Here is a 228592-nt window from a genome sequence, read left to right as displayed (position 1 = left end):
CGTCGAGGCGTGGGTGCACAACGGGAAGATCAAGTTCCTCAACATCTCCGAGTACGTCACCCTCGGTTACTCGGTGTTCGTGCCGGCGACCCCGGAGCTGGAGAAGTACCGGCCCGCGATCACCGCGCAGATCGAGAAGCTGATCAAGACCTTCGACATCGAGTTCGGCTTCGTCCACCCGGAGTACTTCGTCACCTCCGACGGCGAGATGTACTTCGGCGAGGTCGCCTACCGGCCGCCGGGCTTCAAGGTCTTCGAGCTGCTGGAGCGCTCCTACGGCTTCAACGCCTACCAGGGCCTCGTGCTGGCGTTCGACCCGAAGACCACCGAGGAGGAGATCGACGCCTTCTTCCCGAAGGAGGTCGAGGGGGCTTCCGGCGTGGCCGGCTGCTTCGGGGTCTACCCGCGCCGCCGCGTCGTCAGCAGCCTGCGGATCCCCGAGGAGACCGAGGACGACGACTACTACGAGTCGCACGACCTCACGTCGCCGGTGGAGGAGACCGTGACGAAGAGGACCGCGTTCGGCACGCACTGGGGTCTGCTCTACTTCTTCGGGGACGACCCCTACCGGATGCGCGATCTGTTGAAGAAGCAGGAAGAACTCGACTTCTACGTCTGAGGGCGGGTACCCGCCCACGGCCGTGGAGCCCGAACGAGGGAAGCCGTGTGAAACCGACCGTCGACGTCGCGAGTGGGACCTCGGTGCTGGACAGGCGCCTGGTCTCGCTCGACGACGCCACCCGGGACCTGGCCCGGACCCCGGACTTCGGTAAGACGACGAAGATCCGCAGGGTTCTGGAGCAGCTCCGCCGCGTCCTGCTGCAGGACGGGGGCCCCGCCGCCGTGCAGGCCCGCGCCCGGGACCTGGAGGAGGCCGGCGTGTTCGCCGGCACCGACTGGGCCCAGCCGGACATCCTGGTCCCGGCGTTCGTCGGGGCGGGGCTGCACAGCGGCGCCGCCGACACGGTGGTGATGGAGGCGACCAGCGAGCTGCGGATGCTCGCGGTCGCCCTCGGGGAGTACGACCACCCCGCGATCGCGGCCGACGAGGCCCGTCAGTTCCTGTCCCAGGTGCTGGCGATGAACCTCGAGCTGCTGTTCACACCGCCGACCGAGGCGGAGCGGGTCCACGAGGGCCGGACGGCCCAGATGATCCGCGACCTGTTCCGCCACATCGCCGAGGGCATCGGCTACGACAGCGTCCTCGACAAGCTGGTCGACGAGATCTGGCGGATCCTGCGCCAGCGCCCGATCCAGGTCGACCAGGTGTCGTCGCTGATCACCCGGCTGTCGGTGTGGCGCGGCGACCCGAGCGTCGACCTGTCCTCCGGGCAGGGACTCGACCGGCTGATCACCGCGTTGTTCGGGACCACCGAGGCGAGCCGCGAGGACCCGGGGATCGACGTCTTCCGCTCCCGGCTGGAGGCGATGGACACCGGAGGCCTGCAGTACGAGGCCGCCGGGTTCGCCCGGGCCATGCACGACACCGGGCTCGTGTCGCCGTACCACGCGGAGCTGCTGCAGTTCCTGCGCCACGAGAGCGACTACCTGCTCGCCGAGGCGCTCGGGCTGTCCGACACCGGCAAGAACTGCCTGCTGCGCTTCCGGGACCTGGTGCACCGGCTGATCGAGGAGGCCGTCACCCCGCACACCGCGCAGTGCATCTACGGCCTGGCGCTGCTGCTCGACCGCGGCATCCTCTACGAGCCGCCGGTCGTGCCCGGGCTGTGGCGCCAGATCGCGCTGGAGATCGGCCCGGCCGCCCGGCAGCGCCTGGTCGCCGCGTTCGGCGAGCAGCCCGAGCCCGAGGTGCGGCTGCTGGCCGGCGTGCTGTCGATGCTGGGCCAGCCGCTCGGCGTCGGGCAGGGCGACAACCCCACCTGCCAGTCCGCGCGCGCCTTGTCGATGTGGGCCTACAACGACCCGGACTACCTGTTGCAGATGGTCGTCTGGGCGGCCCGCGACGACGAGATCGTCATGCACTTCGAGGGACAGCGGATCTCGTCGAAGGAGAGCGGAGCCGGGGTCGCGGAGAAGTTGCCGATCGACCTCGACCCGGTGTCGCTGGTCGTCGTCCCGCACCTGGACCGGATCTACGCCGAGATGGGCCGCCGCTGCTCCGACCGGCCCGGGGACCCGCACCGCTGGGTCAACCCGGAGTTCCACGGCTGGTGGGCGGCGCGCGGCTTCCACATCAACGTCGACGTCGGGACCGGCAACCTCACCGACCTCGACGCCTTCCTGCGCCAGTTCCACGCCGGCTACCACCCCGGGTACAACGGCGGCCAGCCGCTGATCCACCCGCAGCCCGCGGGCATCGCGGTCACCGACAGCGCCGCCCGCTACGTCGGCTGGCACGCCATCGCGATCCTGCGGGTCGCGCCGGACCCGAACGACGTGATGCGGGTGTACTTCTACAACCCGAACAACGACAGCGGGCAGGACTGGGGCGACGGCGTCGTCGTCTCGACGGCGGGCAACGGGGAACGCTTCGGCGAGGCGTCGCTGCCGTTCGACCAGTTCGCGTCGCGGCTCTACATCTTCCACGGCGACCCGCTGGAACACGGGGAGCCCGAGCGCGTGCCCGCGGAGGACATCGCCACGATCGTCGGCTACATCGAACGCAGCTGGGGGGCCGACCGGCTCCCCGCCGGTGCGGCGCTGCAGGCCTCCGACGGCCCGGCCCCCACCGGCTGACCCCGCCCGTGGGTCGGGTCGCGGTGCCGACCGCGCTCGGTGCGGCCGGGTCCGTCCTGCTCACCGGCGGGGCCTGGGCGGTGGTCCGCTGGCCCGGCTCGACGGTCGCGCTCGGCGCCGCCGTCGCCGGGGCCGGGCTCGTCGTCGTCGCCTGGCTGCTGCTGGTGCGCGCACCGGTGGTCCCGGCGCAGGCGGTGCGGGCGCTGCTCGCTTGGGCCACGCCACTGCTCGTCGCACCACCGCTGTTCTCCCGCGACGTGTACAGCTACCTCGCCCAGGGGATGGTCGCGCTCGGCGGCGCCGACCCGCACCGGACCGGTCCGGCGGCCGGGCTGCCCGCCGGGTCGCCCGTCCTCGCGCGGGTCGACGGCTACTGGCGGGAGACGCCGTCGCCGTACGGTCCGGTGACCGACCTGTGGCAGAAGGCGGTCGCCGCCGTCGCCGGGGACGGGGTGGTCGCCGGGGTGGCGGCGTACCGGCTGCTCGCGGTCGTCGCGGTGGTGGGGATCGGGTGGGCGCTGGTCCGCCTGGCCCGTGCCCACGGGATCCCACCGGGGACGGCGCTGGCGTGGGGGGTCGCGAACCCGCTGGTGCTCTGGCACGTCGTCGGCGGGATGCACAACGACGGCCCGATGCTCGCGCTGCTGCTCGTGGGCCTCGCCGTCGGGCTGCGCGGGCCGCGGGCGGCGCTCGCCGCGGGCGCCGCGCTCGTCGCGCTGGGGGCGTTGGTGAAGGCCCCCGCGGCGGCCGGGCTCGTGGTCCTGGCGGTCGCCGCGGCCCGGTCCGCGCCCGGCCGTACCCACCGGTGGGGGGCGGTCGCACTGGTCGCGGGGGTGGCCGCGGCGGCGGCGCTCGCGGTGTCGGCCGTCGACGCCGGCGGGGGGAGCTGGCTCGGCGCGGTGTCCGCGCCCGGGCAGCTGTTCAGCTGGATGGCGCCCACCAACTGGGTCGCGGCGCTCGCGGGCGTGCTCGGCGCCGACCCGGCCACGGCACTGACGGCGACGCGGACCGCCGGGACGGTGCTCGCCGCGCTGCTCGCCGCCGGGGTGCTCGTCGCGCAGGCCCGCGGCCGGACCGGTGCGACGACGGCGCTCGGCCTGGTGCTCGGCGCCGTCGTCGTGCTCGGGCCGGTGCTGCACCCGTGGTACCTGCTGTGGGCCCTGACCCCGCTGGCCTGCGTGCCGCTCCCGCCGCGGCCGCGGGCGGCGCTGACGGGCGTCGTGGCGCTGTTCGCGGTGCTCGTGCCGCCACTCGCGGGGGACTTCTCCGGGCGGCCGATGCAGCTCGTCGCCGCCTACGCGGGCGCGCTGCTCGTCGTCGCGGTGGTGGGGGCGGTCGCCGCCCGGACCCGCGCGCGGGCCCGCGCCGCGGCCGGATCATGCTGACCGTGTGGTGAAGGCACTCGCGCTGCGGATCGCGGCGGTCGTCGTCGGCGGGGTGCTGCTGCACCTGGCGTTCCCGCCGCGCACCGTGTGGTGGACCGCGATCGTGGCGTTCGCGCTGCTCTGGTGGGCACTGTCCGGGGTCCGGGTGCGCCGCGCCGCGCTGCTCGGGGCGCTGTTCGGGTTCGCCTTCTACCTGGCGCACCTGATGTGGATCCAGGACTTCCTCGGCCGCGACTACGGCCCGTTCCCCTGGGTGGGGCTGTCGCTGGTGATGGCGGGGTTCCCGGCGCTCGGCGGCGCGCTCGTCGCCCTCGCCGCCCGGCTGCCCGCCGCACCGGTGTGGGGTGCGCTCGCGTTCACCGCGCAGGAGTGGCTGCAGAGCCGGTTCCCCCTCAACGGCTTCCCCTGGGGCCGGGTCGCGTTCGGGCAGGTCGACGGGCCGTTCCTGCCGCTGGCCGCGATCGGTGGGGCCCCGCTGGTGTCGGTCGCGGTGGTCGCGGCCGGGTTCTGCGTGGCGGCGTTCCTGCAGCGTCCCCGCCGGGTCGTCGGCCTCGTCCCGGTCGTGGCGGTCGTGCTCGTGCTGCTCGCGGTGCCGACCCCGCCCGTCGACGCGCAGGACGGCACCCGCACCGTCGCGGTCGTGCAGGGCGACGCCCCCGACATCGGGCTCGGCCTGTTCAACGCCGGTCGGACCCTGCGCGCGAACAGCCTCGCCGAGACCTCCGTGCTGATCGACCGGGTCCGGTCCGGCGCGGTCCCGCGGCCCGACCTCGTCGTGTGGCCGGAGAGCTCGCTGTCGACCGACGGCGTCGACCCGGCGGTCGACCGGGTCGTCGACGCGCTCGGCGTGCCGTTCCTGATCGGTACCAACTACGAGGCGAGCGCGACCGACACCGAGAACGCGGTGGCCGTCTGGAACCCGGGGACCGCGGTGGGGGAGCGCTACGCCAAGCAGGAGCTCGTGCCGTTCGGCGAGCGCATCCCGCTGCGGGCGGTCACGCAGTACCTGACCCCGTTCGTCGCGCTGGCCGACTTCACCCCCGGTACGGCGCCCGCGGTGCTGCCCGTCGCGGGCACCCGGGTCGCGACGGCGATCTGCTACGAGACCGCCTACGACCACGTGCTGCGCGACGGCGTCGCCGACGGCGGTTCGCTGCTGGTCATCCCGACGAACAACGCCTGGTACGGGCGGAGCGAGATGACCTGGCAGCACCTCGCGATGTCGCGGCTGCGGGCCGTCGAGCACGGGCGGGCCGCGGTCGTCGCGGCACTGTCCGGGGCGAGCGCGGTGATCCGGCCCGACGGCTCCGTCGTCGCCGAGACCGGGCTGTACACCGCGGACACCCTGGTCGAGCAGGTGCCGCTGCGCACCGGCCTGACGTTCGCGACCCGCTGGGGGGCGTGGTTCGAGCACGGTCTGGCGCTCGCCGGGCTGCTCGCGGCGGCCGCCGGGTTCGGATGGCGACGCCTGCAGGCGGGCGTCCGGTGACCGCGGCGGCGGGCCCGGCGCGGCTGTGGGTGGGGCCCTGCTGGGCCGTCCACCTGGGGCCGATGCTCGGACTCGACGCCCACCGGGGTGCGGTGGCGTGCCTCGCGGTCGGTGTCGACGACGACCTGACCGTGCGGGTCGACGGCGCCCCGGACCGCACGGCGCGGACACTGCTGGTCCCGGCCGGACTGCGCCACCGGATCACCGGCGGCGCGCACCGGGCGGCCTTCGTGTTCCTCGAGCCCGGTCGCGGGCCCGCCGGGATCGTGACCGGGCACCCGGCCGAGCCCGACCTCGTCGCCTGCGCGGTCGACGGCGACGGGCCGGGGCTGCGGCGGATCCTGGTCGACAGCGGTACGGCGCCGGACGCCCGCGCCGAGCCCGACGCCCGCATCGCGCGGGCGATCGCGGCCCTGCACCGGCCCGGCGGCCCGGACCTGCCGACCGGTGACCTCGCGGCGGCGGCCGGGCTGTCGCCGGGCCACTTCGCGCGCCTGTTCACCCGGCAGACGGGGGCCGGTCTGCGGGCCTACCGCAGGTGGGCGCGGATGCGGATCGTCGCGGGCGTCGTGCGCGACGGCGGGGACCTCACCCGGGCCGCGGCCGACGCCGGTTTCGCGACGCCGTCGCACCTCGGGCTGGCGTTCCGCCGGATGTTCGGCCTGCCGCCCGGACGGCTCTTCCGGTCGGGGCTCGACATCCGGGTCGTGCCCGGTCAGGTCGCGGCGACGACGACCAGCGCCCCGGCCGTGACCGTCTCGGCCAGGCCGTAGAACCAGATCGGGTAGAACGCGGTGGGCCGGTCGACCAGCCGGGACAGCACGCGTCCGACGGCCATCCCGCCGAGCGCGAAGGCGACGGTGAGCACCACACCGATGCGGAGCCCGGGGACGGCGAGGGCCAGCCCGAGCACGGCCGCGATCGCCAGGCCGAACCCGCCGTAGACGGCGCGCACCTCCGACCTGCTCTCCGGGCCGTCGGCCACCAGCCCGAACGGCCGGACCAGCGCGGCCGGCGCGGCCAGCGCGTACCCGCCCATGAGCAGGAAGAAGATGCCGACCACGACGATGATCACGATCATCGCTCCTCCGTCTCGGTGCTCCTCCGGCGTCGGCCGGAGGCTTGTCAGGACGTGGGCGAGCCTGCCGGGAACGGGAGCGGTCCGCCGTCACGGATCTGCGCGATCCGGGGCGGGGCCGGGTCAGCCGGTGAGGGCGCGGCGCATGACCACCCGCGGGAACCCACCGGACACCCCGGTGGTCTCCGCGGCGAACGTGAACCCGCCCGCCTCGAACAACGCGCGGGTGCCGACGTAGGCCATCGTCAGGTCGACCCGGGCGCCCCGGTTGTCCACCGGGTAGCCCTCGACGGCCGGCGCCCCCTGGTCCCGGGCGTACGCGACGGCTCCGGCGAGCAGGGCACGCGCGATGCCGCGGCCCCGGTGCCCGGCGCGCACCCGGAAGCACCACACCGACCAGACCGGGAGGTCGTCGACGTGCGGGATGGTGCGGGAGCGGGCGAACGGCAGCTCTGCGCGCGGGGCGACGGCGGCCCAGCCGACGGGTTCGCCGTCGTCGTGGGCGACGACGCCGGGGGCGACCGCGCGGGTCGTCAGCTCTCGGACGTACTCGCCCCGGGCCCGGCCGGTCAGGGCGCGGTGCGTCGCCGCGGGCAGGCGGTGCGAGAGACACCAGCAGACCGATGCGTCGGGGTCGCGCTTCGGGCCCAGCAGGGTCGCGAGGTCCTCGAACGAGGTGGCCGGACCGACGACGAGGGGCACCGGCGCAGGCTAGTCGGGGAACGCCTCGGCGAGCATCCGGTGTCCGTGGGCCTCGAACGGCCCGTCGCCGACCTTCAGGGCCCAGGTCGCGGTGCCGACGGCCTCGGCGATCCACTCCCGGCGCCACGGGCCGGGCTCGCGCGGGTCGCCGCCGTAGCCGTCGTGGTGGGCGGTCTCCAGCGCCGGGTCCCACCGGAACTGGCGGGCGGCCAGACGCACCAGGTCGGTGGGCGCCGGGCGCAGCGCCGCCCGGCCCAGGTCGATCACGGCGACGGCCCCGTCGTGCACCAGCCAGTTGCGTGGGTGCCAGTCGCCGTGGGTCGGGACGAGCCGGGCCGGCGGGGTCGGCCAGCCGGCCACCTCCGCCCGCAGCCGCGCGAGCAGCCCGGGGGCGATGCGGTGCGGACGCCCGAGCCTGGTCAGGACGGTGTCGCGCAGCCGGGCGCCGTACCCCTCGTCGACGACGGCGGGCCGGTCGTGCAGCAGCGCCAGCAGCTCCCCGGCCCCGCGGTAGGTCGAGGGCTCGTGCTCGGCGGGCGTGTCCTGCACCAGGGTCCCGGGCAGGTAGCGGGTGACCAGCAGCTTCGCGTCGGCGTCGGCGTGGCGGAGCTCCGGCGCGCGACCCCGGGTGACGAGCGGGGCCAGCCACTCGCGGTGGGCGCGCAGCTCGCGGGCGATGTGGGTGTCGGCGTCGTCGCCGGCCTTCACGATGAGGTCGGCGCCGTCGTGACGGACCCGCAGCACGGTGGTCCCGACCAGACCCCAGCCGTGGTCGGCGACGACCTCGTGCCCGGGCAGCCGGCTCTCGAGCAGCGCGGCCTGGCGGGCGGACAGCGGCACGCCGCCACGGTAGCGGCCCCGGAGACGCCGATGGCGGCATCCCCGCGTGGGGGATGCCGCCATCGGACGGAAGAACAGGGCCCGGCACGTCGGCCGGGCGGGTGCGTCCTTAGCGGACGGTCACCGAGGAGGCCTGCGGGCCCTTGGCGCCCTGGGTGACCTCGTAGGACACGGCCTGGTTCTCCTGGAGCTCCTTGAAGCCCGAGCCGTCGATCGCCGAGTAGTGGACGAACACGTCGGCGCCGCCGTCCTCGGGGGCGATGAAGCCGAAGCCCTTCTCGGCGTTGAACCACTTCACGGTGCCGTTGGTCATGGTGACTCCTTGTAATGCAGCATTCGGACGGAACAACCACGTCGTGCGGCTGCCCGGGTCAGAGGAATTCCCAGACGGCAGCCAGCTTCAGCTACACCAAAGACAGCGAATCCGCCCGCATCATCATTCTGCGAGCGCGCTTGAGACACGAAACTCAGAACTACGGTGACCGAGGACGACGCTACCGCAGGGCGCGGTGTCGACCAAACAATTGTTCACCCCGCGGTGCTCCGGCGGGCCGTCCGGAGGGTCACGACCTGCCGATCGTCACGCTCGGCGTGACTCTGATCACTCGGCGGTCGCCACCCCGGCACGGTCGGTGCCGGGGCGACGACCCGTCGTCGTGTGGTCAGGCGTCGGCCGCGGCCCGCTGGCGCACCGCGATGGGTGCCCCGGCCAGGTCCTCCTCGTTGCACAGCAGCTTGAGCTCGTAGTACGCCGCCTCGGACGCCTCGTTGTAGTCGAGGTGGATGGCGATCACGTCGACCGGCTCACCCAGCCAGGACTGGGTCTCCCGCAGCCACTGCGCGGCGCGCTCCAGTGCGGTCGGGAGGTCGTTGTCGCGGAACTGGACCGGGCGGAACGGTACGTCCTGGATCCCGTCGAGCTGGTGCGCCGGGCGGGGGAGGCCACCGGCCAGTCCCGCGTCGTCGAGATCGAGCGCTACCGGGTTCTCACTCATCCCGTCAGGATCGCGCATCACACCCCGTCGTCGCACCCCACCACGCCCGGCGGGTCGTCAACGGCGCCGTAGCCGACTGTGGCCCTCGGCGAGCCGTCCCAGGTTCAGCAGCTGCCGCCGGGCCATCACGAGGTCGCCGACCGACACCAGCGGCGCGAGCACGCGGGTGCCGCCCATGACGACCTTGAGCAGCAGGCGGGTCGTGTCCGCCCCCTGCGGCACGAGGACGTAGGACATGACGGCGCCCAGGACGCTGCCGGTGAGCTGCACCCCGGGGTCGACCGAGAGGATCCGGCCGAGCCGCCGTCCGCCGGTCGCGGTGAAGGTGTCCCCGACCTGCGGTTCCGGGAGTCCCACGAGCTCCTGCGGGGACCGGCGTCCGAGGTTGTCGACCCAGTCGTAGGAGTACGGGGCGAGCCGGATCTGGGCGACCCACGGCCAGACGGCGGCGGCCGGCGCGGCGACGGAGACGCCCCGCCACGCCTGCAGCGTGGGAGCCGGGACGAGCTCGTCGCACGGGTAGGGGCGGGTGGTCTCGGCGTCGCTCACGCCCCAGCGGTCACCGATCACGGGTCCATCGTGCACCCGGCGGCCGTCCGCCGTCCGCGCCACGAACTGCGCGATCGTCGTCACGGCCCGGGGTCGGCGGCCCGGACCGCGTACCGCGCCGTCGTGGTGCGCACCCCCTCCTCGACGACGCGGGAGACCCGGTCCGCGTCGACGCTCCAGTCGGGCAGGAGGAGCGCGGGCCAGAACAGGGCGTTGGAGATCATCCCGAGGAACTGGGTCGTCGCGAGCTCGGGATCGTCGATCCGGGCGGTCCCGGCCTCGTGCGCGGCGGCGAGATGGCGGCGGACCGTCTCGAAGTAGGGCAGCTTGCCGAGCGAGAACTGTGCCCGTGCCAGCTCCGGGAACCGGGGGAGCTCGGCGATGACGATGCGGAACAGATCCTGCATCTCCTGCCGTCCCAGCAGCGCCGCGTACCGGTGGCCGAGTGCGAGGAGGCCGGCGGTGAGGTCGCCGGTCGGGACGTCCGCGCCGCTGTCGCCCTCGTCCCAGGTCGCGGTGATCATGGCCTCGAACAGCGCGGCCTTCGTCGGGAACTGCTTGAACAGCGTCGCCCGCGAGACCCCCGCCTCGTCCGCGACCCTCGCGAGCGACGTGCGGTCGTAGCCGGACGCGAGGAAGAGCCTCGTGGCCGCCTGCACGATCAGGGCGCGCTTCTCCTCCGCCATACGCCGGTGGTACGTCGGCACGGGGGCATCCATCGTCGCATCGTACCGAGGTGAGTCACTTGACTCACCTCTCCACGGCTCCTACCTTCGGTCACGAGGTGAGTGGATCGACTCACCACTGCGACTCGGAATCCGGGAGAACCCCATGGCTCGTTTCGACCGACAGACCGTCCTCGTCACCGGCGGCACCGGGGGACAGGGCGCCGGCCACGTCCGCGCGTTCCACGCCGAGGGCGCGAACGTCGTCATCGGCACCACCCGACGCGAGCGCGGGGACCGGCTCGCCGAGGAGCTCGGCGACCGGTGCTGCGTCGTGCAGCTCGACGTCGCCGACGAGGCGTCGTGGAGCGCGGCCGTCGCCGAGGCCGAGCACCGGTTCGGCCGGCTGACCGTCCTGGTCAACAACGCCGGCGTCCAGAACCTGCCCGCACCGATCGAGACGACCGAGGCGTCCACGTGGCAGCGTGTCCTCGACATCGACCTGACCGGTGCGTTCTTCGGCATCAAGGCGGTGACGCCGGCCCTGCGCCGTGCGGGCGGCGGGTCCATCACCAACATCGGGTCCGTCATGGGGACCGGAGGGACCGCCCACTACGCGCCGTACGTCGCCGCCAAGTGGGCGCTGCGCGGCCTGACCAGGACCGCCGCGCTCGAGCTGGGCCGCGACGGGATCCGGGTCAACGTCGTCCACCCGGGGGTCATCGCGACGCCGTTCATCACCGAGCCCGCCGCCGGAGCCGCCGCCCCCATCGCCGACTTCTACTCGCCCGACCCCTTCGCGGTGCCGCGGCTGGGGGAACCGGCGGACATCTCGGCGCTGGTGCTGTTCCTCGCGTCCCCGGCGGCGTCCTTCGTGACGGGCTCGGAGTACGTGAGCGACGGCGGCCTGCTGCTCGGCCCGGCCCTCCGGTGAGAGGCCGTGGAACACGACGAAGGCCCAGGTCCGCCGGACCTGGGCCTTCGTGTTGTCGGGGTGACAGGATTTGAACCTGCGACCTCTTCGTCCCGAACGAAGCGCGCTACCAAGCTGCGCCACACCCCGATTGGCACTCGGGTCTCCCCGTGAGCCGTTGAGAACTCTACCCGATGCCCTCCGAGGCCTGCGCGGGGGTTCCCGTCCGCGCATCGGGGCCGGTCGTGCGGGGGACGAGGGTCAGCAGCGAGGCCTCCGGCGGGCACGCGAAGCGCACCGGCGCGTACGGCGAGGTGCCCAGCCCGGCCGACACGTGCAGCCGCATCCGGCTGCCCCAGCGGCTCGCCCCGCGGGCCCGGGACCGGTCGATCCCGCAGTTGGTGACGAGCGCGCCGTAGCCGGGCAGCCGCAGCTGGCCGCCGTGGGTGTGCCCGGCGAGGACGAGGTCGTAGCCGTCGGCGGCGAAGCCGTCGAGCACCCGCGGCTCGGGGGAGTGGGTCAGCCCGATGCGCAGGTCGGCGTCGGCGTCGTGGCCGGCGATGCGCGGGTAGCGGTCCAGGTTCAGGTGCGGGTCGTCGACGCCCGCGATCCGGACCGTCCGGCCGTCGACCTCGAGCACGTGCCGGGCGTGGGTGGCGTCGACCCAGCCGTGCTCGCGGAACGCGGCGCGCAGGTCGGTCCAGGGCAGGTCCGCCCCGTGCACCCGCTTCGTGTCCCCGCGGCGCAGGTAGCGGGCCGGGTTCTTCGGGGTGGGGCCGTAGTAGTCGTTGCTGCCGAACACGAACGCGCCCGGCCGCTCCAGCAGCCTCCCCAGCGCGGTCAGCACGCCCGGGACGGCGTCGGGGTGCGCCAGGTTGTCCCCGGTGTCGATCACCAGGTGCGGGTCGAGCTCGTCCAGCGCCGCGATCCACCGGATCTTGCTGCGCTGGCCCGGCGTGAGGTGGAAGTCCGACAGGTGCAGGATCCGCAGCGGCCGCGCGCCCTCGTCGAGGACGGGCAGCTCGACCCGGCGCAGCGTCCAGTGCCGCCGCTCGATCCCCGCCGCGTACCCGATGCCCGACGCTCCGAGCAGGGCGGCTCCGGCGGCGGTACGTGCGAGGGTCCCGGCGATACTCACGCGATCCAGCCTACGTCGCGGGACTATCGTGGCGACCCGTGAGCACCCTCAAGGAGCAGCTGCGGGCCGACCTGACCACCGCGATGAAGGCCAGGGACGAGCTGGTCCGGACGACCCTGCGATCCGTCCTGACCTCGATCGGCAACGCCGAGGTGGCCGGTGACACCGCCCGGGAGCTCTCCGACGACGAGGTCCGCGCGGTCATCACCAAGGAGACCAAGCGGCGCGCCGAGTCCGCCCAGGCCTTCGCCGACGGCGGCCGCCCCGAGTCCGCCGACCGTGAGCGCGCCGAGGGCGAGGTCCTCGCCCGGTACCTGCCGACCCAGCTCGACGACGACGAGGTGGCCGCCCTGGCGACCGCCGCCGTCGCCGAGGTGGAGTCCGAGACCGGGGAGAAGCCCGGCATGAAGCAGATGGGCCAGGTCATGAAGAAGGCGAACGCCGCCGCGGCCGGCCGCGCCGAGGGCGGCCGCGTCGCCGCCGCCGTGAAGAAGGCCCTCGCCGCGGGCTGACCGCACCCACCGACGACGACGGGCCCCGTACCGGATCGCTCCGGAGCGGGGCCCGTCGTCGTCGACTCAGGTCGTGGGGGTCTTGCGGGTGCGCGTCCCGGTCGACTTCGTCGTGGTGCTCTTGCTCGCCGTGCTCCGGGCCGTGGTGCTCTTGGCCGCGGTGCTGCGTGTGGTCGTCTTCTTCGCCGCGGCGGTGCTCTTCGACGCCGCGGGCTTGCGGGTCGTCGTCTTCTTCGCCGGGGCCTTCGCCCGCCGCTCGGCGAGCAGCTCGGACGCCCGCTCGTCGGTGATCTCCTCGACCGAGTCGCCCTTGCGCAGGCTGGCGTTGGTCTCGCCGTCGGTGACGTAGGGGCCGAACCGGCCGTCCTTGATCACCATCTTCTTCTTCGTCGAGGCGTCCTCGCCCAGCTCACGCAGCGGCGGCGCCGCGGCGGCGCGGCCCCGCTGCTTGGGCTGCTTGTAGATCTCCAGGGCCTCCTCGATGGTGACCGTGAAGAGCTGCTCCTCGCCCGAGAGCGACCGCGAGTCCGTGCCCTTCTTCAGGTACGGGCCGTAGCGGCCGTTCTGCGCGGTGATCTCGTCACCGGAGTCCGGGTCCGTGCCGACGATCCGGGGCAGCGACAGCAGCCGCAGCGCGTCCTCGAGGGTGATGGTGTCGACCGTCATCGACTTGAACAGCGAGCCGGTGCGCGGCTTCGGCTTGGCCGGCTTCTTCTTGGCGCCCTCGGGCACCTCCGGCTCGGGCAGGAGCTCGGTGACGTAGGGGCCGAAGCGGCCCTCCTTCGCCACGATCTCGTGTCCGGTGACCGGGTCGGTGCCCAGCTTGCGGCCCTCCTGCGGCACCGAGAACAGCTTCTCGGCGATCTCCTCGGACAGCTCGTCCGGGGCCAGGTCGTCGGGCAGGTTCGCGCGCTGGGACTCGCCGTCGACGATCCGCTCCAGGTACGGGCCGTAGCGCCCCACCCGGACGACGACGTCGTTGCCCGCCGCGTCGGCGAACATCGGGATCGAGTTCACCGTGCGGGCGTCGATCTCCTCCAGGTTCGACCCGACGAGCTTCTTCAGCCCACCGGCCCGGGCGATCTCCGAGCCGCTGCTCGCGCCGTCGGTGCCGAAGTAGAACCCGGACAGCCAGTGCACGCGGGAGTCGTCACCGGAGGCGATGGAGTCGAGGTCGTCCTCCATGGCGGCGGTGAAGTCGTAGTCGACGAGCTGGCCGAAGTGCTGCTCCATCAGCCCGACGACGGCGAACGCCACCCACGACGGGACGAGCGCGGAGCCCTTCTTCCAGACGTAGCCGCGGTCGAGGATCGTCTTGATCGTCGACGCGTACGTCGACGGCCGGCCGATCCCCATCTCCTCCATCGCCTTGACCAGCGCGGGCTCGGTGAACCGCGACGGCGGGCTGGTCGAGTGCCCGTCGGGCACCAGCTCGGTGGCGGTCAGCGGCTGGCCCTCGGTCAGCTCGGGCAGCCGGGACTCGGCGTCGTCGGCCTGCTGGCCCGAGGCCTCGTCGTCGAGGGTCTCGACGTAGGCCTTGAGGAAGCCGGGGAAGGTGATCGTGCGGCCGGAGGACGAGAACACGACCTTCTCGCCGGTGGCCGCGGTGCCCGCGATCCGGACGCTCACGGTGGTCCCGCGGGCGTCGTTCATCTGCGAGGCTATGGTCCGCTGCCAGATCATCTCGTAGAGACGGAAGTCGTCGCCGTCGACCTCGCGGGCGATGGCACCGGGGGTCCGGAAGGTCTCGCCGGCGGGACGGATGGCCTCGTGGGCCTCCTGGGCGTTCTTCACCTTGCGCGTGTACTGGCGCGGCGAGTCCGCGACGTAGGCGTCGCCGTACAGCTCACGGGCCTGCGAGCGGGCGGCCTCGATGGCCGTCGCCGACAGCGTCGTCGAGTCCGTACGCATGTAGGTGATGTAGCCGTTCTCGTACAGACGCTGGGCGCTGCGCATCGTGCGCTCGGAGGAGAACCGCAGCTTGCGGCCCGCCTCCTGCTGCAGCGTCGAGGTCATGAACGGCGGGTACGGCTTGCGCGTGTAGGGCTTGGAGTCGACGGAGGCGACCTCCATCGGACGGTCCTGCAGCCCCTCGGCGAGGCGTCGCGCCTCGGCCTCGTTCAGGGTGACGACCTCCGCGGAGCCCTTCTTCAGCTGCCCGAGCGAGTCGAAGTCGCGGCCGGTGGCGACGCGCTTGTCGTCGACCTGCAGCAGCCGCGCACCGAACGAGCGCGGGGTGGCCTTCTCCCCGGCGTCGAGGGTCGCGGCGATGTCCCAGTACTCCGCGGAGCGGAACGCGATGCGGTCCCGCTCGCGCTGCACGATCAGCCGGGTCGCGACCGACTGGACGCGGCCCGCCGACAGCTTCGGCATGACCTTCTTCCACAGCACGGGGGAGACCTCGTAGCCGTAGAGACGGTCCAGGATGCGGCGGGTCTCCTGCGCGTCGACGAGGTGCTGGTCGAGCTCGCGGGTGTTCTCCGCGGCCGCGCGGATCGCCGACTCGGTGATCTCGTGGAAGACCATCCGCCGGACCGGGACCTTCGGCTGGAGGGTCTCCAGCAGGTGCCAGGCGATGGCCTCGCCCTCACGGTCGGGGTCCGTCGCGAGCAGGAGCTCGTCGACGGTCTTCAACGCCTCGCGCAGCTCCGAGACGGTGCTGCGCTTCTCCGGCGTGACGATGTAGAGCGGGCTGAACTGGTTGTCGACGTCGACGCCGAGCCGCGCCCAGGACTCGCCCTTGTACTTGGCGGGGACGTCCGCCGCGCCGCGCGGCAGGTCACGGATGTGACCGACCGAGGACTCGACGACGTAGTCGTTGCCCAGGTAGGGCTGGATCTTCTTCGCCTTGCTGGGGGACTCGACGATCACCAGGCGGCGCGTCGGGCGGCCGGATGCGTTCGCCGTCGAGGTCGGCTTGCGCGTGCTGCCCCCCGACGTGCGTGCCGAACCCGTCGTTCCCGTTGTCGCTGCTGCCACGTGGTCCTACCTCATCTCCTCGGCTGCGTCGCGGTCCCTGCGACGTCGTAGCCGTTTCCCGACCCCGCACTGTTACACCGTGCGGTCCCGGAGCGTGCCGGGACGGTTGCGCTGAGCGTCTTCTTCGGGGTCGACGATCGCACGATCTCACACCGTCGTCGCTCCGTGTCGTGGCTCGTGCCACTGGGAGCGGGCGAGTCGCCAGCGTAGACCCGGCCGTGGTTCGGCAGGTCAGGCGGCCGGTCGGCCGTGGTGCCGGGGCCACTCGGTCGGGTTCGTCATCCGCGGCGCGGGGCCCACCAGTTCCACCAGTCGGGCCAGTCGGCGCGCTCCGTGCAGGCGTAACGCCGGGCCGGGCGCGCCGTGTTCCCCCGGGGCGAGCCGTGCCGGGGGAAGGCCGGCCCGGGTGGCGGCGGCGATCAGCGGGCCGTGTGTCCACGGGGCCTGCGGGTCGAGCAGCAGCAGGTGCCCGCCCCGCAGGTCGGGAGTGCCCGCGGAGAGCGCCCACAGCCGCAGCGTGGCGCCGTCGAGCTGGAAGTCCGGCGGGATCCGCTTGCGACCGTCCGGCGTGCACCAGGCGCGGGCCAGCGGGACCAGGTCGCGGCGGAACGCGCTGCGCATCCCGGACGCGCCGGGGGCCAGGGTGACGCCGCGGGCCGCCGCCAGCGCGGCCAGCGCGGTCTCGCGCCCCTCGATCGGCAGCGGGACGTCGAACCGGGCCGTGTCACCGGCGCCGAACCGCTCGATCCGCCCGGGCCCGCAGAGCAGCCCGGCCAGGTCGGTCAGCCCGGCCGGCCGGGCCTCCGCGGAGAACAGCGACATCTGCGGCACCCGCGAAGCATAGAACGCATGTTCGAGCTTGCCCAGCAGGGAGCGCCGGACGGGTGACCCGGCGGGTCAGGCGGGACCGTTGATCTTCTTGAGGGCGACGCACTTCGGCGCGGTCGCGAACGCCTTGTCCAGCCGCGGGGTGGGGCCGATCTTGTCCAGGCCCTGGGCGCCGGAGATCGTCCGCAGCTTCTGCTGGGCGCCGTCGAGCTTGCCCTTGAACCCCTGGACGTCGTTCGGGTCGATCGCGTCGACGTCCTTCTTGGCCTGGGCGATCGTCGTGCCGGACCGGTCGAGCATGTCGCGGACCGCGGTCGCCCACGCGTCGCCGCCGCTCACCGGGGACTCGCCGGCCGCGGTCAGCTGCTTCTTGCCGGTGTCGATGCCGGCCGCGACCTTGCCGAGGTACTCCGACAGGCGCGTCTTGATGCCGGCGAGGTCGGCGCCATCGTAGTTCGGCGGGGTGTTGAGCGGCTGGTAGTAGGCCAGGGTCGCGCCGCAGACCTTGTCGCCCCAGGCGACCGGGTCGGCGCCGACACCCGCGGTCGGCCGCGGGGCCGGGTCCGCCGCGGGGGTGCCGGCCACGCTCGACGCGCAGCCGCCGGCCAGGAGCGCGGCGAGCAGGGTGGGGAGCAGGACCCGGGCGGTTCGCGCCGGGCGGGGGGTGGCCATCGTCGGGCTCCAGGGTCGGGGCCCGTCGGGGCCCGGGGCACGGACAGTGGTCGACGGTAGGACGCCGTCGCCGGTCAGCTGCTTCCACCCTCCCCGGTTGACCCGTTCGGAGCAGCAACGGGTGCGCCGGGCGGGGGTGTCGCGCGGGCCTGCTCCGCCGACCGGGTGAGATCCGTGCAGGTCGTCGAGGCCCGGAACGCCGAGGCGATCGCCGGGTTGCCGGTGACCTCGTCGAGGGGGCCGGTGGTGCCGCCGAGGCGGGCGAGCGGCTCCAGCGCGGCGGGCAGGTCGCGCTGCACCGCGGCAGGGTCGGCCGGGTCGATGGCGTCGACCCGCGAGCGCGCCCCGGAGAACGCCGAGCGGATCTCGCCGAGCCCGCCCTGGAGCCGTGCGGAGAGGGCCTCGCCGTCGTCGACGGGGGCCGGGCCGAGCCGGTCCAGGTCGCCCAGCGCGCCGTCGGCGGCCTGGGTGGTGCGGGTCAGGTAGTCCGAGAGGGCCCGCAGCCGCTGCGCGGGGTCCGGGGTCTCGCCGGGGGTGTCCACGGCGGTGCGGACGAAGGGCAGCACGGCCGCGCACATCGACTCGGTCCACTGCTCGACGGTCGGCCCGGAGGGGCCGCAGCCCGCCAGCAGGACGGCCGGGGCGACGAGGAGTCCGGCGAGACCTCGCGATGTCCGCATCGCTCCTCCGTCGGGGTGATCACTGCCGTCCGGCGGAGAGTATCCGAATCGTCCCGTGACGCAGGACGGCCGCCCGTCCCGATGGGACGAGCGGCTGCCGTGGTCCTGCGAGGTGTCGGTCAGCCGACCGAGCTCTCGGCCGGGGCGTCGGTGATCGCCGAGGTGCGGCGCTTCGAGACCACCACCGCGGCCGCGATGATCACCACTGCGACGATCGCGATGACGATCCGGATCACCGGGTTGGCGTCCGGGGTGGACAGCACCACGACCGCCGGGGCGATCAGCACCGAGACCAGGTTCATGACCTTGATCAGCGGGTTGATCGCCGGGCCCGCGGTGTCCTTGAACGGGTCGCCGACGGTGTCGCCGATGATCGTCGCCTCGTGGGCGTCGGAGCCCTTGCCGCCGTGGTTGCCGTCCTCGACGAGCTTCTTGGCGTTGTCCCAGGCGCCGCCCGAGTTGGCCAGGAAGATCGCCATGAGGACACCGGTCGCGATGGCACCGGCCAGGTAGCCGGCCAACGGGCCGACGCCGAGACCGAACCCGACCGCGATCGGGGCGAAGATGGCGAGCAGACCGGGGGTGGCCAGCTCGCGCAGCGAGTCCCGGGTGCAGATGTCGACGACGCGGCCGTACTCCGGGCGCTCGGTGCGGTCCATGATCCCGGGGTGCTCGCGGAACTGGCGGCGCACCTCGTAGACGACGGCGCCCGCGGCGCGGGTCACCGCGTTGACCGCGAGGCCGGAGAACATGAAGACCACCGAGGCACCGATGATCACGCCGACCAGGGTGTTCGGGCTGAACACCTCGTAGGCGAAGGCGGTCCCGGCGTCCTGCGCGGCGATGTTGACCCCGGCGAGCGCCTGGCTGATCGCGTCGCGGTAGGAGCCGAACAGTGCCGTCGCCGCGAGCACCGCGGTGGCGATCGCGATGCCCTTGGTGATCGCCTTGGTGGTGTTCCCGACCGCGTCGAGCTCGGTGAGGATGTCGACGCCCTCGCCCTCGACGTCGCCGGACATCTCCGCGATGCCCTGGGCGTTGTCCGAGACCGGGCCGAAGGTGTCCATCGCGACGATGACGCCGACCGTGGTCAGCAGGCCGGTACCGGCCAGCGCGACCGCGAACAGCGACACGACGATCGAGCCGGACAGCAGGAACGCGCCGTAGACGGCCGCGGAGATGACGAGCGCGGTGTAGACGGCGGACTCGAAGCCGATCGAGATGCCGGACAGGATCACGGTGGCCGCACCGGTCAGCGACGACTCGCCGACGTCCTTGACCGGACGGTCCTCGGTGCCGGTGTAGTAGCCGGTCAGCTTGAGGATGACCGCGGCCAGCACGATGCCGATGACCACGGCGACCGAGGCGATCAGGCGCGGGTCGCCGGCGAGGCCGACGACGCTGGTGTCGGTCGGGTTGATCAGCTCGCCGAAGGTGCCCGGGAGGTAGACGTAGGCGGCGACGATCGACAGCACCCCGGCGAACAGGGCCGAGAGGTAGAAGCTGCGGTTGATCGCGCGCAGGGTGTTCTCCCCGGCGCGGGCCTTGGTCAGGTAGACGCCGAGGATCGCGGTGATCACGCCGATCGCCGGGACGATCAGCGGGAACAGCAGGCCCTGCAGGCCGAACGCCGCGGTGCCGAGGATCAGCGCGGCGACCAGGGTCACCGCGTAGGACTCGAACAGGTCGGCGGCCATGCCGGCGCAGTCGCCGACGTTGTCGCCCACGTTGTCGGCGATGGTGGCCGCGTTGCGGGGGTCGTCCTCGGGGATGCCCTGCTCGACCTTGCCGACCAGGTCGGCGCCGACGTCGGCGGCCTTGGTGAAGATGCCGCCGCCGACCCGCATGAACATCGCGAGCAGTGCCGCGCCGAAGCCGAAGCCCTCCAGGACGCGGGGCGCCTGGCCGGCGTAGACGAGCACGACGAGCGAGGCGCCGAACAGGCCGAGGCCGACGGTGAACATGCCGACGACGCCGCCGGTGCGGAACGCGATACGGGTCGCCTTCTCCCGGCCGCCCGGCTCGCGCGAGGCCGCGGCGACGCGGATGTTCGCGCGCGTCGCGAGCCACATGCCCAGGTAGCCGATGGCGGCGGAGAACGCGGCTCCGAACACGAAGGCGATCGATCGGCCGATGCGTTCGAAGTTGTCCTCGGCGGGGAGCGCGAGGAGCAGGAACACGACGACGACGGCGAAGATCAGCAGTGTGCGGAACTGGCGGTTGAGGTACGCCGTGGCGCCCTCCTGGACCGCGCGGCCGATCTCCCTCATGTTGGGGGTGCCCTCGTCGTAGGAGAGCACCTCCCGCATCAGGAGACCGCCGACGACCAGGGCGACGAGGGCGACCACCGCGACCACGCCGACGATGGCGAGGTCCCCGCCGCCGAGCACGAGGCCCTGGGCGAGGTAGGTGGGCTGGGACATCCGTGTCCTCCCGGTGGAAAGGATCCGGCCGGCGAGGTCCCCGGCGGCCGGGACGGGTCACTGTGGCTCGACCCGGCCGGGCGGCGACGGCCTCGTCGGCGTCGACTGGGCCCGGGCGGCGTCCACCGGTGACCGGGCTGGTGCAGTCTAGGAGTGTGGTGCATCCCTCAGTGCGATTGGGATCACAGGACGTAACGAACTGGCAAAAGTGATCAATCCCACACGATGTTGCGACGCAATCCGGGAACCTGCAGATCAACTGCGGTGCAACGACTTCCGTGATCCGGTCGGCCGCGGGCCGCCGGCTCGGGGCGGCCACCGGGAGCGACGGCGGATCGTTCGAACATCTGTGCCATCGTGGTCGGTCGTGGGAGCGACGGCGGAGAGCACGCAGGGCCCGGACGGGTCGCAGCGCGGGGTGGAGCTGCTGCGTCGCGTGCTGGCGGGCTCGGGACTCGACCCGGCCCGTGCCGACACCACGTGGACGTCCGGTGCCGCCGACACGGACGGGCCGGGGCCGGGAGCGGGACCCCGGCCGGGGCCGGGTGCCGGGGTGTTCGCCGCGCAGGACGGCTTCGACGGTCCTGACGGTGTCCGCGGTTCCGACCTCTCTCGCGATTCGCGTGGCTCCGGCGATTCCCGTGGCTCTGCCGGCTCCCACGGGTCTGCGGGCTCCGACAGCTCCCACGGCTCCGACGGCAGCGGCGGCTCCGACGGCTCCGACGGGGTCGACGTCGTCGAGGACCCGTTGCGGCACATCGTGCGGATCCCGGCGCGGGCCGGCCACCCGGTCGACTGGCCGGGCTGGGCGCCCGAGCCGCTGCGCGCGGCCTGGGCGGCCCGCGGCGTGACCCGCCCGTGGTCGCACCAGGCGCACGGTGCGGAGCTGGTGCACTCCGGCGCCGACGTCGTCGTCGCGACGGGGACGGCGTCGGGGAAGTCGCTGGTCTACCAGCTGCCGGTGCTCGCCGGTCTGGCCGAGGACCCGCGGGCCACGGCGCTGTACCTCGCCCCGACCAAGGCACTCGCCGCCGACCAGCTGAGGTCCCTCGACGGGCTCGCCCCGGACGGTGTCCGGCCCGCCGCGTTCGACGGCGACACCCCCATGGACCAGCGCGACTGGGTCCGCAGGCACTGCCGGTGGGTGTTCTCCAACCCGGACATGCTGCACCGGTCGATCCTTCCCCGGCATGGGCGCTGGACGACCTTCCTCCGCCGGCTGCGCTACGTCGTGGTCGACGAGTGCCACACCTACCGGGGGGTGTTCGGCTCGCACGTGGCGCTGCTGCTGCGCCGGCTGCTGCGTCTCGCCGCCCGCTACGGCGCGCGCCCCGTGATCGTGCTCGCCTCGGCGACGGTGGCGCGCCCGGAGGAGTTCGCGTCCCGGCTGACCGGACGCGGCGTCGTCGCCGTCACCGAGGACGGGTCCCCGCACGCCGGGCGCACCGTCGCGTTCTGGGAGCCGCCGCTGCTCGCCGAGATCACCGGGGAGAACGGGGCGCCGGTCCGCCGCTCCGCCGGGGCCGAGGTCGCCCGGATGCTCGCCGACCTCGTCCTGACCGACGCCCGCACCCTGGCGTTCGTCCGGTCCCGGCGGGCCGCCGAGCTCACCGCGCTCGGTGCGAAGCGCCAGATCGCCGAGATCGCTCCGGAACTGGCCGCGCGGGTGGCCGCCTACCGCGGCGGCTATCTGCCCGAGGAGCGCCGTGCGCTGGAGGCCGACCTGATGTCGGGCGAGCTGCTCGGGGTCGCGACCACCAACGCGCTGGAGCTCGGCGTCGACATCTCGGGGCTCGACGCCGTGGTGCAGGCCGGGTTCCCGGGCACCCGCGCGTCGTTCTGGCAGCAGGCCGGGCGCGCCGGACGGGCCGCCGACGAGGCGCTCGTCGTGCTCGTCGCCCGCGACGACCCGCTCGACACCTACCTCGTGCACCACCCGCGCTCGCTGATCGGGGCGCCCGTGGAGAGCTGCGTGCTCAACCCGGTCAACCCGTACGTGCTCGCGCCGCAGCTGGCGTGCGCGGCCGCGGAGATGCCCCTGACCACGGTCGACGTCGAGGAGATCTTCGGGGGAGCCCCCGCGGTGGAGGTCCTCGACGCCCTGGTCGACGAGGGCGTGCTGCGCCGACGACCGCACGGCTGGTTCTGGCCCGACACCGGCGACGCACCCGCCGCGCACGTCGACATCCGGGGCTCCGGGCTCGGGCAGGTCGCCGTGGTGGAGGCGGCCACCGGGCGGATGCTCGGCACCGTCGACGGCGGCTCGGCCCCGGGCACGATCCACTCCGGTGCGGTGTACCTGCACCGCGGCGACAGCTTCGTCGTCGACGAGCTCGACCTCGACGACGGCGTCGCGCTCGTCCACGCCGAGGACCCGGACTGGCGCACCGAGGCCCAGTCGGTCTCCGACGTCACCGTGCTGGAGGTGCTGGAGCACCGCCGGTACGGGCCGGTGCAGGTCTGCTTCGGTGCGACCACGGTGACCAGCCAGGTCGTCGCCTACCGGCGACGCACCCCGGACGGCACGGTGCTCGACCAGACGGCGCTGGACCTGCCGCCGCAGAGCCTGGACACCCGCTCGGTCTGGTACACGATCGACCCCGACGCGCTCGCCGACGCCGGAATCGACGAGGCACGTCTCCCCGGCGCACTGCACGCCGCCGAGCACGCCGCGATCGGACTGCTCCCGCTGTTCGCGATCTGCGACCGCTGGGACATCGGCGGCCTGTCCACCGCGCTGCACCCCGACACCGGGCTCCCGACGGTGTTCGTGCACGACGGGCACCCCGGCGGCGCGGGCCTGGCCGAACGCGGCCACGAGGTGCTGGGGCGGTGGCTGGCGGCGACCCGCGCCGCGGTCCGGGACTGTGAGTGCCGCACGGGCTGCCCGTCCTGCGTGCAGTCCCCGAAGTGCGGCAACGGCAACAACCCGCTGGACAAGACGGGGGCGGTGCAGGTGCTGGACCTGGTCCTCGTCGCGCTGGAAGGCGGTGCCCCGACCGGTTCGCGGTGATCGCGGAACCGGACGGGGTACCACCGGCCCGCCCGTCGGGGGCGGGGGCGGGCCGGTGGCAACCACGTGCGACGACATCGGACGGGGGCGCCAGGGGCGCTCCGACGTCGTCGCTGTCTGGGGAGCGTGGTCTTCGTGGCGGGGGCGGACCGGATCCTGCCCGTCCCTGCGACTCCCAGTAGGCCCGAGTGTCGCGACGGTGACCAGATGTGGGCCGCGCGATGTCGGTGATCGGTCAGGCGCCCACGACGAAACGCGGTCGCGCTGGGACGTTCGTCGTAAGCAATCGTGATGACGGCGTGCTCCGGGGTTCGCCGTCCGTTCATCCGGGGGCGTGGACCGCTCACCGAGATCGTGATCACGTCCGGGGGAGTTCACGACGGCTCCGCGGTGGGGCCGGAACCGTCCACGGTCCCGCTCGCCGGGGGTGGGCCGGTGTCCACGGGAGCCGGGCCTGCACGCGCCCTCGCCCGCGCGGGACCGCGCAGCGGGAGCAGGCCCGACCAGGCGACCCGGGTCTCGACCAGGGCGTCCCAGCCGTCGAGGCGGCAGGTCAGGAGCTCGGCGCCGTTGCGGGCGGCCAGGTCGGCGGCACGGGCGCAGGCGGCGGCCGTGCCGTCCACCGACCGGCCGGCGGCCGCGAGTGCGGACAGGTCCGCGGCGGCGGAGGCGACGTGCCGGGCGCGGGTGGCGGCGGCCAGGTCGACGCCGACGATGCCGACGAGCAGCAGCACCGCCGCCGCCGTCGCGGCCCAGACCGAGGCGACGCCCGCGTCGTCTCCCCGGCGCGGAGGGACCGGGCGGCTCATGGCGCGTCACCGGGTGGGGCCGACCCGGCTGTGACGCCGGGCCGGGCCGCCTGGGCCCCGGACCGGTCCGCGCCGGTCGTGACGCCGGGTTCGACCGCGGCGGTCGCGGTGCCGCTGATCGTGACCGGGAGCAGCCCGACCGGCCGGACCCGCACCGTCACGACGACGAGATCGCCGTCGAGGCGCAGCTCCGGCTCGGCTCCGGCCGGGGCCAGCTGCGCGGCCACGGCCCGGCCCCGTTCGGTGTCGCCGCGTGCGGCCTGGCGGGCCAGCTCGCGGGCGGCGTCGGTGCAGCGGACCCCGGCCGCCACCGCGGCGACGGCTCCGACCGCCGCCGCGGTGACCGCGACCAGGGTGCCGAGCGCCAGCGCCGCCTCGACGGTGACCGCGCCGTCGTCGTCCGCCGGGGAACTCGCCGGGCCGTTCCTGGTACCGACGGCTGGACCTCGGCCGAGGGTGCGGCAGCCACCGCGGCCGCGGCCGGTGCGGTGGGGGTCAGAGCGTCGTGGACAGCGCACGTTGCACGATCCCGGTGAGGGCGGCGAGGACGTCGCCGCCGCTGACGATCGCGTAGAGGAGCGCGGCGAACGCCGCAGCCGCGACGGTGCCGACGGCGTACTCGACGGTGGACATGCCGTCGTCGTCGGAGGCGAGTGCGCGCAGCCGGCGGTGCAGCAGGGAACGGGTGGGGGTCATCGGTGTCTCCTTCGTCGGGGGCCCGCGGGGTGCGGACCCGGTCGCCGCGCGGCGGTGGTCACCACCGCGCGAACGCCTCCCCGGCCAGCCCGATCACGACCGGCACGATGCCGAGGACCAGGAAGGCGGGCAGGAAGCAGAGCCCCAGCGGGGCGGTGATGCGGACCGCGGCGCGCTGCGCCCGCTCCTCGGCGAGGTCCGCCAGACCGGCGCGCAGTCGGGCCGCCTCCGCCGCGGCGGAGCGTCCGAGGGCGGCACCGGTACGGGCCGACCGGCCCGCCGCGCGGGCGAACCCGGCGAGCTCGGGGACCGGGCCGGCGGCGGCCCAGGCGTCGTCGGGGTCGGCGCCCAGGGCGAGCAGACCCGCGACCCGGCGCAACGCCTCCCCGGCCGGGCCGTCGAGCCGCCGGGCCGCGGCTCCGACGGCGTCCGCGACGGCGAGACCGGCGGCCAGACAGGTCGCCAGGAGGTCCCAGGCGGCGGCCAGGTCCGCGGAGTCCACCCGCGCGGCCGGCCCGCGGGCCGCCCGCCGGGCGAGCCACAGCAGCCCGCCGCCCGCCGCCGCGCCGACGACCGCGCCACCCGCCCCACTGAGGGCTCCGCCGAGCGCGGCCCCGGCGGGGACCAGCACCGCGAGGACCGCGGTGCGGGGTGGCGCCGCGGCCGCAGCGGTGCCGACGACGGCCCGCAGCCCGCGCAGCCGTCCCGGCCCGGGACGCCCGCCGACGACGGCCAGGGCGAGCGCGGCGAGCCCGAGCGCGGCCGCGGTCACGTCGGCACCGCCGCACGCAGGATCCGGTCGGCCCACGCCGCCCCGGCGACCGTGAGGACGACCCCGGTCAGCAGCAGCGCCGGCCCGTGCAGGCCGGTGCGCAGCACGGTCAGCGGCGCGATACCCATGAGCTGCCCGAGACCGATCCCGGCCAACGGCAACCCGGTCAGCACCGACGCCGTCGCCCGGGGTCCGGCGAGCTGGGCCCGCACCCGGGCGCCGTGCGCGATCCGCCAGCGGATGTCGTCGAGCAGCCCGGTGAGCAGGTCGGCGAGCGGGGCGCCGTGGGTGTCGGCGAGCTCCCAGGCCGAGGCGACCCGCTCGACGTCGCGCCGGGCGGGACCCCGCGCCGTCCGGCGCAGTGCCTCCGGTACCGGCTCACCGATCCGCGCGGCGACCGCCGCCGGCTCGAGCAGCGCGCGGGCGAGCGGCCCGTCGTGCACGTGCCCGGCCAGCGCGGCCGCGGGGTGCGCCCCGGTGCGCAGCTCGTCGGTGATCCGGGCGAGCGCGTCGGCGAGCTCGGCCGCCGTCGACCCGGCCCGTTCCGCGGCGCGGCGTGCGGCGACCCGGCGCCGCACCCCCCACGCCACCCCTGCTGCGCACACCGCACCGGCGGGGCCCAGGAGCAGCCACCCCAGCGGCGCGGCGAGCAGGGGCAACGGCGGAGCGAGCAGCCGGGCCGTCGGGAGGCCGATCGCGGTGCCGGTCAGGGCCCGCCACCGGGACCGGCCCGGCGCCGCGGGCAGTGTCAGCACCGCCAGCGCGAGCAGGGCGGGGACCGCGACGCCCTGCGGAGTCCCGGGCAGTGTGCTCAGCACGGCACACCGACCCCGCGCTCGCGCAGCAGCGTGGCGAGCTCGTCGCGGCCCGGTCCGGCCCCGCTGCCGCGGCTCCAGGCGGCCGTGACGCGGGGGGTGCCGTCGTCGGCGCGGCCCAGCACGCCGATCTCGTCGAGCGTCCGGCCGGCGCCGGGGCGGCGTCGCATGTGCAGCACGACCTGGACGGCGGCGGTCAGCTGCCCGTCGAGCGCGGCGGGGGACATCCCGCCGAGCCCGGCCAGCGCGCGCATCCGGGCCGGGATCTCGCGGACCGAGTTGGCGTGCACGGTGCAGCCGCCGCCGTCGTGACCGGTGTTCATGGCGGCCAGCAGGTCGCACACCTCGGCGCCGCGGACCTCGCCGACGACCAGCCGGTCCGGACGCATCCGCAACGCCTGACGCACCAGCTCACGCAGCGGCACCCCACCCGAGCCCTCGATGTTCGGCGGCCGGGCGACCAGCCGCACGACGTGCGGATGGCGCGGGGAGAGCTCCTCGGCGTCCTCGACGGTGATCAGTCGCTCGCCCGGGTCGACCGCGCCCAGCAGCGCGTTGAGCAGCGTGGTCTTGCCACTGCCCGTCCCACCGGCCACGAGCACGGCCAGCCGGGCGGTGACGATCGCGCGCAGCAGGGCCTCGCCGGTCGCGTCGAGGGTGCCGGTCCGCCGGAGCGCGGCCAGGTCGTGTCCGGCGGGGCGCAGCACCCGCAGCGAGATCGCGGTCCCGGCGGCCGCCACCGGTGGGAGGACGGCGTGCAGCCGGACCCCGGCGTCGGGGAGCCTGCCGTCGACGCAGGGACTCGCGTCATCGAGGCGGCGGCCCGCGGCGAGCGCCAGGCGCTGGGCGAGGCGCCGGACCGCGGCCTCGTCGGCGAAGGTGATGCCGGTGCGGCGCAGCCCGTCGCCGCGGTCGACCCAGACGGCGTCGGGCGCGGTGACCAGCACGTCGGTGGTCGCCGGGTCGCGCAGCAGCGCGTCGAGAGGGCCTGCTCCGGTGAACTCCTGGCGCAGGGTGCGGAGCGCGGCGAGGACGTCCAGATCGGACGCGACCCCACCGGACTCGGCCCGCACCGCCGCGGCGACGGCGGCCGGCCCGGTCTCGCCGCCGGCGTCGGCCAGCCGGGCCCGCACCCGGTCGACCAGCGGGTTCACGACGCCGCCCGCCGGGAAGCGGCCGTGCCGGAGAGGCGCTCGTGCACGGCCCGGGCCGCGGTGGCGAGCGGGCCCCGCCCCGAGCCGGGGGTCCGCCCCCGTTCGAGGGCACCGGCGAGGTCCCGCTCCGGGCGCATGGTCGTGAGCAACGACAGGCCGAGGGAGGCGACCACCTCGTCGGGGGTGATGCCGCCGGGGGACGGCCCGCGCACGACCAGCTCCACCGCCCGGGCGTGCTCGGCGAGCACGTCGGCGACCCGGGCGGCCGCGGCACAGGACCGCAGCCCGGCGGGGACCACCAGGACGGTCAGATCGGCGGTGCCGAGAGCGGTGAGTGCGGCGTCGGTGGGGTAGCGGGGCAGGTCGCACACGACGGTGCCGCCCGCGCGACGCCCGGCGTCGAGGACCGCGGTGACCGCGGCCGGCTCGGGGCCGTGCGGGGAGCGCGCGCAGGACAGCACCGACAACGCGGTGCGCCCGGACCCGGCCCGCGGCAGCGCGGCGTGCAGCGACGCGGCGCGCACCCGGCCGTCGCCGACCGACAGCTCCGGCCAGCGCAGCCCGGCCTCCTGCTCCAGCCCGACCATCAGGTCGAGGCCGCCGCCGAGCGGGTCGCAGTCGACCAGCAGCGCGGACTCCCCGGCCCGTGCGGAGGTCAGCGCGACGGCGGTGGCGAGCACCGAGGCGCCCGCCCCACCGCTGCCGCCGACCACGGCCAGCACCCGGCCGGCCCGCCCGTCGCCCGCTGCGCGCTCCCGGGCGTCGGCGAGGATGCCGGCCAGCCCGGCCTCGCCCTGGGGGAGCTGCACGACCCGGTCCGCGCCGAGGGCGACCGCGATCCGCCAGTCCTCCGCGGCGGGCTCGCCGGGGACGGTGATCACGACGCCGTCGCGGCGGGGGAAACCGGCCTCGCCGCAGCGCCGGGCCCCGGCCCGGTCGAGCAGCACGACCGGTGCGCGAGCCCAGGCACGGCGGGCGTCGGCCGCGTCGACCGCGCGCTGGGCGTCCATGTCGGCGGCCGCGGCGAGCCGCAGCAGCGCGTCGAGCAGCTCGGGATCGTCGGCCACGATCAGGCAGCGCCGGTCCATCGCGTCGTCCTCCACACCGGCCCGCCGGTGCGGGCCCCGGTGTCGAGCGTGCGGTCCCGGGAGGGCCTCGCCGGCCCCGATCGCGGGCCTGTGGACAACTTCGTGGAAACGGCTCGACCTGTGGACAACCCACCGGTTCCGTCGGTGTCGTGCGGGAGGATGTAGCACGGGGGAGGGCCCTCGCGGGCGCGCCATGGAGGAGCAGCACCGGAGCGGCGAGGAGCACACCGGGGAGGCGGGCGACCGACACGACCGTGTCGTCCCGACCCCGGACGCAGGACGACCCCCGCCAGGGGGGATTGGCGGGGGCCGTCGGGCGGTTCAGCCCCGGGGGGTCGAGCTGAACCCGCTCGGACCACGTCCGAGCTCGGTCAACTGTAGCCGGAACATGCCGGTCGCGCCCATACTCCGGCCGTGGGCTGCGCCGACCGGTACCGGCGACGATGTCGCTCTTGACCCCGACGGGGTGAACTGCACCACTGACCGGTGAGCGCGTTCGGGCGACCGGTCGCGTACGGCCGATTACTCTCCGCTGCTGGTCATCGGCCTGCTCGTACCCCCGGCCGGGCGGTGCGAGGACGGGCGGCGCCCACCGTGGGGCCGACGGTCGGCGGGGTGTGGACGGAGTCGGGGACCGGGGACGGGGCGCGTCCCGGTTCGGGCAGGCTGGACGGCGTGCCCGAGTCCTCCACAGCCCCCGTCGCCCCGGACCGGACCGCCGGTGCCGCCGTTCCCCAGGCGGTGTTCCTCGACCTCGACAACACGATCATCGCCGGGTCGAGCGCGCTGGCGTTCGCGCGTCCGTTCGCCCGCGCCGGCCTGATCGACCGCGCGACCGTCCTGCGCGGGGCGTGGGCCCAGCTGCTGCTCGTGCTCGCCGGGGCGGACGCGTCCACGATGGACACCCTGCGCCGGCGGATGGTGCTGATCTGCCAGGGCTGGGAGGTCGCGCGGGTCCGTGCGATCGTCGCCGAGACGCTGCAGGAGATCGTGGGTCCGCTCGTCTACCCCGAGGCGGTCCGGCTGATCGAGCACCACCGCGCGCAGGGGGCGGAGATCGTGCTGCTGTCGGCGTCGGGGCTGGAAGTCGTCGAGCCGATCGCCGAGCTGGTCGGGATCACGCGCTTCCGGGCGACCCGGATGCACATCGAGGACGGCCGCTACGCCGGGGAGATCGCGTTCTACTGCTACGGCGAGGGCAAGGCCGTCGCGGCCCGGGAGATCGCCGAGGAGCTGGGGCTCGACCTCGCGCGGTGTGCCGCCTACACCGACTCGATCACCGACCTGCCGCTGCTGGAGGCGGTCGGGCAGCCGTCCGTCGTGAACCCGGACCGGGAGCTGCGGGCGATCGCCCGTGAGCGGGGGTGGCCGGTGCTCGCGTTCGTGCGCGCCGCCTCCCGCCGGGACCGGCTGTTCCGGCTGCGCGACCGGCTGTCCGACAGGTTCGCGGCCGGGGCCCGGGGTGGTGCTCACGCCGGCCCGGCGGCCGATGGGACCGGCGAGGAGACCGGCGGGGTCGGTGCGGGCGAACCGTGGCGGGATCCGGCGCTGCTCGGTGCGGCCGCGGTCGGCGGGGTGCTCGCGGCGCTGGTGGCGGGGGCGGCCGGCACCCGGTCCGCCCGCGGTGGCCGCTGAGGTGATGGCCGGCCTGCGGGCGGGGCGCTGCCGGCCTCGCCGAGCGGCCCGCGCCCGTCCTCACCGCGGCTGCCGCGCCCTCGACCGCGGCGCGCCCGTCGATCAGTACGTCGGTGCTGTCCGGGTATCCCGCGACCACGCTCATGTACTGATCGACACGCGGTGAGCGGACTGCCGGGTGGCGGAGCGCGGGACGGTGCGGTGCACCCCGGGGCGACCGTCGATCAGTACATGAATGCTGCTCGGCCGCCGGCAAACAGCGCTGATGCACTGATCGACGGAGCCTCGCGGGCCGGTGTGGCGGGCGTGGTGCGGCGTGGCCGGCTGTGCCGGTGCGGGCAGCGGGTCGGCCGTGCCGGTGCGGGCAAGGGGGCGGCCGTGCCGGTGCGGGGAGTGGGCCGGTCGTGCTGATGTGGGTAGCGCGGCAGGCGTGCCGAAGCGGACGGCGTGGCCGGCGGTGCCGATGCGGGTACCGCGGCGGCCGTGCCGGTGCCGGTAGTGGGGCGACCGGAGCGGGCAGGGAGCGACCGGCGACCGGTGCGGGTGGTGGGGCCGCCGTGCCGGTGCGGACAGCGGGGCGGCCGACGACCGGTGCGGACCGTGTCGGGCCGGAATGCGGCCCGGATGCCGGGCGCGACCGCCGTCCGGGCGTCGTCGTCCACCCACCCGGCGGCCGTCGACGGTCACCCTGTGCTGCTGAACCGGTGCATCCCGGTGCGAGGGTTGCCCACATCACGTTCCGGGTCTACGAAGGAGTCACGGACCCCGGCCGGGCCAGGGGCGTCTCGGAGGAGAAGAGGCGTCTCCCCTGACCGGGCTCCGTACGTGGGAACCGGATCACGTCCACGCCGAGCACGCCGCGGGAGGCATGTCGTCGTGGGCCTGCGAACCGGGACGCCGGGCGCCGAGGCCGCACAACACGACACGTAGTGCACGCCAGGACGCCGGTTCCCACGTCGGGCCGGGTGGCGCCCCTCGGGGCACCACCCGGCTCTGTCGTGTTCGGGCCCGGCCGGAGTGCGGGGGCCCGGCCGGGGGTGCGGCGGCTCGGCCGGGGTGCAGCGGCTCGACCGAGGGCGCGAGGCCCGTGCCGAGTGCGTGGGCTCAGCCGGACTGCGCGGCGGCGATCGACAGGCCCTCCCGGCCGCCCGCCTCCCACTCCGCGCAGGTGTGGACGATCCAGCGGGCCAGACCGTCGGGCGTCCCGGACGCGAACGCCGCCGCGGCCTCCCGGTACTCCGCGGTGCGGCGCAGGAACCCCACCTCGGGCACCGACAGACCGCGCGGGTCCAGCCCGGTCGACATCGCGGTCAGCCGGGCCGCGGCCCGGGCCACGACGCCGTCGGCGGTGCCGAACGGGGCCAGGGTCAGCAGCTCGCCGTGCACGACGGCGACCAGCACCGGTGCCGGCACGGAGGTGCCCCCGCCGATCAGGGCGGCCAGCGCCGCGAGCCGTCCCGACGTCGCCGGGCGCGGCCTGCCCAGCACCTGCTCGTGCTCGGCGGCGGGCACGAGGTCGCCCGCGGCCAGCACGTGCAGCCGGGCGAGCCCCTGCAGTGGCGCGCGACCCCAGGTGTCGAGGAGCTTCGCGCGCTCGTCGGCGATCCGGACGGCGCCCGCGAGGACCGGGTCGGAGACGTGGTCGGCGGTGACCGGCCGCAGCGGTGCCCCGTCGACCGCGGCGGAGGAGCGGGCCGCGCGCAGGGCGGCCTCGGCGGCCGTCGCGGGCCAGCCGCGCCGGTTGACCGGCTGGTTGTGCACCTCGGTGGCCGCGTCGCGGGCGCGGGAGACCGCCTCGGCGACGCCGGGGAGGGCGGCGAGCGGGGCGAGCGGATCGGCTGCTGCGGGGCGGGCCATGGGCGTCATCGTCCCAACCCGTGGGTTACCGTCGGGTAGTACCCCTGCGGTGTGGACCGCTCGGCGACCGGTCGTGGTGATCCACCGACCGCCGGACGTCCGTCCGTCCGCCGTCGATGGTCTCGCGAACCCCCGTGACGCACCGGGGAGTGGCCCCCGGCCTGCGCGGACGGTCAGGTCCGGCCGCTGTGTCCTGTCCGTACCTGTCCCGACAGACGGTGCACGGGCCACGACGTTTCACTAGCGTCGGACAGCACACGTGCGCGCACACCGAGTGCGCCCGAGGCCGCCACGCCGGCCCGAAGTGACCCGCCGCGTCGAGGAGGACACGAGGACATGGCCGAGTCCGAGAAGAGTTCTGCGCTCAGCGCACTCTCCACCGAGAGCAGGTCGTTCCCGCCGTCGGAGGAGTTCGCGTCGCAGGCGAACGCCACCGCCGACTGGTACGACCGCGCCGACTCCGACCGCGAGGGGTTCTGGGCCGAGCAGGCCGACCGGCTGCACTGGACGACGAAGTGGGACACCGTCCTGGACTGGCAGCCCCCGTTCGCGAAGTGGTTCGTCGGCGGTGAGCTGAACGTCGCCTACAACTGCGCCGACCGGCACGTCGAGGCGGGCAACGGCGACCGCGTCGCCATCCACTGGGAGGGCGAGCCCGGCGACTCCCGCACCATCACCTACGCCGACCTGCAGCGTGAGGTCTCCAAGACCGCGAACGCGCTGACCGAGCTGGGCGTCGGCAAGGGCGACCGCGTCGCCATCCAGCTGCCGATGATCCCCGAGGCCGTGTTCTCGATGCTGGCCTGCGCCCGCCTGGGCGCGCTGCACAGCGTCGTGTTCGGCGGGTTCTCCCCGGGCGCGCTCAAGGCGCGCATCGAGGACGCCGAGGCCAAGGTGCTGATCACCAGCGACGGCCAGTACCGCCGCGGCAAGCCGGCTCCGATGAAGGAGAACACCGACGAGGCCGTCGAGGGCACCTCGATCGAGAAGGTCCTCGTCGTCAAGCGGACCGAGACCGACGTGCCGTGGACCGACGGCCGCGACGTGTGGTGGCACGACGTCGTCGACGGTGCCTCCGACCAGCACACCCCGGAGTCCTTCGACTCCGAGCACCCGCTGTTCATCCTCTACACCTCGGGCACCACCGGGAAGCCGAAGGGCATCCTGCACACCTCCGGCGGCTACCTCACGCAGTCCGCCTACACCCACAACGTGGTGTTCGACCACAAGCCGGGCGAGAGCGTCTACTGGTGCACCGCCGACATCGGCTGGGTCACCGGGCACACCTACATCGTCTACGGGCCGCTCGCCAACGGCGCTACGCAGGTGATCTACGAGGGCACGCCGAACACCCCGCACGAGGGCCGGCACTGGGAGATCGTCGACAAGTACAAGGTCTCGATCTACTACACCGCCCCGACGCTGATCCGCACGTTCATGAAGTGGGGCGAGGACATCCCCGCGAAGTACGACCTGTCCTCGCTGAAGGTGCTCGGCACGGTCGGCGAGCCGATCAACCCCGAGGCCTGGATGTGGTTCCGGGAGAAGATCGGCAAGGAGAACTGCCCGATCGTTGACACCTGGTGGCAGACCGAGACCGGCTCGCAGATGATCGCGCCGCTCCCGGGCGTCACCGCGACCAAGCCGGGCTCGGCCATGCGCGCGCTGCCGGGCATCTCCGCCACCGTCGTCGACGACACCGGCACCCCGGTCGGCAACGGCGAGGGCGGCTACCTGGTCCTCGACAAGCCGTGGCCGTCGATGCTGCGCGGCATCTGGGGCGACACCGAGCGCTACAAGGACACCTACTGGTCCCGCTTCGCCGAGCAGGGCTACTACTTCGCCGGTGACGGCGCCAAGTACGACGACGACGGCGCCATCTGGCTGCTCGGCCGCGTCGACGACGTCATGAACATCTCCGGGCACCGCATCTCGACCACCGAGGTGGAGTCGGCGCTGGTCAGCCACCCGACCGTCGCCGAGGCCGCGGTCGTGGGCGCCTCGGACGAGACCACCGGCCAGGGGATCGTCGCGTTCGTCATCCTGCGCGGGAGCGCGTCGAAGGACGAGGCGAAGGGCGAGGAGGCCATCAAGGCGCTCCGCGACCACGTCTCCAAGGAGATCGGCCCGATCGCCAAGCCGCGCCAGATCCTCGTCGTGGAGGAGCTGCCGAAGACCCGCTCCGGCAAGATCATGCGCCGCCTGCTGCGCGACGTCGCCGAGAACCGGGACGTCGGCGACGTCTCGACCCTCGCCGACTCGTCGGTGATGGACCTGATCTCGTCCGGCATGAGCGAGTCCAAGGAGGACTGACCCTCCGGTCCCGGCGGCCCCGGGCCCGTGCACACCGCACGGGACCCGGGGCCGATCGGCGACACTGGTCGGCGTGGACGAGCCGATCGAGGTGCGGCGGGGCTTCGTCGTGCCCGCCCGCGAGCTGCACTGGCGGTTCTCCCGCGCCTCGGGCCCCGGCGGGCAGGGCGTCAACACCACCGACTCGCGGGTGGAGCTGTCCTTCGACCTCGCGGCGTCGCCGAGCGTGCCGGAGGACCTGCGCGACCGCGCCCTGTCACGGCTGGCGAACCGGCTCGTCGACGGCGTGCTGACCGTCGTCGCCTCCGAGCACCGCAGCCAGCTCCGCAACCGCGAGGCCGCCCGCGGGCGGCTCGCGACCCTGCTCGGCGAGGCGACCGCGGCGGGCCCGCGCACCCGTCGCCCGACCCGTCCGACGCGCGGGTCGCAGCGTCGCAGGCTCGACGCCAAGAACCGGCGCGGACAGATCAAGAAACTGCGCGGCCGCCCGGACGAGTGAGGCCGTGTCCCCGGCGTGGCGTAGCCGAGCGGGTCGCCGGACCCCGTGGCACGATGGCGGCTCACCGAACGACGGCCGTCCGGGGGATCCCCAGCGCCCCGGGTAGGCGAGTGCACCAGCAGGAGGGAAGACGGTGGCCAGCAACAGCCAGTCGGGCAACGCGGAGGTTCCGCCGGTCCTGCCCTCGATCCCGCTCACGAACGAGCCGGGGCCGCGCGACGCGTCCCTCGGTGCCCTCGCGAAGGACGTCACCACCCACCTCTCCACCCTGGTCCGGTCGGAGGTGGAGCTCGCCAAGGCCGAGGTCACGGCCGAGGTGAAGAAGGGCGTGCAGGGCAGCGTCTTCTTCGTGATCGCCGCGGTGATCGGGCTGTTCAGCCTGTTCTACCTGTTCTTCACCCTCGCCGAGTTCCTCTCGCTGTGGCTCAACCGCGCCGCGGGCTTCGGGATCACGTTCCTGTTCATGCTGCTCGTCGCCGGCCTGTTCGGCTTCCTCGGCTACCTGCGGGTCCGCAAGATCCGCAAGCCCGAGCGCACCATCGACTCGCTCAAGGACTCCGCCCAGGTGCTCGCCCAGCGCGGCCACCGCGGTGACCGCGACAACGTCCGCGAGATCGCCGACGGCACCTCCGGGCGGCACGCCGCCGCGGGCTGATCCGGCGTGTCCGCAGCGACCGGTACCCCGCCCGACCCCTCGGTCGTCCGGGTGCCCGGTCCGTGGACGCACCGCGCGGTGTCGGCCAACGGCATCCGCATCCACCTCGCCGAGTACGGCCCGCCGACCGGCCCGCTGGTCGTGCTGCTGCACGGCTTCCCGGAGTTCTGGTGGACCTGGCGCCACCAGCTCCTCGCCCTCGGCGACGCCGGCTACCGGGTCGTCGCGCCCGACCTGCGCGGCTACGGCGACACCGACAAGACGCCCCGCGGCTACGACCTGTGGACCCTCGCCGGTGACTGCGCCGGGCTGATCCGGGCGCTCGGGGAGCCGCGTGCCCACGTCGTCGGGCACGACTGGGGTGCCGCGATCGGCTGGACGGTCGCCACGCTGCACCCGCGGCTGGTCGTCTCGCTCACCGGGCTCGGGGCGCCGCACCCGGTCGTCATGCGCGACGCGGTGCTGCGCGACCCGCTCGGGCAGGGCCGCGCGAGCCGCTACATGGCCGGGTTCCAGCTGCCGCGGCTGCCGGAGCGTTCCCTGCGTGCCGACGGCGGCGCCCGGGTCGGGCGGATCATGCGGGCGTGGGCGGGTCCGGAGTGGGCCGCCACCACCGACTTCGCCGACGCCGTCGCCCGCAACGCGGAGGCGATGCGGATCTCCACCGTCGCCCACTGCAGCCTCGAGTACTACCGCTGGTCGATGCGCTCCCAGGTGCGCCCCGACGGCCGCCGCTTCGCCCGCGAGCTCTCCCGGCCGGTCGGGGTGCCGGTGCTGCAGGTGCACGGCGCCGACGACCCGTGCGTGCTCGACACCACCATGCGCGGCGACGAGCGGTTCGCCGGTGCCGGGCTGACCCACCACACGCTCCCGGCCACCGGGCACTTCCCGCAGCAGGAGCACCCCACCCACGTCACCGCGCTGATCGGGGCCCACCTGCAACGCTGCGACGGCTGAGCGGACACCGGTTCCCCGTCGTCCGACGTGCACGGATACGCTCGGCCACCGTGCGGATCCTGATCGTGGGAAGCGGTGCGCGTGAGCACGCCATCGCCGTGGCTCTGGCGCAGGACCCGGAGGTGACGGCGCTCGCTGTCGCCCCCGGCAACGCGGGGACGGCCGCGGTGTCCGAGCAGCTCGGGCTCGACGTCACCGACAACGGCGCCGTCGTCGACGTGGCGCGGACCTGGCAGGCGGACCTCGTGGTCGTCGGGCCGGAGGGCCCGCTGGTCAACGGTGCGGCCGACGCGGTGCGCGAGGCCGGCATCCCCTGCTTCGGCCCGAGCGCCGAGGCGGCCCGGATCGAGGGGTCCAAGGCGTTCGCGAAGGCCGTCATGAGCGCGGCCGGGGTACCGACGGCCTCGTCGGTCGTCGTTGACAACCCGGCGCACCTCGACACCGCGCTGTCGGTGTTCACCCCGCCCTACGTCGTCAAGGACGACGGGCTGGCCGCGGGCAAGGGCGTCGTCGTGTCCGGCGACATCGAGGTGGCCCGCGCGCACGCCCTCGGGCTGCTCGACGCCGGCCACCCGGCGCTGCTGGAGTCCTTCCTCGACGGCCCCGAGGCGTCGCTGTTCTGCCTCGTCGACGGCGCCACCGTGGTGCCGCTGCTGCCCGCGCAGGACTTCAAGCGCGTCGGCGACGACGACTCCGGCCCCAACACCGGCGGCATGGGCGCCTACTGCCCGCTGCCCTGGGCGGGCGAGGACCTCGCCGAGGAGCTGGTCGCCGGGGTCGTCGCGCCGGTCGCCGAGGAGATGGCGCGCCGCGGCACCCCGTTCACCGGGCTGCTCTACGCCGGTCTCGCGCTGACCTCGCAGGGCCCGGCGGTCATCGAGTTCAACTGCCGCTTCGGGGACCCGGAGACCCAGGCCGTGCTGGCGCTGCTGCGCACCCCGCTGTCGCAGCTGCTGCTCGCCACCGCGACCGGCACCCTCGCCGAGCAGCCCGCGATCGAGTGGGCCGACGGGTCGGCGGTGACGGTCGTCGTCGCCGCGGAGGGCTATCCGGCCACCCCGCGGCTCGGTGACGTCATCACCGGCGCCGAGGGGGAGGGCGTGCTGCACGCCGGCACCCGTCGCCGCGACGACGGCGCGGTCGTCTCCTCCGGCGGGCGCGTCCTGTCGGTCGTGGGCACCGGCTCCGACCTCGCCGCCGCCCGGGCCGAGGCCTACGCCCGCCTGGAGCCGGTCCGCCTTGCGGGCTCGCACCACCGCACCGACATCGGTCTGAAGGCCGAGCGCGGAGAGGTCAGCGTGCCCGTCGCGCAGGCCTGATGTTGCGCGGGTGTTACCGCCGCATGGCGCAACGCCAATAGTCCGAATGGCCTGACCTGGGCCTCCGTATCCGGTTGTTCGATGATCATGAAGAGCCGGTAAAACCGGACACCAGGGTTTGATCTCCACCGGTTCGTCGAGGAATCGTCCTGTGGCACAGGGGCACAGCCGGTGTCCCTGAACCACAGGAGGATCACCATGGCCCACGCTCCCCAGCAGGCCCGTCGTCGTCGCGCCCTCGCCCTCGTGGGTGGCGTCGTCGCCGCGCCGCTCGCCGCCCTGGCGCTCACCGGCACCGCGCAGGCGGCCGAGCTGACCCCGGTCGCCGAGTACCTCGACGACACCGTCGCCGACACCGACGCGCAGATCGGCGCCGTCGTCGACGCCCTGGGCTTCGAGGCCGAGTGACACCGGGCGGGCCCCGCGCCCGCCCCGGTTCGTGAACGACCGCGCGCCCGGGAGCGGGCTCCCGCCCGGGCGCGCGGTCCGGTCCCGTGCGGGGCCGCCGCCTAGGCTCGGCGGCGTGACCCGCCTGACCGTCGCCGCCCGTGCCGCCGTCGCCCCGTTCCACGTCATGGACGTCTGGGCGGCCGCCGCCGAACGGGCCCGCACCCACGGCGACCTGATCAACCTCTCGGCTGGGCAGCCGTCGACCCCGGCGCCGGAACCGGTGCGCGCGGCCGCCGTCGCCGCCCTGAACGAGCAGGTACTCGGCTACACCGTCGCCCCCGGCATCGCGGAGCTGCGCGAGGCCGTCGCCGGGCACTACCGGCGCACCCGGGACCTGGAGGTCGACCCGGGCGACGTCGTGCTCACCACCGGGTCCTCCGGCGGGTTCCTGCTCGCCTTCCTCGCCGCGTTCGACGCGGGCGACCGCGTCGCCATGGCCCGCCCCGGCTACCCCTGCTACCGCAACATCCTCGCCGCGCTGGGCTGCGAGGTCGTCGAGCTGCCGTGCGGTCCGGCGACCCGGTTCCAGCCCACCGTGGAGATGCTCGAGGCGCTCGACGAGCCGGTGAAGGGCCTGATCGTGGCCAGCCCGGCGAACCCCACCGGCACCGTCCTCGACCCCGCCGAGCTGGCGGCGCTCGCGTCGTACTGCGAGGAGCGCGGCATCCAGCTCGTCAGCGACGAGATCTACCACGGCATCACGTTCCCGGGCAGCCCCGCGACGAGCAGCGCCTGGGAGACCTCGCGGGAGGCCGTGCTGGTCAACTCGTTCTCGAAGTACTTCTCGATGACCGGCTGGCGGCTCGGCTGGCTGGTGTGCCCGCCGCGGCTGCGCCGGACCGTGGAGGGGCTGGCCGGCAACTTCACCGTCTGCCCGCCCGCGCTGCCCCAGCACGCGGCGCTCGCCGCGTTCGACGAGGCGAGCTACGCCGAGGCCGACTCCCACGTCGTGCGCTACGGCCGCAACCGGGACCTGCTGCTCGACGGCCTGCGCGGGCTCGGGATCACCCGGCTCGCCCCCGCCGACGGCGCGTTCTACGTCTACGCCGACATCGCGCACCTGCTGCGCGCGGGCGAGGACTCGATGGGGCTGACCTACCGGCTGCTCGCCGAGACCGGCATCGCCGTCGCACCGGGGCAGGACTTCGACCCGGTCGACGGCGGCGCCTACATCCGCTTCTCCGGCGCCGGGACGCCCGAGGGCATCACCGAGGCGCTGGAGCGGCTGCGGGCCTGGGTCTGAGCGGGCCTCAGAGCACCAGCTCGGGCTTCACCGCCGTCGCCGTCCACACCCGCTTGCGGTACGCCGCGAACGTCGCCAGCGCCAGGGCCCCGACGAACCAGGCCAGCAGCACCGGCACCGCCGTCCCGACGACCCCGGCCAGCTCACCGCCGTACATGAGGTGGCGCAGCGCGTCGACGGCGTAGCCCATCGGCATCACGTGGTGCACCGGGTAGAGCGGCCCGGGGATGGTCTGCCACGGGAACGTGCCGCCCGCCGAGACGAGCTGCAGAACCATCAGGACCAGCCCGAGGAACTGCCCGACCGCGCCGAGCAGGGCGTTGAGGGCGTGCACGATCGCGGTGAACGTCATCGAGGTCAGCCACAGCAGCGCCAGCGTCGCGAACGGGTGCACCGGGGTGATCCCCAGCAGCAGCGACACCACCGCGTACATGCCGGTGACCTGTACGACCCCCAGCAGTCCGGCCGGGATCCAGCCGCCCAGCGCGATGCGCAGCGGGCTCTGCCCGGCCGCGATCGCCCGTCGGGACAGGGGCTGGACCAGCAGGAACAGCACGTAGCCGCCGATCCAGGTGGCGAGCGCCATGAAGAACGGGGCCAGTCCGGCGCCGTAGGTATCGGCCTGGGAGTAGGCGACGTCGCGGGTGGCGACGGGGTCGCCGATGTTCGCGGCGGTCGCCTCCCGGACGCCCGGGGCCGGGTTCGGGATGTCGTCCAGGCCCGAGGCCAGGCCGTCGTGCAGCTGCGTCGCGCCGGTGGCGAGCTCACCGGTGCCCGAGTCGAGCCGGCGCGCCCCGTCGGCGAGCCGGTCGGTCCCGTCGACGGCGGTGCGCTCCCCGGCGACGAGCTGGTCCGCCCCGGTCCGCAGCGCGGTGGCGCCGGTGGACAGCTGCGTGGCGCCGGCGGAGAGCTTCCGGACGCCGCCGGACAGCTCAGCCGCGCCGTCGCGCAGGGTCCCGGCGCCGTCGGCGGCGCTCGCGATGCCGCGGCTGAGCTGCGGGGCCGACGCGGCGAGCTGCTCGGCGCCGTCGGCGACCTGCCCCGCGCCGGAACCGAGGCGGTCGAGCTGCCCGGACACCTGCTGGACGCGGGTGTTGCCGTCGACCAGCGGCTGCTTCGCGGTCGCCAGCGCGGCCAGGGCCTGCTGCACCTGTTCCTCGGTGAACCCGCGCTCGCGCAGGTTCGCCGCGATCGTGCCGTCGGCGGCGTCGAGCTGGTCGGCCAGCCGGGCGCTCTCCTGCGCGACCCGGTCCCCGGCCGCGGCCAGCTGCGCGTTGCCGTCGGCGACCTGGCGGGCGCCGTCGGCCAGCTGTCGCGACTGCGCGGGCAGGTCGGCGGTGGCACTGCGCAGGGTGCCCAGCCCGGTCGCGAGCTCGCCCGCGCCCGAGGACAGCCGGTCCGCCCCGGTCGCGGCGGTGCCCGCCCCGGTGGCGAGGGTCCCGGCCCCGGTCGCGAGCTCGCCCGCGCCGCCGGAGAGCTGCTGGGCGCCGTCGAGGAGCTTGCGCTGCCCGGTCGCCAGCTCACCGGCGCCGGACGCCAGCCGGCCGGCCCCGTCGTGGGCGGTGGCCGCGCCGTCGGCGAGCTTCCCGGCGCCGTCCGCGGCCTCCTGGGTCTTGGTGTGGATGGTGGAGAAGCCGGTGAGGAACCGGTCCGCGGCCTGCGTCCCGACCTCCTTGGCGACCGACTCGCGGACCCGGGTGGTGAGGGTGTCGGCGATCGTGCGGGCCAGGTAGTTGTTGGCGTCGTTGGTGGTGAGCACGAGGATCCCCTGGCGCGGGGTGAAGTCCCCGGAGGACTGCAGGGCCGCGGTGAAGTCGCGCGGGATCGTCAGGGCGAAGGTGTAGACGTTGTCGCGCACGCCGCGGTCGGCCTCGGCGGCGGAGACCCGGTGGAAGTCGAACGAGCCGGAGTCGGTCAGCTCCTTCGCGACGTCCTGGCCGACGTTCTGCGTCTTCCCGTCGGCGTCGGTGCCGCCCGCGTCGTCGACGACGAGTGCGGCGGGCACCTGGTCCAGGCGGGAGTAGGGATCGCCGTTGGCGTAGAGGTAGAAGCCCGCGTAGAGCATCGGGATCATCAGCAGCGCGAGCACGGCCAGGACCGGCAGCCGCCCGGCGGTGATCCGCCGCAGCTCGCTGATCGCCATCCTGATCGCGCTCATGAGGTCCGCTCCGTGCTCTCGTCGCCGTCGGTGGTCCCGGGGGTGGGGTCCGCCCCGGGCAGGATCGCCGTACCCGCGTCCTGCGGGGGCTCCGCCGTGCCGGGGGGCGGAGCGTCCGCGGCCCCGGCGGGGCGGCGGCGCAGCAGCCGCCGGGTCCAGCCCTGCGGCAGGTCGTCGGCCCCCTGCGGCGCGACGACGGTCAGCGGCCCCGTCGGGTCCTCGGGCCTGCTGTGCCGCCCGGGCGGCTCCGGCAGCGCGCCGGCGTCGCCGCCGCCGAGCCGCACCCCGGGCACCCCCAGCAGCGCCGCCGATCCCTCGGTGCAGGTCACGACGACGGCGAACCCGGCGCGGGCGTGCTCGGAGGCCACCTGCCACCAGGTCACCGGGGTGCCGCCGTGCCGGTCCGGCGCGCTCAGCACGAGCACCCGTACCCCGGGGCGGGACGCGGCGAGTGCGGTCATCAGCCCGATCCGGACGGGTGCGGGCACGTCCTCGAACCGCGAGCGCACCCAGCTCTGCGCGCCCCGCGCGCCCAGCCACTCGGTGACCGCCCGCGGGGTGGTGCCGCGCCCGGCCATCGCCAGCTCCTCTCCGACGACGGTCCGCAGCGGCAGCACCGGCTCCGGCTCGCTGACCCCGGGCGTGTCGACGACGGCGACGGCGCGGCGCAGGCGGCGCGGGTCGTCGTCGCCGTCGAGGGTCACGGTGCCGTGGTCGGGCCGCATTCGCCCGGCCAGCGCCAGCGCCAGCGCGGTGTGCCCGGAGCCGGGGGTGCCCGCGACCAGCAGCACCGAACCGGGGACGGCGCGCAGCGAGGTCGGCTCGAGCAGCACCCCGTGGGTGCCGTCGACGGCGACGCCCTCGGCGACGAGGGCCGCCTCGGGGCCGGGGGCGGCCTCGGGATCAGGGGCGGCCTCGGGATCGGGAGCGGGCGAGGGGGCGGAGCTGGTCATGACGGTCCTGCTGTCCTGGGCGCCCCGGGCCGCACGACACCCGGCGATCGCGGGTCCGCGCAGCTCACCGGCACCGGTCGTGGGTCGGAGCCACCGGCGCCCGGTGGTGCGTACGCACGGGCGCGACGGCGGCGGAAGCCTAGGCCGACGCCTGCTCCGGCGTCCGGCCGTCGCCCAGTGTGGACCCGATCGTGCGGGCCGACTTGACCTCGGACGACAGTGAGTTGACCCGGCGCGACACTGTGACGGCGGCGACGAGGGGCGCCCGGAGCGCCCGGCCCGGGGTGCCGCGGGCACGTCCGGCGCCGGGGCCGGAGGCGACCCGGAGCGCCGGCGGAGGGCGGCGCGGGGCGGGGCCCCGGGGGCTCAGCCGCCGAGGGCGGTGCGGGGCAGCGGCGCGGGGCCGCCGGGGGAGCCGGTGCTGGACGGGCCGACCTCGCCGATCCGGTCCAGCGCCGCCTTGATGTGCTTGCCGCCGACGTCGCGGTGGGTCATCAGCCGCAGCTTGCCCGCGATGGCGCCGGCGCGGACCCCGGCCTCGGCGAACGCGGCGATCGTGCCGCGCACGTCGGCCACGTCCACCAGCACGATGTTGGTCTGCGGCTCGCGGACCCGCCAGCCGCGCTCGCGCAGCCCGGCGGCGAGCCGCGTCGCGAGGTCGTGGTCCTCGGCGAGCCGGTCGATGTCCTCCAGCGCGACGAGCCCGGCCGCGGCCAGCACCCCGCCCTGCCGGACGCCGCCGCCGAGCATCTTGCGCAGCCGCCGGGCGTGCTCGACGAACTCCGCCGACCCCGCGACGACCGACCCGACCGGCGCGCCGAGCCCCTTGGACAGGCAGACCGCGACCGTGTCGGCGCCGACGGTCAGCGCGCCCGGCGGGACCCCGAGCGCGACCGCGGCGTTCCACAGCCGGGCGCCGTCGAGGTGCACCGAGAGCCGGGCGGCCCGCGCCGCGGCGGCGACGGAGGCGTGCTCCTCCGGTGCGGTCACGGTGCCGCCCGCGGAGTTGTGGGTGTTCTCCAGGCACAGCAGCACCGGGCGCAGGGAGGCGTAGAAGCCGTCGTCGGCGGCGGCCCGGCGCACGGCGGCCGCGGTGACCTTGCCGGGGCCCGCGTCGTGCGGCAGGGGCCGCGGCATCCCGCCGGCCAGCCAGGCGGCCGTGCCCAGCTCGAAGTCGAGCACGTGCGCGCCCTGGGGGGCGAGGAAGGAGTCGCCGCGGCCGAGCCGGCTCATCAGCGCGATCAGGTTCGCCATCGAGCCGGTGGGCGTCCACAGCGCGTCGGCGGCGCCGAGCAGGCCCGCGACCCGTTCCTCCAGCTCGCGCATGGTGGGGTCGCCGTCGAGCACGTCGTCGCCGACCTCGGCCTCGGCCATCGCCCGGCGCATCGCCTCGGTCGGCAGCGTGACGGTGTCCGATCGCAGGTCGACGGGCTCGCCGGGGGCCGGGGCGGCCGCCGCCCCGCGCGCACCACCGCGCGGTGACCAGCGGCTTCTGGGTGACGGGCGCACACCACCAGTGTGTTCCATCCCCGCGGCGGTGAGAACGGCAGGGTCACGAAACGGTCACGGTCACCCCGTCCGACCTGGGCGTCGAGTCCGGTATCTCACTCGTCCGGACGGGTCCTGTCTTGGCACTATGTGGCGATGGCGGCCCCGAAGCAGACCGAGAAGGGTGAGCGGCGCCGCGCCCTGCTCGTCGCGGCGGCCGCGGACCTGCTCGCCGAGAGCGGTTTCGACGCGATCCGGCACCGCGCCGTCGCCGAGCGGGCCGGGGTGCCGCTGGCGGCCACGACCTACTACTTCTCCTCGCTGGAGGACCTGGTCTGCGCCGCGCTGGACCGGCTGGCGCACGCCGAGCTGGCCGACGCGCACGCCTGCCTGGCCCGCCGTGACGACCCGGCCGAGATCGTGCTCGACCTGCTGCTCGGCCCGCGGTCGCGCACCGACGGCCTCGACGCCGTCCTGGCCCGGTTCGAGCGGCTGATCGGGTCCGGCCGTCGCCCGTTCCTGGCCGGGCTGCTGCGCGCCCAGCGCGTCGAGTTCGACGCCCTGCTCGACGAGGCGCTCACCCGCGCGACCGGCCGTCGCCCGGGGCCGGGGGAGGTCCGCAGGCTCACCGCGCTCGTCGACGGCGTCGTGCTCACCGCGCTGATCGAGGCCGACCCCGACCCGCGTGCGGTCGGCCGGGAGGCGCTGCACGAGGTGCTGGAGTCCCTGCCCCGGGTGTGAGGCCGCGCTCCCGCCGGTCACAGGGCCCCCACCAGCCATTATCATCGCGCCACGTGATTGCCAACGTGCTGGCCGCGCGCTACGCGAGCCCCGAGCTGGTCCGCCTCTGGTCTCCGGAGTACAAGATCCAGCTGGAGCGACGGCTGTGGATCGCGGTGCTCCGTGCCCAGCGCGACCTCGGCATCGAGGTGCCGTCGTCGGTCATCGACGACTACGAGGCCGTCGTCGAGCAGGTCGACCTGGGCTCGATCGCCGCCCGCGAGCGCGTCACCCGGCACGACGTGAAGGCCCGCATCGAGGAGTTCAACGCCCTCGCCGGCCACGAGCACGTGCACAAGGGCATGACCAGCCGCGACCTCACCGAGAACGTGGAGCAGCTGCAGATCCGGCTGTCGCTGGAGCTCGTCGCCGACCGGACCGTCGCGGTCCTGGCGCGGCTCGGGCGTCGCGCGTCGGAGTACGCCGAGCTGGTCATGGCCGGGCGCAGCCACAACGTCGCCGCGCAGACCACCACCCTGGGCAAGCGGTTCGCCTCCGCCGCGGACGAGCTGCTCGTCGCGCACGCCCGGCTGGAGGACCTGCGCTCGCGCTACCCGCTGCGCGGGATCAAGGGCCCGATGGGCACCAGCCAGGACATGCTCGACCTCCTCGACGGCGACGCGGCCAAGCTCGACGAGCTGGAGCAGCGGGTCGCCACCCACCTCGGGTTCGCCGAGGCGTTCACCAGCGTCGGGCAGGTCTACCCGCGCTCGCTCGACCACGACGTCGTCACCGCGCTGGTGCAGCTGGCCGCCGCGCCGTCGTCGCTGGCCACGACGATCCGGCTGATGGCGGGTGCCGAGCTCGCCACCGAGGGCTTCGCCCCCGGCCAGGTCGGGTCCAGCGCCATGCCGCACAAGATGAACGCGCGTTCCGCGGAACGCATCAACGGCCTCATGGTGATCCTGCGCGGCCTGTCGGTCATGACCGCCGAGCTCGCCGGCTCCCAGTGGAACGAGGGCGACGTCTCCTGCTCGGTGGTGCGCCGCGTCGCGCTGCCGGACGCGTTCTTCGCCCTCGACGGCCTCTACGAGACCACGCTGACCGTGCTCGACGAGTTCGGCGCCTACCCGGCCGTGATCGCCCGCGAGCTCGACCGCTACCTGCCCTTCCTCACCACGACCGCGGTGCTGATGGCCGCCGTCCGCGCCGGGGTCGGCCGGGAGACCGCGCACGAGGTCATCAAGGAGCACGCGGTCGCCGTCGCACTGGCGATGCGCGAGCAGGGCCAGGCCGACAACGACCTGCTCCAGCGCCTCGCCGGTGACGACCGGCTCGGCCTGCCCGCCGGCACGCTGGACCGGCTGCTGGAGGACCCGCTGCGGTTCACCGGCGCCGCGTCCGCGCAGGTCACCACGGTGACGGAGAAGATCGCCGCGATCACCGCGAAGCACCCCGAGGCCGCCGCCTACACCCCCGGAGGCATCCTGTGAGGCTCGTCCACTCCGGCAAGGTCCGCGAGCTCTACCTCGACGAGTCCCGCGACCCGGCCCAGCTGCTGCTCGTGGCCTCGGACCGGCTGTCGATCTACGACGTCGTGCTCCCGACGCCCGTCCCGGACAAGGGCGCGATCCTCACCGCGCTGTCGCTGTACTGGTTCGAGCGCACCGGCGACCTCGTGCCCAACCACGTCATCGGGACCGACGACATCCCCGCCGAGTCCGCCGGGCGCGCCGTCCGCTGCCGCCCGCTGGAGATGCTGCCGGTCGAGTGCATCGCTCGCGGCTACCTCACCGGGCTCGGGCTGAAGGAGTATCAGCGCACCGGCGCCGTCTCCGGCGTCACGTTGCCCGCCGGCCTGGTCGAGGGCTCGAAGCTCCCCGAGCCGATCTTCACCCCGACCACCAAGGCGCCGGTCGGTGAGCACGACGAGTTCATGACCTTCGACGACGTCGTGGCGCAGCTGGGCGCCGACACCGCGACCCGGCTGCGGGACCTGACCCTGGAGGTCTACCGGCGCGGCGCCGAGTCCGCGGCCGAGGGCGGGATCATCGTCGCCGACACCAAGCTGGAGTTCGGCCGGGACACCTCCGGCGAGATCGTCCTCGGTGACGAGGTGCTCACCCCGGACTCGTCGCGGTTCTGGCCCGCCGACTCCTACGAGCCCGGCCGGGTCCAGTTCTCCTTCGACAAGCAGTACGTCCGCGACTGGTCCGCCGGGCTGGACTGGGACCGCACCGCGCCCGGCCCCGAAGTCCCCGACGAGGTCGTGAAGGTCGTCCACGACCGCTACGCCGAGGTCTACCGCCGCATCACCGGCACCCCCTGGACCTCACCCACCGCCTGACCTCGCGTCCTGACCCCGCGCCCGGCGGGCGTGGCGACCCGTCGCGGGCCGTGGCGACCCGCGCGCGGGGCGCCACGGGTGGCTGCGGGTCGCCACGGGGCGGCGAGGGGTGGGGGTCAGGTCGGGGGTAGGGCGTCGAGGAGGGCCTGGGCGGTCGGGGCGTCGGTGACCAGGCGGTTGAACAGGCCCGCCCGCGCCCCGCCGACGATGCTCGGCACCTTCTCCTCCCCGACGGCGACGGCGATCGTCCGCGGTACCCGTCGCAGCTGCTCGGGGGAGATCCGCACCATCCGGTCGCTGCCCGGGAAGGCGATCGGGCGACCGTCGGCGCGGTAGAAGTTCAGGCAGACGTCGCCGACGCCGTCCTGGAGGCCCTCGTCGTCGAGCGGGACCGAGGTCGAGATCGACGCGCGGCCCGCGGGCGGGGCGCCGACACCGACCAGCGCGGCCTGCGCGCGCGCCCAGAACCCGGTGACCCGCCGGAACTCCGGGTCCTCGGCGAGCGTGCGGCTCATCGCCGGTGACGGCATGGCCTGGGTGAACAGGAAGTGCGGGCGCCCGTGCCCGCGTTCGGCGACCGACCGGACGATCTCGTTGGTCTGGTGCCACGCCTCGGGCTCGGCGACCCCGCCGACGGTCGGCACGATCTCGCAGCCGGCCAGCGCGGGCAGCGCGGTGTGGCTGAGCTCCCACACGGTGCGCCCGGAGGAGACGAGCAGGACGTCGCCCGCGCGCAGCCCGGCCTCCCGCAGTGCCTCGCCGACCGGCTCGGCGAGCGACTGACCGAGGTCGGTGGCGGGGCGCGGGGCCAGCCACACCCGGTCAAGCCCGAGCGCGGCGGCGAGCCGGGGCGCGTCGTCGCCGCCGGTGTGCAGCGAGTCCGGGTCGTGCACGGTGATCTGCACGATCCCGACCCGGCGGGCCTCGGCGAGCAGCCGGGAGACGGTCGGACGCGACACGGTGAGCCGGTCGGCGATCGCGGCCTGGTTGAGCTCGTCGACGTAGTACAGCCGTGCGGCCCGGTGCATGAGCCCCAGGTCGCGCCGGGAGACGTCGTGCGGCGCCATCGCCACCTCCTCCGCCGTGTCGGACCGGTACCAGTCAAGCCTACTGCACGTTTGTTCAATCAGGAACGGATGTGTTGACGAATGTTCACGTCGGAACGCATGCTCAGAACCAGTCGCATGCAGCACCCCGCATGGCACCAATGGAGGTTCCGTCGTGGCAGACCAGATCCCGACCCGGATGCAGGCCGTCGTCGTACACGGCCCCGAGGACTACCGCCTGGAGGAGGTCGACGTCCCGGCTCCCGGCCCCGGCGAGCTGCTGATGCAGGTCGAGGCCGTGGGCGTGTGCGCGAGCGACCTGAAGTGCTACCACGGCGCCGCGAAGTTCTGGGGCGACGAGAACCGCCCCGCCTGGGCCCAGACCGGCGTCACGCCCGGCCACGAGTTCGTCGGCCGGATCGTCTCCGGCGACGACGAGGGCCTCGCCCTGCACGGCGTGTCCGTCGGCGACCGCGTCGCCTGCGAGCAGATCGTCCCGTGCGAGCAGTGCCGCTACTGCCTGCGCGGCCAGTACTGGATGTGCGGGCCGCACGACATGTTCGGCTTCCGCAACTTCGACGGCGCGATGGCCCAGTACATGCTGGTCCCGACCCGTGCCCGGGTGCACCGGGTCTCGCCGGACCTGGAGCCGCACCACGCCGCGTTCGCCGAGCCGCTGTCCTGCGCGCTGCACGCCGTCGAGCGCGCCACCATCACCTTCGACGACGTCGTGGTCGTCGCCGGATGCGGCCCGATCGGCCTCGGCCTGATCGCCGGCGCCCGCGCGAAGAACCCGCGGCTGCTGATCGCGCTCGACCTCGACGACGAGAAGCTGGAGCTCGGCCGCCGCACCGGCGCCGACCTCACGATCAACATCTCCCGCGAGGACGCCGTCGCCCGGGTCCGGGAGCTCACCGAGGGCTACGGCGCCGACGTCTACCTGGAGGGCTCAGGCGCCGTCCCGGCCGTCGCCCAGGGACTCAACCTGCTGCGCAAGCTCGGCACCTACGTCGAGTACTCGGTGTTCGGGTCCGACGTCACCGTCGACTGGTCGATCATCTCCGACGACAAGGAGCTCGACGTCCGCGGCGCCCACCTCGGCCCGCACTGCTGGCCCGCCGCGATCAAGATGCTGGAGGACGGCAAGCTCCCGATCTCCGACATCTGCACCCACCAGGTGCCGCTCGCGGAGTTCCAGAAGGCCCTCGACCTCGTCGGCGACACGTCCGGGTCGTCGGTCAAGGTCTCGATCCTCCCGAACGCGTGAGGGCCGCCATGTCGACGACGACACCGCGCGAGACCTTCCTCGACCGCATCGGCATCCCGCACTCCCTGCGCTGGGGCTTCCTCGGCGTGCTCGTCTTCATGACCGGCAACGGGACCGAGTCGAACTTCATCTCCCCGCACATCGAGGCGGTCCTCGGCTCGCCCGAGGCGACCGTCGCCACGATCATCGCCGGCTACAGCCTGGCCGTGCTCGTCGCCAGCTACCTGTCCGGTGCGCTGGCCGACCTGTGGGGGCCGCGCCGGGTGATGACCCTCGGCGTCGTCGTCTGGGTCGTGTTCGAGGTGCTGTTCCTGCTGAGCCTGCAGCTCGGCAGCATCGGCCTGGTCGCGGCCACCTACTTCCTGCGCGGCCTCGGCTACCCGCTCTTCGCGTTCGCGTTCCTGGTGTGGATCAACGTCGTCACGCCGTACTCGCGCAACGGCGTCGCGGTCGGCTGGTTCTACGTCATGTTCACCGGCGGCCTGCCCACGCTGGGCTCGCTGTTCGCGCTCGGCATGATCCCGGCCTTCGGCGGGGGCACCGGCGGCGAGACCGCCGCGATGGTCGGCTCGACCGTGCTCGTCGTCGCCGGGTTCCTGATCGCCCGTTTCGGGGTGCGCGAGCCGCACGCCACCCGGCGCCTCGCCCCGGCCGGGGAGACCACCGCCCAGGTGCTCACCGCCGGGCTGCGGCTCACCGCGTCGAACCCGAAGATCCTCATGGGCTTCCTGGTCCGGCTGATCAACACCGCGCCGCAGTACGGCATGTTCATCATCCTGCCGACGGTCATCGCGGTGGACCTCGGCTGGGGCCAGAGCCGCTGGCTGACCATGACCGTGTTCGTCTACGCGACGAACATCCTGGTCAACGCGGTGTTCGGCGCGGTCGGGGACCGCTGGGGCTGGCGGCGCACCGTGCAGTGGTTCGGTGTGTTCGGCTCGGCCGTGGGCCTGCTGCTGTGGTGGTACGTGCCGCACGCCGTCCCGGCCGGATCGACCTGGGGCTTCTGGGTCTCGGTCGCCGCGGGCTGCATCTTCGGCTGCCTGCTCGCCGGGTTCGTCCCGATGGGCGCGATCATGCCCGCGCTCGCACCCGACCACAAGGGCGCCGCGATGGCCATGTACACGACCGCCGCGGGCGGTGCCGCGTTCCTCGGGTCCGGCGTCGTCGCGCTGATGCTGGGGGTCGGGGCCGGGAACGTCGGCGTCGTGTGGGCCTTCGTCGCCCTCTACGCGGCCGCCTTCGTGATGGTCTCGTTCCTGAACGTCCCGCAGGACGCCCCCGAGCCGCGCGCCGCCGTCGCGACCCCGGTGAAGGAGACCTCGTGACCAGGATCTACGACGACCCCGCCACGTTCGCCGACGACCAGCTCGACGGCTTCCTCGACCTCTACGCCGACCGTGTCCGAGGGGTGCACGGCGGCGTGGTCGCCCACCGTGGCGACGGCGGCCCGCAGGTCGCCGTCGTCATCGGGGGCGGCTCGGGCCACTACCCGGCGTTCTGCGGGACGGTCGGGCCGGGGATGGCGCACGGCGCCGTCGTCGGCAACATCTTCACCTCGCCGTCGGCGGCCCAGGCGTACTCGGTCGCGAAGGCCGCCGACCAGGGCCGCGGTGTGGTCTTCAGCTTCGGCAACTACGCCGGCGACACGATCAACTTCGGGATCGCGGCCGACCGGCTGCGCGAGGAGGGGATCGACACCCGCATCGTGGTCGTCACCGACGACGTCGCGTCCGCCGAGGAGGAGTCGCGGCGCCGCGGGATCGCCGGCGACTTCACCGTGTTCAAGGCGATGGGCGCCGCCGCCGCGCGCGGCGCGGACATCGACGAGGTCGAGCGGCTCGGCCGGGCCGCCAACGCGGCCACCCGCAGCCTCGGCGTCGCGTTCACCGGCTGCACGATGCCCGGCGAGGACGAGCCGCTGTTCTCGGTGCCCGAGGGACACCTCGGGCTCGGCCTGGGCATCCACGGCGAGCCCGGCATCCGCGACGTCCCGATGCTGCCCGCCCGCGAGCTGGCGGAGCTGCTGGTCGACGACGTGCTGAAGCACGCGCCCACGGGAGCGCCCGGCCGGGTCGGGGCGATCCTCAACGGGCTGGGCACCACGAAGTACGAGGAGCTGTTCCTGCTGTGGCGCCACGTCGCGCCGCGGCTGCGCGACGCCGGGTACGAGATCGTCGACCCCGAGGTCGGCGAGCTCGTGACCAGCCTCGACATGGGCGGCTGCTCGCTCACCCTGATGTGGCTCGACGACGAGCTGGAGCCGCTGTGGCGGGCGGACGCCTACACCCCCGCCTACCGCAAGACCGCCGCACCGCTGGCGGCGCTGCGCGAGCCGACCGCCGACGAGCTCGCCGAGGCCGACGCCGTCGTCACCGCGCCCGCGGCGAGCGACGCGGCCCGGGAGCTCGCGGGCACCGTCCGCGCCGCGCTGGCGGCGGCGGAGTCGACGATCCGCTCCCACGAGCACGAGCTGGGCCGGATCGACGCCGTCGCGGGCGACGGCGACCACGGCCGCGGCATGCTCAAGGGCATCACCGCCGCCACCGCCCGGGTCGGCGAGCTCGGCGACGACGTCGGCGGCGGCTGGGTGCTCCAGCAGGCCGGGCAGGCCTGGGCCGAGCGCGCCGGCGGCACCTCCGGGGTGCTGTGGGGCGCGGCGCTCGAGGCACTCGGGCGGCACCTCGGTGACACCGCCGACGGCTACCCGGCCGCGACCGTCGCGGCAGGGATCCGCGAGTTCGCGACGACCATCGAGCAGCTCGGTGGGGCGCGGGCGGGGGACAAGACCCTGCTCGACGCGCTGCTGCCCTTCGTCGACGAGCTGGAGCGCCGGGTCGGCGACGGCGACCCGCTCGCCGGGGCGTGGGCCGCGGCGGCGGAGGTCGCGACCGCCCGGGCGCGGGACACCGCCGACCTGCGGCCCCGGATCGGCCGGGCCCGCCCGCTGGCGGACAAGAGCGTCGGCACCCCCGACGCCGGGGCGGTGTCGCTGGGACTCGTCGCGACGGCCGTCGCACAGGTGCTGGAGGAGGAGACATGAGCGGGAAGCTCCGCATCGTCGTCGGCGCCGACGACGCCGGCTACGAGTACAAGGAGAGGCTGAAGGCCGACCTGGAGGCCGACGACCGCGTCGCCGAGGTGGTCGACGTCGGCGTCGGCGCGGACGGGCACACCGCCTACCCGCACATCGGCGTCGCCGCGGCACGCCGGATCGCCGACGGCGAGGCCGACCGCGGCCTGCTCATCTGCGGGACCGGGCTGGGCGTCGCGATCTCGGCGAACAAGGTGCCGGGTGTCCGCGCGGTCACCGCGCACGACCCGTTCTCCGTCGAGCGTTCGGTGAAGTCCAACAACGCGCAGGTCCTCTGCATGGGCCAGCGCGTGGTCGGGCTGGAGCTGGCCCGCACGCTCGTCGACGGCTGGCTCGACCACCGCTTCGACCCGGCGAGCGCCTCGGCGGAGAAGGTCGCCGCGCTCGACACCTACGACCGCGGCGGCCCGGCCGGGGCGGAGACCGTCGGGACGGACTGCTGATGTTCGACCTCACCGGTTCGGTCGCGCTGGTCACCGGGGCCGCGTCGGGCATCGGCGCCGAGGCGGCCCGGGCACTCGCCGGGCAGGGCGCGGTGGTCGCCGCCGCGGACCTGCGCACCGACGGCGTCCCGGAGGTCTGCGCGTCGGCGCACGTCGTCGACGTCGCGGACCCCGACGCGGCGGAGGCCTGCGTCGACGAGGTCGTCGCCCGGCACGGCCGGGTCGACGTGCTGGTCAACTCGGCCGGGATCGCGCTGCTCGCCCCGGCGCTGGAGCTGGGGGTCGACGACTGGCGCCGCACCCTGGACGTCAACCTCACCGGGTCCTGGCTGATGGCGCGGGCCGCGGGCCGGGTCATGGTGGAGCGCGGGTACGGGCGGATCGTGAACCTCGCCTCGCAGGCGGCGAGCAGCGGGCTGGAGCAGCACGCCGCCTACTGCGCGTCCAAGGCGGGGATCACCGGGCTGATCCGCACCCTCGCCGTCGAGTGGGGGCCGCACGGGGTGACGGTCAACGCGGTGTCGCCGACGGTCGTGCTCACCGACCTGGGCCGCGCGGCGTGGGACAACCCGGCCGGGGACTCCCACCGCGCCGAGATCCCGGCGCGGCGGTTCGCGGAGCCGTCGGAGATCGCCGCGGCCGTGGTCTACCTGGCCTCGGCCGAGGCCGCGATGGTCAACGGCGCCGAGCTGCGGGTCGACGGCGGGTTCACGGCCCGCTGAGGAGACCTGCCGAGAACGCCCGCCGATCGTCGTCCGCGCGATCCGGCGGCTCCACACGGGGTTCACCTCGGTCGGGTCGGATGGGGGCCATGAGCACGCTGCTGGTCTCGCTGTCCGGCCTGACCGACTCCGACGACGCCGACCGCGCCCGCGCCGCCGCGTTCGCCGCGGAGCTGGACCGGCGCGGCGTGCCGCTGACCCACCTCGTGCAGCCCAAGGGGCCCGACGGGCCGCTGCGCCGCGGCGACGACCTGGTCCGCTGGATCGCCGGCCGCGTCCGCGCCGGGGACGACCTGCTCCTGCACGGTTTCGACCACACGAGCGACCCGGTGGGCGCCTGGCAGAACGGCTCCGTGCCGCGGATAGGACGCCGCACCGAGTTCGGGGCGCTGCCCCGGCACGAGGCGGGCCTGCGGCTGACCGGTGCCCGGCGGATCCTGCTCGCGACCGGGCTGTCCACCGACGGCTTCGCCCCGCCCGGCTGGATCGCCTCCGAGGGCACCCTCGACGCGCTCGCCGACCTCGGCTTCGGCCTCTGCGCCGACGAGACGACCGTCCGCGCGACCGGCGGTCCGGTGCTGCGCTCGCGCGTGCTGACCTTCCGGGCGTCCGAGCCCTGGCGGGGCGAGCGCCGCGCGGGGGAGCGCCGTCGCGGACGGGCGCTGGAGCAGCAGGCCGTGCGCACCGCCGAGCGCGGCGGGCTCGTCCGGCTCGCGCTGCGGGCCAAGGACCTGCGCCGCGAGCACCGCGTCGAGGCCGCGCTGGCCGCCGTCGACGCGGCGCGCGGGGCGGGCGCCGTCGGCGCCGTGCACCGCACGCTGTTCCCCGCCGCGGCCCCGGCCGCCTAGGAGCTCCCCGGCGATCGGCCCGGTTGTCCACAGTGTGTGCTCTCCTGTGGACAACCGGTGCCACCTGTGGACAGGTGTCAGGTCCGCCGCTCGCCGAGCACGCAGAACTCGTTGCCCTCGGGGTCGGCGAGCACCGTCCACGACACCTCGTCGGCCGGGACCCGGTGCTGGCCCACGTTGACCCGGGTGGCGCCCAGCATCAGCAGCCGGGCCACCTCGGAGTCGCGGACGCCGTCCGGCCGCAGGTCGATGTGCAGGCGGTTCTTGGTCCGCTTGCCCTCCGCGACCGGCACGAAGATCAGCCCCGGGACGACGCCCTCGGCGGGCTGGATCTCGAACTCCGACGCCGAGGCGTTCACCACCGTCCAGTCCAGGGCCTCGGCCCACCAGCGGCCGAGCCGGACCGGGTCCCGGGCGTCGACGACGACCTGCTCCCACTGCAGGGCCATCAGACGTCGACCGCCGTCTCCCGGTCGGGGACCAGGAGCGTGGTGGCCTCGGGCTTGAGCTGGTCGAAGAACCGGTGATGGAGCGCCGGGTCGGCGAGGGTGCCCTCGTGGATCGGCACCACCGTCCGCGGGGCGACCGACCGCAGGTAGTCGACGGCCTCGGAGACCTTCAGCCAGGGCGCGCCGGTGGGGAGCAGCAGCGTCGCCAGCTCGTCGACGCCCGGCGGGACGTAGGCGTCGCCGGGGTGCAGCAGCGCGCCGTCGACGAGGTAGCCGTTGTTCGCGACCAGCGGGATGTCCGGGTGGATCTGCGCGTGGTCCCCGGACCCGACGACGGTCACCTCGGCGCCGCCGAGGGCCAGCGCGTCGCCGGGGGCGGCGGTGCGGGCGTCGATGCCGTCGAGCTGCCCGGCGGTCTGGCCGTCGGTGACCAGGGCGGCGTCGGGGTTGGCGCGCAGCAGGGTGCGCAGCGCGTCGGCGTCGACGTGGTCGAAGTGCTGGTGGGTGACGAGGATCGCGTCGAGGCCCTCCAGGCCGGTGAACCCGGAGGAGAAGGCGCCGGGGTCGAACAGCAGGCGTGCGGCTCCGGTGTCGACCAGGACGCAGGCGTGGCCGTAGTGCGTCAGCTGCATGGGCACAGCATCCCGTGTCGCGGCGGCGCGGCGCCCGGCGGCCGCGCCGGTGGGTCCGGGTGGCCCGGCACGCCGGCGGCGTCAGCCCCCGGTGTGCGCCGCCAGCACCGCCCGTTCCTCGGCGGCGGTCAGCCCGGCGCCCCGTCCGCGGTCGAGGCCGAGCTCGCGTTCCCACGCCAGCGCCGCCCGGGCGGTGACGGCGAGCGGGCGGGTCTCCAGCCCGGCGGCGACGGTCGCGGTGACGTCGCGGTCGGCGATGCCCCAGAGCGTCTCCGGCAGCCACAGGGGCAGCGACCGCGGGCCCGCCCAGATCGCGACGTCCTGCGCCCGCAGGGTCTCCCCGGGCACGCGGACCAGCTCGAGGTCGTCGGCGCCGACGGCCTCCGCGGTCGCCGCGAGCACCCGGTCCAGGGTGGACCGCGGGCCGGTGCCGTCGTGGGTGCCCGTGGTGCCGGCCTCGGCGCGGGCGACGACCCAGGCCGCCAGGTCGTCGACGTCGACCACCTGCATCGGCTGCGCGGGCGCGTCCGGCACCACCACCCGGCCGCCACGGGCGAACCGGTTCGCCCAGTAGCCATAGCGGTCGTGCCGGTCCCCGTGCCCGCACAGCAGCCCGGCGCGGACGACGTGCGCGCGGTCGCCCGCCCGCTCGCGCACCGCGTGCTCGCTGCCGACCTTCGCCGCGCCGTAGACGTCGGGATCGGTGCGGGACCGCTCCGGATCGGGTTCGTCGTGCAGCGGTGCCAGGGTCGGCTGGTCGACGGTCCCGCCCCGCACCGCCGGGTCGGCGTAGGCGTTGATCGAGGACACGAACGTCCAGTGCCCGAAGCGGCCGTCCAGGGCGTCGAGGGCGTCGCGGACCCAGGGCGCGGACATCGTCGCCACGTCGACGACGGCGTCGGCGGTCCGCCCGTCCAGCGCCGCGGCGAGCGACCCGGGCCGCGAGCGGTCCGCCACCAGCACCTCCGCGCCGTCCGGCGGCGCCCCGGACACACCCCGGGACACGCACGTCACCGCGTGCCCGGCCGCCAGTGCGGCCGCGGCGACCGCGCGCGAGAGGAAGACCGTCCCACCCAGCACCAGGAATCGCATGCGCCGATGGTGAGGGCACGCACGTCGAGTTGTCCGCCCCGTTCACCGTAGGCTGACCCCGTGGCCAGAGTGGTGGTGGACGTGATGCCCAAGCCCGAGATCCTCGACGTGCAGGGTCAGGCCGTGACCCGGGCGCTCGACCGGATCGGTGTGTCCGGCGTGAGCGGGGTGCGGCAGGGCAAGCACTTCGAGCTCGAGGTCTCCGACGGCATCGACGACGAGACCCTGCACCGGCTCGCCGGCTCGCTGCTGGCGAACCCGGTGATCGAGGACTGGACGGTGACCCGGCTGTGAGCACCCGCGTCGGTGTGATCACCTTCCCGGGCACCCTGGACGACGTCGACGCCGCCCGCGCGGTCCGCCGCGCCGGCGCCGAGGCCGTCCCGCTGTGGCACGGCGACCACGACCTGCAGGGTGTGGACGCCGTCGTCGTGCCGGGCGGGTTCTCCTACGGCGACTACCTGCGCGCCGGCGCGATCGCGAGCCTGGCGCCGATCATGACCGAGGTCGTGCAGGGCGCCGGGCGCGGTCTGCCGGTGCTCGGCATCTGCAACGGCTTCCAGATCCTCTGCGAGGCGCACCTGCTCCCCGGCGCGCTCGTCGCGAACGCCGGGATGCACTTCCTGTGCCGCGACCTCGAGCTGACCGTGGAGAATGCGCAGACCGCGTGGACCCGCGACTACACCGCGGGGGACCGGCTGACGATCCCGCTGAAGTCGCAGGAGGGCCGCTACGTCGCCGACGCCGCGACCCTCGACGAGCTGGAGGGCGAGGGCCGCGTGGTGTTCCGCTACGCCGAGTCCGCCCCCAACGGCTCGACCCGCGACATCGCCGGCATCACCAACGCGGCGGGCAACGTGGTCGGCCTCATGCCGCACCCGGAGCACGCGACCAGCGAGCTGACCGGCCCGTCCGCGGACGGCCTCGGCCTGTTCACCTCGGTGCTGGCCCGGGTCACCGCCTGACCCACCGACGACGCACGGCCCGGCCGGTGGTCCCCGCGGACCACCGGCCGGGCCGTCTCCGTGTTCAGCGCGGGATCTCCGACGCCGGGGCGGTCGTCGTCGCGGCGAAGCCGGCCTGCGCCTGCTCCTGGGTGGGCGCGACGACGTAGATCGAGAACCGCGTGTCCGCGCAGAGCGCGACGGCGACCGCGTTGCGGCTCAGCGTCGGTCCGCGGGAGAAGAACGGCCCCTGCACCGTGGCGTCGTCGCCGGAGCTCCAGGTGTCCGAGCCCGGCGGCAGCGAGGCCCCCGCGCGGACGTGGTCGTAGAAGGCGCGGGCGTCGCCCGCGTCGGACCACATGTCGTAGAACACCGTCGCTCCGTTCGTGGTGTCCTCGCAGCGGATCGAGGCGATCGAGGCGTAGCCGGTGTCGTCCGCGGGGACGGTCACGCAGCCGGGCGCGGCCGCGGAGCCGAAGACCTGCCGCAGCACGGTGAGGTCGGCCTCCCGGTTGGGGATCGGCGTGGTCGCGGCCGGGGCCGCCGACGCCGGTGCCGCCGCGGGGGCCGTGGTGGGTGCCGCGGCGGGCGCGGCCGTGGGCGCCGGGGGAGCGGTCCCGCCGGCCGGGTCCTCCAGGACGGTGCCGACGACCATCAGCGCGCCGAAGCCCAGCACCACGGTGGCGAGCACCGCGGTCACCGCGACCAGCGCCGGGTGGGTGCGCCGCCGCGGCTGCGGCGGGACCCACGGGCCCTGCGGCCCGGAGTACGGGCCGCCGAGCCCGGCCGGGGCCGCGAGGCCGGGCGGGACGCCGTGGCCGCCGGGCGGGGTCGCCGGTGCCGCCCACGGGCCGTGGGCCGCGCCGTCGTGTCCCGCCTGTCCCCACGGCGGCTGCCCCCACAGCGCGGCCGTCCCGCCGGGCCCGGTGCCCCCCGGTGCCCCGGGCACGGTCCCGGCCGGAGCCGGGACCGTGCCCACGGACGCCGCGACCCCCGCCGCAGCGGGCACCGTGCCCGCCGCGCCCGCGACCCCGACGGCGCCGGCCGCGGCCCCGGCGGCGACCGGGACCGGCCCGGACCCCGGGGCGGCGACCCGGACCGGACCGGAGCCCGGCGCCGGGGCCTGGGACGGGATGCCGGACAGCACCCGGGTCGGCCCGGAGGCCGTCGACCGCTCGGGATCCGCACCCAGCGCCTGCGCCAGCGCGGCGGCGAGCTCCGGCGCCGTCGCGAACCGCTCGTCCGGGTCGACGGCCATGCCGCGGACCAGGACGTCGTCGGCGTCGGCGAGCTCGGGGCGCACCGCGGAGATCCGCGGCCGCTCGGCGCCCAGGTGCTGGTACATCAGTGCAGGCCCCTCGGCCCGGAACGGGGCGGCGCCGCTCAGCGCCTCGTAGGTGAGGCAGGCCAGCGCGTACACGTCGACCCGCCGGTCCGCGGCCGCGCCGAGGAACAGCTCGGGGGCCATGTAGGCCAGCGTCCCGATCGCGGTGCCCGTCCCGGTCAGCGCCGTCCCGGTGCCGGCGTCGGTGGACTTGGCGATGCCGAAGTCGACGAGATAGGCGAAGTCGCGGTCGCCGTCGGCGAGCAGCACGTTGGACGGCTTGACGTCGCGGTGCACCAGGCCGTCGGCGTGCGCGGCGTGCAGCGCGTCGGCGACCTGCCCGACCAGCCGGACGACCCGGTGCGGGTCGAGCGCGCCGGACTCGCGGACGGCCTCGGCGAGGTCGCGCCCGGCGACCAGCCGCATGTCGATGAACAGCCTGCCGTCGATCTCGCCGACGTTGTGGATCGGGATGACGTGCGGCGACGACAGCCGCGCCGCGGTCCGCGACTCCCGCTGGAACCGCGACCGGTACTCCGGCTCGTCGGCCAGCTCCGGGCGCAGCCGCTTCAGCGCGACCACGCGCTCGGTGCGGGTGTCGTAGGCCCGGCTGACCTCCCCCATGCCGCCCCGGCCGAGGACCCCCTCGATCCGGTAGTGACCGAACATCTCCGCCACCGTGCCCACCTCCACCCGTGCCGTCGTCGCGGTGCTGTCGTCACCGTGTCGGGGAGGGGGATGCCGCCCGCGCGCCCGGCGTTTCAGCGACGACGGCGCCCGTCCCCGACCTCACCCGGACGGAGCAGGTCGGCGGGGCGGCGAGCCGGTCGTCGAGCGCGCCGCGCAGCTCCTGCACCCGCCCGGTCAGCTCCCGCACCGCGCCGGCCCGCCGCTCCGCACGGGCGGTGGCGTCACGGCGGCGTCCGGCGTCGCGACGGTGCTCCTCGGCGACGGCCGCGCGCCGCTGCTCCAGCTCGGCGCGACGGGCGTCGAGCAGCTCGTCGACGGTCTGGTCGACCGTGGACCGCCAGGTCGCGACGGCCTGCTGTGCGGTCAGCACCATCTCGCCCGCGGCCGCCCCGACGACGTCGTTCACGCCCTTGGTCAGCGCGGTCCGGGTGTGCGCGGCCTCGGTCAGCCGTCGCTTGTGGACCAGGAACACCCCGGCGACGGCGACGCCGACGGCCACCGGTCCGGCGAACGCGAGCCCCACGCCCAGACCCAGCAGGTGCGCCGAGGCGAAGCTGATGCTGCTCGCCATCATCACCGACGGCAGCCCGTCGGCGATCACGTCGACGCCGCGCGCGGCCGGACCGTCGGTGACGCGGACCGCGCCGTCGGGGCGGGGCCGCCGGTCCAGCAGCCCGGTGTCGAGCCCGACCGGGGGCAGCCCGAGCCGCCGGACGTGCTCGGCCAGACCGGTGGCCGCGAGGTCACGGGTGTCGGCGGCGATCTCCTCCCAGGCCGCGGTGAGCGTGCCCTCCAGCGCCTCCGGGAGCCGGTCGCGGTAGCGGCGCAGCTCCCGCAGCGAGTGCAGCCCGGCGATCTCGATCTCGTACGCCCGGCGGTAGCCCTCCATCCGCACCCGGGCGCGGCGGGCCGCCTCCTGCCCGAGGAACTGCTGGTCGATGCCGCTGCGGCGCCGGGCCCGGCGCAGCTCGCGCAGCCGGTCGAGGTCGTCGTCGATGCCGGCGCGGCGCCGGTCGAGCGCGTCGTCGTCCCCCGAGCCGACGGCGGCCTCGTCGCGGGCGAGGTCGTCCAGCGCGCGGGCGACGCCCTCGACCAGGGTGAGGACGGCGGCGGCCCGGGCCACGCGTCGTCGCCGGGACCAGCTCCCCAGCAGCGCGGTGAGCGCGGGCAGCCCGCTGCGCTCGCGGCGGGCGCCGGCCCGGGCGTCGCGGCCGCGGGCGGCGAGGTCGTCGGCGGCCTCGGCCAGCGCGGCGCTCACCGGCACCCAGGGCGCCTGCTCCAGGCGGCGGGCGGTCGCGGCGTCGAGCCTGCCGTCGGCGACGGCGGCCGCGGTGAAGGTCGCGACCCGGGCCCGGTTCTCGGCCAGGAGCTCCGGCCAGGCCGCCGAGTCGTCGATCTTGGTGAGGACGAAGGCGACCGACGGCACCCGCGCGGCGGCCTCGGCGGCGAACTCCAGCTCGTGCCGCAGCACGGGCTGGTCCTGCGCGCCGACGCACAGCAGCAGCCCGTCCGCGGCGTGCAGCGCGGAGACGGTGATGTGCCGGTGGCCGAGGGTCAGGCTGTCCACGCCGGGGGTGTCGACCAGCCGCAGGCCCCGCAGCGGCTCCCGGGGCACGCCGATGACGACCTCGACCACCCCGGCCCGGTCGGCGCCGTCCACCGCGACGTGCGCGGCGACCCGGTCCGCCGCGACGACCGAGCGGACCGGCCGGCCCGCGTCGTCGCGGCGGGTGACGGTGACGGCCGGGGTGTCGGCGTACTCCAGGTGGACCCGGGTCCCGGTGGCGACGTCGGCGTCGACCGGCAGCAGGTCGCGGTGCCCGCCCAGCGCGTTGAGCAGCCTGCTCTTGCCGCGGTTCTGCGCCCCCGCGACGACGACGGTCAGCACGTCGTCCTTCCACCGCCCGGCCGCGGCGGCGAGCGCGTCGCGCCAGTCGGTCAGGCCGGCGTCGGCGGCCTCGGTGTGGGCGCGGTTGGCCAGGGTCAGCACCGCGGTGACGGTGTCGGCGGGGGCGGCGGTCACGGGGTCTCCCGGGGTCGGGGGCCTGCGATCCGGTCGTAGAGGTCGCAGACCGCGTGCAGGGTGGCCCGCTCGGGGCCGGGCAGGGGTGCGGCGGCCAGCCGTCGCAGCCGGGTGGCGAGGCCCGCGGCGGCGGCCCGGCGCTCGTCGGGGGTCGCGCCGCGCAGCCCGACCGCGCGGTGCGCGGTGCGGGAGCGGGCCAGCCGGGTCAGCGCGTCCCGGTCGTCCTGGGGCACCGACGGGTGCGCGGCCAGCGCCAGCAGGCGGCCCCGGTCCAGCGGTGAGCCGCCGGGCGCCGGTGCCGGGCCGGGCGCGGCGGGGCCGCCGAGGGAGTCGGCGATGGACTCCAGGACGGCGAGCACGTCACGGGCCCGCCGCCCCCCGACCGTCCGGCCCGCGGCGTCGGCCACCGCCCGCCAGCGCGCGGCCGCGGCCCGCGCCCGGGCCACGACCTCCCCGGCCCCGGCCGTCGGGGGCAGCCCCAGCTGGGCGGCGACGTCGTCCTCCCGGACCATCCGCATCAGCTCGTCGGTCATCGGTCCGTCCAGGAGCAGCTCCCCGCGGGCGACGGCGGCGCCGGCGGCGGGCAGGGCGAGTGCCCGCAGCTCGGTCGCGATCCGCCGGTCGGCGTCGACCACCCGGTGCAGCCCGGCGACGGCGGCCCGGTCCGCCGGGTGCCGCGCGGGCCGTGCGGCGAGGCGGCGGATCCGGGCCACCGCGGCGTGCGCGGTGAGCCGGTGCGCGTGCCGCCGGAACCGGTCGACGGCCGGGCCGAGCCCGTCGTCGTGACCGGAGGCGGCGAGCAGCGCGGCGTGCAGCGCGTCGGGCCCGGCGTCCGGCCGGGAGCGCAGCAGGTCGACCGCGACCCGGATCCCGTAGCGGTGCAGCCGGCCGGTCAGCGCAGCCCGGACCGGTGCGGGCAGGGCCGCGTCGAGGGCGGCCGCGGGCCCGTCGCCCAGGTCGGCGGCGAGGTCGGCGGCGCCGTGCCCGGTGAAGTCGTCGAGGTCCAGCAGGAGGTCGTCGAGCAGGTCGTCGTCGAGGGCGGCCAGCGCGCGCAGGCCGGTGAGCTCGGCGGGGCCCAGCAGCCGGCAGCGCGCGGTCTCGGCCAGCAGGCCCGACACCGGCGCGACGTCCAGGGCCACCCCGCGCAGCGCCGCCCGCGCCCGCCCGGCCACCCGGTGCGCGTCGGGCCAGGGGTCCCCGCCCGGGACCCGGTCGACGTGGCTGAGCACGGCGGCGGTGTCGACGGCGGTCATCCCGGCGGCCCCGGACAGCGCGCGGAACTCGGCGAGCACGTCGGCGTCGAAGCGCTGCAGGTGGCGCAGCACGTAGACGAGCGCCTGGGCGTGCCCGGCGGCGTCGTCGCCGAACAGCAGCCGCCGCGTGGCCTCCTCGGTCGCGGCACGGACGGTGTCGATGCCCGGGGTGTCGATCACGGTGAGCACCCGCAGCCGCGGGTCGTCGAGCAGGACGCGCACCCGCAGCACCTCGGCGACCGGGCAGCCGAGGTCCTCGGGCATCCGGCCGTCGACGAGCCGGCGCAGCACCGGGGCGCCGTGGCGCCGCTCGACGACCACCAGCCCGTCGTCGGGGCCGTAGGAGTACCAGGTGACGACCCGGGTGCACTCGCCCGCGTCGGCGGGGGCGACCGGGCGGCCGAGGATCGCGTTGATCAGCGTCGACTTCCCGGCGCCGACGGCCCCGGCGACGGCGAGCTGCAGCGGCCTGCCGAGCGTGTCGGCGATCCGGGTCAGCTCGGCGCGCAGGCCGGGGTCGTGGGCCCGACCGGCCGCGGTGCGGCACGCGGTCCGGAGGACGACGGCCGGGTCGGGCAGCCCGAGCAGCGCCCGGGTGTCGACGAGCGCGGTCGCGGTGGTCACGCCGCACCGTCCGGGGTCGCGTCGTCGGGCCCGGGCAGGACCCCGCCCGGCAGCAGCGCCGCCAGCTCCGGCCGGTACGCGGCGGCGAAGGTCGTCGCGAACCGGTTCTCCTCGGTCGCCGGGTCGCCCGGCCCGACGGTGCCGAGCAGCAGTCGCCGCAGCTCACGGTCGTCGTTCAGGTCCATCTCGCGCTCCTCGACAGTCCGCTGCAAGTCGCTTGCAAGCCCGTGGTCCGACGGTGCAGCGGACACCACGGACGAGAGGCACCGACGATGACGACCACGACCGGCGCGACGACCCTGCTCCGCCCGCTGCACGCGGGTGACACCGCCGAGCTGCTGGAGCGGGCCCGGGCCGGCGACGAGCAGGCCTTCCGCGCGCTGTGGGCGCCCGCCCACCGCCAGGCCCACGCGCTGTGCCTGCGGCTGACCGGCAACCGGGCCGACGCCGACGACGCCCTGCAGGACACCCAGATCGCGGTGTGGCAGAACCTCGACCGCTTCGACGGCCGCTGCCCGTTCACCGCCTGGGTGCAGGCGATCGCGCGCAACGCCGCCCGGTCGGTCCTGCGGGCCCGGTCGCGCCGCCCCGAGCCGGTCGAGGACCTCGAACCGGTCGGCGGGGCCGTCGACCCGTTCGCCGGGGCGGTCACCGAGGTCGACGCCGTGCAGCGGGCGCTGGGCCTGCTGCCCGGGAAGCACCGCGAGGCCCTGCTCCTGCGGGCCGGCGACCTGTCCTACGAGCAGATCGCGGCCCTGATGGGGGCGACCCCGTCGAGCGTGCGGGTCTGGGTCCACCGGGGCAGGCTCCGGCTGGCGGCCGAGCTCGGGCGCTGAGCCCCGGCCGTGCGGACCGGGTGGTTCCCCGGTCCGCACGACCTGCGGTCCGCGGGTCACGCGACGGAGAAGATCCCGCTGCCGGTCCCGCCGGAGGTGACGACGTCGTCGGCGCTGCCGTCCCCGTCGCCGTCGACCGCGACGGTGGTGGTGTCGAAGACCCCGTCGCCGTCGGTGTCGGTGAACACCGCGGCGCTCTCCAGGTAGCCGTCGCCGTCGGTGTCGGTCCGGCCGGCGTCGAACACGCCGTCGCCGTCGGTGTCGCGGACCTCGGTGTCGGCGACGCCGTCGTAGTCGGTGTCGAGCACGCCGTAGTCGGCCGCGCCGTCGCCGTCGGTGTCGCTCGCGACCAGGTCGATCTCGCCGTCGCCGTCGGTGTCGGCGAGCACCGACTCCTGGTAGCCGTCGTGGTCCAGGTCGGCGGTCCGCACGTCGTCGACGGTGGCGGTGGTGTCGAAGTCGCTCATGGTGTTCCCCTCGTCCGTGGCCCGGTGGGCCTGTGCACGAGGGGACGCCGCGGGCGGCGGGTGCGTTTCACCCCGCTGTGGGGAACCCCGCCTGTGGGCCCCGGCACCGTGCGGGGACGCGGGCGGGGGAGCCCCGTCTACCCTGACCCCCGTGACGCAGTCCCAGGTGCCGGTCGATTCCGTCAAGCACGCCGAGGCCACTCCGGAGCAGCCGCAGCCCTTCCGGGAGCTGGGGCTCAAGGACGACGAGTACGCCCGTATCCGGGAGATCCTCGGCCGCCGGCCCACCGACGCCGAGCTGGCGATGTACTCGGTGATGTGGAGCGAGCACTGCTCCTACAAGTCCTCCAAGGTCCACCTGCGCTACTTCGGTGAGACCACCACCGACGAGATGCGCTCGACGATGCTCGCCGGTATCGGCGAGAACGCGGGCGTCGTGTCCGTCGGCGACGGCTGGGCGGTCACCTTCAAGGTCGAGTCGCACAACCACCCGTCCTACGTCGAGCCCTACCAGGGCGCGGCGACCGGTGTCGGCGGCATCGTCCGCGACATCATGGCGATGGGCGCGCGCCCGATCGCCGTCGGCGACCCGCTGCGCTTCGGCCCGCTCGACGCCGACGACACCGGCCGGGTGCTGCCCGGCATCGTCGCCGGTGTCGGCGGCTACGGAAACTGTCTCGGCCTGCCGAACGTCGCGGGCGAGGTCGTCTTCGACCCGTCCTACGCGGGGAACCCGCTGGTCAACGCCCTGTGCGTGGGAGCGCTGAAGACCGAGGACCTGCACCTCGCGTTCGCCTCCGGCACCGGCAACAAGATCATCCTGTTCGGTGCGACGACCGGCCTCGACGGCATCGGCGGCGTGTCCGTGCTGGCGTCGGAGACCTTCGACTCCGACAGCGGCGGCACCGGGCGGAAGAAGCTCCCGAGCGTCCAGGTCGGCGACCCGTTCACCGAGAAGGTCCTCATCGAGTGCTGCCTGGAGCTGTTCGCGGCCGGGCTCGTCGTCGGCATTCAGGACCTCGGCGGCGCCGGGCTGTCCTGCGCGACCTCCGAGCTCGCCTCCGCCGGTGACGGCGGCATGCACGTCGACCTCGACGCCGTCCCGCTGCGCGCCACCGGCATGACCGCCGCCGAGATCCTCTCCTCGGAGTCCCAGGAGCGGATGTGCGCGGTCGTGACCCCGGAGAACGTCGAGGCCTTCCTCGCCGTCTGCCGCAAGTGGGACACCATCGCCACCGTGATCGGCGAGGTCACCGACGGCGACCGCCTGGTGATCACCTCCCAGGGCGAGACCGTCGTCGACGTGCCGCCGCGCACGGTCGCCCACGAGGGCCCGGTCTACACCCGCCCGGTCGCCCGCGACGACGCGAAGCAGGACGCGCTGAACGCGGACTCCCCGGAGACGCTGCCCCGCCCGGAGACCCCGTCCGAGCTGCGCGCGGAGATCCTGCGGATGGCCGCTGCCCCGAACCTCGCGTCCCGCTCGTGGGTCACCGACCAGTACGACCGCTACGTGCGCGGCAACACCGTCGCCGCGCACGGCGCCGACTCCGGCGTCGTGCAGGTCGACGAGTCCACCGGCCGCGGCATCGCCGTCGCCACCGACTGCAACGCCCGCTTCGTGGCGCTCGACCCGTACGTCGGCGCGCAGCTCGCGCTGGCCGAGGCCTACCGCAACGTCGCGACCTCCGGCGCCGTGCCGCTCGCCGTCACCGACTGCCTGAACTTCGGCTCGCCGGAGGACCCGCACGTCATGTGGCAGTTCGAGCAGGCCGTGCGCGGTCTCGCCGACGGCTGCGCGGTGCTGGGCACCCCGGTCACCGGCGGCAACGTCAGCTTCTACAACCAGACCGGGACGACGGCGATCCTGCCGACCCCGGTCGTCGGCGTGCTCGGCGTGATCGACGACGTCACCACCGCGGTCCGGTCCGGGTTCGCCGGCGCCGACGGCGACACGGTCGTCCTGCTCGGCACGACCGCCGCCGAGTTCGGCGGGTCGGAGTGGGCGCACGAGGTGCACGGGCACCTCGGCGGACGGCCGCCCGCCGTCGACCTGGAGCACGAGCGGCGCCTCGCGCAGCTCCTCGCCGCCGCGGCCGCGGACCGGGCGCTGACCGGCAGCCACGACCTGTCCGACGGCGGCCTCGCCCAGGGCCTGGTCGAGGCCGCGCTCGCCGGGGGCCGGGGCGCCCGCGTCGACCTGGCCGGGGTGCACGAGGACTCGTTCACCGCGCTGTTCGCCGAGTCCGCCGGACGGGTGCTGGTCACCGTGCCCGCCGACGGCGCCGAGGCGTTCCTCGCCCGCGCCGCCGAGGCCGGTGTCCCGGCGCTGCAGCTCGGCGAGACCGGCGGCGACGTCCTCGACCTGGGTGACGCCCTCGGTACGCTGGCGCTCGACGAGCTGCGCGCCGCCTGGGAGGGCACGCTCCCGGCGCGGTTCGGCGCCGTCTCGGTCTGATGTCCGACGTCCTCCTGGACTGGGTCGACGACGGGGTCGAGCCGGACCGGGCGACACGGAAGTCGGCGGTGAAGACGTCGCTGGACGAGCTGGCCCGGCGCGCGCCGGGCCGCAGCGTCGAGGTGCGGGTCCCGCCGTTCGGCGCGGTGCAGTGCGTCGAGGGGCCGCGGCACACCCGCGGCACCCCGCCGAACGTCGTCGAGACCGACCCGCGGACCTGGATCGCGCTCGCCATCGGCCGCCTGACCTGGGACGACGCCGTCGCCGCCGGGCGGGTGTCGGCGTCCGGGTCGCGGGCGGGCGAGATCGCCGCGTTCCTGCCGCTCCGCACGCCGTGACCGGACGGGTGCGGTGTGCAACTCCGACGTGACCCCTGTCCCCGTACCTGGGGACACGTGATCTCGGGGCGTACAGTCGTCCCCTGGTCCCGGTACGCCGCCAGCCGAGGAGCGCCGCGTTGAGTTCCGTCCGGAACGAGCACGTCAGCCCTGAACGAACCCTCTCCCTCACCCCCGTCGCACTTCCTGCCCCCGAGCCCGACGAGCAAGGACCCCGCGAGGAGTGCGGTGTGTTCGGCGTCTGGGCCCCCGGCGAGGACGTCGCGAAGATGACCTACTACGGCCTCTACGCGCTGCAGCACCGCGGCCAGGAGGCCGCAGGCATCGCCGTGTCCGACGGCCGCCGCACCGTGGTGTTCAAGGACCTCGGCCTGGTCAGCCAGGTGTTCGACGAGCAGACGCTGTCCTCGCTGCGCGGGCACCTCGCCGTCGGCCACTGCCGCTACTCGACGACCGGCGCGACGACCTGGGAGAACGCCCAGCCGACGTTCCGCACCACCGCCGCGGGCTCCGGCCTGGCGCTGGGCCACAACGGCAACCTGGTCAACACCGCCGAGCTGCGCGAGGACGTCGCGAAGCTGGAGAACCGCAAGCGGTCCGGGCTGCGCGCGACCACCGACTCCGACCTGCTCACCGAGCTGCTGGCCGCGGGCGCCGCGGACCTCGGCGTCTACGAGGCCGCGATGCGGCTGCTGCCGCGGCTGCGCGGCGCGTTCTCGCTGACCTTCGCCGACGAGAGCACCCTCTACGCCGCCCGCGACTCCCACGGCGTCCGCCCGCTGGTGCTGGGCCGCCTGGAGCGCGGCTGGGTCGTCGCGTCGGAGACGGCGGCGCTGGACATCGTCGGCGCCTCGTTCGTCCGTGAGGTCGAGCCGGGCGAGCTCATCGCGATCGACGCCGACGGCATCCGCAGCCAGCGCTTCGCCGCCCCGGAGCCGAAGGGCTGCGTGTTCGAGTACGTCTACCTGGCGCGCCCGGACACCACCATCTCCGGCCGCTCGGTCTACGACACCCGTGTCGAGATCGGCCGCCGCCTCGCCGAGGAGCACCCGGTCGAGGCCGACCTGGTCATCCCGGTCCCGGAGTCCGGCACCCCGGCCGCGATCGGCTACGCCCAGGGCTCCGGCATCCCCTACGGCCAGGGACTGGTGAAGAACGCCTACGTCGGGCGCACCTTCATCCAGCCCAGCCAGACCATCCGCCAGCTCGGCATCCGGCTGAAGCTGAACCCGCTGCGCAACGTCATCCGCGGCAAGCGCCTGGTCGTCGTCGACGACTCGATCGTCCGCGGCAACACCCAGCGCGCGCTGGTGCGGATGCTGCGCGAGGCCGGCGCCCTCGAGGTGCACGTGCGGATCGCCTCGCCGCCCGTGCGCTGGCCCTGCTTCTACGGCATCGACTTCGCCAGCCGGGCCGAGCTGATCGCCAACGGCGCCGACACCGAGGGCGTCCGACGCTCGATCGGCTCGGACAGCCTCGGCTACGTCTCGGTCGAGCAGATGGTCGCCGCCTCCGAGCAGCCGCGCTCGCGGCTGTGCTGCGCCTGCTTCGACGGGGAGTACCCGATCCCGCTGCCGGAGGAGGCCCAGCTCGGCAAGCACCTGCTGGAGGACGTCCCGGAGCCGACGGCGTCCGGTGCCGCCTCTGGCGATCCGGGGCCGTTGTCCGTCGGCTACGGTGCCGGGGAAGCGCTGACCCGCCCGTAGCGGCACCCGATCACGACCCCGTCCCGACCTGGAGAGACCACGCATGCCCTCGACCGAGCCCGGCCCCGCCAGCTACGCCTCCGCGGGGGTGGACATCGATGCGGGGGAGCAGGCGGTCGAGCGTTTTCGTCCGTTCGCCGAGAAGGCGACCCGGCCCGAGGTGCGCGGCGGCATCGGCGGTTTCGCCGGTCTGTTCGCGGCGAAGTTCGGCAAGTACTCCGAGCCGGTGCTGGCCGCCTCGACCGACGGCGTCGGCACCAAGGTCGCGATCGCGCAGGCGATGGACAAGCACGACACCATCGGCCAGGACCTCGTCGCGATGGTCGTCGACGACCTGGTCGTCTGCGGGGCCGAGCCGCTGTTCCTGCAGGACTACATCGCCATCGGCAAGATCGTCCCCGACCAGGTGGCGACGATCGTGCGCGGCATCGCCGAGGGCTGCCAGACTGCGGGCTGCGCGCTGCTCGGCGGCGAGACCGCCGAGCACCCCGGGCTGATGGAGGAGGGCGCCTACGACCTCTCCGCCACCGGTGTGGGTGTCGTCGACGCCGAGAAGATGCTGCGGCCCGAGCGCGTCCGCCCCGGCGACGTGCTGGTCGCCCTCGGCTCCTCCGGGCTGCACTCCAACGGCTACTCCCTGGCCCGCCACGTGCTGCTCGACATCGCCCGGCTGCCGCTGGCCGGTGAGCTGGAGGAGTTCGACCACTCCCTCGGCGAGGAGCTGCTCGTCCCGACCCGGATCTACGCCAAGGACTGCCTGGCGATCACCGCCGAGACCGGCGTGCGGACGTTCTCCCACATCACCGGGGGCGGGCTGGCCCGCAACCTGGAGCGGGTGCTGCCCGAGGGCCTCGCGGCCACCGTGGAGCGTGGCTCCTGGACCCCGGCCCCGATCTTCAAGCTGATCCAGTCCCGCGGCCGGGTCGAGCGCGCGGAGATGGAGAAGACGTTCAACATGGGCGTCGGGATGGTCGCGGTGCTGCCGCCCGAGGACGTCGACCGCGCCCTCGCCGTCCTCACCGCACGGCACGTGCCCGCCTGGATCCTTGGCGAGGTCGGCCGGATCGGCGACGTCGACGGCGCCGGTTCCGGCGAGCTCGGCGCCCGGGTGCAGCTGCGCGGGGAGCACCCCCGCTTCTGAGGCGGTCCCGCGCCGGCTGCTCTCACTCGAAGGAGTGGTGGAGCTCCGTGTCGTGCGACGCCGGCTGCCGGTTCCCGGCGCGGTGCGGCTCGCGCAGCATCGGCGGGTGCAGCGCCGTCGCCGGGCCGCGGCGGAACAACCGGGGCGGACGCCCGCGGCCGCCGGTGACCAGCGTCGTCGTCGGCACGAGGAAGCCGTCGGTGGAGGTCACCTTGCGCTGGAAGTTGCGCGGGTCCAGGGAGGTCTCCCAGACGGCCTCGTAGACCCGGCGCAGGTCGGTCACCGTGAACTCGTCCGGGCAGAACGAGACGGCGAGCGTCGTGTACTCGAGCTTCGACTTCGCCCGCTCCACGCCGTCGGCGAGGATGCGCTGGTGGTCGAACGCCAGCGGCGGCACGTCGTCGACGGCGCACCACGCGGACGCGGCGGCCCCGCCGCCCGGCGTCGGCTCCGGCATGTCCGGCAGCAGCGCGAGGTAGCCCACGGACAGGACCCGGCCGCGGGGATCGCGGTCGGGTGCGGCGTAGCTCGCCAGCTGCTCGAGGTGCCCGCACACGGCACTGCCGGTGTCGGCCCCGGTCTCCTCGCCCAACCGCCGGCTGGCGGTGTGCACGAGGTCCTCCTCCGGGCGCACGAAACCACCGGGCAGGGCCCAGTGCCCGAGGAACGGGGGCTCGCCCCGTTCGATGAGCAGCACGTGCAGACGGTCCGACCGCACGGTCAGCACGACGAGGTTGACGGCGACCGCGAACAGGTTGCCGCGCATCTGCTGAACACCTCGGACGTGACGGGATCGGTGACCAAGCCTCCCACAGGAGACAGGTCATGATCTTGCCCTATCCGACCGGCCGGGGGAAACCGCCCGGTACGACCGGTCCGACGAGCGAGCTCACCGGGTCGGCACGTGCCGCGGCGCCCGGGCCGTCGTGTCACGACGGGAAGCCGGGCGCCGGGGTGGCCGTCAACGGCGAGGGTCGTCGTCCTCGTCGTTGTACTTGGCGGCGAGGTCGTCGTACTCGCCGTAGTCGTCCTCGCGGCTGTCGGTAGTCACCGCCGTCGCGCTACCGATCTCCCGCTGCAAGGCGTCGAGATCCATAGAAGGGGAGCTGTACTTGAGCTCACGGGCCACCTTCGTCTGCTTGGCCTTGGCTCGTCCACGCCCCATGGCAGGTCCCCCTTACAACAGGGAAGGGGCGGCCGGTCATTGCGCACGACCCGGCGGCCCCTCTCGTCTCATCAATGTCGTGAAAACAACCGTACCCTGCTCACCCCGGAACATGCGACGCGGCACCGCCGTCGTCACAGGCGGACCCGGCCCCGGACCGGCGCGGGGCCCCCGGGTGTTCACCCGGTGGTCGCCCCACGGTGGTCCGGCCGGGCCGCGCGTCATCCGCGACGCGCGGCGCCACCCGTCCGTTCCCGGGCCGCGCGGCCCGGCGGCGGGGTGTCCGGGTCCGGCTCGTAGGAGTCCGGGTCGATCGTCGCGGGGGACACCCGGTCGTCGACGCCCGCGGTCAGCTCGGCGTCGACCGGGACCGACCGCTTGAGCAGCGCGAGCGCCACCGGGCCCAGCTCGTGGTGCTGGACGACCGTGCCCACCCGGCCGACCGTGCGGCCGTCGCGCACCACCGGGTCGCCGGTGCGCGGCAGGTCCTCGTCGCCGGCGTCGAGCATCAGCAGCACCGTGCGCCGCGGCGGGCGCCCCAGGTTCGCGACCCGGGCGACGGTCTCCTGGCCCCGGTAGCAGCCCTTGGTGAGGTGCACGGCGGAGCCGATCCAGCCGACCTCGTGCGGGATGGTGCGGTCGTCGGTGTCGCGGTGCAGGCGCGGTGCGCGCGACTCCACCCGCAGCGCCTCGAACGCGATCGTCCCGGCGGCCCGCGCCCCGGCCGCGGTGAGGTCCGCCCAGCGGGCGTCCTTCGTCCCGCGGGGGACGACGACGTCCGCCGCGTCCCGGCCCGGCCACGGCATCCGTCGCACGAACCCGCCGTCCGGCAGGGCCGTGACGCCGTTCGGCGCATCGGGCACCGGCAGCCCCGCCGCGGCGAGCACGGCCGCGGTCCCGGGGCCGACGACCGACAGCACCGCCAGCTCGGCGGTGACGTCGCGCGGCTCGACCTTCGACCAGAACACCATCTTCGCCAGGTAGTCGAGCAGTGCCGCGCCCTCGCCGGGCTCGGTGTCGAGCCAGACCGTGTCCGCCGACGACGCGACGGCCATGTGGTGCAGCACCCGGCCCTGCGCGTCGAGCACCAGCGCCTCGGTGCCGGTGCCGGGCGGCAGCTCGCTGACGTGCTGGGTGAGCAGCAGGTGCAGCCAGGACAGCCGCTCCTCGCCGGTCACCGCCAGCACCTCGCGGTGCCCGCGGTCGACGACGGCGGCGGAGCGGGCCATCGCCCGCTGCTCGGCCGGCGGGTCGCCGTGGTGCGCGGCGACGACGTCGTCCGGGTCGGGGGTCGTGTCCCCGGCGTTGTCGGTGGTGTCGGGGTCCTGCTCGGATCCGGGAACGGTCACCGGTCTCCCTCCGCGCCCTCCTGGGGCGCCGTGTCGTCCTGCTCGGGGGCTCCGTCGGCGGAGTCCTCGTCGTCGTGCGCACAGTCGACGCACGTGCCGGACAGGGCCACGTGCGTCGCGTCCAGGTGGAAGCCCAGGTCGGCGAGCGTGCGACTCGCCACATCGGAGAGCAGCTCGGTCGGCGCCTCGTCCACCCGGCCGCAGTGGTGGCAGACGAGGTGGACGTGGCGGTGCTGGTGCTCGGAGTAGGTCGGCGCACCGTGCCCGAGATGGGCGTGCCGGACGACGCCGAGCTCCTCGAGCAGGTCCAGCGTCCGGTACACCGTCGTGATGTTCACCGCCGGTGCCGTCGCCTGGACCCGGCTGCACACCTGCTCGGGTGTCGCGTGCCCCAGCTCCCGGACCGCGTCCAGCACGAGCTGGCGTTGAGGGGTCATCCGGAGCCCACGCCGGTGCAACGTGCCCTTCAGTGTGCTGTCCACACCGCCGATGGTATTCGGTACGGCCCGGTAGGCTCGGGCCACGAGGACGGTGACCGCACATCGTGTCACGGAACCGTCCGTCGCGGGGCCCGCCACGCCGACGGACGACCGTTGCACGCTGCGTGGTTCGCCGCGACCCCGTCGTCGTGACTACCCTGACCGGCGAGGTCGCGCCGAACCGTCGGTCCGCCGACCTCGTACGTGCCCTCCGAGGGCACCCATGTCGACGACCTGAGGAGAGGCGATGACGGCAGACGGGGCGGACCGCCCGGGCGGTTCCCCGCGGTTCGACGTCGTTCTCCGCGGCTACGACCGTCGGCAGGTGGACGAGCACATCGTCCAGATGCAGCGGCTCATGGGCCGGATGCGCGCGGACATCGACGTACTGCGGAGCCGGCCGATGCCGCCGCCCATGCCGGTGCCGCCGCCCGGCGGGTTCGCCGCCGGTCCGGCCGGCGGGCCGCCGCGCCCGGCACCGCGTCCGGGGCCGCGTCCCGGCCCGGGACCGTCGGACTCCGACCGGCACGGTGCCGTCGACAACTTCTCCGACCGCATGCAGGCGATCCTGCAGAAGGCCGAGGAGGAGGCGGAGGAGATCCGCAGCAAGGCCCGTGCCGACGCCGAGCGTGTCGTCACCGAGGCCCGCAAGCAGGTCGACCGCGCCCGCGCCGACGCCGACCGGGCCCGTGAGCAGGGCGACAAGCTCCGCACCGAGGTCGGGGAGCTGACCCGCCGTCGCGACGAGCTGCGCGCCGAGGTCGGGAAGGCCCCGGCCACCGGGGACAAGGCCCGCCACGAGATCCGGCCGGTCCCCGGCCCGGGGCAGAAGCCCGGCGGACCGTCCGGCGAGGCCGGGTCGTCCGACGACCGCTCCGCGAAGCCCGCCGCGGGTGACCGGCCCGGCACGGGTCAGCCCGGTGCGGCCAAGCCCGCCGGTCAGCCGGGCCCCGGGCTGGAGCCCGCCGCGCAGTCCGGTGCCGGTGCCAAGCCCGCCCCGCAGTCCGGTGCCGGCGCCACGCCGGCCGCCGCTGCCGCCGGCACGGGTGCAGACGCCTCCGCGCGCCCGGGGCAGGCCGACGCCCGGCCCGGTCGTCCCGACCAGGGTCGCTCCGACCAGGCCCGTCCCGACTCCGCGGACCAGCGGTCCGGTCGTCCCGGGCCGCGCCCGGGTGCGCCGGAGCCGCAGCGTCCCGGTGCCCGGTCCGGCGCCGAGGAGCGCCCGGGGTCCGAGCAACGTCCCGGTCAGAAGGACCAGGGCTCCGCGCGTCCGCAGGGCGCCCCGAACGGCCGCCCGCAGGCCCCCGCGGCCGGTGTCAACGGCGCCGGGGTGAACGGTGCCCGACCGGCCGCCGCCCAGGCGTCGCCGTCGGGCGATGCGGCACCCGCGCCGCGGCCCGGTCCGCGTCCGCAGCCGGGGCCCGCCCCGGCGCGCCAGGACTCCGGGTCCCAGTCCCGGCCCGACTCCGGTCCGGCCAAGCCCGGCACCGGTGGGGCGGGTACCGACCGTCCGGCCGGGGCACCGCAGCCCGCCCGGACGGACGCCTCGGGACCGCGTCCCGGCGGTACCGACGGGGACAAGGCCGCCGGCCCGCGCCCGGGTCCGCGGCCCGCACCGGGCCCGCGCCCGTCGCCGGCCCCCACCGGGCAGCAGGGCGGTGCCGAGCGCACCACCGCGGTCCGGCCCGGGGACGAGCCCGAACCCGCCGAGCTGTTCCGGCCCGCGTCGGAGTCCCGTCCGGTCGAGGCGGAGCCGAAGACGTCGGCCGTGCCGCGCCAGGACCCGCGTCCGACGCCCGGCGGCGACGCCGAGCGCACGGTCGCGGTCGGCGCCGTCCGCCGTTCCGGTGACACCCCAACGGATGGTTCGCAGAAGCCGCCGGCGGGGGAGAAGGGCACCGCGGCCGAGGGCGCGAAGGCCGACGCGGACCCGCCGACGACCGCGAACCCGGCCGCCGGGCGCGGCCCGGCGCGACCCGGTCCGGAGGGGGCCCGCAACGGCTCCGGCCAGGCCGGCCACGGTCAGAACGGTCGTAACGGTGCGTCGTCGGCGTCCGAGCCGTCGTCGCAGGGTGGCGAGAAGGGCAACGGCGCGACCCGCAACGGTTCCGGTGCGGCCACCGGTGACAAGGGCCGGACGGGCGCGGCGCAGCCGTCGACGGGGACGCGCAGCAGCTGAGGTTCCCCGCGCGGGGCCCGGGACCCCAATAAGGTCCGGGCCCATGCAGCTCGGCTCGTTCACGGTCCCGGTCCTGCCCCTCGTGGCGGTGCTGGGCGCGGGCGTGCTCGTGGTCCTGGTCCTGTGGGGTGTGTGGCGTGCGCGCCGCACCCCCGCGCCCGTGCCGCTGCCGCTCGAGCCCCCGCGCACGGCCGCGGACCCGCAGCCGTCCCATGCCGACTGGACCGGTGAGGCGGCCGGTGGCCCGGCCGACCCGCCGCGCCCGGCCCGTGCACGGACCGTCGCCGACGTGGTCGCCGAGCGCGGCGCGGACACCGGTCCGCTGCCGCGGGTGCCCGCGTACGCCGGCGCGGTCGTCGCCTCCGGTGCGGGGCGCCACGCCGCCCCCGACGACGACGGGGACGAGGGCTCGCTGGAGGCGCTGTTCGCCCCGGCCGACGAGCAGCCCGACGCGGCCACCCTCGCCCGGGGGCGAGACCCGGAGGCGACGGCCGCCGTGGCGCTCGCCGCGGCGCCGCCGGTCCCGGGTGCCGCGTCGGGAACCGGGGCGTCGGGTGCCGCGGTGGAGCCGCTGCCCCGGCCCCGGCCGACCCCGCGCCCCCGGTCGACCGGGCTGCGACGGGCCCGGGGCGCCGGGGCCGCCACGCGCGCCGGTCGTGCCCCCGACGGCCCCGACGCCAGCGACGGCACTGCGCGCGGCACGGCGGACGTGGAGCCCCTGTCCGCGACGACCCCGGCGGGCCCCCACGCCGCCACCGCTCCCGCCGACACCACCGGTCGGACGGACCCGGCCCGGACGGACAGCGGCGGTACGGACCGCGCCGACACCGCCGGCCCGGGCCGCGCCGCCGCCACGCCCCTCGCCGCAGCCGCTGCCGCTGCCGGAACCGACGGCCCTGCCGGAACCGACGGCCCTGCCGGAACCGACGGCCCTGCCGGAACCGACGGCCCTGCCGGAACCGACAGCACCCCCGCGACCGACAGCGCCACCGGGACCGACGCCACCGTCCCGGCCGACGCCACCGTCCCGGCCGACGCCACCGTCCCGGCCGACGTCATCGCAGCCCGGGACGCCGTGGGCACCCCCGGCGACCCGGCCACGCCGCCGGTCCCGGAGTGGCCTGTCGCGCGGCTGCGCATCGTCGACGACCTCACCGACGTCGTCGCGCCCGGCCCGGAGGCCACGCCCGCCGCGGCCGGGCAGACCCCGGCCACCGGGGACGACACCGTGCCCCCCGCCGCGGAACAGGCTCCGGCCGCCCGGAAGGACACCGCGCCCGGCCCGTTGCCGCCCTGGTCGGCCGAGCGCGCGGAACCGGCCGCGGAGGACCTCCCCGCGACGTCCGGGATCCCGGCGACGCCGCCCCCCGCGCCGACCCCGCCCACCGGGTCCGAGATCACGTCCCGGCCGACCCCCGAGCCGGTCTCCCGGGCCGTGCAGCAGGCCCTCGCGGCCCGCGCCGTGCAGCGGGCGCGCCTGCGCGCCACCGACGCCGTCGTCGACCCGCAACCCGACGTCCCCGGTGGCGAGCAGCAGGAGCTGCCGCTCGCCGTCGTCCCGACCGCGGGGGCGCGCACCCCGGCGGCCGGCGACGCGAAGGACCGGCTGCTCGGGGTGCTCCTGGAGGACCCGGCCCGCGCCGTCGACGCGACCGAACGGCTCGACGACACCCGCGACCGCATCGCCGAGCTCGACGAGGTCCTGCGCCGCCGCCGCGACGACCTGGCCGGCGCCGTCCGGCACCTGCACGAGTGCGGGCTCGACCCGGCGCAGATCGGCAGGCTGTCCGGGATGGCAGTCGACGACGTCCGCACCATCCTCGACGGCGAGGACGCCGAGCGCTGAGCCTCAGCGCAGCACGGTGAACCGCACGCCCGTCCCCGGTGGGGCCTGGGCGAGCAGCGGCAGGTCGGCGCGCTCGACGACGGCGATCACCGGGTAGCCACCGGTCGTCGGACGGTCGGCGAGGAACACCACCGGCGGCCCGTCCGGCGGGACCTGCACCGCGCCGGTCACCATCCCCTCGCTCGGCAGCTCCCGGTCGCGCAGCTCCGGGAGCCGCTGTGGGGACGGCCCGTCGAGACGGACCCCGATCCGGTTCCCGTCGGCCGTCACCGTCCACAGCGGACCGGCGAGGGCGGCGTGCGGGTCGGCGAACCAGTCGTCGCGGGGGCCGGGGCGCACCCGCAGCCCGACCACGGCACCGGGCAGCGACACCGGGACCGGCCCGGACACCGGGATCGGCCCGGACCACGGGCCGACCGGCAGCTCGTCGCCGTCCGCGACCGGGTCGGGTCCCAGCCCGGACAGCAGGTCGGTGCTGCGGCTGCCCAGCGCGAGCGGCACCTCCAGCCCGCCCGCGACGGCGAGATAGCACCGCAGCCCGCCGACCGGCGTCCCGACCGTCAGCTCGGCGCCGTCGGGCAGGTGCAGCGCCCGGTGCGACGCGGCCGGGCGGCCGTCGACGGACACCGGCGCGGGCGCCCCCGTGACGGCGACGGTCCGGCCCCCCAGGGCGCGCACCCGCAGTCCGCCGCCGAGCAGCTCCAGCCCGGCCGCGCCGTCGTCGTTGCCGACCAGACGGTTCCCCAGCTCGTACGCCGGCCCGTCCAGCGCGCCCGACGGCGGCACCCCCAGGTGCGCGTGCCCCGGACGTCCGCGGTCGGTCACCAGCGCCTGCGGCCCGGCCCGCACCACCAGCAGCGCGCTCACCGGGGCTCGAACCGGACGCGGTCGCCGGGGGTGAACAGCGCGGGCGGGTCGGCGACGGGGTCGAACAGGACCGTGTCGGTGCGGCCGATCAGCCGCCAGCCGCCGGGGGAGCGCCGCGGGTAGACGCAGCTGTAGACGTCGGCGATCCCGACCGAGCCGGCGGGCACCGCGGTCCGCGAGCTCTCCAGGCGTGGCTGCCGCAGCGGCTCCGGGAGCCCCGAGAGGTAGCCGAAGCCCGGCGCGAAGCCGCAGAAGTCCACCCGGTACTCCGCGCCGCTGTGCAGCGCGACCACCTCGTCGACGGTCAGGCCCGCGGTCTCGGCGACGAGCGCGAGATCCTCGCCGTCGTAGGTCACGGGCAGCGAGTGGACGGTGCCCGTGCCCGCCTCGCCGGCGGCCGGGTCCGCGGCCCGTGCGACCTGTACGACCCGCTCGGTGGCGGCTCCGGGCGCCACCTCGACGAGCACGGTCCGGGCGGCCGGGACCAGCTCCCGCACCTCGGGCAGCGCTGCGTCCCGCACGGCGGCGACGACGGCCGCCACCCCGGCGGCGTCGTCGACCTCCAGCAGCACCGCCCGCCCGCCGCAGCGGCGGACCCGGACCGCGACCAACTAGCCGACCACGCGGTGCAGGACGGCCGAGATGTGCGGCTGCATCGGCTGCCCGACCATCGCGCGCTCGTCGACGTAGGCGAGGTCGCCCTGGTTGACCAGGCCGTAGAGCCGCTTCGCCGCGGTGACCTCCTTGGCCGAGGGCGTCCGGGCGATGGCGTCGGTCTCGATCTGCCAGGACCGCATGTCGCCCCGCGGCCCGTAGTAGACCTCGACGATCCCGGTGTGGTGCGCGATCAGGACCTCGATCGAGCCGTCCTCCTGGGGACGCCAGAACCCGGTCTCGCGGGCGGCCTGGCGGATGATCCCGCCGTCGTCGTCGAGGAGCCAGGAGCGGGCCTCGTAGGACAGGAACGGACGCCCGTCGTGCGCCCAGGTGATCTGCTGGCCGAAGTGGAACGGGCCCTCGATCGTCGGGTAGACGACCTCGCCGGTGCCGCGCCAGGTACCGACCAGCGGCAGCAGGCCGAGGCAGGCCTCGTGCAGGTCGGGGCCCTGGCGCAGGTTGGCGGTGTCGTCGTCGACGGGCAGGTCGGGCCACTGCGGCCGGTTGCGCTGCGGGGAGTCCGGGGCCGCGTTCTCCGGACCGGTGATCGTGGTCTGCAGCTCCTCGTCGGACGCTGCGGCGGGCTCGGGGTCGGTCACGGGGTCTGCTCCTCGGTGTGGTGGTCGTCGGGGTCCCGTTCGGGATCGGGACCCGGCCCGGGCGCGGCGACGGGCTCGACGACGAACAGGCGACGGAGCAACCAGCCGGCCCAGGCGGCGGTTCCCGCGGACAGGGCGATCAACAGCCCGGTGGAGAACCAGTGCACGGCGGGCGAGTCTACTGACCTGCCACACCGTCGCGCCTCCCCGGCCGTCCCGACGCGCGGACCGTCGGCGGCCGGAACGCCGAACGCCGCCCCGGCGGGACCGGGACGGCGTTCGGGTGGAACGAGCGGGTCAGGCGACGGCGATCTCCGCGCGGTGCAGGCCGGGTCCGTCGGCGACGAGCTCGGACTGCCCGTTGCCCGAGCGCGACAGCGCCCGGACGGTCCAGGTGCCCGGGGCGGCGAAGAACCGGAAGTCACCCGAGGCCGAGGACACGACCTCCGCGGTGAACTCCCCGGTGCCGTCGAGCAGCCGTACGAAGGCCCCGGCCACCGGGTCGCCGGCGGCGACGACGCGGCCGGCGAGCACGGTCTCCTTGGAGAGGTCCGTGTTCGGGGGCAGGGTCAGGTTCTGGTCAGGTGCGGCACACATGTCACTTCGCTCCCAGCTCGATCGGCACGCCGATCAGCGAGCCGTACTCGGTCCAGCTGCCGTCGTAGTTCTTGACGTCGGAGTGGCCCAGGAGCTCGTGCAGCACGACCCAGGTGTGGCTGGAGCGCTCGCCGATGCGGCAGTAGGCGATGGTCGCCTTGCCCTCGTCGAAGCCGGCCTCCTTGTACAGCGAGGCGAGCTCGTCGTTCGACTTGAACGTGCCGTCCTCGTTGGCCGCCTTCGACCACGGGATGTTGATCGCGCTCGGCACGTGGCCCGGACGCTGGCTCTGCTCCTGCGGGAGGTGGGCCGGGGCCAGGATCTTGCCGGAGAACTCGTCGGGCGACCGGACGTCGACCAGGTTCTTGGCGTCGATGGCCTCGACGACCTCGTCGCGGAACGCGCGGATCGAGGTGTCGGCCTCCTTGGCGGTGTAGGAGGTCGCGGGCCGGTCCTTGACGTCGGTGGTCAGGGTCCGGCCGTCGAGCTCCCACTTCTTGCGGCCGCCGTCGAGCAGCACCACGTTGTCGTGGCCGTAGAGCTTGAACTCCCAGTACGCGTAGGCGGCGAACCAGTTGTTGTTGCCGCCGTAGAGCACGACCTTGTCGTCGTTCGAGACGCCCTTGGCGGAGAGCAGCTGCTCGAACTGCTCCTTGGTGGGGATGTCGCGACGGACCGCGTCCTGCAGCTCGTCGGTCCAGTTGACCTTGACCGCACCGGGGATGTGGCCCCCGTCGTAGGCGGTGGTGTCCTCGTCGACCTCGAGGAACACCACCCCGTCGGTCTCCAGGTTCTCTTCCGCCCAGTCGGCGGTGACGAGGACGTCCTCGCGGCTCATGTCGATCTCTCCCGAATCGTGTGTCGTGGGAACGGTCAGGACTGCGCGGCGGTGCCGCGCAGGCGGGCGAGGAGCCCGTACATCTCGCAGCCGAGGCAGAAGCCGAAGGCCGCGTTGAGGAAGGCCGCCGCGAGCGCCGCCGCCGTGGCGACGACACCGAGCACGGTCAGGCCGGACAGGTAGCCGGCCGCCGCGACGACGGTGAACACCAGCCCGACGGTCTGCGAGAAGCGGACCGGGGCGGCGTCCTCGCGCTCGGCGGGCGGACCCAGCCGGGGGGCGAGGAGGTGCCGGTACACGACGCCGTAGGGGGCGAACCGCATGCCGGCGAACGCGCCGACGGCGAAGACGACGGCCTGCGCGAGTACGAGCAGGCCGCTGCCGGACAGCAGCACCAGCGCCAGGACGACGGTGGTGATCGCGGCGGAGAAGCGGACCCCGCGCGGGTCGAGCCGGGGCTCGACGAGCGCGGATCCGCGGTCCGTGACGGACATGGGACTCCAGTAACCGGGGCGGGAACCTCGGCGTCGCGGGACGCCGGGGCTCAGGACACGCGGGTCAGGAGTCCAGACACAGGCAGCCGGCGAGGCGGCACAGATCGACCGTGCGGCGTCGGGTCAGCGGCCAGTTCACGGGACCGAGCCTAGCCGACGATCCGTGCCGAGCCCAGTGGTCGGCGCCCACCGGACATCACACACACGTTCTCAGCCGGTGGGAAGGGCGGCGACGAGCTCGTCGGTGCGCGGGACCCCGGAGACCCGTAGGACCTCGGCACCGCGGGCGTCGAAGACGACCGTGGTCGGGGTCCGCAGCACGCCCAGCGCCCGGGCGACGTCGACGCGCTCGGCGACGTCGACCTCCACGTGCGCCACGCCCGGGTCCGCCGCGGCCAGGTCGCCGAGGACGCGCGCGGTCTGCCGGCACGGCGCGCAGACCGGGGAGGACAGCTGCAGCAGCAGCGCCCGGCGCCCGTCCGGCTCGGTCCCGGCCAGCTCCCAGCCCGGCCCGGCCGCGGCGGGCGCGCCGCCGTCGTGCCCGGAGGGCCGGAGCCGCCCCGAACGGCGGCGCAGGACCAGCCCGGCGAGCGTCGCCATTAGCAGGACGACGACCAGCACCACCGCACCCGTGACGTCCACCGACGCCCCCTCTCAGCCCGCGGAGCGGGACGTGCCCGGTCCTCCGCCCACGCTCAGGTCGCGCACGGACCCGGCGACCTGCAGGACGTTGTACTCCGGAACGCTCGCCGAGGTCGCGGTGACGCCCAGCGGCAGCGGACCCGGGTCGATGTCCACGGCGAGCGCGCGCAGCATCGAGGTGCGGACCGCGTCCGGCACCGGCTCGTCCGAGCCGTTGATCCGGACGTCGCGCGGGACGATCCGCATCGTGCCGCGGTCGACGACGAGCACGGCCAGCACGGCCACCTGCGCGTCGGCGCCGTCCACCGGCATCTCCGCGACGAACCGTGCCGCGTTGCGCGGGTCGAGCCCGCGCAGCGTCGGGTCGCCGCCGGCCCGGATCACCGAGTCGATCGCGTTCGCGTCGACGGCCTCGACCGACAGCCGCGTCACCCCGGCGGCCGGACCGCCGGCGTCGACGACCATCCGGCGGATGTCGTTCGGGCTGACCTGCACGATGCCCTCGGCCGCCGCGGCGCGGAACCGGGCGGGCCCGAGCCCGGCGAGGTCGGACAGGTCCCCGCGCAGGCCGTACATCTGCACCTGGAGCTCGGGGGTGCGCAGCGGCCCGACCGGGACCCGCTGCAGCGTCATCTCGACGTGGTCGTAGCGGCCGGTCGCGGCCTGGGCGAGCACCGAGAAGCCGTGCACCTGCACGTGGGGGTCCTCGGGGAGGTCGAGCCGGTCGCGCAGTGCGCGGGAGATGCCCGACTCGACGGCCGCCCCGGTGGCGAGGTCGCCCACGACGAGCACGGCGGCCACCGCCAGGACGGCGACGAGCACGCGACGGACGGGGCGTCCCACGACCGGGCCTCCACAGGATCGGGATAGGTCCTGACCAGGGTAGAGAGCCCCGCCGCCGGTCCGGTGGGCGGCCCCGGGGCCCCGGATCGGTTCCGATCCCCGGCGGGAACGATCCAGATCGGGGCGTGAAACCCGTCGCTCTGCGGCTGACCGTGGGGTGACGTCCCGGTATCGTCCGCGTATCGCGAGAAGGGGGAGTCCATGGAACTGCTCCTGCTGACCACGGCTCCGGATGCGGCAGCCGTACTGCCCGCCCTGTCGCTGCTGCCGCACAACGTGCGGACCGCGGCGCCCGAGGTGGCGGCACTGCTCGACGCCGGTCCGCACGACGCCGTCCTGGTGGACGCCCGCTCCGACCTGGTCGCCGCGCGCAGCCTGTGCCGGCTGCTGGGCAGCGCCGGGACCGACGCGCCGGTGATCGCCGTGCTGAACGAGGGCGGCCTGGTCGCCGTGTCCGGCGAGTGGGTGGTCGACGAGATCCTGCTCCCCGACACCGGCCCGGCCGAGGTGGACGCCCGGCTGCGGCTGCTGCGGTCGCGCCCCGGCGCCGAGTCCGCGTCCGGGGGTGGCGCGCTCGTCCTCGGCGAGCTCGTCATCGACGAGGCGACGTACTCGGCGCGGCTCAAGGGCCGGCTGCTGGAGCTCACCTACAAGGAGTTCGAGCTGCTCAAGTACCTCGCGCAGCACGCGGGACGGGTGTTCACCCGGGCCCAGCTGCTGCAGGAGGTCTGGGGCTACGACTTCTTCGGTGGCACCCGCACCGTCGACGTCCACGTCCGGCGGCTGCGCGCCAAGCTCGGCGGCGAGCACGAGCAGATGATCGGCACCGTGCGCAACGTCGGCTACAAGTTCGTCCGCCCGTCGCGCGGAGGGCTGTCCGCGCCGCCCGACCAGGACGACGCGGACCCCGAGCCCGTCCCGGACCGTCGCCTGCCCGGCGCCCGGCCCCCGACCGGCCCGGGACGTGGAGCGTGGGTGCCGCGGTGACCTAGGGTCGGCGCTCGTGGACCCGCAGGAGCACTCCCGTCTCGACGCCGCCACCGTCTCCGCGGTGCAGGACCTGCTGAGGGCGGCGACCGCCGCCGACGGCGCCGAACCGCTCTCCGAGCAGTTCCTGATGCACCTGCGCCCGGACGCCCCCGCCGACGGCGTGACGCACCTCGTCGTCGCCGGTGACGACGGCGCCGTGGACGGCTACGCCCAGGTCGACGGCACCTACGCCGAGCTGGCGGTGCACCCCGGCGCACGACGGCGGGGGATCGGCGGCGCGCTCGTCGCCGCGGTCGAGAAGGTCACCGCCGACCCGCACGTGTGGGCGCACGGCGACCTCGACGCCGCGAAGGAGCTCGCCGCGGGCCGGGGCTACCGCCGGGACCGCGTGCTCTGGCAGATGCGCCGCACCACCGCGGCGGGCCCGCTGCCCGCCCTGACCGTCCCCGACGGCGTCACGATCCGCGCCTTCGAACCCGGCCGCGACGACGACGAGTTCCTGCGCGTCAACAACGCCGCCTTCGACTGGCACCCCGAGCAGGGCGGCTGGACCGGCGCCGAGCTCGCCGCGCGGGAGGCCGAGGACTGGTTCGACCCGGCCGGGTTCCTGCTCGCCGTCGACGGCGGCGGCACCCTGCTCGGCTACCACTGGACCAAGGTCCACCCCGCGACCGGCGACGAGCGGGCCCTGGGCGAGGTCTACGTCCTCGGCGTCGACCCGGCCACCCACGGGCGGGGGCTCGGGAAGGTCCTGACCCTCGCCGGGCTGCACCACCTGCACGACCGCGGACTGGACACGGTGCTGCTCTACGTCGAGGCCGACAACGCCCCCGCCGTGGCCGTCTACGAGCGCCTCGGGTTCGCCGTGCACGCCGCGGACGTCAACTACGCCCGGTGAGACCCCGTCACCGTTCGACGACCGGTGACGGGGTTCGTTCGAACGTGTGACGCAGGTCCACCCGGTCGCCGACCCTGTTCATCCCACGTTCATCTTCCGTGGGGGTGGCGTCCAACGTCGACTCCTAGCGTCTGCGGCCGAGTGGTCACCCCAGACCGCCGTCCCGCAACCGGCTCCCGCCGACTCGGAGGAAACTGCAGTGAAGACCAAGCGGCGCGCGCCCCGGGCGCGCCTGGCTGCCGTCGGTATCGCCACGTCCTGCGCACTGTTCGTCGCCGGCTGCGGTGCGGCGAACGAGGGCGGCGGCTCGGACGCCCAGGGTTCGGGCGTCACCGGCCAGATCGCCGGTGCGGGCGCGAGCTCCCAGCAGGCGGCCATGCAGGCCTGGATCGCCGGCTTCGGCGGCGCCAACCCGGGTGCGACCGTCAACTACCAGCCGGTCGGCTCGGGCGGTGGCCGCACCCAGTTCATCCAGGGCGGTGTCCAGTTCGCCGGCACCGACGCCTACCTCAAGGACGACGAGCTGGCCAAGGCGCGCGAGCGCTGTGGCGGTTCGGTCATCGAGGTGCCGAGCTACGTCTCGCCGATCGCCGTCGTCTTCAAGCTGAACGGCGTCAACGACCTGACCCTGTCCCCGGCCACCATCGCCGGTCTCTTCAAGGGCCAGATCACCACCTGGAACGACCCGAAGATCGCCGCGGACAACCCGGGCGTCCAGCTCCCGGCCACCCGCGTCACCCCGGTGCACCGCTCCGACGAGTCGGGCACCACCCAGAACTTCACCGACTTCCTGAACAAGGCCGCCCCGTCGGTGTGGACCGACAAGGCCGCGCAGACCTGGCCGGTCCAGGGTGGCGAGGCCGCGCAGGGCACCTCCGGCGTCGTGACCGCCGTCGGCGGCGGCGACGGCACCATCGGCTACGCCGACGCCAGCCAGGCCAAGGACCTCGGCAAGGCCAAGGTCAAGCTGGGCGACCAGGCGGTCGAGCCGACCGCCGAGGCCGCGGCCAAGATCCTCGAGGAGTCCACGCGCGTCGAGGGCCAGGGCGACACCTCGTTCGCCTTCGACCTCAACCGGACCGCCACCGGCGGTGCCTACCCGGTCGTGCTGGTGTCCTACCTGCTCGCGTGCCCGCAGTACCCGGACGCCGCCCAGGCCGACACCACCAAGGCGTTCCTGAAGTACGTGGTCTCGTCCGAGGGCCAGCAGACCGCCGCCCAGAACGCGGGCTCCGCGCCGCTGTCGGACACGCTCCGCGGACAGATCGACCCGGTGATCGACCAGATCAAGGCCCAGGGCTGAGTCTGAGTCGGATGTCATCTAGCCAGGAGCCCCGGGCGGTCGTCATCATGGTGACCGCCCGGGGTTCCCGGCCGCTCGAGTCCCCTGCCCAGCGCGTTCCGCACCCCCAGGGATCACAGTGACCACCACGGAAAACTCGCCCGCGCCCGCACCTGCGAAGCCGGTGACCCAGCTCGGGGACCGGATCTTCGCCGGGTCGGCCAAGGGCGCAGGCATCCTCATCCTCGTCGTCCTCGCCGGCGTCGCGGCCTTCCTCGTCAGCGAGGCGTTCCCGGCCGTCGTGGCCCCTGCGTCCGAGGTGCACGGCGGACTCGCCCTCTACATCGCGCCGCTCATCTTCGGCACGCTCGTCAGCGCGGTCATCGCGCTGATCGTGGCGACGCCGCTGGCGATCGCGGTCGCCCTGTTCATCAGCCACTACGCCCCGCGCCGGCTCGCACAGACGCTCAGCTACGTCGTCGACCTGCTGGCCGCGGTGCCGTCCATCGTGTACGGCCTGTGGGGCATGGCCACCCTGGCCCCGGCGACCGTCGGGCTGATGGTGTGGCTGAACACCTACCTCGGCTGGCTGCCGTTCTTCGCCGGCCCGCCGTCGGCCACCGGCCGCACGATGCTGGTCGTCGGCCTCGTCCTCGCCGTGATGATCCTGCCGATCATCACCGCCGTCGCCCGTGAGGTCTTCCTCCAGGCGCCGAAGCTGCACGAGGAGGCCGCGCTCGCCCTGGGGGCGACCCGCTGGGAGATGATCCGGCTCGCGGTGCTGCCGTTCGGCCGCTCCGGGATCGTCTCGGGCGCGATGCTCGGCCTCGGCCGCGCGCTCGGCGAGACCATGGCGGTGGCGATCATCCTGTCGGTCTCCGGCGGGATCACGTTCAACCTGATCGGCTCCGGCAACCCGTCGACGATCGCCGCGAACATCGCGCTGCAGTTCCCCGAGGCGTCCGGCCTCGACGTCAACGTCCTCATCGCGTCCGGCCTGGTGCTCTTCCTGATCACCCTGCTGGTCAACATGATCGCTCGCTACATCGTCGAGCGCCGTCGCGAGTTCTCGGGAGCGAACTGACATGTCCACCGGGACCGAACGAAACCGCACCGACACCGAGGCGACCGTGACCGGAAGCACGCTGCAGGCCCCGGCCGCGACGACGGCTCTGCCGCGTCGCAAGGGCTCCCTCCCGAGCTGGTCCCCGTGGGCCCTGGTCGCCGGATCGGCCGTGGTGGCCGCCGGTGTGACGGCCCTGGCGGGTGGCTTCTCCATCGGGCTGTGGGTCTTCCTGACCGTGGTCGTGTACCTGGTCGCCACCTACGCGGTGTCCCGGGCGGTGGAGGGCGGTCGCAAGGCCGCCGACCGGCTGGTGACGGCGACCGTCACGGGCGCGTTCCTGCTCGCGATGGTCCCGCTGGTGTCGGTGCTGTGGACGGTCGTGTCGAACGGCTGGGCGCGGTTCGACCCGACGTTCTTCGACAGCTCGATGCGCGGCGTCGTCGGGGTCGGCGGCGGTGCGCTGCACGCCATCCAGGGCACTCTGATCATCACGGCGCTCGCCGCGGTCATGTCGATCCCGGTGGGTGTGCTGACCGCGATCTACCTGGTCGAGTACGGCAACCGGTCGCGGCTGGCGCGGGCGATCACGTTCTTCGTCGACGTCATGACGGGTATCCCGTCGATCGTCGCCGGTCTGTTCGCGTTCGCGCTGTTCGCGCTGTTCGTCGGTCCGGCGGTGCGGTTCGGCTTCGCCGGTGCGGTCGCCCTGACGGTCCTCATGATCCCGATCGTGGTGCGCTCCACCGAGGAGATGCTCAAGATCGTCCCGAACGAGCTGCGCGAGGCCGCGTACGCGCTCGGTGTGCCGAAGTGGCGGACGATCCTCAAGGTCGTCATCCCCACGACGGCCGGCGGTATCGCGACCGGCGTCATGCTCGCCGTCGCCCGCGTCATCGGTGAGACCGCCCCGCTGCTGGTCACCACGGGCCTGGCGCTCGGCGTCAACCTGAACCCGTTCTCGGGGCCGATGGCCACGCTGCCGGTGTTCTCCTACTACTCCTACGCCGTTCCCGGCATCCCGCGCGAGGCGTTCCTCGACCGGGCCTGGACCGCCGCGCTGGTCCTGATGCTCGTCGTCATGGTGCTGAACATCGTCGCCCGCATCATCTCCCGCATTTTCGCCCCGAAGACCCGATAAGGAATCCGCGACATGGGCAAGAGTGTCGAAGCCAAGGACCTGAACATCTACTACGGGTCGTTCCTCGCCGTCGAGGGCGTCAACATGACGATCAAGCCGAAGACCGTGACGGCCCTCATCGGCCCGTCCGGCTGCGGCAAGTCGACCTTCCTGCGGTCGATCAACCGGATGCACGAGAACATCCCCGGCGCCCGCGTCGAGGGGAAGCTCGAGCTCGACGGCCAGGACCTCTACGGCGCCAACGTCGACCCGGTCGGCGTCCGCCGCCAGATCGGCATGGTCTTCCAGCGGCCCAACCCGTTCCCGACGATGTCGATCTACGACAACGTCATCGCGGGCATGAAGCTGAACAACAAGCGGGCGTCGAAGTCCGAGTTCGACGACACCGTGGAGCGGTCGCTGCGCGGCGCCAACCTCTGGAACGAGGTCAAGGACCGGCTCGACAAGCCCGGCTCGGGCCTCTCCGGTGGTCAGCAGCAGCGGCTCTGCATCGCCCGCGCGATCGCGGTGCGCCCGGACGTCCTGCTGATGGACGAGCCCTGCTCGGCGCTGGACCCGATCTCCACGCTCGCGATCGAGGACCTGATCAACGAGCTGAAGAACGACTACACGATCGTCATCGTGACCCACAACATGCAGCAGGCGGCGCGGGTCAGCGACTTCACCGGCTTCTTCAACATCGAGGGCACCGGCAAGCCCGGCAAGCTGGTCGAGCTCGACGAGACCAAGACGATCTTCTCCCAGCCGAAGCAGAAGGCGACCGAGGACTACGTGTCCGGTCGCTTCGGCTGATCGGCTCCGCCGTACGACACGGCCCCGGCCCCGCGAGGGGGTCGGGGCCGTCGTCGTTGTGAGGCGGATCACCATGCCGTTGTCGTCCTTCGCCGCGGGGCCAGGATCGGACCGTGGAGACCGACCGTGCCGACGGGTCCGCCGTGAGGCGCCCCGACTTCGGGATCGACGCCCCCTACGTCCCGGCCGGGTACCTGGCCGGAGCCGTCGTCGCCGCGGTGCCGGCGGTCCTGTTCGGGCCGTGGTGGCGGATCACTGCGGCCTTCTTCCTGCTCGGCGCCGGGATCTACCTGCACACCACGCGACGCGGCAAGTTCGTGGCCTGGGAGCGGCTGCTCGACCGCGCCGCGATCGCCGAGGACGCCCGCGTGCTCGACGTCGGCTGTGGTCGCGGCGCGGTGACGGTCGCGGTGGCCCGGCGGGTGCCCCGCGGCCGTGTGGCCGGCGTCGACCTGTGGCGGCGCGGGGACCAGTCGGGCAACGACCCGGCGACGACGCGCGCGAACCTCGAGGCCGCGGGGGTGGCCGAGCGGGTGGAGCTGCACACCGCGGACATGCGCGACCTCCCGTTCCCGGACGCGTCGTTCGACCTCGTCGTGTCCTCGCTCGCCGTGCACAACCTCCCCCGGCCCGAGGACCGCGACCGGGCCGTCGACGAGATGTGCCGGGTGCTGCGTCCGGACGGCCGGCTCGTCGTCGCGGACCTCGGGAGGACCGCGCGCTACGCCGAGCGGATCCGCGCGCGACGGCCGTCGGCGACCGTCACCCGGACCGGTCTGGGGCCGATCATGTGGTGGAGCGGGCCCTGGGTCGGGACGAGCGTGGTCGTCGCCGGGCCGTCCGGGGAGTGAACCTCAGAGCGCGGGCAGCTCGTCCACGGTGCCGCCGGTGACGGCGTAGACGACGTGGTCGGCCAGGTGCACGCAGTGGTCGGCGTAGCGCTCGTGGAAACGGGCCAGCAGCGCGGCGTCGACGGCGGCCGGCACCCCCGCGGTCCACTCCGGGCCGAACATCAGCTCGAAGACCTCGCGGTGCAGGGCGTCGACGACGTCGTCGTCGTCGCGCAGCTCGGCGGCGAGGACGACGTTGTGGGTGCGGAGCACCTCGACGGCCTTGTCGCCCATGGCCGCGACCCGGGCGCCGTAGTCGCGGAACAGCGGGCGGGCCTGCTCGGCGAGCACCACACGGTCCCCGTTGCGCACGACGGTGGCGGCGACGTGCCGGGCCAGGTCACCCATCCGCTCCAGCTGCTGGGCGCACCGCAGGGCGGTGATCACCGAGCGCAGCGGCGCGACCATCGGCTGGTGGATGTTCATGGTCTCGACGGCGAGCAGCTCGATCGCGTCGCGGTGGCCGTCGATGACGGGGTCGTGGGAGACGACCTGCTCGGCGAGCCGGGGGCGGTCGCACAGGAGCGCCTCGGACGCGTCGCGGAACGCGGAGGCGACGAGCGGACCCATCTCGTCGAGCATGGACTGGAGCTGCGTCAGGTTGTCGTCGAGCGTCTCCCTGCGCATGGCGACGACCTTAGATCGGAGTCCGTGACGGCTTCGGCCCGGGACCGGTGAACGCTCGGTGAACGCCGGGGTCAGGCGGCGCGGGCCCGCAGGCCGACGCGCAGGCCGACCCGGAAGCGCTCGGTGGAGCCGAGGACGGTCGACCGGACCCCGGTCACCTCGAACCACTCGAGGGCGTGTCCGGCGCGGCTCATGCCGTCCCGGATCGCAGCCTCGACGCTCTCGTCCGAGGTCCCGACGACCTCGGTGACGACGCAGCCCGCGTGTTCCATGCAGCAGACGTGCCCCCGGCGTCTCACCGTCAAACTCGATCGGTCGACCGTTCGCCGAGCGGGGTGTATCGACTACGTCGAACGGGGCAACGACGCTCTCAGACGGCGAGCGGACCGGGCATCTGACCGGTGACGACGTACACGATCCGGCGAGCGACGGCGACGGCGTGGTCGGCGTACCGCTCGTAGAAGCGCGCGAGCAGCGCGACGTCGACCGCGGCGGACACCCCGTGGGTCCAGTTGCGGTCCATCAGCACGGTGAACATGTGCTGGTGGATGTCGTCGACGGCGTCGTCGTCGGCCTCGAGCTCGTTCGCCGCGTCCAGGTCACGGGTGCGGATGACCCGCCCGGCCTTCTCCGCGAGCTCCACACCGACCCGGCCCATCTCGGCGAAGTAGGACTTCACCTCGTCGGGCAGCACGGTCTGCGGGTGCCTGCGGCGGGCGGCCTGGGCGACGTGCAGGGCGAGGTCGCCCATGCGCTCGATGTCGCCCGCACCGTGGATCGCGGCGACGACGACCCGCAGGTCGGTCGCGACCGGCGCCTGCAGGGCGAGCAGGCCGAAGGCCCGGTGCTCCGCGGCGGCACGGACGTCGTCGATCTTGATGTTCTCGGAGATGACCTGCTCGGCGAGCTGGAGGTCGGCCTCGAGCAGCGCTGTCGTGGCGCGCGCCATGGCACGTGCGACGTCGTCGCACATGTCCGCCAGGCCGGAGGCCAGCTCGTCCAGCTGCTCCTGATAGGTGTCGCGCATGTCCCGAGCCTAGGCCCCCGGACGGGAACGTTCAGCCGCAGCGGGTGAACCCGCCGTGAACGCTGGACGACAACCCCCGTTCGGGGGATATGGGCGGTTCAGCCGCAGTCGGCGTCGTCGGAGGGGACGGCCTGCACCGGGGCCGCGTCGCCGGCCCCGACGACGAGCTCCAGCACGCGGCTCCCGGTCGGGTCCGGGACGGGCCGGGCTCCGGGCAGCGCCTCCACGAGCGTGCCCGCGGCGTCGGTGTTGTCGGGGGAGTAGCGGACCTGCGCGCCGGGTGCGGCCGGGCCGGGCGTGACAGTGCCGATCTCGTAGCCGCGTTCGTGCAGGTCCGCGGCGATCCGGTCGGCCGCACCGGGACGCCCGGTCGCGTCGACCAGGTTAACGACGGTGCCCGGCGCCGGGGCGGCCGCGGACCGGGAGGCCGGCGCGGTCGCGCTCTCGGGCAGCGGCTCGTGCTCGCGCAGCGCGGAGAACAGGGTGCGTGCCTCGGAGCGGCGCAGCTCCAGCTGGCCCCGCGTGTTCGGGGTCTCGGTGACCGGGACGGACAGGAACACCGGGGTGTCGGCGTCGCCCGCGGCGCCGGACCGGGCGAGCCCGCGGGCGAGGGTGAGGATCTCGCCGGCGTCGACGCCGTCCGCCGACAGCGCCGACGACACCCCGGCCGCGGAGCGGCCCGGCGCACCCGGGGTCAGCAGCGAGGTGGTCGAGAGCGCGTCGCCGAGCGCGGCGGCGAGCACGCGCTGCTGGCGCCGGACCCGGTTCGCCGGGGAGCTGTCCGCGGTGCCCGCGGCGGAGGCGAACCGGACCGCGGTGGGCCCGTCGAGCTCCACGGTGCCCGAGCCCTCCACGACCGGGCCGAGCACCGGGTCCACGACCGGCCGCTCGGTGCAGACCTCGATCCCGCCGACGGCGTCGACGAGCTGCGGGGTCCCGGCCAGGTCGAGCGCGACGAAGCCGCTCATCGGCATGCCGGTCAGCTGCTGGACGACGCCGACGCTGCAGGCCGGTCCGCCGACGTCGTAGGCGGTGGCGAACGCGGTGCGGGACTCCGCGGGCACGGTGTCGCCGTAGGTGCCGGTGGCGGCGTCGAAGCGCCGGCACGGCGGCCGGGACACCTCCAGCGTCGCGGGGATCGACAGGGTGACGGCCGGGCCGCCGCCCGCGGGCTGGTGGACCAGCACCGCCGTGTCGGTGCGCGCGGACTCCGCGGTGCCCGCGCGGTCGGCCTGCAGGCCCAGCACCAGGACGTTGCGGTCACCCGCCTGGGCGTCGGCGTCGAGGATCGCGTCGGTGTCCGGGGCGAGGGCGGCGACGTCGCGGACGCCGTCGTGCACCTCGCTGCGCCCGGAGAACCCGAAGGCGGTGGTGGCCAGGACGAGCACCGCGGCCGCCGCGGCGCCGATCCGCAGCGCGCGGGCGCGGGGGTCGAGCCGGGCCGGTGGCGGGGTGTCGGCCGGTCCCGGCTCCGCGACCTCCTCGGCCGTGGTGGTGTCCTCGACGGGCGGGTCGTCCCGGTAGCGACGACGACGGCGGCGCGGCACCAGCGCGTCGAAGACCTCGGTGACGCGCGAGTCCGCGGCGCCGCGGCGGGCGGGCCGCGACGGCGCCGCGCCCGCCCCGGTCTCCGTGTCGCCGTCGGTCCCACCGCTCCGGGTGGCCCCGGCGCTCACGGCGTCGCCCGCGTTCCGGCCGGCTCCGGTGCTCCCGGCGTCCGCTGTGTTCCGGGTGGCTCCGGTGCTCCGGGGGGCCCGGGCGTCCGGGTGGGCTGCGGCGGCCGGAGTCGCCCCGGTGTCCGCGGCCGGGCGGGCAGCGGTGGTCGGTGTGGTCCCGGAGGTACGGCCGCCCCGTGGCGCCGGGGTGGCCCCGGTGCCCGGGCCGGTTCCGGTGGCCGGGGTGGCGGCGCGCGCGGTCGCCGGGGTCTCCCCGGGGGTGCGGGCGGGCCGGGCCCCGGGGCCACCCGGCGACGCCGGACGGGCGGTGCCGCCCGCGGGCGGCACCGGGGTGGTCCGCGACGGGTCACCGTCGCGCGGGCGCGGACGCTGCGGCGCCGGTGGCTCACCGGGACGGCGGGGTACGGGGCCGCCGCGCACGCGTCGCACACCGGTCGGGGGGACCGGTCCCGGCAGCGGGGCGTCGGCGGGCCGCGGCTGCGACGGATGCGCGCCGCTCACCGGCTGCGGCCCCGCCGGCTGGGATCCGGACGCGGGGCGCGGCTGCGGGCCGGAGGGGTGGGTCCCGGTGGCGGGGCGCTGCTGCGGCCCGGACGGGTGGGTCCCGGAGCCGGGACGGGGCTGCGGCCCGGACGGGTGCGCGCCGGGGCGCCCCTGCGGGCCCGACGGGTGCGCTCCGGACGGCGGGACCTGCGCCCCGGGAGGGCTCTGCGGTGCGGGGGGCGCGGGCGGGCCCGCGTCGTCCGGACGCCGACGCGTACGCCGGGACCGGCGCACCTCGTCGTCGCCGTCCTGCACCGGGCCTCCTCGTCGCGACCGCCGGAGCGGAAGCGCGTGACGGGCGCGGCGTCGGGGGAGCGCGCCCTTCCGGGATCGTGCGGTCGCGGGGACCGCACGGAGGATCTTATTCGGCCCGGGCCGACGCGGGTGGCGCGGGGCGCGACGCGCCCTGCTCCGGTTGGGGGATCGACCTGCGTCCGGCTGCCGCACCGGCGAGGCTCACCCGGCCGTCGGCGTCGCGGTGGGCGACGGCGTTCCGGCCCGCCTGCTTGGCCGTGTAGAGGAGCACGTCGGCCTCGGTGACGAGGGCCTCGACGTCGTCGTCGCCGGGACGGGACCGGGCGACGCCGATGCTGATCGTCATCCGCAGGTCCGGGTGCAGGTCGCTCCAGTCGTGCGCGGCGACGCTCTCGCGGGCGGTCTCGCAGGCCGCGACGCCCTCCTCGGCCGTCAGCCCGGGCAGCACCAGAGCGAACTCCTCGCCGCCGTAGCGGGCGCAGAACGCGCCGGGCGGCAGGGCCCGGCCCAGCTCCAGGACCATCCGCTGCAGGACCCGGTCCCCGAACGGGTGCCCGTGGGTGTCGTTGACCAGCTTGAAGTGGTCGATGTCGGCCAGTGCCAGGCAGACCGGCAGGTCCGTGCCCGCGGCGAGCAGGTCGATCAGCCGCTCGTCGAGGTACCGGCGGTTGTACGACGCCGTCAGGCTGTCGCGGCGGCTCTGCTCACGGGCCTCGGCGTGCTCGCGGCGGAGCCGGTCGAGCTCGTCGGCCGGGCTGGGCGCGCTGAGGCCGTGCAGGAGCCGGACGGCCTCGCGCAGGTGCAGGTAGGCCTGCTCGTAGCGACGGTGCTCGGCGAGCCGCTCGGCGGCCGCGGTGTGCAGGGCCGCGCGGGCCGCGGGGGAGGCGGGGGCGACGTCGTCGCCCGGGGTGTCGGGCCCGGGAACGGGCGGCGACGGGTCGACACGGCGTGCGGACCGCACGAGCCTGCGCACCGTCCATGCGGTGTCGGTCATGGTCCACCTCCCCGTCGTCGAGCCGTTCGGCCGCTGGGACTGTTCATCGGTGACACCCCCGGGACGCTTGAGGCGTACGGGGCGTCGGCACCCGTTCGGCGCCCTGGTTCCCCCGGGTCGGGGTAACGCGTGTTCGCCCCGGGGTCGCCGTGATCAACCTCCGGAGTGCTCCACGTCCGCCCCGAAGGGGATCGACGGGTCGTCCGGGTCGTCGAGCCAGTGCTCGGGCAGCACGACGCGACCGGGTGACCCCTGGCGCCCGCGCGGCCCGTCGGCGTCGGCCGGGAACGGCTCGTCCGGGTCCAGCCCGGACAGCAGCTCGTCGAGGTGGTCGATCGACTCCACCATCCCGAGGCTGCGCCGCAGCTCCGGGCCGACCGGGAAGCCCTTGAGGTACCAGGCGATGTGCTTGCGCACGTCGCGGATGCCCTTGTGGTCGCCCATGTGCTCGCAGAGCAGCACGGCGTGCCGGCGCAGCGTCGCGGCGACCTGACCGAGGTTCGGCGCGGCCGGCAGCTCGCGCCCGGCGAACGCCGCCTCGAGGTCCCCGAACAGCCACGGGCGGCCCAGGCAGCCCCGGCCGACCACGACGCCGTCGCACCCGGTCCGGGCGACCATGTCCAGGGCGTCCTGCGCGGAGAAGATGTCGCCGTTGCCCAGCACCGGGATGTGCGACGGGACTGCCTCGCGCAGCCGGGCGATCTCGGACCAGTCCGCGGTGCCGGAGTAGCGCTGGGCGGCGGTGCGCGCGTGCAGCGCGACGGCGGCGGCACCCTCGTCGACGGCGATCCGCGCGGCCTCGAGGTGGGTCGGGTGCTCCTCGTCGATGCCGATGCGCATCTTCACCGTGACCGGGCGGTCCCCGGCGCCGGTGACGGCGGCGCGCACGATCCGGCGGAACAGCTCCCGCTTGAACGGCAGCGCCGCCCCGCCGCCACGACGGGTGACCTTCGGGACCGGGCAGCCGAAGTTCATGTCGATGTGGTCGGCCAGGTCCCGCTCGACGATCATCTCCGCGGCCCGCTGCATCGACACCGGGTCGACGCCGTAGAGCTGCATCGAGCGGGGGTGCTCGTCCGCGTCGAAGGCGATCATGCGGAACGTCAGCGGGTTCTTCTCGACCAGCCCGCGGGCGGTGATCATCTCGCAGACGTAGTAGCCGGCGCCCTGCTCACGGCACAGGCGGCGGAACCCGGGGTTGGTGATGCCGGCCATCGGCGCGAGCACCACGGGGGTGTCGACCTCGAACGGGCCGATGCGCAACGGCGGCAGCACGCGGTCACGGCGGGCGGGGGTGTCCGTCCGCGCGTCGCGGACGCTGTCCAACACGGTCACGCCCACCAGTGTCCCAGGCCCGCGTGACGGCGCCGACCTGGGCGTCGCTCAGAAGCCGACGGTGATGCAGCCGGGGCGTCCACCCGCGGTGCCGGCGTGCCCGGCGTGGGTGGCGGTCGGCTTCTGGTGGAGGACGACGGACTCCGCGCGCCGGTCGTCCGGGAAGACCCACGGGACGGTGGCGGTCGACTCGCCCGCGCCGTTCGCGTCGGTGGTGACGTCGAGCCAGATCTCGTTCATCGGGTTCGCGTAGGACGGGTCGACGCTCGGCGTCACCGGGTCCTCGGAGAACTGGTAGTGCGGGCCCGCGTCGGCGCCGGAGGCCGCGGTGCAGGGCTTCGCGTGCGCGTGCGCCCCATAGGTCCGGTTCGGCAGCAGCCCGGTGACCCGGAGGGTGGTGACGGTCGAGCCGTCCTGCTCGGCGTCGGTGACCGCGACGGTCGCCCCGACCGGGACGAGCTTCGGGTCGTAGGTGAACGCGGGCCCGTCCCCGCCCCGGGCGACGGTCGCGGTCACCTCGGTCACCGCGGTCCGCGACTGCTCGCCACCGCAGGCGGTCAGGGCGACCGCGGTGGCTCCGAGCAGGGCGATCGAGGCGAGGGAACGCGTGTGGATCATGAGAACGATGATCACGGCCCGCGCCGGGGTGGGCACCGCGAAAGCGGACGCGACGGGACGTTCCACCGGTTCGTGTGGTGGCTACCGTCGGTTTCCGTGCCCTGGGTAGCCGCCTCCCGGAGCCTCCGGGGCGGTGCCGCGTCCGACGGCTGCCGGGATCCCTTCCGGGGCAGGGGATCCACCCCGGCCATGGTGTCTCGTTCTGCGACACCCGACACGGTGACGGTGTCGCGACGACGGCATCGGTGGTTGCAGACGGTAAAGTGCAGATCTGGTTCGCCGCGACCGGCCGGGGGTATCCGGTGGTGGGCCACACCCGGCGTGTCCGGGGGCGGTCAGGGGCCTCTAGCTCAATCGGCAGAGCAGCGGACTTTTAATCCGCGGGTTCGGGGTTCGATCCCCCGGGGGCCCACAGTCACTGGGTGAACGCGCTGCAGGTCACGGCCAACGGGCGGGACTCACCCCAAGCGCTCCCAGCGCCTACCGGGACGCCTCACGCGCGGCCGACTCGATCCGGCCGACGTACTGCGTCCACCATTCGCGGTCCTCGGACGGTAGCGACGACAAACCCTCTCGATGCCCGGCCGCCCCGTCGAAGCCCTCACGGATGACGTCCGCCTGCCCCGCGTGCCGGTTCGTCTCCCCGAGCATGCGGACGACGACATGGTGCAGCGTGGTCTCGGCACGCTCCTGGGGCCAGTGGGGTACCCGACCCGGGGCGTCGAGCGGCAGCTCGGTGACGATGCTGTTCGAATGGGCGCAGACCCGGCGATAGCGGGCGACGAGTTCCTCGCGGTCCTCGTCGGCGCCGGCCCACATGTCCTCGTTCTCCCACGCGTCGAACGTGTCGAGGTAGGACAGGTCCGCGGACGGTCGGTCGAAGGTACGGGCGAAGTACACCAGTTCGCAGCTCGTCAGGTGCTTGACCAGACCGAGCAGGTTCGTCCCCGTGGGCGTTCCGGGGCGGCGGGCGGTGTACTCGTCGAGCCCGTCGAGCTTCCACACGACGGCGTCGCGAGCCTCGTCGAGATAACGGAGCAGGTCGCTCTTCTGGTCGTCCATGGCGGGATGGTTGCAGGAGGCTCTGACAGTCTCGGCGCGCGAGGCTCTGCGCGACGAGGGCGTCGGCGTCGGTTCCGGCCGCCCGGCGCGGTCTGCTGCATCCGGCCGTCGACCACATGACTCCTGCGGGGCCCGGTCAGAACATGCCGTTGTCGTTCGCCGAGGTGGCGGGAACGACCTGCAGGACGTCCCAGTGCTCGACGACCCTGCCGTCGTCGTCGACGCGGAAGATGTCGATGCCAGCGTAGTCGTCACCGCCCGGCCACGTCTGGTGGCAGTGCAGTACCACCAGGTCGTCCTCGGCGATCGCGCGGACGAACCGCACGTGCTTGCCCGGGTACTCCTCGGCCATCCGCTCGAAGTAGTCGACGAAGGCCTGCTTGCCGTCCGCAACGTGGACGTTGTGCTGGATGTAGGTCTGCCCGGCGTAGCGGTCGAGGGCCTCGGCCGGTCGGCACCGGTTGAACATGAGGTCGTAGAACGCTCGGACGTTGTCCTTGTTGCGCTGCAGGATCGCGTCGGTCACGACGGGCTCGCCTCCACTGTCCGGTGACGGTACGGACGGTCCGAACCCCGGCGCGGCCGCGGTCATTCCGTGTGGTCGGCCGCGAACGTCGTCCTGGCCTCCGGGTCGATCGGTGTGAACAGGTTGACCAGGTTCCCGTCGGGGTCGCGCAGCAGCAGCGACCGGTTGCCCCACGGCATGGTCGTCGGCTCCTGGACGACGTCGTCCACCGTGGCGCGCAGCCGCTCGTACTCGGCGTCGACGTCGGCGACGAGGAACTCGATGATCGCCGTGTGGTTGTCCGCCGGGCGCGCCGAGCCGGCCGAGAACAGCGCGACCGTGCGGGTGCTGCCGAGGGCGAGGGTGCCCGCCGGCGTCGCCACCTCGGCGAAGTCCGGTGTGGACCAGTGTGCGGGTGTCCCGGTGACCCGCTCGTAGAACCGGGCGAGGGCGGCCACGTCGTCGGTGATCAAGCGGACGGAGACCAGGCTCGCGGTCGTCGATGTCGTCATGGCCGGGACCTTAGGACGGTAACCGGTCAGGATCCGCCCGGTTATGGGGGACGATGGACGTGTGACACGTCCCACCGCCCGGGTCCTGGCCCTGCTCGAGCTGCTGCAGGCGGGACCGCGGCTGCGCCGGGTCGGCGACCTCGCCGAACGCCTCGACGTCGACGAACGCACCCTGCGTCGCTACCTGGCGCACCTGCAGGACCTGGGTGTGCCGGTGGAGTCGGTGCGCGGCAGGCACGGGGGCGTCCGCCTCGCGCCCGGCTACCGGATGCCGCCGCTGATGCTCACCGACGGGGAGGCCGTCGCGGTCATGCTGGGCCTCGTGGCCGCCCGGCGGGCCGGGCTGCTGCCCCCGGCCGTGTCCGACGACGTCGCGGGTGGCGGCGCCGCGGACGGCGCGGCCGCGAAGCTGCGCCGCGTGCTGCCCGCCGCGCTGGTCCACCGGGTCGATGCCCTTCTCGCAGACCTGCAGGTCACGGCACCGTCCGGGCCGGTCGGCGCCCCGGCGGCCGAGGTCCTGCTCACCGCGGCCACGGCGACCGCGGAGCGCCGCCCGGTGGCGCTGACCTACACCCGCGCCGACGGCGACCGCAGCCGGCGCACGGTGCATCCGCACGGCGTCGTCGTCCACCGGGGGCGGTGGTACCTGTCCGCCACCGACACCGCCGTCGGTGAGCTGCGGACCTTCCGGCTGGACCAGGTCACGGACGCCACGGCGCTCGTCGGCTCGTTCGACGCCCCGCCCGACCTGGACCCCGCCGCCCACGTCCTGGAGTCGCTGGCCCGCACCCCGTGGCGGCACGAGGTGGTGCTGCGGGTGCGGGGGACGGCTGACGAGGTCACCGCGATGTTCCCCGCCGGGCTGGCCCTCGCCGAGGACCTCGCGGATCCCGGGGGGTGGGCGCGGGTCACCCTGCGCGCCGACTCGCTGGACTGGGTGCCCGCGCTGCTGGCGGGGCTGCCGGTTCCGTTCGTCGTCGAGGGACCGGAGGAGCTGCGCGAGCTGGTCCGGGCGACGGCGGAGCGGCTGGCCGACGCCCTCGGCCCGCGAGCAGACGTGCCCGGTCACTCGCCGCAGTAGCCGTCGTTGTCACGGGCGCGGTTCCACGACTCCGGCACCGGCAACCCGCTCGACATCCCTGCCACCCTGTCCCCGTGAGCGACGACAACTGCCCGACCGTCCGCGCCGCCACCCCCGCCGACCACCCCGAGCTCGTCCGCATCTGGCGTCGCGCGGTCGAGGCGACCCACGCGTTCCTCACCCCGGCCGACGTCGAGGAGATCGAGCACGAGGTCCGGACGGCGGCCCTGCCCGCCCTCGCCGTCACCGTCGCGCAGCGGGACGACGGCACGCCGGTCGGCTGGATCGGGGTGCACGGCGACCGGGTGGAGGCCCTGTTCGTCGACCCGTCGGCGCACCGTCTCGGCGTCGGGTCCGCGCTGCTGGCGACGGCCACCGACGGACTCGCGCAGGTGGAGCTGGACGTGAACGAGCAGAACCCGTCCGCGCTGGCCTTCTACGAGCGCCACGGGTTCGTCCGGACCGGACGGTCCGACCGCGACGGCCGGGGGCGCCCGTTCCCGCTGCTGCACCTGCGCAGGGACCCGTCCCGTCTCCCCGAGCCCACCGACCCGGCCCCCTCCACGACCGCGCTCCTGCTCACCTACATCGACTTCTTCCGGGCCCGCGTCCTCGCCAAGTACGCCGAGCTCCCCGGGCCCGACCGCACGACCAGCCGTCTCCCGACCGGCTGGTCGCCCGCCGAGCTCCTACACCACCTGCGCTGCATGGAGCGCCGATGGCTGGAGTGGGGCTTCGTCGACGCCGACCTCCCGGACCCGTGGGCCGACCACGTCGACGGCCGGTGGCAGCTCCCGCCCGGTACCACCGCCGACGGGCTCGCGGACGCGCTCGCGGCGCAGGGCAGGCGCACCCGCGAGATCGCGGAGTCGGTGGGGGCCGGCGCGGTGGGGCTGCCGAGCGCCCGCTGGCGCGGTGCCGGGCCCGGGACGATCGAGCGGACGTTGCTGCACGTCGTGCAGGAGTACGCCCGCCACGCGGGGCACCTGGACATCGTCGTCGAGCTCGCGACCGGGGCCGCGGGGGAGTAGACCGCCCGATACCCACGTCGATCAGTACATGAGCGCGGTCGGACCGGCCCGGGACAGCGCTCATGTACTGATCGACGGCGCGGAGGCGGGGCCGGGAGTGGGTGCTCAATGCGCGACCCGGTGCAGCTCCCAGCCGTCGAGGGCGACGCCCGGGGAACGCCAGGCGTGGCGCACGGCGGCGGTGTGGGCGAACACCGGGGCGGGCAGCGCGTCGGGATCCGCCCAGGTCCAGGCGTCGATCGCGTGCGGCTCGGTCACCCGCAGCTCGGCCCCGGCGGGGGCGGGCACGTGCACCGCGAAGGTCACCCCCGCGCCGTCGAGCCGGACGCACACCGCGAACAGCGTCCCCGTCGCGGCGACGACGCCGGTCTCCTCCGCCAGCTCCCGCAGCGCGGCCGCGACGACCGGCTCCCCACCCTCCAGGTGCCCGCCCGGGAACGACCAGCTCGGCGTCTCCCCGGCGGTGACACGGTGCCCGACGGCGACCGCGCCGTCGTCGCGCTGGAGGACGACACCGACACCGGACACGGGACGCGACAGGGGCACCACGACAGTCTGCCGGGGCGCATCCTGGTCCCGTGGACCCCACCGCCCTGGCCGCCGCCCGCGCCCACGCCCGTGAGTGGGTGGCGTCGCTGCGCCGGGAGCTGGACGCCCTCGCCGACCAGCAGGCCCTGACCAGCCACGACGACGAGCACGACCCCGAGGGCGTGACCATCGCCGTGCAGCGCGCGCAGCTGCAGGGCCTGCTCGCCGCGGCGGAGCGGGAGTGCGAGGACCTCGACCGGGCGGCCGACCGGATGGCGGACGGCGGCTACGGGCGGTGCAGCGTCTGCGCCGGTCCGATCGCCCCCGAGCGGCTGGAGGCGCTGCCCGCCGCGGACACCTGCATCAGCTGTGCGTCGGACCCGCGCCGGCGCCGCCGCCGGTAGTCGGTTGCGGCGGGAGCACGGTGACGGTCGGCGTCGGCGACGGCGTCCCGGTGGCCGGGTCCAGCGGCTCCGGCTCGTCCTCCAGGGTCACCCCGCACCCGGCGACGAGCAGCAGCCCCAGCACGGCGGTGCACAGCCGCGTCCTCACGTGTCCACCCCCGGCAGCTCGACGACGACCCGGGCCCCGCCGCCGGGTCGTTCCTCCACCCACACCCGGCCGTCGTGCCGGCGCACGTGCGCGGCGACCAGGGACAGGCCGAGACCGGTGCCGCCGCCGTCGCCGCGGCTGCCGGCCAGGGTGCCACGGGCGAACCGCTCGAACACCGCCAGCCGCTGTTCGGGCGGGATGCCGGGGCCCGCGTCGTCGACCTCGATCCGGGCGTACCGGCCCCGGGGCGCGACGCCGATCCGCAGCGCGCCGCCGCCGTGCGCGTCGGCGTTGTCCAGGAGGTTGCCCAGGACCTGGTCGAGGCGACGGCGGTCGACCCGCACGGTCACCGGCTCCGGGGCGTCGACCTCGGGGACGTGCTCCCCGCCGCGGACCGCGACGAGCCCGCGGACCAGCGCACCGAGCTCACCGTCCTCACGCTGCAGGGTGTCGCTGCGCGAGATCTCCAGCAGGTCCAGGACCATGCGGCGGAAGCGCTGGATCTCGCCGTCGAGCAGCTCGACCGCCTCCCGCGCGGTCGGCGCGAGCTCGTCGCGCCGCCGGGTCAGCACCGCGGTCGCGTTCACCAGCGTCGTCAGCGGCGACCGCAGCTCGTGCGACACGTCCGCGGCGAACCGGGCGTCGCGCGACACCCGCTGCTCCAGGTCGTCGGCGGTCCGGTTGAAGGTCGCGACGAGCGGGGCGAGCTCGGCGTCGGTGCTCGACGGCAACCGTGCGGTCAGGTCGCCCCCGGCGATCCGCGCCGCGGCCCGGGTCACGGCGGTGAGCGGCAGCAGCGCGCGCCGCCCGGCCCACTGACCCAGCGCGAGCCCGAGCAGGGCGCTCACCGCGACCCCGGTGAACAGCACGACGCTGAGGAACTTCAGGTTGGCGTCGAGCCGCTGCATCGGGAAGACCTCGACGAACACGTCGCCGCCCGGCATCGGCGCCGCGACGACGACGCTCGGCATCCCCGCCACCATCACCCGCTGCCGCGCCCCGGTCCCGTTCTCCGCCAGCGCCAGCACCCCCGCCGGCAGCAGGCCGGGGTCCACCTCGCGGCCGCTGGTCGTCCAGGCGCCGTCGCGGCGCAGCGCGACCGTGGTGTCCGGGGTGCCCGCGAGGCCGGTCAGCAGGTCGTCGAGGCCGCCGACGTCGGCGGTGTCGGCGATCGCCCGCTCGACGAGCTGGAGGTTCACCGCGAGCTGCCGGGTCGCGCTCTCCACCCGCTGCTCCACCAGGTAGTACGACGCGAGGTTCCAGGTGACCGTCGCGAACAGCCCGGTCACCACCAGCGACACCCCGGCGAACGCGACGCCGACCCGGTGACGCAGCGGAAGCCGGCCCAGCGGCAGTCGGTCCAGCACGGACCGCATCCTGCCGCGCCCGCTCACCCGCCGCGGCCCGAGGCGGGGGCGGCGCCCGGCAGCGCGGCGTCCGGTCCGGCGTCGCCGACCTTGTACCCGGCGCCGCGCACGGTCAGCACGAGGACCGGGCGGTCCGGGTCGAGCTCGACCTTGCGCCGCAGCCGTCGCACGTGGACGTCCAGCAGCCGGGTGTCGCCGTGGTACTCGTAGCCCCACACCCGCGACAGCAGCTCGTCGCGGGTCACGATCCGCCCGCCCGCCGCGGCGAGCTCGGCGAACAGCCGGAACTCGGTGCGGGTCAGGTGCACCGGGGCGCCGTCGCGGAGCACGGTCCCCTCGTCCGGGCGCAGCTCGACGTCGCCCACGGTGATCCGGCGCGGTGCCGCCGGGGTCGGACGCCTGCGGCGCAGCAGCGCCCGGATGCGGGCGGCCAGCTCCCCGGCCACCAGGGGCTTGGTGACGTAGTCGTCGGCGCCCGCCTCCAGCCCGGCGATGACGTCGGCGGAGTCGGAGCGCGCGGTCACCATGATGATCGGCAGGTCACCGGTCTCGCGCAGCCGCCGGCAGACGGTGAGCCCGTCGATGCCCGGCAGCATGAGGTCCAGCAGCACGAGGTCGACGCCCGGCCGGGCGGCGCTGACCAGGGCCTGTTCGCCGGTGTGCACCGCGTCGACGTCGACGCCCTCGTCGCCCAGGGCGAGGCCGAGCGCGCGCCCGATCCGGACGTCGTCGTCGACCAGCAGCACCCGGGTCCGGCCGTGTTCGCTCATGATGACGGCGATTCCACCGGATCCGGGCCGGTCCCGTCGACCCCGGCGCCGGGCCCGGCACGATCGTCAGGCGATCGCAAGTCCGACGGGTGCGTGACGGCGGCGCCGCAGCGCCAGCAGGTCTGCGGCGGCCCGCCGTCCTCGGTGGGCGAGGGCATCGCCCCGCAGTCCGGGCAGAGCCGGTCCAGCCAGCACACCGGGTCGCCGACCTCGGCCTCGTGGCCGTGGTCGGGGTGTCGTCCGGTGACCGGGGTCCCGGCGGACGGTGTGTCGGACACACCGCCATCGGACCACGGGGGTCACGCCCCGTCCAGGTCTCAGGCCGCGGCGGCCCCGCGGCGGGCCGGGCGCACCACGGGACGGCCGCGCAGCAGCGTCGCGCAGCCGACCATCGCGACGGCGACGACCACCAGGGCCGCGCCCACGGCGTCCAGGGCGACGGCGGCGCTCAGCAGCGCGACGGCGCCACCGGCCACGAGCACCACCCGCGACGCGGCCCCGGAGCGCGCACAGGCCAGTCCGGCCAGGCCGGTGACGAGGTGCAGCACGTTCTGCAGCACCGACACCGGCAGCAGCCCGCCGAGCACCGCGGTGCCCGCACCGGGCAGCACCGCGAGCTCGCCGGAGGTCACGCCCGGCACGAAGCCCAGGGCTCCGACCAGCAGGAACGCCGCGGCGAACGCCGCCGCGACCGGCTGCACCGGGGTGTAGGGCCGGGAGAACCCGCCCGTCGTCCGCATCATGACCCGACCTCCTCGGTCCGTCGTCCTCCGGCGCGTCGCTGCGCCCCTCGTCGGGGCCCGGTTGCCCGGCCGGGGGCGCTCCGAACCGCGGGAGCGACGCACCTCACGTGGCGGCGCGGGCCACCAGGACGGAGTTGACGACGTCGGTGCGCGGGTGCACCTCGAGGAGCACGTCGAGCGCGGGCAGGTCGGCCGGGACGATCTCCGGGTAGAGCAGGGTCCGCAGCCCGGCGGCGGACCGCACGAGCAGGGTCGTGCCGGGCCCGGTCGCGGTGGCCAGCCGGGCGGTGATCGCGGCCTTGGCGGCGGCGTCCGCACCGACCAGGGCCCCGACGAGCACGAGGTCGGCCCGGCCCAGCTCGTCGGCGAGCGCGGGGGACAGCCGCGGGTCGTCGAGGTCGGCGACCAGGCTGCGGACCCGCCCGTCCGCCCCGAGGGCGGCGGCGACCGCGTCCCCCGCGGCGGCGGCCGCCGGGTCGCGGTCGACGTGCAGCACCTGCGCGCCGTGCCCGGTGGCCAGCACCAGGCCGGTCAGCGGCAGGGGCCCCGACCCGAGCACGACGACGCGCTGCGGCGCGGGCAGCCCGACGGCGGTCAGCGCGGCGAGCTCCAGCCGGACGAGGTCGTGGTAGTTGCCCAGGTAGGGGAACCGGTCCAGCTCGGCCCGGGGGTCGGGGGCGGCGGCGATCCGGCCCGCCCAGTGGTTCTCCATGTGACCCTCGCCGGTCGCGGCGAGGGTCCGCAGGGCGTCCGAGTGCGGGGCGACCCGCGCCAGGACGCCCTCGGTACAGCCGGCGGGCGGGAAGCAGCAGAGTCCGACGAGCTCGCCGAACGCGGCGTCGGTGTCCGGGGCGGGCCGCAGGTCGGTGCGCTCCAGCCGTCGTCGCAGGGCCACGAGGCGGGTCGCGACGGCGGCGACGGAGCCGTCGTCGCGGGGACGGCGGGGTGCGGGGAAACCGGGCGCGGTCGTCCGACTGCTCTGCGTGGTCACGATGATCCACCGTAAGCCAATGACAACCATTTCGTGCTCGGTCGTCCGGGTGGCGGGAAACCTGAGCGAACGCTCTACAATGTGGGCGAGGAACGGACAGAGGGGGAGGAGCCCGGCGATGTGGGGATGGCTCGCGCTCGCGATCGGCGCCGAGGTCACCGGAACGGTGGCGCTGCGGTTCTCGCAGGGCTTCAGCAGGCTGGTGCCGTCGATGATCACCGTGGTCGGCTACGGGCTGGCGTTCTGGTCGCTGTCCCAGGCGCTCGGCCGCGGGATGGCGCTCGGGATCGCCTACGGCACCTGGGCCGCGGCCGGGGTGGCGCTCGTCGCGCTGATCGGGGTGTTCTTCCTCGGTGAGTCGCTGACCTGGGTGCAGCTCGGCGGGATCGCGCTGGTGATCGCCGGGGTGCTCGCCCTGGAGCTGGGCGGCGCGACCGCGCATGCCTGATGCGGCGGGACGGGACACGCCCGAGGCCGACGGCCGGCGCCGCCGCGGGGACCGGCGCCGCCGCGAGCTGGTCGAGGCCACGCTGCGGCTGGTCGGCGCGGGCGGGGTCGCCGCGGTCAGCCAGCGGGCGGTCGCCGCGGAGGCAGGCGTGCCGCCCAGCGCGGTCTTCTACTACCACCCCAGTGTCGACGCGCTGCTGGTCGCGACGCTCATCGCGGTCAACGACCGCTGGATCGCCCGGCTCGACGCGGTGACCGTCCCCGGCGACCTCGTCGCGCTCGTCGAGGACTGCGCCCGCCAGGAACGGGTCACCGCGATCGCCGAGTACGAGCTGTTCCTGCTGGCCGCGCGGCGCCCGGACCTGCGCGGTGAGCTGGACCGGTGGGACGTCGCGCTCGACGCGGCCGCCGCCCGGCTCCTGCCCGACGACGCCGACCGGCGCGCCCTGCTGGCCGCCGCGGTCAACGGGCTGACCCTGAGCGGGGCGCTCGGCTCGCCGGTCGACCCCGGCCTGCTGGCCCGGCTCTGCGCGGCCGGGAACGCCTGAGCCGCCGTCGCCGGGATACCGTGGTGGGCATGAGCGCGGAGCGCCTCTCGGAGTCCGTGGAGAACTACCTGAAGACCATCTTCCTGCTCTCGGAGCGGTGGGAGGGGTCGGTCGGGGTCTCCGCGCTGGCCGAGCGGCTGCGGGTCTCGTCGCCGTCGGCGTCGGGGATGGTGCGCAAGCTCGTCGACGCCGGGCTGGTCGACCACGCCCGCTACGCCGGGATCACGCTCACCGCCGCCGGGCGGGTCTCCGCGCTCGCCGTGGTGCGCAGGCACCGGCTGCTGGAGATGTTCCTGGTCACCGAGCTGGACCTGGCGTGGGACGAGGTGCACGAGGAGGCCGAGGCGCTCGAGCACGCCGTCTCCGACCGGCTGCTCGACCGGATCGACACCCGGCTCGGGCACCCGCGGTTCGACCCGCACGGCGACCCCATCCCGGCCCGTGACGGCACGATGCCGGTGGTCCACGCCCGCCGGCTGCCGGACCTGCGCTACGGCGAGGGCGGCACCCTGGTGCGCGTCGACGACACCGACCCCGAGGTGCTCCGCTACCTCGACGCGCACGACGTCCGGCTCGGCGACCGGGTGGACCTGCTGGCCCGCAAGCCCTTCGAGGGGCCGTTCGTGGTGCGGCTGCGCCGCTCCGGCGAGCAGACCCGCCCCGCCCCGGGCGAGGCCGAGCACGAGTGGGGCCCGACGCTCGCGATGGCCCTGTGGGTGGGCGCCGCCGAGGGGGCCGGCTCGGACTGAGCCGGCCCCGCCCGGGCGTCGCGGGTCAGTCCCGGTCGCGGCCGGAACGCTCCCCGCCGGAGTCCGACGGCGCGGTCCGGGTCGTCGCGAACTCGGCCACCGCCGTCTCCGAGAGCATCGGGTCGTCGGTCTCGGGCTCGGTGTTCGAGCCGGTGATCCCCTCCCCGCTCTCCGACGGCGACGTGCTCCGCCTGCTGCTCTCGCGCAGCCCCTGGGCCGGTGACGGCTCGACCGGCAGCGCGACGACGAACCGCTCGTCGCGCAGGGCCCGGGTCAGCCCGACCGCCATCAGGACCAGCACGATCCCCAGCGGCAGCCCGGCCACGATCGACGCCGTCTGCAGCGCGGAGAGCGCGTCGGTGCCCGAGACCGCGCCCGCGGTCAGCAGCACCGCCGCGATGACGCCCTCCAGCACCGCCCAGAACAGGCGCTGCTGCCAGCGCGGGTTCGGGTCGCCGCCGTTGGTGAGGATGTCGACGACCAGCGACCCGGAGTCCGACGACGTCGCGAAGAACAGCACGACCACGAAGATCGTCAGCAGCGACGCCAGCAGGATCACGAACTCGGGCACCGGCAGCTGGGCGAGCAGCACGTAGATGGCGGTCTCCGGGGCCGCCTCGGCGAGCGGGTCGGCCGGGTCGGCCTGCACCAGCTCCAGCGCGCTGTCACCGAAGACGGTCAGCCACACCATCGACGCGCCGACCGGCGCGAACAGGCAGCCCGCGACGAAGTTGCGGATGGTGCGGCCGTAGGAGATCCGGGCCAGGAACATGCCGACGAACGGCGACCACGAGATCCACCAGCCCCAGTAGAACAGCGTCCACGAGCTCTGCCACTCCGCCGCGGTGCCGTTGCCGCCGTCGGTGAAGGTCTCGAACGACAGACCGGGCACCTCCTGGACGTCGGTGCCGATGTTGGAGGCGAGGCTGTTGAGCAGGTCACGGGTGGGGCCGAAGAAGAACACGAACAGCATCAGCGCGAGCGCCAGCCACAGGTTGATCAGCGCCAGGCGCCGGATGCCCTTGTCGAGCCCGAGCATCAGCGAGGTGATCGCGATCGCGGTGATGGCCGCGATCAGCACGACCTGCAGCGTGGTCGTGTTCTCCCAGCCGAAGACGGCGTCGAGACCGGCCGCGACCTGCTGTGCGCCGATGCCGAGCGAGGTGGCCAGGCCGAACAGCGTGCCGAACACCGCGATGACGTCGACGAGGTAGCCGGGCCAGCCGTTGATCCGGTCCTTCAGGATCGGGTACAGGGCGGCCGCCGGGCGCAGCGGCAGGCCCTTGCGGAACGCGAAGTAGCCCAGCGACAGGCCGAGCACGATGTAGATCGCCCACGGGTGCAGGCCCCAGTGGAAGAACGTGTAGAGCATCGCGTTCCGCGCGGCCTCGGGCGACGAGCCGTCCCCGGTGGGCGGCGCGGTGAAGTGCGAGATCGGCTCGGACACCGCGTAGAACACCAGGCCGATGCCCATGCCCGCGGTGAACAGCATCGCGAACCAGGAGACCGTGCCGTACTCCGGCGTCGAGTCCGACGGACCGAGCTTCACCCGTCCGTACCGCGAGGCCATCAGCACGATCACGAAGACCAGGAAGCCGGTCGCGGAGAAGATGTAGAGCCAGCCGAGTGTGTCCGTGATCCAGGCGTTCACCGAGTCCGCGACCGACCCGAGCGATGCCGGGGAGAGGACCCCCCACGACACGAACGCCACCGCCAGGACGGCCGAGGTGACGAAGACCGGAGGACTGGTGTGCTCCCGTAGGTATCGGACGATCACTAGTTCCCCCTCGACGTGGATGTGCGACGCCGACACCTATCACGATTCGACCTTTCCGGTCATATCGGACGAGTGCGCGACGAAGGCCCGGACCCGCACGACGGCGGGACCGGGCCTCGGGGGCCGAACGGCCGGGTGGATCAGCGCGCGGCGTCGGCCGCGCCCGCCTCACCCGTGTTGCCCTGCGTGTTCAGCGAACCGTCGGCGTTCTCCAGGTGCGCCCGGACGAACCACTGGTACTGCTCCAGCTCGCCGGCCTGGGCGATGAGCATGTCCTCGGTCACCGGGTCGAGCGCGCCGACCTTCTCGATCTGGGTGCGGTGGTCGGAGATGACCCCGGTGTAGACCACGTCGAGCGCGCCGAGGTGGGCGATCGCCTGGTCGCGGCCGATCGAGTAGTCGTCCCAGGTGCGGTCCTTGACCAGCGCGCCGGGGGTGCCGTTGGGCGAGCCGCCCAGGGTCGCGATGCGCTCGGCGACGTCGTCGACGAACCCGCGGACCGCGTCCACCTGCGGGTCGAGCATCTCGTGCACCGCGATGAAGTTCGGGCCGATGACGTTCCAGTGCACGTGCTTGAGCGTGAGCTGGAGGTCGTTCAGGGCGTGCAGACGGTGCTGCAGGATGTCGACGACCTGCTCGGCGTCTCCGCGCTCGAGGCCGGGGACGGTGTAACGGATCGTGGCCATGGTTCTGTGCAGTCCTTCCGTGACGGGTGCGTGGTTCAGGACGCCGCAGTGCGGGGGTCGTCGTCCGCGACCGGCTGGGCGTCGAGGTGGACGCCGTCGCCGTCGGGGGTCTCGTCGACCGGGGTGTCGCTCTGCTCGGTCGGGACCGGGTGGCTCGTGCGCTCGTCCTGATCGCGCTGGTCCTTCTCGGGCGTCGTCATGACGACCGGGTACCCCGGTCGGGCGGGTTTCATGTCCGGCGTCGGCGGCCCCGGGAACGGGTAGCCGGTGGGGAGCGACCATCCCGAGGAGCGATGCGATGACCCCCGGAACGACCGTCACCCCGCACGGGCTGCACCACGTCACGGCGATCGCCGGGGACCCGCAGCGCAACGTGGACTTCTACACCACCGTGCTCGGCCTGCGGCTGGTGAAGCGGACGGTGAACTTCGACGCGCCCCAGGTCCACCACCTCTACTACGGCGACGAGGCGGGCCGTCCCGCCACCATCCTCACGTTCTTCCCGTGGCCCGACGTCGAGCCCGGCCGCCAGGGCGCCGGCCTGACGACCGCCACCGCGTTCGGCGTGCCGCCGGAGTCGCTGGGCTGGTGGCAGACCCACCTCGCCGCGCTCGGCGTCGACGCCGACGACCCCCGCACCCGGGACGCGTCGTCGGGTGCCGAGGAGGTCCTGACCCTGCGCGATCCCGACGGGCTGGTGATCGACCTCGTCGCCGCGCCCGGCGACACCCGCTCGGGCTGGGACGGCGCCGGCGACGTGCCCGCCGAGCACGCGGTACGCGGCCTGCACGCGGTGACGCTGTCCGAGGCGGACCTCGAACCGACCCAGCGGATGCTCACCGACCTCGGCATGACCCACACCGGCGACGACGGCGCCCGCAGCCGCTTCCGCACCACGGGGGACACCGCGACGGCCGTGGACGTGGTCGGCGGCGTCGACGGGCACGGGGTGCAGGCCGGCGGCACGGTGCACCACATCGCGTTCCGGGTGGCGGACCGGGCGACCCAGCAGCAGTGGCGCACCGAGCTGGTGGCCCGCGGCCTGGAGGTCACCGAGATCCTCGACCGGCAGTACTTCACCTCGATCTACTTCCGCGAGCCCGGCGGTGTGCTGTTCGAGATCGCCACCGACGAGCCCGGCTTCACCGTCGACGAGCCGCTGCTCGAACTCGGCCGCGCGCTGAAGCTGCCGCCGTGGCTGGAGCCGGACCGGGCGACGATCGAGGCGAACCTGCCCGCGCTGCGCGACCGGGGGTGACCGCGGGGGCCGGCCGGCTCAGGTGTCGAGCCGCTGCTCGCGGGCCGGCCCGTCGGCTCCGGTGAGGTGCTCCAGGGTGTTGGTGACGCGCAGCAGCCGCTCCAGCGCACCGGCACGGTTGTCGAGGTGCAGCTCGACGCCTGCGGCCCGGGTCCGCCTGCGGATCATCAGCAGCGACGACAGACCGTAGGAGTCGCAGTACCCGATCCCGGCGCAGTCGATCCGCAGCTCACGCAGGCCGGGCCGGTCCGTCAGCAGCACGGCGACGGCGTCGGTCAGCGCGTCGGAGGTGGCGTAGTCGAGGTCACCGGCCGGCGCCACCGTCGCGAGATCCGGCGCGGGGCTGGTCCAGGTGAGGGACAGCTCTCGCGGGTCGCTCATGCGGGCCTTCCGGTTCGGTGCAGCGTCGTGGAGTCGGCGCCCTCGGTGACGGCGCCGGCCGGGACGGGGGTGCCCGCGCCTCCGGTGAGCGCCGGGGACGTGGTCGCGCGCCGGAGCAGCTCCGACGCCCGGGTGAAGTCGCGCAGCTCGTCGCCGAGCAGGTCCAGGACGGGCCGCAGGACGGCCACCGGCACCGACCGGGCCTCGAGCACCTCGGCGGTCCAGCCGAGGAAGTGCTCGAACAGCTCCGCGTCACCGGTGTAGAGCGCCACGGACAGGAAGTCGACGATGTGCCGGACGTCCTCGGCGGTGTGCCGGCGCTGGTCGTCGTCGTATCCGGCCATCGCCGGGACACTCTCGGGCAGGCGGTCCAGCACCGTGGCGACCAGCTGCGGGGCACTGCGGGTGACCAGGGTGTACTCCTGGTCGGACAGGTGCGGCAGGTCGTCCATCGGCTGGGCGTGCGGGTGCGCCGGGGCGGGCAGCCCGTCGGCGAGGGTCTCGGCGGCGGTCCGCGCGTCCGGGGCCCAGGCGTCGGCGCCGAGCAGGCGGGCGTAGCGGCCGTCCGTGCCGAACGCCCGGCCGCCGACGATCACCGGAACACCCGCGGCCTGGCAGGCCGTGATCGTCGCGTGCGCGGTCGGCAGCCGGGTCGCGATCGACGACGACAGCGCCACCGCGTCCGGGCCGGTCCGGTGCAGGTGGGTGACCAGGTGCGCCGCGGGAACCTGCGCGCCCAGGTAGTCGACGGTGAACCCGCGCAGCCGCAGCACCTCGGCGAGCAGCCGGGCGGGCAGCGCGTGCCACTCGCCGTCGACGCAGGCCACCGTCACCCGGCCGCGCTCGCCGCCGTGCCGCCCGCTGGTCAGCGACAGCGTGCTGATCACGCGCTCGTTGATCGCGGTCGCGGCGTGCTCCTGGGCGACGGACAGGCGGTTGGCCGCCCACTCGAGCCCGACCCGCTGCTGCACCGCGCCGATCACCTCGAGCAGCACGGCCTCGGGTTCCAGGCCGTCCCGCAGCGCGTCGACGACGACGTCGACCGCGCTGTACTCGTCGCCGCGCAGCACCGCGTCCCAGAGCAGGTCGGTGTAGTGCCCGGCGGCCGTCATGCGGTGTACCTGCCCCGGCCCGACCCACCCACCGCGGTCAGGTGCCGGCCGCGCGGAGCGGTGACCGCGAGGACGGCCATGTCGTCGTGGGAGTTGCGCCCCACCCACTCGGTGGCGAGCATCTGCACCCGTTCGACGACGGCCTCGGCCGGCATCCCGGCGCACTCGGCGGCCGCGCGGCGCAGGCGCTCCTCGCCGAACTGGTCGCGCCCGAGCGGGCCGCCCTGGGCCTCGGTGATGCCGTCGGTGAACATCAGGCAGGTCTCGCCGGGCCCGAGCCGGGTCTCCCAGGTCGACGCGTGGATCTCGGGCAGCGCCCCGATCAGCGTGCCGAGCGTCGCGGCCTCCTCGACGCGGCCGTCGGCGCGGATGATCAGCGGCGGCGGATGGCCCGCGCAGGTGATCCGCAGGCGCACGTCGGCCCCGCTGCGCGACACCGACGCCAGCACCAGCGTCACGAAGCGGGCGTGGTCGTCGGAGAGCAGCGCGTTGTTGAGCAGGTGCAGCAGCCGCAGGTGGTCGTCGGCCATCGGCAGCAGCGCGTGCAGCGCGCTGCGGATCTTGCCGGTGAGCACGGCCGCCTCCAGGCCCTTGCCGCACACGTCCCCGAGCACGGCGAGGGTCTCGTCGGAGCCCTCCGCGCCGGGGTGGACGTCGTAGAAGTCGCCGCCGACCCGCTCGGAGTCCTGCGCGGGCCGGTAGCCGCCGGCGAACTCGACCCCGGAGACGTGCTGCAGCGACGGCGGCAGCAGGTCGCGCATCAGGGTCTCGGTGATCGAGGCCTGCTGGGCGAACATGCGGGCCGCGGACATCGCGAGACCGGACCGGGCGGCGAACTCGCGGGCGGTCGCCTCCTCACCCTCGCTGAACGGCCCGGTGTCGGCGCGGCGCAGGAGCACGATGGCGCCGGCCGGGATGCCGTGCCCCGGCAGCGGGGTGACGACGATCGAGCCGACCTCGCCGAACCCGTCGGGCGTCACCCAGGCGGGGGCCACGGCGGGGTCGATCCAGCGCGACGGGACCGGTGGGAAGCCCTGCAGGGCCTCGGCCAGGCCGGGGACCTCGTCCGGGTCGATGCGCAGCGTCCGGTGCCGGACGGGGCCGTCGGTGACGGCGTCGACGACCTGGAACTGCCCGCGGGTGCCCGGGGTCATCACGAGCGCCCCGTCGGCCAGTCTGCTCACGGCGAGCTGGGCGGTGACCTCCATGCAGCGACCCAGGTTCAGCGAGCCCAGGAGCGCGGCCGAGGCCTCGGACAGGAACGCGGCGCGGGCCTGCTCCAGGTGCAGCTCGTCGCGGATGGACCGGACGTCGGTGACGTCGATCAGCCACCAGGTGACCGAGCCGTCCTCGTGCCGGACGGGCTGGGCCTCCAGCGCGCGGCCGTCGACGATGTCGGAGAACGCGGTGGGGACCCCGCGGTCGGCGCCACCCGCGGTGGCCAGCCACGGGGCGACCCGGGACAGCGGGTACCCGGTGCGGGCGCGGGGGAGCAGCGCGCGTGCGGCGTCGTTGGCCTGCAGCACGGTGCCGTCGGCGCCGACGGTGAGCGCGGCACAGGGGGCGTCGGTCCAGCGCCGGTCGACCACGGCCGGCGCGTCCGGAAGCACGGTCGCGTCGCCGGTCGTCGGCTCCAGTTCGGTCACATCAACTCCTGGCCCTCGACGGGCCGGTCGTCGGCGCCCGGGAGACCCGGGGCGCTGATCGCCCCACGGTACCCCCGACGCGACCTGCGCTCATCCGGGGCGCGCTGCGCGCGTACGGATGCGCGCCCTCAGCGGGCCGCGCGCACCCGGTGCCAGCCGCCGAAGCGCACCGGCAGGCCGGGCGAGGTCAGGACACTGTCCGGCGGTCCCGACGGCGGCGCGGCACCGGCCGCGGCGACCAGGTCCTCGTCGAGGTCGAGCAGCTCGGCGTGGTGGAGCGGCCAGCGCGGGTGGTCGTTGCGCCAGCGGACGGTGCCCAGCGGACGCCGGGTGTGCAGCGCCCAGCGTGCGGTGAGGAAGTGCTCGAGGTCCCCGGGTACGGCCAGCGGGGCGCCGGTGCGGACCCGGGTCCGTGCGGAGACACCGCGCGGGCCGGGGAAGCGGCGTGTGCAGCTGTAGGCGATCTCCTCGCCCTCGGCGACCCGCCCGGACACCGTCGACGGCGACCAGTCGTAGGGCAGCGCCGCGACACCCCGCGCGGCGAGCACGGGCAGCATCCGGTCGGCGTCGAGCGAACGGAACACCACGCCACGGCGGCCCTCGTCGTCCACCGAGTACAGCCGGACGTTGGTCTCGGCGAAGCTGCCGAGCCAGGGCAGGCCGGGCAGCGGGCCGAAGCCCAGCCGCCGCATCCGGAAGTGGACGAGCCCGACCCAGGTGACGCCGTCGTGGGTGTCCGGACGGGTCCGGGGTGGCAGCAGCGGCGCCACCGCGGCGGGGTCGGCCCGCCAGTGCAGGAACACCACGTCGGCCCAGTACTGGTGCAGCAGCGGGTGCCGGACCGGGGCGGGCGGGTCCGGGGTGACCGGTTCGGGCGCGACGCCGGGCGGCACCGGTGCGGTGTCCCGGCCCGGTGCCGTGCGGCGGCCGGTCACGCCGGTGCGCCGCCGCGCTCGGTGCGGGCCCGCCACGCGTCGCGGCGCTCACCGGTGTCGCGGATGGTGTCGACCTCGGCGAGCATGCGGCGCTGCTCCTCGGTCCCGCCGCCGTTCGCGACGAGCCGCTCGGCGTCGGCCAGCGAGCGGGCCGCGGCGATGTCGGCGGCGCCGTGCGGCAGCCGCTGGTCGCGGTCGTCGCCGCCCTGCGCGTCGACGTCGTGCTTCTGCTCGGCGGCGTAGGGGCTGTCCGCGGGCAGCCGCCCGCTGAACCGGCCGTAGGCGCCCAGCACCAGCATCACCAGGCCCACGAGCAGGCTGAACACGACGTTCGGCATCCGGAACGCCAACAGGTTGTACGGCGTGCCGATGAGCAGCGCGTTGACCACGCCGGACAGCAGGAACAGCACGCCGACGGTGACGCTGACCGTCGAGGCGAGCCGGCCGCCCCGGACGGCGGCGCCGACCAGCACCGCGCCGACGACCACCGAGACGGTCGACAGCAGCAGGTTCGTGGACAGCCCCAGCACCGGGGACCCGGTGGTGGAGAAGAAGTCGAGGTTGTTCGTGAAGCCCAGCACCCCGAACACCAGGAGCATGATCCCGACGAGCAGGCTGCTGACCCGGTGCAACCCGTTCAGCCGGCGTGCGTCGGACCCGATCGATGACATGACGTCGTCCTCCGTTCGTCGAGCGAGGCACTCCGGGGATAGCCGGTCGCCTTCGCGGACAAACCGCGCTGACCTGCGAAGGTGTGCCGTGTCTCGAAACCCGGATCCGGGTTGCGGATCAGACCGGGCCGGGGAGTGCGACGGGCCCCGGGCCCTCGCCGCGCAGCGGCCGCGCCGACCGCGGGTCCAGCGGGTCGACGGTGCCGGCGTCACGCAGCGTCCCGTCGCCGGGGCGGCGCAGTGAGCGGACACCGGCGTCGGCGAGGGTCACCAGCGGCACCGCGAGCAGGGCGCCGGGCACCCCGCCGACGATCAGTCCGGCACTGATCGGCAGCACCACCGCGAGCGGGTGCAGCCGTACCGACCGGCCCAGCAGCAGCGGCTGCAGGATGTAGCCCTCGACGTTCTGCACGATCAGGAGCAGGCCGATCACGAGCAGCGCGTCCACCCAGCCGCCGGACGCGAGCGCGACGAGCACCGCCACGATCCCGGTGACGACGGCGCCGATGGTCGGGACGAACGCGCCGAAGAAGATCAGCGTGGCCAGCGGGACGACCAGCGGGACCCCGATCACCCACAGGCCGATCGCGGCGGTCACCGCGTCGACCGCGGCGACGACGACCGTCGCCCGGGTGTAGCCGACCAGCGACGCGAACGCCCGCCGGCCCGCGACGTCGGCCCGCCGCCGCACGTGCTGCGGCACCGCGCCGAGGACGAACCGCCAGATCCGCGCGCCGTCGTGGATCAGGAAGATCAGCACGAACAGCATGAGCAGGGTCTCGGCGGCCAGCTCGCCCGCGGTCCCCAGGGCGCCGATCACGTTGTTCGCCAGCGCGGCCTGGTTGCGCTGCAGGGTGTCGAGCAGCGACTGGAAGACGGCCGCGAGCTGGGTGTCGTCGAGCCGGAACGGCGGCCCGGCCAGCCGGTCCCGCAGCGCGACGACCGTCTCCCCGATGCTCGCCGACAGGCTCGGCAGCCCGTCGAGGAACGCCGCGACCGCCCACCACAGCACCCCGACCGCCACCGCCAGCCCGCCCGCGACGACGACACCCGTCGCCAGACCGCGGGGCACCAGCGGCACCCGGTTCACGACCCGGGCGAGCGGCGCGAGCAGCGCGGTCAGGATCAGCGCGAGCACCACCGGCACGACCAGCACCGCGAGCTGCGCGATCAGCCACAGCACGACGGCGACGGCGGTCGCGACGAGCAGACCGCGCCAGGCCAGGCTCGACGCGATCACCAGACCCCGGGGGATCCGCGGTTCCTCGGTCACCGCGGCCTCCCGGATCGGACGGTGTCGGACTGACGGTTGCGTGACGTCACGACGGTAGTCCGCCGGGGCCGTCCGGGCCCGTCACGGGCAGGGTGAGGACGAAGGTGGCGCCGTCGTCGTCGGGCGGGCAGGTGAGGTCGCCGCCGTGCGCGCGGGCCAGGCCGCGGGCGATCGCGAGGCCGAGCCCGGCGCCGCCGCTGTCCCGGTCGCGGGCGTCCTGGAGCCGGACGAGCCGGTCGAAGACGCGCTCGCGGTCGCCGTCGGCGATCGGGGTGCCGGTGTTGCGCACCGAGACCGACACGGTCCCGCCCGCCCGGTCGGTCCGGGTGACGACCTCGATCCGCCCGCCGTCGGGGGTGTGGCGGCGGGCGTTGTCGAGCAGGTTGGCGAGGATGCGCGACACCGCCTGCGGGTCGGCGCGCACCGCGGCGTGCTCCCCGTGGCCGTCGACGGTCAGCCCGGGCGCGAGCACCGCGGCCCGCCGGGCCTCGGCGCGGGCGATCCCGGCGACGTCGACCTCCCGTGGCGCCACCGCGGTGCCGCCGTCGATGCGGGCCAGGTCGAGCATGTCGGTGACCAGCCGCCCGGCCCGGCGCGTCTCGCCGAGCAGCAGCTCCAGGCGCCGGGTACGGCGGGCGGGGTCGGCGTCGGGCCCGGACCGCTCCAGCGTCTCGGCGACGGCGGTGATCCCGGACAGCGGTGTCCGCAGCTCGTGCGCGGCGTCGGCGAGGAACACCCGGGTCCGCTCGGCCTCCTCCCGGGAGCGCCGCTCGGCGTCGGTGAGGGCGTCGAGCATGCCGTCCATCGCCGCCGCCGCGGTGCCGAGGTCGGTGTGCGGGCGGTCGGGCCGGAGCCGCGCGTCGCGCTCGCCCGCGGTGATCCGCCCGGCGAGCGCGGTCATCCGGTCCAGCGGGCGCAGCGCCGTCCGCACGACGAACGACACCGCACCGAGCGCGACGAGCAGGGTCACCAGCACCGATCCGGCCAGCACCGCGCGCAGGCCGTTGCGGACCTGGGTGACGTCGGAGGCGTCGGCGACGAGCTCGACCTTCGCCCCGTCGCCGGCGTCGAGGGTCACGGTTCGGCTGCCGGTGTCCGGCGGGACGGGTGGGCGTCCGCCCGGGACCGGGGCGGCAGGCGGGCTGCTCGGGTCGTCGGTGCGGTCACCACCGGGGCCGCGGTCCGGCCGGTCACCGGGCGGCGGGGTGCCGGGCGGGTTCAGCCCGGGGTCGCCCATGACCTCCCCGTCGGCGGTGGTCACCTTGATCCGGATCTGCTGGCCGGACAGCCCGGTGACCAGCTCCTCCGGGGTGGCGCCCGCCGCGATCAGCTGCTGGGCCTGCACCACACGGTCGCGCAGCCGGGAGTCGAGATCGGACTCCAGGCGGGCCCCGAGCAGGACGTCGACGAGCACCACCACCAGGACCAGCAGCACCGCCACCACCCCGAGCACCGCGGCGGTGACCCGGCGGCGCAGCGACGGGGTGGCGGTGCGGGCCTGCGCGGCGGAGCTCACGACGGCCCGCGCAGCGAGTAGCCGAGGCCCCGCACGGTGTGCAGCAGCCGGGGGCCGTACGCCTCCAGCTTGCGGCGCAGCGCCGACACGTGGACCTCGACGAGGTTGGGGTCGTAGGCGTCGTAGCCCCAGACCGAGCGCAGGATCTGCGCCTTGGACACGGTGCGTCCGCGCTGCTCGGCGAGGTAGGTGAGCAGCCGCAGCTCGGTCGCGGACAGCTCCAGCACCGTCCCCCCGCGGGAGGCGACGGCGGCGTCCGGGTCGAGGACGAGGTCGCCCACCTGCACCGCGGACGGCAGCCTGCCCCGGCGGCGCAGCACCGCCGCGACCCGGGCGACGAGCTCGTCGAGCGCGAACGGCTTGAGGACGTAGTCGTCGGCGCCGGCGTCGAGCCCGCGGAGCCGGTCGGCCAGTGCGTCGCGCGCGGTGAGCATGACGATCCCGGCGTCCCCGTGCCCGCGCACGACGTCGATGAGGTCGAACCCGTCGCGCCCGCCGGGCAGCATCACGTCCAGGACGACGAGGTCCGGCCGGAACGCGGCGAGCCGCTCCTCGAACGCGACGCCGTCGACGACGCCCTCGGTCACGTGCCCGGCGTCGGCCAGCGCGTCCACGACGGACTCGCGGATGGCGTCGGAGTCCTCGAGCACCAGGACCCGGGTCATGGGGCCGCGGCTGTCGTCGTCCTGGCGTGTGCTCACGGGGACAAGGGTGCGCCGCGAGGCTGAGGGGGAGCTGAAGGACCCGCCGGTTTCAGGTCCGTCTCAGGTACCGCGGGCACTGTCGTGTCAGACACCGAGACGACGGGCCGCCCGGCCCGCGGCGCGGAGAGGAAGAGATGACCCTGCTCGACGTGATCGTCCTGATCATCGTGGTGGCCGCCGCGATCGGCGGGTTCCGCCGCCTCGGCGGCGTGGCCCGGGCCGGGCGCCTGCTCGGCCTCGTGGTCGGTGCCGGCCTCGGCGCGGCCTGGGGCTCGAACCTGGCCCGCTACGGCGACACCCCCGACTCGGCCTGGTTGTGGGGCCTGGTCGGGGTGATCGCCGGTCTGCTGCTGGGCTCGCTGGTCGGCGGGTTCCTCGGCGGACTGGTCAGCCGGGTGCTCGCCCGCGGCAAGCTGTCCTTCCTGGACCGCATCGTCGGCGCCGTCACCGGTGCCGTGACCGCGCTGCTGGTGATCTGGCTCGTCTCGTGGGTGGTCCCCGCGGTCGTGAGCGCCGAGGCGCTCGCCCCCGTGACGACGCTCGCGCAGTCCCTGGGCGGCAGCCGGATCGTCGACTCGGTGTCGGAGCTGCTGCCCGCGACGACGTCCGCCGCCCGCGACGTCGTCGACGCCGCGCGGCCTCCCGCCGGCTGATCCCACCCGACCCCCAGCGGTCCGCCGTCCGGCGGTCCGCGACCCGCCGCTGCCCTCTTCCGGGCACGGCACTGTCCGAGGAGAACCATGAACGACGAGAACCGCACCCCCCGCGACGACGACGACCGTCCCACCGACCGGCAGCCCCCGGTCCCCGCCGACGAGACCCCCACCGCCCACACCCCGACCCCGCACGTCCGGGACGGCGTGCACGGCGGGGGGACGGTGGCCGCCGCCTCCGACGCGGGTGACCCTCCGCGACGACGCCGGTTCGCCGCCCTGCGACGCCGGTCCGCGCTGCCCGCGGTCGCGGCCGGCGTGATCGGCCTGGTCGTCGGGGCCACCGCGAGCGGCCTGATCGTCGGGACCGCGTTCGCCGGACCGGGCGACGGCCCCGCCCGCACGGCGGTCGCCGCCGACGGCCGCGGCCCCGGTGGTCCCGGCGGACCCGATGGCTCCGGTGGCCCCGGTGGTGAGGCCGGTGGTCCGGGCCGCGGACCCGACGGTGCCGGTCCCGGTGGCCCCGGTGGCCCCGGTGCCTGCGGTCCGGCCGGTGGTCCGGGTCGTGACGGCGCGACTCCGCCCGCGCCGCCCGCCGGGGCCCCGACGCCGCCCGCTCCGGGCGCCGCCCCGGCCGCCCCGGGTGCCACGGCCCCGGGTGCGACGGCTCCGCGCCAGGGCGGTGCCGCTGCTCCGGCCGCTCCCGCGGCCCCTGCTGCTCCCGCGGCTCCGGCCGCTCCCGCCGCTCCGTGACCCCGTACGCGCGGCGACGCCGACCGGTGTCGCCGCGCGTGGGGGAGGGGAGAAGGGAGTGCTCCTCGTCGGATCGCGTCGCGCATTCGCCCCCGACGCGCTGCAGGACCCGACGAGGAGCACTCGACGGACCAACGCGCCGGAACGGGCACGGATACCCCCCTGATGCGGTGACGACGCGGGGCCGGACACCACCATCGGTCGTCCCCGCAGGTCAGACGGGTCGTCGTCATGTCTTCGTGACAAAAAATCAGTGAGTGGTCCGGGCCGTCGAGCGCCGATCCGGGGGACACCCGCCGTCCGTGGTGGGGCTCCGGGAGCCGGAACGGCGGGACGGAGCCCCCTCGGCCCCGGGACCGTCGGGGCCGGAGCGACGCGGCCGAGCCCCACGCGGCCGGCCCGGGATCGCACGCGGGCGGACCGTTGCGGCGATCGTTCAGCTCGTCCCTGCCGGCGCTCCGCTGTGGACGACCTGCCACGCGACGGCAGAGGACGGGCCGGACCCGACGGTGGGCCGGAACCGGGCACCTGCACCGTGACCACGGGTCGTCGTGCGGGGCGGGGCCCCGGCCGACGGCCGGAACCGGGCCACGGCGGTACCGGACGAGCACGGGGCGGCGCACCACGACCGCACCCTGACTGCGCAGGTCACGGGCCGATTCGAGACCTGAACGGATGGTGGCCCGACCACCGAGAAGACCACGTCGACAACCCATCGCGAAGAGACCGTGGTCGGCGTCACACAGATCGGTGATCGTCCGTATCGCCCGGTGAGAGGGTGTCGGTAACCAGGAGTTCGCCTCCGCCCACCGCGATGACCTGCGACGACGCCTGGTGTTCGCCCCGGGGACCCCCCGGTTTGACGGCCCCGGACACCGTGCCGTAACTTTCTTCCTGTCAGCGAGTGAGCCGGACAGAACGGGCCCTGAGAGGCTCGGTCAACAGGCCCCGCGGACAGCGACCCCCGGTGGTTCACCGAGTTTCTCGGTGTGGTTACCTTTGTGGGTCAAGGCGATCCGTCTTCAGGATCCCGCTCTTCTTGAAGAGTCCGGGTGATTGCGGTGCGGGTGTCTTTTGAGAACTCAACAGTGTGTCGAGCTATTTATTCGGTTTGGCGTTTTGTGCCAAATTGTTTGTTTGGTTGCAGCATTCGATCCCGTCGGGTGTTGTGGCCAGTTGTTTGTTGTAAGTCAGGGTTTTGTTGGAGAGTTTGATCCTGGCTCAGGACGAACGCTGGCGGCGTGCTTAACACATGCAAGTCGAGCGGTAAGGCCCTTTCGGGGGTACACGAGCGGCGAACGGGTGAGTAACACGTGGGTGACCTGCCCTCCACTCTGGGATAAGCCTGGGAAACTGGGTCTAATACCGGATAGGACCACTGATCGCATGGTTGGTGGTGGAAAGTTTCTTCGGTGGGGGATGGGCCCGCGGCCTATCAGCTTGTTGGTGGGGTGATGGCCTACCAAGGCGGTGACGGGTAGCCGGCCTGAGAGGGCGACCGGCCACACTGGGACTGAGACACGGCCCAGACTCCTACGGGAGGCAGCAGTGGGGAATATTGCGCAATGGGCGGAAGCCTGACGCAGCGACGCCGCGTGGGGGATGACGGCCTTCGGGTTGTAAACCTCTTTCGCCAGGGACGAAGAGCAATTGACGGTACCTGGAGAAGAAGCACCGGCCAACTACGTGCCAGCAGCCGCGGTAACACGTAGGGTGCGAGCGTTGTCCGGAATTATTGGGCGTAAAGAGCTCGTAGGCGGTGTGTCGCGTCGGCCGTGAAAACTTGGGGCTTAACTCTGAGCGTGCGGTCGATACGGGCATCACTTGAGTTCGGCAGGGGAGACTGGAATTCCTGGTGTAGCGGTGAAATGCGCAGATATCAGGAGGAACACCGGTGGCGAAGGCGGGTCTCTGGGCCGATACTGACGCTGAGGAGCGAAAGCGTGGGGAGCGAACAGGATTAGATACCCTGGTAGTCCACGCCGTAAACGTTGGGCGCTAGGTGTGGGGACCATTCCACGGTTTCTGTGCCGCAGCTAACGCATTAAGCGCCCCGCCTGGGGAGTACGGCCGCAAGGCTAAAACTCAAAGGAATTGACGGGGGCCCGCACAAGCGGCGGAGCATGTGGATTAATTCGATGCAACGCGAAGAACCTTACCTGGGTTTGACATGCACCAGACATCCCTAGAGATAGGGCTTCCCTTGTGGTTGGTGTGCAGGTGGTGCATGGCTGTCGTCAGCTCGTGTCGTGAGATGTTGGGTTAAGTCCCGCAACGAGCGCAACCCTTGTTCCATGTTGCCAGCACGTAATGGTGGGGACTCATGGGAGACTGCCGGGGTCAACTCGGAGGAAGGTGGGGATGACGTCAAGTCATCATGCCCCTTATGTCCAGGGCTTCACACATGCTACAATGGCTCATACAGAGGGCTGCGAGACCGTGAGGTGGAGCGAATCCCTTAAAGTGAGTCTCAGTTCGGATCGGGGTCTGCAACTCGACCCCGTGAAGTTGGAGTCGCTAGTAATCGCAGATCAGCAACGCTGCGGTGAATACGTTCCCGGGCCTTGTACACACCGCCCGTCACGTCACGAAAGTTGGTAACACCCGAAGCCGGCGGCCCAACCCTTGTGGAGGGAGCTGTCGAAGGTGGGACTGGCGATTGGGACGAAGTCGTAACAAGGTAGCCGTACCGGAAGGTGCGGCTGGATCACCTCCTTTCTAAGGAGTCCCATCATGTGATGGGGCACCACACGCTCGTAAGTGAGTTGTGCTCATTTTGGGTGTCTGTGGTTCCTTCATTGAATCGCATCAGCGGCCCCGTTCGTGGGTTGGGTGCGTTGGGTGGAACGCAGCACGTCGGACCGTGTTGGCTTGGCACACTGTTGGGTCCTGAGAAGACATCTGCGGTTCTTCGGAACGGTGGTTCTTCTTTGGCCGCTCTGGTCGGGGGCTTCCTAACGCCTGCTTGTGTGTGGGTGGTGGTTGTTTCTTGGTCGGGTGTGGTTGTGGGTTGAGTGTTGCATAGTGGATGCGAGCATCTTGTTGTGGTCAAGTTGTTAAGAGCACATGGTGGATGCCTGGGCATCAGGAGCCGATGAAGGACGTGGGAGGCCGCGATAGGCCTCGGGGAGCTGTCAACCGAGCTGTGATCCGAGGGTGTCCGAATGGGGAAACCCAGCGCCCGTCATGGGGCGTTACCCGTACCTGAATTCATAGGGTGCGTGGAGGGAACGTGGGGAAGTGAAACATCTCAGTACCCACAGGAAGAGAAAACAATAGTGATTCCGTGAGTAGTGGCGAGCGAAAGCGGAAGAGGCTAAACCGTGTCCGTGTCAAGCCGGCAGGCGTTGCGGGTGCGGGGTTGTGAGACGTGTCGTTCATCTTCTGCCGAGGATGGGACAACTTGGATCTGTGTTAGCGGAACGACTCTGGGATGGTCGGCCGTAGTGGGTGATAGCCCCGTACGCGAAAACACTGGGTTCTGTTGTGGGCGTGTTCTCGAGTAGCAGCGAGCCCGTGAAATTCGCTGTGAATCTGGCGGGACCACCCGTCAAGCCTAAATACTACCTGATGACCGATAGCGGACAAGTACCGTGAGGGAAAGGTGAAAAGTACCCCGGGAGGGGAGTGAAATAGTACCTGAAACCGTGTGCTTACAAGCCGTCAGAGCCTGCAGTGCTTTCGTGGTACAGGGTGATGGCGTGCCTTTTGAAGAATGAGCCTGCGAGTTATGCTTCGTGGCGAGGTTAACCTGTGTGGGGTAGCCGTAGCGAAAGCGAGTCCGAATAGGGCGCTGTAGTCGCGGGGTGTAGACCCGAAGCGGAGTGATCTACCCATGGCCAGGGTGAAGCGTCGGTAAGACGTCGTGGAGGCCCGAACCCACCAGGGTTGAAAACCTGGGGGATGAGCTGTGGGTAGGGGTGAAAGGCCAATCAAACTTCGTGATAGCTGGTTCTCCCCGAAATGCATTTAGGTGCAGCGTCGTGTGTTTCTCACCGGAGGTAGAGCACTGGATGGCCTAGGGGGCCGACAAGCTTACCGAAGTCAGCCAAACTCCGAATGCCGGTGAGTGAGAGCGCGGCAGTGAGACTGCGGGGGATAAGCTTCGTGGTCGAGAGGGAAACAGCCCAGATCACCGGCTAAGGCCCCTAAGCGTGCGCTAAGTGGGAAAGGATGTGGGATCGCCCGGACAACCAGGAGGTTGGCTTAGAAGCAGCCACCCTTGAAAGAGTGCGTAATAGCTCACTGGTCAAGTGGTCCTGCGCCGACAATGTAGCGGGGCTCAAGCGCACCGCCGAAGCCGTGGCAATGACATCTTTAGGTGTTGTTGGGTAGGGGAGCGTCCTGCATCTGGTGAAGCCCGGGAGTGATTTACGGGTGGAGGGTGTGGGAGTGAGAATGCAGGCATGAGTAGCGAATGCAGAGTGAGAATCTCTGCCGCCGGATGACCAAGGGTTCCTGGGCCAGGTTGTTCCGCCCAGGGTGAGCCGGGACCTAAGGCGAGGCCGTCAGGCGTAGTCGATGGACAACGGGTTGATATTCCCGTGCTCGTGATAGTGCGTCCATGCTGAATCTGGTGATGCTAACCATCCGAACCCACCTCGGCTCCTTCGGGAGTTGTGTTTGTGGGGGAGCGTGGGATCCGATCTGGTAGTAGGCAAGTGATGGGGTGACGCAGGAGGGTAGCTCCGCCACGCGGTGGTTGTCGTGGTGTAAGCCTGTAGCCCGAGTCCTAGGTAAATCCGGGGCTCATATAAGGGTGAGAGGTGATGCGTAGCCGATTGAGGCGAAGAGGGTGATCCCATGCTGTCGAGAAAAGCCTCTAGCGAGTGCTGTTGCGGCCCGTACCCCAAACCGACACAGGTGGTCAGGTAGAGAATACCGAGGCGATCGAGCGAACTGTGGTTAAGGAATTCGGCAAAATACCTCCGTAACTTCGGGAGAAGGAGGGCCGGTTGTCTTGAGGCTCCTTGCGGGCTAGGGACGGCCGGTCGCAGAGACCAGGCCCAAGCGACTGTTTACTAAAAACACAGGTCCGTGCGAAGTCGCAAGACGATGTATACGGACTGACGCCTGCCCGGTGCTGGAACGTTAAGAGGACCTGTTAGCTCCTTCGGGGCGAAGCGGAGAATTTAAGCGCCAGTAAACGGCGGTGGTAACTATAACCATCCTAAGGTAGCGAAATTCCTTGTCGGGTAAGTTCCGACCTGCACGAATGGCGTAACGACTTGGGCGCTGTCTCGACCACAGACTCGGCGAAATTGCACTACGAGTAAAGATGCTCGTTACGCGCGGCAGGACGGAAAGACCCCGGGACCTTTACTATAGCTTGGTATTGGTGCTCGGTTCGGCTTGTGTAGGATAGGTGGGAGACTGTGAAATCGCCACGCCAGTGGTGGTGGAGTCGTTGTTGAAATACCACTCTGGTCGAATTGGGTGTCTCAACCTCGGGCCATGATCTGGTTCAGGGACAGTGCCTGGTGGGTAGTTTAACTGGGGCGGTTGCCTCCCAAAGAGTAACGGAGGCGCCCAAAGGTTCCCTCAGCCTGGTTGGCAATCAGGTGTTGAGTGTAAGTGCACAAGGGAGCTTGACTGTGAGACTGACGGGTCGAGCAGGGACGAAAGTCGGGACTAGTGATCCGGCACCACCTTGTGGAAGGGGTGTCGCTCAACGGATAAAAGGTACCCCGGGGATAACAGGCTGATCTTGCCCAAGAGTCCATATCGACGGCATGGTTTGGCACCTCGATGTCGGCTCGTCGCATCCTGGGGCTGGAGTAGGTCCCAAGGGTTGGGCTGTTCGCCCATTAAAGCGGTACGCGAGCTGGGTTTAGAACGTCGTGAGACAGTTCGGTCCCTATCCGCCGCGCGCGTTGGAGACTTGAGGAAGGCTGTCCCTAGTACGAGAGGACCGGGACGGACGAACCTCTGGTGTGCCAGTTGTCCCGCCAGGGGCACGGCTGGTTGGCTATGTTCGGGAGGGATAACCGCTGAAGGCATCTAAGCGGGAAGCCTGTTCCAAGATGAGGTCTCCCACCACCTTCGAGTGGGTAAGGCTCCCAGTAGATGACTGGGTTGATAGGCCGGAGATGGAAGCCCTGTGAGGGGTGGAGTTGACCGGTACTAATAGGCCGAGGGCTTGCCACAACGAGTTGTTCGCATCCACTGTGTGACCCTGAGTCCACAACCATCCACGTTTCCCCGGTGATCCGGGGGAGTGTGGGGTGGTGTGTGTGCTCGACCCCTGCCCCTAGGTTTTTGGGGGTGGGGTGATAGTTGGATAGTGTTGTCGGTGGTCATTGCGGTAGGGAAACGCCCGGTCCCATTCCGAACCCGGTAGCTAAGCCTTCCAGCGCCGATGGTACTGCACTCGCCAGGGTGTGGGAGAGTAGGTCGTCGCCGACATTCAACTTTGATGGGATGTGCCCCGGACTTTCGAGTCCGGGGCATTTCTCATTTCCGGACTCTTTTCGCGCCGCCACGTATCGGGCCCAGGTCGGGTCCGGTGTGTGCTCCCTCGTGGAGTTCCCCGCACGGCGGTGGGCCGGCGCACCTCGCACACCTTCCTGCGACCTCGCACCCTCTGCAGGGGCTGCGAGGTCGCAGAAACGTGTGCGACGTGGGGTGCGCGGAGGGCGGCCGGCGGGAAGACCGGCCACCGCAGGTGTCAGAGATCGGCGCCCACGGCGTCGTCGACGCACGAGAAGCCGTCGGCGCGCAGCAGCGCCGCGAGCTCGCGGTGGACCCGCGCGGGCCAGAGTAGACCGCCGTAGACGAAACCGGTGTAGGCCTGCACCAGCGCCGCGCCGGAACGGATCCGGCGGTAGGCCTCCTGGGCGTCGGCGATCCCGCCGACGGAGACGACGACCTGGTCGTCGTCGAGGCGGGTCCGCAGCTGCCGCACGACCGCACGGGCCCGCTCGGTCAGCGGACGGCCGGACAGCCCACCCGCACCGGTGGCGGTGACGACGTCGGGTGCGGTGCGCAGACCGTCGCGGGAGACCGTCGTGTTCGTGGCGACGACCCCGTCGAGCCGCATCCGGCGGGCCAGGTCGGCGACGGCGTCGAGGTCCTCCGGCGCCAGGTCGACCGTAATCTTCACCAGGAGCGGCACACGACGGTCCCCGGACACCCGGTCCAGCTCCTCACGTACCGCGACGAGCAGCGGCTCCAGCACGTCGACCTGCTGCAGGGCCCGCAGACCGGGGGTGTTCGGGGAGCTGACGTTGACCACGACGTAGTCGGCGTAGGCGCCCAGCGCGGCGGCGCTCGCACGGTAGTCCGACGCGGCGTCCTCGGCGGGTACCGCCTTGCTCTTGCCGATGTTGACCCCGAGCACCGGCATCCCCGGCCCGGAGCGGGCGCGGAGCGCGGCTAGGCGGGGCCCGACGGTCCCCGCACCGGAGTTGTTGAAGCCCATCCGGTTGACCAGCGCGGCGTCGTCGACGAGCCGGAACAGGCGGGGCCGCGGGTTGCCGGGCTGCGCCCGACCGGTCACCGTGCCGATCTCGACCGCGCCGAACCCGAGCCTGCCGAGCGCGAGGACACCCTCGGCGTCCTTGTCGAAACCGGCGGCGAGACCGAGCGGGCCCGCGAACTCCAGACCCAGCGCCCGGGTGCGCAGCACGGGGTCCGACGGGGCGAACCGCTCCGCGACCCGCTCACCCACGACGGGCGCGGTCCCGAGTGTGCGGACCACACCGAACCCCATCCGGTGCGCGGGCTCGGACGGGACGTGCCGGAGCACGTGGCGCATGAGGGCGTCGTACATGCCCCCATCCTCACACCGGCCTAGGAGGTGCGGCGGGACAGCCCCAGCTGGTCGAGCATGCGGCGGTCGCGCTTCGTCGGGCGCCCGGCGCCGCGGTCGCGGTGGGCGAACAACGGCTGCCCCGCGGCGCTCGGCTCCGGCGGGGTGTGGTCGATGTAGCACTCCTGCGCGATCGGGGCGCCGACCCGCTTCTCGATCACCCGGGTGACCTCGACGATCCGGTTCCGGTCGTACACACGCGCCCGCACCCGGTCGCCGACCTGCACCGTCGCCGCCGGCTTCGCGGGCCGGTCGTTGATCCGCACGTGCCCGCCGCGGCAGGCCGTCGCGGCGTCGGCACGGGTCTTGGCCAGGCGCACCGACCACAGCCACCGGTCCACGCGGGTCCCCTCCATCGGACCATCGTGCCATCCGGGAGGGCGGTCCGGGCCTCAGTAGTGCACGACGCCCGGTGTTCCCCCACCCGCGGCGACGGCGTCGCCGGTGATCGCGACCGACCGGGGCGAGCACAGGAACGTGATGACGTCGGCGACCTCCGCGGCGGTCGTGATGCGGCCGATCGTCGTCGTCGCGTCCAGCTCCGCGCGGGCCTCGGCCCCGGTGATCCCGGCCGACTCCGCCCGCGCGGCGACGGCGTCGGGTGTCCGCTCGGTCTCGGTGACCCCGGGGTGCACGACCGTCACGTTGATGCCGTGCGGACCCAGCTCCTGGGCGAGCGCCGCGGTCATCGAGGCCACCGCGACGTTGCGCACCGACCCCACCAGCGACGACGACTTCCGCGCGTTCAGGCCGCTGACGTTCACGATCCGCCCCCACCCCTGCGCCCGCATCAGCGGCGCGACCGCCCGCGCGCACCGCAGGTAGCCGAGGACCTTCGTCTCCAGCTCGACCCGCACCGCGTCGTCGGTGATCGAGGCCAGGTCGGTCGGCGGGCCCGCGCTCGCCGGCCGTGCGGCGGCGTTCACCAGCACGTCCACCCCGCCGAACCGGTCGGCGACGGCGGCGACGCCACGGCGGACCGCGTCGTCGTCGGTGGTGTCGACGGCGACGGCCAGCACCTCCGGCGCACCCTCGGCGCGCAGTCCGGCCGCGGCGGCCTCCAGGGCGCCGGCGTCGCGCGCGAACAACGCCACCCGGGCGCCCTCGGCGGCGAGCGCCCTGGCCGTCGCCAACCCGATGCCGCGGCTCCCACCGGTGACGATCGCCCGGCGCCCGTTCAGTTGCAGATCCATGATTCCCACCGTGCCGCAACGGTGGCGGGACCGCAGGCGTCTACGGTGTGCGCGTGGCTGAGCCGATCGACTCCGTGCTGGTGGTCTTCAACCCGGGCAGTACGGGGGACGCCGACGTGCTCGCCGAACAGCTGCGCGACGAGCTCGGCGCCGCCCGGCCCGAGCTGACCGTGCGGCTGGTGCCCACCGAGTACGCCGGGCACGCCCGCGTCATCGCCCGCGAGGCCGCGTCCGCCGGCGGGCGCCCGCTCATCGTGTCGGCGTCCGGCGACGGCGGCTACAACGAGGTCGTCAACGGGATCATGGACGTCCCGGGCACCGACGCCTCGGCCGCCGTCCTCGCCGCCGGGAACGCCAACGACCACGACCGCGTCACCGCACGCCGTCCGCTGGCCGAGGCGATCCTCGACGGCCGCCCAGAGCCGATGGACCTGCTCGAGATGCACCGCGACGACGACCCGCCGCACTACGCGCACTCCTACATCGGGTTCGGGCTGACCCCCGTCGTCGCGCTGCAGATCGAGAAAGGCGGCAAGGGCAGCATCCGCGAGGTGATCACCACGGTGCGGGCGTTCTGGGCCTTCACCCCGTTCGAGGTGGAGTTCTCCCGCGGCGACCGGCGCCGGATCGACAACCTGGTCTTCGCCAACATCGGCGAGATGGCCAAGGTCGCCGAGCTGTCGGCCACCAGCCGTCCCGACGACGGCCGGTTCGAGGTCGTGCTGCTGGAGCACCGTCCGAAGTGGAAGCAGCTGTGGGTGGCGGCCCGGGCGGCGTTCTCCGGGCTCGGCTGCCAGCCCGCGACCTCGGACTTCCGGTTCACCGCGTGCGGGCCGATGCCGGTGCAGATCGACGGCGAGGTCGACGAAGTCACCGGCGGCACCGCGATCCGCGTCCGCTGCGCGGCCGGGGCACTCAACGTCGTGCGCTGACCCCCACCGTGCTCACGGGGCGAGCGTGAACTCCACCGCGCCGAGGTCGTCGCCGAAGCTCGCCCGCACCCGGGCGCCGCGGTGCACGGGCATCGGGACGGTCGTCGTCCCGGTGGTGACGACCGCGCCCGCCTCGAGCCGCAGGCCGTAGCCGGGCAGGACGTCGGCGAGCCACGCCAGCGCCGTCCACGGGTCCCCGAGGACGGCCGCGCCGGACCCGGCCGCCTGCTCGTCGTCGACCTGCAGGGTGGTCGGGGTCGCGGCGAGGTCGAGGTCGAGGGCGCCGGGGAGCTCCGGGCCCAGCACGAACCGGCCGGCGCACGCGGCGTCGGCCATCAGCGACGGCGCCCCCGCCGCGACGAAGTCGGTGAACCGCGACTCGGGCAGCTCCACCGCCCCGTGCACGGCCGCGACCGCGGCGCGCAGCTCCTCGCGGGTCGCGTCGGCACCCACCGGCGCCCCCATCACGAACGCGAACTCCGCCTCGGCGACGGCCATGTGCAGGTCGCCCGACGGCACCACGTCACCGGGGGAGTGCCGGAACCGCTCGAACAGCGCCCCCGGCAGCGGGGCGTCCACCCCGATGTGGGCCTGCCCGGCGGGCGCGGTCGCCGCGAGCTTCCAGCCGTAGGACGGCCCGGCCCGCTCCGACAGCCTGCTCTGCGCGGCGAAGCCCTCGGCCAGGCTGCGCGGACGCAGCAGCTCCGGCAGTGCGGCGATCCGCTCGCCGGTGGTCCAGGCCTGCCACAACGCACCGGCGGTGCCGTCGGCCCGCACGAGGTCGACGGCGGTCGGGTCCATGCCCGCGGAGCTGTTCTCGGCACTCATCGGGGCGGCATCCTGCCAGGGCCGGGGGTCAGCCGTCGTCGCCGGTCCGGGCGCGCAGCACCTCGGCGACGCGGCGGACCCGGTCGTCGGCGAGCGCGTCCTCCAGCGACACCGGCAGCGGGATCCGCCAGTTCGGGTACTCGTCGACGGTGCCGGGCAGGTTCGGCTGCCGCGTCTCGCCCAGCACGTCGTAGAGGGAGGCCAGGACCAGCCGCGACGGCGCCGACGCCAGCAGCGCGTGCAGCGCGACGACGATCGTGTCCTCGTCGGTCTCGTCCGGGGAGTCGAGCAGCCCCTCCGAGGCCAGCAGTGCCAGCAGCTCGTCCCGCTCGGCGCCGGCCTTGGCCTCCTCGGTCGTCGGGTCGTCGAGGAGCCCCAGCTCGGCGCGGACCCGCACCTGCTCACCGGCGAGGAACCCGGGCGCGGTCGGCAGGTCGTGGGTGGAGATCGTCGCGACCGACCGCTCGGGCCAGCGACGCGGCGGGCGCAGCGGGCCGTCGTCGCCGCCGGTCACCGGGTCGGGGTCGCGGGAGAACCACAGCACCGTCGAACCCAGCAGGTTCCGCTCGGCCATGTCCTCGCGGATCCGCGGGATCACCGTGCCCAGGTCCTCGCCGACGACCAGCGCGCCCGCGCGGTGGGCCTCCAGCAGCAGCACCGCGAGCATCGCGTCGGCGTCGTAGTGGACGTAGGTGCCGCGGTCGGCCGTCTGCCCCGACGGCACCCACCACAGCCGCCACAGCCCCATGACGTGGTCGATCCGCAGGCCGTCGGCGTGCGCCAGCAGTGCGCGGGTCATGTCGCCGAACGCGGCGTAGCCGGTGTCGGCGAGACGGTCCGGGCGCCACGGCGGCAGACCCCACGTCTGGCCGCGCTGGTTGAACGCGTCCGGCGGGGCACCGACCGTCGCACCGAGCGCGAGCACGTCCTGCAGCATCCACGCGTCGGCGCCCTCGGGGTCGCAGCCCACGGCGAGGTCGTGGATGACGCCGACCGGCATCCCCGCGTCCTTCGCCGCGGCCCGGACCCCGGCCAGCTGCGCCTCGGCCTGGCGCTGCACCCAGGCGTGGAACGCGACGCGCGGCGCCAGCTCGGCACGGGCGGCGGCGACGCCGGGGGCGTCGGGACGACGCAGGTCGTCGGGCCACAGCGACCAGCGGCCGCCGTAGCGCTCGGCCAGCGCGCAGTAGGTCGCGAAGTCGCGCAGGTCGGCGTCCGGGGCGCCGTCGGGGTACCCGGCACCGCGCCACAGCGCCTCCAGCGCGGACCGCTTCGCCGCCCAGACCCGGTCGTGCGCGATCCGGTCGCCGGTCGTCTCCGGGCGCAGGGCGTCGACCTCGGCGCGGGTGGCCGCGTCGGCGGCGGCGTAGGCCGGGAGGTCGGTGATCCGCAGGCTCAGCGGGGTGGCGTAGCGGCGCGACGACGGCGTGTACGGCGACGGCTGCACCGGCGACACCGGGGTGATCGCGTGCAGCGGGTTGAGCAGCACCGCGCCCGCGCCGTGCCCGCCGCGGATCAGCGTGGTCAGATCGCCCAGGTCGCCGATGCCCCACGAGTCGCGCGAGTGCAGGGCGTAGAGCTGCAGCATCCAGCCCCACGTCCGGGGCGGGTCGGGCAGCGTGGGCGGCGCGACGACGACGTGGGCGCGCCCGGCCGTCGTCTCCAGCGTGTAGCGGCCCGGCTCCAGCCCGGCGGGGAGCTCGCCGTCGACGTCGCGGGCCCAGCCCTCGTCGCCACGCGCGCCGTCGACGGCGGTGAGGCGCCCACGGCCCGGCACGGTGCGGGAACGGTCGCTGCGCAGCCCGATCGTCGGCGGCAGCGCCCCGGCGCCGGCGCGCTCGCGGGCCCCGGCGAGCGCCACCCGTTGCGCGTCGGGGGAGGCGACGTCGACCTCCAGCAACCCGAGGACGGTGCGGACCACCTCCGCGTCGATCCGCTGCTCGGTCCTGCTGCCGTCGAGGTACGAGGTCGCGACGCCGTACGCGTCGGCGATCTCGGCGAGCTCGGGGGTCACCGGGTCGCTGGTCATGGGTCGATCCTGGCGGATGAGCGGCCGCCCGGCCCGGCCGCCCGGGGTGAGACGGGCAACCTCCGCGACCGACACGCGGGACGCCTCCGATCACCCCCGGTCAGGGGGTCCACGGTGCTACGGTGCGTCGCCGGATGCGCCGACCGGGTCACCGTGGCCGGCCGGGCAGCGGGGCCCGGCGACGGGCACCTCCTCCCGGGCCGCACCGTGTCGTGGACGACGGTTCGCGCAGCTCCGGCAGGAGGACTTCCAGATGTCGACGTGGGCCCTGCTCGGGCTGGTTGTGGTGGTGGTGCTGGTGGCCGTCGGGATCGCCGGGTTCCTGCGGTGGGGGCGGGGCCGGGAGGACGACGTCGCGTCGTCCGAAGGGGACCGTCCGCGCACCGTCGCCGATCTCGTCGACCGCCGCGCCCGCGGCCTCGACGACGGGCCGCGCAGGCCCGCGCCCGACCCGTCTGCGCCCCCGGTGCCCCCGGGTTCTCCGGAGCCTCCGGTCGACGACGCCCCGGAGCCCATGGTCGACGAGGAGTCGCCCGCGGACCGTGAGGTCGCCGGGTCCGACGCCGCGGTGGACGACGATCCCGAGGACGCGGTCTCCGCGACCACGCCCGTCGCCGCGGTCCGTCCGCAGGAGGAGCGCCCGCGGCCCCCCGCCGCGGAGGACGCCGCCCCGGACGTCGGGCCGTCGTCGTCGGCGCCCGACATCACCGAGGCGGTCGGCGCGGCCGATCCCACCGACGAGCTGCCGGCGGTCCCGCGGGTCACACCCGATGTGAGCGCGGGCCCGGTCGGCCCGCCCTGGTCGCGCGGGTTCAAGGACGGCAAGCCGCTCGAGCCCGTCGAGCCGGCACCGGCCCGGCGGACCCCGGCCCCGACGCCCTTCGTACGACGACGGCCCGTCGCGGACCCCGCTGCCCGTACCGTCGACGAGGCGACCGCGGCCACCGGTTCCGGCCCGGACAGCTCGGCGCCCGACATCAGCACGCCCACCTCCGGGACCGCGGTCGTGGGGGATGCGTCGACGACCGCGTCCGAGGCGCCCGCCGACGCGTCGACCGGCGTCACCGGGGACGTCGCGTCCGTCGGGGATACCGCCCCCGCCGGGGAGGAGGCCGACGAGTCGGTCGACGAGGCCCCGCCCGCCGCCACGACCCAGTCCCGCGCGCCCTTCGACCCGGACCTGGTCCGTCGGGTCACGGCGCTGCCGTCGGAGCGCACCTCGGTCCGCGCCCCGGCCGACCCGGACACCGAGCGGGAGTTCCGCGAGGCCCGGGACCGCATCTCGACCCCGCACACCTGGGCGGGCCGCGTCCCCGAGCAGGCCGGCGCGCCCGAGACGGCCGGCGACACCCCGCCGGTGAGCCGGATCCCGTCGATCGGGCTGGCCGCCACCGGCGCCCGCGCGGCGCGCGAGCCCGGCGACAACCCCGAGCCGCCGCCCCGGCCCGCCCCGCGGGTCCTGCGGTCGGCGCGTCCCGGGAGCGGACCGCGGCACCTCGCCCCGTCGCTGCGCGGGACGTCCGCGACCGACAGCGGCCCCGACGAGGACACCGCCTCTGCTGAGGACACCGTCGTGTCCGGCACGGCCGGGGACGCCGGTTCTCCCGCGGGCTCCGGCGGCACGGTGACCACCGACCGCACCGTCGGTGCGGTCGACGCCGTCGACGTCCGTGGTCCGGCCGGGGACACCGACGCCTCCGTTCCGGACACCGGCGAGCGCGCGGCCCCGACCGGGGATGCGGCCGGAGCCGGGACGACCGACGCCGCTGCGACGGACGACGTCGCGACCGGCAACGCCGCGACCGGGGACGACGCGACCGGGGACGCCGCCGACGGGAACGTGACCCCGGGCATCACCACCGGGACGGACGCGGCGGACGCCGACGCCGGTGGGACGAACGTGGTCGAGGGCGGTGCCGACACCGACGCCCCGACCGCCGACGCCCCTGCCGGGACCGATGTGACCGGGACCGACGCGACCGGCACCGACGTGACCGGCACCGACCCGGCCGGTGCAGACGTGACCGGCTCCGATGCGACCCGGACCGATGCGACCCGGACCGACGAGGCCCGGACCGACGAGACCCGGACCGATGAGGCCCGTACCGACGCGACCGAGGGCGCCACCCGCACCGTCGTCCCGCTCGCCGCCGCCGCGGTCGTCGCCCCGGTCGCCGCCGCCGCGACCGCCGCGTCCGACACGACGGTCCCGGACCTGCCCCGCCAGGCCCCGCAGGAGCAGGCCCCGCAGGAGCAGGCCCCGCAGGAGCAGGCCCCGCAGGAGCAAGCCCCGGACGAGCAGGCCCCGCGGGAGCAGGGCCTCCAGGAGCAGGACCCGCAGGCCGAGGCCCCGACCCCGGACCCCACCACCCCGGAGCGGTCCACCACCGCGCCGGAGGCCGAGGAGACCCCCGTGCACGCCGGCCCGACCACCGCCACCCGCCCCGACCGCGCCGAGGACGTCTCCCTGTCCGTGCTCCGGACCGGGCCCGTGCCGTCGGCGGTCGTGCCGGACACGGCACCGCAGGACGTCGAGGTCCGCGTCGTCGACGCCACCGACGCCCCGCTGCCCGGCGCCGAGGTCGCGCTGCGCGACCGCTCCGGCGGGCCGATCGGCTCCGCCACCACCGACGCCGACGGGACGGCGCACGTCACGGCGCCGGGCGCCGGGGCGTTCGTCGTCGTCGCCCGCGCCGACGGGTACCTGCCCGGCGTCGCCACCTGCACCGTCGGCGACGACGACGCCGGCACCACCCTGCGCCTCGCCGCTGCCGCCGCCGTCCACGGCTCGGCGCCCGCGGGCACCGGCGTCGTGCTCTCCCAGGACGGCGAACCGGTCGCCTCGACGACCGCCGCGGCGGACGGGACCTACCGCCTCGCCGACCTCGACCCCGGCCGCTACCTGCTCGCCGCGGGCGACGGCCCGGGCGCGGAGGTCGACCTCGTCCCCGGCGGCGACGAGCGGCGGGACCTGGCGGGCTCGTGACCGGCACCACGGAGGTCCACGGCAGGCTCCCCGGCGTCGGCGGCATCGAGCTGTTCTGGCAGGGCCGCCTCCCCGAGGGCGACCCGAGCGGCGTCCTGCTGGTCAGCCACGGCATCGGTGAGCACTCCGGCCGCTACGACGCCGTCGTCGACACGCTGGTCCCGGACGGCTGGGCCGTGTACGGCCTCGACCACCGCGGCCACGGCCGCTCCGGCGGCACCCGGGTGCACGTCCGCCGCTACGACGACCTGCTCACCGACTTCGAGACGTTCCGCCGCGAGACGATCGCCCGCCACCCCGGCGTCCCGGTGTTCCTGCTCGGGCACAGCCTCGGCGGCCAGATCGCGCTCGCCTACGCGCTGCGCCACCAGAACCGCCTCGACGGGCTCGTGCTGTCCGCGCCCGCACTGGCCTCCGACGCCGTCCCGGCTGCGCTCGTGCCGCTGCTGTCGGTCGTCGCGAAGGTCCTGCCCACGGTCCGCCCGGTCGGGATCGACACCTCCGCGATCAGCTCGGACCCGGCCGTCGTCGCCGACTACGACGCCGACCCGCTCGTGCACCACGGCCGCCCCACCCTGGCCCTGGGCGCGGAGATCTACCGGCAGATGGCCGAGCTGCCCGTCCGGGCCGCCGAGCTGCGGATCCCGCTGCTCGTGCAGCACGGGACCGCGGACCGGCTGACCGATCCGGCGGGCACCCGGCTGCTCGACGAGCGCTCCGGGTCCGCCGACACCACCGTGCTCTGGTACGACGGCTTCTGGCACGAGATCTACCACGAACCGGGCCGGGCGACCCCGCTCGCGGACCTGCGGGACTGGCTCGACCGGCACCGCGACGCGGCCCGTCAGGTGACCTGACCCGAGCGATCCCCGTCTCACCGCGCCGGACCCGCCCCGGTGGTGCGATCCTGGGGCCGGTACGGCGGAACGGGGTGGCGCGCACGGTGGAGCGGTTCGACCGGCGGACGGAGGACGAGTACGTCCCCGTCCGCGACCTGCTGGCGACGATCGACTGGTCGGCGACCCCGCTCGGCGTGCGCGACACCTGGGACCGCGAGCTCGAGGACACCATCCGGTTCATCCTGGAGAGCCGCCAGCCGCTCGTCGCGTGGTGGGGACCCGAGCTCGTCCTGTTCTACAACGACGAGTTCGCCCGGCACTCCGGCCTGCGCCACCCCTGGTCCTTCGGCAGGCCGCTGCGGGAGGGCTGGCCGGAGACCACCGCGCACCTCGGGGGCCACCTGGACGAGCTGCTCTCCGGGGACAGCGAGGGCATCTACCGCAGCGACGACCGGATCGTGCTGCGGCGCTGGGACACCCCGGAGGTCACGTGGTGGACCTACTCCGCCACCCCGGTCCGCGGTCCCGACGGCGGCGTCCTCGGCCTGATCGTCTTCACGGCCGAGACCACCCCGCAGGTCGTCGGCGGTCGGCGGATGACGTTCCTGGCCGCGCTCGGCGAGGTGGCCCGGGACGCACCGACGCTGGACATCGCCGTCGAACGGCTCTGCACGGTCCTGACCGACCTGCCCGACGACGTCGGCTGCGCCGTCGTCACGGCGATCGGCGCCGACCCCGGCCCGCTCGCCACCGTCCGCATCGACGGACCGCCCGCGGACTGGCTCCCCGAGGACCTCGACCCCGACCACGCCAGCGACGTCGAGTTCCGCTCCGTCGACCCGGTCGCGGTCCACGGCGACGACGGCGTCCCGGTCACCGACGTCGTCCGGACGACGGTGCACACCCCCGACGGGTCGACCGGGATCGTCGTCGTCCTCGGGGCTCCGCCGCTGCTCCCGCTCGACGAGGACCACCGCTCGTTCCTGCGGCTGATCGCGGGCACCATCGGCGGCCTGCTGACCGCCGCGCTCGCCCGCGACCGCGAGCGCGACCGGCGCGACGACGCCGGTCTGATCGAGCAGGCCCGCGCCGAGTACTACGCCGGCCTCGGCGACGAGTTCCGCGACCCGCTGACCCTCGTCCTCGGACCGCTGGAGCGGCTGCGCGACCACGACGACGCCGCCGTCCGCACCCAGGTGGAGCTCGCACAGCGCAACGCGCAGCGGATGCTCAAGCTCGTCGACGGGCTGCTCGACGTCTCCGCCCTGCAGACCGGCAGGCACGACGGCCTGTTCGCCCCGACCGAGATCGGGCGGACCACCGCGGCGCTCGTCGACGCGTTCGCGTCCGTCGTCGGACGGGCCGGGCTGGCGCTGTCGGTGTCCTGCCCGCCGCAGGACCGGCCGGTCTGGGTGGACCGCGACGCCTGGGAGAAGATCGTCCTCAACCTGCTCAGCAACGCGGTCAAGTACACCCGCGAGGGCACGATCACCGTCGACCTCGCCCAGGACGGCGAGCAGGTCGTGCTGCGGGTCTCCGACACCGGAGCCGGCATCGTCGACGGTGAGCTGGACGCGGTGTTCGACCGTTTCCACCGGCCCAGCCGGCGACACGGCCGCAGCGGCGACGGCAGCGGGCTCGGCCTGCCGCTGATCCGCCAGCTGGTCCGTCTGCACGGCGGCACCATCGGCGTGACCAGCGAGCCCGGCGCGGGCAGCACGTTCACCGTGCGGCTGCCGCTCGGCTTCGCCCACCTGCCCCCCGAACGCCTCGTCCGGGCCCGGGTCGGGTCACGCGCCGCCCCGCAGCTCGCCGCGCCCTACGTGGCGGAGGCGCTGCGCTGGCTGCCCGACGCCCCCGAGCCCGCGGGCGCCCCGGCGGTCCTCGCCCGCGGCCGATCGGTGGACGGGTCGGTCGTCGACGGGCTGGAGGTCGACCACCGCGACCGGGTGCTCGTCGTCGACGACGACCGTGAGATGCGCGGCTACCTGCGCGACCTGCTCGTCGAACGCTGGACCGTCCGGGTCGTCGCCGACGGTGCGGCCGCACTGGAGTCCGCCCGCACCGACCCGCCGGACCTGGTCGTCGCCGACGCGGCGCTGCCCGGCAACGGGGGCATCGAGCTCCTGCGCGCGCTGCGGTCGGACCCCCGCACGGTCGGGGTGCCGGTCGTGCTGCTGTCGTCGCGGGCCGGGGAGGAGGCCGCCGTCGAGGGCTTCGCCGCCGGCGCCGACGACTACCTGGTCCGCCCGTTCTCCGCCCGCGAGCTGCTCGCCCGGGTCGCGAACCACCTGCAGCTCGGCCGGGTCCGCCGGGCCGCCGAGCTGCAGTTCCGGGCCATGGCCGACTCCACCCCGGCGCTGATCTGGGTCGACGACCCGGGCGGGCACCGGTTGTTCGTCAACCGGGGCTGGCTGGACTTCACCGGTGTCGAGGACGCGGCGCAGGAGCTGGGCCACGACTGGCGCCGCCGCATCCACCCCGACGACCGCGAGCGCTACCGCTCGGTGACCTCCGCCGCCGCCCGCGCGCACGCGCCGTTCGAGGTCGAGTACCGGCTGCTGGACCGGGCGGGCCGCTACCGCTGGGTGCTCGACCGCGGCGCCCCCGTCCGCGACGGCGAACGCTCCGCGGGCTACGTCGGCGGCTGCCTCGACATCGACGTCCAGCACCGTGAGCAGCGCAGGCACCGCATCTACTCCGAGGTCGCCGAGTCCCTGGAACGGGAGATCACCCGCACCGGGCGCACCGACCAGCTCGTCCGCGCCGTCGTCGAGGACCGGCTCGCCGACATCGCGGTCGTCCACGACGCCGACGCGGTCACCGGCACCGGCACCCTCGCCGTCTCCGCGGAGCGCTCGGCCCTGGAGCCCTCGCTGTGGCGGCTGGCCCCGCTCGTCCCCGCCGACGACGACGGCCACCCCGAGATCCTCGACGCCGCCCACCTCGACGAGGTCCTGAGCCGGCTCGCGCCCACCCAGCGCCGGGCCTGGACCCGGCTGCGCATGACCTCGGCGATGGTCGTGCCGCTGCCCGCCCGCGGACGCACCAGCGCCGTGCTGACCGTCGTCCGCACCGAGTCGGGCGACCCCTACACCGACGACGACCTGGACCTCCTGTCCGAGATCGGCCGCCGGGCCGGGCTGGCCGTCGACAACGCCCGCCTGCTGGAGCAGGAACGGGCCTCGGCCCAGCGCCTCGGCCTGCTGCACCGCGCCACCGCCAAGATGTCGGCCGCCGCGACCCCCGGCGAGGTCGCCGCGATCGCCGCGGACCACATCGTCGACCTGCTCGACGCCGACCACGCCGGGCTCTGGGAGATCCGCGGGGAGTGGCTGCAGGCGCTCACCGGGCACGGCTGGGACCGCGACATGTGGCAGCGCGCCGCCCGGATCCGGGTCGACGCGCCGCTGGCGTTCACCGAGGTGCTGTCCGGGCACGAGCCGATGTGGTTCACCACCGCGCACGAGTGGGCGACGCGCTACCCCGCGGCCATCGGCATCGCACCGGACCACGCGCAGACCATCGGCTACCTGCCGCTCATCGCCGGCGGGCGCTCGCTGGGGGTCCTCGCCGTCGCCATGCTGACCGAGCGGCGGCTGTCCGACGCGGACAAGGAGGCGGCCGTCGCCGTCGCCGAGCTCGCGGCACAGGCGCTGGACCGGGCATCGATGCTGGACGCCGAGACCGAGGCCCGCCGGCTCGCCGAACGCCTCGGCGCGGTCGCGACCGGGCTGGCCCGGGCCACCGACCTGGAGTCGGTCGCCGAGGTCGTCGTCGAGCACGGCCGGATCTCGATCGGGGCCGACGCGGTCGCGGTGCTCGTCGTCGACGAGGGCGGCGCGCTCTCGCTGCTCCGGGAGACCGGCTGGCCCGACGACGGCCCGCCGATGCGCACCCCCGGCCGCGCGCACCCGCTGAGCCGCGCGGTCAGCAGCGGCGAGCCGATCTGGAACGCCGGCGGGCCCGCCGACGGCGAGGTGCTGCGCTACCCGGTGCACACCGCGGTGCCGCTGATGGTCGCGGCCCGCCCGATCGGCGTCATCGGGCTGCGGTTCCCGGTCGAGCCGGTGTTCACCCCCGAGCAGCGCAGCTTCGTGCTGACCCTGGCCAACCAGTGCGCGCAGGCGATCGTCCGCGCCCAGCTGCACCAGGCCGAGCACGAGGTCGCGGTCACCCTGCAACGCAGCCTGCTGCCCCAGCGCCTGCCCGACATCGAACGGCTGTCGCTGGCCACCCGCTACCGCCCCGGCACCCAGGGCACCGAGGCCGGCGGCGACTGGTTCGACGTCCTGGACCTCGGCGACGACCTGGTGGCACTCGTCGTCGGCGACGTCGTCGGCCGCGGCCCGGCGGCGGCCGCGGTGATGGGCCAGCTGCGGTCCGCCGTCGCGTCGAACCTGGTCAACGGCCAGCCCCCGGCGCGGGCGCTGGAGCAGCTCGACCAGTACGCGCTGCGGGTGCGCGGCGCGATGGCCAGCACCGTGGCCATCGCGACGATCGACACCGGCACCGGCGAGATGCGCTACGCCAGCGCCGGCCACCCGCCGCCGCTGGTCGCGGGCCCGGACGGGGTGCGGACCCTGTCCGAGGGCCGCGGCGTGCCGCTGGGGATCTCCGGGCGGCCCCCGTTCCCCGAGGCCGTGGACCGGATGGAGCCCGGCGAGACGATCCTGCTCTGCTCGGACGGCCTGTTCGAACGCCGCAACGAGGTCATCGACGACGGCCTGGCCCGGCTGTCCGCCGCGTTCGACGAGCTGTCCGCCGCCCAGCCCCGCGACATGGCGGACACGCTGCTGCACCGCATGTCCGAGGGGATGGTCATCCCCGACGACACGGTCGTCGTCGTCGCGCGGCTCATGCCGCCGCCGCTGCGGATCGCGATCGAGGCCGACCCGAAACGGCTCGCCCCGCTGCGCCGGGCGGTGGCCGCCTGGGCCGCGCAGTGCGGGATGGGCCCGGACGCGGTCAGCGACCTGCAGCTGACCGTCGGCGAGGCCGCCACCAACTCCATCGAGCACGCCTACCTGCCCGAGGACACCGACGGGCGCGCCGGGGTCGACCTCGACCTGGCGCTGACCGCGGACGGCTCGGTCGCGGTGCGCGTCACCGACGGCGGACGCTGGCGGCCCCCGCCGCCCGACCCCGGCTACCGCGGCCGCGGCATCGCGCTCATCCGCGAGCTCGCCGGGGACGTGCACATCGACCCGTCGGACTCCGGCACCACCGTGCGGTTCCTGCTGCCCGCGATCCCGGTCGAGGTGGGCACCCCGGGCGCGGGACCGCCGGTGGAGTTCGTCGCCGGGGAGCCCGAACCGGACCGCGACCGGATCGACACCCCGTCCGGCGACGGCGACGACGGCACCGTCCGGGCCCGGCTGCGTGCCGTCCCGGACGCGCACGGTGTGCGGATCGGGATCGTCGGGGACCTCGACCTCGGTGGGGTCTCGGCGATCCGGGCCCCGCTGATGGAGCACGTCGACCGCGGGCTGCCGATCACCCTGAACCTGCCGGGGGAGGCGTTCGTCAGCAGCGCCGGGATGGCCCTGCTGTCGGAGGTCGCGCGCCGGATGCGGACCAACGGGGCGGCGCTCACGCTCGTCGCGCCCGCCGGCAGCCAGGCCCGTCGCTCGCTGGTGCTGTCGGGTCTCGACACCGTCATCGGCATGTCCGACGACGACGGCGCCTGACCCCCCGACCTGTCCGGACACCCGCGGGGTCCTCCCGTGGGCCGGACGGCGGGTTGAAACCGTGCCCCCGCTGTGATGCCATTCCCGGCATGAGTCAGGCAGCGACCCTCGGACCCCTGTGGGGCACCCGTCGCGCCGACCACTTCGACCAGGGCTGTCGCCCGAGCTGAGTCCCCCGACCACGCTCGCCCGACCTTTCCCCTGGAGCACCACCGTGTCCGCGCCCGCCTCCCTGCCCGCGTCCCGCCCCGCCCGCCTGCGCGTCCCGCACGCGCGGCCCGTCACCGCGCCCACCCCGTACGGCCTCGAGGACCTGCAGGAGCTGACCCGCGAGATCGCCGCCGAGGTGCGCTCCGGGCGGCACGAGGTCGTCGTCGACCCGGACCGCCGCTGGTACCGGCTGCTGCGCAGCGACGGCTTCGTCGACGTCTGGCTGATCAGCTGGGCCACCGAACAGATCGCGGAGCTGCACGACCACGCCGGGTCGCTCGGCGCCCTCACCGTCGTGTCCGGCTCGCTGACCGAGCGCCGCTGGAGCGGCCCGTCCGGGCTGCGCACCCGCACCCTGCGCCACGGCCGCGGCGCCGGGTTCCCGCTGGGCCACGTGCACGACGTCGCGAACACCGCCGACGCCCCCGCGGTGAGCGTGCACGCCTACTCGCCGCCGCTGTCGGCGATGTCGTACTACGACGTCGAGGAGGTCGCGGGCACCACCGGGCACCAGCGCCTGCGCCGCACCCGCACCGAGCTCGTCGAACCCGGCCAGGGTGTCGGATGAGCCGCACCGTCGCCGACCTGCTCGCCGCCGCCCGCGCCCGGCTCGACCGGCCCGACCCGCGGCAGGCCGCGGAGCTCGCCGCCGCCGGAGCGCACCTGGTCGACACCCGGCCGGGGTGGCAGCGCCGCGAGGAGGGGCAGATCCCGGGCGCACTGGTCATCGAGCGCAACCACCTGGAGTGGCGCCTCGACCCGACCTCCGACGCCCGCGTCCCCGAGGCCGTCGACCACGACGTCGCCTGGGTGCTGTTCTGCTCCGAGGGCTACAGCTCCAGCCTCGCCGCCGCGTCGCTGCAGGACATCGGGCTGCACCGGGCCACCGACGTCGACGGCGGGTTCCGCGCCTGGGCCGCGGCCGGGCTCCCGGTCGAGGCCGGTCAGGACGGCCCGTCCGACGCCACCCGCCCGCCGGACAGGCGCGCGTCGAGGTAGCCCGCGACCAGCGCGGTCAGCTCGTCGACGACGACCGCCCGCGCGAACCCGGGCCGCTCCAGCACGTAGCCGGTGGTCAGGTGCTCGACGGTCCGCACGACCGTCCACGCCGCGGCCCGCGCCGCGTCGGTGTCCCCGGCGCCGCGGGTGAGCAGCACCGTGGTGACCAGGTCGTCGATCCGGCCGGCGAACGCGGCCCGGCGCCCGCCGGGGGAGCGCGGCAGCTGCTCGACGATCACCCGCAGCAGGTCCGGCTCCTCGCCGAACGTGTCGAGCAGCGCCTCCAGGGTCGCGCGCACCGCCGGAGCGGTGCCCGCCCCCGGCCCGGCCGCGGCGACCGAGTCGAGGAACGCGCGCGAGACGCGAGCCTCCATCGCGTCGAGGTAGCGGTCCAGCACCTCGGTCAGCACCGCGTCCTTGTCCGGGAAGTACTGGTAGAGCGACCCGGGCGACACCCCGGCGGCGGCCGCGATCCGGTTCGTCGACGTGCCGTCGTACCCGCGGGTGACCAGCACGTCCCGGCCCGCCGCGACGATCCGCTCCACCATCGCCCGGGACCGCTCCTGGCGCGGCTCGCGCCGCCGGGCCCCGCGGCCGCTCACCGGGTGCCCCGGAACGCGCGTTGAAGGCGAGCATTCGCTCGTGTCAGCATCGGTCCATGCTGGCAGAGCCGCCCGTCGCCCCGCGACGCTTCCGCAGTGCGCCCGAGCGCGCAGCGCGGATCGCCCGTCCGCTCGGCCTGGTCGCCGGGGTCCGCGACCCCGACCCCACGCTGCTCGCCGAGATCGGCCGCCGGATGTTCACCCGCGACGAGACCGGCGCCGCGCTGGCCCGCGCGATGGGCCGCGACCGTGGTCAGGGCGACAGCGGTGACGCCGGCCGCGTGACCATGCGGGCGCTGCACACCGCGCTGGCCGCGGGCACCGCGCCGGCCGACGCGCCGCCCGCGCTGCGGGACTTCCTCGCCGCGGTCACCCCGGACCCGGACTGGCTCGACCGGGACCTGCTCGAGCGCGGCGCCCGCGCCTACCGCAGGCTCGGCCGCAGCCGCGACGACGTGCTGCTGGGACTCTCGCTGATCGGCGGCTACCGCTACGGCGGCCCCACCGAGCTGCTCGTCCGCACCGGCGGGCTCACCGGCGCCGGCGCGATGCGCCGCCTCGGGGAGACCCAGGCGTGGGCGTTCGCCGTCAGCCGTCCCGGCGGCATGGCGCCCGGCGGGGAGGGCTGGGCGGCGACGCTGCACGTGCGCGCCATGCACGCGCTCGTCGCGGAGCGCTTCGAGCGCGGCGACCGCTACGACGTCGCCACCCACGGGCTGCCGATCAACCAGGCCGACGCCGCGGCCACGCTCGGGCTGTTCAACAGCACCGCGATCCTCGGCTGCCGCCTGCTCGGACGGCACGTCCCGCGCGCCGACGGCGACGCGATCATGCACCTGTGGCGCTACGTCGGGTGGCTGATGGGCGTCGACGACGACTGGCTGTTCGACACAGAGCGCGCCCAGAACGCGTTCAACCACCACATCGTGCTGGCCCAGGGCGACGTCACCCCGGCAGGCCCGCTGCTCGCGGGCGCGCTGGTCGAGGGGCTGCGCAGCGAGCGGACCGGTGGCCCCGCCGACCGGCTCCGCGGCGCCTGGGAGCGACGACGGCTGCTGTCGCTGCTGCGGGTGTTCCTGCGCGCCGAGGGCCTGCGCGACCTGGACCTGCCGGTGACCGCGGCGTGGATGTGGCCGTCGCAGGTGCTGCGCAACCTGGTCGAGTCGCTGCTCGTCGCGCGGACCGCGCGGGGGCGGCGGTGGCTGGAGCGTCGCTCGGACCGCCGCGTCGAGGCCGACCTGGCCCGCCGCTTCGGCCGCGAGTCGCCCGGCCCCCGCGACCTGGCCGCCTGACCCCTCCCGCGGGGATCAGGTGAACGCGCTGATCCCGGTCACGTCCCGGCCCACGATGAGGGTCTGGATCGTCTCGGTGCCCTCGAAGGTGTGGATGGCCTCGATGTCGGCCCAGTGCCGCACGACGTGGTGCTCCAGCAGGATCCCGTTGCCGCCGAGCAGGTCCCGCGCCTCGGAGAGGATCTTGCGGGCGGTCCGGGTGTTGTGCATCTTCGCCAGCCCCGCGACGGTCGGGGACAGCTTGCCCACCTCGGCGAGCCGGGCGGACTGCATGCAGTAGAGCTGCATGCCGGTCAGGTCGGCGAGCATCGCGACGAGCCGCTGCTGCACGATCTGGAAGCTCGCGAGCGGCTTGCCGAACTGCTCGCGCTCCAGCGCGTAGCGCAGGGCGGCGTCGTAGCCGGCGGTCGCGTGGCCCAGGGCCATCCAGGCGCAGGTGCCCCGGGTGGTGGCCAGCACCGCGGCGCAGTCGGCGAACGTCCGCGCCTGCGCCAGCCGGTTCTCCTCCGGCACCCGGACCCCGTCCAGCTCGATGTCGGCCTGCCAGAGCGCCCGCAGCGACACCTTGCCGGGGATGACGGTGGCCTCGTAGCCCTCCGCCGGGGTCTCGACGACGAACCCGAGCACCTCGCCGGAGTCGGTGTCGCGCGCCCACACGACCACCAGGTCCGCGACGCTGCCGTTGCCGATCCAGCGCTTCGACCCGCGCAGCACCCAGTGGTCGCCGCCGCGGGTCGCGGTGGTCTCCAGCGCGACCGAGTCCGAACCGTGCATCGGCTCGGTCAGCGCGAACGCGCCCAGCTTGTCCATGGTGGACATCGACGGCAGCCAGCGCTGCTTCTGCTCCTCCGAGCCGCACATCGCGATCGCCTTCATCGCCAGGCCCGCGTGCACCCCGAGGAACGTGCCGAGCGAGCCGTCGCCGCGGTGCAGCTCCATGTGCACGAGGCCGAGCGCGAGCGGGCTCATCCCGGCCGCCCCGTAGCCCTGGATGTCCTCGCCGACGATCCCGAGCTCCGGGAGACGCCGGAACAGGTGCCAGGGCAGCTCGGCGCGCTCCCAGTAGTCGTTGATGCCGGGGAGGACCTCGGCGTCGACGAACTTGCGGGTGTCGGCGAAGCGCTGCCACTGCTCGTCGGTGAACTGGTCGCGCACCGAGAAGAAGTCGGTGCCCAGGGCCTCGCCCAGCTCGGTGTACGGAGTGGTCGGTGCGGTCATGATCGCGGGCCCCTCGCCGTCGACGGAGACCTGATCCTCACACCGATCCGTCGATCCCGCTGGGCCCGACGAGGACAGGATCCGTCCGGGTCGTCCGGTTCGGTGGACCCATGACCGACGAGACCGTGCATCCGTTCCGGATCGACGTCCCTCAGACACAGCTCGACGACCTGGCCGACCGGCTCTCACGGACCCGCCTCCCCGCCCCGCTGCCGGGCGACGGCTGGGACACCGGCGTCCCCGTCTCCTACCTCGCCGAGCTCGTGGCGCACTGGCGTGACCACTACGACTGGCGCGCCGCCGAGGCGGGGATCAACGCGTACCCGCAGATCAGGACGGTCGTCGACGGCCAGGACGTCCACGCCCTGCACGTCCGCTCCCCGGAACCGGGCGCGCTGCCGCTGGTGCTCACCCACGGGTGGCCGGGCTCGGTCGTGGAGTTCCTCGACGTCATCGGCCCGCTGACCGACCCCGCGGCCCACGGTGGCGACCCGGCGGACGCGTTCCACGTGGTGGTCCCGTCGCTGCCGGGGTTCGGCTTCTCCGGCCCCGTCGCCGACGACGGGTGGACCACGACCCGGATCGCCCGGGCCTGGGACGAGCTGATGCGCCGGCTCGGGTACGACCGCTACGGCACCCAGGGCGGCGACATCGGGGCCGCCGTCGCCCCCGAGGTCGGCCGGGTCGCACCGGACCGGGTGGTCGGCGTGCACGTGAACGGCAGCCTCGGCGCGCCGATGCACACCCTGACCGAGGACGAGACGGCCGCGCTGACCGACGCCGAACGCGACCGCGTGCGGCGGATCGGTGCCTTCATGCAGGAGGAGTTCGGCTACATCGCGATCCAGTCCACCCGGCCGCAGCTCGTCGGCGCCGCGCTCACCGACTCCCCGGTCGGGCAGCTCGCCTGGGTCCTGGACAAGTTCCGGGAGTGGACCCACCCGCGGCACGAGCTGCCCGACCGCATCCTCGACCGCGACCGGCTGCTGACGAACGTGATGCTCTACTGGCTGACCGGCACGGCCGGGTCGTCGGCCTACGTCGGCTACGCGCTCGACGCCGGCAGCTGGGGCGAGCCCGAGCGGCCCTCCGGCGTCCCGACCGGGGTGATCCAGTTCGCGCACGACGTCGGCATCCGGCGCTACGCCGAGCCCGCGCACCACATCACCCGCTGGACCGAGGTGGACCGCGGCGGGCACTTCGCCGCCCTGGAGGAGCCGGAGCTGCTGGTCGACGACGTGCGCGCGTTCTTCCGCGACCTGCGCTGACCCCCGCTCCGGGTCTCCGGGGCTACTCCCGGACCAGGCAGAACGGGTGCCCGATCGGGTCGAGGAAGACGCGGAAGCTCTCCGGTGCGGGCTGGACCTCGTGCCTGGTGGCCCCGAGCGCCAGCACCGCGGCCTCCCCGGCATCGAGGTCGGGCACGTCGAAGTCGACGTGCCCGCGCTGCGGCCGCACCTGCCCGGGCCACTCCGGCGGGGTGAACTCCCCCTCGGAGATCTGCTGGAACGCGAGCGTCGCGCCCGCGCCGACTGGGTCGAGCTCGACCCAGTCGGGGTCGGTGTCGGTGGGCCCCTTGACCGGCCAGCCGGTGATCGCCGAGTAGAACCGGGCGAGCTCCAGCGGGTCCGGGCAGTCGAGCGCGAACAGTGCGAACCTGGCAACGGGTGCATCGGTCATGGCGGCAGTGTGCCTGCGACCCCCGACAGTCACGCCTCAGAGCGCGTCGATCGCCCGCTCGATCCGCTGCACCGACACCGGATGGCGGGTCTTCATCGGATGCGCGTACAGCGAGATGCGCAGCTCCTCGACCATCCACCCGATCTCGCGCAGCGCGGGCGACGGCGGCGTGTGCTCGGGCAGGGCGGCCAGCAGCCCGCGGTACTCGGCCTCGACCGGCGCGATCTCGGCGGTCCACCGGGCGTCGCGGGCGGGGTCGGCACGCAGCTTCTCCAGCCGCAGCTCGCAGCCCTGCAGGTAGCGCTTCACGTCGCCGAGCCGGGTCGCCCCGGCGGCGGTGACGAAGCCCGGCGCGGTCAGCCGGCCCACGACCGCCGTCACGTCGGCGACGCCGTCGCGGGTGGCGGGGCCGCGCAGGTCCGCCAGCGCCGCCCCGACCCGGTGCCAGACCTCCAGCACGCCGCGGACGGCGTCGAGGACCTGCAACGTCGTCGACGGCAGCCGCATCCGCAGCAGCTCCGCGAGCCGCGCGTACTGCGCCTCGTCGAACGGGTCGCCGCCGCCCCGGGCCATCAGGTGGTCGGCCGCGGCGGTGGTGCAGTCGTCGAGCAGGGCGTCGAGCGAGCCGTGCGGGTTGCGCGACAGGGCCAGCCGCGCCCGGTTGTCCAGGCCGCGCTGCACCTGCTTCCCCGGGTGGGTGGTGGTGAGCAGCAGGAGCCGCCGGGCGCCGCGGTGGTGGGCGGGGTCGCGCTCGGGCGCCGTCGCGTACACCCGGACGTCGGCGCTCGTGCCGCGGTCGCGCAGGCCCGGGTAGCCGGTGACCGTGTGCGCGCCGCGCCGGATCGGCAGCTCGCGGGGGAGCTCGCCGATCGTCCACGACGTCAGGCCGGTCGCCTCGACCTCGCTGCCCGCGGCGGCCAGCTCCTCGCGGACCTTCGGGGCGAGGGCGCGGCGCAGCCGGTCCAGGTCGGTGTCGCGGGCCAGCTCGGCACCGGACTCGTCGAGCACCCGGAAGGTCACCGTCAGGTGCTCGGGCAGCCGCTCCAGCTCCCAGTCCTCGCGCCGGATGTGCACGTCGCGCATCCGGCCGAGCTCGTCCTCCAGGACGTCCAGCAGCGGGCGCCGGCCGGTCTCGCCGCGCAGCCGGGCCAGCACCGCCTTCGCGTGGTCCGGGGCGGGGGAGAAGTTGCGGCGCAGGTTGCGCGGCAGCGTCCGGATCAGCGCGGTGACGAGCTCCTCGCGCAGCCCGGGCACCTGCCAGGTGAACGGCGTCGGGTCGACCTGGTTCAGCGCGGCCACCGGCACGTCGACGGTCACGCCGTCCTCGTGGTGGCCGGGCTCGAACGCGTAGGACAGCGGCAGGGTCAGCCCGCCCGCCTCGACGTGGTCGGGGTAGTGGGCGCGGTCGACCTGCTTCGCGGCCTCGGTCGCGAGCATCTCCTCGGTGTAGGTCAGCCGGTCCGGGGCCTGCCTCGACTCCTTCTTCCACCACCGGTCGAAGTGCGCTCCGGAGACGACGTCGGCGGGGACCCGCTCGTCGTAGAAGGCGAACAGGGTGTCCTCGTCGACGACCAGGTCGCGGCGCCGCGCCCGGTGCTCCAGCTCCTCGGCGCTGTCGAGCAGCTCCCGGTTGGCGTGGAAGAACGGGTGCCGGGTCTCCCAGTCGCCCTCGACGAGGGCGTGCCGCAGGAACAGGTCGCGGCTCACCTCGGCGTCGATCCGGCCGTAGGCGACGCTGCGGTCGGCGACCAGCGGCAGCCCGTGCAGGGTGACCCGTTCGGTCGCGACGGCGGACGCGCGCTTGCGTGACCAGCGCGGTTCCGAATATGTCTTCTTGACGAGATGTCCGGCGAGGGGTTCGATCCAGTCCGGCTGGACCGGTGCGACGGTCCGCGCCCACAATCTCGTCGTCTCGACGAGTTCGGCGGCCATCACCCAGCGCGGGGGCTTGCGCGCCAGCCCCGAGCCGGGCCAGATCGCGAACTTCGCGCCGCGGGCGCCGAGGTAGTCCTTCGGGCCCTTCCGCTCCTTCTTCCCGTCCTTGCCCTTCTCCGCCAGGGGGTCCTGCATGCCGACCTGCGACAGCAGCCCGGCGAGGACGGACTGGTGGATCCGGTCGGCGTGCCGCGGCCACTCCGGGTCGTGGTCGTTCAGATCCATGCCGGAGCTGCGGGCGGCCTGGCGGAGCTGGCCGTGCAGGTCCCACCACTCGCGGACCCGCAGGTAGTGCAGGAAGTCCTCGCACAGCTCGCGGCGGAACCGGCTGCCCGACAGCTCGTCGCGGCGGGCGTTCAGGTGGTCCCACAGCCGCAGGTAGGCCAGGAAGTCCGAGCCGTCCTCACCGAAGCGGCGGTGCTTGTCGTCGGCGGCCTGGCGCTGCTCGGTGGGCCGCTCGCGTGGGTCCTGCACGCTCAGCGCGGCGGCGATGACCAGCACCTCGCGCAGGCACCCGTTGCGGTGCGCCTCCACGAGCATCCGGCCCAGCCGCGGGTCCACCGGCAGCCGCGCCAGCGACTGCCCGACCGCGGTGAGCGAGCGTCGGTCCGGACGGAGCGCGCCGAGCTCGTGCAGCAGGTCCAGACCGTCGGCGACGGCGCGGCGGTCCGGCGGCTCGACGAACGGGAACTCCGAGATCTCGCCCAGGTCCAGGGCGATCATCTGCAGCACGACCGACGCCAGGTTGGTCCGCAGGATCTCCGGGTCGGTGAACTCGGGGCGGGCGTCGAAGTCGTCCTCGGCGTAGAGCCGGATCGCGATGCCGTCCGAGGTACGGCCGCAGCGCCCGGACCGCTGGTTCGCCGAGGCCTGGGAGATCTTCTCGATCGGCAGCCGCTGCACCTTGAGCCGGCGCGAGTAGCGCGAGATGCGCGCGGTGCCGGTGTCGACGACGTAGCGGACGCCGGGGACGGTCAGCGAGGTCTCGGCGACGTTGGTGGCGAGCACGACCCGGTTGCCCGCGTGCGGCGCCCAGACGCGCTGCTGCTCGGCCGTCGAGAGGCGGGCGTAGAGCGGCAGGATCTCGGTGTTCCGCAGGTTGCGCCGCTCCAGGGCCTCGGTGGCCTCGCGGATCTCGCGCTCACCGGGCAGGAACACCAGCACGTCGCCGGGGCCCTCGCGCTGGAGCTCGACGACGGCGTCGCCGATCGCGTCGTCCAGCTCGCGGTCGGGGTCGGCGTCCGGGTCGTCCGGGTCGACGACGGGGCGGTAGCGCACCTCGACCGGGAACGTGCGCCCCGAGACCTCGACGATCGGGGCCGGGGTCGGGTCGCCTCCGTCGGTGGCCGCGCCGAAGTGCCGGGCGAAGCGCTCCGGGTCGATCGTCGCCGAGGTGATGACGACCTTGAGGTCCGGACGGCGGGGGAGCAGTCGGGTGAGGTACCCGAGGATGAAGTCGATGTTGAGGCTGCGCTCGTGCGCCTCGTCGATGATCAGCGTGTCGTAGGCCAGCAGGTCCTTGTCGCCGGCCAGCTCGGCCAGCAGGATGCCGTCGGTCATCAGCTTGACCATGGTCGAGTCGCCGACGGCGTCGGTGAACCGGACCTTCCAACCGACCGCCCCGCCGAGCTCGACGCCCAGCTCCTCGGCGATCCGGGTGGCGACGGTGCGCGCGGCGAGCCGCCGCGGCTGGGTGTGCCCGATCATCCCGTGCACACCGCGGCCCAGCTCGAGGCAGATCTTCGGCAGCTGCGTCGTCTTCCCGGATCCGGTCTCCCCGGCGACGATCACGACCTGGTTGTCGCGGATCGCGTCGGCGATCTCCTCGCGGCGCGCGGAGACCGGCAGCGTCGCGGGGTAGGAGATCCGCGGCAGCGCGGCGCGGCGGCGTTCCACGCGGTGCTCGGCCTTCGCGACGGCGTCCGCGACCCGCTGCTGGGCGCGCCCGTCGCGGGCCCGGTCCAGCCGCCCGCGCAGCCGCTCGGCCTCGGCCGGGCCGAGCGCGTCGAGGCGCTCGCGCAGGGCGGTGAGCTCGGCGTCGTCGAGCGGGGGGAGCGGCGGCTCGGCGGAGTCGCGGCCGTCGCCGGCGGCGCGACGGCGCGGGCGGCCGGCGTCGGTCTCCCCGGCCGGGGCGGGGCCCGCCTGGTCCGGGCCGTCGCGGTCGGGGCCGCGACGGCCGGGCTGGTCGGGGCCGGGCGCCGTGACGGCAGCGCGCCGACCCCGAGGCCCGCGGCGGCGCTGCGTCGATGCACGGCGGCGCTGCTGATCGCGGGCCGGGACGCCGCGCGCGGCGCCCTCCGTCCCGGGGGCGGCCTGCGCTGCGGCGAGGTCCGATGAGGTGGTCTCGTGTGGAGGTGTGTCCTGCGGGGTGCCGGAGTTCCCGCCGCGCGGCTGGTGGTCGCCCCGTGCGCCGGGACGGCGGCGGGGTCGGCGCGGACGGTCGTGCGACGACGGCTGTGCGGAAGTCGGAGACGGGACGGGTTCGCTGGACATCGTTCGTTCAGTCTGCCTGCTCGCCCGGGACCGGGCGTGCGCCGACCATGGTGACCGGCCTCGCAGGCGTCGTCGAATGGATTTCGGGAAGGGGAGGTATGGGGTCCGAACCGGACGCCGGTCGCCTCGCGGCGAGTGGCGCACCGCGGCTCCAGCCGAACGGAATTCCACGGCGGCGGTTACCTATTGCGGCCCGGGGACTCGGTTCGCCCGGCTCGGACAGTCGTTCCAACGGAGGGGGGCCCGGGATCATTCCCGGCCACCCGGATTTTCTCCGTGCGCGCTCGCGTCGCAGGTCAGGGGCGGGGCAGCGCCGCCAGCACCCCGTCCGTCCACGGCGTCCACGCCTCGATCGCCCACGGCCCGAAGTCCCGGTCGGTCAGCACGACGGCCGCGGCGCCCGCGTCCGGGTCGACCCACAGGAAGGTGCCGGACTGGCCGAAGTGCCCGAAGGTCCGCGGCGACGAGCCCTCCCCGGTCCAGTGCGGGGACTTGCCGTCGCGGATCTCGAGGCCGAGGCCCCAGTCGTTCGGCTTCTGCCGGCCGTAGCCCGGCAGGAGCCCGTCGAGGCCCGGGTAGGCGACCGTGGTCGCCTCGGCGACGGTCCGCGGGTCCAGCAGCTGCGGGGCCTGCAGCTCCGCGGCGAAGCGCGCCAGGTCGTCGACGGTCGACACGGCACCGGCGCCCGCGGAGCCCTTCAGCCGGGTGTGCCCCATCCCGAGCGGGGTGCAGACGGCCTCGTGCAGGTACTCGGCGAACCCGATGCCGGTGGCGGCCGCGATGGTCTCGGCGAGCACCGCGAAGCCGGTGTTGGAGTAGATCCGCTTCTCACCGGGGGCGGCCTTGACCTCGTCGGTGTCGAACGCCAGGCCCGAGGTGTGCGCGATCAGGTGTCGCACGGTCGCGCCGTCCGGGCCGGCCGCGTCGTCCCAGTCGACGGCGCCCTCCTCGACCGCGACGAGCACCGCGTAGGCCGAGAGCAGCTTGGTCACCGAGGCCAGCCCGAACTCGCGGTCGGTGTCGCCCGCGGTGGCGAGCACCGTGCCGTCCGCGGCGACGACGGCGGCGCCCACGTGGTCGACCGGCCAGTCCAGGACCCGGCGCACCGCCGGGGCGAGCTCGGTCACGACGCGAGGTGCGGTCGGGTACGCATGGCGTCCATCCTGGCAAACGGGCGGCTCTCCGGTCGCCCCGAGACCGGCCCGGGAGGACGCGTGCCCCTGCACCACGAGGTGACCGGGTCGGGACCGCCGCTGCTGCTGATCCAGGGCGGTGCGTCCGAGGCGGGCGCGGCGCGGATGCTCGTCGACGAGCTGGCCGTGACCCACCGGGTGCTCACCTACGACCGTCGCGGGATCGGGCGCAGCCCCGCCGACGACGGCCCGGTCCCGCTCACCGCACACGCCGACGACGCCGCCGGGCTGCTGGCCGGCACCGGACCCGCGGCCGTCGTGGGGGTGAGCATCGGCGCGGTGATCGGGCTGCTGCTCGCCGTCCGGCACCCGGGTCTGGTCGCGACGCTCGTCGCGCACGAGCCGCCGCTGCCCGGCCTGGTCCGCGACGCGGCCCGCGAGGCCGCCATGGACCGGGTCGCGGACCTCGTCGCACGTGACGACATCGGCGCCGCGATCCGGATGATGGCCGTGCTGACCTCCGGCGACGACCCGGTCGAGCCCGGATACCGGCCCGAGCCGCCGTCGGGGAACCCGGAGCCCGCGCTGCGCCGGTTCCTGCGCCACGACGTCCCGGCCGTGCGGGCCGCCCGGATCGACCCGGCCGACGTCACTGCGAGCGGGGTGCGGGTGATCCCCACCGGCGGCTACGAGTCGCGTGGGCGCTGGGAGCACCGGTGCGCCGAGGCGCTGGCGGCCGGGATCGGACGGGGCCTGGTCGAGCTGCCCGGGGGCCACGACGGTCCGGTGACCCACCCGGTCGCGGCCGCCGCGGCGCTGCGCGGGCTGGTCGGCGGCACGTGAGCGGAACGGTGCTGGTCGGTACGTCGGGATGGCGCTACCCGCCGTGGCGCGGCACGTTCTACCCGCCCGGGCTGGCGCAGCGCCGCGAGCTGGAGTATCTGTCCCGGCAGGTCACCTCGATCGAGATCAACGGGTCGTTCTACTCGCTGCAACGCCCGGAGAGCTACCGCGCCTGGGCCGAGCAGGTGCCCGCCGGGTTCGTGTTCGCGGTGAAGGGCCCGCGGTTCGTGACGCACCTCAAGCAGCTGCGCGACGTCGCGGTGCCGGTCGCGAACTTCCTCGCCTCCGGGGTGCTCGGCCTGGGGCCGGCGCTGGGCCCGGTGCTGTGGCAGCTGCCGCCCCGGATGCGGTTCGACGCCGACCGGGTGGCCCGCTTCCTGGAGCTGCTGCCGGCCAGCACCACGGCCGCCGCCCGGGCCGCGACCATGCACGACGAGCGGCTCGACGGCCGGGCGCTGGTCGAGACCGACGCCGACCGTCCGCTGCGGCACGCGGTCGAGCCGCGGCACCCGTCGTTCCGGGACCCGGCGTTCACCGCGCTGCTGCGCGAGCACGGGGTCGCACTGGTGCTGTCGGACTCCGCGGGCACCTGGCCGGTGTTCGACGAGGTCACCGCCGACCTCGTCTACCTGCGGCTGCACGGCCAGGGCGAGCTCTACGCCGGTGGCTACACCGCCGGGGCGCTCGACGGCTGGGCCGACCGCATCCGGGCCTGGCGCGACGCCGGGCACGACGTCGTCTGCTACTTCGACAACGACGCGAAGGTCCACGCACCGACCGACGCCCGGGCTCTGCTCGACCGCCTCGGCTGACCTGTTCGGTCCTGTGCCCGCACGGCCGAACGGACCTGTCCTCACATTTGTTGATAAGGGCGGGCCGGCTGATATGCGGGCCGCCGTCGCCGCGACAGCCGTGACGTGACCATTCCGCAGAACCGCCACGGCGCCCCGGACCTCTCCGGCCCGCCGCAGCAGCAGTCCGGCCCGCACCGTGTCCCGCAGCAGTACCCGGGCCCCCAGGGCCCCGGCCGCCACCAGCAGCAGTACGCGCAGGACCCGCGCGGTGCCGCCCCGCAGGGCTGGGCGCCGCACCACCAGCCCCGGCCACAGCACTCCGGCGGGTACCCGAACCCCTACTACGACGGCCACCCCGAGGTCCCCTTCGGCGGGCCGCCCTTCGGCCGCACCAACCCGGGTGGGCTGCCGCAGCAGCAGGCCCGCGGCCCCCAGCAGCAGGCCGCCGGCGCGCAGCCCTGGCCGAGCGCGGCCCAGCGGGCCGGCGTCCCGCAGCAGCGCACCGCGGCCCCCGCCGTCGCACCGGCCGTCGCGCCGCGCAACGGATTCGGCGTCACCGCGCTGGTGCTCGGCATCCTGGGCCTGCTGTTCTCCTTCATCCCGATCATCGGGATGATCGCCTGGCCGCTGGTGCTGCTGGGCCTGCTGTTCGGTGTGCTCGGTGTGGTCCGGGCGAGCAGGGGCCGCGCGGACAACCGCGGCGTCGCGATCGCGGGCACCGTGCTCTCGGCGATCGGGCTCGTGGTCTGCGTGCTCTACGCGTCGGTGTTCGCCGCCGCGGTGTCGGGTCTGCCGGCGACCTCCTCGACGGCGACTCCGGCCGCGGCCGGGTCGGCAGCCTCCGGCGACGCGTCGGGCGCCTTCCCGGGTGCGACCGCCGACGACGTGGTCGCCGATGCAGGGGGGACGCTGACCGTCGGGAACCTGCAGATCGCGGCCACCCCGCTGAAGCCGGGCGACTCGACCATCGGGCAGACCCTGTGCTCGGACGTCACCTACACCAACACCGGATCCGGTACGGAGTCCTTCAACGGGGGCTTCGACTGGAAGCTCCAGGACCCGAACGGCGCGGCGCTGATGACCACGCTGCTCGGTTCCGATTCGCTGCTCTCCGCCGGCCAGCTGGCGCCCGGCGGCACCACGACCGGCACCGTCTGCTTCGACCGGCCGAGCGGCGCGACCGGGCAGTACGTCCTGCTCTACGACGCGATGGACTTCTCCAACAGCCGCGGAGCCTGGCTCAACCAGGTCGGCTGACCCCGGACGTACGCCGGGACGCTCCACAGCGACGCGCCCGCGCAGTCGCTGGAGTGGTCACGCACGACGAGCGTCCCGACGGACGACGAGGCCCTCCCCGGGGACGCCCGGGGAGGGCCTCCGTACGTCCGGGGTCAGACCGCCAGCCCCACCGCCAGGGCCAGCACGCCCAGCAGCGGCGGCCCCAGCTGGATCGACGCCGGCCGCCGCTTCGACGGGTCCGACAGCAGCAGCACCAGACCGGCGGCGACCATCGAGCCCGCCCCGGTGAACACCAGCGTCGCGCCGACGCTGCGGGCGCCCGTCGCGAACACCACGGTCCCGAGCAGCACGGCGACGGCGAGGAACAGGTTGTAGAAGCCCTGGTTGAACGCCAGCGCCCGGGTCTGCTCCGCCTCCGCGCGGTCCGTACCGAAGGTCGCCCGGGCCCGGTCGGTGGTCCAGAGCAGCGACTCCAGCACGAAGATGTAGACGTGGATCAGTGCCCCGATCCCGGTCAGCACCAGCCCGGCGACGATCACGACGGCCCCCTCCGCGGCGGAACCGTTCCGCCGCAGGGGGACCGTAGTGGGACCGGCGCCGGCGGGGTCAGCGGCTCGCGGCCCGCCGGTACTGGCGGCTCGCCAGCGGTGCGAACACCGCGACGATCACGACCGACCAGATCAGCACGTAGAGCACCGGGTGCTGCAGCGGCCAGGCGTCCGAGGCGGACGCCGAGGCCGGGATCGCGCCGTCGTTGCCGAACAGGGTCCGCGCGGCCGCGGTGACCGCCGAGACCGGGTTCCACTCGGCGAACACCCGCAGCGGCCCCGGCAGCGAGTTCAGCGGCACGAAGGTGTTCGCCAGGAACGTCACCGGGAAGATCACGATGAACGACGCGTTGTTCACGACCTCCGGGCTCGGCACCAGCAGCCCGACGAACGCCATCACCCACGAGAACGCGTAGGCGAACACGATCAGCACCGCGAACCCGGCGAGCGCCTCGCCGACCGAGGTGTGGATGCGCCAGCCGACCAGCAGCCCGGTCAGCGACATCACGACCAGCACGATCAGGTTGTTCACCACGTCGGACAGGGTCCGGCCGGTCAGCACCGCCGACGACGACATCGGCAGCGAGCGGAACCGCTCGATGATGCCCTTCTTGACGTCCTCGGCGAGCCCGGCGCCGGTGTTCGTGGCCCCGAAGATGACGGTCTGGGCGAAGATCCCGGCCATCAGGAACTCGCGGTACCCGGCCCCGCCGCCGGTCGGGTCGATCGCGCCGCCGAAGACGTAGGCGAACAGCAGCACGAACATGATCGGGGACAGGGTCGTGAAGACCAGCAGGTCCGGCACCCGCTTGATCTTGATCAGGTTGCGCTTCGCGACGACGGAGGCGTCGGCGAGCATGGTGGCGGCGGCGTTCACGGGGTCGGCTCCTCGGCCTGGTCCGCCTCGTCGGCGGGGCGCCCGGTCAGGGTGAGGAAGACGTCGTCGAGCGTCGGGCGGCGCAGCCCCGCGTCGTCGACCTTGGTGCCGGCGTCGGCGAGCCGGTCCAGCGCGGCGCGCAGCACCTCGACCCCGCCGCTGACCGGCATCGTCAGGGAGCGGCGGTGCCGGTCCAGCACGGCCTCACCCACGCCGAGCGGGGCGAGCAGCGCGGCGGTGGGCTCCAGGTCGTCGGCCAGGCTGGTCGTGACCTCCAGGCGCTCCCCGCCGACCTGCGACTTGAGCTCGTCCGCGGTGCCGCGGGCGATGACCCGGCCGTGGTCGATGACCACGATCTCGTCGGCCAGCGCGTCGGCCTCCTCCAGGTACTGGGTGGTGAGCAGCAGCGTCGTCCCGCGCGCGACGAGCCCGCGGATCACGTCCCACAGGTCGTTGCGGCTGCGCGGGTCCAGCCCCGTGGTCGGCTCGTCGAGCAGCAGCACCGGCGGGTCGGCGACGAGCGCTCCGGCCAGGTCGAGCCGGCGGCGCATCCCGCCGGAGTAGGTCCGGGCCGGACGGTCCGCGGCGTCGGTCAGGCCGAAGTCGGCCAGCAGCTCACGGGCACGGTCCCGGGCCCGGCGGCGCCCCAGGTGGTAGAGCCGCCCGACCATCTCCAGGTTCTCGAAGCCGGTCAGGTACTCGTCGACCGCGGCGTACTGCCCGGACAGGCCGATCCGGCTGCGCACCGCGGCGGGGTCGGCCAGCACGTCCACGCCGGCCACGGTGGCCTCGCCCGCGTCCGGTGTCAGCAGTGTGGTCAGCACCCGGACGACCGTGGTCTTCCCGGCGCCGTTCGGGCCCAGCAGGCCGAGCACCGTCCCCTCCGGCACCGACAGGTCGACCCCGTCGAGTGCCCGCAGCGACCCGTAGGTCTTGACCAGTCCCGTGGCGCGGATCGCGTCCGGCATCGTGATGTCCCCCTTGGAAGGCCTGAGCGGACGCCACTGTGCCCTATCACCCCGACAGTTCCGGCCCTGTTTCCGCTCAGCGACGCGCGTGCGCGACCAGCATCCGTCGCCCGACCAGCATCAACGCCGCCGACACCAGCATCACGACGGCGTTGACCGTCCACGCGGTCGGGAAGCCCGCGTGGGTGGCGAGCGAGCCGAAGACGATCGGCCCGGCGAAACCGCCGGCGTAGACACCGACCTGCACGATCGACGTCGCCGCGGCCGGGGCGGACGGGTTGAGCCGCACCACGGCGAACTGCAGCAGACCCGGCCACGCCCAGCCCAGCCCGAACGCCAGCACCACCCCGACGACCAGCGCGGGCGTCCCGGGCACGGCGAGCAGCAGGAACCCGCCGGCGCCCGCGGCGAGGCTCGCCGCGACGACGGCGACGTGGCCGCCCGAGCGCATGTCGGCCAGCCACCCGTGCAGCATCCGCACCGACAGCCCGACGACGCTGCCGAGGGTCAGCATCAGCCCGGCCGTACCGGGGTCGATCCCGCGGTCCACCGCCGAGGCGACCAGGAAGATGCCGAGCGCGGTGGCCGTCCCGGCGGCGAGCCCGGAGGCCGCGCCGATCACCGCGAGCGCGGCCGTCGCCCGGTCGCCTTTCCCCGTGCGGGCAGCCGGACGGGCGTCGGTGCGCGGGCACGCGAACAGCGCGGCCAGGGCCAGCACCGCGCCGATCCCGTACGCCCAGCGCCAGCCCACGGTCAGCGCCACCGCGGGGACGGCCAGCCCGGCCAGCAGCGTCGCCGCCGGGATCGCGGCCTGCTTCACCCCGAACGACAGCCCCAGCCGGTGCGCGGGCACCGAGTGCGCGAGCGTCAGGTTCGACGACAGCTGGCCCATCACGTTGCACCAGGCGCCGCAGAGCAGCAGCACGACGAGCGCGACGTAGGACCGCGCGCCCAGGGCCAGCGCCGCCATCAGCACCGCCGCCCCGACGACGGCGATCCGGCTGGTCACCCGCGACCCGACCCGCTCGACGACCATGCCGACCGGCAGCGAGCACAGCGCACTGACCCCGAAGTACAGCGCGACGACCAGGCCCAGCCCGGACGGGTCGAAGGCCAGGTCGCGCGAGAGCTGCACCGACAGGGCGCCCGTGAGGAACACCGGGAGCACCGATGCCGTCGTCACGATGACCGCGCCGGAGGCGACGCGGAAGGCGGACGGCGCCGCGACGTCCGTCGTGCCCGGTTCGGTTGCGATGCTCACGTTCAGCAACGCTAACCGATTTGCGTCATCCCTGGATCCGGGAGTCCCCGCGACCTGCCCACTCCTTCTCGCGCAGCTCGAACTTCTGGACCTTGCCGGTGGAGGTCTTGGGCAGCTCGTCGACGAGCTCGACGTACTTGGGCGCCTTGTACCGGGCGATCCTCGTCTTGACGTGGTCGATGATCTCCTGGGGCTCGGCGGACCGCCCCGGCTTGAGCACGGCGAAGGCCTTGCAGACCTCGCCCCACTTCTCGTCCGGCACCCCGACGACGGCCGCCTCCAGCACCGCGTCGTGCGACACGACGGCCTGCTCGACCTCGACGGTGGAGATGTTCTCCCCACCGGAGATCACCACGTCCTTGGCGCGGTCGCGCAGCTCGACGTAGCCGTCGGGGTGCACGACGCCCAGGTCCCCGGAGTGGAACCAGCCGCCGCGGAACGCCTCGGCGGTCTTCTCGGGGTCGCGGTGGTAGCCCTTCATGACGTTGTTCCCGCGCATCACGATCTCGCCCATCGTGGCGCCGTCGCGGGGGACGTCGGCCATCTGCTCGTCGACGACCCGCACCCGGTCCGCGCACACCATGCCGACGCCCTGGCGGGCCTGGAGCCGGGCGCGTTCCTCGGCGTCGAGGTCGTCCCAGGCGTGCTGGTACTGGTTCACCGAGTACGGCCCGTAGGTCTCGGTGAGCCCGTACACGTGCACGATCCGGAACCCCATCCGCTCCATCTGCAGGATCGTGGTCGGCGACGGCGGCGCCCCCGCCGTGGTGATCACCAGCCGGTAGTCCAGGGTCACGGCCTCGGGCGCGTTCATGATCGTCGTGACGACGGTCGGGGCGCCGTTGAGATGGGTGACGCCGTGCTCGCCGATCAGCCGCCAGATGGTGTCGCCGCGCACCTCGCGCAGGCAGACGTGGGTGCCGCCGATCGCCGTCACGGCCCACGGGGTGCACCAGCCGTTGCAGTGGAACATCGGCAGCGTCCACAGGTAGACGCTGTCCGCGGTGTGCCCGGAGTGGACGATCTCGCCGAAGGAGTTCAGGTACGCACCGCGGTGGTGGTACTCGACGCCCTTCGGGTTGCCGGTCGTCCCCGAGGTGTAGTTGATCGTGATGGTGGCGCGCTCGTCGTCGACGGCCCAGGGCCGCTGGTCGTCCGAGCCGCGGGCGAGCAGGTCGGCGTAGCTGGTCCCGGAGCCGACGCCGTCGCCGGGCGCCGCCGGGTCGACGACGGTGACGATCTCGCGGACCGTGGCCAGCTCGTCGGCGACCGGGCGGACCGTCTCGTACAGGACGGCGTCGACGACCAGCACCGTGGCCGCCGAGTGGTCCAGGATGTAGCGGACCTCCTCGGTCGACAGCCGCGTGTTGATCGCGACCAGGACCGCGCCGGCGAGCGGCACCGCGAAGTGCGCGACGAGCATCTCCGGGACGTTCGGCAGCAGGTAGGCGACCCGGTCACCGGGCTCGACGCCCGACGCGGCGAGTGCGTTCGCCACCCGGGTCGCCTCCGCCGCGAACTCGGCGTAGGTGTGCCTGCGGTCGCCGTAGACGATCGCCGTGGACTCCGCGAACACCTCGGCCGAGCGGCCCAGGAAGGCCAGCGGGGTGAGCGGGGTGGTCCAGACGTCGGTCGTCGCGCCCTGTGTCACGGTCGGCTCCTTCGCAGGCGGTGCACTCGTCGCCGCGATCCTGCTCGCCGCGAGGAGTGCCCGGCAACCTGCGCCGGCTCAGTCCCGGCGCTGGGCTCAGCCCTCGATCGTGATGGCGGCCTTGGGGCAGCTCCGTGCCGCCTCCTCGACCTTCGGCCGCAGCGACTCGGCCGGGTTCTCGTCGAGGATGTAGAGGTAGTCGTCGTCGCGCACCTCGAAGACCTCCGGCGCGACACCCATGCAGACCGCGTTGCTCTCGCAGCGGTCGAAATCCACGATGACCTTCATGGCACCCATGGTGCCCCCGCCGGGACGACGCCGCAGGACTGAGGGCCCCCTGACCTGCGGTTATGCTTCCCTTCCCCGCTCGGGAAGGCCGCAGGTCAGCGGCTGTCGCGGGTCTGGGCGGCGGTCGGCAACGGCTGCGGCGCGAGGTTCGCGCGGGCCTGCACGGGCGTCGGCGGCGGGGTGGTGTGCGGTGCCCCGGTGAGGATCGCGGTCGTCGCCCGGGTGGTCACCGGGATGCTGCCGACCGAGGGCAGGCGCACCTCGTCGGGTTCGAGCATCGCGGCCACGCCGAGCAGGGCGCCGAGCACCACCGGGGCGGCCAGTGCCGCGAGTCGCAGTCGCGCCGGGTCCACGGCACACCTCCACGTCGACGACCGCGCGGGGGGATGCCGGGGAGCGGCAGCGGCCGTCGACCAACCATCGGGTCGCGGCCGTCCGCCGTTACCGCCATCGGGTGATCCGGGTCAAGCGGGGGTGCATCCGGACCACCCGATGGAGGGCGCTCACTCCCTGCGCAGCACCGGACGCAGCGTGTCCAGCACCGACGCGTCGTCGATGGTGGAGGGCACCGGCTCCTCGACGCCGTCGGCGATCCCGCGCATCGTCTTGCGCAGGATCTTGCCGGAGCGGGTCTTGGGCAGGGCCGGGACGACCGCGACGTCCTTGAGGGAGGCGACCGCGCCGATCTGGTCGCGCACCATCTGCACGAGCTCGGCGCGCAGCCCGTCCTCGTAGCCCTCCGCGTCGCTGTCGACGCCGGACTTCAGCACCACGAACCCGCGCGGGATCTGCCCCTTCATGGTGTCCGCGACGCCGATCACCGCGCACTCCGCGACGTCCGGGTGCGAGGCCAGGACCTCCTCCATCCCGCCGGTGGACAGACGGTGGCCCGCGACGTTGATGACGTCGTCGGTGCGGCCCATGACGAAGACGTAGCCGTCGGCGTCGAGGTGGCCGCCGTCGCCGGTGAGGTAGTAGCCCTCGAACGCCGACATGTAGGAGCTGACGTAGCGCTCGTCGTCGTTCCACAGGGTCGGGAACGCACCGGGCGGCAGCGGCAGCTTCGCCACGATCGCGCCGTCGACACCGGGCTCGGCCGGGTCGCCCCGCTCGTCGAGGACCTGGACGTCCCAGCCGGGCATGGCACGGGTCGGGGAGCCGGGCTTGATCTCCAGCAGCTCGATGCCCGCCGGGTTGGCCGCGATCGGCCAGCCGGTCTCGGTCTGCCACCAGTGGTCGATGACGGGGATGCCGAGCAGGTCCGAGGCCCAGCGGTGGGTCTCGGGGTCGAGGCGCTCGCCGGCGAGGAAGAGGTACTTCAGCGAGGAGACGTCGTACTGCCCGAGGAACTCGCCCTTCGGGTCCTCCTTCTTGATCGCCCGGAACGCCGTGGGCGCGGTGAAGACCGACTTCACCCCGTTCTCCTGGACGACCCGCCAGAACTGGCCGGCGTCCGGCGTGCCGACGGGCTTGCCCTCGTAGAGCACGGTCGTCGCCCCGGCCAGCAGCGGCGCGTAGACGATGTAGGAGTGGCCGACGACCCAGCCGACGTCGGACGCGGTGAAGATCGTCTCGCCGGGGCCGACGTCGTAGATGTTGGGCATCGACCAGGCCAGGGCGACGGCGTAGCCGCCCGAGTCGCGCACCACGCCCTTCGGCTTGCCGGTGGTGCCGGAGGTGTAGAGCACGTAGAGCGGGTCGGTGGCCTTCACCGGGACCGGGTCGGCGGGCGTGGCGCGGGCGACGGCCTCGGCCCAGTCGACGTCGGCCGGGCCCAGCTGCGCGGTGGCCTGCTCGCGCTGCAGGATCACCGTGGACGTGGGCTTGCGGTCCGACAGCTCGATCGCCCGGTCGAGCAGCGGCTTGTACTCGATGACGCGCTTGCCCTCGATGCCGCAGGACGCCGAGACGACGACCTTGGGCCCGGCGTCGTCGATCCGGACGGCGAGCTCCTTGGCGGCGAACCCGCCGAAGACCACCGAGTGGACGGCGCCGAGGCGGGCGCAGGCGAGCATCGCGATCGCGGCCTCGGGGACCATCGGCATGTAGACGACGACCCGGTCGCCGTGGCCGACGCCCTGGTCGCGCAGCACGCCCGCGAACAGCGCGACCTCGTCGCGCAGCTCCGCGTAGGTGTAGGAGCGCCGCGACCCGGTGACCGGCGAGTCGTACACCAGGGCCGTGCGGTCGCCGTTCCCGGCGTCGACGTGCCGGTCGAGCGCGTTGTACGCGACGTTCAGCTCCCCGTCGGGGAACCAGCGGTAGAACGGCGGGTTCGACTCGTCGAGCGCGCGGGTCGGGGCGACGTCCCAGTCGATCCCGTCGGCCGCGCGGAGCCAGAAGCCCTCACGGTCGTCCACACTGGAACGGAAGATCTCCTCGTAGGCGGTCACCGTCGTCCTCTTCCCCTGGCGATCCCGGCGGCCCACGGTGGCCGCCCCTCGTGTCGCCGACGACCCTAGGAGGTGACACCGACAGTGTGCAGCCCTCTCGTGGGCGGACCGCTCCGGAGGGACAGGCCGTTCGTCGACGACGATGCGCCGATCGTCGCAGTGTGACCGGGCAGATCCGTAACGTGATCGGGTGACGGCCCGACACAGCGCGTGGGGGACCCGTCCGATCCGCGGGCGGGCCCACGGACGAGAGGCGGTGCCGGTGCGGCCCGACGACGGTGCGGTCCGGTGGCGTGGCAGGCGGGGTCCCGCCGGTGCGGCGGTGCTCGGGACACTGCTCGCCGGGCTCGTGGCCGCGGGCTGCGCCCCGGTCCCGTCGGTCGTCCCGGCGGCGGCCGCGGCGACGACGTGCACCCCCGGCTGGACGGCCGCCTGGCACGCCGCGCAGCAGGCCGTCCCCGGCGACAGCCTCGCCGGCCGGACGCTGCGGATGGTGGTGCGGCCCGGCGCGGCGGGGGAGGAGCTGCGGCTGCGGCTGTCCAACCGGCACGGCGACGGGCCGCTGCGGATCGCGGCGATGACCGTCGGCGCCACCGGCCCGGGCGCCGCGGTGACCCGGCCGGTCCCGCTGACCGTCGGCGGTGCCCCCGTGGCCGACATCCCGGCGGGTGCCGAGGTGCTGACCGATCCCGCACCGGTCGCCGCCGCGGCGGGCGTGCCACTGACGGTGAGCCTGTTCCTCGCCGAGGTGCCGCGCACGATCGGCTCGCACCCGGTCGCGATGCGCACCGCGTGGCTGTCCGGGCCGGGGGACCGCACCGCGGCGCCGGACGCGGCGGGCTTCGACACGACCCTGCAGTCCTGGCCGGTGCTGACCGGTCTGGAGGTCCTGGCGCCCCGCCCGGACGGCGCCGTCCTCGTGATCGGGGACTCCCTCGTCGACGGCGTGGGCTCCACCCCCGGCGGCGACGACCGCTTCCCCGACCAGCTCGCCGCCCGGCTGTCCGCGGCGGGCGGCGACCGGCCGATGATCGTGCTCAACGCGGGGCTGTCGCGCAACCAGCTGCTGCAGGACGACCCGCCGGCCGGCGGTGACGCGCCGTCGACCCGCTGGGACGACGACGTGGCCGCCGTCCCCGGCGTGCGCGACGTGGTGCTGCTCGTCGGCACCAACGACCTCGCCGCCGGCGCGGCCGGCGGTGACCTCGTCGCCGGGCTGCAGGGCTTCGCCCAGCGCGCCCGCGCCGCGGGGCTGCGCGTGTTCCTCACCACCATCCCGCCGTCGGCCAGCGGCGGTCGCGCCACCCCGACGGCCGTCGCGGCCCGGGACGAGGTGAACGGCTGGCTCCGTTCGGACGGCCGCCGCTGGGCCGACGGGGTGATCGACGCGGCCGCCGCACTGGGCGACCCGGGTGACCCGCTCCGGCTCCGGCCCGACCTGGACTCCGGCGACGGGCTCCACCCGTCGCCCGCCGGGTACCGGGCGCTGGCGGCATCCGTGCCGGTCGGGGAGCTGTCCGGCAGCCCCTGCCGGGTCTCGCCGGATCGCTGAGCCGCACCCGTCCCGCGCAGCGCTGGGTGACCGGCCGTCACCCGGGAAGGGGCGTGCGGGGCCCCCGCACGATGGGTAACGTCTTGGTCACGGCCACAACACGTGGCGGTACCGACGGACACCGGCACGCGGCGCGTCCCACGGACGGGCCCGGAGCAGGTCCTGGCGGCCTACGGGGAGGCCTCGTGACCATCGGCGCGAAGCGCGGCATCGACGACGACACCAGTTCCATTCCGGCGCCGCGGAACGCGGCCGACGCCTTCAAGGTCTCCGACGACCAGGTGCAGCGCGCCCGGCTCGTCGTCGCCCGGAACTCGGACGACTCCGAAGACCTGCGCGAGCTGCTCGACATGTTGGGGCTGATCTCCGGCAACCCGGAACAGCCGCCACCCGTGGCTCGCTGACCTGCGGCGACGCCGGAACCGGGGGGTGGTTGCAGAGCCTCTCGGAGCGGTGTCGTAAGGTTTCCTCACTCCCAACGGACAGCCGTTGAGGGAAGGTCGAGGCCCCCGGGCCTGGTCCCAGCCCCCATCGTCTAGCGGCCTAGGACTCCGCCCTTTCAAGGCGGCAGCGCGGGTTCGAATCCCGTTGGGGGTACCGGGAGAGGTATCGGATACGATGCTTCTCGCGAGAGCAAGGCCCAGTGGCGCAGTTGGTTAGCGCGTCGCCCTGTCACGGCGAAGGTCGCGGGTTCGAGTCCCGTCTGGGTCGCTCCACTCTCTGGATCTCCGGTTCACCGGAGGCCGGGGCCAGGTAGCTCAGTTGGTACGAGCGTCCGCCTGAAAAGCGGAAGGTCGGCGGTTCGACCCCGCCCCTGGCCACAGTCCTGATCCCCCGCAGAGCCGGTCGGTAGCCACCGACCGGCTCTCGTGCGTTCGGGGTCCGTTCCGGTCATGATCGGCCGATGAGCACCCACCCGCACGACATCACCGTCCCTGGCCCGCCGCGGCTGGAGGAGATCTCCGACGGGCTCTACGCCTACGTCCAACCGGACGGCACCTGGTGGATCAACAACGCGGGCCTGCTCGTCGGGCCGCAGGGCGCCGTCGCCGTCGACTCCTGTTCCACCGAGCGCCGGACCCGGGCCTTCGCGGCCGCGATCGGCGAGGTCACCGACCGGCCGGTCCGCACGCTGGTCAACACCCACCACCACGGCGACCACACCTGGGGCAACGCCCTGTTCTCCGGCGCGACGGTCGTCGCACACGAGCGGGCACGCACGGAGATGATCGCCTTCGGCCCGCCCCGGGATCTGCCGTTCTGGGACCACGGCGACTGGGGCTCGCTCCCGCTGGACCCGCCGTTCCTCACCTTCACCGACCGCATCGCGCTGCACCTGGGGGACCTGCGGGCCGACGTCCTCCACGTCGGGACGCCCGCTCACACCACCAACGACGTCCTCGTGCACGTGCCCGACCGGTCGGTCCTCTACTGCGGGGACCTGGTCTTCAACGGCGGCACGCCGTTCCTGCTGATGGGCTCGGTGACCGGCGCGATCGACGTCCTGGAGCAGGTGGTGCTCCCGCTCGGGGCCGCGACGACGGTGCCCGGCCACGGGCCGGTGTTCCAGGGCGACGGGCCGGTCCGGGACACGCTCGACTACCTGCGGTTCGTCCTCGACCTGGCCGAGCGCGCCCGCGACGCCGGCATCCGCCCGCTGGAGGCCGCCCGCGACACCGACCTCGGCCGGTTCACCGACTGGCCGGACGCCGAGCGCATCGTCGGGAACCTGCACCGCGCCTACGCCGAACTCGACGGCGCCGAGCGCGGCGCCCCGATCGACATCATGGCCGCGCTCGCCGAGATGGTCGAGTACAACGGCGGGCGCCCGCTCACCTGCCTGGCGTGAGCACCGGTCGTCGCTCCCGCAGCGCGACGACGGCACCGGCCACCACCAGGACCGTCAGCATCCCGGCGGCGGCGACGGTGAACGCGTCCGGGGAGACGAGCGGCTGTCCCCGCAGGGCCTGCCAGGTCAGCAGGGCGAGCAGGCCGGTGTAGCCGGCGGCGGCCGTCGTCATCAGGTCGCGGCGCACCCGTGGGTCGGCCAGCCGGGCCACCCGCCAGGCGGTCAGCTCGAACGCGATCAGCAGCAGTGGCAGCAGCTGCAGCGCGTGCATCCCGACGAAGTGCGGGACGCGCAGGTCACCGCCCAGCGTGCTCCACCCGACCAGCGGCAGGCCCGGGCCGCCGTCGGGGACGCCGACGGTGTGCGCTCCGGCGATCCCGCGGAAGTCGGCGAGCTGGCCCGGGGTCGGTGAGGTCATCAGGAAGCCGAGCGCCATCCCGACCAGCGCGAGCACCGCCCCGGCGCGGATCGCGACGGTGCGGGCGGGGTCGAGGTCGCGCACCGCGAACAGGCCGGCGGCGACCCACAACGTCGCCAGCCAGGCGAGGACGATCGAGATCCCCATGGTGGCCCACAGGCCGGTGTCGAGCGGCGAGGTGTAGTTGAAGTGGCTGGTCGTGCCCCGCCCGGCCTGGACGGCGATGACGACCATCTCCACCGCGAGGGCCACCGCCGCGACCGTGCCCGCGAGGAACGCGCCACGGGTCCGGCCGCGCCTGGAACGCAGCTGGTCGTACAGCCAGGCCCAGGTCACGCAGAAGATCGCGATGGAGACGGCGAACTTGGTGGGCTTGAGCCATACCGGCGCGCCGAGCACCTCGCGCGGGTCGACGAGGGTGCCCAGGACGCCGAGCGGCACGGCCGCGGCGCAGGCGAGACCGACGACCATCAACGGACGGTGCCACGCGACGATGCCCCTCATGCGGATACCGTAACTATCGGATACTCGTACTGTCCATGTGGATCAGGTGGAACCGAGTGCGGCCCGCGTCCGTTGTCCACCCGTGTCCGTGATCGTCGACCGAGCCCTGCGTACCGCCGTCACCGTGCTGCCGCGGCGGTGGCGGACCGACCGGCGCTCCGCCCTGGTCGGGCTGACCGCGCTGCGCCCGCACCTCGGCGTCGCAGGACTGGGGGTCGCGGGTCTCCTGCGGCTCGCCGGGCTGCGCCGCACCGCGACGGCGGTGGGGCTGGCCGGCGCCGCCGCCGCCGCTCCCGCGCTGCGACGGGTGCTGCCGCGCCCGGCCGGGCCGCTGCCGGACGGGCCCGAGCTGACCGTGCTCGTCGCGAACGTGCTGCTGGGGCGGGCCGACACCGGTGCGCTCGCCGCGACGGTGACCCGGGAGCGGCCGGACGTCGTCGTGCTGCCCGAGGCGGGCGTCGCCTACCTCGACCGGCTCCTGCCCCTGCTCGACGGCTACCGCGGCTGGTCCTCGGTCCCGCCCGGCGTCCCGGACCAGCGCGGCACGGTGGTGCTGGTCGCGCCGCGGGCCGGGGACGTCGACGTCCGGCCAGGGCAGGGGATGCGGTTGCCGCACCTGGAGGTCACCGGCGGGCTGCTCGGTGCCCGGACGTTGTACGCGGTGCACACCTCCGCGCCGACGAACCCGCGGTGGACCGAGCTGTGGACCGGTGAGCTCGCGCTGATCGGGGAGTGGACCCGCGCCGGGCCGGCGCCGGTCGTGGCCGGTGACCTCAACGCCGTCGTCGACCACCGGCGGCTGCGCGACGCGTCCGGGGGCTGCGTCGACGCCACCGACGGCACCGGGCGGGGGCTCGTGGCGACCTTCCCGTCGTCGCTGCCGCGCTGGGCCGGGATCCGCATCGACCACGTCCTCGTGCCCCGCGGGTCGGTGACCCGCCGCCACGTCGTCCTCGAGACCCCGGGCAGCGACCACCGCGCGGTGCTGGTGACGGTGCGGCTGCCGGGGACTCAGGGTCCGGCGCGGTAGAGCCGCGCGGAGCGGCTCTCCTGGGCGATCCGGCGCAGGGCCGCGAGCAGGGCGTCGCCGAGGACGGTGCCGACCAGTGCGGTCTCCGCGGCCTCCTCGCGGTCGGCGGTCCGCCCGATCGCGGCCAGGTCACCCTCCGCGGCGCGGTCGGCGGCCTCGGCCCACGCCCGCAGGGTCTCCTCGCCGGGTCCCCAGCCCAGCTCGTGCATCCGGGCCAGCACCGACCGGGCCCCGGCCAGGGCGGGCGCGTCCTTCTCGACCTGCCAGCCCACGTGGGCCATGGCTCCGGCCAGGTCGGCCTCCGCCTCGTCGAGCGAGCCGGACGCGCCGACGTCACCGGTGATCGCGTACACCGTCCGGCCGAGCATGTCGTGCAGGCCGACCGCGGGGTCGTCGACGGCCGACAGCACCTCGCGGACGGTGGCGATCGGCAGCCCGCCGACCTCGACGAGCGCCCGGATCAGGCGCAGCCGGCGGACGTGCGCGTCGTCGTAGCGGGCCTGGTTCGGTGACGTCGTCTCGCCGCGGGGCAGCAGGCCCTCGCGCAGGTAGTACTTGATCGTCGCGACGGGGACACCGGACGACCGGGACAGATCCGAGACTCGCACATCGGAGACTCTAGCTATCCGTTTCGGCCCGGGGCTCCGACAGCCCGTCGACGATGCCGAAGGTCACCGCCTCCGCCGCCGACAGCCAGCGGTCCCGGGCGTCGTCGGGCAGCGGGGCGCCGCAGTACGCCGCGGTCAGCGACTCGATCTCGCGGCGGCGTCCGGCGAGGTGGTCGGCCCGGACCCGCACGTCGCCGGGGTGCGAGCCGCGGACCGGGCCGTCGGCGGTGGGCAGGAACGCGGCGTGCGCGCGGGCGAGCCGCTTGCCCGGCGTCCCCGACGCGACGAGGAACGGCACCGGGCCCGCGAGCGATCCCGCGGCGACGGTCGCGACGTCGACTCCGAGCGTGCGGATCGTGTCGTGCACCGCCATTGCGGCGACCGGGGAGCCGCCGGGCGCCAGGACGTGCAGGGTGATGTCGCGGCGCGGGTCCTCCGCGGCCAGCAGCAGCAGGCGCGCGCAGGTCTCGGCGGCGACGTCGTCGTCGAGCTCGCGGGCGAGCAGCACGATCCGCTCGCCGAGCAGGCGGTCGGCGGGGTCGGACGGGGTGGACAGGACGGGCATCGGATCTCCGCTCCTCGGGTGCCCGTCCGACGCTAGAGCCGGGACGGACCGCCCGACCTGCGGTTACGCCGACGGCGGACGGGGTTCGCCCTCGGCGGAGGTCGGGTCGGTGCCCGCGGTCGCGACCCGGCGCAGCAGCGTCCGGAGCGCGCCCTGCTCGTCCGGCGAGAGCGGCGCCAGGATGTGGGCCTCGGCGGCGCGCAGCCGCGTCTCGGTCTCGCAGAGCAGCGCCCGGCCGGCCGTGGTGAGCACGATCCGGCGGGCCCGCCGGTCGTTCGGGTCGGGGTGCCGCTCGATCAGTCCCGCCTCCTGGACCTTGTCCAGCAGGTAGGTCATCACGGTGCGGTCCACGCCGAGCTTGCGGGCGAGTGCGAGCTGGGTGGGCGGATCGTCCCCGGCCGCGGCGGCGAGCACCTGGAAACCGCGCTGACCGCCGGGCAGCGTGCCGACGACGCACTGCACCGCCGTGGCGTGGTCGCGCGCCACCCGGGTCAACGCCCACGCCAGGTCGCACTCGACGCTCTGCGGGGCGGACGGACCGGACATCGTCACAGGATACGTGCTTGCCAAGGTCTTCTCCCGTGCAGATACTCTGTTCAACAGAACATCTTCACTTCAGATCGACCGGGAGGTCACCGTGTCCCTGTTCCGACTCGACGCGAGCATCCGCACCGAGGGCTCCGTCAGCCGCGAGATCGCCGACGAGGTCGAGCGCGCCTACCTCGACGCGCGGCCGGGGGCCGAGGTCGTCCGCCGTGACCTGGGCACCGCCCCGCTGCCCGCCGACCTGTGGACCACCGCGGTCGCGGCCGGGTACGTGGCCGAGGCCGACCGCACCCCGGAGCAGCGCGGGGCCCTCGCGCGCATCGCGGAGCTGGCCGACGAGGTGCTGGCCGCGGACGCCGTCGTCATCGGGTCGCCGCTCTACAACTTCGGCATCGCCGCGCACCTGAAGACCTGGGTCGACGCCCTGATCACCGACACCCGGTTCGCGCCGGGCAGCACGCCCCTCGCCGGCCGCCCGGTCGTGCTCGTCGTCTCCCGGGGCGGCGGCTACGGGCCGGGCACCCCGCGCGAGGGCTGGGACCACGGCTCCGGCTGGATCACCCGCATCCTGCGCGACGTCTGGGGTGCCGACGTGACCGTCGTGGAGACGGAGCTGACCCTGGCCGACGTGGTGCCCGCGATGAGCGAGCTGCGCCCGCTGGCCGCGGAGAAGCGCGAGCGCGCCCGCGTCGACGCCCGGACGGCGGGAGAGCGGGTCGCCGCGGTGACGCCGGCGGCGTGAGGACCGGTCAGGGGGCGGCGCGCAGCGCGGCGAGCCGCTCCCGGGCGTAGCCGGGTTCGACGGTCCAGCAGGCGGAGACCTCCCACGCGTCGACGGCGCGGCGGACCTCGCGGGCCGCCCCGGGCCCACCGTCGAGGTCGAGCGCCGTCCGGTCCACCCGGCACTCGTCCCAGTCGAGCAGGCCCGGACGTCCGTCCAGGACCCGGATGTTGCCCGGGCCGGGGTCGCCGTGGACGACGGCGACCGGACCGTCCAGCACGGCCCAGGCGGCCCGGCACTCCGCGACGTCGGACGGCATCGCGGTCAGGTCCACGTCCCCGCCCCGGACGGCGCCCGCGAGCAGCTCGATCGTGCCCACGAACCCCGGCCGCTGGTGCCGCCCCGAGGTGAGGGCGTGCAGCCGGTGCAGCTCGGCGGCGACGGTCGCCTCGTCGCCCGGCCCGGGCGGGTCGCCGTCGAGCCAGGTCCGGACGACGACCGCCCCGCACCGCCGTCGCCCGTCACCGGTCGGGACGACCTCGGGTACGCGGAAACCGTGGGCCCGCAGCTCGCCGGTCAGGTCGAGCTCCCAGTCCAGCGCCGCGGGCGTCCGCCCGCTGCGGTGGACCACCAGCCGTCGGCTCCCGTCGGTCGCCGCCCAGACCGCGCCGCGGTGCCCGCCGCCGAGCCGGGCCGTGATGCGCAGCCCCGGCCAGGCGGCGAGTCCGGGCGGCGTCAGCCCGCCTTCGGCTCCCACAGCTCCGGCCGGTCGGCCAGCTTCAGCGGCAGCCCGAAGTAGCCGAACAGCTCGGTATTGAGGAAGATGCTCAGCCCGGTGACGGCCCCGTCCTCGATCCGCAGGGCGGTGATGCCCCAGGCCTCGAACTCCCCGTTCGGCCCGGACGGCTTCCACTGGGCGAAGCCGACCGTCCCGTTGATCTCCACCGGAGCCACCCGCGACCCGCGGCAGCCCTGCCCGGGGCCGGTCGCCATCCAGGCGATGACGTCGTCCCGGCCGCGGAACCAGAGCTCCAGCGGGGGCATGTTCTGCTCGACGTCCTCGTGGAGCAGCGCGGTCAGCGCCTCCATGTCGAACGCCTCGAACGCCGCCATGTAGCGCATCAGCAGCGCGGTCTGGGCCGGGTCCATCGCCGGGGACGTCTGCGGTGCGGCCTCGGAGATCCCCTGCTCGTTCAGGGTGGCGCGGGCGCGCTGCAGGGCGCTGTTGACCGAGGCGACCGAGGTGTCCAGCAGCTCGGCGACCTCGGCGGCCTTCCAGCACAGGACCTCGCGCAGGATCAGCACGGCGCGCTGGCGGGCCGGCAGGTGCTGCAGCGCCGCGATGAACGCGAGCCGGATCGTCTCCTTCGCGACGGCCTTGTCCGCCGGGTCCCCCGCCGGCGTCGACACCCGGGCGTCGGGCATCGGCTCGAGCCACTCGGCATCGGGCAGCGGCTCGCGCAGCGACTCGGCGACCGGTGCGCCGGGGCCGCCGATGTCCATCGGGACGGCGCGGCGCTTGCGCCCGTTCAGCGCGTCGATGCAGACGTTGGTGGCGATGCGGTACAGCCAGGACCGCAGCGAGGAGCGGCCGTCGAACTTCGCGACGCCCTTCCAGGCCCGGACCATCGTGTCCTGCACCGCGTCCTCGGCCTCGAAGGCCGAGCCGAGCATCCGGTAGCAGTAGCCGGTCAGCTCGCGCCGGTGGTCCTCGAGGCGTTCCTCGGGTGGCCGCTCGTCCACGGTGGTGTCGGCGGCCCGTGCGGGTGCGCTCATGGTTCCCCCTCGACGTACCCGTCCGGGTGGGTCCCGGTCCGTCTGGCCGCGAGTGTGCCGCGCAACACCGACAAAGTGGAGGGCCCGCGCGACGAACGGCCGCCGAACAGGGGCGACGTGCGCCGACGCGCCGACCGCGACGTGGGATGATCGGGGCCGACGGCGTTCCGCTCGACCCTCCCGGTCCGCCGGTCGCAGGCACGACGGAGGAGTCGGGGAGCACGGCGGGGCGACGATGTCAGCGGTGACCGAGAACGACGGGACCGGGAGTACCGGCGGGGGCGGGGCGCGCCGCGCCGGTCGTCGCCCGGTCACCTCCCGCTCGGAGATCGAGCACATCGCGCTGGAGATGTTCAGCGACCAGGGGTTCGAGCACACGACCGTCGACGACGTCGCGCACGCCGCGGGGATCGGGCGTCGCACGTTCTTCCGGTACTTCGCCTCCAAGAACGACATCGCCTGGGGCGCCTTCGACGAGCAGCTGGTGCGGATGCGCGCGGTGCTCGCGGCCCAGCCGTCGGACCTGCCGACGCTGGAGGGGGTCCGGCGGGCGGTGCTGGAGTTCAACCACGTCGAGCCGGACGAGCAGCCCTGGCACCGGCGCCGGCTGCGGCTGATCCTGCAGACCCCGGCGCTGCAGGCGCACTCGACGCTGCGCTACGCCTCGTGGCGGGAGGTCGTGGCCGACCACGTTGCCGAGCGTCGTGGTGAGGACTCCTCGGAGCTCGTCCCGCAGAGCGTCGGGCACGCCTGCCTGGGCGTGTGCATCGCGGCCTACGAGCGCTGGCTGGCCGACGACGGCTCCGAGCTCGCCGACCTGCTCGACGAGGTGCTGCGGGCGTTGCAACGGGGCTGGGCGACCGAGCTCCCCTGAGACGCGCCGCGACGGCGCCCCGGTGCGGGACGCCGTCGCGTGGCGGTGCCTGCGTCGCAGGTCAGCGGGTGGTGCCGAACAGCCGCTCCCAGAGGCTCGGGCGGGTCGGGGCGGTGCGCTCCGGCGCGTCCTGGGTCCGGGCGTCGGCCGGGGCCTGCGGAGCGGCGGTGCCGTCCGGGGCGGTGGCGACGGCCGGGGCACCCGGCGCCGCCGGGGCCGCGGGCACGGCGGGAGCGGCCGGGGCACCCGGAGCCGCGGGGGCACCGGGAGCAGCCGGAGCGCCCGGAACGGCCGGGGCCTCCGGAGCGGTGGGCGCACCCGGGACGGCGGGGACCGCCGGCGCCGCGGGAGCACCCGGGACGGCCGGGGCCGCAGGCGCCTGGGGGAGGGCCGGGGGCTGGGGGGCCGCCGGGGCCTGCGGGGCGGCCGGCGCCTGCGGAACGCCCGGAGCGCCCGGGACGGCCGGGGGCTCGGGGGCCTGGCGGGCCGCGGTGTCCGAGGTGACGGCGACGGCCGGGGTCACCGAGGCGGCCGGGGCGGCCGGCGCCGCGGGGGCGACCGGGGCGGCGGGCGCCGCGGGGGCGATCTGCGCCACCGGGGCGGCCGGGGCCGCGGGCAGGGCGGGCGCGGCTGGCGTCCCCGGGACGGCGGGGGTGGCCGGCACCGCGGGAGCGGCGGGGGCCGCGGGCACGGCCGGAGCGGCGGGCGCAGCCGGTACGGCGGGCGCGGCCGGAGCACCCGGCACGGCCGGGGCCGCCGGCGCACCCGGAACGGCCGGGGCGGCGGGAACCTGCGGCGCGGCCGGCGCGCCGGGGACGGCCGGAGCAGCCGGGGCGCCCGGAGCCGCGGGAACGCCCGGGGCGGCCGGGGTCGGCACGTCCTGGACGGGGACGGTGGTGTCGGCGGGCGTCGCCGGGGCGGTCGCCGCGCCGTTCCCGAAGAGCGTGTCGAACAGCCGGTCCAGCGGGCCGTCGGACGCCGCGGTGGGCGCGTGGGTGACGGTCGCGGCCGGGGCGGCCGGGGTGGAGGCACGAACGGGCTCGGCCGCGCCGGCCACGCCGGCGCCGTACACACCCAGGGTGCCGATCATGAGGGTCAGGGCGACGGAAGTGGTGACTCGGGATCGCACGGTCTCTCCAGTTCGCTGTGCTGCTGCACGGGGTGACGGACGGCGCTGAGCTTGCGGTCACCGGGCGTCGTCCACCAGTGCCCCGATCGTGGCCACACGAGTCACAGGGGTCCCACCGGTCACGGTGTGAGCGGATCGCACCGCAACGCACCCGGAACGGGCGACCCCGTCCGGGGGCCTGCGGGGCCGTGGAGCGAGTGCGGGCCGCCGTCGCCACCCGAACCGGGGAGGACGTGCGCCCGGCGCTCACCCGACGGCGTGGAACACGTCCCGCGCTCACCCGTTCGGGACGGTGATGACCGCCCGTCGCCGATCGACGGCCCGGATCTCACGCGGCGTGATCGTCCCCGGAGTGGTGCGACGGGCGGTCGTCGCCGCGGAACGGGCCCGTGCGGGGGCGTCGAGTGAGGACGGTCGACGTGCCGGCGAGCCGTGGTAGCGTCCGCGTCGGTTGCAGTCGTTCTTCTCCGATCGCCGCGAAGCGTCCGTGTGAAGTTGTGACGGTGGGCGTCGTCGATCGGTGCTGAGGTGCCACGACGGTGTCCACGCGACCTCCGGCTCTTGCTGTGAGGGCCGGAACCGTTCCATCTGAGAAGGACACACGCTATGCCGCAGGGCACCGTCAAGTGGTTCAACGCCGAGAAGGGCTTCGGCTTCATCGCCACCGACGACGAGGGACCGGACGTCTTCGTCCACTACTCCGCCATCGAGTCGAACGGATTCCGCACGCTGGAGGAGAACCAGCGCGTCGACTTCCAGGCCAGCCAGGGCAAGAAGGGCCCGCAGGCCGACTCGGTCCGCGTGATCTGACTTCTGCGCGGGCACGACCCGCGCAACACGGCGGCGCCGGCTCCCTTCGGGGATCGGCGCCGTCGTCGTTCCCGGGGTCAGCCGAAGGCCGGCCGCAGCCCCTCCCGCGCCCGCAGCACCGCCGCGACGACCACCGCCACGACGCCGAGCGCCGCGACCACGGTCACCGGCACCGTCCCGGCCGACGCGGACTCCACCGCGACCCAGACCAGCGCCCAGACGGCCGTCGCCGCGTAGGGGAGCGCCGCCGTCGTCCGCCGGGTCGCGACGCCCGCGGCCAGCACGCCGACTCCGAGCAGCACCGCGGCCGCCACCGGGCCGAGCGGGGCGCCCCAGTAGGTCAGCGTCACCGAGAACCCGGCCACGGTCGCCAGCGACACCCAGCCCGCGTAGAACGCCAGCGGGCCGTGCAGCAGCACCCGGTCCGCCGCCCCGTCGGCCGGGAACGCGGCGAGCCGGCGCAGCACCACGGCCAGGGTCACGAGCAGCGCCACGATCAGCAGCTGCGCGGTGCCCAGGAGTTCCTGGGAGAACACGACGATCCAGCCCGCGTTGAGCACCGCCGTCGCCACGAACAGCCAGCCGGTCGCCCGGTGCACCGGGCGCGACCGCTGCCCGGGCAGCGACTGGTACACCGCGTACACGAGCAGGGCCAGGTAGATGAGGCCCCACACGGAGAACGCCACCGTCGCCGGGGTGACCAGTGAGGGGTAGCGGTCGCTGAGCACCCGCTGCGACTCCCCGAACGTCCCGCTGCCGCCGAGCGAGCCCGCCACCGCCTGCAGCACCGCCGCGGCGAGCACCGCCCAGGTCCGTGCCGTGTCCATCCCGGTGGCCGGGCCTGCCGTGCGGCCCGCCCTCGCCGTCGTCGACGCCATGTCAGTCCTTCCGATCGTCACAACCATCTCGATGATAAAGACAATCGACGCACGAGGCATGTCGAGCGGTACGACGACCGGCACTGCGCCGGACGGCGGCGGGGTTGCCACCGGTCGTCGGCCCGCTGCGCCCGGTCACCCGCCGTTCACCGGTGGTCGCGACGCCGTGCGGTAGGCGCTCCCCGCTCGTCTCGCCGCTGCGCACCCTCGCCGCGTACCCCTCGCGAACTCGTGCCCGGAGCCCGCATCCTGGTGTTGTACTTCACAAGGAAAGCGGCACCACAGGGGTTGTCGCACAAGCGGAAGGAAGTGACCTCCATGTCCTGGTGGGACAGCTACCGAGCCGTCTACGGCGCGGAGCTGCGAGCGGCCGCTCGCGAGTACGCCGACCACGGTTGGCCGCTCGTGCCGGGGCCGGGCGCGGAGGTCATGCTCGCGACGGGCGACGTGCTCGACGTGGTCGAGGTCCCGGCGGCCATCGGCCGCCAGGTCTGCCGGACGCTGCGTGAGGCCGGCGAGGTCGTGCCGGTCGCCGCGACGCCCGAGGGCACCTGGTGGTTCCCGATGAGCCCGCGGCACGCGCTCCCGGCCGAGCTGAGCCTGCACACCGACGTCGTGCTGCACACCGACGGCATCGGCGTCGTCGCCCCGCCGACCGAGCGTCCCGAGGGCTGGGTGCAGTGGCGCGTGGCCCCGGCGCGGGTCGGCTACCGGGTACCCGAGGCCGCGGTCGTCGTCGAGGCGATCTGTGACGCGGTGCGCCGTCGCGGCAGCGAGCAGGCCCTGCCCGACGAGCAGGAGGCGCGGGCCGAGCAGTCCGGCGTCCCGGGCGCCCTGCGGCGCTGACCCTCCCGCGCGGCCCGGACGGAACCGAGGATCCGGCCCGCGCGACCGCGTACCGCCCGCCCGGGTTCCGTCCCGTTGCCGTCCCCGCCGATCACCTCGCGGGGACGCCGGGACCGGCCGGGTGGTACGCCCGGAAGCGGCGCCCGAGGGGGCACTTCTCCCTCGCCGCGCAGCCGCTCCACCGGCCACGGCCGGGTCCGGCGGGACATCCCCCGGGCCCGGCCGGGACCCACGGCGCGCGCCCCCGCCGCCCGATGTCGGTGTCCCCGGGCACTATGGGTGTGTGCAGACCTCCCGCGCGCCGGAGCGCCCGACCCCCGTCCCGCAGCGGGACCGCACCATCGGGTCCGTTCCCAGCGTCCCCCTCGGCGGCTTCGGCCCCGGTGACGAGCAGAAGCGGCGCGACCTGCGGCGCATGAAGGCCGTCGCCACCGGGTTCCTCCTCGGCGCGACGGTCGTGTTCTTCGTCGCGAAGTACTTCGAGGTCGTCCGCGGTGTCCCCGGGGCGGACTACGTCCGGGCCGCCGCCGAGGCCGGCATGGTCGGTGCGCTCGCCGACTGGTTCGCGGTGACCGCGCTGTTCCGGCACCCGTTGCGGATCCCGATCCCGCACACCGCGATCATCCCGCGCAAGAAGGACATGATCGGTGACAGCCTCGGCGACTTCGTCGGGGAGAACTTCCTGTCCGAGTCCGTCGTCCGCGACAAGCTCGAGCGGATCGGGGTCAGCGAGTCGGTCGGGCGGTGGATCGCCGAGCAGCAGAACGCCGACCGGATCACCACCGAGCTGGTCACCGCGGCGCGGGCCCTCGTGACCGTGCTGCGCGACGAGGACGTGCAGAACGTCATCGAGACCGTCGCGGTGCGCAAGCTGATGGAGATCCCGGTCGGCCCGCCGATGGGCAAGGCGCTGGAGGGTGTCCTGGCCGACGGTGCCCACCGCAGGCTGGTCGACCTCGTCTGCGACCGCGCCTACGACTGGGTCGCGGACAACCAGGAGATGGTCCTGCGGGTCGTGCACGACCGCGCGCCGTCCTGGACGCCGCGCTTCGTCGACGACCTCGTCGCCGACAAGCTGTTCGCCGAGATCCGCGGGTACGCCTGGGCGGTCAAGACCGACCCCGAGCACCCGCTGCGGCACGCCGTGGACCGCTACCTCGCCGAGTTCGCCCGCGACCTGCAGCACGACGAGACGACGATGGAGCGCGCCGAGCAGGTCAAGCGCCAGGTCGTCGAGCACCCGGAGGTGCAGCACTTCATCGGCCGCGCCTGGACGGTCGTGAAGTCCATGGTCCTCGACGCCGCCGACGACCCGTCGAACGAGCTGCGCCTGCGCGTGCGCGACGGCCTCATGGCCTTCGGGCGGAGGCTGGGCCGCGACGCCGAGCTGCGCGCGAAGCTCGACGGCTGGCTGGCGGACGCCGCGTCGTACGTCGTGCGGCACTACCGGCACCAGATCACCACGCTGATCACCGAGACCGTCGCCCGCTGGGACGCGGAGGAGACCTCGCGCAAGATCGAGCTCCAGGTGGGCCGCGACCTGCAGTGGATCCGGATCAACGGCACCGTCGTCGGGGCGCTCGCCGGCCTGGTCATCCACGCCGTGGGGGAGCTCGTCATCGGGTGATCGGTCGGGTGTCCCCGGACGACATCGCACCGTCACCGGGCCGTCACCGACGTGGCGCACGCCACGTGACCAGCGCTAGCACTGTGCTTGCAGGAGCTAGCAGTGCCGCGTACGGTCGGTTCCGTCAGTGAGGAACGGATCGAGGCGGAGGTGAGACGGATGGCCACCGAGCGCAAGCACGGAGAGCGTGAGTCCGTCGAGCCCGTCGAGCGCGTCGCGCAGGCCGTCGAGAGCGTCGGTCAGACCGTGGGGCACGCGGTGGAGGACATCGGGTCCTACATCCGCGCCCAGCGCGAGGCCGCCCAGGTCTCCATGCGGCAGCTGGCCCGCACCGCGGGCGTCAGCAACCCGTATCTGAGCCAGGTCGAGCGCGGACTGCGCAAGCCGTCCGCCGAGATACTGCAGCAGATCGCCAAGGGGCTGCGGATCTCCGCCGAGGCGCTGTACGTCCGCGCCGGGATCCTCGAGGAGCGGCCCGCCGGTCAGGTGACCGACGCGGTGCTCACCGATCCGACTCTCAACGAGCGGCAGAAACGTGTGCTGCTCGATGTCTACGAGTCCTTTCGCAGGGAGAACGGCCTCTCTGCCGGCACCACCGACACCCCCACCGATACGAGGAAGTGATCACCATGGCCGTGAACCTCCCCACCAGCGCCGACGTGCAGAAGCTGCGCGAGCAGACCGCCGAGCAGGCCGAGGTCGTCCGTACCCCGCTGCTCGCCGTGCTCGGCGCCGGCGACTTCGCCGTCACCACCGTGAGCAAGGCCGTCACCGACGCCCGCTCCACCGCCACCAAGCGCGCCGAGGAGGTCCAGACCCGCGTCCAGGAGCTCCCCGACGAGCTCAAGGAGCTCCGGGGCAAGCTGTCCTCGGACAACATCCGCAAGCAGGTCGAGGAGTTCCGCTCCGAGGTCGAGGGCGTATACGTCGGCTTCGCCCAGCGCGGTGAGAAGGCCTGGGGCCGGATCCGCAAGCAGCCGCAGGTCAAGCAGGCCATCGCGACCGTCGAGGGCCTGACCGAGAAGTTCGACACCCGCGTCGACGAGTTCGTGGACGAGACCCACGACGCCGCCGTCAAGACCCTGGGTGCGGTCACCACCCAGACCCGCTCGGTCGGCGAGAAGGTCGCCCGCCGCGCCCAGACCGCCGCGAGCGAGGCCGCCGAGGTCGTCACCGAGGTCTCCAAGGAGGCCGCCGAGGCGATCGAGGAGGCCGGCGACGAGGTCGCGTCCACCACGCGTTCGACCGCGCGCCGCACCGCCGCCAAGACCGACCCGAAGACCGCCACCGGCGCGAAGGTCCCGGCCCGCAAGCCGACCACCCGCCGTGGCACCTCGACGGCGTCCGCCAAGAAGTGACACCCGCCGGGCCCCGCGCCCGGTGAGCACGACCCGCGCCCCCGGCCGATCCATGATCGGCCGGGGGCGCCGTCGTGTGCGCGACGCGGATCGTCCCGCCCGGATACGGCGCCGGACGTGACCGTCGCCCGGGTTGTCCGTACTCTGGCCGAGTGTTGTCACTGTCAGGTGCCCCCGATGAACTGATCATCTTCGTGATCAAGTGGATCATGGTGGTGGTCGGCGGGTTCTCGTTCGGGCACGCACTGATGCAACGTGCGGACGCCTTCACCGCGGCGGGCAAGCTCACCAAGAACGCATGGCTGGGCATCACCGGCGTCGCGCTGCTGCTCCTGATCATCACGAACGGCCCGATGTTCGGCGGTGCCATGTTCTGGCTGGCCGCCACCGTCGCGACGCTGGTCTACCTGGTCGACGTCAAGCCCGCGGTGATGGAGGTCCAGGGCGGCGGACCGCGCTGGTGAACCACCCGGTCCTCGGGACGCTCACGGCCGTCCCGGCGCTGGACCGGCCCGACCTGCTCGCGGAGCCCGTCGCCGTCGCGCTGGCGGGGCTCGACGCGGGCCGGGTCGCCGTCGCCGAGATCGACCCGGACCTGGCCGACACCGCCGCGTTCTGCGCCGCCTACTCCTCCCCGGTCGAACGGGCCGCGAACTGCGTGGTCGTCGCCGGGAAGCGCGGCGGCGAGACCCGGTACGTCGCCTGTGTGGTCCTCGCGACGACCCGGGTCGACGTCAACGGTGCGGTGAAGCGCCGCCTCGACGTGCGCAAGGCGTCGTTCGCGCCGATGGACGACGCCGTCGCCCTGACCGGGATGGCCTACGGCGGCATCACCCCGATCGGGCTCCCCGCGGACTGGCCGCTCTGGCTCTCGCCCGGGGTCGCCGAGGCCGACGCGGTCGTCGTCGGGAGCGGGACGCGGGCCGGGAAGCTGGCGGTGCCCGGCGACCTGCTGGCGTCGCTGCCCGGCGCCGAGATCGTGCCGGACCTCGCGCGCTGAGTCAGCAGCCCGTGCTGCGGGCGGCCTCCGCGGCGGTGAACTCCAGCCGGTAGCCGCCCCCGCGGGGGAGTAGGACGGCGGAACCGTCGGTCGAGGTCCAGCCCGCGGGCAGCAGCAGGAACTGGCTGCCGGACTGCACGACGAGCTTGAGGCCGTCGTAGCGGAAGCGGTAGCCGGCGTCCGGCCCGGCGCACGGGGTCACCGTGACCCCGGGGCCGGTGAGGCCGAGCGACCGCTCGCTGTAGACGGTGGTGTCGGCGAGCCACGGCAGGCTCTGCTCGAACTGCACGCCCCGCCCGGCGCCGACGCCCGACGCGTACGCCCCGACCGCCCAGAACAGCCCGACGCCGAGCAGCACGAAGGACACGCCCCACTCGGTGACCGCGGCCGTCGCCGGGACCGGGCGGGTCCCGCGGGCGAGCCGCGCCGCCGCGAGCAGCGCCAGGACCGCCGCGCACAGGGAGAGTCCGCGCAGCTCCGGGACCTGCACGAACAGCTCCGCACCCGCGGTGTCGGCGACGGCGAGCGCCCCCGCACCGACGCCGACGGCCGCGAGCAGCGGCACCAGGACGCGGCGCGACCGGACCCGCGCCCGCTCCGAGAGCCGGGGGCGGACGAGCTGACGGCCCCACAGCACGAGCAGGACGGCCGTGCCCGTCAGGGCGAGCGGCGGGATCATCCCGTCGGCGCTGCGGACCAGGTAGTCGGCCGGGGTGAGGTCCATCGCGGTGTAGGAGACGCCGAGGTGGTCGAAGAAGCCGAAGGCGTGCATCCGGCCGAAGTAGAGGAGCAGCGCGGTCAGCAGCGTCGCCGGGGCGACGACGGTGCCGAGCGCCTGCAGGGCGCGGGGCAGGGACTCGGGTCCGGGCTGCGGCGCCGGATCCGTCGCGGCCGGCCCGGTGCCGGCCGGCGTCGGCGCGGGGGTCGTGGTGCGGCGCGGACCGGCGACGCGTCGTCGGCGCGGCGGTGCGGTCACCCGCCGCCGCGCCCGGTGTCGTCCTGCGGGGTCCCGCCCCCGGCGGGGGCGGGCTCGCCGCCGTCGCCGGGGACCGGGTCGGGCTCTTTCGCGGGGAGGCCGTCGATCGGATCGCAGCTGCTGTAACCGACGCTCACGCGAACGGTCTGCCCGAGGATGTCCGCGAGGTCCGTTCGGCGGCGCGGTGTCGTGTCGCATGCGAGCCAGCTCCCGGTGGCGCCGGGAGGTGAGGCCGCCCGGTCGATCACCACGCTCACGCAGCCGCTCGGTGCCGGTGCGCACCCCTTGAGCAGGATCGCCCGGTAGTCGTCGAAGGTGTAGTTGCCGTCGAGCAGCTCCGGGATCGAGCCGCGTGGCGGCGCGCCGCCGAGCCGGGGCGCGATCCGGGTCGGCTCCCCGCCCCCACCGGGACGGGTGGGCGGCGGCGGGCGTCTCGTGGCGCGGGAGGTGGTGGTGGGCGCGGCGGGGTCGTCGACGGTGGGGCCCGCGCGGGACGGGGTCGGCGCGGGGGCGGCTCCCGTGGTCCCCGGCACCGGCGGCGCCACCCCGCCGGTCGGGACGGGCGTGGGCACCGCGGCGGACGCCGTCGTCGCGGGCGGGACGATCCGGGGCGGCAGGTCCGCCGGGGGTGGGCCGCAGGCGGTGCAGGCCACGACCGCGCAGGCCAGCAGGCCGAGCCGGTTCCGCATCCCGACCTCCCGAGCGCGACCCGGTCACGCACCGGTGCCCCCGCGGTACTCGGTGTGCCCACGGTCGCCGTTACGTGCTCCGGTGTCCGCGTTCGCCCTGAGCGGACAGGACTCAACTCCGGGAAGCGGAGGGCCCTCCGTGTGGTTGGGCAGGACATGAGTGACGTGCTGACGCTCCCGGTCCTGCCCCTCGACGACGCCGTGGTCCTGCCCGGCATGGTCGTCCCCGTCCGTCTCGACGACTCCGACACCCGTGCCGCGGTGGACGCGGCCACCGCCGCGGCCCAGGACCGCGACGACGGGAGACGGGTGCTCGTCGTCCCCCGCATCGACGGCCGCTACGGCGCCATCGGCGTCGTCGCCGTGCTCGAGCAGATCGGCAGGCTCCCCAACGGGGACCGGGCCGCCGTCGTGCGCGGTGAGCGGCGCGCCCGCATCGGGTCGGGCGTCTCCGGCCCCGGTGCGGCGCTCTGGGTCGAGGCCGAGCCGGTCGACGCCGGCGAGCCCACCGGCCGCACCCACGAGCTCGCCCGCGAGTACAAGGCCCTGGTGATCGGCATCCTGCAGCAGCGGGGCGCCTGGCAGGTCATCGACTCCGTGCAGCAGACCGACGACCCGGGCGCGCTCGCCGACCTCGCCGGGTGGGCGTCGTGGCTCGACGTCGCGCACAAGGCCGAGCTGCTCGCCGAGACCGACCTCGACGCCCGGCTGGAGAAGCTCCTGGGCTGGACCAAGGAGCACGTCGCCGAGCAGGAGGTCACCGAGAAGATCTCGAACGACGTCCGCGAGGGCATGGAGAAGCAGCAGCGCGAGTTCCTGCTCCGCCAGCAGCTCGCCGCGATCCGCAAGGAGCTCGGCGAGGACGACCCGGAGGGCTCCGACGACTACCGCGCCCGCGTGGAGGCCGCCGACCTGCCCGACGACGTCCGCAAGGCCGCGCTGACCGAGGTCGGCAAGCTGGAGCGCTCGTCGGACCAGAGCCCGGAGTCCGGCTGGATCCGGACCTGGCTCGACACCGTCCTCGACATCCCGTGGAGCACCACGACCACCGACTCGTCAGACCTCGTGGAGGCCCGCCGCATCCTCGACGCCGACCACGCCGGCCTCGACGACGTGAAGGAGCGCCTCGTCGAGTTCCTCGCCGTGCGCGCCCGTCGCGAGCGCAAGGGCCTCGACACGGTCGGCGGCCGCGGCTCGGGCGCGGTGCTCTCGCTGGTCGGCCCGCCCGGCGTCGGCAAGACGTCGCTGGGGGAGTCGGTCGCCCGCGCGCTCGGCCGGAACTTCGTCCGCGTCGCGCTCGGCGGCGTCCGGGACGAGGCGGAGATCCGCGGTCACCGGCGCACCTACGTCGGCGCGCTGCCCGGCCGGATCGTCCGCGCCATCCGCGAGGCCGGCTCGATGAACCCCGTCGTGCTGCTCGACGAGATCGACAAGGTCGGCAGCGACTTCCGCGGTGACCCGACCGCGGCGCTGCTGGAGGTCCTCGACCCGGCGCAGAACCACACGTTCCGCGACCACTACCTGGAGGTCGACCTCGACCTGTCGAACGTCCTGTTCCTGGCGACGGCGAACGACGGCTCCGCGATCCCCGGCCCGCTGGCCGACCGCATGGAGATCGTGACGCTCGACGGCTACACCGAGCCGGAGAAGGTCGCGATCGCCCGCGACCACCTGCTGCCGCGCCAGGTCGCCAAGGCCGGTCTCGACGACGGCGACGTCGAGTTCACCGACGTCGCGCTGTCGATGATCGCCGCCGAGTACACCCGGGAGGCCGGGGTCCGGCAGCTGGAGCGGGGCCTGGCGAAGGTGCTGCGGAAGGTGGCCGTCCAGCTCGACGCGTCGGAGACCGCGCGCCCGGTGCACGTCGACGCCGACGCGCTCGTCACCTACCTCGGCCGTCCGCGGTTCACGCCGGAGTCCGCCGAGCGGACCTCGGTGCCGGGCGTCGCGACCGGGCTGGCGGTGACCGGCGCCGGTGGTGACGTGCTGTTCATCGAGGCCACCTCGATGGACGGCGAGCCGGGCCTGCAGATCACCGGGCAGCTGGGCGAGGTGATGACCGAGTCCGTCTCGATCGCGCTGTCCTACCTGCGCTCGCGCGGGCTGGCCGGTGACCTCGCGTCGCGGTGCACGTCCCGGCCGGTGCGGTCCCGAAGGACGGCCCGTCCGCCGGCGTCACGATGACGACGGCGCTGGCGTCGCTGGCCTCCGGGCGCCCGGTCCGCAGCTCGGTCGGCATGACCGGTGAGGTGACGCTGCAGGGCAAGGTCCTGCCCATCGGCGGGGTGAAGCAGAAGCTGCTCGCCGCGCACCGGGCCGGACTGACCGACGTGATCATCCCGAAGCGCAACGAGCCGGACCTGGACGACGTCCCGGCCTCGGTCCGCGAGGAGCTGCGGGTGCACCCGGTCGCCGACGTCTCCGAGGTCCTGGCGATCGCCCTGGAGCCCGCCCACGACGCGGCGACGGCCGAGCAGTCCGCGGCCTGACCCCCCGTCCGACCCGCGGCGTGAGCCGCACGATCCGGCGCCCGTCCCGCAGCATGCGGGGCGGGCGCCGTCGTGTGCGCGCCCCGCGCCCCGGGAAGTTCGCCGAGATGCAGCTCAGCGGGAATTGTCGATCTTCGCGCCCCGCTGAGCTGCATCTCGGTGAGTGCGGTCGAGGGCCCGGCCCACCTCGGCGACGATCTCGTCGGGCCGTCGGTGCATGTCCGGGGCGGTGTAGCGCAGCACCCGCCACCCCTCCGCGACGAGTCGGGTGTGCCGTTGCGCGTCGGCGCGGGCCGCCTCGGGCGTCGCGAAGTGGCCGCCGCCGTCGTACTCGACGCCGAGGTGGTGGTCCGGGTAGGCCAGGTCCAGCCACAGCGCCGTACGCCGGGCGTCGTCGAGGACCGGGTGCTGGGGCACCGGCCGCGGGAGGCCGGCCCGGACAAGGACCAGCCGGAGCCGGGTCTCGGGCGGGGAGCCGGCGCGCGGATCGGCCCACACCAACGCGTCGACCACCCGCCGGACACCTCGGGCGTGGGCGTGCCGGACCGCCAGGTTCAGCAGCACGTCCGGGGCGAACGACCCGCGGGACAGCGCGTCGACGGCGACGACACCCTCGGTCGGGGACAGACGCCGCGCGAGGTCGAACGCGGTGCGGACCCGCGTGGTGACCCGGGCGCCGCGGACCTCGGTCACCTCGTCGGGGTGCAGGACGTCGCGGCGGACGAGCACACCGTCACGGGAGCGGGCTCCGGGGTGCGCCGCACCGACGGTCACCTCGGCCGGCGCAGCCCACGGGGCGCACGACGCGCCGAGCAGCTCGGCGGCGGAGTACCCGCTGAGCACGGCGTCCGGTCCGGCCCAGCGGTGCGCCGCGAGCGAGCGGAGCCGCAGGTCGGGGCGCAGGTCGGCCGGCGCGTAGGTGTCCGGGAGCAGCCGGCGGTAGCGGGGCCCGCGCAGGAGGTCGGGTGTGACGAGACCCGACGCCACGGCCGCGGTCCCGCGGAACACCTCGGGCCATCCGGGGATCGTCACGCGCCGATCGTGCGCCGGCTGCCGTGGCCGTCGGACCGGATCGGCCGGACTCCGTCGCCATCGCGAACGAAGGACCTACGCCGAGATGCAGCTCAGCGGGCCGCGGAGATCCACAATTCCCGCTGAGCTGCATCTCGGCGACGTTCCGCCGCGCGACCCGGCCGGGCGAGCGGAGCGCAGGGCTGCGGGCTCAGCGGAAGACGACGGTCCGGTTGCCCTGGATCAGCACCCGGTCCTCCAGGTGCCACCGCAGCCCCCGGGCCAGCACCAGGCGCTCGATGTCGCGTCCCCGTCGCACCATGTCGGTCGCGGTGTCCCCGTGGTCGACGCGGGCGACGTCCTGCTCGATGATCGGGCCGGCGTCGAGGTCGGCGGTCGCGTAGTGGCAGGTCGCGCCGATCAGCTTGACCCCGCGCCGGTGGGCCTGGTGGTAGGGCCGGGCCCCGGCGAAGGACGGCAGGAAGCTGTGGTGGATGTTGATCGCCCGCCCGGCCCAGGCCTCGCACAGGTGCGCGGGCAGGACCTGCATGAAGCGGGCGAGGACGATCGCGTCGGGAGAGTCGTCGTCGACGAGCTTGCGGATCTCCTCGAACGCGGTGACCTTGCCCTGCTCGCGGGCCGGGTCGCCGGGCGCGGGGAAGGGCACGTGGTGGAACGGCACCCCGTGCGCGGCGACGACCGGCTCCAGCGACGTGTGGTTGCCGATCACGCGGGTGATCTCCACCGGCAGCTCGCCCGCCCACACCCGGCCGAGGATGTCGTGCAGGCAGTGCTGGTCGCGGGTCACCAGCAGCACGGCGCGCTTGCGGACGCCGGTGTCGGAGATGCGGTGCTCACCGCCCAGCTCGGCGGCGACCGGCGCGAACCGGGCGCGGAGCTCGTCGACGTCGAAGGGGACCGACGCGGCGTCGACGACCTGGCGGGTGCAGAACACCCCGGCCTCGACGTCGGCGTGGTACGCGGCCTCGGTGATCGAGGCGCCGAGCTCGGCGAGGAACGTGCTGATCCGCGCGACGATGCCGGTGCGGTCCGGGCAGGACAGGGTGATCACGTAGTGGGACATCAGGAGATCCGGGAGAGGGTGAACTGGGTCTCGGCGGCGAGCAGCTGCTCGATCTGTCCGGCGACCGCCTGCTCGATCTTCGCACCCACCAGCGGGACCTTGACCGTGACCTCGGCCCGGATCCGGACCTCGCTGCCGCCGTCGACGTCGGCGATCCGCATCACCGACCGTGCGGTGGCGGGGGTGCCGATGACCTTCACGGAGCCGGTGCCGTCGTAGACGCCCGAGTCGCCGGCCCGCCACTGCTCGCTGCGGTCGATCTGCAGGTCCCCGCCGGGCACGAACGACGACACGATCGACGGCAGGTGCTCGCCCGGGATCCCGTGCCGCAACGTGTAGCGGACGCCGTCGGCGGTGGTCTCGTACGCGGTCACCCCGGCCCCGGGGCCGCCGATGTGACGCAGCTGCTCCTCCAGGAGATCGCGGTCGACCATCGCCGCGTAGACCTTCGAGGCCGGGTGCGCGGACGTTGCGCGGTAGTCGATCGAGCGCGGCATGGGCGAAGGCTACCGTTGCGGTCGTGAGTTCCCCCGCTCCGACAACGGTCGACCCGATGCTCAGTGCGCACACCACACTGCGCCTCGGCGGACCGGCCTCCCGCATCGTGCGCGCCGAGGGCGCGGCCGAGGTGGTCGACGCCGTCGCCGCGGCCGACCGGGCCGGGGAACGGGTGCTGCTGGTGGGCGGCGGGTCGAACCTCGTCGTCGCCGACGCCGGGTTCGACGGCACCGCCGTGCTGCTGGCGGGGCGCGGGATCGGCCACGAGCGCGACGGCGACCGGGTGCTGCTGACCGTCGAGGCCGGCGAGGACTGGGACGACGTCGTCGCCGCGACCGTCGCCGACGGGCTCGGCGGGCTGGAGTGCCTGTCCGGGATCCCCGGGCGGACCGGCGCGACCCCGGTGCAGAACGTGGGCGCCTACGGCGTCGAGGTCGCCGACCTGCTCGTCGACGTCGACCTCTACGACCGGCGCACCGGCACCGTCCGCGAGCACGTGCCCGCCTCCGACCTGGGGCTCGACTACCGCACCAGCGTCCTCAAGGGCCGCGACGACGCGATCGTCCTGCGGGTGCGCTTCGCGCTGCACGCCGACGGCCGCTCCGCCCCGATCCGCTACGGCGAGCTCGCCCGCACCCTCGGCGTCGACCCGGAGACGCGGACCGACCCGGCCGCCGTCCGCGAGGCGGTGCTCGGGCTGCGCCGCGGCAAGGGCATGGTCCTCGACGCCGACGACCACGACACCTGGTCGGCCGGCTCGTTCTTCACCAACCCGATCCTGCCCACGGACCGCGCGCCGCAGGTCGACGGCCTGGCCGCCTGGCCCGCGGGACAGGGCCGGGTCAAGCTGAGCGCCGCCGGGCTGATCCAGAACGCCGGGTTCGGCCGCGGGCACGCCGGCCCCGGCGGCCGGGTGTCGCTGTCGACGCGGCACGTCCTGGCCCTGACCCACCGCGGCGGCGGGACGACGGCCGACCTGCTGGCCCTGGCCCGTGAGGTGCAGGGCGGCGTCGCCGAGCGGTTCGGCGTCACACTGCATCCCGAACCGGTGCTGGTGAACTGCGCCGTCTGACACCCTCTGTACATCGACGTCCGGTTCGCGTTGCGCCGCACGGGGGAGCACCGTCCTCCTGCCGATCACGCGTACTGGATCTCGGCGTACGGTCGGTGCGCAACGCACGGATCGAGTACGCGGGGGAACGGTTGCGACGGGTACTGATCGTCGTGGTGGCGCTGATCGGCGCGCTGGGCATCGTCGGTGCGGTGGCCCTCGCGGCCTCGCCGCAGGACCCGGCGGCGCCGCAGGCCGCCCCGGCCCCGGCCGGGCCGCAGGTGAGCTACCAGCCGGCCGCCTCGGCGTCGTCGGCGAACCCGGCGCAGCCGGTCTCGGTCCGCGCGGCGGGCGGCACGCTGGACGGGGTGTCGCTGACCGACCCGGACGGCGACGCCGTCGACGGCGCGCTGTCCCCGGACCGCACGACCTGGACCAGCAGCGGTGACCTGGACTTCGCGACCACCTATAGCTGGCACGGGCGTGCCGTCGCCCCGGACGGCACGGCGACCCCCGTGCAGGGCACCGTCGCGACGCTCAAGCCCGCCCACACCGTGCGCGGCACCCTGAACATCGGCGACGACCGTACCGTCGGCATCGCCGCGCCGATCGAGATCCAGTTCGACCGGCACGTCGAGGACCGCGCCGCGATCGAGAAGGTCCTGAAGGTCACGACCTCGAAGGAGGTCGAGGGCGCGTGGGGCTGGCTGCCCGACGAGAACGGCGGCTCGCGCGTGCACTGGCGGCCGAAGGAGTACTGGCCGTCGGGCACGAAGGTCACCGTGGACGCGCCGCTCAAGGGCGTCGACTACGGCGGCGGCAGCTACGGCGCCGAGGACCTGACCACGTCGTTCGCGATCGGTCGCGCCCAGATCGTCAAGGCCGACGCCCGCTCGTTCCGGATGATCGTGATCCGCGACGGCAAGCAGATCGCGGACTACCCGGCGTCCTACGGCCTGGCCGACGACCCGAACCGCAACACGCGCTCGGGCATCCACGTCGTCACCGAGAAGTTCACCGACAAGCGGATGGTCTCGCAGCAGTACGGCTACGACGTCGTCGAGAAGTGGGCCGTCCGGATGAGCAACAACGGCGAGTTCATCCACGCCAACCCGGTGTCGGCCGCCGCGCAGGGAACCGCGAACGTCACCCACGGCTGCGTGAACCTGTCGATCGAGAACGCCAAGGCGTACTACGACACCGTCCTCTACGGCGACCCGGTCGAGGTCACCGGCACCCCCGTGCAGCTCTCCGCCCGCGACGGCGACCTGTGGGACTGGACGCTGTCCTGGGAGAAGTGGAAGGGGTTGTCGGCGCTGTCCTAGCGGGTACCCGTGGGCATGACCGCCCCCGAGAACCCCGACCGGCCCGACGGCGACCGCCCGACCCCGCTCCAGGAGGAGGGGGCCGAGCAGATCCTGCGCGAGTCCGAGGAACGGATCGCCGGCGCCGTCTCGGGCGAGAGCCCCGGCGACGACGCCGACCATCACCGCCGGTCGGAGGAGACCCTCTAGCGCCGGTGCCGCCGCGTGCCCGACGCCTGGTCACGCGGCTTGAGCACGATCTGGTCCAGGTTGACGTGCGACGGCCGGGTCGCGGCGAAGACGATCGTGTCGGCGACGTCGTCGGCGGTCAGCGGGGTCAGGCCTTCGTAGACCTTCGCCGCCTTGTCGGCGTCGCCGAGCCGCACCTCGGAGAACTCGGTCTCCACCATGCCGGGGCAGATCTCGGTGATCCGGATCGGCTCGCCGAGCAGCTCCCCGCGCAGGGTGCGGTGCAGCATCGCCTGGGCGTGCTTGGCACCGGTGTAGCCGGCGCCGTTGTCGTAGAAGTCCAGCGCGGCGATCGAGGTCACGGTGACGATGTGCCCGTCGCCCGACGCCCGCAGCTTCGGCAGGAACGCCTGGGTGAGGCGCAGCGTGCCGGCGACGTTGGTCTCCCACATCCAGCGCCAGTCGTCCTCGTCGGCGTCCGCGACGGGCTCCAGGCCCTTCGCGCCGCCGGCGTTGTTGACCAGCAGCTTCGCCTCGGGCACGGCGTCGGCGAACGCGCGGACGGACTCCCGGTCGGTGACGTCGAGGGACAGCGCGGTGCCGTCGATCTCCTTCGCGATCTCCTCGCAGCGCTCCACCCGGCGGGCTCCCAGCACCACGTGGAAGCCCGCGGCACCGAGTGCGCGGGCGGTGGCGGCGCCGATCCCGGAGGAGGCACCGGTGACGACGGCGGTCGGACGGTCGTTCGCGGTCATGCCGCCGAGCCTATGACCTACCTCGGCTCGACGCCGCGCTGCGCCGACCGGTCCCCGCGCCGGGCCGCGGCCCGCTGCGCCGAGAACACCGCGGCGCCGAACAGGCCCACCCCGACCCCGGCGATGCAGGTCCAGAACCAGGCGCCGGCACCGTTCGCGGGATCGAACCCGGATCCGGTGACCATCGCGAACGCGGCGGCGACGCCCGCGCCGACCGCCCACAGCAGCATCCCGCCGAGGATCACCGGCGGGGACTCGTAGAAGCGCGCCGGCAACGGCGGCGGGGGCGGTGGGTCGCTCGCGCGCTCGCTCTCGTGGGCCGTCACGGGGCCGTAGCCTAAACGGTGCACGTACGGAACCCGCAGCGTTGCACCGCGTCTAGGGTGTCGCCGTGATCGAGCGCCTGTTCCGCGTGTCCGAGCGCGGCTCCACCGTCTCCCGCGAGCTGCGCGGGGGTCTCGTCACGTTCATGGCGATGGCCTACATCATCGTCCTGAACCCGTTGATCCTCGGCAGCGTCACGCCGGGCGACCCGTCGGCCAAGGCCGACGCGCTGGGCGGGATCCTCCCGGTCGCGCAGGTCGCCGCGGTGACCGCCCTGGTCGCGGGCGTGATGACCATCATCTTCGGCGTCGTCGCGAACTACCCGTTCGCGATCGCCACCGGCCTGGGGATCAACACCCTGCTGGCCGTGACCATCGCGCCGCTGATGACCTGGCCCGAGGCGATGGGCCTGGTGGTCATCAACGGCGTCATCATCGTGATCCTCGCCCTGACCGGCTTCCGGACGGCGGTGTTCAACGCCGTACCCACCGAGCTCAAGACGGCGATCGCGGTCGGCATCGGCGCGTTCATCGCGCTGATCGGCCTGGTCGACTCCGGCTTCGTGCGCCGGCTGCCCGACGCCGCCAACACCACGGTCCCGGTCGGGCTGGGCACCGGCGGCTCCATCGCCTCGTGGCCGACGTTCGTCTTCGTCGTCGGGCTGATCATCGTCGGCGTCCTCGTCGCCCGCGGTGTCCGTGCGGGCATCCTCATCGGCGTCGTGGTGAACACGATCATCGCGATCGTCGTCGAGGCGATCGTCCGGGTCGGCCCGGGCGGCCCGACCAACCCCGGCGGCTGGTCGCTGGCCGTGCCCGCCATCCCGGACCGGATCGTCGGGCTGCCGGACCTGTCGCTGGTCGGGCAGGTCTCGCTCGGGGCGTTCACCCGGCTCGACATCATCACCGTCGTCCTGCTCGTCTTCACCCTCGTGCTGGCGAACTTCTTCGACGCCATGGGCACGCTCACCGGCCTCGGCCGCCAGGCGGGCCTGACCGACTCCGACGACAAGCTCCCGAACGTCGGGAAGGCGCTGGTCGTCGAGGGTGCGGGTGCGGTCGCCGGTGGTGTGGGGTCGGCGTCGTCGAACACGATCTTCGTCGAGTCCGCGGCCGGCATCGCCGAGGGCGCACGGACGGGTCTGGCGAACGTCCTGACCGGTGTCCTGTTCCTGCTGGCGATGTTCTTCACGCCGCTGTACTCGATCGTCCCGGTCGAGGCCGCGGCCCCGGCGCTGGTCGTCGTCGGCGCGCTGATGTTCCGGCAGATCACCTCGGTCTCGCTCGACGACCTGCGCACCGCGATCCCGGTGTTCCTGACGATCACCGTCATGCCGTTCACCTACTCGATCGCCAACGGCATCGGCGCCGGCTTCATCAGCTACGTCGCGCTCGCGGCGGCCACCGGCCGCGCGCGGCAGGTCCATCCGCTGATGTGGGTCGTGGCGGTGCTGTTCGTGGGGTACTTCGGCGTGGGACCGTTGCGGGAGCTGCTCGGCTGAGAACCCGCCCTTGCGCGAGCGACGAAGGTTAGGCTAACCTCAATCTCGTCGCTTCGTGGTGGGAGCGGCGCGTCAGTTCGGGACAGGAGAAGGCCCCGGACCCCACAGGGTCCGGGGCCTCCTTCTTTCCCCAGTCACACCCGACCCGCCGCCGAGCGGGTCAGGGCGCGTAGATGCGGACCCAGTCGACCTGGAAGTCCAGCGTCTCCGGCGAGGTCGCGTCCGGCGCCGGGATCCAGTCGTCGCCGTAGGGACCGATGTCCTGCTGCATCGCCAGGTGCATCGACCGCGGCGGGATCTGCTCCGGGTCGGTGGTCCGGAAGACCTCGGCGCCGTCGATGTAGAACACGACCCGGTCGGGCAGCCACTCGACGGCGTAGGTGTGCCACTGCGTGAAGTCGCCGCGGATGGTCTTGCCGACCTGGCTGTTGTCCTCGCCGTAGTGGACGATCGTGTGCGTCTCGGCGCGCTCGGGCTTCGGGATCTCCATGAAGTTGAGCTCGCCGCCCTCGGGCCAGTCCTCGGCGTCCGGCCAGAGCAGCGCGACGTCGCCGTAGCCGACGCCGGGGTTGGTCTTCGCCCGGATCTCCCAGCGGCCGTACTGCTGTCCGCCGCGCCAGGCCAGGCCCGCCGAGGTGCGCCCGCGGCTGGTGAGGACGAGCTCGCCGTCGCGGACCGAGATGTTCTCGGCCCGGTGCCGGCCGTTGCCCCCGGTGGTCTCCCCGGTGTACGGGCTCCAGCGCGTGCGGTCGAGCGCGGTGCCGTCGAACTCGTCGTGGTCGGTGAGGCGCCAGCCGTTGCGCACCGCCGCCTCGGTGTCCGAGCGCGACGCGGGGTCGAGCTCGCCGACCTCGTTCGGACGCTCCTGGTCGTGCATCCCGCCCGGCGACGGCGGCGCCGCCGGTGCCGGAGTCGGGCCGGACGAGCCGGTGAGCAGGGTCGGGTCCATCGCGACCGTGACGACCCCGGCCAGCACGGCCAGACCCGCCACGAGCCCGACGACGGCGGGCCAGCGGCGTCGCGAGGGGGCCTCGGGGTCGTGCTCGGGCTCCTGCTCCGTCTGTTCCGGCACGACCCCCTCCTTTATCGTCGACGGCGGGTCGGCGGCAGCCTAGGAGGGGACGGCTGTGGGGGAGCTGAGAGGGGCCCGGCGCCCGAAGATCGACCGTTGTGGAGGATCCGGCCCGCTGAGCGAGCGCCACGCTCCACAACCGGTGATCATGAACCGCTCGACGCCTGACCCGACCCGGTCCCGGTGCCGGCGGCGCCCCCGTCGAGGGTGTACTGGCGGACCCAGTCGACCTGCATCTGCGTCTCCTTCCCCGACCCGCCCTTGGGGAACCAGTCGAGCTGGATGCACAGGTGCATCGGCCCCGGCGGCTGCACCTTCTGCTCGGTGGTCTCGAACCACTTCTCGCCGTCGACGTAGGCGGTGATCCGGTCCGGCGTCCACTCCAGGGCCCAGTTGTGCCACTGCGTCGCGTCGATCTCGACCGAGCCCTCGACCTGGGAGTTGTCCGCGCCGTAGTGGAAGAACGCGTTGGTCTTCTGCCGCGAGGGATCCATCATCTCCATGAAGTCGAGCTCACCGCCCTCGGGCCAGTTCTCCGCGGTGGGCCAGAGCAGCAGCAGCGCGTTGTACGACGGGTCCCCGACCGGCGCGCGCACCCGGCCCTCCCAGCGGCCGTACTGCTGGGAGCCCTCCTTCCACGCCATGCCCGCGGTGTTGCCCTGGCTGTCGCCGGTGATCGTCAGGACGCCGTCCGCCACCGCGGCCGCGTCCGGGGTGCGACGGCCGTTGCCCGCGTGCCCGGCGCCGTCGTAGATGCTCCAGCCGTCGGTGCCGTTGTCGAACTCGTCGGTGCGGACCGGCTGTCCCCAGCCCAGCTTCGCCGCCGCGGTGGTGCCCTCGGCCGCCGCCGCGCCGCCCGCCTCCGGGGCGCTCCCGGTGGCGGGCGCGGGATCGGCCGCGCCGCCCGAGCCGGTGGGGCAGGGGGCGGGGGTGGTCCGGCCGCCGGTGCCGGTGCCGCCGGTGAGGAGGCCCGCGGCGGCGTCGTCGCTGGTGCCGTAGGCGGTGGCACCGGACTCGTCGGGGGCGCCGGAGGCGGTGCCGCTGCCGCCCGAGCCGCTTCCCGCGTCGCTGTCGCCGGGGCTGCTGTCGTCCGAACCGGAGCCCCCGCTGTCGCCGGACCCGGTGCCCTGTGAACCGCTCTTCCCGGAGCTGTCGCCCCCGGAGCCGCTGTCGTCCGAACCGCTGTTGCTCCCGGAGTCGCCCGACCCGCTGGATCGGCGCCGGTCGTCGGAGTCGCCCGACCCGTCGGAGCTGTCGGAGCCGCCGGCCCCGCCGTCGCGACCGTCCTCCGACCCGCCGGACGAGTCGTCGCCGGCCCCGGCGGACCCGGACCCGGCGGAGGACCCGTCGGACCCGGACCCGTCGCGGCCGTCCCCGCCGCCCGAGCTGTCGGAGCCCGACCCGGAGCCCGACCCGGAATCGGAGCCCGACCCGGACCCGCCGGAGCCCGACCCGGATCCGGCCCCGGAGGACCCGCCCGACCCGACGCACACCTCGCCGTCGGCCCCCAGCTCCAGGTCCGGACGCGGCGCTCCGGCGGCGTCCTGCCCGGAGCTCACCGACGGCGTCGCGGACCCCCCGGGTTCCACCCCCACCAGCTCCCCGGCAGGGCCCAGCGCCAGCAGGACGACCGTGACCCCCTTGGCCAGCAGGGACTTGAGCAGCTGCTCGAGCTCGTCGGCGGTCATCGCCCACTCCAAGGTTCGGTCACGTCAGTCGTCCACGTCGGGGGTGTCGGTGGTGATGGGGGTGTCGGCGGTGACCAGCCAGTGGCCCGCCGCGTCGAGCGCCACGACCACGCGGGTGCGCCAGCGCCGGATCTCGGGGGCCGCGCCGGGCCCGGCCGTGGTCGTGCGGACGGTCGCGACGAGCGCGGTGCGCCCGCGGGCCCAGTCGGTGGCGCCCTCGTCGAGGTCCTCGACCTCGGCGGTCCGTCCCGCGCCGGGCGGCGGCGGGTCGAGGACGGGCGCTCCGGCCGCGGCCGGGCTGCCGGGCAGTGCGTACGGGGTGCCGTCGAGGGTCGTGCCCGCGGCCGTGCCGGCCCGGGTGCCGTGCGCGGCGACGAGGTAGGCGCGTGCCACCGCCCCGGGCGACGACGGCCGCGTCGCCGGCACGGGTGGCTCCGCTCCGCGGACGGGACCGGGATCGCCGAGGGCGTCCCGGTCGGCCGAGGTCAGCACGGCCTGCGACGGCGGTCCGGGCAGCAGTGCCGGCACCAGCAGGGCCAGGGGCACCGCGAGGACCGCGGCGAGCACGAGCAGCGGCAGGGAACGTCGCACGGGGTCACTCCGCGAAGCTGATGTGGACATGGTCGTAGTGGCCGCCGGTCGCGTCGGAGGTGTCGTAGACCCCGCCGCCGGTGTAGCGACGGCCCCAGCCGGAGCCGTCGGCGCGCACGGAGGGGTCCCAGTAGCGGCCCTGCCAGATCAGGTACTTGACCTTCAGTTGGGCCGCGTTGCGTTCCAGCCAGCGCGCGATCGCCCAGCCCTCGTCGAGGTCGGCGCCCTTCGCGAACGCCCCGGCCTTCCCGGTGAACACGTCGCAGGCCCTGCCCTTCGGATGGTCCGACCGCGGGTTCTGCAGGTGCTCGTCCCAGCAGCCGACCGTCTCGATGGTCGGGCCGAAGACCGCCCGGACCGCGTCGAGACCGTGCTTCGTCGCGCCGGTCAGGCAGCCGCCGGAGCGCACCGGATCGGGTTCGTGACAGCCCGTCGCGCCGCCGGTCCAGGCGGGTGCCGGTGCCGACGCGGCGTCCTTCGCCGCCGGTGCCTTCGCCGGGGCGGCCTTCTGCGGCGGTGGCGGGGACGACTCGCGGTCGTCGACGGCCGTCGTGCCGGAGTAGTCCGCGACGAAGCCGTGCACCGCGTCGAGGTAGCGCCGGATCGCCGACGCACACGCCTGCGAGCAGTCCGCCTCCCCGCCCGTCGGCACCCCCGACGCCGAGCCGGTGACCCGGCTGCAGCCCGCGATGTGGCAGACCAGCATCGCGTCGAGCACCGGCACGTCCTTCGGGGTCGTCGCCAGGTACCCGGCGGCGGCGCGCAGCGTCGAGCAGAGCCACGGCACGACGACGCGCAGGTGCCCCTCCGGCTCGGTCAGCGCCGCATCCGGCCACGGTGCGCCCCCGGCCGCGACCCAGGTCCGTTCCGAGACCTGCAGCAGCCCGGCGGCGGTGCCGGTGCGCAGCTCCGGGTCCCAGCCCGACTCCGCCTGCACCTGGGCGACCACCCAGGCCGGCGGCAGCTCCGGGCAGCCCTGCGATGTCAGCTCCGTGACCAGGTCGAGGTACGGCCGCGCCGCCTCCGGCACGCGTGCCGCGTCGACGCCCGAGGTGACCGGTTCCGCGGCCGGTGCGGCCAGGACCTGCCCCGCCGTCCCCAGCAGGAGTGCGACGACGACCGGCACCATCAGCAGCGCTCGCACGGCTCACCGGACCGGCCCGGTCGGGACGGCCAGCACCCCGCGCATGGGTCGCAGCCCACCGACGCCGGCCGGGGTGAGCGGCCGGTCGAGCCGGCCGGACGTCGTCAGCGCGGTGACGATCCGGCCGATCGCGTCGGCGTAGCGGCGGACCGCGGCCGAGGGCCCGGGCCGGGTGAGCACCCCGGCCGCGTCCGACCACGGGTCGGCCGAGCGGGCCCAGCCCGGCACCGCGGGCAGCGCGACGACGGCCGCCCAGCCGGGACCCACGGCGTCGGCGTCGATGCCGTCGGGGTCGGCGGTGCCGGGGTGCAGGACGAGGACCGGAGCCCCCGGCCCGGGTGCCGGGGCGACGAGGGCGGCGGCGGCCAGCCCGGCCGCGGTGTCCCGGGTGACGACGACGTCGGGCAGCAGGTCCGGCCCGCACACCCGCCCCAGGTCACGGCCGTGCAGGGCCCGGGCGACGGTCGTCGTCCCGACCCCGCCGGCCAGACCTCCGACGACCGGGATCCGCCCGCTCACCGCGCACCGCCCCGGGCGAGGTCGACCGGCGACGGCCGCCGGGCCGGCTCGGTCGCGGGCCCCGCGTCGACGACGAGCCCGTCGCCGCTGAGGACCACGCCCACCTCCAGCCGGACCCACCGCGCGGCCAGCCCGCGCCAGCCGCGCGCGGCCGGGGCCGGGGCACCGGCGGGCGCCCCGATCGGGTCGTCGGGTTCGGGTTCCGGCGCGGCCGTCCCGCGGGCGTCGACGCGGCGGTAGGGCACGACCCGCACCCGGACGTCGACGACGGCGCGGTCGCCGTCGGTGCGGACGCGGCCCGGCAGCACGAGGTCGGCCCGCTGGCGTCCGGTCCCGGTCCAGCCGAGCAGCCCGTCGGCCACGGTCGTGGGCAGGTAAGCGGCGAGGACGCGGCCGCGGCGGGCGACGTCGTCCTCGTCCCAGGACAGCAGGTCCGCGGCGAAGGCCCCGGCCAGCGCGGACGCCTCGGCGGGGTCGACGAGCGGCGAGGGGGCGGTCCCGGCGGGCCGTACCTCGGGGTGATGGTGGTCCGGTCGTGGTGGGACATGCGTCGGATCGACGGGGCCGGGGGTGGCCCCGACCGGTGCTCCGGCGGAGCGGGAGGCCGGACCGTGATCGGTCACGACCGGGCCGGGCGTCCCGGCCCCCACCGTGCCCGGTGCGGCCTCCGCGGCGCCGGGGTCGGGGAGCCCCGGAACCGCGGCGGGCACGGCGACCGGCTCAGCGGCCGCGCGTCCCGGAGCGGGCGACCCGGATGCCCGGTCGGCCGGCCCCCCGCGACCGGACGGTGCCGGGCTGGACAGCGCCGGGCCGGACAGCGCCGGGCCGGACAGCGCCGGCGTGGTGGCCGCCGATCCCGAGGACGCCGGGCCGGAGGGAACAGCGGGCGTCGCCGGTCCGGACTGTGCTGCCGAGCCCGGGTCGGCGGGTGCCGGACCGGACGTAGCGGCCGCGGTGTCGGGCACGGACGGCGGAACACCGGGATCCGCGCTGCCCTGCGTGCCGTCGACCGGCGTCGTCGCGGCAGGCGCCCACGCCGCCCAGGCCGCGGCCACCTCGTCGGAGACGGGAGCGGTGGCGGGGACCGGTGCGACGGCAGGGGGCGGCCCGGCCGGCGGCACCGGCGGGAAGCCGAAGGGATCGGTCACCGGCTCCGGCTCGGCGACCGGCTCCTGCGGCGGCCGCCGCGGCGTCCAGACAGCCGGTCGCGCCGCCGCGGTCGCGGGGCCCTCCGCCACCGGAGCCGCGGGCGTCCCGCCGGTCGACGGAGCCGGGGCGGCCTCCCGGGCCCGGGGCGCGGCGGGCCGCGGAGCCGGGGCGGGGGCCGGGTCGTCGAGCCATGGGTCGGGGCCGTCGTCGAGGGGGCGCTCGTCGCGGGCGGTGCGGCCGAACAGCCGGAACGGGGACATCGTCGTCGCCCGGGTCATCGACGCCGGTCGGGGTGGTGCTGGATGGACATGTCCCTCCGTCCCGTACGCGCACCCGGGGCGGGTGTGCGGAGGGGGACGGTAGGAACGTGAGGGCGGTGAGCGGGCCCGGTCGCGGAGAATGCTTCGCAATGGCGAAGCCGATCAGCCGGGGATCTCCCAGGTGTGGACGGGCTGGTTGGCGGTCGAGTGCGCCAGGTAGCGCTCGAGCATGCCGCGCAGCGCGCTCATCCGGTCCGCGCCCCGTGCCTCCAGCGCGGCGACGGTGTCGATCTGCCACGACGACCCGGTCTGACGCGTGACGCAGCGCCGCTCCAGCACCGTCAGGTACCGGTCGCAGACCGCGCCGGAGACGCCCCAGCGGGCGAGACCCTCGTGGGCCAGGGGGAGCAGCTTGCGCAGGGCGAGCTCGTCGGGGAGCACCCAGCCGGTGCCGGGCCAGTACAGGGGAGCGTGCATGCCGTGCTTGGCCGCCGTCTGGAAGTTCTCCCGCGCCGCCTCGAACGACACAGACCGCCACAGCTGCTGGTCGGCCTCGACCAGGGTGCGCAGCAGGCCGTAGAAGAACAGCGCGTTGGCGACCATGTCGACGGTCGTCGGCCCCGCGGGGAGCACCCGGTTCTCGAGCCGGACGTGCGGGGTGTCGCCCGTACTGTCGTAGATCGGCCGGTTCCAGCGCCAGATCGTGCCGTTGTGCAGGGTCAGCTCGGGCAGGTCCGGGAAGCCCTTGTCGCGCATCTGCGTCGCCGGGTCCACATCGGACGTCAGCGGCATCAGCGCCGGGAAGTAGCGGGCGTTCTCGGAGAACAGGTCCAGCACCGAGTCGATCCAGCGCTCGCCGAACCAGACCCGCGGCCGTACCCCCTGGTTGTGGAACTCGGGGGTCCGGACGTCGCAGGACTGCTCGAACAGCGGGATCCGGGTCTCCGACCACAGCTGCGACCCGAGCAGGAACGGCGAGTTCGAACCGAGCCCCAGCTGGACACCGGCCAGGCACTGCGCGGCGTTCCAGTAGCGCCCGAAGTTCGCGGGGGACACCTGCAGGTGCAGCTGCATCGACGTGCAGGCCGCTTCGGGGATGATCGTGTCGAAGTCGGCGTTGACCCGCTCCTCGGGCGAGCAGCCGGCGATGTCGATCCGGATCGGCTCGCCCCGGGCGTTGAGCATCTGGTCGTTGAGCGCCTCGTAGCGGTCCTCGGGGGAGATCGCCTCGGCGGTCATGTGTCCCGGGTCCAGCGTCGGCAGGATCCCGATCATGACGAGCTGGGTGCGCAGGTCACCGGCCTTCGCCCCGGCGCCCGCGAGCAGATCGAGCAGCTCGTGCTCCAGCTGGCGCCACTGGTCGCCGGGCAGCGGCCGGGGCGGCAGGTTCAGCTCGAGGTTCCAGCGGCCGAGCTCGGTCTGCCACTCGCCCGAGTTGATCGTGTCCAACACGTCGCTCCCGTTGAGCGACGGCGCCAGCTCCGGATCCACCAGGTTGAACTCGATCTCGACGCCGGTCATCGGCTCCGTGTCGGAGAACGGGTAGCTGCTGAGCAGGTCACCGAGAGTGTCCAGACAGCGCTGCACCTTGATCCGGTACCGCTGGCGGTCGCGCCGGCTGAACGTCGTCCGGTCGACCACCTGACCCATGCGCGAACCGACCTCCATCGAACGGGGAGCGCCTTCTCACTCACACGGCGGAGGACCGTGCCGAAGGAGGCGGCACTACACCGTGTCATATCGCCGGACCGGGCGGTACCGGCTGACCGGGCGACCAGACGCGGCGAGCGGTCAGTGACGTGGGACGATCGGGCGTCGTGGCCATACTCACCACGGTCGAGCACCCCGACGACCCCCGAATCGACGACTACCGCGACCTCACGACAGCCGATCGGCGCCCCGATCGGCCCGGTGGGCGCGGGCTGGTGATCGCGGAGGGTGTCGTCGTCGTGCGCCGGCTGCTCGACTCGCCGTATCCGGTGCGCTCCCTGCTGGGGGTCCCACGGCGCCTCGACGAGCTCTCCGACGACCTCGCCGGCGTCGACGTGCCGGCCTACGCGACCGACGCCGACACCATGGCCCGAGCGGTCGGGTTCCACCTGAACCGGGGGGTGCTCGCCGTCGCCGACCGGGCTCCCGCGCCGTCCCTCGACGACGTCCTGGCCCGCGCCCGCACGCTGGCCGTCTGCGAGGGGGTGGGGGACCACGAGAACCTGGGGTCGTTGTTCCGCAACGCCGCCGCCCTCGGCGTCGACGCGATCCTGCTCGGCCCCGGCTGCTCGGACCCGCTGTACCGGCGCAGCGTCCGCGTCTCGATGGGGCACGTGCTGCGGGTCCCGTTCACGACCCTCGACGGCGCGTGGCCCGCCTCGCTGGACCGGCTGCGGGAGGCGGGGTTCACCGTCGCCGCCCTCACCCCCTCCGCCGACGCCGAGCCCCTCGCCACGGCGGGCCTGGGCGGCCGGAAGGTCGCCCTGCTGCTGGGTGCGGAGGGTCCCGGCCTCACCGACGAGGCCCTGGCCGCCGCCGACCGCCGGGTCCGGATCCCGATGGCGAGCGGCGTGGACTCGCTCAACGTCGCGACGGCCGCCGCCGTCGCCTTCCACGCCGTCACCGGCGGGGGCTGACCGCGGGCGCGGTCCCACACCGGATCCGTGCTCCCACACGGGACCGGATCCGGTACGGGAGACCGGAACCCGTGCGGGACCGTGTCAGCGCTGGCCGCGGACGCCGAGCAGGACCTCGTCCCACGACGGCATGACCGGCTTGCCCTTCTTCGTCCGCCGTGATCCGGCGGTGGAGGGGCGGCGCGGGGCCGCGCTCTCGGTGTCCTGTGCCGGAGCGGGGTCCGTCTCCTGCTCCGAGCCGTTCGACGACGACGTGGCCGGTGCCCCGGTGGTGGTCGCGGCGGCCCCGGTGGGGGCGTCGGTCCGCTCGCCGGGGGCGTCGCCCTCCGCGGTGGGGGAGACCTCGCCGTGGTCGGCAGAGGTGCTCGTGGAGCCCGCGGCGGTGCCCGCGGCCGCCGGGGTGGACGGTGCCGCGGTGGTCGGTGCGGCGGTCGCGCTGTCCGGCGCCGGGGCCGGTGCCGCCGTGGTCGGGCCCGGGGTCGTCGGGTCCGTAGTGGTCGGTGCGGCGGCGTCCGACGCGGAGGTGGCCGTGGCCGCTTCCGACGAGGTCGTCGCCGACGAGGCGGCCGGTGTCGTCGCGTCGCCCGCGGACCCGGAGTCCGTGGCGGACGTACCCGCACCGGTCGCGGTCGCGACGCCCGCGGCCGTGGCAGCCGGGGTCGGGACGGTCGAGCCTGCCGCGTCCGAGCCTGCCGCGTCCGTGTCGGCCGCGTTCGTGCCGGTCCGGATCGGGGTGGCGGAGCCGGAGCCCGCCGACACCGGGGCCGTGTCGGCGGCGTCCGAGCCGGTCGACTCCCGGCCGGTCGAGCCCGTGGCGGGTGCGTCCGAGCCGGTGCCGGCGGAGGCCGCGGCGGCCGGGGCCGAGCCGTTCGACGAGGTGCCGTTCGAGGAGGTGCCGTTCGACGAAGTGTCGGTCGACGAGGGGCTGGTCGACGAGGTGCCGGTCGAGGCGGAGCCGCTCGGGGCTGCGCCGGTCGTGCCCGTACCCGTGCCGGCCGCCGCGGTCGTGTCGGCGCCGGGAGCATCCGCAGTGGCGGTCGAGGCAACCGTGCCGTCGGTGTCCGCGGAGTCGGCCTTCGCGGAGTCGATGTTCGCGGAGTCGGCCTGCGAGGCGTCGGCCACAGCGGACGACCCGGCGTCCTCGACCTGCTCGACGCGCTGGGGGACCACGGGCGCCGCGGCGGCCGGGGCCCGGGTGTCGTCCGGGCGGGCGCCGACGGTGCGACCGGGTGTCTCGACGCGGGTCCGGGGCGGCGGGGGGCTCGCCCGACGCTGCTCGGGCGCGATCCCGCGCCCGGCCCAGGCCTCGGGCTGCTGCCCACCGGCGGCCGCGACGGCGCGCGCCGGAGCGGCGGTCGTCGGAGCCTGGGGGGTGTGGTCCTCGTCGCGGGCCATGTCGACCACCGCGCCGAGCGGACGCAGCGGACGTGCGGGCAGACCCTCGACGAGGTCGGAGGCGTGCTCGTCCAGCGCGACGACGGTGCCGCCGTGCGCGCCGGGCTGGAACGCCCAGTGCGCGGCGTTGTCCGAGCGGCCGGTCTGCCAGGTCAGGACGACGACCCACTTGCCGTCCTCGCCCTTCCAGGAGTCCCAGCCGGCCCCGCCGTAGTCCTGTCCACGCAGGCCGAAGGTGTGCGCGACGGTCTCACCGAGCGTGCGCGAGTCGGGCCCGTCGGCGCGCTGCGGGTGGGCACCCTGGGCCAGCTCGGCGGTCCGCGACCGTTCGAGCAGGACGGGATAGGCGAAGCGTTCGATCTTCTGGGTCGGGACACCGGCCGCGGCTGCGACCTCGTCGACCGACGCGCCACCCCGGATTCGGGCCTGGATCTCCCGTGGGCGCAACTGGCTCTCCAACTCGATCGCGATCTGGCCGAGCCGGGTCACGTCACCCCGTGCCGCGGCCCGCAGCTGCTCGTCGGCCGGCACCGTGTAGCGCTCGCGACGCCCCGGGTCCTCGAGGACGACCGAGCCGTCCCCGGTCACCCCCACGACCCGCAACGCGCGCATCGACCTGACCTCCTGCTGTCGTCCCCGTCCGGGTGACGGTAGATGGCGAGGGGTCCGTGCCGGGTGAGGCGCGCCGGGCGAGTTCTGCCTGGTCGACAACACCTACTCGCTCGGGGGACCGCCGAGCCGTTCTCACTCACCGTGCGCAGCGTCGCACAACGTGTGACTCGCGAGGGAATTGGGGCGAGTGATACGTGTGTGACTACAACGAGTTGCTATCGATCACGCAACGACGCCGCGCGGCGACGCAACCCGGTGTGCCCGGTGTCGTGGCCACCCCGACGCGGAACAGGACGTCCGGGACGTATCGCCCGCCCGGTGATCCGCAGTCCGCGCGGTGATCCGCGGCCCGCGCGCGTCCGGACGCGCGCGAACGACGGAACTGCGCGCGCCATGTGGATCACCGGCCGATGCGCCCATCGGCGCCCGCTGCCCGCCGCCCGTTGCCCCTGCCGGCGCGGTCGTTCCTCATCGGCGCGGGTGATCCCCGCCCGCTCGGACCGCGGCCGGGTCGGGCACCGGCTCGACGGCGGCGCCGAGCCGGATCATCCGGGTGGCGACGGCGGCCGGTCCGCCCGCGAACGTCAGGAGCACCGGCACGTCGAGAAGATCCTCGGACGCCACGAACGACGCGTCGGCCCGGGCCGAGCAGGCGAGAACGATGCCGCCGACCACGGCGAGGAGGAAGGTGATCCGCTCGAGGCCGGGTCCGCGTCACCGGGCGCGACGGCGAGGAGCAGGAGAGCGGCCGGGGCGTGTCCGGGAGCGGCACCCCGGTGACGACGGTCAGGACGGTCGGGGTGCCGACGAACACGACCGCCGCGGCGAGGACCACCGCCGGGCGGGCCGACCGCAGCCGGTCGACCCACCTCGGTGGACGGTCCTCGTTCACCCGGGAAGAGGTGGGGTCAGGAGCCCAGTCGCTCCACGACCCAGTCGACGCACGCGGTCAGCGCCGAGACGTCCGACGGCTCCACGGCCGGGAACATCCCGATCCGCAGCTGGTTGCGGCCCAGCTTCCGGTACGGCTCGGTGTCCACGATCCCGTTCGCGCGTAACGCCTTCGCCACCGCGGCGGCGTCGACGGCGTCATCGAAGTCGATCGTGCCGACCACCAGGCTGCGGTGCGCCGGGTCGGTGACGAACGGCGTCGCGAAGCTGCTCTTGTCGGCCCAGGTGTAGAGCCGGTCGGAGGAGTCGCGGGTGCGCGCGACGCAGCCGTCGAGCCCGCCCAGCGCGTTCATCCAGCGGACCTGGTCCTCGAGCAGGAACAGCGTCGCCAGCGACGGTGTGTTGTAGGTCTGGTCCTTGCCGGAGTTGTCGACGGCGGTGGCCAGCGACAGGAACGGCGGGATCCAGCGGTCCGACGCGGCCAGCTCGGCGACCCGCTCCAGGGCCTTCGGGCTCATGATCGCGAGGAACAGGCCGCCGTCGGAGGCGAAGCCCTTCTGCGGGGCGAAGTAGTAGACGTCGGACTGGGTGATGTCGACCGGCAGCCCGCCGGCGCCGGAGGTGGCGTCGATCAGCACGAGCTGGTCGTCGGTGGTGCCCGCGGGCCGGTTGACGGGCACCGCGACGCCGGTGGAGGTCTCGTTGTGCGCCCACGCGATGACGTCGACCGACGGGTCGCTCACCGGCTCCGGCGCGCTGCCCGGATCGGCCTTGACGATCACCGGGTCGGCCAGGAACGGGGCGCCGGTGGTGGTGTCGGCGAACTTCTGGGAGAACTCGCCGTAGGTCAGGTGCAGCGAGCGCTCACGGACCAGGCCGAACGCGGCCGCGTCCCAGAACGCGGTGGAGCCGCCGTTGCCGAGGACGACCTCGTAGCCGTCGGGCAGGGAGAACAGCTCGGCCAGTCCGGACCGCACCCGTCCGACGAGCTCCTTCACCGGCTTCTGCCGGTGCGAGGTGCCCATCAGGGAGTCGCCGGTCGCGGCGAGGGCGGACAGCTGCTCGGGGCGCACCTTGGACGGGCCGCATCCGAAGCGGCCGTCCTGCGGAAGGAGATCGCCGGGGATCTTCAGATCGGCAGGGGAGGTCACCCCACCAGTGTCGCAGCCGGACCGGCGTGACGTGCGACGAGTGCTGCGCGCCACCCGCCGGCGTCACCGGGTGACGGCGGGGGCGCGATGCGAGCGCCGGTAGGCGAGCGGGGCCATCCCGATGTCGGCGTGCAGTCGCTGACGCAGCGCGGCGGTGGTGCCGAAGCCGGAGCGGGCCGCGACCTGCTCGACGGGGAGGTCGGTGGTCTCCAGCAGGCGTCGCACGAGGTCGAGGCGACGCGCGGACAGCCAGCGCCCCGGGCTGGTGCCGGTCTCGGCGCGGAAGCGGCGGGTGAAGGTCCGCACGCTCATCGACGCCCGTTCCGCCAGCTCCTCGACGGCGAGCGGCCGGTCGAGGTGCTGCAACGCCCACTCGCGCACGGCGCGGGTGTCGGGGCCGCCGCCGGGGTCGGGGACGTGGGACTCCACGAACTGCGCCTGCCCGCCCTCCCGCCACGGCGCGACGACGTTGCGACGGGCCGTCGCCGCGGCGATCCCGGCGCCGTGGTCGCGGCGCACCAGGTGCAGGCAGAGGTCGATGCCCGCGGCGACGCCCGCCGAGGTGAGGATGTCGCCGTCGTCGACGAACAGCACGTCCGGATCCACCTCGACCTGCGGGAACATCCGTCGCATGCGCCCGGCGTGGGCCCAGTGCGTGGTGGCGCGACGGCCGTCGAGCACCCCGGCGGCGGCGAGGGTGAAGGCGCCGGTGCAGATCCCGACGACGCGCGCCCCGCGCGCCACGGCCCGGCGCACCACCGCGAGCGCCGCCTCGTCGCCGACGCCGGAGCCCCGGATCGCCGGGACGACCAGCGTCCCGGCGCGCTCCAGGGCGTCGAGCCCGTGCTCGGGCAGCACCCGGTAGCCGGCGCTCGTGCGGACCGGGCTGCCGTCGACCGAGGCGACCCGCACGTCGTAGAGGGGGGTGCCGTCGGGGGTAGTCGTGGTGCCCAGGATCCGCTCGGGGATCGCCAGCTCGAACGCGATCACCCCGTCGACGGCGAGGACCCCCACCCGGTGCATGGCCGAATTCTTGCACATGTCGTCTCGACGGCCACTGTTGCGCGACGCAGGGACCCCGCACCATGAGCCCATGACGACGGCGCCGACGACATCGGCCACGCAACGACGCCGGGTGCACCCGGCCTGGTGGGCCGCGGCCGCGACGTTCCTCGCGCTGCTCGGCGCGGCCGGGTTCCGGTCCACACCCGGGGTGCTGGTCGAGCCCCTGCACGCCGAGTTCGGCTGGGGCATCGGGTCCATCTCCTTCGCGCTGGCTGTGAACCTCGCCCTGTTCGGGGTGACCGCGCCGTTCGCGGCGGCGCTGATGGAGCGCTTCGGCGTGCGCCGCGTGGTCGCGACCGCACTGGTCATGGTGGCGGTCGGCGCGGGCACGACCGTGTTCATGACGGCGGTCTGGCAGCTGGTGCTGCTGTGGGGCGTCGTCGTCGGGCTGGGCACCGGGTCGATGGCGATGGCGCTGGTCGCGACCGTGGTGAACCGCTGGTTCGTCGCCCGCCGCGGCCTGGTCTCCGGCATCCTCACCGCCGCCACCGCCACCGGGCAGCTGGTGTTCCTGCCCCTGGTCGCGGCCGTCGTCGAGTCGGGCGGGTGGCGGCCCGCGGCGCTGATCACCGCGGGCGCGGCGCTGGCCGTGGTGCCGGTCGTGCTGCTGTTCCTGAAGGACCGCCCCGCCGACGCCGGGGTCCTTCCCTACGGCGGCACCGAGGCCGACGTCGTCCCGCCGCAGCGCACGGGTGCCGCGCGGCTGGCGCTGCGGGCCCTGGCCGACGCCTCGCGCACCGGCACGTTCTGGCTGCTCGTCGGCGGGTTCTTCATCTGCGGCGCGACGACGGCCGGGCTGGTCCAGTCCCACTTCGTCCCGGCCGCGCACGACCACGGCATGCCCGCGACGACGGCGGCCTCCCTGCTCGCCCTGGTCGGCATCTTCGACCTGCTCGGGACGATCTTCTCCGGCTGGCTGACCGACCGTGTCGACCCGCGGCTCCTGCTGGGCGCCTACTACGCGCTGCGCGGGCTGTCGCTGTTCCTGCTCCCGCCGCTGTTCGGGACCGACCTCAACGCCAGCATGCTCGCGTTCGTCGTGTTCTACGGCCTGGACTGGGTCGCGACCGTCCCGCCGACTATGGCGCTGGCCCGCGAGGCGTTCGGCGCCCGCTCGGCGGTGGTGTTCGGCTGGATCTTCGCCTCGCACCAGATCGGGGCGGCGTTCGCCGCACTCGTCGCGGGGCTGGTCCGCGACGCGCTGGGCAGCTACGACGCTGCCTGGTACGGCGGCGCCGTCCTCTGCGTCGTCGCGGCCGGGCTGTCGCTGGCGATCCGGCGCCGGCGGGTCCCCGCGCCGCTGCCCGCCGGCTGATCACCATCGGCTCACGATCGTCCCGATCCCGCCCGGGGGTCCCCGATGTCCGATAGGACACGAACCGGGCGAACAGAGGGGACGACCGTGACCGAGAATCACCCCGGCCCGGGGGAGCCCGGGCCGCCGCAGCCCGGCATCGTGCCGCTGCGACCGCTCGACGCCGGCGAGATCCTCGGCGGGGCCTGGCGCTACGTGCGCCGCCGCCCCGTCCTCACGCTGGTGCCGGCCCTCGTGCTGATGGTGGTCGTGCTCGGGGTCCAGGGCCTGCTGATGCTCGTCGAGCCCGCGCCGCCCCCGACCCTCGACCTGGTGGAGGCGTTCGCGGGGTCCATGGGCAGCGCCCTGCTGGTCGCACTGCTGGGGGCCCTGGTGACTCCGCCGTTCGCGGTGCTGCTGCTGGCGGGCCTGCACCTGTCGGTGATCGGACAGCGGCCCACGCTGCGTTCGGCGTGGGCGGCCGGTCGCGACCGGCTCGGCGCCGCGTACGGGGCGCAGCTGATCCTCACGGCGATCGGTCTCGTGCCGACGGCGCTGGTGTGGGCCGTGTCGTTGCCGCTGTGGCGGGCGGGCGGCGTGGCTGCCGCGGTGGGGGCGCTGATCGCGATCGCCGCCTACCTCGCCGTGCTCTGGGTGACCGTGCTGCTGGCACTGACCCTCCCGGCCGTCGTCCGGGAGCGGCGCGCCGCCGTCGACGCGCTGTGGCGGTCGGTCGAGCTGGTCCGAGGCGCTTGGTGGCGCTGTTTCGGCGTCCTGCTGCTGCTGGTCCTGGTGATGCTCCTGGTCGGGATCGTGGCCGGCGCCGTCGCGGGGCTGGGCGCCGTCGGACTAGTGGTGGCCGGCTTCGAGACCGCCGCCATCGCGGTGTTCGTCGGGGCGATCCTGGTGGTCGCCGTCCCCGGCACGGCCCTGGGCCAGGGCGTCTACGGCCTGCTCCACCAGGACCGGTGGCTCCGCCACGACGGCGGGGACGCCGTCGCGCGGGTCACCGGCCCCCTCTCCTGAGCGGGCCCCGGTAGGACGGACGGGCGCGGGGCCCGGTCAGCGGGCGACGACCGAGTCCCAGCCCTCGACCTCCTGCGGACGGCGCGGGCCCGGGCCGATGTACTGCGCGCTCGGACGCACGAGCTTGCCCTCGCGCTTCTGCTCCATCACGTGCGCCGACCAGCCCGCGGTCCGGGCCGAGGTGAACATCGCGGGCATCATGTGCGGCGGGACCTCGGCGAAGTCGAGGATCACCGCCGCCCAGAACTCGACGTTGGTCTCGATCGGCCGGTCCGGGCGCCGCTCGCGCAGCACGGCGAGCGCGGTCCGCTCCAGCTCGGCGGCCACCTCGTAGCGCGGGGCGTTGAGCTCCTGGCAGGTGCGGCGCAGCACGCGGGCCCGCGGGTCCTCGGCCCGGTAGACCCGGTGCCCGAAGCCCATGAGCTTCTCCTTGCGGTCCAGCAGGCCCTTGACCAGCGCCTCGGCGTCGCCGGTGCGCTCGACCTCGTCGATCATCGGGAGCACCCGGGCGGGGGCGCCGCCGTGCAGCGGGCCGGACATGGCGCCGATCGCGCCGGACAGCGACGCAGCGGCGTCGGCGCCGGTGGAGGCGATCACCCGGGCGGTGAAGGTGGAGGCGTTCATGCCGTGCTCGGCGGCGGACACCCAGTAGGCGTCGACGGCGGCGACGTGGCGCGGGTCGGGCTCGCCGCGCCAGCGGGTCATGAAGCGCTCGGTGATCGTCGAGCACTCGTCGATGCGCGACTGCGGCACCGCGGCGACGCCGATCCCGCGCGCGGACTGCGCGACGTAGGACAGCGCCATCACCGAGGCGCGGGCCAGGTTGTCGCGGGCCTCGGTGTCGTCGATGTCGAGCAGCGGGCGGTAGCCCCAGTACGGGGCGAGCATGGCCAGCGCCGCCTGCACGTCGACGCGGACGTCACCGGTGTGCACCGGGATCGGGAACGGCTCCGCCGGCGGCAGGCTCTGCCCGAACCGGCCGTCGACCAGCAGCGCCCAGACGTCGCCGAAGGTCACGGTGCCGGCGAGGTCCTCCAGGTCGACGCCGCGGTAGCGCAGCGACCCGCCGTCCTTGTCGGGCTCGGCGATCTCGGTGCGGAACGCGACGTGGCCCTCCAGACCGGACTTGAAGCCGGGCGGGGGCGGGGGCACCTCGTGCGCGAGCGTCTCGGTCACCGGGTCTCCTTCGGCTCTGGTGGACGCCGTCACCCTGCTCCGAACGGGTTGCCGGGGCAACGTGACCGGCCGGTGTCGTCGATCACGAACCGGACACCCGTGCGTGAACGACCGGGTCGACCGCACCGAACGGCGGGTGCACACGCGGGGCCGTCCCCCTTACGGTCGGGGTCGCTGTACCTGCTCGGAAGGGGAACCGATGACCGACGCGCCCGCCCTCGAGAGGATGCGGACGGACTACTCGAGCCGCCCGCTCGACGTCGACGACCTGGCTCCGACCTGGCACGAGCAGCTCACCGCGTGGCTGGAGCAGGCCCGTGAGGCCGGGCTGACCGAGCCGAACGCGATGGTGCTGGCGACGTCGGACCCGGACGGGCTGCCGTCGTCGCGCACCGTCCTGTGCAAGGGCCTCGACGCCGGCGGGATCGTCTTCTACACGAACTACACCTCGGCCAAGAGCCACGACCTGAACCGCACGCGCGTCGCCTCGGTGACCTTCCCCTGGTACGACCTCCAGCGGCAGGTGCAGCTCTCCGGCCGGGTGGAGCGCTGCTCCGACGCCCAGTCCGACGCCTACTGGGCGCTGCGCCCGCGCGGGTCGCAGCTGGGGGCGTGGGCGTCGGCGCAGTCGACGATCGTCGCCGGGCGCACCGTCCTCGACCAGGCGCTGGCCGGGGTGACCCGCCGGTTCGACGGCGTCACCGACATTCCGCGGCCGCCGCACTGGGGCGGCTGGCGGATCGTGCCGTGGCAGGTCGAGTTCTGGCAGGGCCGCGCCGACCGCATGCACGACCGGCTGCGTTTCGAGGTCGGCCGCGACGACGCCTGGTCGGTCCGCAGGCTCGCCCCCTAATACTACAGTCGCGTTTATGTTGAGGGTGATCGGTGTGTTTCCGGTTCTGGTGTTCGTGACTGTGTTAACCCTTGGCGGTGGGTGACGATATTGGTGTGGCGGATGTGCGGGAGTGGGCGGCGGGTCTGGACGAGATCGCGCGGTTGATTGGGTCGCGGTTCGCGCGTTCGGAGCCGCGGGCGAACGCGGTCGCGTATGTGCGGGGGCTGCTCTCGGAGCGGGAGCGGAAGAACTCGTGGACGATCTCCGAGCAGGCCGGTCAGCCGGTGCCGGATCCGATGCAGCGGCTGCTGTCGACGACGGACTGGGATCCCGATGCAGTGCGGGACGATCTGCGCACGTATGTCGTTGCGCACCTGGGCGACCGGGCTGGGATCCTCGTCGTCGACGAGACCGGGTTCCTGAAGAAGGGAGACCGGTCGGCGGGTGTCGCGCGGCAATACACCGGCACGGCGGGTCGGATTGAGAACGCGCAGGTCGGTGTGTTCCTGACCTATGCGACGCCGCATGGGCGGACGTTCCTGGACGGGGAGCTGTATCTGCCGAAGGCGTGGACCGAGGATCGCCCCCGATGTGACCGTGCGGGGATCCCTGCTGATCGTGAGTTCCGCACCAAGCCCGAGCTGGCGGTCGAGATGATCGCCCGCGCGATCGACGGCGGGGTTCCGGCGTCGTGGGTGACCGGCGATGCCGTCTACGGACAGCACTACCGGCTCCGCAAGAGCCTCGAAGACCGTCAGATGAGCTACGTGCTCGCGATCCCCTCCAACCAGCGCGTGATCGCCAAGACCACCTCGTCGATCATCGGGAGCGAGTACCGGGCCGACGCGCTCATCGCAGGACTGCCGGCCACCGCGTGGCGCAGCAGGTCAGCCGGCGCCGGATCGAAGGGCGACCGTCGCTACGCGTGGGCGCGGGCGCGGATCAACGGGGAACGCGATCCCGACGCCGAGTACTGGCTGCTGGCCCGCCGCAGCCTGACTGCCCCCTCAGAGCTGGCGTACTACCTCTGCCACACGCCCAAGCGAGTCGCGCTCAGCGAGCTGGCCCGGGTCGCCGGCGCGCGGTGGGCGATCGAGGAGACCTTCCAGACCGCGAAAGGCCAGACCGGCCTCGATCATTACCAAGTCCGGCAATACACCGGCTGGTACCGGCACATCACTCTCTCCATGCTCGCGCACGCCTTCCTCACCGTGACACGGTCAAAAAGGGGGCTCTCCACGCCGACAGCGGCGAGCTCATCGCGCTGAGCCTGCCCGAGATCCGCCACCTCATCGCCACCCTCGCACTGGACACGATCGCCGACCCCGGCCACGTGCTGCGCCGCTCACGCTGGCGACGAAGACACCAACACACCGCCCAACAGCACCACTACCAACACCGCAGCCACAACCCATAAACGCGACTGTAGTACTAGGAGGGAACCCGGAGGCGCACCGTCGGGGGTCCCGTGTACACCTTGACGTCGTGAGCAGTCGCAACGATCCGGGGGACGGGCCGACCGAACCCGTGCCCGGCGCGGAACGGGACTCCCCGACCCGGCCGGTCCCGTCCGCGGCGGGCGACGGCCCGACCACCCGGACCCGCGCCGGTCGGGTCACCGGCCTGCTGCGGTCGACCTTCGCCGACACCACCCCCCCGCTGCGCACGCCCGCCTACCGGCGGCTGTGGGTGGCCGGGATCGTGACGGTGATCGGCGCGCAGCTGTCGGTCGTCGCCGTGCCGATCCAGATCTTCCAGCTGACCGGCTCCTCGGCCTACGTCGGCCTCACCGGGCTGTTCGGCCTGGTCCCGCTGGTGGTGTTCGGGCTGTGGGGCGGCGCGGTCGCCGACGCGGTGGACCGGCGGGTGATGCTGCTGTTCACCGGGTCGGGCATCGCGCTGAGCTCGCTGGCGCTGTGGGTGGTGTCGGCCAGCGGCGCCGGCAACGTGTGGGTCGTGCTGGTGCTGTTCGCGTTCCAGTCGGCGATGCTCGCGATGAACCAGCCCACCCGCAGCGCGGTCATCCCGCGGCTGCTGCCCGCCGAGCAGCTGCCCGCGGCGAACGCGCTGAACATGACCGTCGTGCAGGTCGGCGCGGTGCTCGGGCCGCTGCTGGCCGGGGTGCTGATCCCGTTCATCGGGCTGTCGACGCTCTACCTGATCGACGCGATCTTCCTGCTGGCGACGCTGTGGGCGACCTGGCGGCTGCCCGCGCTGCCCAGCTCCGCGCAACGGGTGGACGGCGCCCGCCCCAAGGTGGGGCTGCGCTCGGTCGTCGACGGCTTCCGCTACGTCGGGACGCAGCGCATCCTGCTCGTCTCGTTCCTGGTCGACGTGATCGCGATGGGCCTGGGCATGCCCCGGGTGCTGTTCCCGCAGATGGCGGTGGACACCTTCGGCGGGTCGGCCGACGGCGGCATCCAGCAGGGCCTGCTGTTCGCCGCGATCCCGATCGGGATGGTCGCCGGCGGCGTGCTGTCGGGCTGGCTGCAGAAGGTGCAGCGCCAGGGCGTCGCGGTCGTGGTCGCGGTGTGCGTCTGGGGCGGCGGGATCCTGGTGTTCGGCCTGACCGGGTCGCTGTTCCTCGCGGTGCTCGCGCTGGCCGTCGCCGGTGCCGGTGACCTGGTCAGCTCGGTGTACCGGTCCTCGATGCTGCAGACCGTCGCCACCGACGAGATGCGCGGCCGGATGCAGGGCGTGTTCATCGTCGTCGTCGCGGGCGGGCCCCGGCTGGCCGACATGTGGCACGGCTCGGCGGCCTCGCTGATCGGGCCCGGTGTCACCGCGACGCTCGGCGGCGCCGCCGTGGTCGTCGGTGTCCTGCTGTGCGTGTGGCGGTTCCCGGAGTTCCTCCGGTATCGCGCGCCCGGTGGCGGAGCGTGAGAATCGTCGCCGCGTTCTGCGGATTCCGCCCGGCGGGCTAGCGTGTGTCCGAGACCCGATTGATCCCCGCTGTGAGAGGGAACCTCCACATGTCCGACGAGACCGCCGCCAAGTCCGACACCGCCGTACTCCGGTATTCGGGCGGCGAGTTCGAGACCGCGGTGCACACCCCGACGGAGGGGTCGCAGGCCGTCGACGTCAGCAAGCTGCTCGGCAAGACCGGCCTGGTCACCTTCGACCCGGGCTTCACCAGCACCGCGGCCTGCTCCTCGGCGATCACCTACATCGACGGTGACGCCGGCATCCTCCGTTACCGCGGATACCCGATCGACCAGCTGGCCGGGAACTCCACGTTCCTCGAGGTCAGCTACCTGCTGATCTACGGCGAGCTGCCGAGCCAGCAGCAGCTCGACGCCTTCACCAACCGGATCAGCCGGCACACCCTGCTGCACGAGGACCTGAAGCGCTTCTTCGAGGGCTTCCCGCGGGACGCGCACCCGATGCCGGTGCTGTCGTCGGCGGTCAGCGCGCTGTCGACCTTCTACCAGGACTCGCTGGACCCGCACGACGAGGAGGCCGTCGAGCTCTCCACCGTGCGGCTCATGGCGAAGGTCTTCACGATCGCCGCCTACGCGTACAAGAAGTCCGTCGGGCAGCCGTTCCTGTACCCGGACAACTCCCTCGGCCTCGTCGAGAACTTCCTGCGGATGACCTTCGGGTTCCCCGCCGAGCCCTACGAGCTGGACCCGGACATGGTCCGCGCGCTCGACACCCTGCTGATCCTGCACGCCGACCACGAGCAGAACTGCTCCACCTCGACGGTGCGGCTGGTCGGCTCCAGCCAGGCGAACCTGTTCGCCTCCATCTCCGCCGGCATCAACGCGCTGTTCGGCCCGCTGCACGGCGGCGCCAACCAGGCGGTCCTGGAGATGCTGACCCGCATCAAGGACGTCGAGGGCGGCAACGTCGACGACTTCGTGAACCGGGTCAAGAACAAGGAGCAGGGCGCGAAGCTGATGGGCTTCGGGCACCGGGTCTACAAGAACTACGACCCGCGCGCGAAGATCGTCAAGGAGCAGGCCGAGACGATCCTCAAGAAGCTCGGCGTCAACGACCCGCTGCTCGACATCGCCATGACGCTCGAGGAGAAGGCGCTGGCCGACGACTACTTCGTCGAGCGCAAGCTCTACCCGAACGTCGACTTCTACACCGGCGTCATCTACCGGGCGATGGGCTTCCCGGTGAAGATGTTCACCGTGCTCTTCGCGCTCGGCCGGCTCCCGGGCTGGATCGCGCACTGGCGCGAGATGATGAACGACCCGCAGAACAAGATCGGGCGTCCGCGCCAGCTCTACACCGGCTCCGCGGAGCGCCTCTACGTCCCGGTCGGCCAGCGCTGACCCCGTAGCACCGCCGCTGTACGCACGGCCCCGCCGGACTCCCCGGCGGGGCCGTCGCGCGTCCGTCGACGGGCGGGCCGGCGGTGGCGCCGCTAGCGTCGACCGGCATGGCGCCCAGCACTGCCGTCGTCTGGTTCCGGCGCGACCTCCGGGTCGCCGACCAGCCCACGTTCCTCGCCGCCGCCGACGCCGCCGACCGCGCGCTCGCGCTGTTCGTGCTGGACCCGGCCCTGTTGACCCCTTCCGGTACGGCCCGCACGAACTTCCTGTTCGGCTGCCTGCGCGCGCTCGACGAGGCACTCGGCGGGAAGCTCCTCGTCGTGAAGGGCGACCCGGCCGACGTCGTCCCGCGGATCGCGAAGGCCGTCGGTGCGCAGACCGTGCACGTCGCCGCGGACTACGGCCCCTACGGCCGCGAGCGCGACGAGCAGGTCGAGAAGGCGCTCGCCGAGGACGACGTCGAGCTCGTCCGCACCGGCTCGCCCTACGCCGTGGCGCCCGGCCGGGTGGAGAAGGGCACCGGCGGGTCGTTCAAGGTGTTCACCCCGTTCAGCCGCGCCTGGGCCGACCACGGCTGGCGCGCCCCCGCCGAGACCGACGCCGGAACCTGCACCTGGATGGACCCGTCCGACAAGGACGGTGGCCCGCGGGCCGTCGCGATCCCCGACGACGGCGCGGTCGAGGCCGAGCTGCCCGAGGCGGGGGAGTCCGCGGCGCTGGCCCGCTGGGCGGAGTTCCTCGACGCGGGCGTCGAGGACTACGAGTCCGTCCGCGACCTGCCGGCCGAGCGCGGCACCTCGGGCATGTCGCCGTACCTGAAGTACGGCTGCGTCCACCCGCGCACGCTGCTCGCGGACCTGGCGCAGCGCAAGGGCGACTCGGTGAAGGCCTACCGCACCGAGATCGCCTGGCGGGAGTTCTACGCCGACGTGCTCCACCGGCGCCCGGACTCCGCGCGCGGCAACTACGACACCGCCTTCGACCACCTGCCGCTGCGCACCGGGAAGGCCGCCGACGCCGACTTCGAGCGCTGGTGCGAGGGCCGGACGGGCTTCCCGATCGTCGACGCCGGGATGCGCCAGCTGCGCGGCGAGGCGTGGATGCACAACCGGGTGCGGATGATCGTCGCGTCGTTCCTGGTCAAGGACCTGCACATCCCGTGGTGGCGCGGCGCGCGGCACTTCATGTCGCTGCTCGTCGACGGCGACCTGGCCTCCAACCAGCACGGCTGGCAGTGGACGGCCGGGTCGGGGACGGACGCGTCGCCGTACTTCCGGGTCTTCAACCCGATCACCCAGGGCCAGCGGTTCGACCCCGACGGGGACTACGTGCGTCGCTGGGTGCCCGAGCTCGCCGACGTCGAGGGGAAGGCCGTGCACCAGCCGTGGAAGCTGCGCGACGGCATCCCGGAGGGCTATCCGGAGCCGATGGTCGACCACAAGGCCGAGCGGCAGGACGCGCTCGCCCGCTACGACCAGGTCAAGGCCGCCCGGTCCTGAGCGCGTCCCGCCAGCGGACCCGCGCCCCGGTGCGCAGCACCGAGTTGCGGTAGACCCGCGCCGCGAGCACCACCATCCCGGCCAGCGCGAGCAGCGCCAGCACGAACGCGACGACCGGCTCCCACCACGCGGTCACCCCCAGCGCGGTGCGGGCCGGCATGAGCGTCTGCGACAGGTACGGCACGAACGACAGCACCGTCGTGACGGGGTTGCGCGGGTCCACGGGCAGCACGGCGACGGCGAGCAGGAACGGCACGAGCAGCACGACGGCGATCGGCGCGGTCACCGACTGGAGCTCCTCCTGGCGGGACACCAGCGCGCCCGCCGCCGCGTAGAGCGTCGCGAACAGGAAGAACCCGACCAGGTACCAGGCCAGCGCCGACACCAGCGTCGGCAGCAGCAGTGCCGGGACGGCCAGCGCGCCGGTGCCCACCGCGACGGCCGCGCCCACACCGCCGAGGATCAGCAGCTGCAGCAGCCCGACCAGGCCGAGCCCGAGCACCTTGCCCGCGAGCAGTTGCCGCGCCGGGATGGTCGCGAGCAGCAGCTCGACCACGCGCCCGGCCTTCTCCTCGACCACCCCCTGCGCGACGGCCGCGCCGTAGGCGGTGACCGAGAAGAACAGCAGGAACGTCACCACGAACGCGGTGCCGATCCGCTGCCCGAGCTCGGTGTCGACCGGTTCGAGGGTGCGCACCCCCACCCCGGACAGCGCGCTGACCTGCTCGGGGTCGGCGCCGGCGGCGAGCAGCGACTCGCGCACGGCCTGCTGCTCGACGACGTCGGCGACCAGCGACCGCAGCCCCGGGGCGACGTCGTCGAGGCCCACGAGCTGGTAGGTCCCCGGCGCCCCGGTGAGCATCGCGTCGGCCTCGCCGGTGCGGACCATCGACTCGGCGGTGTCCCGGTTCCCGGCCTCGGTCAGCCGCAGCGCGGTGCCCAGCCGGTCCGCGGTGCCCTGCAGCTCGCCGCGCAGCTCGCGGGCCGGCCCGTCGAGCACCAGCGACGACGACGAGCTCTGCGACCCGGCGAACACGATCACAGCGCCGTAGCCGCCGAACACCAGCAGCATCAGCAGGATCCCGACGACGAACGTCCGCGACCGCAGCTGCGTGGTGATCTCCCGCCGCGCGACGAGCAGCACCGTCCTCATCGGGCACCCTCGGTCGCCGGGACGGCGCGGTCGCGCACGGCGTCGCGGTACAGCTCGGTCAGCGGCGGCCGGTACGGCCCGAACGCGTGCACCGGCCCGGCGGCCAGCGCCGCGGCGAGCAGCGCCTGGTCGTCGGTGCCCGGCGCCAGCTCGACCCGGGTGCGGTCGTCCTCGGTCCCGACGACCCGCACCCCGGCGAGGGCGTCGGCCCAGCCGGGCGGCGGGCCGGTGACGTCGTAGCGGTCAGCGGCCCCGGCGCGCAGCCCGTCGACCGTCCCGACCGCGACCATCCGGCCCGCCGAGATGATGCCGACCCGGTCGCACAGCCGCTCCACCAGCTCCAGCTGGTGGGAGGAGAACACCACCGGCACCCCGGCCGCGGCGCGCTCGCGCAGCACCGCCCCCAGGGTGTCGACGGCCGCCGGGTCCAGCCCGGAGAAGGGCTCGTCGAGCACCAGCAGGTCGGGGTCGTGCACCAGCGCGGCGCACAGCTGCACCCGCTGCTGGTTGCCCAGCGACAGCTTCTGCACCTCGTCGCCGCGGCGGTCGGCGAGCCCGACCCGGGCGGTCCAGGTCTCGGTGGCGGCGAGCGCGGCCGACCGGGACAGCCCGTGCAGCCGGGCCAGGTAGACGAGCTGCTCGGCGACCCGCATCCGCGGGTACAGACCGCGCTCCTCGGGCAGGTAGCCGATCCGGCGGCGTTCCGCGGGACCGAGCGGGGCGCCCCTCCAGGTGACCGCGCCGGCGTCGGCGTCGAGGACGCCGAGCACGATCCGCATCGTCGTCGTCTTGCCCGCCCCGTTGCCGCCGACGAAGCCGAACACCTCGCCCGCGCCGACCGTGAAGCTCACCCCGTCGAGGGCGGTGGCGGGGCCGAACCGCTTGGCGAGGCCGTCGATCGCCAGCACCCGGGCGACGCTACACGGGGCGGGTGTCGCGCACCGGTATCGATCACCGCGCGTGGGTGGCAGCCCCCCTTTCCGCTCTGTAAGCTCCGCACACCGCAATGGTGCTGGATATGTCGATCGTGTAACGAAATGCGCTTCCGGTAGCGGTTTACGCATTGCGTGAGTGGGGGGTCCTCGAATGTCATCGGTTCCGGCAGGTGCTGGTCAACAGAGTGGCGAGAACGAAGTGGAGCCCTCCGTACTGCGGAGGGCGGTCGCCGCGTCGGCGATCGGAAACGCGACGGAATGGTTCGACTACGGCATCTACGCCTACCTGACCGTCGAACTGACGAACGCGTTCTTCCCGGGCGAACTGGGCTACCTCGGAACGCTGCTCGGCTTCGCGATCTCGTTCGTCCTGCGACCGCTCGGCGGCTTCGTGTGGGGCCCGCTCGGTGACCGCATCGGCAGGCAGAAGGTCCTGTCGATGACGATCATCCTGATGGGTGTCGCGACGTTCCTGATCGGTGTCATCCCGTCCTACGAGACGATCGGCTGGGCCGCCCCGGCGCTGCTGTTCCTGCTGCGGATCATCCAGGGCTTCTCGACCGGCGGTGAGTACGGCGGCGCCGCCACGTTCATGGCGGAGTACGCGCCGGACCGCAAGCGCGGGTTCTGGGGCAGCTTCCTGGAGTTCGGCACCCTGGCCGGCTTCACGCTCGCGGTGCTGGTCGTCTTCGGCCTGGAGACCGCGATCGGCGAGCAGGCCATGCTCGACTACGGCTGGCGCATCCCGTTCATGATCGCCCTGCCGCTGGCGATGATCGGTCTCTACATCCGGACCAAGCTCGAGGACACCCCGGTGTTCCGCGACCTGGAGGCCGCCGGCGAGTCCGAGTCCGCCGCGACCGGTGCGCTCAAGGACCTCATCGTCCGCTACTGGCAGCCGATCCTGGCGCTGTTCGGCCTGGTCATCGCGCTGAACGTCATCAACTACACGCTGCTGACCTACATGCCGACCTACCTGCAGACGACGCTGTCGATGGACTCGGCGAGCGCCGACACCGTCGCCGTGGTCGGCCAGGTCGTGATGATGCTGCTGATCCCGTTCGCCGGTGCGCTGTCGGACCGGATCGGCCGCAAACCGTGCTGGTGGATCTCACTGGTCGGCATCTTCGTGCTGGCGATCCCGATGTACATGCTGATGGCGCAGAGCCTGCCACTGGCGATCCTCGGGTTCACCGTGCTCGGCCTGATCTACCTGCTGCAGCTCGGGACGATCTCCGCGACGTTCCCGGCGATGTTCCCGACCCACGTCCGGTTCGCCGGCATGGCGATCTCCTACAACGTGGCGACGGCGGCGTTCGGCGGCACCGCGCCGCTGATCAACGAGGCGGCCATCGAGGGCACCGGCGACGTCCTGTTCCCGGCCTACTACATGATGGGCGCCTGCGTGGTCGGCATGATCGCGCTCTACTTCGTCATCGAGACGAAGGGCGTGTCGATCGCCGGCCGCGAGGTCCCGGGGCTCGCCGAGCACCGCGCACGGCAGGCCGCGAAGACCGGCTCCTGAGCCGCACCACCGGTCCGCAGCGGGCCCGTCCCCGTCGGGGGCGGGCCCGGTCGGCGTCTCAGGGGACCGGCCACCCGTCCGGCAGCGGCACGTGCCCGTCCCGCGCGGCCGTCCACACCCAGGCCCAGCACACGGTGCCGTCGTCGAGGACCACCCGGGACCGCGTGTACTCCGGGCCCTCGTAGGCGTCGAGCGCGGCCAGCGCGGTCACCGGATCGGCCAGCTCGACGACCCAGCCGGGCACCCCGTCGCCGGTGTCGAGGGTCAGCGCGGGGTATCCGAGGCCGGTGTCGGCGACCCCGCCGGTCGGCAGCACCACCGGCTGGGGCAGCACGTCGGCGGCGTGCCCGCGCAGCATCCCGAAGGCCCGCCGGCCGGGCATGAGGGTGCCGTAGACGAACACCCGCGACGGCCACTGCTCCGGCACCGGCACCCCGTCGACGGTCGACGCGTCCAGACCGTCCGGGCCGGGGGCACCGGTGAGCGCGACGGCCCCGGCCTGGTCGAGGTCGGCGCAGCGGACGGGTGCCCCGTCGACGTGCAGCGGGCGCCGGTCGGTGCGCGCGTCGCCGGTGGGGACCTCCGGGGCGAGATAGGCCCACGGCCGGTCGAGCTCCCCGACGGCGTCGACGAGCGTGACCCGTCCGGTCGCGACCCGGGCCAGGCGGTAGCGCGGCGGGTCGGCGTCGCGGCCCTCGACGGTGTCGAGCGCGGCGAACTGCTCCGGGGCCGCCAGCCAGACCGCGTGCTCCTCGGCCACGCCGGGCACGGCCGCGAGCGTCGCGGGGCGCTGGTCGTCGACCACCCGGCGCCCGGCCGACCACACCGCGGCCAGGCTCTCGGTCCGGACCCGCAGCACGACGACCGGACCGGTCAGCCCGCGCTCCCCGCGCATCCAGGAGATCTTCGACGGGCAGGCGTTCGAGCCGTAGGCCAGCAGCGGGACGCGCGCGGCCGACGGCGGGGCCCCGTGCCGGGCCAGCGCCGTGTCCAGGCACTCCCCGCCGACCCGCCACCCGGAGGGCGTCGCGGGGTCGGCGGTCAGCGGGTGCGACCGGCCGTCGACGTGCAGGAACGACCCGTCGGGCCGGGCCCCGGGGTAGGGGTCCGCCGGGAACGCCGAGTCCGGCCACGCATCCATGCGCACGCACCGTAGATCAACACTCGGGGCGCGGCGAGGCCCGGTCAGGGGGCGCGCCGCTGCCTGCCCCGCGCCACGGCCCGGCGCAGCAGCGCCGCGGTCAGCACGATCAGCGCGAACACGACCAGGGCGGACAGCGCCGCGCGCACCCACAGCGGCGTCGGCTCCGGCAGCAGGAGGGGCACGAAGAACACCCCGACCAGCGAGCTGCTGATGCCGATCAGCCCGAGCAGGGGCGCCGGGGTGCCGTCGGGGAAGCTCAGGGCCCGGACGAGCCGGCGGCGGGCGGTCACCCGCCCGACGCTACCGGGCCGCCCCCGCCCCCTCGGGTGTCGCGATGCCGTAGCCGCGGATCTTGCGGTAGATCGTCGCCCGGCTCATCCCGAGCCGGCGCGCGGCCTCGGCCTTGTTGCCGTCGGCGTCGAGCAGGGCGTCGACGATGGCGTCGCACTCGATCGACTCCAGCGGGGTCAGCACCCGCCGGGCCAGTACCCGCGTCTCCGGCGGCAGGTCCTCCAGCCGGATCACCCCGGTCCGGCGACGGCTCACGACCTTGCGCAGCACCTGGTAGAGCTGTTCGACGTTGCCCGGCCACCGGTGCCGCATGAGCACCCGCAGGGCCTCCGGCGCACAGGTCAGGTCGGCGCCGCGGGTCAGCCGGGCGAGCAGGTACGGCACCAGCTCGGCGACGTCCTCCACGTGGTGGCGCAGCGGCGGGACCTCGATGGTGCGCGGGAAGCAGTCCAGCAGCGACGCCAGCTCGGGCGAGTCGGTCGTCCGGGAGCTGCCGCGGGTCGCGATGACCCAGGCCCGCTCGGGGTCGGTCGACTCGCGGTGCGGCTCGAGCACGTCGGCGAGCGCCGCCGCGGCGGCCGGGGGGAGCCGGTCGACCTCGCGCAGCACCAGCGTCCCGCCGCCGCCGCCGAGCTCGTCGGACACCTCGGAGAGCCAGCGCGGGCCCACGTCGCCCGCGTCGAGCACACGCACGTGCCCGGCGGGGGAGTGGAGGTGATGGGTGGCGCGGGCCAGCGTGGTCCGGCCGGAGCCGTGCTCGCCTTGCAGCACCAGCCACTCGTTGGTGCGGAAGTGCCGGTCCACCGCCTGGGCGCACTTGGTCCACAGCGCCCCCGAGCCGACGGCGGTCGGCAGCGCGGTCGTGATCGTCGGGGTCGCGGAGCCGCGGCCGACGGTCTCGCGGTGGGTCAGGCTCACCTGCAGGATGCCGCCCGCCGAGCCCGCCTCGTTCCAGCTCGGCCGGCACTGCACGCGCGCGGTCGCCCCGCTCGGCAGGTCGACGACGAGCTGGCGGTTGCGTCCGGCCCGCAGCGCGTCGGTCGCCCCGGCGAGCAGCGGGACCTGGTCACCGGGGGCGATGAGCTCGCGGGCGCGGTCGTTCATCATCACGAGGTCGTCGCCGACGGCGAGCACCGCGGAGTCGCCCCCGCGCTGGACCGCGGTCAGGTAGTCGTGCAGCAGCGTCAGCTCGTGCCGCCCGGACGCGGCGAGCAGCGCCTCCTCGATGCGGCGGGCCGTCGTCGCCGCGGTGGCGACCATCAGCGCGTTGGCCTCGCTCCGCCAGCAGGTCAGGTCGACGACGCCGAGGATCTTGCCGGTCACCGGGTGCCGGATCGGGGCGCCGGCGCAGGCCAGGTCCTCCAGGTGCTCGACGAAGTGCTCGTGCCCGAACACCTCGGTCGGGCGCCTGCCCTCCAGCGCGGTGCCGATGCCGTTGGTGCCGACGTGCTGCTCGGCGTAGGAGAAACCGGGGACGAGCCACACCCGGTCCAGGTGCTGACGCAGCGCGGAGTCACCGGTCCGGCGGTCGAGGACGACACCGTCGCCGTCGCAGAGGATGAGGCTGACCGGCTCGGTGGCGAACTGGTCGCACAGCTCGGAGACGATCGGCGTCGCCGCCCGTACCAGCGGGCTGTCGGTCTCGCGGCTGATCTCGGGCAGGTCGATGGAGTCGGGCGCGACGTCGCTGTCCCGCGACCGGATCCAGGACGCCAGGATCGGCGGGCGGACCGCGTCCTCACGCATCTGTTCGTGGTGCAGGAACGCGTCGCGGGCCGCCGCGATCCGTTCGGCCGCGGCGCTGGTGGTGGTCCTGGTGGCGGGTGTGGGCGCCGAGCCGGTGACGGGGGAGTCATGTCCGTCCCCGGGGTGTCGCGGGCTCGGCGTCGGCCGGCCCGCCCGGGTGGCGCCCTGCGCGCCGTCGGGCAGGGGTCTCACACACGGCCTCCTCGCCTGTGTCGAGCTCGGGACACGACCACCGAGGACCCGCGTGCGGCAGCGGTGACCTGCCCGGATCCCGTGGTCACGGCGACGGTACGCGCCGTGAGAGCAAGATCACCACAGGTGGCGGAGCGGAAGAGTCTCATATTGAGACCTCGAATGCCTGTCGGACCATGTGTGATTCGCAGCACGGAAGAAAGACGGCATCGCCAGACGCGGCAACCAGCCACGTCGCCGGGCCGCCCGCCCTCCGTGCACGACCACGACATCGGGCTACCCGCGCTCGCCCGCTGATCCGACCACAACCCACCACCGTGAGGAGACGACGTGAGTCGGCAGAGTTTGGCGAAGGCTCACCAGAAGATCCAGGAGCTTTCCTGGGAGCCGCAGTACCACGAGCCGTACATGAAGTACGGAACCGACTACACCTTCAAGAAGGCGGCGAAGAAGGACCCGCTCAAGCAGGTCCTGCGCTCGTACTTCCCGATGGAGGAGGAGAAGGACCACCGCGTCTACGGCGCCCAGGACGGTGCCATCCGCGGCAACATGTTCCGGCAGGTGCAGGAGCGCTGGCTGGAGTGGCAGAAGCTCTTCCTGTCGATCATCCCGTTGCCGGAGATCTCGGCGGCGCGCTCGATGCCGATGCTGTTCCACGTGGTTCCGAACCCGGAGCTGCACAACGGCCAGGCGATCCAGATGATCGACGAGGTTCGGCACAGCACGATCCAGCAGAACCTCAAGCGCCTGTACATGAACAACTACATCGACCCGGCGGGCTTCAACAACTCGCTGCGGAACTTCCAGTCGGACTAC

Annotated in this window: 213 protein-coding genes, 5 tRNA genes, 3 rRNA genes and 1 pseudogene (2 of these 222 cut by a window edge); 96 read left to right on the top strand and 126 right to left on the bottom strand. The window is 74.4% G+C overall.

The window, feature by feature from the left end; genetic code table 11:
- The 5 genes in view from KPL60_RS02305 to KPL60_RS02285 are tightly spaced (at most 47 nt apart) and all read left to right on the top strand, a layout consistent with a single transcriptional unit that may run on beyond the window.
- Positions 1 to 619 carry the 3' end of an acetyl-CoA carboxylase biotin carboxylase subunit family protein gene (locus KPL60_RS02305; RefSeq protein ID WP_062399604.1) on the top strand. 623 nt of this gene lie to the left of the window's left edge, so only the last 619 of its 1242 coding nucleotides appear in the window; the start codon falls outside the window, past its left edge; it ends in the stop codon at positions 617 to 619.
- Between the two features lie 47 nt (positions 620 to 666).
- Positions 667 to 2697 (top strand): hypothetical protein, encoded by a 2031-nt coding sequence (locus KPL60_RS02300; RefSeq protein WP_226364729.1) that lies wholly within the window; start codon positions 667 to 669, stop codon positions 2695 to 2697.
- 8 nt (positions 2698 to 2705) lie between these two features.
- On the top strand, positions 2706 to 4082 hold the full coding sequence (gene mptB, locus KPL60_RS02295) for a polyprenol phosphomannose-dependent alpha 1,6 mannosyltransferase MptB (RefSeq protein ID WP_226364728.1): 1377 nt from the start codon (positions 2706 to 2708) through the stop codon (positions 4080 to 4082).
- Positions 4083 to 4086: 4 nt separating this feature from the next.
- Positions 4087 to 5571: an apolipoprotein N-acyltransferase gene (gene lnt, locus KPL60_RS02290; protein WP_226364727.1), complete on the top strand. Its 1485-nt coding sequence runs from the start codon at positions 4087 to 4089 to the stop codon at positions 5569 to 5571.
- Positions 5568 to 6344 carry a helix-turn-helix domain-containing protein gene (locus KPL60_RS02285; protein ID WP_226364726.1) on the top strand — a complete coding sequence of 259 codons (777 nt, stop codon included), beginning with the start codon at positions 5568 to 5570 and terminating at the stop codon, positions 6342 to 6344. The genes lnt and KPL60_RS02285 overlap by 4 nt, the downstream gene beginning before the upstream one ends.
- Here the strand turns inward: KPL60_RS02285 and KPL60_RS02280 are convergent.
- From KPL60_RS02280 to KPL60_RS02250, 7 genes are all read right to left on the bottom strand, one after another.
- A complete protein-coding gene (locus KPL60_RS02280; RefSeq protein WP_226364725.1) occupies positions 6287 to 6652 on the bottom strand; it encodes a DUF4345 family protein in 366 nt (121 codons plus the stop codon). The genes KPL60_RS02285 and KPL60_RS02280 overlap by 58 nt on opposite strands.
- 120 nt (positions 6653 to 6772) lie before the next feature.
- Positions 6773 to 7351: a GNAT family N-acetyltransferase gene (locus KPL60_RS02275; RefSeq protein WP_226364724.1), complete on the bottom strand. Its 579-nt coding sequence runs from the start codon at positions 7349 to 7351 to the stop codon at positions 6773 to 6775.
- Positions 7352 to 7360: 9 nt separating this feature from the next.
- The gene (locus KPL60_RS02270) at positions 7361 to 8191 is read right to left on the bottom strand and encodes a phosphotransferase (protein ID WP_226364723.1); all 831 of its coding nucleotides are present in this window, start codon (positions 8189 to 8191) and stop codon (positions 7361 to 7363) included.
- A gap of 109 nt (positions 8192 to 8300) precedes the next feature.
- A complete protein-coding gene (locus KPL60_RS02265; RefSeq protein WP_226353718.1) occupies positions 8301 to 8504 on the bottom strand; it encodes a cold-shock protein in 204 nt (67 codons plus the stop codon).
- Positions 8505 to 8853: 349 nt separating this feature from the next.
- Complete coding sequence (locus KPL60_RS02260; RefSeq protein WP_062399612.1) at positions 8854 to 9186, bottom strand: hypothetical protein; 333 nt, start codon at positions 9184 to 9186, stop codon at positions 8854 to 8856.
- A gap of 57 nt (positions 9187 to 9243) precedes the next feature.
- Positions 9244 to 9756 (bottom strand): polyketide cyclase, encoded by a 513-nt coding sequence (locus KPL60_RS02255; protein WP_226353719.1) that lies wholly within the window; start codon positions 9754 to 9756, stop codon positions 9244 to 9246.
- Positions 9757 to 9815: 59 nt separating this feature from the next.
- Positions 9816 to 10454 carry a TetR/AcrR family transcriptional regulator gene (locus KPL60_RS02250; protein ID WP_226364722.1) on the bottom strand — a complete coding sequence of 213 codons (639 nt, stop codon included), beginning with the start codon at positions 10452 to 10454 and terminating at the stop codon, positions 9816 to 9818.
- Positions 10455 to 10566: 112 nt separating this feature from the next.
- On the opposite strand from KPL60_RS02250, the gene KPL60_RS02245 reads away from it, so the two are divergent.
- Positions 10567 to 11334 (top strand): SDR family NAD(P)-dependent oxidoreductase, encoded by a 768-nt coding sequence (locus KPL60_RS02245; RefSeq protein ID WP_226364721.1) that lies wholly within the window; start codon positions 10567 to 10569, stop codon positions 11332 to 11334.
- A gap of 55 nt (positions 11335 to 11389) precedes the next feature.
- Here the strand turns inward: KPL60_RS02245 and KPL60_RS02240 are convergent.
- Positions 11390 to 11463: transfer RNA gene (locus KPL60_RS02240), tRNA-Pro, on the bottom strand.
- 37 nt (positions 11464 to 11500) lie between these two features.
- Entirely contained in the window at positions 11501 to 12451 is a 951-nt protein-coding gene (locus tag KPL60_RS02235; RefSeq protein WP_226364720.1) for a metallophosphoesterase, read from the bottom strand.
- A gap of 38 nt (positions 12452 to 12489) precedes the next feature.
- On the opposite strand from KPL60_RS02235, the gene KPL60_RS02230 reads away from it, so the two are divergent.
- Positions 12490 to 12963, top strand: coding sequence for a GatB/YqeY domain-containing protein (locus KPL60_RS02230; protein WP_178374803.1), 474 nt, complete (start codon positions 12490 to 12492; stop codon positions 12961 to 12963).
- 66 nt (positions 12964 to 13029) lie between these two features.
- Here KPL60_RS02230 and topA read toward each other — a convergent pair whose 3' ends face one another.
- The 5 genes from topA to KPL60_RS02205 form a co-directional block, all read right to left on the bottom strand.
- Positions 13030 to 15942, bottom strand: coding sequence for a type I DNA topoisomerase (topA, locus tag KPL60_RS02225; RefSeq protein WP_226364719.1), 2913 nt, complete (start codon positions 15940 to 15942; stop codon positions 13030 to 13032).
- A 231-nt stretch (positions 15943 to 16173) separates the two neighbouring features.
- Positions 16174 to 16764, bottom strand: coding sequence for a hypothetical protein (locus tag KPL60_RS02220; RefSeq protein WP_226356627.1), 591 nt, complete (start codon positions 16762 to 16764; stop codon positions 16174 to 16176).
- A gap of 75 nt (positions 16765 to 16839) precedes the next feature.
- Positions 16840 to 17442, bottom strand: a complete 603-nt coding sequence (locus KPL60_RS02215) for a hypothetical protein (protein WP_062399624.1) — start codon at positions 17440 to 17442, stop codon at positions 16840 to 16842.
- Between the two features lie 74 nt (positions 17443 to 17516).
- Entirely contained in the window at positions 17517 to 18122 is a 606-nt protein-coding gene (locus KPL60_RS02210) for a hypothetical protein (protein WP_226364718.1), read from the bottom strand.
- A 119-nt stretch (positions 18123 to 18241) separates the two neighbouring features.
- Complete coding sequence (locus KPL60_RS02205; RefSeq protein WP_226364717.1) at positions 18242 to 20545, bottom strand: sodium-translocating pyrophosphatase; 2304 nt, start codon at positions 20543 to 20545, stop codon at positions 18242 to 18244.
- A 367-nt stretch (positions 20546 to 20912) separates the two neighbouring features.
- On the opposite strand from KPL60_RS02205, the gene KPL60_RS02200 reads away from it, so the two are divergent.
- Entirely contained in the window at positions 20913 to 23558 is a 2646-nt protein-coding gene (locus tag KPL60_RS02200) for a DEAD/DEAH box helicase (protein WP_226364716.1), read from the top strand.
- 374 nt (positions 23559 to 23932) lie between these two features.
- Here KPL60_RS02200 and KPL60_RS02195 read toward each other — a convergent pair whose 3' ends face one another.
- Genes KPL60_RS02195 through ssd form a run of 7 tightly spaced genes read right to left on the bottom strand, consistent with a single transcriptional unit; the run spans position 23933 to position 28892 of the window.
- On the bottom strand, positions 23933 to 24367 hold the full coding sequence (locus KPL60_RS02195; protein ID WP_226364715.1) for an Rv3654c family TadE-like protein: 435 nt from the start codon (positions 24365 to 24367) through the stop codon (positions 23933 to 23935).
- On the bottom strand, positions 24364 to 24885 hold the full coding sequence (locus KPL60_RS02190; protein ID WP_226364714.1) for a TadE family type IV pilus minor pilin: 522 nt from the start codon (positions 24883 to 24885) through the stop codon (positions 24364 to 24366). Before KPL60_RS02190 ends, KPL60_RS02195 begins: the two co-directional genes overlap by 4 nt.
- Entirely contained in the window at positions 24863 to 25063 is a 201-nt protein-coding gene (locus tag KPL60_RS02185) for a DUF4244 domain-containing protein (protein ID WP_149663265.1), read from the bottom strand. Before KPL60_RS02185 ends, KPL60_RS02190 begins: the two co-directional genes overlap by 23 nt.
- Before the next feature lie 58 nt (positions 25064 to 25121).
- Entirely contained in the window at positions 25122 to 25835 is a 714-nt protein-coding gene (locus tag KPL60_RS34430) for a type II secretion system F family protein (protein ID WP_226364713.1), read from the bottom strand.
- Positions 25832 to 26653 carry a type II secretion system F family protein gene (locus tag KPL60_RS02175; RefSeq protein WP_226364712.1) on the bottom strand — a complete coding sequence of 274 codons (822 nt, stop codon included), beginning with the start codon at positions 26651 to 26653 and terminating at the stop codon, positions 25832 to 25834. The genes KPL60_RS34430 and KPL60_RS02175 overlap by 4 nt, the downstream gene beginning before the upstream one ends.
- Complete coding sequence (locus KPL60_RS02170) at positions 26647 to 27804, bottom strand: TadA family conjugal transfer-associated ATPase (RefSeq protein WP_226354805.1); 1158 nt, start codon at positions 27802 to 27804, stop codon at positions 26647 to 26649. The genes KPL60_RS02175 and KPL60_RS02170 overlap by 7 nt, the downstream gene beginning before the upstream one ends.
- Positions 27801 to 28892, bottom strand: a complete 1092-nt coding sequence (gene ssd / locus KPL60_RS02165) for a septum site-determining protein Ssd (protein ID WP_226354806.1) — start codon at positions 28890 to 28892, stop codon at positions 27801 to 27803. Before ssd ends, KPL60_RS02170 begins: the two co-directional genes overlap by 4 nt.
- Positions 28893 to 29567: 675 nt before the next feature.
- On the opposite strand from ssd, the gene KPL60_RS02160 reads away from it, so the two are divergent.
- Positions 29568 to 30527, top strand: coding sequence for an HAD family phosphatase (locus KPL60_RS02160; protein WP_226354807.1), 960 nt, complete (start codon positions 29568 to 29570; stop codon positions 30525 to 30527).
- 1104 nt (positions 30528 to 31631) lie between these two features.
- Here KPL60_RS02160 and KPL60_RS02155 read toward each other — a convergent pair.
- Positions 31632 to 32384: an oxidoreductase gene (locus KPL60_RS02155; RefSeq protein ID WP_226364711.1), complete on the bottom strand. Its 753-nt coding sequence runs from the start codon at positions 32382 to 32384 to the stop codon at positions 31632 to 31634.
- A 336-nt stretch (positions 32385 to 32720) separates the two neighbouring features.
- Here KPL60_RS02155 and acs point away from each other — a divergent pair, with 336 nt between their 5' ends.
- The 7 genes from acs to KPL60_RS02120 all read left to right on the top strand — a co-directional run bounded on the left by acs (position 32721) and on the right by KPL60_RS02120 (position 39820).
- Positions 32721 to 34697 carry an acetate--CoA ligase gene (gene acs / locus KPL60_RS02150; protein ID WP_226364710.1) on the top strand — a complete coding sequence of 659 codons (1977 nt, stop codon included), beginning with the start codon at positions 32721 to 32723 and terminating at the stop codon, positions 34695 to 34697.
- Between the two features lie 73 nt (positions 34698 to 34770).
- Complete coding sequence (gene arfB, locus KPL60_RS02145) at positions 34771 to 35196, top strand: alternative ribosome rescue aminoacyl-tRNA hydrolase ArfB (protein WP_226354809.1); 426 nt, start codon at positions 34771 to 34773, stop codon at positions 35194 to 35196.
- 133 nt (positions 35197 to 35329) lie between these two features.
- Positions 35330 to 35851 (top strand): phage holin family protein, encoded by a 522-nt coding sequence (locus tag KPL60_RS02140; protein WP_178374796.1) that lies wholly within the window; start codon positions 35330 to 35332, stop codon positions 35849 to 35851.
- Between the two features lie 6 nt (positions 35852 to 35857).
- Positions 35858 to 36808, top strand: coding sequence for an alpha/beta fold hydrolase (locus KPL60_RS02135; RefSeq protein ID WP_226354810.1), 951 nt, complete (start codon positions 35858 to 35860; stop codon positions 36806 to 36808).
- 50 nt (positions 36809 to 36858) lie between these two features.
- The gene (purD, locus tag KPL60_RS02130; protein WP_226364709.1) at positions 36859 to 38127 is read left to right on the top strand and encodes a phosphoribosylamine--glycine ligase; all 1269 of its coding nucleotides are present in this window, start codon (positions 36859 to 36861) and stop codon (positions 38125 to 38127) included.
- Positions 38128 to 38325: 198 nt separating this feature from the next.
- Entirely contained in the window at positions 38326 to 38535 is a 210-nt protein-coding gene (locus tag KPL60_RS02125) for a hypothetical protein (RefSeq protein ID WP_139282823.1), read from the top strand.
- Between the two features lie 166 nt (positions 38536 to 38701).
- Positions 38702 to 39820 carry a pyridoxal phosphate-dependent aminotransferase gene (locus KPL60_RS02120; RefSeq protein ID WP_226364766.1) on the top strand — a complete coding sequence of 373 codons (1119 nt, stop codon included), beginning with the start codon at positions 38702 to 38704 and terminating at the stop codon, positions 39818 to 39820.
- A gap of 7 nt (positions 39821 to 39827) precedes the next feature.
- Here the strand turns inward: KPL60_RS02120 and KPL60_RS02115 are convergent, their stop codons facing one another.
- From KPL60_RS02115 to KPL60_RS02105, 3 genes are all read right to left on the bottom strand, one after another.
- Positions 39828 to 41978: a YhgE/Pip domain-containing protein gene (locus KPL60_RS02115; protein WP_226364708.1), complete on the bottom strand. Its 2151-nt coding sequence runs from the start codon at positions 41976 to 41978 to the stop codon at positions 39828 to 39830.
- Complete coding sequence (locus KPL60_RS02110; protein WP_226364707.1) at positions 41975 to 42931, bottom strand: ATP-binding cassette domain-containing protein; 957 nt, start codon at positions 42929 to 42931, stop codon at positions 41975 to 41977. Before KPL60_RS02110 ends, KPL60_RS02115 begins: the two co-directional genes overlap by 4 nt.
- A 366-nt stretch (positions 42932 to 43297) precedes the next feature.
- Positions 43298 to 44353 carry a threonine aldolase family protein gene (locus KPL60_RS02105; RefSeq protein ID WP_255655231.1) on the bottom strand — a complete coding sequence of 352 codons (1056 nt, stop codon included), beginning with the start codon at positions 44351 to 44353 and terminating at the stop codon, positions 43298 to 43300.
- Positions 44354 to 44575: 222 nt separating this feature from the next.
- On the opposite strand from KPL60_RS02105, the gene KPL60_RS02100 reads away from it, so the two are divergent.
- The 3 genes from KPL60_RS02100 to KPL60_RS02090 are packed head-to-tail and all read left to right on the top strand — an operon-like array spanning position 44576 to position 47486.
- Positions 44576 to 45160: a TetR/AcrR family transcriptional regulator gene (locus tag KPL60_RS02100; protein ID WP_226354815.1), complete on the top strand. Its 585-nt coding sequence runs from the start codon at positions 44576 to 44578 to the stop codon at positions 45158 to 45160.
- 53 nt (positions 45161 to 45213) lie between these two features.
- Entirely contained in the window at positions 45214 to 46632 is a 1419-nt protein-coding gene (gene purB, locus KPL60_RS02095) for an adenylosuccinate lyase (protein WP_226364706.1), read from the top strand.
- A complete protein-coding gene (locus KPL60_RS02090; protein WP_226354817.1) occupies positions 46629 to 47486 on the top strand; it encodes a phosphoribosylaminoimidazolesuccinocarboxamide synthase in 858 nt (285 codons plus the stop codon). Before purB ends, KPL60_RS02090 begins: the two co-directional genes overlap by 4 nt.
- 116 nt (positions 47487 to 47602) lie before the next feature.
- Here KPL60_RS02090 and KPL60_RS02085 read toward each other — a convergent pair whose 3' ends face one another.
- The gene (locus KPL60_RS02085; RefSeq protein WP_226364705.1) at positions 47603 to 48553 is read right to left on the bottom strand and encodes a sugar-binding transcriptional regulator; all 951 of its coding nucleotides are present in this window, start codon (positions 48551 to 48553) and stop codon (positions 47603 to 47605) included.
- 154 nt (positions 48554 to 48707) lie between these two features.
- Here KPL60_RS02085 and KPL60_RS02080 point away from each other — a divergent pair, with 154 nt between their 5' ends.
- The 6 genes from KPL60_RS02080 to KPL60_RS02055 all read left to right on the top strand — a co-directional run bounded on the left by KPL60_RS02080 (position 48708) and on the right by KPL60_RS02055 (position 54906).
- Positions 48708 to 49799, top strand: coding sequence for an alcohol dehydrogenase catalytic domain-containing protein (locus KPL60_RS02080; protein ID WP_226354819.1), 1092 nt, complete (start codon positions 48708 to 48710; stop codon positions 49797 to 49799).
- On the top strand, positions 49796 to 51127 hold the full coding sequence (locus KPL60_RS02075) for an RbtT/DalT/CsbX family MFS transporter (protein ID WP_226354820.1): 1332 nt from the start codon (positions 49796 to 49798) through the stop codon (positions 51125 to 51127). The genes KPL60_RS02080 and KPL60_RS02075 overlap by 4 nt, the downstream gene beginning before the upstream one ends.
- On the top strand, positions 51124 to 52842 hold the full coding sequence (locus tag KPL60_RS02070; protein WP_226354821.1) for a dihydroxyacetone kinase family protein: 1719 nt from the start codon (positions 51124 to 51126) through the stop codon (positions 52840 to 52842). Before KPL60_RS02075 ends, KPL60_RS02070 begins: the two co-directional genes overlap by 4 nt.
- Positions 52839 to 53336, top strand: coding sequence for a ribose-5-phosphate isomerase (locus tag KPL60_RS02065; RefSeq protein ID WP_226364704.1), 498 nt, complete (start codon positions 52839 to 52841; stop codon positions 53334 to 53336). The genes KPL60_RS02070 and KPL60_RS02065 overlap by 4 nt, the downstream gene beginning before the upstream one ends.
- Positions 53336 to 54058, top strand: a complete 723-nt coding sequence (locus tag KPL60_RS02060; protein ID WP_226364703.1) for a GolD/DthD family dehydrogenase — start codon at positions 53336 to 53338, stop codon at positions 54056 to 54058. The genes KPL60_RS02065 and KPL60_RS02060 overlap by 1 nt, the downstream gene beginning before the upstream one ends.
- 89 nt (positions 54059 to 54147) lie before the next feature.
- On the top strand, positions 54148 to 54906 hold the full coding sequence (locus tag KPL60_RS02055; protein ID WP_226354824.1) for a DUF2334 domain-containing protein: 759 nt from the start codon (positions 54148 to 54150) through the stop codon (positions 54904 to 54906).
- A gap of 77 nt (positions 54907 to 54983) precedes the next feature.
- Here KPL60_RS02055 and KPL60_RS02050 read toward each other — a convergent pair whose 3' ends face one another.
- From KPL60_RS02050 to KPL60_RS02040, 3 genes are all read right to left on the bottom strand, one after another.
- On the bottom strand, positions 54984 to 55355 hold the full coding sequence (locus KPL60_RS02050; RefSeq protein WP_226364702.1) for a VOC family protein: 372 nt from the start codon (positions 55353 to 55355) through the stop codon (positions 54984 to 54986).
- Positions 55355 to 55987 carry an MBL fold metallo-hydrolase gene (locus KPL60_RS02045; protein WP_226364701.1) on the bottom strand — a complete coding sequence of 211 codons (633 nt, stop codon included), beginning with the start codon at positions 55985 to 55987 and terminating at the stop codon, positions 55355 to 55357. The genes KPL60_RS02050 and KPL60_RS02045 overlap by 1 nt, the downstream gene beginning before the upstream one ends.
- Before the next feature lie 81 nt (positions 55988 to 56068).
- Positions 56069 to 57079 carry an NAD-dependent epimerase/dehydratase family protein gene (locus KPL60_RS02040; RefSeq protein WP_226364700.1) on the bottom strand — a complete coding sequence of 337 codons (1011 nt, stop codon included), beginning with the start codon at positions 57077 to 57079 and terminating at the stop codon, positions 56069 to 56071.
- 60 nt (positions 57080 to 57139) lie between these two features.
- On the opposite strand from KPL60_RS02040, the gene purS reads away from it, so the two are divergent.
- The gene (purS, locus tag KPL60_RS02035; protein WP_062399665.1) at positions 57140 to 57373 is read left to right on the top strand and encodes a phosphoribosylformylglycinamidine synthase subunit PurS; all 234 of its coding nucleotides are present in this window, start codon (positions 57140 to 57142) and stop codon (positions 57371 to 57373) included.
- On the top strand, positions 57370 to 58044 hold the full coding sequence (gene purQ / locus KPL60_RS02030; protein ID WP_226364699.1) for a phosphoribosylformylglycinamidine synthase subunit PurQ: 675 nt from the start codon (positions 57370 to 57372) through the stop codon (positions 58042 to 58044). Before purS ends, purQ begins: the two co-directional genes overlap by 4 nt.
- 64 nt (positions 58045 to 58108) lie before the next feature.
- Here purQ and KPL60_RS02025 read toward each other — a convergent pair whose 3' ends face one another.
- The 4 genes from KPL60_RS02025 to KPL60_RS02010 are packed head-to-tail and all read right to left on the bottom strand — an operon-like array spanning position 58109 to position 64122.
- Positions 58109 to 60016 carry a serine/threonine-protein kinase gene (locus KPL60_RS02025; protein ID WP_226364765.1) on the bottom strand — a complete coding sequence of 636 codons (1908 nt, stop codon included), beginning with the start codon at positions 60014 to 60016 and terminating at the stop codon, positions 58109 to 58111.
- A gap of 49 nt (positions 60017 to 60065) precedes the next feature.
- The gene (locus KPL60_RS02020) at positions 60066 to 62060 is read right to left on the bottom strand and encodes a dynamin family protein (RefSeq protein WP_226364698.1); all 1995 of its coding nucleotides are present in this window, start codon (positions 62058 to 62060) and stop codon (positions 60066 to 60068) included.
- Entirely contained in the window at positions 62057 to 63937 is a 1881-nt protein-coding gene (locus KPL60_RS02015) for a dynamin family protein (RefSeq protein WP_226364697.1), read from the bottom strand. Before KPL60_RS02015 ends, KPL60_RS02020 begins: the two co-directional genes overlap by 4 nt.
- Complete coding sequence (locus KPL60_RS02010; protein ID WP_226364696.1) at positions 63934 to 64122, bottom strand: hypothetical protein; 189 nt, start codon at positions 64120 to 64122, stop codon at positions 63934 to 63936. Before KPL60_RS02010 ends, KPL60_RS02015 begins: the two co-directional genes overlap by 4 nt.
- Positions 64123 to 64209: 87 nt before the next feature.
- Here KPL60_RS02010 and KPL60_RS02005 point away from each other — a divergent pair, with 87 nt between their 5' ends.
- The gene (locus KPL60_RS02005) at positions 64210 to 64773 is read left to right on the top strand and encodes an RNA polymerase sigma factor (protein ID WP_226364695.1); all 564 of its coding nucleotides are present in this window, start codon (positions 64210 to 64212) and stop codon (positions 64771 to 64773) included.
- A gap of 56 nt (positions 64774 to 64829) precedes the next feature.
- Here the strand turns inward: KPL60_RS02005 and KPL60_RS02000 are convergent, their stop codons facing one another.
- Positions 64830 to 65240, bottom strand: coding sequence for a hypothetical protein (locus KPL60_RS02000; RefSeq protein WP_226364694.1), 411 nt, complete (start codon positions 65238 to 65240; stop codon positions 64830 to 64832).
- A gap of 151 nt (positions 65241 to 65391) precedes the next feature.
- Between KPL60_RS02000 and purL the strand changes: the two genes are divergently transcribed.
- The 4 genes from purL (at position 65392) to purM (ending at position 70883) form a co-directional block, all read left to right on the top strand.
- On the top strand, positions 65392 to 67698 hold the full coding sequence (gene purL, locus KPL60_RS01995) for a phosphoribosylformylglycinamidine synthase subunit PurL (protein ID WP_226354836.1): 2307 nt from the start codon (positions 65392 to 65394) through the stop codon (positions 67696 to 67698).
- On the top strand, positions 67698 to 68036 hold the full coding sequence (locus KPL60_RS01990) for a sterol carrier family protein (RefSeq protein WP_226354837.1): 339 nt from the start codon (positions 67698 to 67700) through the stop codon (positions 68034 to 68036). The genes purL and KPL60_RS01990 overlap by 1 nt, the downstream gene beginning before the upstream one ends.
- A gap of 119 nt (positions 68037 to 68155) precedes the next feature.
- A complete protein-coding gene (purF, locus tag KPL60_RS01985) occupies positions 68156 to 69742 on the top strand; it encodes an amidophosphoribosyltransferase (RefSeq protein WP_226354838.1) in 1587 nt (528 codons plus the stop codon).
- Positions 69743 to 69785: 43 nt separating this feature from the next.
- Entirely contained in the window at positions 69786 to 70883 is a 1098-nt protein-coding gene (gene purM, locus KPL60_RS01980) for a phosphoribosylformylglycinamidine cyclo-ligase (protein ID WP_073575834.1), read from the top strand.
- A gap of 22 nt (positions 70884 to 70905) precedes the next feature.
- Here purM and KPL60_RS01975 read toward each other — a convergent pair whose 3' ends face one another.
- The 4 genes from KPL60_RS01975 to KPL60_RS01960 form a co-directional block, all read right to left on the bottom strand.
- Positions 70906 to 71649, bottom strand: a complete 744-nt coding sequence (locus KPL60_RS01975; protein WP_226364692.1) for an NUDIX domain-containing protein — start codon at positions 71647 to 71649, stop codon at positions 70906 to 70908.
- 195 nt (positions 71650 to 71844) lie between these two features.
- Positions 71845 to 72048, bottom strand: coding sequence for a DUF3073 domain-containing protein (locus tag KPL60_RS01970; RefSeq protein WP_062399683.1), 204 nt, complete (start codon positions 72046 to 72048; stop codon positions 71845 to 71847).
- Positions 72049 to 72269: 221 nt separating this feature from the next.
- On the bottom strand, positions 72270 to 73397 hold the full coding sequence (locus KPL60_RS01965; RefSeq protein WP_226354840.1) for a folate-binding protein YgfZ: 1128 nt from the start codon (positions 73395 to 73397) through the stop codon (positions 72270 to 72272).
- Positions 73394 to 73834 carry a Fur family transcriptional regulator gene (locus KPL60_RS01960; RefSeq protein ID WP_083658651.1) on the bottom strand — a complete coding sequence of 147 codons (441 nt, stop codon included), beginning with the start codon at positions 73832 to 73834 and terminating at the stop codon, positions 73394 to 73396. The genes KPL60_RS01965 and KPL60_RS01960 overlap by 4 nt, the downstream gene beginning before the upstream one ends.
- A 289-nt stretch (positions 73835 to 74123) precedes the next feature.
- On the opposite strand from KPL60_RS01960, the gene KPL60_RS01955 reads away from it, so the two are divergent.
- Together KPL60_RS01955 and KPL60_RS01950 are read left to right on the top strand one after the other, a co-directional pair.
- Positions 74124 to 76055, top strand: coding sequence for a hypothetical protein (locus KPL60_RS01955; RefSeq protein ID WP_226364691.1), 1932 nt, complete (start codon positions 74124 to 74126; stop codon positions 76053 to 76055).
- 43 nt (positions 76056 to 76098) lie between these two features.
- Positions 76099 to 77901 (top strand): hypothetical protein, encoded by a 1803-nt coding sequence (locus tag KPL60_RS01950; RefSeq protein ID WP_226364690.1) that lies wholly within the window; start codon positions 76099 to 76101, stop codon positions 77899 to 77901.
- Positions 77902 to 77904: 3 nt separating this feature from the next.
- Here KPL60_RS01950 and KPL60_RS01945 read toward each other — a convergent pair whose 3' ends face one another.
- The 10 genes from KPL60_RS01945 to KPL60_RS01905 all read right to left on the bottom strand — a co-directional run bounded on the left by KPL60_RS01945 (position 77905) and on the right by KPL60_RS01905 (position 83438).
- Positions 77905 to 78768, bottom strand: a complete 864-nt coding sequence (locus KPL60_RS01945; protein ID WP_226354843.1) for a biotin-dependent carboxyltransferase family protein — start codon at positions 78766 to 78768, stop codon at positions 77905 to 77907.
- Entirely contained in the window at positions 78765 to 79379 is a 615-nt protein-coding gene (locus tag KPL60_RS01940; protein WP_226364689.1) for an allophanate hydrolase subunit 1, read from the bottom strand. Before KPL60_RS01940 ends, KPL60_RS01945 begins: the two co-directional genes overlap by 4 nt.
- Entirely contained in the window at positions 79380 to 79985 is a 606-nt protein-coding gene (locus KPL60_RS01935) for an FABP family protein (RefSeq protein ID WP_062404071.1), read from the bottom strand.
- A gap of 35 nt (positions 79986 to 80020) precedes the next feature.
- The gene (locus KPL60_RS01930; RefSeq protein WP_157818430.1) at positions 80021 to 80191 is read right to left on the bottom strand and encodes a hypothetical protein; all 171 of its coding nucleotides are present in this window, start codon (positions 80189 to 80191) and stop codon (positions 80021 to 80023) included.
- 130 nt (positions 80192 to 80321) lie between these two features.
- The gene (locus tag KPL60_RS01925) at positions 80322 to 80621 is read right to left on the bottom strand and encodes a DUF1416 domain-containing protein (RefSeq protein ID WP_178374777.1); all 300 of its coding nucleotides are present in this window, start codon (positions 80619 to 80621) and stop codon (positions 80322 to 80324) included.
- 1 nt (position 80622) lies between these two features.
- Positions 80623 to 81459, bottom strand: coding sequence for a sulfurtransferase (locus tag KPL60_RS01920; RefSeq protein WP_226354845.1), 837 nt, complete (start codon positions 81457 to 81459; stop codon positions 80623 to 80625).
- A 35-nt stretch (positions 81460 to 81494) separates the two neighbouring features.
- On the bottom strand, positions 81495 to 81953 hold the full coding sequence (locus tag KPL60_RS01915) for a DUF4395 domain-containing protein (RefSeq protein WP_100879370.1): 459 nt from the start codon (positions 81951 to 81953) through the stop codon (positions 81495 to 81497).
- A gap of 64 nt (positions 81954 to 82017) precedes the next feature.
- The gene (locus tag KPL60_RS35040; protein WP_350662235.1) at positions 82018 to 82092 is read right to left on the bottom strand and encodes a putative leader peptide; all 75 of its coding nucleotides are present in this window, start codon (positions 82090 to 82092) and stop codon (positions 82018 to 82020) included.
- A 71-nt stretch (positions 82093 to 82163) separates the two neighbouring features.
- Complete coding sequence (locus KPL60_RS01910; protein WP_226354846.1) at positions 82164 to 82595, bottom strand: thioredoxin family protein; 432 nt, start codon at positions 82593 to 82595, stop codon at positions 82164 to 82166.
- A 12-nt stretch (positions 82596 to 82607) separates the two neighbouring features.
- The gene (locus tag KPL60_RS01905; RefSeq protein ID WP_226354847.1) at positions 82608 to 83438 is read right to left on the bottom strand and encodes a DUF2993 domain-containing protein; all 831 of its coding nucleotides are present in this window, start codon (positions 83436 to 83438) and stop codon (positions 82608 to 82610) included.
- 201 nt (positions 83439 to 83639) lie between these two features.
- On the opposite strand from KPL60_RS01905, the gene KPL60_RS01900 reads away from it, so the two are divergent.
- From KPL60_RS01900 to KPL60_RS01870, 7 genes are all read left to right on the top strand, one after another.
- Positions 83640 to 84425 (top strand): response regulator transcription factor, encoded by a 786-nt coding sequence (locus tag KPL60_RS01900; protein WP_062399702.1) that lies wholly within the window; start codon positions 83640 to 83642, stop codon positions 84423 to 84425.
- Positions 84426 to 84441: 16 nt separating this feature from the next.
- Positions 84442 to 85326 (top strand): mycothiol synthase, encoded by an 885-nt coding sequence (gene mshD / locus KPL60_RS01895; RefSeq protein ID WP_226364688.1) that lies wholly within the window; start codon positions 84442 to 84444, stop codon positions 85324 to 85326.
- A gap of 199 nt (positions 85327 to 85525) precedes the next feature.
- Complete coding sequence (gene pstS, locus KPL60_RS01890; RefSeq protein WP_226364687.1) at positions 85526 to 86629, top strand: phosphate ABC transporter substrate-binding protein PstS; 1104 nt, start codon at positions 85526 to 85528, stop codon at positions 86627 to 86629.
- Positions 86630 to 86747: 118 nt separating this feature from the next.
- Positions 86748 to 87692, top strand: a complete 945-nt coding sequence (pstC, locus tag KPL60_RS01885) for a phosphate ABC transporter permease subunit PstC (RefSeq protein WP_226354850.1) — start codon at positions 86748 to 86750, stop codon at positions 87690 to 87692.
- Position 87693: 1 nt separating this feature from the next.
- Complete coding sequence (gene pstA, locus KPL60_RS01880; RefSeq protein WP_255655120.1) at positions 87694 to 88812, top strand: phosphate ABC transporter permease PstA; 1119 nt, start codon at positions 87694 to 87696, stop codon at positions 88810 to 88812.
- A gap of 12 nt (positions 88813 to 88824) precedes the next feature.
- Positions 88825 to 89604 (top strand): phosphate ABC transporter ATP-binding protein PstB, encoded by a 780-nt coding sequence (pstB, locus tag KPL60_RS01875; protein WP_226354852.1) that lies wholly within the window; start codon positions 88825 to 88827, stop codon positions 89602 to 89604.
- Between the two features lie 113 nt (positions 89605 to 89717).
- Positions 89718 to 90455 (top strand): class I SAM-dependent methyltransferase, encoded by a 738-nt coding sequence (locus tag KPL60_RS01870; RefSeq protein WP_226364686.1) that lies wholly within the window; start codon positions 89718 to 89720, stop codon positions 90453 to 90455.
- Between the two features lie 3 nt (positions 90456 to 90458).
- Here the strand turns inward: KPL60_RS01870 and KPL60_RS01865 are convergent, their stop codons facing one another.
- The 7 genes from KPL60_RS01865 to KPL60_RS01835 all read right to left on the bottom strand — a co-directional run bounded on the left by KPL60_RS01865 (position 90459) and on the right by KPL60_RS01835 (position 97569).
- On the bottom strand, positions 90459 to 91121 hold the full coding sequence (locus tag KPL60_RS01865; protein ID WP_226364685.1) for a PhoU domain-containing protein: 663 nt from the start codon (positions 91119 to 91121) through the stop codon (positions 90459 to 90461).
- A gap of 71 nt (positions 91122 to 91192) precedes the next feature.
- On the bottom strand, positions 91193 to 91393 hold the full coding sequence (locus KPL60_RS01860) for a dodecin domain-containing protein (RefSeq protein WP_100879374.1): 201 nt from the start codon (positions 91391 to 91393) through the stop codon (positions 91193 to 91195).
- A 98-nt stretch (positions 91394 to 91491) separates the two neighbouring features.
- Positions 91492 to 92148, bottom strand: coding sequence for a phosphate signaling complex protein PhoU (gene phoU, locus KPL60_RS01855; protein ID WP_226364684.1), 657 nt, complete (start codon positions 92146 to 92148; stop codon positions 91492 to 91494).
- Between the two features lie 98 nt (positions 92149 to 92246).
- Positions 92247 to 93824 (bottom strand): LCP family protein, encoded by a 1578-nt coding sequence (locus KPL60_RS01850; RefSeq protein ID WP_226364683.1) that lies wholly within the window; start codon positions 93822 to 93824, stop codon positions 92247 to 92249.
- 904 nt (positions 93825 to 94728) lie between these two features.
- Complete coding sequence (locus KPL60_RS01845; RefSeq protein WP_226364682.1) at positions 94729 to 95616, bottom strand: GGDEF domain-containing protein; 888 nt, start codon at positions 95614 to 95616, stop codon at positions 94729 to 94731.
- A 153-nt stretch (positions 95617 to 95769) separates the two neighbouring features.
- Complete coding sequence (gene dusB / locus KPL60_RS01840) at positions 95770 to 96891, bottom strand: tRNA dihydrouridine synthase DusB (protein ID WP_308016626.1); 1122 nt, start codon at positions 96889 to 96891, stop codon at positions 95770 to 95772.
- Positions 96892 to 96999: 108 nt separating this feature from the next.
- Positions 97000 to 97569 carry a superoxide dismutase gene (locus KPL60_RS01835; protein ID WP_226364680.1) on the bottom strand — a complete coding sequence of 190 codons (570 nt, stop codon included), beginning with the start codon at positions 97567 to 97569 and terminating at the stop codon, positions 97000 to 97002.
- Between the two features lie 339 nt (positions 97570 to 97908).
- Here KPL60_RS01835 and KPL60_RS01830 point away from each other — a divergent pair.
- Positions 97909 to 97981 (top strand) — tRNA-Lys (locus KPL60_RS01830).
- Between the two features lie 68 nt (positions 97982 to 98049).
- Here KPL60_RS01830 and KPL60_RS01825 read toward each other — a convergent pair.
- From KPL60_RS01825 to KPL60_RS01815, 3 genes are all read right to left on the bottom strand, one after another.
- Positions 98050 to 98631: a DinB family protein gene (locus KPL60_RS01825; RefSeq protein ID WP_226354859.1), complete on the bottom strand. Its 582-nt coding sequence runs from the start codon at positions 98629 to 98631 to the stop codon at positions 98050 to 98052.
- A 136-nt stretch (positions 98632 to 98767) separates the two neighbouring features.
- Entirely contained in the window at positions 98768 to 99157 is a 390-nt protein-coding gene (locus tag KPL60_RS01820; protein WP_226354860.1) for a nuclear transport factor 2 family protein, read from the bottom strand.
- 62 nt (positions 99158 to 99219) lie between these two features.
- Positions 99220 to 99648, bottom strand: a complete 429-nt coding sequence (locus KPL60_RS01815; RefSeq protein WP_226364679.1) for a VOC family protein — start codon at positions 99646 to 99648, stop codon at positions 99220 to 99222.
- A gap of 61 nt (positions 99649 to 99709) precedes the next feature.
- Here KPL60_RS01815 and KPL60_RS01810 point away from each other — a divergent pair, with 61 nt between their 5' ends.
- Together KPL60_RS01810 and KPL60_RS34425 are read left to right on the top strand one after the other, a co-directional pair.
- Entirely contained in the window at positions 99710 to 100729 is a 1020-nt protein-coding gene (locus KPL60_RS01810; protein WP_226364678.1) for a YafY family protein, read from the top strand.
- A gap of 74 nt (positions 100730 to 100803) precedes the next feature.
- Positions 100804 to 101760: an acetyltransferase gene (locus KPL60_RS34425; protein WP_226364677.1), complete on the top strand. Its 957-nt coding sequence runs from the start codon at positions 100804 to 100806 to the stop codon at positions 101758 to 101760.
- A gap of 105 nt (positions 101761 to 101865) precedes the next feature.
- Here KPL60_RS34425 and KPL60_RS01800 read toward each other — a convergent pair whose 3' ends face one another.
- Positions 101866 to 102306: an NUDIX domain-containing protein gene (locus KPL60_RS01800; RefSeq protein WP_226364676.1), complete on the bottom strand. Its 441-nt coding sequence runs from the start codon at positions 102304 to 102306 to the stop codon at positions 101866 to 101868.
- Positions 102307 to 102338: 32 nt separating this feature from the next.
- Here KPL60_RS01800 and KPL60_RS01795 point away from each other — a divergent pair, with 32 nt between their 5' ends.
- The gene (locus KPL60_RS01795; RefSeq protein WP_226364675.1) at positions 102339 to 102692 is read left to right on the top strand and encodes a TraR/DksA C4-type zinc finger protein; all 354 of its coding nucleotides are present in this window, start codon (positions 102339 to 102341) and stop codon (positions 102690 to 102692) included.
- Here the strand turns inward: KPL60_RS01795 and KPL60_RS01790 are convergent.
- The 6 genes from KPL60_RS01790 to KPL60_RS01765 all read right to left on the bottom strand — a co-directional run bounded on the left by KPL60_RS01790 (position 102652) and on the right by KPL60_RS01765 (position 106711).
- On the bottom strand, positions 102652 to 102840 hold the full coding sequence (locus KPL60_RS01790; protein ID WP_226364674.1) for a hypothetical protein: 189 nt from the start codon (positions 102838 to 102840) through the stop codon (positions 102652 to 102654). The genes KPL60_RS01795 and KPL60_RS01790 overlap by 41 nt on opposite strands.
- Complete coding sequence (locus KPL60_RS01785; protein ID WP_226354867.1) at positions 102837 to 104216, bottom strand: HAMP domain-containing sensor histidine kinase; 1380 nt, start codon at positions 104214 to 104216, stop codon at positions 102837 to 102839. Before KPL60_RS01785 ends, KPL60_RS01790 begins: the two co-directional genes overlap by 4 nt.
- A 14-nt stretch (positions 104217 to 104230) precedes the next feature.
- The gene (locus tag KPL60_RS01780) at positions 104231 to 104977 is read right to left on the bottom strand and encodes a response regulator transcription factor (protein ID WP_073575886.1); all 747 of its coding nucleotides are present in this window, start codon (positions 104975 to 104977) and stop codon (positions 104231 to 104233) included.
- On the bottom strand, positions 104974 to 105255 hold the full coding sequence (locus KPL60_RS01775; RefSeq protein WP_226364673.1) for a hypothetical protein: 282 nt from the start codon (positions 105253 to 105255) through the stop codon (positions 104974 to 104976). Before KPL60_RS01775 ends, KPL60_RS01780 begins: the two co-directional genes overlap by 4 nt.
- A gap of 39 nt (positions 105256 to 105294) precedes the next feature.
- Positions 105295 to 105720, bottom strand: a complete 426-nt coding sequence (locus KPL60_RS01770; RefSeq protein ID WP_226364672.1) for a DUF4383 domain-containing protein — start codon at positions 105718 to 105720, stop codon at positions 105295 to 105297.
- Positions 105721 to 105823: 103 nt separating this feature from the next.
- Complete coding sequence (locus KPL60_RS01765) at positions 105824 to 106711, bottom strand: nicotianamine synthase family protein (RefSeq protein WP_226364671.1); 888 nt, start codon at positions 106709 to 106711, stop codon at positions 105824 to 105826.
- Positions 106712 to 106829: 118 nt separating this feature from the next.
- Between KPL60_RS01765 and KPL60_RS01760 the strand changes: the two genes are divergently transcribed.
- Genes KPL60_RS01760 through KPL60_RS01750 form a run of 3 tightly spaced genes read left to right on the top strand, consistent with a single transcriptional unit; the run spans position 106830 to position 108455 of the window.
- Positions 106830 to 107159 carry a multidrug efflux SMR transporter gene (locus KPL60_RS01760; protein WP_062399751.1) on the top strand — a complete coding sequence of 110 codons (330 nt, stop codon included), beginning with the start codon at positions 106830 to 106832 and terminating at the stop codon, positions 107157 to 107159.
- Entirely contained in the window at positions 107152 to 107706 is a 555-nt protein-coding gene (locus tag KPL60_RS01755) for a TetR/AcrR family transcriptional regulator (protein ID WP_226354872.1), read from the top strand. Before KPL60_RS01760 ends, KPL60_RS01755 begins: the two co-directional genes overlap by 8 nt.
- Positions 107707 to 107735: 29 nt before the next feature.
- A complete protein-coding gene (locus tag KPL60_RS01750) occupies positions 107736 to 108455 on the top strand; it encodes a metal-dependent transcriptional regulator (RefSeq protein WP_226364670.1) in 720 nt (239 codons plus the stop codon).
- 25 nt (positions 108456 to 108480) lie between these two features.
- On the opposite strand, the gene KPL60_RS01745 is transcribed toward KPL60_RS01750, so the two are convergent.
- From KPL60_RS01745 to KPL60_RS01735, 3 genes are all read right to left on the bottom strand, one after another.
- Complete coding sequence (locus KPL60_RS01745; RefSeq protein WP_226364669.1) at positions 108481 to 110232, bottom strand: BCCT family transporter; 1752 nt, start codon at positions 110230 to 110232, stop codon at positions 108481 to 108483.
- 140 nt (positions 110233 to 110372) lie between these two features.
- The gene (locus tag KPL60_RS01740) at positions 110373 to 110918 is read right to left on the bottom strand and encodes a Dps family protein (protein ID WP_178374752.1); all 546 of its coding nucleotides are present in this window, start codon (positions 110916 to 110918) and stop codon (positions 110373 to 110375) included.
- 35 nt (positions 110919 to 110953) lie between these two features.
- Positions 110954 to 111118: a hypothetical protein gene (locus tag KPL60_RS01735; RefSeq protein ID WP_168172166.1), complete on the bottom strand. Its 165-nt coding sequence runs from the start codon at positions 111116 to 111118 to the stop codon at positions 110954 to 110956.
- Positions 111119 to 111216: 98 nt separating this feature from the next.
- Between KPL60_RS01735 and KPL60_RS01730 the strand changes: the two genes are divergently transcribed.
- Entirely contained in the window at positions 111217 to 112176 is a 960-nt protein-coding gene (locus tag KPL60_RS01730; protein WP_226364668.1) for a ring-cleaving dioxygenase, read from the top strand.
- A gap of 18 nt (positions 112177 to 112194) precedes the next feature.
- On the opposite strand, the gene KPL60_RS01725 is transcribed toward KPL60_RS01730, so the two are convergent.
- The 8 genes from KPL60_RS01725 to KPL60_RS01690 all read right to left on the bottom strand — a co-directional run bounded on the left by KPL60_RS01725 (position 112195) and on the right by KPL60_RS01690 (position 120375).
- Positions 112195 to 112557 carry an STAS domain-containing protein gene (locus KPL60_RS01725; protein WP_226364667.1) on the bottom strand — a complete coding sequence of 121 codons (363 nt, stop codon included), beginning with the start codon at positions 112555 to 112557 and terminating at the stop codon, positions 112195 to 112197.
- Positions 112554 to 113669, bottom strand: a complete 1116-nt coding sequence (locus KPL60_RS01720; protein WP_226364666.1) for a B12-binding domain-containing protein — start codon at positions 113667 to 113669, stop codon at positions 112554 to 112556. The genes KPL60_RS01725 and KPL60_RS01720 overlap by 4 nt, the downstream gene beginning before the upstream one ends.
- On the bottom strand, positions 113666 to 115315 hold the full coding sequence (locus KPL60_RS01715; RefSeq protein WP_226364665.1) for a PP2C family protein-serine/threonine phosphatase: 1650 nt from the start codon (positions 115313 to 115315) through the stop codon (positions 113666 to 113668). The genes KPL60_RS01720 and KPL60_RS01715 overlap by 4 nt, the downstream gene beginning before the upstream one ends.
- Positions 115316 to 115443: 128 nt before the next feature.
- Positions 115444 to 116250: a YqjF family protein gene (locus tag KPL60_RS01710; protein ID WP_226364664.1), complete on the bottom strand. Its 807-nt coding sequence runs from the start codon at positions 116248 to 116250 to the stop codon at positions 115444 to 115446.
- Complete coding sequence (locus KPL60_RS01705; RefSeq protein WP_226364663.1) at positions 116247 to 116921, bottom strand: DUF4383 domain-containing protein; 675 nt, start codon at positions 116919 to 116921, stop codon at positions 116247 to 116249. The genes KPL60_RS01710 and KPL60_RS01705 overlap by 4 nt, the downstream gene beginning before the upstream one ends.
- Before the next feature lie 118 nt (positions 116922 to 117039).
- Entirely contained in the window at positions 117040 to 118194 is a 1155-nt protein-coding gene (locus KPL60_RS01700; protein ID WP_226364662.1) for an AI-2E family transporter, read from the bottom strand.
- A gap of 46 nt (positions 118195 to 118240) precedes the next feature.
- The gene (locus KPL60_RS01695; RefSeq protein WP_226364661.1) at positions 118241 to 119710 is read right to left on the bottom strand and encodes a cell wall metabolism sensor histidine kinase WalK; all 1470 of its coding nucleotides are present in this window, start codon (positions 119708 to 119710) and stop codon (positions 118241 to 118243) included.
- On the bottom strand, positions 119707 to 120375 hold the full coding sequence (locus KPL60_RS01690) for a response regulator transcription factor (protein ID WP_226364764.1): 669 nt from the start codon (positions 120373 to 120375) through the stop codon (positions 119707 to 119709). The genes KPL60_RS01695 and KPL60_RS01690 overlap by 4 nt, the downstream gene beginning before the upstream one ends.
- 173 nt (positions 120376 to 120548) lie before the next feature.
- Here KPL60_RS01690 and KPL60_RS01685 point away from each other — a divergent pair, with 173 nt between their 5' ends.
- From KPL60_RS01685 to rrf, 5 genes are all read left to right on the top strand, one after another.
- Positions 120549 to 121067, top strand: coding sequence for a CvpA family protein (locus tag KPL60_RS01685; protein ID WP_226364660.1), 519 nt, complete (start codon positions 120549 to 120551; stop codon positions 121065 to 121067).
- A gap of 87 nt (positions 121068 to 121154) precedes the next feature.
- Positions 121155 to 121820 carry a hypothetical protein gene (locus KPL60_RS01680; RefSeq protein WP_226364659.1) on the top strand — a complete coding sequence of 222 codons (666 nt, stop codon included), beginning with the start codon at positions 121155 to 121157 and terminating at the stop codon, positions 121818 to 121820.
- Positions 121821 to 123018: 1198 nt separating this feature from the next.
- Positions 123019 to 124538, top strand: a 16S ribosomal RNA gene (locus tag KPL60_RS01675).
- A gap of 328 nt (positions 124539 to 124866) precedes the next feature.
- Positions 124867 to 127967: ribosomal RNA gene (locus KPL60_RS01670) — 23S ribosomal RNA — on the top strand.
- A gap of 141 nt (positions 127968 to 128108) precedes the next feature.
- A 5S ribosomal RNA gene (gene rrf, locus KPL60_RS01665) occupies positions 128109 to 128225 on the top strand.
- The 16S, 23S and 5S rRNA genes sit together here, the layout of an rRNA operon.
- Before the next feature lie 262 nt (positions 128226 to 128487).
- Here rrf and KPL60_RS01660 read toward each other — a convergent pair.
- Genes KPL60_RS01660 through KPL60_RS01650 form a run of 3 tightly spaced genes read right to left on the bottom strand, consistent with a single transcriptional unit; the run spans position 128488 to position 130823 of the window.
- Positions 128488 to 129591 carry a quinone-dependent dihydroorotate dehydrogenase gene (locus KPL60_RS01660; protein WP_226364658.1) on the bottom strand — a complete coding sequence of 368 codons (1104 nt, stop codon included), beginning with the start codon at positions 129589 to 129591 and terminating at the stop codon, positions 128488 to 128490.
- A gap of 20 nt (positions 129592 to 129611) precedes the next feature.
- Complete coding sequence (locus tag KPL60_RS01655; RefSeq protein ID WP_226354887.1) at positions 129612 to 129986, bottom strand: RNA-binding S4 domain-containing protein; 375 nt, start codon at positions 129984 to 129986, stop codon at positions 129612 to 129614.
- A 36-nt stretch (positions 129987 to 130022) separates the two neighbouring features.
- The gene (locus tag KPL60_RS01650; protein ID WP_226354888.1) at positions 130023 to 130823 is read right to left on the bottom strand and encodes an SDR family NAD(P)-dependent oxidoreductase; all 801 of its coding nucleotides are present in this window, start codon (positions 130821 to 130823) and stop codon (positions 130023 to 130025) included.
- A gap of 53 nt (positions 130824 to 130876) precedes the next feature.
- Between KPL60_RS01650 and KPL60_RS01645 the strand changes: the two genes are divergently transcribed.
- Positions 130877 to 131755, top strand: coding sequence for a diacylglycerol kinase family protein (locus KPL60_RS01645; protein WP_226364657.1), 879 nt, complete (start codon positions 130877 to 130879; stop codon positions 131753 to 131755).
- 12 nt (positions 131756 to 131767) lie between these two features.
- On the opposite strand, the gene KPL60_RS01640 is transcribed toward KPL60_RS01645, so the two are convergent.
- Positions 131768 to 132583 (bottom strand): 2-keto-4-pentenoate hydratase, encoded by an 816-nt coding sequence (locus KPL60_RS01640; protein WP_226354890.1) that lies wholly within the window; start codon positions 132581 to 132583, stop codon positions 131768 to 131770.
- 28 nt (positions 132584 to 132611) lie between these two features.
- A complete protein-coding gene (malQ, locus tag KPL60_RS01635; RefSeq protein WP_226364656.1) occupies positions 132612 to 134612 on the bottom strand; it encodes a 4-alpha-glucanotransferase in 2001 nt (666 codons plus the stop codon).
- 253 nt (positions 134613 to 134865) lie between these two features.
- Between malQ and KPL60_RS01630 the strand changes: the two genes are divergently transcribed.
- From KPL60_RS01630 to KPL60_RS01610, 5 genes are all read left to right on the top strand, one after another.
- Positions 134866 to 137598 carry a carboxypeptidase-like regulatory domain-containing protein gene (locus KPL60_RS01630; RefSeq protein ID WP_226364655.1) on the top strand — a complete coding sequence of 911 codons (2733 nt, stop codon included), beginning with the start codon at positions 134866 to 134868 and terminating at the stop codon, positions 137596 to 137598.
- Positions 137595 to 138455: an alpha/beta hydrolase gene (locus KPL60_RS01625; RefSeq protein WP_226364654.1), complete on the top strand. Its 861-nt coding sequence runs from the start codon at positions 137595 to 137597 to the stop codon at positions 138453 to 138455. Before KPL60_RS01630 ends, KPL60_RS01625 begins: the two co-directional genes overlap by 4 nt.
- 74 nt (positions 138456 to 138529) lie before the next feature.
- Positions 138530 to 144127 (top strand): SpoIIE family protein phosphatase, encoded by a 5598-nt coding sequence (locus KPL60_RS01620; RefSeq protein ID WP_226364653.1) that lies wholly within the window; start codon positions 138530 to 138532, stop codon positions 144125 to 144127.
- 214 nt (positions 144128 to 144341) lie between these two features.
- Positions 144342 to 144905, top strand: a complete 564-nt coding sequence (locus KPL60_RS01615) for a cysteine dioxygenase family protein (protein ID WP_226364652.1) — start codon at positions 144342 to 144344, stop codon at positions 144903 to 144905.
- Complete coding sequence (locus KPL60_RS01610) at positions 144902 to 145336, top strand: rhodanese-like domain-containing protein (RefSeq protein WP_226364651.1); 435 nt, start codon at positions 144902 to 144904, stop codon at positions 145334 to 145336. The genes KPL60_RS01615 and KPL60_RS01610 overlap by 4 nt, the downstream gene beginning before the upstream one ends.
- On the opposite strand, the gene KPL60_RS01605 is transcribed toward KPL60_RS01610, so the two are convergent.
- On the bottom strand, positions 145282 to 145938 hold the full coding sequence (locus tag KPL60_RS01605) for a TetR/AcrR family transcriptional regulator (RefSeq protein WP_226364650.1): 657 nt from the start codon (positions 145936 to 145938) through the stop codon (positions 145282 to 145284). The two genes, KPL60_RS01610 and KPL60_RS01605, sit on opposite strands and share 55 nt — an antisense overlap.
- A 56-nt stretch (positions 145939 to 145994) precedes the next feature.
- Between KPL60_RS01605 and KPL60_RS01600 the strand changes: the two genes are divergently transcribed.
- The gene (locus KPL60_RS01600) at positions 145995 to 147230 is read left to right on the top strand and encodes an oxygenase MpaB family protein (RefSeq protein WP_226364649.1); all 1236 of its coding nucleotides are present in this window, start codon (positions 145995 to 145997) and stop codon (positions 147228 to 147230) included.
- Positions 147231 to 147245: 15 nt separating this feature from the next.
- On the opposite strand, the gene KPL60_RS01595 is transcribed toward KPL60_RS01600, so the two are convergent.
- Positions 147246 to 148448 carry an acyl-CoA dehydrogenase family protein gene (locus tag KPL60_RS01595; protein WP_226364648.1) on the bottom strand — a complete coding sequence of 401 codons (1203 nt, stop codon included), beginning with the start codon at positions 148446 to 148448 and terminating at the stop codon, positions 147246 to 147248.
- A 110-nt stretch (positions 148449 to 148558) separates the two neighbouring features.
- Between KPL60_RS01595 and KPL60_RS01590 the strand changes: the two genes are divergently transcribed.
- A complete protein-coding gene (locus KPL60_RS01590) occupies positions 148559 to 149716 on the top strand; it encodes an epoxide hydrolase family protein (RefSeq protein WP_226354900.1) in 1158 nt (385 codons plus the stop codon).
- 22 nt (positions 149717 to 149738) lie between these two features.
- Here the strand turns inward: KPL60_RS01590 and KPL60_RS01585 are convergent, their stop codons facing one another.
- The 3 genes from KPL60_RS01585 to KPL60_RS01575 form a co-directional block, all read right to left on the bottom strand.
- Entirely contained in the window at positions 149739 to 150128 is a 390-nt protein-coding gene (locus KPL60_RS01585; RefSeq protein ID WP_226364647.1) for a VOC family protein, read from the bottom strand.
- A gap of 36 nt (positions 150129 to 150164) precedes the next feature.
- Positions 150165 to 154556, bottom strand: coding sequence for an ATP-dependent RNA helicase HrpA (hrpA, locus tag KPL60_RS01580; protein ID WP_226364646.1), 4392 nt, complete (start codon positions 154554 to 154556; stop codon positions 150165 to 150167).
- A gap of 296 nt (positions 154557 to 154852) precedes the next feature.
- The gene (locus KPL60_RS01575) at positions 154853 to 155683 is read right to left on the bottom strand and encodes a serine hydrolase (protein WP_226364645.1); all 831 of its coding nucleotides are present in this window, start codon (positions 155681 to 155683) and stop codon (positions 154853 to 154855) included.
- An 87-nt stretch (positions 155684 to 155770) separates the two neighbouring features.
- Between KPL60_RS01575 and KPL60_RS01570 the strand changes: the two genes are divergently transcribed.
- The 3 genes from KPL60_RS01570 to KPL60_RS34420 all read left to right on the top strand — a co-directional run bounded on the left by KPL60_RS01570 (position 155771) and on the right by KPL60_RS34420 (position 158583).
- Positions 155771 to 156532, top strand: coding sequence for an alpha/beta fold hydrolase (locus KPL60_RS01570; protein WP_226364644.1), 762 nt, complete (start codon positions 155771 to 155773; stop codon positions 156530 to 156532).
- Positions 156529 to 157344 (top strand): DUF72 domain-containing protein, encoded by an 816-nt coding sequence (locus KPL60_RS01565; protein WP_226364643.1) that lies wholly within the window; start codon positions 156529 to 156531, stop codon positions 157342 to 157344. Before KPL60_RS01570 ends, KPL60_RS01565 begins: the two co-directional genes overlap by 4 nt.
- A 105-nt stretch (positions 157345 to 157449) precedes the next feature.
- The gene (locus tag KPL60_RS34420; protein ID WP_226364642.1) at positions 157450 to 158583 is read left to right on the top strand and encodes a DUF4190 domain-containing protein; all 1134 of its coding nucleotides are present in this window, start codon (positions 157450 to 157452) and stop codon (positions 158581 to 158583) included.
- A gap of 134 nt (positions 158584 to 158717) precedes the next feature.
- Here KPL60_RS34420 and KPL60_RS01555 read toward each other — a convergent pair whose 3' ends face one another.
- From KPL60_RS01555 to KPL60_RS01520, 8 genes are all read right to left on the bottom strand, one after another.
- On the bottom strand, positions 158718 to 159104 hold the full coding sequence (locus KPL60_RS01555; RefSeq protein WP_226364641.1) for a DUF1304 domain-containing protein: 387 nt from the start codon (positions 159102 to 159104) through the stop codon (positions 158718 to 158720).
- A 67-nt stretch (positions 159105 to 159171) separates the two neighbouring features.
- Positions 159172 to 159990: an ABC transporter permease gene (locus tag KPL60_RS01550; protein WP_374203828.1), complete on the bottom strand. Its 819-nt coding sequence runs from the start codon at positions 159988 to 159990 to the stop codon at positions 159172 to 159174.
- On the bottom strand, positions 159987 to 160958 hold the full coding sequence (locus KPL60_RS01545; protein WP_226364640.1) for an ATP-binding cassette domain-containing protein: 972 nt from the start codon (positions 160956 to 160958) through the stop codon (positions 159987 to 159989). The genes KPL60_RS01550 and KPL60_RS01545 overlap by 4 nt, the downstream gene beginning before the upstream one ends.
- A 76-nt stretch (positions 160959 to 161034) precedes the next feature.
- The gene (locus KPL60_RS01540; RefSeq protein ID WP_226364639.1) at positions 161035 to 162219 is read right to left on the bottom strand and encodes an MFS transporter; all 1185 of its coding nucleotides are present in this window, start codon (positions 162217 to 162219) and stop codon (positions 161035 to 161037) included.
- Between the two features lie 25 nt (positions 162220 to 162244).
- On the bottom strand, positions 162245 to 163870 hold the full coding sequence (locus KPL60_RS01535) for an acyl--CoA ligase family protein (RefSeq protein ID WP_226364638.1): 1626 nt from the start codon (positions 163868 to 163870) through the stop codon (positions 162245 to 162247).
- A gap of 96 nt (positions 163871 to 163966) precedes the next feature.
- A complete protein-coding gene (locus tag KPL60_RS01530) occupies positions 163967 to 164158 on the bottom strand; it encodes a ferredoxin (RefSeq protein ID WP_062399810.1) in 192 nt (63 codons plus the stop codon).
- A gap of 95 nt (positions 164159 to 164253) precedes the next feature.
- Entirely contained in the window at positions 164254 to 164511 is a 258-nt protein-coding gene (locus KPL60_RS01525) for a hypothetical protein (RefSeq protein ID WP_226354917.1), read from the bottom strand.
- Positions 164512 to 164661: 150 nt separating this feature from the next.
- The gene (locus KPL60_RS01520; RefSeq protein WP_226354918.1) at positions 164662 to 166551 is read right to left on the bottom strand and encodes a propionyl-CoA synthetase; all 1890 of its coding nucleotides are present in this window, start codon (positions 166549 to 166551) and stop codon (positions 164662 to 164664) included.
- Positions 166552 to 166813: 262 nt separating this feature from the next.
- Here KPL60_RS01520 and KPL60_RS34415 point away from each other — a divergent pair, with 262 nt between their 5' ends.
- The 6 genes from KPL60_RS34415 to KPL60_RS01490 all read left to right on the top strand — a co-directional run bounded on the left by KPL60_RS34415 (position 166814) and on the right by KPL60_RS01490 (position 169952).
- The gene (locus tag KPL60_RS34415) at positions 166814 to 168103 is read left to right on the top strand and encodes a GDSL-type esterase/lipase family protein (RefSeq protein WP_226364637.1); all 1290 of its coding nucleotides are present in this window, start codon (positions 166814 to 166816) and stop codon (positions 168101 to 168103) included.
- A gap of 185 nt (positions 168104 to 168288) precedes the next feature.
- The gene (locus KPL60_RS01510; protein WP_062399816.1) at positions 168289 to 168507 is read left to right on the top strand and encodes a hypothetical protein; all 219 of its coding nucleotides are present in this window, start codon (positions 168289 to 168291) and stop codon (positions 168505 to 168507) included.
- A gap of 120 nt (positions 168508 to 168627) precedes the next feature.
- Positions 168628 to 168700, top strand: a tRNA-Glu gene (locus tag KPL60_RS01505).
- Positions 168701 to 168740: 40 nt separating this feature from the next.
- A tRNA-Asp gene (locus KPL60_RS01500) sits at positions 168741 to 168814 on the top strand.
- A gap of 36 nt (positions 168815 to 168850) precedes the next feature.
- Positions 168851 to 168924, top strand: a tRNA-Phe gene (locus KPL60_RS01495).
- 83 nt (positions 168925 to 169007) lie between these two features.
- The gene (locus tag KPL60_RS01490) at positions 169008 to 169952 is read left to right on the top strand and encodes an MBL fold metallo-hydrolase (protein WP_226364636.1); all 945 of its coding nucleotides are present in this window, start codon (positions 169008 to 169010) and stop codon (positions 169950 to 169952) included.
- Here the strand turns inward: KPL60_RS01490 and KPL60_RS01485 are convergent.
- Entirely contained in the window at positions 169936 to 170874 is a 939-nt protein-coding gene (locus KPL60_RS01485; protein ID WP_226354921.1) for a hypothetical protein, read from the bottom strand. The two genes, KPL60_RS01490 and KPL60_RS01485, sit on opposite strands and share 17 nt — an antisense overlap.
- Before the next feature lie 88 nt (positions 170875 to 170962).
- Between KPL60_RS01485 and KPL60_RS01480 the strand changes: the two genes are divergently transcribed.
- A complete protein-coding gene (locus tag KPL60_RS01480) occupies positions 170963 to 171904 on the top strand; it encodes an endonuclease/exonuclease/phosphatase family protein (protein ID WP_226364635.1) in 942 nt (313 codons plus the stop codon).
- On the opposite strand, the gene KPL60_RS01475 is transcribed toward KPL60_RS01480, so the two are convergent.
- The 3 genes from KPL60_RS01475 to KPL60_RS01465 form a co-directional block, all read right to left on the bottom strand.
- Positions 171886 to 172512 carry a MerR family transcriptional regulator gene (locus KPL60_RS01475; RefSeq protein WP_226354923.1) on the bottom strand — a complete coding sequence of 209 codons (627 nt, stop codon included), beginning with the start codon at positions 172510 to 172512 and terminating at the stop codon, positions 171886 to 171888. The genes KPL60_RS01480 and KPL60_RS01475 overlap by 19 nt on opposite strands.
- A gap of 10 nt (positions 172513 to 172522) precedes the next feature.
- Entirely contained in the window at positions 172523 to 173077 is a 555-nt protein-coding gene (locus tag KPL60_RS01470; RefSeq protein ID WP_226364634.1) for an ATP-dependent Clp protease proteolytic subunit, read from the bottom strand.
- Between the two features lie 63 nt (positions 173078 to 173140).
- A complete protein-coding gene (locus tag KPL60_RS01465; protein WP_226354925.1) occupies positions 173141 to 173623 on the bottom strand; it encodes a MarR family winged helix-turn-helix transcriptional regulator in 483 nt (160 codons plus the stop codon).
- Between the two features lie 91 nt (positions 173624 to 173714).
- Here KPL60_RS01465 and KPL60_RS01460 point away from each other — a divergent pair, with 91 nt between their 5' ends.
- Positions 173715 to 174365, top strand: coding sequence for an FMN-dependent NADH-azoreductase (locus KPL60_RS01460; protein ID WP_226364633.1), 651 nt, complete (start codon positions 173715 to 173717; stop codon positions 174363 to 174365).
- Positions 174366 to 174372: 7 nt separating this feature from the next.
- Here the strand turns inward: KPL60_RS01460 and KPL60_RS01455 are convergent, their stop codons facing one another.
- The gene (locus KPL60_RS01455; protein ID WP_226364632.1) at positions 174373 to 175101 is read right to left on the bottom strand and encodes a phosphotransferase enzyme family protein; all 729 of its coding nucleotides are present in this window, start codon (positions 175099 to 175101) and stop codon (positions 174373 to 174375) included.
- The gene (locus KPL60_RS01450) at positions 175080 to 176120 is read right to left on the bottom strand and encodes a sigma-70 family RNA polymerase sigma factor (RefSeq protein WP_226364631.1); all 1041 of its coding nucleotides are present in this window, start codon (positions 176118 to 176120) and stop codon (positions 175080 to 175082) included. Before KPL60_RS01450 ends, KPL60_RS01455 begins: the two co-directional genes overlap by 22 nt.
- Before the next feature lie 235 nt (positions 176121 to 176355).
- Between KPL60_RS01450 and mftR the strand changes: the two genes are divergently transcribed.
- A complete protein-coding gene (gene mftR / locus KPL60_RS01445; protein ID WP_226354929.1) occupies positions 176356 to 176994 on the top strand; it encodes a mycofactocin system transcriptional regulator in 639 nt (212 codons plus the stop codon).
- Positions 176995 to 177055: 61 nt separating this feature from the next.
- Here mftR and KPL60_RS01440 read toward each other — a convergent pair whose 3' ends face one another.
- The gene (locus KPL60_RS01440; RefSeq protein WP_226364630.1) at positions 177056 to 178084 is read right to left on the bottom strand and encodes a hypothetical protein; all 1029 of its coding nucleotides are present in this window, start codon (positions 178082 to 178084) and stop codon (positions 177056 to 177058) included.
- 645 nt (positions 178085 to 178729) lie between these two features.
- Here KPL60_RS01440 and KPL60_RS01435 point away from each other — a divergent pair.
- On the top strand, positions 178730 to 178933 hold the full coding sequence (locus KPL60_RS01435; RefSeq protein WP_020627638.1) for a cold-shock protein: 204 nt from the start codon (positions 178730 to 178732) through the stop codon (positions 178931 to 178933).
- A 77-nt stretch (positions 178934 to 179010) separates the two neighbouring features.
- Here KPL60_RS01435 and KPL60_RS01430 read toward each other — a convergent pair whose 3' ends face one another.
- Positions 179011 to 179811, bottom strand: a complete 801-nt coding sequence (locus KPL60_RS01430) for a TspO/MBR family protein (RefSeq protein WP_226364629.1) — start codon at positions 179809 to 179811, stop codon at positions 179011 to 179013.
- A 318-nt stretch (positions 179812 to 180129) separates the two neighbouring features.
- On the opposite strand from KPL60_RS01430, the gene KPL60_RS01425 reads away from it, so the two are divergent.
- The 6 genes from KPL60_RS01425 (at position 180130) to KPL60_RS01400 (ending at position 184642) form a co-directional block, all read left to right on the top strand.
- Complete coding sequence (locus KPL60_RS01425; RefSeq protein ID WP_226364628.1) at positions 180130 to 180657, top strand: bifunctional DNA primase/polymerase; 528 nt, start codon at positions 180130 to 180132, stop codon at positions 180655 to 180657.
- A 283-nt stretch (positions 180658 to 180940) separates the two neighbouring features.
- Positions 180941 to 182284, top strand: a complete 1344-nt coding sequence (locus KPL60_RS01420) for a DUF445 domain-containing protein (protein WP_374203829.1) — start codon at positions 180941 to 180943, stop codon at positions 182282 to 182284.
- A 159-nt stretch (positions 182285 to 182443) separates the two neighbouring features.
- Positions 182444 to 182908, top strand: a complete 465-nt coding sequence (locus KPL60_RS01415) for a helix-turn-helix domain-containing protein (protein ID WP_062399838.1) — start codon at positions 182444 to 182446, stop codon at positions 182906 to 182908.
- A 5-nt stretch (positions 182909 to 182913) separates the two neighbouring features.
- Entirely contained in the window at positions 182914 to 183642 is a 729-nt protein-coding gene (locus tag KPL60_RS01410; RefSeq protein WP_226354933.1) for a hypothetical protein, read from the top strand.
- Between the two features lie 209 nt (positions 183643 to 183851).
- The gene (locus KPL60_RS01405; RefSeq protein WP_062404096.1) at positions 183852 to 184106 is read left to right on the top strand and encodes a DUF2516 family protein; all 255 of its coding nucleotides are present in this window, start codon (positions 183852 to 183854) and stop codon (positions 184104 to 184106) included.
- The gene (locus tag KPL60_RS01400; RefSeq protein ID WP_226354934.1) at positions 184103 to 184642 is read left to right on the top strand and encodes a YbaK/EbsC family protein; all 540 of its coding nucleotides are present in this window, start codon (positions 184103 to 184105) and stop codon (positions 184640 to 184642) included. Before KPL60_RS01405 ends, KPL60_RS01400 begins: the two co-directional genes overlap by 4 nt.
- Before the next feature lies 1 nt (position 184643).
- Here the strand turns inward: KPL60_RS01400 and KPL60_RS01395 are convergent, their stop codons facing one another.
- Together KPL60_RS01395 and KPL60_RS01390 are read right to left on the bottom strand one after the other, a co-directional pair.
- Positions 184644 to 185618 carry a hypothetical protein gene (locus tag KPL60_RS01395; RefSeq protein WP_226354935.1) on the bottom strand — a complete coding sequence of 325 codons (975 nt, stop codon included), beginning with the start codon at positions 185616 to 185618 and terminating at the stop codon, positions 184644 to 184646.
- Positions 185615 to 186307, bottom strand: a complete 693-nt coding sequence (locus tag KPL60_RS01390; RefSeq protein ID WP_226354936.1) for a hypothetical protein — start codon at positions 186305 to 186307, stop codon at positions 185615 to 185617. The genes KPL60_RS01395 and KPL60_RS01390 overlap by 4 nt, the downstream gene beginning before the upstream one ends.
- Positions 186308 to 186463: 156 nt before the next feature.
- Here KPL60_RS01390 and lon point away from each other — a divergent pair.
- Positions 186464 to 188796 (top strand): annotated as a pseudogene (gene lon, locus KPL60_RS01385) (endopeptidase La).
- A gap of 114 nt (positions 188797 to 188910) precedes the next feature.
- Here the strand turns inward: lon and KPL60_RS34410 are convergent.
- The 3 genes from KPL60_RS34410 to KPL60_RS01370 all read right to left on the bottom strand — a co-directional run bounded on the left by KPL60_RS34410 (position 188911) and on the right by KPL60_RS01370 (position 191388).
- Complete coding sequence (locus KPL60_RS34410; protein ID WP_226364627.1) at positions 188911 to 189828, bottom strand: DUF559 domain-containing protein; 918 nt, start codon at positions 189826 to 189828, stop codon at positions 188911 to 188913.
- A gap of 190 nt (positions 189829 to 190018) precedes the next feature.
- Complete coding sequence (gene purU, locus KPL60_RS01375) at positions 190019 to 190891, bottom strand: formyltetrahydrofolate deformylase (protein ID WP_226354939.1); 873 nt, start codon at positions 190889 to 190891, stop codon at positions 190019 to 190021.
- Positions 190891 to 191388 carry a DUF2505 domain-containing protein gene (locus KPL60_RS01370; RefSeq protein ID WP_062399848.1) on the bottom strand — a complete coding sequence of 166 codons (498 nt, stop codon included), beginning with the start codon at positions 191386 to 191388 and terminating at the stop codon, positions 190891 to 190893. The genes purU and KPL60_RS01370 overlap by 1 nt, the downstream gene beginning before the upstream one ends.
- A 56-nt stretch (positions 191389 to 191444) precedes the next feature.
- Here KPL60_RS01370 and KPL60_RS01365 point away from each other — a divergent pair, with 56 nt between their 5' ends.
- The 3 genes from KPL60_RS01365 (at position 191445) to KPL60_RS01355 (ending at position 193954) form a co-directional block, all read left to right on the top strand.
- On the top strand, positions 191445 to 192461 hold the full coding sequence (locus KPL60_RS01365) for a UDP-N-acetylmuramate dehydrogenase (protein ID WP_374203862.1): 1017 nt from the start codon (positions 191445 to 191447) through the stop codon (positions 192459 to 192461).
- Between the two features lie 95 nt (positions 192462 to 192556).
- Positions 192557 to 193765 (top strand): Ig-like domain-containing protein, encoded by a 1209-nt coding sequence (locus tag KPL60_RS01360; protein WP_226354941.1) that lies wholly within the window; start codon positions 192557 to 192559, stop codon positions 193763 to 193765.
- Between the two features lie 15 nt (positions 193766 to 193780).
- The gene (locus KPL60_RS01355) at positions 193781 to 193954 is read left to right on the top strand and encodes a hypothetical protein (protein WP_226364626.1); all 174 of its coding nucleotides are present in this window, start codon (positions 193781 to 193783) and stop codon (positions 193952 to 193954) included.
- Here KPL60_RS01355 and KPL60_RS01350 read toward each other — a convergent pair.
- Entirely contained in the window at positions 193951 to 194688 is a 738-nt protein-coding gene (locus KPL60_RS01350; RefSeq protein WP_208827059.1) for an SDR family NAD(P)-dependent oxidoreductase, read from the bottom strand. The genes KPL60_RS01355 and KPL60_RS01350 overlap by 4 nt on opposite strands.
- 17 nt (positions 194689 to 194705) lie before the next feature.
- Entirely contained in the window at positions 194706 to 195014 is a 309-nt protein-coding gene (locus tag KPL60_RS01345) for a DUF2530 domain-containing protein (protein WP_226354943.1), read from the bottom strand.
- A 65-nt stretch (positions 195015 to 195079) separates the two neighbouring features.
- Here KPL60_RS01345 and KPL60_RS01340 point away from each other — a divergent pair, with 65 nt between their 5' ends.
- Positions 195080 to 196513: an NCS2 family permease gene (locus tag KPL60_RS01340; protein ID WP_226354944.1), complete on the top strand. Its 1434-nt coding sequence runs from the start codon at positions 195080 to 195082 to the stop codon at positions 196511 to 196513.
- Between the two features lie 160 nt (positions 196514 to 196673).
- On the opposite strand, the gene KPL60_RS01335 is transcribed toward KPL60_RS01340, so the two are convergent.
- The 7 genes from KPL60_RS01335 to KPL60_RS01305 all read right to left on the bottom strand — a co-directional run bounded on the left by KPL60_RS01335 (position 196674) and on the right by KPL60_RS01305 (position 204586).
- On the bottom strand, positions 196674 to 197585 hold the full coding sequence (locus KPL60_RS01335; RefSeq protein ID WP_226354945.1) for a family 16 glycosylhydrolase: 912 nt from the start codon (positions 197583 to 197585) through the stop codon (positions 196674 to 196676).
- A 146-nt stretch (positions 197586 to 197731) separates the two neighbouring features.
- Positions 197732 to 199273, bottom strand: a complete 1542-nt coding sequence (locus KPL60_RS01330; RefSeq protein WP_226364625.1) for a glycoside hydrolase family 16 protein — start codon at positions 199271 to 199273, stop codon at positions 197732 to 197734.
- Positions 199274 to 199297: 24 nt separating this feature from the next.
- Positions 199298 to 199864, bottom strand: a complete 567-nt coding sequence (locus KPL60_RS01325; RefSeq protein WP_226364624.1) for a hypothetical protein — start codon at positions 199862 to 199864, stop codon at positions 199298 to 199300.
- A gap of 4 nt (positions 199865 to 199868) precedes the next feature.
- Positions 199869 to 201008 carry a hypothetical protein gene (locus KPL60_RS01320; protein WP_226364623.1) on the bottom strand — a complete coding sequence of 380 codons (1140 nt, stop codon included), beginning with the start codon at positions 201006 to 201008 and terminating at the stop codon, positions 199869 to 199871.
- Between the two features lie 3 nt (positions 201009 to 201011).
- Entirely contained in the window at positions 201012 to 201527 is a 516-nt protein-coding gene (locus tag KPL60_RS01315) for a hypothetical protein (protein WP_226364622.1), read from the bottom strand.
- Positions 201524 to 202954 carry a hypothetical protein gene (locus KPL60_RS01310; protein WP_226364621.1) on the bottom strand — a complete coding sequence of 477 codons (1431 nt, stop codon included), beginning with the start codon at positions 202952 to 202954 and terminating at the stop codon, positions 201524 to 201526. Before KPL60_RS01310 ends, KPL60_RS01315 begins: the two co-directional genes overlap by 4 nt.
- 144 nt (positions 202955 to 203098) lie before the next feature.
- Positions 203099 to 204586 (bottom strand): glutamate--cysteine ligase, encoded by a 1488-nt coding sequence (locus tag KPL60_RS01305; RefSeq protein WP_073577871.1) that lies wholly within the window; start codon positions 204584 to 204586, stop codon positions 203099 to 203101.
- Between the two features lie 167 nt (positions 204587 to 204753).
- Between KPL60_RS01305 and KPL60_RS01300 the strand changes: the two genes are divergently transcribed.
- Positions 204754 to 205563 carry an RNA methyltransferase gene (locus KPL60_RS01300; RefSeq protein WP_226354950.1) on the top strand — a complete coding sequence of 270 codons (810 nt, stop codon included), beginning with the start codon at positions 204754 to 204756 and terminating at the stop codon, positions 205561 to 205563.
- An 84-nt stretch (positions 205564 to 205647) separates the two neighbouring features.
- Here the strand turns inward: KPL60_RS01300 and sepH are convergent, their stop codons facing one another.
- The 4 genes from sepH to KPL60_RS01280 all read right to left on the bottom strand — a co-directional run bounded on the left by sepH (position 205648) and on the right by KPL60_RS01280 (position 210635).
- Positions 205648 to 207570 (bottom strand): septation protein SepH, encoded by a 1923-nt coding sequence (gene sepH / locus KPL60_RS33415; protein ID WP_255655117.1) that lies wholly within the window; start codon positions 207568 to 207570, stop codon positions 205648 to 205650.
- A gap of 468 nt (positions 207571 to 208038) precedes the next feature.
- On the bottom strand, positions 208039 to 208245 hold the full coding sequence (locus KPL60_RS01290) for a hypothetical protein (protein WP_226364620.1): 207 nt from the start codon (positions 208243 to 208245) through the stop codon (positions 208039 to 208041).
- Positions 208246 to 208478: 233 nt separating this feature from the next.
- Positions 208479 to 209612 (bottom strand): phosphoserine transaminase, encoded by a 1134-nt coding sequence (gene serC / locus KPL60_RS01285; protein ID WP_226354952.1) that lies wholly within the window; start codon positions 209610 to 209612, stop codon positions 208479 to 208481.
- Positions 209613 to 209675: 63 nt separating this feature from the next.
- Positions 209676 to 210635: a GlxA family transcriptional regulator gene (locus KPL60_RS01280; RefSeq protein ID WP_226364619.1), complete on the bottom strand. Its 960-nt coding sequence runs from the start codon at positions 210633 to 210635 to the stop codon at positions 209676 to 209678.
- A gap of 70 nt (positions 210636 to 210705) precedes the next feature.
- Between KPL60_RS01280 and KPL60_RS01275 the strand changes: the two genes are divergently transcribed.
- Positions 210706 to 211992 (top strand): MFS transporter, encoded by a 1287-nt coding sequence (locus tag KPL60_RS01275; protein ID WP_226354954.1) that lies wholly within the window; start codon positions 210706 to 210708, stop codon positions 211990 to 211992.
- 87 nt (positions 211993 to 212079) lie between these two features.
- Positions 212080 to 212997 (top strand): hypothetical protein, encoded by a 918-nt coding sequence (locus tag KPL60_RS01270; RefSeq protein WP_226354955.1) that lies wholly within the window; start codon positions 212080 to 212082, stop codon positions 212995 to 212997.
- Between the two features lie 36 nt (positions 212998 to 213033).
- Here the strand turns inward: KPL60_RS01270 and KPL60_RS01265 are convergent, their stop codons facing one another.
- A complete protein-coding gene (locus tag KPL60_RS01265; RefSeq protein ID WP_226354956.1) occupies positions 213034 to 214173 on the bottom strand; it encodes a citrate synthase 2 in 1140 nt (379 codons plus the stop codon).
- A 199-nt stretch (positions 214174 to 214372) separates the two neighbouring features.
- Between KPL60_RS01265 and pdxH the strand changes: the two genes are divergently transcribed.
- From pdxH to KPL60_RS01240, 5 genes are all read left to right on the top strand, one after another.
- Positions 214373 to 215026, top strand: a complete 654-nt coding sequence (gene pdxH, locus KPL60_RS01260; protein WP_226354957.1) for a pyridoxamine 5'-phosphate oxidase — start codon at positions 214373 to 214375, stop codon at positions 215024 to 215026.
- 95 nt (positions 215027 to 215121) lie between these two features.
- Complete coding sequence (locus KPL60_RS01255; protein ID WP_374228582.1) at positions 215122 to 216276, top strand: IS701 family transposase; 1155 nt, start codon at positions 215122 to 215124, stop codon at positions 216274 to 216276.
- A 217-nt stretch (positions 216277 to 216493) separates the two neighbouring features.
- The gene (locus KPL60_RS01250; RefSeq protein WP_226364618.1) at positions 216494 to 217891 is read left to right on the top strand and encodes an MFS transporter; all 1398 of its coding nucleotides are present in this window, start codon (positions 216494 to 216496) and stop codon (positions 217889 to 217891) included.
- 89 nt (positions 217892 to 217980) lie between these two features.
- Positions 217981 to 219291, top strand: coding sequence for a citrate synthase (locus tag KPL60_RS01245; protein ID WP_062399893.1), 1311 nt, complete (start codon positions 217981 to 217983; stop codon positions 219289 to 219291).
- Between the two features lie 107 nt (positions 219292 to 219398).
- The gene (locus KPL60_RS01240; RefSeq protein ID WP_226364617.1) at positions 219399 to 220790 is read left to right on the top strand and encodes a deoxyribodipyrimidine photo-lyase; all 1392 of its coding nucleotides are present in this window, start codon (positions 219399 to 219401) and stop codon (positions 220788 to 220790) included.
- On the opposite strand, the gene KPL60_RS01235 is transcribed toward KPL60_RS01240, so the two are convergent.
- Positions 220771 to 221943 (bottom strand): ABC transporter permease, encoded by a 1173-nt coding sequence (locus KPL60_RS01235; protein WP_226364616.1) that lies wholly within the window; start codon positions 221941 to 221943, stop codon positions 220771 to 220773. The genes KPL60_RS01240 and KPL60_RS01235 overlap by 20 nt on opposite strands.
- Positions 221940 to 222851, bottom strand: coding sequence for an ABC transporter ATP-binding protein (locus KPL60_RS01230; protein ID WP_226364615.1), 912 nt, complete (start codon positions 222849 to 222851; stop codon positions 221940 to 221942). Before KPL60_RS01230 ends, KPL60_RS01235 begins: the two co-directional genes overlap by 4 nt.
- Positions 222852 to 223077: 226 nt before the next feature.
- On the opposite strand from KPL60_RS01230, the gene KPL60_RS01225 reads away from it, so the two are divergent.
- On the top strand, positions 223078 to 224403 hold the full coding sequence (locus KPL60_RS01225) for an MFS transporter (protein WP_226364614.1): 1326 nt from the start codon (positions 223078 to 223080) through the stop codon (positions 224401 to 224403).
- 58 nt (positions 224404 to 224461) lie between these two features.
- On the opposite strand, the gene KPL60_RS01220 is transcribed toward KPL60_RS01225, so the two are convergent.
- Genes KPL60_RS01220 through KPL60_RS01210 form a run of 3 tightly spaced genes read right to left on the bottom strand, consistent with a single transcriptional unit; the run spans position 224462 to position 227776 of the window.
- On the bottom strand, positions 224462 to 225544 hold the full coding sequence (locus KPL60_RS01220; protein ID WP_226354963.1) for a gamma-glutamylcyclotransferase family protein: 1083 nt from the start codon (positions 225542 to 225544) through the stop codon (positions 224462 to 224464).
- A gap of 44 nt (positions 225545 to 225588) precedes the next feature.
- Entirely contained in the window at positions 225589 to 225837 is a 249-nt protein-coding gene (locus KPL60_RS01215; protein WP_226354964.1) for a hypothetical protein, read from the bottom strand.
- 10 nt (positions 225838 to 225847) lie between these two features.
- Positions 225848 to 227776, bottom strand: a complete 1929-nt coding sequence (locus KPL60_RS01210) for a helix-turn-helix domain-containing protein (protein WP_226364613.1) — start codon at positions 227774 to 227776, stop codon at positions 225848 to 225850.
- A gap of 345 nt (positions 227777 to 228121) precedes the next feature.
- Between KPL60_RS01210 and KPL60_RS01205 the strand changes: the two genes are divergently transcribed.
- Positions 228122 to 228592, top strand: the start of a protein-coding gene (locus tag KPL60_RS01205) for a methane monooxygenase (protein ID WP_043276429.1). Its footprint extends 1167 nt past the window's final position; the window shows 471 of its 1638 coding nt (coding positions 1-471); it begins with the start codon at positions 228122 to 228124; the stop codon falls past the right edge of the window.

The organism is Pseudonocardia sp. ICBG162 (assembly GCF_020496225.1).
Lineage (GTDB): Bacteria > Actinomycetota > Actinomycetes > Mycobacteriales > Pseudonocardiaceae > Pseudonocardia > Pseudonocardia alni.
The sequence above is the reverse complement of the archived record's forward strand: the minus strand, read 5'-3'. Positions and strand labels throughout refer to the sequence as shown.

Coding starts and splice junctions, on each gene's coding strand:
- KPL60_RS01955 (WP_226364691.1), top strand. CDS start 74,124: ATGACGGCAGACGGGGCGGACCGCCCGGGCGGTTCCCCGCGGTTCGAC.
- KPL60_RS01780 (WP_073575886.1), bottom strand. CDS start 104,977: ATGAGCGAACACGGCCGGACCCGGGTGCTGCTGGTCGACGACGACGTC.
- KPL60_RS01430 (WP_226364629.1), bottom strand. CDS start 179,811: ATGGCGTCGACGACGGCGAGGGCGGGCCGCACGGCAGGCCCGGCCACC.
- KPL60_RS01240 (WP_226364617.1), top strand. CDS start 219,399: ATGGCGCCCAGCACTGCCGTCGTCTGGTTCCGGCGCGACCTCCGGGTC.
- KPL60_RS02025 (WP_226364765.1), bottom strand. CDS start 60,016: ATGTTCGGTCACTACCGGATCGAGGGGGTCCTCGGCCGGGGCGGCATG.
- KPL60_RS01280 (WP_226364619.1), bottom strand. CDS start 210,635: ATGCACCGGGTGGGGGTCCTCGCCGTCGACGGGGTGATCGCGTTCGAG.
- KPL60_RS02040 (WP_226364700.1), bottom strand. CDS start 57,079: ATGCGATTCCTGGTGCTGGGTGGGACGGTCTTCCTCTCGCGCGCGGTC.
- KPL60_RS01725 (WP_226364667.1), bottom strand. CDS start 112,557: ATGAGCGACCCGCGAGAGCTGTCCCTCACCTGGACCAGCCCCGCGCCG.
- KPL60_RS01680 (WP_226364659.1), top strand. CDS start 121,155: ATGAACGACGAGAACCGCACCCCCCGCGACGACGACGACCGTCCCACC.
- KPL60_RS01815 (WP_226364679.1), bottom strand. CDS start 99,648: ATGACGACATCGACGACCGCGAGCCTGGTCTCCGTCCGCTTGATCACC.
- phoU (WP_226364684.1), bottom strand. CDS start 92,148: ATGCGCGACACCTATCAGGAGCAGCTGGACGAGCTGGCCTCCGGCCTG.
- KPL60_RS01485 (WP_226354921.1), bottom strand. CDS start 170,874: ATGAGGGGCATCGTCGCGTGGCACCGTCCGTTGATGGTCGTCGGTCTC.
- pstA (WP_255655120.1), top strand. CDS start 87,694: ATGTCCACCGGGACCGAACGAAACCGCACCGACACCGAGGCGACCGTG.
- KPL60_RS02010 (WP_226364696.1), bottom strand. CDS start 64,122: ATGGACCTGAACGACGACCGTGAGCTGCGGCGACTGCTGCTCGGCACC.
- KPL60_RS01650 (WP_226354888.1), bottom strand. CDS start 130,823: ATGGATCTGCAACTGAACGGGCGCCGGGCGATCGTCACCGGTGGGAGC.
- KPL60_RS01720 (WP_226364666.1), bottom strand. CDS start 113,669: ATGACGGCCGCCGGGCACTACACCGACCTGCTCTGGGACGCGGTGCTG.
- KPL60_RS01735 (WP_168172166.1), bottom strand. CDS start 111,118: ATGACGACGCCCGAGAAGGACCAGCGCGATCAGGACGAGCGCACGAGC.
- KPL60_RS02205 (WP_226364717.1), bottom strand. CDS start 20,545: ATGTCCCAGCCCACCTACCTCGCCCAGGGCCTCGTGCTCGGCGGCGGG.
- KPL60_RS02050 (WP_226364702.1), bottom strand. CDS start 55,355: ATGGCCCTGCAGTGGGAGCAGGTCGTCGTCGACGCCCGGGACCCGGTC.
- KPL60_RS02185 (WP_149663265.1), bottom strand. CDS start 25,063: ATGACCCCCACCCGTTCCCTGCTGCACCGCCGGCTGCGCGCACTCGCC.
- KPL60_RS01660 (WP_226364658.1), bottom strand. CDS start 129,591: ATGTACGACGCCCTCATGCGCCACGTGCTCCGGCACGTCCCGTCCGAG.
- KPL60_RS02250 (WP_226364722.1), bottom strand. CDS start 10,454: ATGGATGCCCCCGTGCCGACGTACCACCGGCGTATGGCGGAGGAGAAG.
- KPL60_RS02115 (WP_226364708.1), bottom strand. CDS start 41,978: ATGAGCGCGATCAGGATGGCGATCAGCGAGCTGCGGCGGATCACCGCC.
- KPL60_RS01730 (WP_226364668.1), top strand. CDS start 111,217: ATGACCCCCGGAACGACCGTCACCCCGCACGGGCTGCACCACGTCACG.
- mftR (WP_226354929.1), top strand. CDS start 176,356: ATGTCAGCGGTGACCGAGAACGACGGGACCGGGAGTACCGGCGGGGGC.
- KPL60_RS01600 (WP_226364649.1), top strand. CDS start 145,995: ATGCTGGCAGAGCCGCCCGTCGCCCCGCGACGCTTCCGCAGTGCGCCC.
- KPL60_RS02210 (WP_226364718.1), bottom strand. CDS start 18,122: ATGCGGACATCGCGAGGTCTCGCCGGACTCCTCGTCGCCCCGGCCGTC.
- KPL60_RS01425 (WP_226364628.1), top strand. CDS start 180,130: ATGTCCTGGTGGGACAGCTACCGAGCCGTCTACGGCGCGGAGCTGCGA.
- KPL60_RS01865 (WP_226364685.1), bottom strand. CDS start 91,121: ATGCGCAGGGAGACGCTCGACGACAACCTGACGCAGCTCCAGTCCATG.
- KPL60_RS01860 (WP_100879374.1), bottom strand. CDS start 91,393: ATGGAACACGCGGGCTGCGTCGTCACCGAGGTCGTCGGGACCTCGGAC.
- KPL60_RS02265 (WP_226353718.1), bottom strand. CDS start 8,504: ATGACCAACGGCACCGTGAAGTGGTTCAACGCCGAGAAGGGCTTCGGC.
- KPL60_RS01950 (WP_226364690.1), top strand. CDS start 76,099: ATGCAGCTCGGCTCGTTCACGGTCCCGGTCCTGCCCCTCGTGGCGGTG.
- KPL60_RS01305 (WP_073577871.1), bottom strand. CDS start 204,586: ATGGGTCAGGTGGTCGACCGGACGACGTTCAGCCGGCGCGACCGCCAG.
- malQ (WP_226364656.1), bottom strand. CDS start 134,612: ATGACCAGCGACCCGGTGACCCCCGAGCTCGCCGAGATCGCCGACGCG.
- KPL60_RS01640 (WP_226354890.1), bottom strand. CDS start 132,583: ATGAGTGCCGAGAACAGCTCCGCGGGCATGGACCCGACCGCCGTCGAC.
- KPL60_RS02005 (WP_226364695.1), top strand. CDS start 64,210: ATGACGACCACGACCGGCGCGACGACCCTGCTCCGCCCGCTGCACGCG.
- KPL60_RS02110 (WP_226364707.1), bottom strand. CDS start 42,931: ATGACCAGCTCCGCCCCCTCGCCCGCTCCCGATCCCGAGGCCGCCCCT.
- KPL60_RS02215 (WP_062399624.1), bottom strand. CDS start 17,442: ATGGCCACCCCCCGCCCGGCGCGAACCGCCCGGGTCCTGCTCCCCACC.
- KPL60_RS02100 (WP_226354815.1), top strand. CDS start 44,576: ATGGCGGCCCCGAAGCAGACCGAGAAGGGTGAGCGGCGCCGCGCCCTG.
- KPL60_RS02125 (WP_139282823.1), top strand. CDS start 38,326: ATGGCCCACGCTCCCCAGCAGGCCCGTCGTCGTCGCGCCCTCGCCCTC.
- KPL60_RS01655 (WP_226354887.1), bottom strand. CDS start 129,986: ATGGAGGGGACCCGCGTGGACCGGTGGCTGTGGTCGGTGCGCCTGGCC.
- KPL60_RS01740 (WP_178374752.1), bottom strand. CDS start 110,918: ATGGCCACGATCCGTTACACCGTCCCCGGCCTCGAGCGCGGAGACGCC.
- KPL60_RS01450 (WP_226364631.1), bottom strand. CDS start 176,120: ATGAGCGCACCCGCACGGGCCGCCGACACCACCGTGGACGAGCGGCCA.
- KPL60_RS01915 (WP_100879370.1), bottom strand. CDS start 81,953: ATGTCCGTCACGGACCGCGGATCCGCGCTCGTCGAGCCCCGGCTCGAC.
- KPL60_RS01220 (WP_226354963.1), bottom strand. CDS start 225,544: ATGGATGCGTGGCCGGACTCGGCGTTCCCGGCGGACCCCTACCCCGGG.
- pdxH (WP_226354957.1), top strand. CDS start 214,373: ATGACCGACGCGCCCGCCCTCGAGAGGATGCGGACGGACTACTCGAGC.
- KPL60_RS02280 (WP_226364725.1), bottom strand. CDS start 6,652: ATGATCGTGATCATCGTCGTGGTCGGCATCTTCTTCCTGCTCATGGGC.
- KPL60_RS01960 (WP_083658651.1), bottom strand. CDS start 73,834: ATGACCCCTCAACGCCAGCTCGTGCTGGACGCGGTCCGGGAGCTGGGG.
- KPL60_RS01835 (WP_226364680.1), bottom strand. CDS start 97,569: ATGATCCACACGCGTTCCCTCGCCTCGATCGCCCTGCTCGGAGCCACC.
- KPL60_RS01390 (WP_226354936.1), bottom strand. CDS start 186,307: ATGCGGAACCGGCTCGGCCTGCTGGCCTGCGCGGTCGTGGCCTGCACC.
- KPL60_RS01900 (WP_062399702.1), top strand. CDS start 83,640: ATGGAACTGCTCCTGCTGACCACGGCTCCGGATGCGGCAGCCGTACTG.
- KPL60_RS01630 (WP_226364655.1), top strand. CDS start 134,866: ATGTCGACGTGGGCCCTGCTCGGGCTGGTTGTGGTGGTGGTGCTGGTG.
- KPL60_RS01410 (WP_226354933.1), top strand. CDS start 182,914: ATGGCCGTGAACCTCCCCACCAGCGCCGACGTGCAGAAGCTGCGCGAG.
- KPL60_RS01585 (WP_226364647.1), bottom strand. CDS start 150,128: ATGACCGATGCACCCGTTGCCAGGTTCGCACTGTTCGCGCTCGACTGC.
- KPL60_RS01310 (WP_226364621.1), bottom strand. CDS start 202,954: ATGACCCGGGCGACGACGATGTCCCCGTTCCGGCTGTTCGGCCGCACC.
- KPL60_RS02220 (WP_226356627.1), bottom strand. CDS start 16,764: ATGTCGCTGTTCTCCGCGGAGGCCCGGCCGGCCGGGCTGACCGACCTG.
- KPL60_RS01760 (WP_062399751.1), top strand. CDS start 106,830: ATGTGGGGATGGCTCGCGCTCGCGATCGGCGCCGAGGTCACCGGAACG.
- KPL60_RS02260 (WP_062399612.1), bottom strand. CDS start 9,186: ATGAGTGAGAACCCGGTAGCGCTCGATCTCGACGACGCGGGACTGGCC.
- pstB (WP_226354852.1), top strand. CDS start 88,825: ATGGGCAAGAGTGTCGAAGCCAAGGACCTGAACATCTACTACGGGTCG.
- KPL60_RS02055 (WP_226354824.1), top strand. CDS start 54,148: ATGAGCACGCTGCTGGTCTCGCTGTCCGGCCTGACCGACTCCGACGAC.
- KPL60_RS01770 (WP_226364672.1), bottom strand. CDS start 105,720: ATGATGCGGACGACGGGCGGGTTCTCCCGGCCCTACACCCCGGTGCAG.
- KPL60_RS01705 (WP_226364663.1), bottom strand. CDS start 116,921: ATGTCATCGATCGGGTCCGACGCACGCCGGCTGAACGGGTTGCACCGG.
- KPL60_RS02155 (WP_226364711.1), bottom strand. CDS start 32,384: ATGGCCCGCCCCGCAGCAGCCGATCCGCTCGCCCCGCTCGCCGCCCTC.
- KPL60_RS01545 (WP_226364640.1), bottom strand. CDS start 160,958: ATGCCGGACGCGATCCGCGCCACGGGACTGGTCAAGACCTACGGGTCG.
- KPL60_RS01925 (WP_178374777.1), bottom strand. CDS start 80,621: ATGTGTGCCGCACCTGACCAGAACCTGACCCTGCCCCCGAACACGGAC.
- hrpA (WP_226364646.1), bottom strand. CDS start 154,556: ATGTCCAGCGAACCCGTCCCGTCTCCGACTTCCGCACAGCCGTCGTCG.
- KPL60_RS02120 (WP_226364766.1), top strand. CDS start 38,702: ATGGACGTCTGGGCGGCCGCCGCCGAACGGGCCCGCACCCACGGCGAC.
- purU (WP_226354939.1), bottom strand. CDS start 190,891: ATGTCCCACTACGTGATCACCCTGTCCTGCCCGGACCGCACCGGCATC.
- KPL60_RS01970 (WP_062399683.1), bottom strand. CDS start 72,048: ATGGGGCGTGGACGAGCCAAGGCCAAGCAGACGAAGGTGGCCCGTGAG.
- KPL60_RS01610 (WP_226364651.1), top strand. CDS start 144,902: ATGAGCCGCACCGTCGCCGACCTGCTCGCCGCCGCCCGCGCCCGGCTC.
- KPL60_RS01405 (WP_062404096.1), top strand. CDS start 183,852: ATGGTGGTGGTCGGCGGGTTCTCGTTCGGGCACGCACTGATGCAACGT.
- KPL60_RS01235 (WP_226364616.1), bottom strand. CDS start 221,943: ATGAGGACGGTGCTGCTCGTCGCGCGGCGGGAGATCACCACGCAGCTG.
- KPL60_RS02000 (WP_226364694.1), bottom strand. CDS start 65,240: ATGAGCGACTTCGACACCACCGCCACCGTCGACGACGTGCGGACCGCC.
- KPL60_RS01355 (WP_226364626.1), top strand. CDS start 193,781: ATGACCGCCCCCGAGAACCCCGACCGGCCCGACGGCGACCGCCCGACC.
- KPL60_RS01365 (WP_374203862.1), top strand. CDS start 191,445: ATGCTCAGTGCGCACACCACACTGCGCCTCGGCGGACCGGCCTCCCGC.
- KPL60_RS01435 (WP_020627638.1), top strand. CDS start 178,730: ATGCCGCAGGGCACCGTCAAGTGGTTCAACGCCGAGAAGGGCTTCGGC.
- KPL60_RS01490 (WP_226364636.1), top strand. CDS start 169,008: ATGAGCACCCACCCGCACGACATCACCGTCCCTGGCCCGCCGCGGCTG.
- KPL60_RS01785 (WP_226354867.1), bottom strand. CDS start 104,216: ATGCGGTCCGTGCTGGACCGACTGCCGCTGGGCCGGCTTCCGCTGCGT.
- KPL60_RS01755 (WP_226354872.1), top strand. CDS start 107,152: ATGCCTGATGCGGCGGGACGGGACACGCCCGAGGCCGACGGCCGGCGC.
- KPL60_RS01975 (WP_226364692.1), bottom strand. CDS start 71,649: ATGCGCGGCAACCTGTTCGCGGTCGCCGTCAACCTCGTCGTGCTGACC.
- KPL60_RS02060 (WP_226364703.1), top strand. CDS start 53,336: ATGTTCGACCTCACCGGTTCGGTCGCGCTGGTCACCGGGGCCGCGTCG.
- KPL60_RS01530 (WP_062399810.1), bottom strand. CDS start 164,158: ATGAAGGTCATCGTGGATTTCGACCGCTGCGAGAGCAACGCGGTCTGC.
- KPL60_RS02045 (WP_226364701.1), bottom strand. CDS start 55,987: ATGCAGCTGACGCACTACGGCCACGCCTGCGTCCTGGTCGACACCGGA.
- KPL60_RS01415 (WP_062399838.1), top strand. CDS start 182,444: ATGGCCACCGAGCGCAAGCACGGAGAGCGTGAGTCCGTCGAGCCCGTC.
- KPL60_RS01470 (WP_226364634.1), bottom strand. CDS start 173,077: ATGCCCGTCCTGTCCACCCCGTCCGACCCCGCCGACCGCCTGCTCGGC.
- KPL60_RS01690 (WP_226364764.1), bottom strand. CDS start 120,375: ATGACCCGGGTCCTGGTGCTCGAGGACTCCGACGCCATCCGCGAGTCC.
- ssd (WP_226354806.1), bottom strand. CDS start 28,892: ATGGACCGGCGCTGCCTGATCGTGGCCGACGATCCCGAGCTGCTCGAC.
- KPL60_RS02195 (WP_226364715.1), bottom strand. CDS start 24,367: ATGAGCCGCCCGGTCCCTCCGCGCCGGGGAGACGACGCGGGCGTCGCC.
- KPL60_RS01920 (WP_226354845.1), bottom strand. CDS start 81,459: ATGAGCCGCGAGGACGTCCTCGTCACCGCCGACTGGGCGGAAGAGAAC.
- KPL60_RS01990 (WP_226354837.1), top strand. CDS start 67,698: ATGTCCGACGTCCTCCTGGACTGGGTCGACGACGGGGTCGAGCCGGAC.
- KPL60_RS01825 (WP_226354859.1), bottom strand. CDS start 98,631: ATGGACGACCAGAAGAGCGACCTGCTCCGTTATCTCGACGAGGCTCGC.
- KPL60_RS01845 (WP_226364682.1), bottom strand. CDS start 95,616: ATGACCGACACCGCATGGACGGTGCGCAGGCTCGTGCGGTCCGCACGC.
- KPL60_RS01330 (WP_226364625.1), bottom strand. CDS start 199,273: ATGACCGCCGACGAGCTCGAGCAGCTGCTCAAGTCCCTGCTGGCCAAG.
- acs (WP_226364710.1), top strand. CDS start 32,721: ATGGCCGAGTCCGAGAAGAGTTCTGCGCTCAGCGCACTCTCCACCGAG.
- KPL60_RS01590 (WP_226354900.1), top strand. CDS start 148,559: ATGACCGACGAGACCGTGCATCCGTTCCGGATCGACGTCCCTCAGACA.
- KPL60_RS01440 (WP_226364630.1), bottom strand. CDS start 178,084: ATGATCGGCACCCTGGGTGTGTACGGCGCCGGCGTGGCCGGCGCGGCC.
- KPL60_RS02085 (WP_226364705.1), bottom strand. CDS start 48,553: ATGGCGCCGCACGACGTCTCCCGGCGCGACCTGGGGCTCATGCACCGG.
- purM (WP_073575834.1), top strand. CDS start 69,786: ATGCCCTCGACCGAGCCCGGCCCCGCCAGCTACGCCTCCGCGGGGGTG.
- KPL60_RS01595 (WP_226364648.1), bottom strand. CDS start 148,448: ATGACCGCACCGACCACTCCGTACACCGAGCTGGGCGAGGCCCTGGGC.
- KPL60_RS01370 (WP_062399848.1), bottom strand. CDS start 191,388: ATGCCGCGCTCGATCGACTACCGCGCAACGTCCGCGCACCCGGCCTCG.
- KPL60_RS01750 (WP_226364670.1), top strand. CDS start 107,736: ATGAGCGCGGAGCGCCTCTCGGAGTCCGTGGAGAACTACCTGAAGACC.
- KPL60_RS01685 (WP_226364660.1), top strand. CDS start 120,549: ATGACCCTGCTCGACGTGATCGTCCTGATCATCGTGGTGGCCGCCGCG.
- KPL60_RS02245 (WP_226364721.1), top strand. CDS start 10,567: ATGGCTCGTTTCGACCGACAGACCGTCCTCGTCACCGGCGGCACCGGG.
- KPL60_RS02065 (WP_226364704.1), top strand. CDS start 52,839: ATGAGCGGGAAGCTCCGCATCGTCGTCGGCGCCGACGACGCCGGCTAC.
- KPL60_RS01275 (WP_226354954.1), top strand. CDS start 210,706: ATGACGACGGCGCCGACGACATCGGCCACGCAACGACGCCGGGTGCAC.
- KPL60_RS01245 (WP_062399893.1), top strand. CDS start 217,981: ATGTCCGACGAGACCGCCGCCAAGTCCGACACCGCCGTACTCCGGTAT.
- KPL60_RS01350 (WP_208827059.1), bottom strand. CDS start 194,688: ATGACCGCGAACGACCGTCCGACCGCCGTCGTCACCGGTGCCTCCTCC.
- KPL60_RS01465 (WP_226354925.1), bottom strand. CDS start 173,623: ATGTCCGGTCCGTCCGCCCCGCAGAGCGTCGAGTGCGACCTGGCGTGG.
- sepH (WP_255655117.1), bottom strand. CDS start 207,570: ATGCGCGCGTTGCGGGTCGTGGGGGTGACCGGGGACGGCTCGGTCGTC.